This window comes from Sphingomonas sp. DBB INV C78 (assembly GCF_042693015.1).
GTDB lineage: Bacteria > Pseudomonadota > Alphaproteobacteria > Sphingomonadales > Sphingomonadaceae > Sphingomonas_E.
Genome location: NZ_CP170544.1, coordinates 4,999,551 through 5,168,335, shown reverse-complemented (window position 1 = coordinate 5,168,335; position 168,785 = coordinate 4,999,551). Strand labels below are relative to the sequence as shown.

Sequence of the window (168,785 nt, the reverse complement as noted above, 5' to 3'; positions counted from 1 at the left end):
GGACAAACGTCCTCATCGCTCAGCCGCCCCTCGGCTGAAGCACAAATCCACCGTTACCGCTTTTCCACCCCATACAGACTCGCCGGGGCGGACTGTCTTTTTGAAAGGCGATTGGCCTTGGATCAAGGCCCCCGCATGCAACAAAAAAGAAATAATGACGCTTGACACCCAAAGCCTCGCATTTGCGTGGCCGCGTCATAAGACTTTGATTTTACGGCGTTAAACTGGCCTTCCCGAATCCGTCACATTCGCCGAATCGTGGAGAGTCCTAGAATTCACGACTGTAACCGCAAAGAAACGAAAAGGCCCGCCGGAGGCTTTCCCCCGGCGGGCCTTTAACCCGTCAGTAACGGCTTCGATCAGCCCAGCGCGGCGACGCGCTTGGTGAGACGCGCGAACTTCCGCGACGCGGTGTTCTTGTGGAGCACGCCCTTCGACACGCCACGCGCCAGCTCCGGCTGGGCAGCGGCCAGCGCCTCGGCGGCGGCAGTCTTGTCACCGGCGGTCAGCGCCAGCTCGACCTTCTTCACGAAGGTACGGATACGGCTCACGCGCGCGCCATTGATCTCGGCCCGGCGGTCGTTCCGGCGGATGCGCTTCTTTGCCTGCGGCGTGTTCGCCATGCTCGTCCTCGATAGATCAAAAAGGGATACAGCGCGGGGATGATCCCGCACCGGGAAGGCCGGCTACATACACGGATGCGCCGAATCGTCAACCTTCAGCGTTGGCATTTAGGGCAGAAGAAGGTCGATCGCCCGCCATCGACGCGCCGGGCGACGATGGTGCCGCAAGCGCAGGGCTCGCCCTCCCGCCCATAGACGCGCCACTGATTGGCGAAATAGCCGAGTTCGCCATTGGGCTGCACATAATCCTTGAGCGTCGATCCGCCGGCCTCGATCGCGGCCGCCAGCACCACGCGAATCGCCTCGACCAGCTTCGCGAGCTTCGCCAGGGTGATTCGCCCCGCCGCCGTGGTGGGTGCGATCTTCGCCATATGCAGCGCCTCGCACACATAGATGTTGCCGAGGCCGGCAACGACGCGCTGGTCAAGCAGCAGCGCCTTCACCGGCGCGATCCGGCCCGCAAATTCTGCCTTCAGATGCGCAGCCGTCAGCCCCGGCCCCAGCGGCTCGGGCCCGAGCGCCTTAAACGCCGGAAACTCGTCTATCTCCGCCGTCGCCACCAGATCGAGCGAACCGAAGCGGCGCGGATCGTTGAGCGCGAGCCTGCGCCCGCTCGCGGTATCGATCACCAGATGGTCATGCTTGCCGATCTCGCTCGGGTCGGTCCGCCAACTGCCCGACATGCCGAGGTGGAAGATCAAAGTGTCGCCACGGTCTGTTTCGATCAGTCCATATTTGGCGCGCCGGCCAAGCGCGGTCACGGTCGCGCCGGTCAGTCGCTGTCGCAGGTCTGCAGGGATCGGACGCCGCAGGTCCGGCCGCCGCGGGTCGACCGCCACCAGGCGCTGTCCTTCGAGCGGCGGCCTGAGGCCGCGGACGGTGGTTTCGACTTCGGGAAGTTCGGGCATGACATTGATGCGATATGGGCCGTGACGAACGGCCGCAACCCCTGCTAGAGCCCGCCCCCATGGAAACCGTATCCTTCGGCTATTCGGACGTCACCCCCGAGGAGAAGACCAAGCGCGTCGGCGCGGTCTTCGCCAATGTCGCGTCGCGCTATGATCTGATGAACGACGCCATGTCGGGCGGCCTGCATCGGCTGTGGAAGGATATGTTCGTCCGCCGGGTGAAGCCGCGCGCCGGCGAGGCGATCCTCGACATGGCCGGCGGCACCGGCGACATCGCCTTCCGCCACGCCAAGGCGGGCGCGGAGGTGACGGTCGCCGACATCAACCCCGCCATGCTCGAAGTCGGCATGGAGCGCGCCAAGAAGCGCGGCATTCACGGCCTGATCTGGTCCGAACAGAATGCCGAGACGCTGAGCTTCGACGACCGGCAGTTCGATGCCTACACCATCGCCTTCGGCATCAGGAACGTGACGGACATCCCCGCGGCACTGCGCGAGGCGCATCGCGTATTGAAGCGCGGCGGCCGTTTCTTCTGCCTCGAATTCTCGACCAACCAGTGGCCCGGCTTTGCCGACGCCTATGACGCCTATTCGCACCGCCTGGTCCCCAAGCTCGGCAAGCTCCTCGCCAATGACGAGGAAAGCTATCGCTATCTGATCGAATCGATCCGCCGCTTCCCCGAGATGCCGACGTTCGAGCGCATGATCGGCGAAGCCGGCTTCGTGCGAACCAGTGTCGAACCGATTCTCGGCGGTCTCGTCGCCATTCACAGCGGCTGGAAGATTTGACCCTACCGATCGTTCATATCGGCCGCCTCCTGATCTGGGGCCGCACGCTGGCACGTCATGGCGCACTGCGCGGCATCGAGCAGGACCCGCTGACCCCGCCGCCCGTCCGGCGCCTCGCCCGCGTCGCGCGTTTTGGCGCGCGCGTACCCAAGGTGCCGGCTTATGCCGACGCCTTCCAGGCGATCGGCCCCGCCGCGATCAAGCTCGGCCAGAGCCTCGCCACCCGCCCCGATCTCGTCGGTGAGGAAGCGGCCAAGGATCTTCTCCGCCTGCAGGACGCGCTGCCGCCCGTCCCCTTCCCCGCGATCCGCGAGCAGATCGAGCACGCCTTCCATCGCCCCATCAGGGAGCTTTTCGCCTCGATCGATCCTGTGCCGGTCGGCGCCGCCTCGATCGCCCAGGTCCATCGCGCAGTCACCATCGAGGGCCGCGACGTTGCAGTGAAGGTGCTGCGCCCCGGCGTCGAGCGCGACTTCCTGCGCGCGATCGACACCTATGAATGGGCGGCCGCCCAGGTCGAGGCGATGGGCGGCGAGGCTGCGCGCCTGCGCCCGCGCATGGTGATCGCCACCTTCAAGCGCTGGACCGCGCGCGAGCTCGATCTCCGCCGCGAAGCCGCCTCCGCCTCCGAACTGGCCGAGGGGATGGAGGCCGAACCGACCTTCGTCGTCCCCGCGATCGACTGGCAGCGCACCGCCGGCAAGGTGATGACGCTCGAATGGGTCGACGGCATCAAGCTGTCCGATCGCGATGCGCTGATCGCGGCTGGCCATGATCCGGCGGAGATCGCCGGCAACCTCGTCCGCGCTTTCCTGCGCCAGGCGATTGCCGAGGGTTTCTTCCACGCCGATCTCCACCAGGGCAATCTCTTCGTGCTGCCCGATAGCCGCATCGCCGCCATCGATTTCGGCATCATGGGCCGGATCGACCGCCGCGCCCGGCTATGGCTGGCGGAGATCATCTACGGCCTCATCACCGGCAATTATCGCCGCGTCGCCGAAATCCATTTCGAGGCGCAATATGTGCCCGCCCATCACAATGTCGCCGAGTTCGCGACGGCACTGCGCGCGGTGGGTGAGCCGATGCGCGGCCGCCCGGTGAAGGAACTTTCCGTCGGCCAGATGCTCGACGGCCTGTTCGCCATCACCCGCGATTTCGACATGCAGACCCAGCCGCATCTGCTGCTGCTGCAGAAGACGATGGTGATGGTCGAGGGCGTCGCCACCGCACTCGATCCCGACATCAACATGTGGGAAACGGCCGCCCCCTTCGTCCGCGAATGGCTGCGCTCCGAACTCGGCCCGGAAGCGGCAATCGCCGACCGACTCGGGGAGGATTTGCGCACCATCAGTCGTATTCCTGAGTTGATTCGTCGCATCGAAGCGAGATTTCCTGCGGAAGGTGGCGCGCCGCCCTTGCCCCCGCTCGCCGAGATCCAGGTCGTCCGCATCGGCGGGCGCTGGCGCTATCTCCTTGTAGCCGTTGGGGCATTTCTGGCGGGTTTCGCACTGCAACGAATCCTCGGATAACCGCGACTCTTGATCTGAATTGTGCCGTTTTGGGGCGGCCTGACGTGAGCCGTTGACACTTCGTTAACGGAAGCATTTCCTCACATGTGCGGGGGAGGTCGGCGTACTCGGCGGACCGCAATCGCACACAACATGGTCGCACGTTCTTGGCTCTGTTACAGGGGACGAACCCATGCGTAGACATCTGATTGCAGCAGCACTTCTCGTCGGCACCGCCATGTCGGCGCCTGCCTATGCGGTGACCTTCACGAGTTCTATTGCTACCTGGCAGGCAGTGGCCGGCTCTTGGAACGAAGATCAGGAATATGGTGATGAATTCACCGATATTTCTTCGGTTCTTCTTGATGCCGGTCCCTATCTGAACTTCGTCGGCGATGTCGAAATCCGCACTGTGGGGTCCGGTTGGGCAACCTGGTGCTGCAGCTATACAGGCGATGTCCTGTATACGCAGGGCGCGACTTCGGTTGACGTCGAAATCAACCCGAGCGTCAGCGGCTTCGGCTTCTATGCGGAACCGAATCCGTTCGCTGAATATCTGATCACGCTGGAATTGGCAGACGGTTCGGGCCTGCAGCAGCTGGTCCAGGGCTCGTCCGGCGCTTCCTTCTTCGGCTGGAACGGCCCGGGCGTGACCAAGTTCACGATCAGTTCGTCGGTCGATTTCGCCTTCGGTGACTTCTTCTATTATGGTGCGGTTCCTGAACCCGCCACCTGGGCGATGATGATCTCGGGCTTCGGCCTCGTGGGCGGCGCGATGCGTCGGGCGCGGGCGACGAAGGTCGGCTATTCGGTGGCCTGAAAACCACTCGAATGATGGAAACGCCCGTCCCCGCAAGGGGGCGGGCGTTTCCTTTTGCGGCAACCGTCAGGCGCAGCACGCTGTCCTACAACCGCGGCTTTCGTCTAGATCCGCACCATGCCCATTCAGCCCATCGCCCATGGTGCAACCGCACGTCTCGACTTGGCCCACAAACGGCTCCATTGAAGAAGCTGATGGCAATCCTCAACTTCCTCAACTTCGGCACCGCAGCAGGGACCGCCAGGGCATGACGGGCAAACGCATCCTTTTGATCGTGGGCGGCGGCATTGCTGCCTACAAGGCGTGCGAGCTCGTGCGGCTGATCCGCAAGGCGGGCATGTCGGTGCGTTGCGTCCTCACCGCCGGCGGCCAGCAGTTCGTGACGCCGATGACGCTCGCGGCGTTGAGCGAGCAACCCGTCCACACCAGCCTGTGGGATCTGAAGGACGAGGCGGAGATGGGTCATATCCAGCTCAGCCGCCAGGCCGATCTCGTCGTCGTCGCGCCCGCGACCGCGGACCTGATGGCGAAGATGGCCGCGGGCATCGCCGACGATCTCGCCACCACCCTGCTGCTCGCCACCGACAAGCCGGTGCTGGCGGCTCCCGCGATGAACGTCCGCATGTGGGGCCATGCCGCCACCCGCCGCAACGTCGCCCGCCTGCGTGAAGATGGCGTGACGATCCTCGAGCCGGACGAAGGCCCGATGGCCTGCGGCGAATATGGCCCCGGCCGCCTGCCCGATCCCGAAGCGATCCTGACGGCGATCCAGCGCGCGCTGGGCGAGGCCGGGCCGCTCGCCGGCCGCCACATCCTCGTCACCGCCGGGCCGACGCATGAACCAATTGATCCGGTGCGCTACATCGCCAATCGTTCGTCAGGCAAACAGGGCTTCGCGATCGCCGGTGCGCTCGCTGCACTGGGCGCTCGCGTGACGCTCGTCGCCGGCCCCGTATCCCTCCCGACACCCGCCGGCGTTGCCCGCGTCGATGTGGAAACGGCGCGCGAAATGGCCGCCGCGGTCGATGCCTCGCTTCCCGCCGATGCCGCGGTCATGGTCGCCGCGGTGGCGGACTGGCACGTCAATGCCACCGCGCAGAAGATCAAGAAGCAGCCCGACGGCGCGCCACCCGCGCTCACGCTCAGCGAGAATCCCGACATCCTCGCCGGTCTCGCCGCCAGCCAGCGCCGACCGCGGCTGGTCGTGGGCTTTGCCGCAGAGACCGAAAAGGTCGTCGATCACGCCACCGCCAAGCTAGCCCGCAAGGGTGCGGACTGGATCGTCGCCAATGACGTGTCCGGTAATGTGATGGGCGGCGCCAACAACAGCGTCCACATCGTCACCGCCACTGGTGTCGAAAGCTGGCCCGATCTGCCCAAGGAAGCCGTCGCCGTGCGGCTCGCCGAACGGATCGCCTCCGAACTGGCGGGCTGATGCCGCACATTTTGATCGTCCTCACCTCCCAGGCGCGGATGGGCGATACCGCGCGCCGCACCGGTCTGTGGATTGAGGAGTTCACCGCGCCCTATTACGCCTTCCGCGAAGCAGGCGTGGAACTGACCTTGGCCTCGCCCCTGGGAGGTCCCGTCCCCACCGATCCCACCGGCGATGCCCTCACGCCCGCGCCACCCTCTGTCGCCCGCTTCCGGCACGATCCAGAGGCCCAGGCGGGTCTTTCCGCCACGCTTCCCCTCGCCGGCATCGACCCCGGCGATTTCGACGCGATCTTCTATCCGGGCGGATTGGGGCCGATGTGGGATCTCGCCGCCGATCCGCATTCCACTGCACTGGTCGAACATGCCGTCGCGACGGCAATGCCGCTCGCAATGGTCTGCCACGGCCAGGGAGCGCTGGTGAACGCGCGCGGCGACAATGGTGCCCCCCTGATAGCCGGACGCACTCTCACGGCCTTCAGCCGGGCGGAGGACGAGGCTGCTGGACTGGTCGACCTCACCCCCTTCGTGCTGGAGGACCGACTGCGTGCACTCGGCGCCGATTATCGCGCGGGGTCGCCCGACCAGCCCTTCATTGTCGAAGACGCCAATCTGCTGACCGGGCAGAACCCCGCCTCGGCGCTGCCGCTCGCTTTGGCACTGCTGAAACGCCTCGCCGCTTGAACCGCGCCGTGCCCCACCCTAACCCGCTTCCCAGCATCATCCGAAAGAACCCCACATGACCGCCGATCCGCGCCCGACCCTCGAACTCAAGATCGTCGATCCGCGCCTCGCCGAATGGGGGCTGCCCGCCTACCAGACCGATCTGTCCGCGGGCATCGATCTCCACGCCTGCATCGATGCGCCGCTCGCGATCGAAGCGCAGGCCCCCGCGGTGCTGATCCCCTCGGGGATCGCCGTGCTGATGAACGATCCGCACATGGTCGCCTTCCTGCTCGCCCGCTCCGGCCTCGGCCACAAGAAGGGGCTGGTGCTCGGCCAGGCGGTCGGCACGATCGACGCGGATTATGCCAACCAGATCTTCATCAGCACCTGGAACCGCAACCCGCCGGGCAGCGATCCGATCCTGATCGAGCCGGGCGACCGCATCGCCCAGCTCGTCTTCCTGCCGATCCTGCGGCCCAGCTTCACCGTCGTCGACGAATTCAGCGCCACCACCCAGCGCGGGCTGGGCGGATTCGGATCGACTGGGGTGGCGCGGGGGTGAACCTCACCGACGCCCAGCTCGATCGATACGCCCGGCATATCGTGCTGCGCGAAATTGGCGGCGCGGGCCAAGCGAAGCTCCTCGGCGCAAGGGTGGCGGTGATCGGCGCGGGCGGCATTGGTTCGCCAGCGATCCAGTATCTTGCCGCGGCCGGCGTCGGCCATATCACTTTGTTCGACGACGATGATGTGGCGCTCTCCAACCTCCAGCGCCAGACATTGTTCGGCACTGATGATGTGGGTCGCGCCAAGGTGGACGTCGCCGCCGAACGGGTGGCAGCGCTCAACCCCGACGTCACCGTAGCCGCGATCGCCAAGCGCATCACCGCCGACAATGCCCAGACTTTGCTCGCCGGCCATGACGTGGTGCTCGACGGCTGCGACAATTTCCCGACCCGGCTCGCAGTAGCCGACGCCGCGCTCGCGCTCCACATCCCCTTGGTCTCCGCCGCGGTGGGCCAGTTCGAAGGGCAGCTCGCCGTCTATCGCGGGTGGGAAGCCACCAAGCCCTGCTATCGCTGCTTCGTTGGCAATGATCCCGATCGGCCGGACGCGAGCTGCGCCGATCAGGGCGTGCTTGGCGCACTAACCGGCGTGCTCGGCGGCCTGGCGGCGATGGAGGCGATTCGCGCGATCACCGGTTTTGGCGAGGACAGCGCTGGCCGGCTGCTGCTGGTCGATGCGCTCGGCTTCCGCTTCCGCACGCTTCGCATGCCCAAGGACCCCGGCTGCCGCTGCGGCGTGTCATGACGGGGTTGACGATCATCGTGGCGACGGCGGACGCCGAACGCTTCCGCACGGCGCTGACGATGGCCTTGACCCAGGCCGCGCTCGGCGGCCGCACCCGCCTCTTTCTGCAAGACGGCGCCGTGGCATTGCTGCGGGGTGACGATGCCGATCAGGTCCGCTCTGCCGGCTTGCCCGACCGCGCCTTCATGCTCGCCGACGCGCTCGATGCCGGCGTCGAAATGATCGGCTGCCAGACGGGACTCGCGCTCATCAATGCGGCGGCCGACGAATTCGACGCCCGAATCGGCTGGGCTGGGATGGTCAGCCTGCTCCAGACGCTGGATCAGGACCGCCTGGTCGTCGTCTGATTGGGCGACGTCAAATCCTCCCCAAGCTTGCTTGGGGAGGGGGACCGCTCGCCGAAGGCGAGTGGTGGAGGGGCAATGTCCCGCCCGGCAATCGACCACGAAAAAGGGGGCGGACCATCGGCCCACCCCCTCATTCCTTCAACGAAGTGCGGTTGCCGGATTACCAGCTGCCGTAAGCCTCGTTCCCGACGAAGCCCATCTTCTCGACCTGGGCCCGCTTGGTGACGGCGAGAACTTCGTCAACGACGACGTAGCGCGCCTGCGGGTCGGGCTGGAGATGGAGCTCCGGAACCGGGTTCATCGTCTGAGTCTGGTCGAGATACTGACGCAGAACCGTCAGGTTCGGCAGCGGGCTGCCGTTCCAGAACACGGTGCCGGCCGGATCGATCGTGACCTTGTTCTTCACGGGATCGATGGGCGGCGGTTCCTTGTTGTTGGGATCATCGACCGGAAGGTCCAGCTTCACCGCGTGAGTCTGGATCGGGATGGTGATGATGAACATGATGAGGAGCACCAGCATGACGTCGATCAACGGCGTCGTGTTGATGTCCATCATCGGCTCGCCTTCGGCGGTGCTTGCTGCCATTGCCACGATGGATACTCCTGATCAGAGACGCTGCGACACGAAGCCAGCCGGCGGCTCGGAGATGAATCCGACCCGCGCGAAGCCCGCGCGCTGCATGGTGAAGATTGCGCCGCCGATGCAACGATACGGCGTGTTCACGTCACCGCGGATATGCGCCTCCGGAAGCTCGAGGCCGGGCGCCGTCGGGCCACCCTGCTTGTCGATCTCTGCCCGCAGCTTGACGACCGCGCGGTCGAGCAGTTCCTGCGGCGATACCAGCGTCTGGCCCCAATAGACCTCGCACTTGCCACCGGTGGCGCGCACCGAAAGCGCAACATTTTCAGGCTTGGTCGTCGTCGGTTCGAACACGACCTTGGGCAGATTGACGGGCACCGTCTGGATGACGACGGGAACGGTGATGAGGAAGATGATGAGCAACACCAGCATGACGTCCACGAGTGGCGTCGTGTTGATGTCGGACATCGGGGAGCCGTCTTCTGCGGGCCCTGCACTCATGGCCATGGAGAGATCCTGTCCTACTTCAAACTTCGCCGGCGCTAACGCCGGTCGAACGACCCTGCGGTTCCGGTGCGGCACCCACGGAGTGCCGCACCGCGCCGATGGTTACGCCTTGGTGGCAGTCGCGGCCGGCTTGGCAGCAACCGGAGCAGCCGGCTTGGCAGCGATCAGCGACGGCTTCACGGCGCCGCCCGAGATCATGTAGCCATGAACGTCGGTCGAGAAGGCAGCGAGCTGCTCGGCGACGACCTTGTTGCGGCGGATCAGCCAGTTGTAGCCGAGCACGGCCGGAACGGCCACGGCCAGACCGAGCGCGGTCATGATCAGAGCTTCACCGACCGGGCCGGCGACGGCGTCGATCGAGGCCTGACCGGCAGCGCCGATCTTGATGAGCGCGCGGTAGATACCGATAACCGTACCGAACAGACCGATGAACGGCGCGGTCGAACCGACGGTGGCGAGAACGGCGAGGCCGTTGCCCAGCTTCGAGTTCACGGCCTGCTGGCTGCGGCCCAGCGAGTTGAGCAGCCAGTCATGCGCTTCGACCGGATCGGTCAGGCGGGTATGCTCTTCCTGAGCGCGCAGGCCGTCGTCGACGATCTGGCGGTAGGCCGAGTTCTTCTCGAGCTTGGCGGCGCCATCCTTGAGGCTCGGCGTGCCCCAGAACGAGGTGCGCACGCGCTTCGCCTGGTTCAGGATCTTCTGCTGCTCGAGCAGCTTGGTGAACATGATGTACCAGGACGCGGCCGACATCACCACGAGGATGATGAAGGTGGCCCAGGCGATCGTTCCACCCTGCTCCAGGGCGGCCATCAGGCCATACGGGTTTTCGCCGGCGTGGGCGGCTGCAGGAGTAGCCATTTCGGTGTTCTTCCTCTTCGTCGAATTTGGTTCACTGGCCGGCCGGGTCGGTCAGGCGACCCGGCGCTTGCCGTTATCAGTTTTGGGGCATCTGCCAGCGGACGCGGCGCGTATCGCTGGATTCCATTGCATTGCCGCTCGCATCCTTGGCGGGCGTGTAACGACCGCGGCGGGTGAGGTTGCGGCAGGTCGCGTCGTCGAGATCGGGCGAGCCGCTCGACGCGGTGACCCGGCAGTTGGCGATGCGACCGTCGGTCGTGATCTCGAACGCCACGGCCGTCGTGCCTTCACGCTCTTCGCGCAGCGCACGGGAGGGATAATCCTCCGTCGTGACCCAGGACATCGGGTTACCCCGAGCCTTGGCAGGCGCCGCGACACTCGGCTTCGGCGGCGGCGGCGGAGCCGGCGGCGCGGTCGGCGTGATGATCACGGGTGGGGCCTCGCGGACCGTCTGCACCACGGGCGGCGCGACGTTCTGGACCTGGACGATCGGCGGCGGCGCCAGCACGGGCGGCGGCTCGACCTTCTGCTCCGGAGGCGGCGGCGGCGGCAGCTCCTCAGGGGGTGGCGGCTCCTCTTCGACGTCGAAGGTCTTCAGATCCTGGGCGACCTTCTTGACGACGTTGTATGCCAGGCCAGTCACGAACGCATAGCCAATCACTGCGTGTAGCAGTGCGACAATGCCAATCGCCACGACCCGGCGGGAGCTCATCGATTGATCAGCGTAAGCCATTAAGGAACGACACTCCCTCCAATCCACAAGCTTCACGGCTGCGGGCTGCTGTGGGCAGACCCGGCAAATTCCAGCGGCCCCGTCTTTGGTTCAGAAATTATTGACGGGATGTGTGTCCTTATCGCGACACTTTCCACGACGCAATTCCTTTGTCCCGCGGTTGCACCCGATGGACCACCCATGCGAAACCCGCTTAACAAGCGGTTTCCAAATGGATGCGGACACTTGCCGCCAAGGAGATGACATGCGTCGAATGCCCGTGGTCCTAGCGATTCTGACAGCGTTTTCCGCGAATCCGGTTTTGGCCCAATCCGCTCCGCGAATCGTCGAAAATCCAGCCCTCAGCTACGCAGATCTCGTGGCCTTGGCCGAACTGTCCGACGCAGTTGCCGACGTGGAGGTGACGTCCGCGATCAAGCTCAAGGGGGCTGCGGCCGCAGATGTGCCAGCGGGGCATCAGCGCTTCTATATCGAGGGTCGCCTGCTCTCCCTGCTGGGTGGGAAAAAAGGGCTGCCAGGGCAGGTCGCCTGGCTGGCCGATGTGCCGCTGGATGCCTCGAATCGGGCGCCCAAGCTCAAGAAGGCGCGCCTTCTGATCTTCGTCGACACCGTTGCCGACCGCCCCGGCGAAGTGCGACTCGCCCGCCCTTACGGCCAGTTCTGGTGGTCGCAGGAGCTCGACGCCCGATCACGCGGCGTACTTCGGGAATTGGTATCGGCCGATCGCCCGCCCCATATCGTCCGCGTCGGCAATGCCTTCCACGTTCCAGGCTCGCTGCCGGGCGAAAGCGAGACCCAGATTTTTCTCACCACCGATGATGGCCGTCCCGTCTCGCTCAACGTACTGCGCCGCCCTGGCGAAGCGCCGCGTTGGGCCGTGGCGCTGGGCGAAATGGTGGACGACAGCGCCGCGCCGCCCCCGCCGGACAGCCTGCTCTGGTATCGGCTGGCCTGCACCTTGCCGGCCGCGTTGCCGGACACATCGACGGCCGATCTGCCGAGCGATCAGGCGACTGCCGCGCGCGCCGATTATCGCGTTGTGATCGAGGGACTGAAGCCCTGCGCCCGCAACTTTACCGCCCCTTAACGTCGCCTTGTTTGCACAAGCCGCAACAAAGTCAGCGACCTAGAGCCTGATCGATTGAGGTGGACGTGTTCTGCGCTTCCGCTGAAATCGTGAATCAGGCTCTCTTCACAAGACGGGCGCGCTCAGAACGAAGCGAGCTCGACACCGACCCCCGCACAATCGGGATAAATGTCGGGCTTGCGGGTGGAAACGCGCAGCGCCGTAACCCCCGCCCGCGCCGCGATCAGGTCGTAGATCGCGCGTGCCAGCGTCTCCTGCAGATTGAATCGGCGGCTGTTGGCCAGCCGGTTGATCTCGGTGCGCAGGAAATCATAGTTCCAGGCGGCGGCTGCATTGTCCTCTGCGGCAAAACTCGCTTCGTCGAGCCAAGCCTCCACTGTCACCAGCAGACGCTGTGGCTTGCCCACCTCGAAATCGTGGAAGCCGATATCCACCGGCAAATCGAAATCTTCGAGGAAGATCCGCCGCGTCTTGGGCGCCAGCGAGGCGGGAACCAGTCCATCGAGAATCGGCGGCGTCGTCATTCGGCTAACTCACTTTGTTCGCAGTCGCGGTTAGCCGCTGCCCGAAAATCGGGCAAGTCGGGGAGAAGTGAGGCCCGCCCGTGGCCTGACGATCGATCACACAGGCTTATCCACAGCCCTTTCCACCAGCCGTGTGGAAAAGCCCTCCAGCCCAGCTCCGACATGATTCCTTCTTTCAATTCGCCGCGGAATCTCTAGAGGCGCGCGCATCTTCCCCGGATTCGGAAAGCTCCCCCCAGGATTGATCACGCTCGCCCCGATTGCCGCTGCCGCGCCTGCCGCGGTCGAACATCTGCTCGATGCCGCCTTTGGCCCCGATCGCCACGGCCGCACAGCGTACAAGATGCGAAGCGGCGTCGATGCGATTCCCGAGCTGTCGTTGGCGGCCTTCGACGATGCGGGCGATCTGGTCGGCACGCTGCAAAGCTGGCCGGTCGAACTCGTGGCAGATGACGGGCGGATCGCGCCGCTCGTCCTTGTGGGGCCGGTCGCTGTGCGGCCGGATCGCCAGCGCGACGGTATCGGCCGCAAGCTGATGGTGGCGATGCTCGACACCGCCGACGCGCGCCACGCCGATCCCCTCGTCCTGATCGGCGACCCTGAATATTATGAGCGCTTCTTCGATTTCACGGCGCGCTGGACGGGCGGCTGGCAGGTTCCCGGCCCTGTGGAGCGGCATCGTCTTCTTGCCCGATTGCGTGGCCATGCCCCGCTTCCGGCACGTGGCCGCCTACAGGCGCAGCGCGCGGCCGTCGCCGCTTTGCGCTGAGGCCCGCTATCGCCTAAGCGGATCGCACGATGCCCGAAAGCGCCCCGCCTCCCGCTGATCTGACCGGCCTCTCTTTGGCCGACATCGCGCGCCTGGCTGCGGAAAAGAAGTTGCCGCCGGTCGAACGCTGGAACCCGGAGCATTGTGGGCACAGCGACATGCGGATCGCGCGTGACGGCACCTGGTTCCACCAGGGGTCGCCGATTGGACGCGAAGCGATGGTGCGCCTGTTCGCAAGCATCCTGCGGCGCGAACCCGACGGCAGCCATGTCCTCGTCACGCCTGTCGAGAAGCTCGACATCGATGTGGAGGATGCCGCCTTCATCGCGGTGGAACTCAAGTCGGAGGGCACCGGCGCCGATCGCCAGCTCGCCTTCCGGCTCAATACGGGCGATGTCATAGTGGCCGGCGACGCCCATCCGCTCCGGTTCGAGGACAAGGGGGACGGCCCCCACCCCTATCTCGCCGTGCGCGGCGGGCTGGAGGCGCTGATCGCCCGCTCCGTTTATTATGAACTGGCCACCATGGCGCTCGATGAGGATCATGATCCGCCGGGCGTCTGGAGCGACGGCCGCTTCTTCCCGCTGGAGCCGGGCGCATGACGCTCGCAGAACGCCTGCGGGCCGCGCTTGCTACGGGTCAGACCCGCGATCCCGTGCTGCTGGAGCGCGATGACGGCGATTTCGCGATCGAAGTCGGCGAGCCTTTGGTCCCGGCCGCGGTGCTGGTGCCGTTCGTCGACCGGCCCGAACCCACCATTCTCCTTATTCTCCGGCCGGAAACCATGCGCCGTCATGCCGGCCAGATCGCCTTTCCGGGCGGCCGGGTCGATCCCGGCGATGATGGCGTGGTCGGCGCTGCCTTGCGTGAGGCGCAGGAGGAGATCGGCCTCGCCCCCTCGCTTGTCGACGTCATCGGCTCGGTCGACACCTATCGCACCATCACCGGCTATCAGGTGACGCCCGTGATCGGCGTCGTCCCGCCCGATCTGGTGCTCACGCCCCAGCCGGCCGAAGTGGCGGACATCTTCGAAGTCCCGCTCGCCCATCTGCTGGAGCCGATGAACCATGTCGAGCAAGCGGTGGAATGGCAGGGTCGCGAACGCCGCTATTTCGAGATATTCTGGGAAGGACGCCGCATCTGGGGGGCTACCGCCGCGATGATCGTCAATCTCGGTCGCCGTCTGACTTATCCGGCATGACGACGATTCTGCCCGATGCCCCCTGGCAGCACCGCCAGGGACTGGCTGAACTCATGTCGGCACTTGGCGCGGCGGAGGGCGCGGTCCGATTCGTCGGTGGCGCAGTCCGCGATACGCTACTGGGCCTTCCTGTATCCGACATCGATTGCGCCACTGTGCTCCAGCCAGACGAGGTGGTGAAGCGGATACGCGCCGCCGGTTTCAAGGCGGTGCCGACCGGCATGGCGCATGGCACCGTCACCGCCGTCCTGCCCGACGCGACGGTCGAGGTGACGACGCTGCGCCGCGACGTTTCAACCGACGGCCGCCGCGCGACCGTCGCCTTCACCGATGACTGGCGCGAGGATGCCGCCCGCCGCGATTTCACCATCAACGCGTTGTCCGCCAGCCCCACTGATCGCACGGTGATGGATTATTTCGGCGGCATTGATGATCTCGCCGGCGGCCGCATCCGTTTCATCGGCGATCCGCTGACCCGCATCGCCGAAGATCATCTCCGCATCCTGCGCTTCTTCCGCTTCCACGCCCGCTTCGGCAAGGGCGATCCGGACGCGGCCGGGCTGGACGCCTGCGCCGCTCGCGCCAACGACCTGATGGCGCTCTCGCGGGAGCGGATCGCGGACGAACTGCTCAAGCTGCTCGCTTTGCCCGATCCCGCACCCACCGTCGCCTTGATGCACGATCGCGGCATCTTCCTGCCCGTGCTGCCGGAAATCGCCGCGGCGGGCGTTTCGCGGCTCGCGCGGTTGATCGGCCGGGAAAGAATCGCCGATATGGGTCCAGATTCTGCCCGTCGGCTCGCAGCGCTGCTGCCGCGCGACGCCGCGATCGCCTTCCAGGTCGCGTCCCGCCTGCGGCTGTCGAACGCCATCCGCACCCGGCTCGAACTGCTCGCAGCGCCGCCCGAACCGGGCACCGCGCCAATCCCCCTCGCTTATCGTCACCCCGGTGCGGCGGTCGATCTGTTCCTGCTGTCCGACGCGGATGAGGTCGAGCTGCGCGCTGTGGTCGCCACACTGGCCGGCTGGCAAAGGCCGCGTTTCCCGTTGAAGGGCGGCCATCTCGTGGAACTTGGCCTCAGGCCGGGCCCACAGGTCGCGGGAGCCTTGCAGGCGATCGAGCGCGAATGGCTGTCGGCCGGCTTCCCGGATGACGATTGGGTGGAACGGGCCGCGAAAGCAGCGGTCGATCAGGCGCTGCGCGAGCGCCAGTAGGACAGCGCGTCCGCCGCCGAAAGCGGCCTGGAAAAGTAAAATCCCTGCCCGCAGCTACAGCCCAGCGCCGCCAGCGTTTGCGCCAGTTCTACCGTTTCTACACCCTCGGCCGTCGTGTCCATGCCCAGCGCGTCGGCCAGGCCCAGCACGGCGCGGACGATCGCCACCGAGTCGCGATCGCCGAGCATCCCGGTGACGAAGCTGCGGTCGATCTTCAGGATATCGATCGGCAGGCGCTGTAGATAAGCGAGCGAGGAATAGCCGGTGCCGAAATCGTCCATCGCGATCTTGGCGTCGAGGCCCTTCAAACCCTGCAGCGTCCGCGTCGCCCGCTCCGGATCTTGCACGATCGCGCTTTCGGTCAGTTCCAGGGTCAGCCGGTGACCGGTTACCCCGGCGCGCCGCAGCGCATTTTCCACCGCGCTCGAAACATCGTCGCGCGCAAGCTGGATCGCGGACACGTTGACGCCGACATGGATCGGCAGCGGTGCGCCATGGTCGGCATCCCATTGCGCAAGCGTCGCCAGCGCCGATTCAAGTGCCCAGCGCCCCAGTGGCACGATCAGGCCCGATTCCTCGGCGACCGGAATGAACTCGGTCGGGGAGATCAGCCCCAGTTCCTCATGCTCCCAGCGCGCCAGCGCTTCGAACCCGGCTACCTTGTTGGTCTGCAGATTGATCAGCGGCTGGAAGGCCAGTTCCAGCGCATCCCCCTCGATCGCGCGGCGCAGTTCGGTCTCCAGGCTGAACCGGTGGCGGGCCTTGCTAACCTCGCCCGGCTGGTAGACTTCGACGCGCCCCGATCCCTTGGCGCGCTTGAGCGCGAACTGGGCGTTGCGGACGAGATCCTCGGCCCCGGCCACCTGATCGCTGACCAGCGCACAGCCGATCGCGCAATCGATGCGGATTTCCAGATCGGAAATGCGGAACGGCGCCGTCATCGTCGCCTGAATGCGGCGCGCGGCGTGCAGCGCATCGCCCGGCCCGTCGGCCAGCCGCAGCAGGATCGCGAACTCATCCCCGCCGATCCGAGCCAGCATGTCGCCGGCACGCAGCGAGGCGACCATGCGTCGCGCAACGGTGATGATCAGTTCATCGCCGGCGATCGAACCCATGCTTTCATTGATTCGGCTGAAGCGCGTGAGGTCGACGATCAGCACGGCATGGCCCGCCGCCCCCGCATCGGTAACGAGCACATTCTCGACGGCTTCGTTGAAGGCGACGCGATTGGGCAGCCCGGTCAGGCTGTCATGCGTCATCTCCGCCCGCAGGCTGCGCTCGTTCTCGACCTCGGCGGTTCGATCGATCAGCGAAAGGACGCAGCGGCGCGTGCCATCGTCATAAGCCGCCAGCCGGCCCAGGCGGACGACGAAATGGCGCCCCCCGACACCTTCGCCATCCTGCCATTCGAACTCGCGGCCCCGCTCTTCGCCCGCCAGAAAGTCCGTCATCGCGGATTTCAGCGGTTCGCGCTCGATCAGCGGCTGGGGCGCTCCGGGACGAATCGGGATCGCGCCGGAAATCGCATCGAGCATCTGGAACTGCTCGTTCGCCATGATCAGAACGCGGCCGGCCGGCTCCCGCGTGACGATGGCCGCGGCGATCGGCAACGCGTTGAGATATTCGGTCCGCGCGCGGCGGATCAGTTCAAGCGCGCCCTGCTCGTCGAGGTTCACAAAGCCGCTCGCGGCCGCCCGCACGACGGACAATTCCGTCGCCACGTCCGCCATGGTGGCCAGTTCGCTGCGAGAAGGCTCGACCTGCATAATGCCGAGCGATACGCGGAGACGGTTAATTCTTGATTTAGCGCACGATCGGCCGAACCCGTGGAAACTACCTAGTTTTCGCTCAGCCCCCGAAACGGTTGTCGCGCGGGAAGCCGACCGGCGGCATCCGCCCGCCCGCACCGCGCGCCGTACGCCACGGCGTCATGTCGCTTTCGGTGCGCGTGCGGCCGGTTTCGCCGCCCATCGCCCAGCTCAGTCCCTGTTCGAAGCGGAAGGCGAGCGCGTCGGACAAACCACCGTCGCGATAGCGCTGGAGCTGCACACCCGAACCGCGCGCCATTTCGGGCAGTTCGCCGATCGGAAACACCACCAGCTTCCGATTCTCGCCGATCACGGCGACATAATCCGCCTCGGCCGCTACCGGCCGCACGACGCGCAGCTTGGCGCCCGTCCGCAGGTTGACGACCTGCTTGCCCTTGCGGGTCTCCGCGACGATCTCGCCCGTGGTGCCCAGGAAACCGCGCCCGTCCGATGCCGCCAGCAGCAGCTTCGCCGATGCGCTGGCCGGCATCAATGCCACCGGCGGCGCCTCGCCCTCGATATCGACCATCAGCCGCACCGGCTCGCCAAAGCCGCGCCCACCCGGCAGCTTGTCCGCCGCCAGCGTGTAGAAGCGCCCCGTCTCGGTCGCGAGCAGCAGCTTGTCGGTGGTCTGGGCGTGGAAGGCGAACAGCGGCCCGTCGCCTTCCTTGAACTTCAGCGCCTCGGCCGAAGCGAGGTCGTTATGCCCCTTCATCGCGCGGATCCAGCCGCGCTGCGACAGGATCACCGTAATCGGCTCGCGCTCGATCATCGCCTCCAGCGGAATCTCCCGCGCCGGCGCCGCTTCCTCGATCAGCGTCTTGCGCCGGCCGATTTTCGTCTCAGGGCCATAGCGCTCGCGCAGCTTGGCGAGATCCTTCTTCATCCGCGTCCGCTGCCGCGCCGGGCTCTCGATCAGCGCGACCAGGCCCTTGCGCTCCTCGTCCAGCGCCTCGCGCTCGCGCTTGAGCTCCATCTCCTCCAGCTTGCGCAAAGACCGCAGCCGCATGTTGAGGATCGCCTCGGCCTGCCGGTCGGTCAGCTTGAACTCGGCCATCAGCACCGGCTTGGGCTCATCCTCCTCGCGGATGATCTGGATCACGCGATCGAGGTTCAGATAGGTGATGATATAGCCGTCGAGCAGTTCGATCCGGTCGTCGATCTTCGCCAGCCGATGCTGCGACCGGCGAACCAGCACCTCGAACTGATGCTCCAGCCAGGCCGCGAGCACCTGCTTCAGGCTCATCACCCGCGGCGTGCGCTGCGCGTCGAGCACGTTGAGGTTGAGCGACACCCGCGTTTCCAGCGCGGTCAGCCGGAACAGGCTGTCCATCAGCACCTGCGGATCGACGGTGCGGGCGCGCGGCTCCAGCACGATCCGCACCAGCTCGTCCGATTCGTCGCGGATGTCCGCCAGGATCGGCAGCTTCTTGTCGTTGATGAGCTGCGCGATCTCCTCGATCAGCTTGGCCTTGGGCGTCTGATAGGGAATTTCGTGGATCACCGCGGTCCAGGTGCCGCGTCCCTGATCCTCGATCGACCAGCGCGCGCGGACGCGGAAGCCGCCCCGCCCGGTCACATAAGCCTCGGCGATGCTCGCTGCGCTATCGACGATCACGCCGCCGGTCGGGAAGTCCGGCCCCTTCACGAACTGCATCAATTCGCAGTCGGGCGCGTCGGGCTGGTCGATCAGCAGCATCGCTGCGTCGATCAGTTCCGCCACATTGTGCGACGGGATCGACGTCGCCATGCCGACCGCGATGCCGCTCGCGCCATTCGCCAGCAGGTTGGGGAATAGGCCGGGGAATACCTCCGGCTCCTCCTCCTCACCATTATAGGTCGGCTTGAAATCGACGGTGCCTTCGTCGAGCCCCGCCATCAGGTCGATCGCCGAGGCGGTCAGCCGCGCTTCGGTGTAGCGATAGGCTGCGGCATTATCGCCGTCGATATTGCCGAAATTGCCCTGCCCGTCGACCAGCGGGTAGCGCAGCGAAAAGCTCTGGGCCAAGCGGACCATCGCGTCATAGACCGACTGGTCGCCATGCGGATGATATTTGCCGATCGTGTCGCCGACGACGCGGGCGCATTTCTTGTAGCCCGCGGCGGGATCGAGCTTGAGCAGCCGCATCGCCCACAACAGCCGCCGATGCACCGGCTTCAGCCCGTCGCGCACGTCCGGCAGCGACCGGGCGGTGATCGTCGACAAAGCGTAGACGAGGTAACGGTCGGAAAGGGCGCTATCGAACGGGGCTTCGATGATCTGGTCGATCGGCTCGGCGGATGCGGTCATGCCCCATCGGATAGCAGCGCCCCCGCGCTCAGGCGAGGGTGCATTTCATCGATCGCGGGTTGTTCAGCGCGGTCGCAGTTCAGGCGGCGGCTCGGGCTTTTCGCCGTCGATCATTCCGTTGACCTGCGGATCGTCCGCCGCGGGCACCGGCACAGCCGAATTGCCCCAATCTCTGTTCGCGGCACTATTGTTGGCCGGTTCATCCGGCGGTGTCGGCGCGTTCTGGGCGATGGCGATGATCGGCGCAGCGAGCAGCGCGAGCCCGATGATGATGTCCTTGCGCATCCCACTCTCCCATCCATAAGACGGGAGAACGCGCCAGCGCAGGTTTCGGTGCCGACACGATGCGGACGCCGGTCAGGCCGGCCGGCCCATCTTCAACCTTTCCATCTCCTCATCGCTCGGGGGAGCGAAGGCGCCAGTGCAATTGCTGCCCGCCTGCACCTTCACCTCGGCCATCAGCCAATCGCGGAACGCCGCGATCTTGGGCAGCGTCCGCCTTTGCTCATGATAAGCCAGCCAGAAGCTCGGCCCCTCGAAGGCAAGGATCGGGAAGGGCTGGACCAACCGCCCTGCCTCCAGATCCGCCTGCCAATAGATCGGGCTGACCACCGCAACACCATGCCCGGCCAATGCCGCATTCGCCTCCAGCACCTGGGAATCGAGCCTTATGCTCGGTCGGCGCGGCCGTTCGACATCGCCGACGCCGGCCTCCGCGAACCATATCTTCCACCACAAATCGTCCGGGCTCAGCAGGTTGACGCCCAGCAGGTCTTCCGGCTCACGCAGAGGATTTTGTGCCAGATATTCGGGGCTGCAGACCGGCGTGAACTGCAGCCGGAACAGAAAGTGGGCGCGCAGACCCGGCCAGTCGCCATAGCCGGAGCGGATCGCGACATCGAGATCGTCCCGCGCCAGATCGACGATCTCATTGCCCGCATGCAGCCGCACGGCCAGTTCGGGCCGCGCGATCTGGAAGCCACCCAGCCGCGGCGCCAACCAGTGCGACGCGAAGGTGGTGGCGCAGGTGATCTTGAGCACCCCGGCATCGTCGGTCGCGAGCGTCGCGAAGGCATCGTGCAACGTATCGAAAGCCGCGGAGATGTTGGGCGCCAGCTTGCGACCCGTATCGGTCAAGGTCACGCGCCGCTTGGCCCGCGCGAACAAAGCGACCCCCAGCCGCTCTTCCAAGAGCTTGATCTGATAGCTCACCGCTGCCTGCGTCATGCCGAGCTCTTCTGCAGCGGACGTGAAATTCTCGTGGCGGGCAGCGGCCTCGAATACCCGAACGGCGGTCAGCGGTGGGATTCTGCGCATGGCACTTGATAAGCCTCCTTTATGATCTCGGTCGAGGCTTTTGTTGGCGCCACCATCCCCTTTTGGGCATTTAGAAAGGGCGACGCGCCAGTCGCGATCATGAAAGGATCATAAGATGCAGCGCGATTTCCGCCATGATGGCGCACGTCGGTCGACGCCCGCCATCACCGCCTGGCTGACCGGCCTTGCCGACAGCTACACGCATGCTTTCGAGCCGCTTCAGCGCATCTATTTCGATGCGCCGTGGAAGAATGAACGGCGCGGCCCGTGCTCCGGCCGCTATTGATCGGCCGATCCAGCCCTCACCGTCAGCCCCGCTGCGCCCGCTGCAGCAATTTCTGGTCCGCAAGCACCAGCGCCACCATCGCCTCCAGCACCGGGGCCGCGCGAATTCCGACACAGGGATCGTGACGGCCCTTGGTGCGGATGTCCGCCGCCTGCCCGTCCCGCCCGATCGTCTCGACCGGCGTTAGGATCGATGAGGTCGGCTTCAAGGCCACCCGCACGATCAATGGCTGGCCGGTCGAAATCCCGCCAGCAACACCACCGGCATGGTTCGCCAGGAACAGCGGCTTGCCATTCGGCCCCGGCCGCATGGGATCGGCATTCTGCTCACCCGTCAGCCGCGCCGCCTCGAAACCGTCGCCGATCTCGACACCTTTCACCGCGTTGATCGACATGCACGCCGCCGCAAGCTCGCTATCGAGCTTGGCGTAGAGCGGAGCGCCCCAGCCCGCCGGCAGCCCTTCCGCCACGCATTCGACAATCGCGCCGACCGACGATCCGGCCTTGCGCGCGCCATCGACGATCGCCTCCCACCGCGCCGCAGCCGCGGCGTCGGGGCAGAAGAAGGGATTGCGGTCGATCTCCGCATCGTCGAACGCCGCGCGATCGATCGCGTCGCCGCCCAGTTCGACCAGATAGGCCCTGATCCGCACTTCCGGGATCACCGCCCGCGCCACCGCGCCCGCCGCGACCCGTGCCGCCGTTTCGCGCGCCGATGATCGCCCGCCGCCGCGATAATCGCGGAAGCCATATTTGGCATCATAGGCATAATCGGCATGGCCCGGCCGATAAGCGAGCGCGACCTCCGAATAATCCTTCGATCGCTGGTCGACATTCTCGATCATCAGGCTGATCGGCGTGCCGGTGGTCTTGCCTTCGAACACGCCGGAAAGGATGCGGACCTGATCCGGCTCCTGCCGCTGAGTGGTGAAGCGCGACGTCCCCGGCCGGCGCTTGTCGAGCCAGGGCTGGATATCAGTCTCATTTAACGCCAGTCCCGGCGGGCACCCGTCGACCACCGCGCCCAGCGCCGGCCCGTGGCTCTCACCCCAGGTCGTGAATCTGAAGACGCGGCCGAACGTGTTGAAACTCATCTAAAAGCCCTCTCCCCTCTGGGGAGAGGGTTGGGAGAGGGGGAGTCCGCTCACAATAAGCGACGTGGAGCCACCCCGTTCGGCCCCTCTCCCCAACCCTCTCCCCAGAGGGGAGAGGGAGTAGTTTCACGCAAGCGCGATATCCGGCGCGTCCTCGGCCTTCATCCCGATCACGTTATAGCCGGCGTCGACATGGTGGATTTCGCCCGTCACGCCCGATGCGAGATCGGACAGCAGATAAAGCCCCGCCCCGCCGACATCCTCGATCGTCACATTGCGACGCAGTGGCGAGTTCAGCTCGTTCCACTTCAGGATGTAGCGGAAATCACCGATCCCGCTCGCCGCCAGCGTCTTGATCGGCCCGGCGGAGATCGCGTTGACGCGGATATTTTCCGGCCCGAGGTCCATCGCCAGATATTTGACGCTGGTTTCCAGCGCGGCCTTCGCGACGCCCATCACATTGTAATGCGGGATCACCTTTTCGGCGCCGTAATAGCTCAACGTCAGCAGGCTGCCGCCATTGGGCATCATCGGCCGCGCGCGCTGCGTCACCGCGACGAAGCTGTAGGCTGATATGTTCATGGTCATCTGGAAATTTTCGAGACTGGTGTCGACATAGCCGCCACGCAGCTCATTCTTGTCCGAATAGCCGATCGCGTGGACAACGAAGTCTATCGTCGGCCAGCGCGCCGCGAGCGTCGCGAAGGCGGTGTCCAGCGCTGCCATGTCCGATACGTCGCAATCGATCAGGAAATCTGATCCGAGCTGTTCGGCCAGCGGGCGCACGCGCTTCTCCAGCGCCTCGCCCTGAAAACTGAACGCGAGCTCCGCCCCCTGCGCAGAGAGCGCCTTGGCGATTCCCCAAGCGAGCGAGCGATCATTGGCGAGGCCCATGATGAGCCCCCGCTTTCCTTCCATCAGGCCAGTCATTCCAACTCCATCAGCCTTGTGACGCAGGCTCCTTTACCGCCGGTTGCGGCGTTTCCGCCAGTGCCGCGTTCAGGTTTGCGCCAATCACCAGTCCAAAACCGACAAACCAGAAGAAAAGCAACGTGATGATGACGCCGGCCAGGCTGCCATAGGTCAGGTCATATCCCCCCAGCAGGCCCAGCACCCGCGGCAGCAGGGTAGTGACAGCCATCCACCACAAAGCGGTGAATACCGCACCCGGCCATTTGGGGCACGGGGAATAGCGATATTTGGACGGCGTCAGTGAGAAGATCAGCCAATAGAGGGCAAGCCCCATCAGCAGCAGCGGCGCGAGGCGCGACACCTGCAACCACAAAGCTGCCTCGTCGGCGAAGGGCAGCAGCCGCGTAACGAATTCCTGCACCGCGACGAGCAGCACCTGCATCGAGAAGGCAACCAGCACCAGAATCACCGACACGACGATGATGCCGATCGAACCCAGCCGATAATGCCAGAACGCCTTGTTATAGGGCGTGCCATAGGCGCGGCGCAGAATATCTCGGATGGTCTCGATGAAACTCCCTACCGTCCACAGGCCGACGGCGGCCCCGAACCACAGGAGCGGCCCCGTCCGCGCCACCAGCACGTCGGCGATCGGCTTGCGGAGAAGTTCGGCGACGGTGGGCGGCAACGTCTCCAGAAAGGTCGCGACCGCCGCCAGCGTATCCGGCCCACGCCCGAAGGCCTGCGCCAGCGCGGCCAGCACGATGAAGAAGGGGAACAGCGTCAACAGCGCCAAATAGGCGATGTTGCCGGCATGGATGAAGCCGTCCGAATAGACACCGACAAGGACGCGCTTCGCGATTTCGAAGGGCCGCGTCCCCGGCCTGACGCGATCGAGATGCCTGTCCCAAACCCCACGCCGCTTGGCGCGTTCTTCCGGGGATTCGGGGGAGGCATCCTGCAAGTTTACGCCTTTCGCTACGCGACGATTGCGGTGCTAAACCCCCAGGGCGAGCCGCGGGTTGCGTCCCTTGCCCTTCCATCCCTCGATAAAGGCTTCAAGATCCGGATCGCCCAGCGGCACATCGACCTGCAAGGTGACGAGCTGGTTGCCGCGCGACCCATCCTTGCGGGTAAAGCCCTTGCCGCCCAGGCGGAGTATCTTGCCCGATGTCGCGCCCTTGGGGATGTTCAGCATCACCGGGCCGTCGACGGTGGGCACGCGCACCTTGCCGCCCAGCACCGCCTCGTCGATGGTGATCGGCAGGTTGAGCCCGACATCGTCGCCGTCGCGCGTGAAGAAGCGGTGCGGCTTGATCTCGATCGTCAGGATCGCGTCACCCGCGCCGCCGGGGCCTTGCTCGCCCTTGCCGCCCAGCCGCATCTGCGTGCCGTTTTCCAGCCCCGCCGGCAGCTTCACGTCGATCGTCTTGCCGTCAGACAGGGTGACGCGCTGCGCCTTCAGCCCGGCCGCCTCCTCGAACGGCACGGCCAGGCGGTAGGATATGTTCGCGCCCTTGGGCGGGGCACGCCGCGCGCCGCCGAACCCACCGAAGCCGCCGCCACCGCCCGGTCCGGCGCGCCCGCGCTGGCCGCCGAACAGCCCTTCGAAGATGTCGCCGAAGTCCGCGCCCTCGCCGCCGAAACCGCTGAACCCGCCGCCCGGCCCGCCGCGTCCGCCCGCGCCGCCAAAGCCGTTGCCGGCAAAGCCGCGGGGATGGCCCTGTTCGTCGATCTCGCCGCGATCATATTGGGCGCGCTTGTCCTTGTCGGACAACAGGTCATAGGCCGTCGTCAGCTCGGCAAAGCGATCGGCCGCGTCGGGCTTGTCCTTGTTGCGGTCGGGGTGAAGTTCCTTGGCGAGCTTGCGATATGCCTTCTTGATATCGGCATCGGTCGCACCGCGGGACACGCCCAGTTTCGAATATAGGTCGGCCATATCCATCCGTTACGCCGGTCGTGCGCCGGCACCAACTGTTGCTCAAATGCAACATAGCAGATGTGGGCTGTTGTAGAACAGCGCAAGCTAAAAAATGCTTCATTGGCCGGCACCAACGCCGCTCCGCCGGGTTTGAACCTGTCCAGACCGCGGAGATATGGATCTTGGCGCCCTTTTCCTGCCCCAATTGCCACAGGCTCCTGCATTTCGAGGCGCGGATCTGCCCCGGCTGCGATTTCACGCTCGGCTATGATCCCGCATCCGACGCCTTCCTGTTCCTGGCCGACGGCGCCACCACCTGGCGCGACGGTGAAGGCGCGAGCCACGATCTCGTCGTCTGCGCCAACAATGATGATCATGGCGTCTGCAACTGGCTGGTGCCCACTGGCGACGCCACGCCCTATTGCCGCGCCTGCCGGCACAATCGCACCATCCCCGATTTGACAGCACCCACCGTCCCCGAACGCTGGGGCAAGATCGAGGCCGCCAAGCGCCGCCTGTTCCACAGCCTGCTCCGCCTGCATCTGCCGCTGGAAAGCCTGGCGGAGGCCGCGGCGAGCGGCAGCGGGCTCGGCCTCGCCTTCGACTTCCTCTACGATCCCGCCGCGGAACAAAGCGGCACCCCCCAGGTGCTGACCGGCCATGAGGGCGGCGTCATCACGCTCAACCTCGTCGAGGCCGACGACGCCCAGCGCGAGCGCATCCGCGAACGCATGGGCGAACCCTATCGCACCCTCCTCGGCCATTTCCGCCACGAGGTCGGCCATCATTACTGGTCGCGGCTGGTGGAACCCGACGAGGCGGCGCTGGCCGAATTCCGCACCCTCTTCGGCGACGAGCGGGCCGATTATGCCGCGGCCATCGCCAACCATTACAATAGCGGCAAGGTGTGGACCGACGATTATGTCAGCTTCTACGCCACCTCCCACCCGTGGGAGGATTTCGCCGAGACCTTCGCGCACCTCCTCCACATCATCGATACGCTGGCGACATGCGGCGGGCTGGACATGCGGCTGGCGCCCTTCCCCGGCGAGGCGGGTGATCCCGCGGTCGATTTCGATCCCTATCGCGCCGATACCGAAACGCTGGCCGCGCGGATGCGCCCCTTTGCCTTCGCGCTCAACGCGCTCAACCGCAGCATGGGCCAGGCCGATCTCTACCCGTTCCACCTGTCGCCAGCGATTATTGCCAAGCTCGATTTCGTCAACCGCTGCGTGCAGGCGGGACGGGGCTAGTCTTCCACCGGCTCGACATCCACCTCGACGTCGATCTTCTGCGCCCCCTGACCCAGGAAGATGCCGTCGATCGGCGCCACATCGGCATAGTCGCGGCCGACCGCGGTGACGATATGGTCGCCGGCCATCGCGCAGGCATTGGTCGGGTCGAAGCCCAGCCAGCCGCGCTCCGGCCCGCACCACAGCATCACCCAGGCATGGGTGGCATCCGCCCCCACCAGCCGCGGCTTGCCGGGGGGCGGGATGGTCCGCAGATAGCCGCTGACATAGGCCGCGGGCAGGCCATGGCTGCGCAAGCCTGCGATCATCACCTGCGCGAAATCCTGGCAGACGCCGTGTCGGCCGCGAAACGCCTCGATCGGCGGGGTCTCGGTGACGGTGGCATTGCCGTCATAGCGGAACTCGTCACGGATGCGCCGCGCCAGCGCATAACCGGCCTCGACGATGCCGCGATCCGGCGCCAGTTCCGCCGCCGCCCATTCGGCGATCTCGGGCTCCAGCGCGATCAGTGGCGATGCGGCGAGATAATTGACCGGCCCCACCGACGACAGATCATTGGATGCTCGCGCCGCCGCGCCCACCGCGGCGATATCGGGGTCGTCCGCCAATATCTCCGGCGGCGTGCGGTTGACCCTCATCCGGAACCGGCTTTCGATCACGATCTCGTTCGTCGCCTGCTCCACCACCATCCGGACCAGATTGGCGCAATAGCCGCGCGGCGGCATCACGGTCAGGGTCGCGCGCGGGATAACGTTCAGGACATAGCCCTCGAGGTCCTGCCCCGCCCAGCGGATCGGCTCCAGCCGCAGATTGCAGCGCGAATAACGCATCGGATGGGCATAATGGAACCGCGTCCGGTGACTCACGTCGTAGAGCATCGTCATGCCAGGATCATGTGCGACGCGCGCAGCGTTTCGCTCCCTTGCAGGAAGTATCGCCGGCCGATCGCGTCGGACAGAGCGAGCAACCGGTTCTCCATCGCCATCACCGCGTTCGGCCCGAGTGCCTCCGCCTTGGCGAGCGCGACCAGCCCGCCCAGCTCGATTGCCAGCAACTGCTGCTCCTCCGCCATGCCATCGTCCCGCAAGGTCGGCAGCGCACCCAGATGGCGGCCGATCTTGTGCACCTGATAGGCCAGTGATCGCGGATTGAATGGGTCGAGCGCCACCAGGTCGCGCACCGGCGCCAATGACAAGCCGGCCATGTAACGCGCACGATAGCTGATCTGGCTGTCGGTCAGGTCGAGCAAGGTGCTGAGGTCGTCGGCAGACGCATCGTCCGCGGCGAAGTTGCGCAACAGCCGGCAGGCCAGGATGCCACGCTCGATCCGCCGGCCGGCATCGTGGAAGCGCCAGGCGGCCGTCCGCCCCATATTCTCGGCCGCCAGACCCGCGAGCGCCGAGAAGCGCTCTTGCAAGGCCGTCGCGCGATTGAGCAAAGCCGCGGCATCCTCGCCATGGCCAAGCGGCGCCGGCGCATCGAGCAGCCGCCACACATCCGCAGACAGCCGATCGCGGGTGCCCTCGCCGATCGACCGGACAGTTTCGAGCAGCCGGTGAACCGAGGCCGAACCTTTGCCATCGAGCGCGGCCAGCGCCAGCGTGCGGATATCGGCGTCGCGCGCCGCTTCTTCCTCATCCTTGGTTGAAACCGAAGCGCCGGAAGATATCAGCAGTCCTTTCAACCCCGCCATCGTGCCGGGCAGGCGTGCCGCGCCGCCATCCGCGTCGATCGTGCCACCCAAGGCTGCACGCACCAGCCGCAAGGTCGCTTCGCCGCGCTCCAGATAGCGGCCCAGCCAGAACAGATTGTCGGCTGCCCGGCTCGGCAAAGTGCCAGGATTGCGACGGATCGCCACCTTGGGCGGCATCAGTGAAACCTTGTCGACCGGCCGATCGGCGACGATGCAGACATCGGCGCTGAACGCCCCCTCGCCCATCACCGCCGCACGAATATCGTCCTGCCCGCCCAGCCGCGCGAAGCCGCCCGGCATGACGATCCACTGCCCATCCTGATCCCGTGCCGCGAACACGCGCAGGCTGAACGGGCGCGGCACCAATATATTGTCGGCGAGCGCCGGCATGGTCGAAAGCCGCACCACCTCCTGCCCAACATAATCATGCGGGCGTCGCGCTATCCCTTCGATCAACGCCGCCTTCGCCGCCGGGCCCAGTTCGGAACCCAGCATCGGCCGTCCCCGCGCAAGGCCGGGCGGCGCACCGCCAAAGGCCGGGGCGATCAGCAGATTGTCCAGATCCTGTTTGACGTAATCGCACTCATTGGGCTGCCCGCACCACCAGGTCGCGATATTGGGCAAGTGAAGCTGCTCGCCCGTCAGCCGCCGGGCCAGCGCCGGCAGAAAAGCGGAAAGGGCGGCGGATTCGATCACGCCGGCACCCGGCGCATTGGCGACGACGATATTGCCCGCAGCCATCGCGTCCATCAGGCCCGGCACGCCGATCGCCGACTGGGAATCGAACGCCAGCGGATCGATGAAGCGCGAATCCATCCGCCGCCACAGCGCATCGACGCGTTTCAGCCCCTCGATCGTGCGGACGAACACCTGATTCTCGCGCACGGCGAGATCCTCGCCCTCGACCAGCAGGAATCCCAGATAGCGCGCAAGATGCGCCTGTTCGGCATAGCTCTGGTTGTAACGGCCGGGCGTCAGCAGGCCGATGCGCGGGTCCGCCCGCTGGCAGATCGCCGCCATGCCGTCGCGAAAGGCGGAGAAGAAGCTTGCCTGCCGCCGGATGTTGAGGCGGTTGTAGAGCGTGCCCATCACCCGCGATGCGGCAATGCGATTTTCCAGCGCATAGCCCGCACCCGCTGGCGCGCGCGAATAATCCGACAGCACGCGCCATTCGCCGTCCGGCCCGCGGCCGAGATCGGCAGCATAGGTCTGCAAATGCCTGCCGCCGGCCAGCTTCACGCCCACCATGGTCCGCCAGAAATGCGGGCTGCCCGCTGCCAGCACCGCCGGCAGAGACCCATCTCGGAACAGGCTTTGCTCGCCGAAAATGTCGCCCAATATGGTTTCAAGCAGGTCGGCCCGCTGGGCGACGCCCCGCTCGATCCCGCGCCATTCATCGTCGCCGATCAGCAGCGGCATGGCGGAAAGCGGCCACGGCCGTTCCTGCGCCTCGCCGGGCAAGCGGAACGAAGTGCCGTTTTCGATCACCTGCCGGTTGATGCGATCCTGCAGCAGGTTGAGATTGCCGTCGGAAAGGCCGGCGATTCCTTCCAGCAACTGGCCCCACCACCGCGCGCCGCGCCCCGCGTCGCCGCGAAGCACGTCACCGCTGGTCGAACGGGGCAGATAGGATGCGATCCATCCCTCCCCCCAAGTCGGCAGGCCCGGCAGTTGCGCCATGATTCCCCTTCCCTCCGGCGCCTTATTCGGGCGGCGGCGTGCGAAGGTCCAGCGTCAATGGAAACTCCCCCGCTTTTTCCGCCTTGGGCATCTCCACCGCGCCGGGCGTATGGCCGTGCGCCTGGAAACGCGCCTTGCGCCGCGCCTCCGCCTCATATTCGTTGATCGGCGCCACATCGTAATGGCGGCCGCCGGGATGCGCGACGTGGTAGACGCAACCGCCCAGCGATCGCCCATTCCAGTGATCGAGCAGATCGAAGGTCAGCGGCGCATTGGCGGGCAGGCGCGGATGCAGGCAGTTGGCCGGCTCCCACGCCTTGTAACGCACGCCGCCTACCGCTTCGCCGGGCGTGCCGGTCGGCGCCATCGGCACGGCCCGGCCATTGACCGCCACGACATGCCGGCCCGCCACCAGTCCGGTCGCGCGCACCTGCAACCGCTCGGTCGAGCTGTCGACATAGCGCACCGTGCCGCCGATCGCCCCCGTCTCGCCCAGCACATGCCACGGCTCCAGCGCGTGCGCGATCTCCAGCGTCACGCCGCCCGCCGTCACGTCGCCATGCACCGGGAAACGGAACTGGCGCTGCGCCTCGAACCAGTCGGGGTCGAAGTCATAGCCGGCGCCGCGCAGGTCGTTCAGCACATCCGTGAAATCCGCCCATACGAAGTGCGGCAGCATGAAACGATCGTGCAGTGCCGTCCCCCAGCGGACGAAATCCCCCGTCTGCGGCTCGCGCCACAGCCAGGCGATGATCGCGCGCATCAGCAATTGCTGGGCGAGGCTCATCTTGGCATCGGGCGGCATCTCGAACCCACGGAACTCGACCAGGCCCAACCGTCCGGTCGGCCCGTCGGGCGAGAACAGCTTGTCGATGCAGATTTCGGTGCGGTGGGTATTGCCCGTCACGTCGACCAGCAGATTACGGAATAGCCGGTCGACCACCCAGGGCGCCGGCGGATCGCCCTCGCCCGGCATCGGCACCTGCGCCAGCGCGATCTCCAGCTCATACAGCCCGTCATGGCGCGCTTCGTCGATCCGCGGCGCCTGGCTGGTCGGGCCGATGAACAGGCCGGAAAACAGGTAGGACAGTGAGGGATGCCGCTGCCAATAGAGCACCAGGCTTTTCAGCAGGTCCGGCCGGCGGATGAACGGGCTGTCGTTCACGCTCGCTCCACCGAATACCAGATGGTTGCCGCCGCCCGTGCCCACCGAACGGCCATCGACCATGAACTTGTCCGCGGTCAGCCCGCATTCGCGCGCCGTCTGGTATAGCGTCTCGGTCAGATCCACCGCCTCGCGCCATGATCCCACGGGCTGCACATTCACCTCGATCACGCCGGGATCGGGCGTCACCTTCAGCACCTGCAGGCGCGGATCGGGCGGGGGCGCATAGCCTTCGATCCTGACGGGCAGCCGCATCGCCTCGGCCGTGGTCTCGATCTCGTCGATCAGTTCAAGATAATCTTCCAGCGCCTCGACTGGCGGCAGGAACACCGCGAGATAGCCGTCACGCGGCTCCACCGTGATGGCGGTTCTTACCGCTCCTTCGATCAGTTGCTGCTCGACGCGATCCTGCGCCGCATGGCCGGCTGCTTCGGTCACGCGCTCCAGCCGCTGCTCGCGATAATCGGGCAGCGGTTCGCGCGGCTCGGTCGTGTCGCGGGTGTGGATATAGGGATAGTCGGATGGCGGCACATAAGGCAGCGATCCCAGCGGCAGGCGATACCCCAGCGATGAATCGCCCGGCACCGCGAACAGCTTGCCGCGGCGCGTGCGCCATTGCTCGCTGCGCCAGGCCTTTCCCTGCCGGCGCGGGGTTCCCGGCTGCTGCGCCGCCTGCCAGCGCTGGATCGGCAGCACATGGCCTACGGGTTGCGCCAGCCCGCGCCCGAACGCCTTGATCATCCGCGCCCGCTCTTCCGGGTCCTCGATCTTGGGATCGGTGGGATCGGCATTGTCGGGCAGCGCGGCCTCCTTCACCGCCCATTCCAACCCATCCTCATAGGCCGGTTGGACATTATCCTCCCCGACGCCGAGACTTTCTGCTATCTTATTGATAAAGTTCGATGAATCCTGCAACGTCATGATCGTTTCGGTGCTGTCGCCTGCAATCAACCCGGCATCCCGCCAGATCGGCACACCATCCTTCCGCCAATAAAGCGAATAGCCCCAGCGCGGCAGACTTTCGCCGGGATACCATTTGCCCTGACCGTGATGGATCAACGCATTCAGTCTATACTTGTCTCTCAACCTGCGGATCAGCCGGTCGGCGAAGATCGCCTTGGTCGGCCCCACCGCATCGCTATTCCATTCCGGTGCCTCGCTATCCTCCACCGCAACGAAGGTCGGCTCACCCCCCGTCGTCAACCGGACATCTTGGGCGGCGAGATCGGCATCGACTCGCTCGCCCAGCGCATCCAGCGCCGCCCAGCGGCCCGGCGTAAAGGGCGCCGTAATCCGCACCGCCTCGGCGATCCGCTGCACCCCAACCTCGAACTCGAAGTCGACCTGCGCCTGCCCCATCACCACGCCCTCGATCGGCGTCGCCGATCGGTAGTGCGGGGTTGCAGCCAACGGGATATGCCCCTCGCCCGCGAACATCCCCGATGTCGCATCCAGCGCGACCCACCCTGCGCCGGGCACATAGGCCTCGGCCCAGGCATGCAGGTCGACGACATCCTGCTCCACGCCCTTCGGCCCATCGACTGGAACCACGTCAGGCCGGAGCTGGATCGAATAACCCGACACGAACCGCGCCGCGAAACCCAACCGTCGGAGCAACTGCACCATCAGCCACGCGCTGTCGCGGCAGGATCCGGTGCCGATCGCCAGCGTCTCTTCCGGCTCCTGCACGCCCGGCTCCAGCCGGATGATGTAGCCGACCTTCGCATTGACGGCCTGGTTCACCGCGACGAGGAAATCAATCGTGCTCATCCGGACATCGGCGAACTCCGCGACCAGCGCCTCGAAGCGATCGTCCTGCGGCTCGATGTCGAAATAAGCGGCAAGGTCGGCCTGCAGCGCCGGCGCATAAGTGAATGGCCGATGCTCGGCATAATCCTCGACGAAGAAGTCGAAGGGGTTGATCACCACCAGATCGGCGATCAGGTCCACCGTCACCGAAAACTCGTTGGTCGGCTCCGGGAAGACCAGCCGGGCCAGCCAGTTTCCGTGCGGATCCTGCTGCCAGTTTATGAAATGGGTTTCGGGCGTGATCCGCAGCGAATAATTGTTCACTTCCGTCCGGCTGTGCGGCGCCGGTCGCAGCCGGATCACCTGCGGCCCAAGCTGGACCGGGCAATCATACCGATAGGCGGTGACGTGGTGGACGGCAGCCTGGATCATAAGGCGAGTGGACCATATCCTCTTGTGCGGCGCAACATATTCCATCGCCGGCAGTTCTATCGCGCGGCGCGATGCGCTAAGGCTCCGCCATGACTGCCGATCCCTTTCCATTGTTCGATGCCTGGCTTGCCGATGCGGCCGCCAGTGAACCCAATGATCCAACCGCGATGGCGGTTGCATCGGTCGGACGAGACGGTCAGCCGTCGCTACGGATGGTGCTGCTCAAGGGGCATGATCAGCGCGGCTTCGTGTTCTACACCAACCTCGAAAGCCGCAAGGCGGAGGAGCTTTTCGCGACGCCGAAGGCTGCTCTGCTGTTTCACTGGAAATCGCTCCGCCGGCAGGTCCGCATCGAAGGGAGTGTTTCGCGCGTGAGCGATGCGGAAGGCGATGCCTATTTCGCCACCCGCAGCCGGGATTCGCAGCTCGGCGCCTGGGCGTCCGATCAGTCCCGCCCGCTGCCCGACCGCGCCACATTCGAAGCGCGGTATGACGCCGTGAGTGCACGGTTCGAAGGACAGGACGTGCCCCGCCCGCCGCACTGGTCCGGTTTTCGGGTGGCGCCCGAGCGCATCGAATTCTGGCAGGACCGTCCCCACCGATTGCACGAACGCCACGTCTATCTCCGCGATGGCGAGGGGTGGACGACCGGCATGCTCTACCCGTGATGGCGTCCGTCCCGCTGGCGCAGCGGGCCGCTTTGGCCAGCGTCGCGACGGCCTGCTTCTTGCTGGCGCTGAAGGGATATGCCGCCGCCGCGACAGGATCGGTGGCGATGCTCGGCTCGCTCGCGGATACCGCGCTCGATCTGGTCGCCTCGCTGGTGACTTTATGGGGAGTCAGGGTTGCCGCCACGCCGGCCGATGACAACCACCGCTTCGGCCACGGCAAGGCCGAGGCGCTGGCGGCCCTGTTTCAGGTCGCGCTGATCACGCTGTCGGCGGTCGGCATCGGCTGGCGCGCCATCAGCCGGCTGCTGGAAGGCGGCGGGGCGGCCAATGCCGAATATGGCATCGGCGTCTCAGTCATCGCGTTGGCCGCAACGGGGCTGCTGATCAGCTATCAGCGCCGCATCCTGCGCCAGACCGGCAGCATCGCAATCCGCGCCGACAATGTGCACTACCAGTCCGATCTGCTGCTCAACGGATCGGTGATCGCCGCCCTGATCCTCGATCAATATCTCGGCTTCAGCGGAGCGGATCCGGTGTTCGGCGTGCTGATCGCGCTCTGGCTCGCCTGGGGCGCATGGGGGTCGGCCGTTTCGGCGATCGACCAACTCATGGACAAGGAGTGGCCGGAGGATCGTCGCCAGCATTTCCTGACCGTCGCCGCCCGGCACCCGGAACTACGCGGCATCCACGATCTGCGCACCCGCACCAGCGGAACACGGGATTTCGTGCAGTTCCACGTCGACGTCGCGCCGGACATGACCGTGGCCGAGGCCCATCGGGTGATGGAGGAGGTAGAAGACCGCCTCGCGCAGGAATTTCCCGGCGTCGAGATTCTGATCCACCCCGATCCGCAAGGCTGGGTCCGCCACAGCCGGCCAGCGTCCTGACCGGCCTTAGTTGAGACTTTTCGACGCCTGCTCGAACACGTCCTTCGACAGGCCCGGAGTCGCGACGATGCGCTCCAACTCCGCCCGCATCAGCGCGGCTCTTGCTTCATCGAACCGCCGCCAGCGGCCGAGCGGCGGCACCAGCTTGGCCGCCGTCTGCGGATTGAGCTTGTCGACCGCCAGCACCATGTCCGCCAAGAAGCGGTAGCCGCGGCCCGATGCGTGGTTGAAGCCCTTCTGGTTGACCGAGAAGGCGCTCACCAGCGAGCGAATGCGGTTAGGGTTGGCGAGGGTGAAATCGGGATGCCTGGCCAGCGCCTCGACGGCCTCCGGCGTGTCATCACGCGAGGACAACGCCTGAGTCGTGAACCATTTGTCGATGACGAGACCGTTGTCGCGATAGCGATCGTAGAACATCTTGAGCGCTTCGTCCCGCTCAGCCCATAGGCTGTTGGCGAGCGTGCCGAGCGCGCCCTGCCGGTCGGTCATATTGTCGGCATCGCGGAACTGGCGGAAGGCGATGACCGGCGCATCCTCTGCCTCGCTGGCGGCCAGGTAGCCGAGCGACACCGTCTTCAGGCGGCGTAACCCCTTGGCCGCGGGATTATATTCGTAACGATTGGCATGGGTCTTGGCATAGGACGCCCGCCATTCGTCCTCCAGTTCCAGGCCGAGATCACGGCGCAGCGCTTCCCGCGCGAGATGAATCGCCATCGGATCGACCACCGGCATCTGATCGCCGATGAAGGATTCGCTCGGCAGCAGCACGGCTTCGGCAATGAAGGCGGCATCAAGCGCGGGATTGAGCAAGGTCTCCTGCACGGCCTCGATCACCGGGCCGTGGTCCGCTTCGCCCCGCGCAACCGCGCCGACCAGCGTATCCACCATCAACTGCTGCATCGCTTCATAGCGCGCGAAGGGATCGTCATCCTGCGCCGACAGGAAAGCGAGATCGGCCGGGGACCGATCCGCCAGCACAGTCACGGGTGCAGAAAAGCCACGGTTGATCGACAGGACCGGCCGTTCGCCGATGCCTTCGAACAGGATTTCCTGATGCGCATCCTCCAGCATCACCAGCCGCTCGCCGCCGAATATCTGGCCGGTCACCTCACCATAAAGCGCGACGCGCAGCGGAATCGGCATCGGCTTCTTCGCCGGCTGGCCGGGGGTCGATGGCACGTCCTGCTCGAGCGTCAGGCGCGCCTGGCCGCCAGCCGGCTCATGCACCAGAGAGGCTTTCACCTTCGGCGTGCCAGCCTGAGAATACCACAGCCGGAACTGCGTCAGATCAACGCCGGACGCATCCTCCATCGCGACGACAAAATCCTCGCAGGTCACCGCCTGCCCGTCATGCCGGTCGAAATAGAGGTCGGACCCTTTGCGGAAATTCTCCGGCCCCAGGATCGTCTGGAGCATACGCACCACTTCGGCGCCCTTGCTGTAGACGGTGGCCGTGTAGAAGTTCGAGATTTCCATATAGGATTCGGGCCGGATCGGGTGTGCCAGCGGGCCGGCATCCTCCGGGAATTGCGATGCGCGCAGCCCCCGCACATCCTCGATCCGCTTGACCGCGGCCGAGCCTTGATCAGCCGAGAAACTCTGGTCGCGGAAGACGGTGAAGCCTTCCTTCAGCGAGAGCTGGAACCAATCGCGGCAGGTGACGCGATTGCCCGACCAGTTGTGGAAATATTCGTGTGCGACGACGCCCGCCACGCCGTCATAATCCATGTCGGTCGCGGTATCGGGGTCGGCCAACACATAACGCGAATTGAAGATGTTGAGGCTCTTATTCTCCATCGCGCCGAAATTGAAATCGGCAACCGCGACGATGTTGAATTCGCCCAGATCATATTCGCGGCCATAAACCTTCTCGTCCCACGCCATCGACGCCTTCAGCGCCGCCATGGCATGTTCGGTCCGCGGCAGATCGTCCGGCGTGACCCAGATGGCGAGTTCCACCTCCTTGCCCGATCGCGTGGCGAAGCTGTCGCGATTGGCCACAAGGTTCGCCGCCACCAACGCGAACAGATAGGTCGGCTTGAAAAAGGGGTCGCGCCATTGCGCCCAGTGCCGCCCGTCCGACAGATCGCCGCCATCCACATGATCGCCATTGGACAGCAGCACGGGGAAGCGCGCCTTGTCCGCCTCCATCCGCACGAGATAGCGGCTCAGAACGTCGGGTCGATCGGGAAAGAAGGTGATGCGGCGGAAGCCTTCGGGCTCGCATTGCGAGCAGAGCATGCCGCCCGACGCATAGAGCCCCATGAGCTGGGAATTCTTCTCCGGTGCGATTTCGACCTCGGTCTCGATCACATGTTCGTCGCCGGGCAGGTCGATCAGCAGCGCCGAACCGTCCATGCGCCACGCATCGGCCTGGGCCTCACCATCGATCCGCACGGCTATCGGGGTCAGCCCGTCGCCGTCGAGCTTGAGCGGGTGGTTATGACCGCCGTTGCGCGTCACGCTAAGCCGCGAGCGAACTAGGGTTTTTGTCGGGTCGAGGATGAAATCCAGTTCCACATCGGGAACCAGCCAATCCGGCGGACGATAATCTTCGCGGCGGATGACGGGCGGCGGCGCCGCGGCGGATGTCTGGACGTCGAGCATGGTCACAGGTTTACGCTCCCGACTCAGCGGATGCCAGTGCGATAAGAGTATCTTGGTCGCGTCGACACATCTACAGGCCGGGCATGTCCTCGCTCCTGATCTTCGGCCCCGGCTATACCGCGAGCATCATCGGGGCTCGTCTGCGCGAACGCGGATGGCAGGTGGCCGCGATCACACGCGACCGCATCGACGACGCTGCGGTCGAGATCGCGTCGGTGACGCACATCCTCTCTTCCGTACCCCCCACGGACAGCACCGATCCCGTACTCGATCGCTATTTCGATCGGCTGGCCGTGGCTCCGGCGCGCTGGATCGGCTATCTCTCCTCGACCGGTGTATACGGCGATGCCGGGGGCGCTTGGGTGGATGAAGCCGCCCCGATCGGTCACGGCCGCAGATCCGCCCGCACCGCAGCCGATGCACGCTGGCTCTCGCTGCCGCAAGCGCGAGCCTTCCGCCTTCCTGGCATCTATGGGCCCGGTCGCTCGCCGCTTGAACGGGTGCGGGAGGGGAAGGCCCATCGCATCGATCTGCCGGGCCAGCTGTTCAGCCGTATCCATGTCGATGACATCGCCGCCGCCGTGATCGCCAGCATGGAGCGCGGCCCGCCCGGCGCCTACAATATCGGCGACGATATGCCGACGAGCCAGAATTCCGTTATCGAATATGCCTGCGATCTGCTCGGGATCGCCCCGCCGCCGCTGCAATCGCTCGACGACGCGGCGCTATCGCCGGCGGCGCGCGCTTTTTATTCGGAGAACCGTCGCGTCGCAAACGGCAAGGCGAAGCGGTTGCTCGGCTGGCAGCCGCTCTACCCGGATTATCGCGCCGGGCTGCGCGCCCTGAGCGCGATCACCAGCCCCGCAAGCGTCAACAACCCGCCGCAGGCCGCAAGCACGCTCCAGCGATAGCCTTCGAACACGGTCGAAAGCGCCATCGCCAGCACCGGGATCACCACGCTCGAATAGGCCGCCCTTGCGGGCCCGATCTGGCGGACCACGCCGAAATAAAGCGGGAAGGTGAGCGCCGATCCCACCACGCCGAGATAGAGGATACCCGCGGCATAAGCGGGCCGCGGATCGAAGCTCGGCGGCCCGACCGTGATGAGTGCCCACAAGGCATTGAGCGTCGCACCGATCGCCATGGCCCAGGCAAGCACGCTCACCATCGGCTGGCGTTTCGCTATTTCCGTCGCCTGGACGACATTGGCGGTTGATGCGCACAGCACGCCGAGCAGGGTGAAGCCAATGCCCATTGCCACCGCGCCATGCCCCGCCGGCCCGGCCGCGAGTTCATGAATGAACAAAAGCGAGATTCCGAGCCCCGCGACCACCGATCCCGCGACAAACCGCCACGAAAGCCCCTGCCCCAGAAAGATCTTTCCGAAAACCGCATTGGGCACGAGCAGTAGCGCAAATACCACGGCCACCAGCCCCGACGTCACATAATGTTCGGCGCGATAGACGAAGTTGAAGTTGAGCACGAACTGGGTGACGGCGACAATCACCGCCATGAACCACCCCTCGCGCGTCAGCCGCAGGGTCTGGCGGGCGACAAGCGCATAGAGCATCATCGCGATCGCGCCTGCAGCAAAGCGGTAGGCAACCGACCAGGTGGGCGGCACGACCGCAAGCTGATCGCGGATGACCAGCCACGTCGAGCTCCAAATCAGCGTGACCACCGCCAGCGGCACGAACACGCGCGCCTGGGCAGCTCGGCTCAGCGGTGGCTCGCTCACAGCGCGGCTATCGCGGCGGCGAGGGCTTCGACCTCGTGATCCGCCTGGCTCCAGCTCGTGACGAAACGCGCTTCGCCGGGGCCCCAATCATAGAAATCGAAGCCCCGGGCGCGAAGCCGCGCCGCCTCCTCCGTTGTCAGGTGCAAGAAGATCTCGTTCGCCTGCACCGGATGGACCAGACGGCCAACCGCGGCTTGCGCAATCCGGGCAGCCGCCTGATTGGCTGCCCGGCCGTTGGCCAGCCACAGATCGTCCGCCAGCAGCGCGTGAATCTGCGCGGCGAGATAGCGGCCCTTCGACAGCAGATGCCCGGCCCGCTTGCGCCGGATCGCCACATCCGCTGCCAGCTCAGGCTTGAAGAAGATCAGCGCCTCGGCCGACATGCCGCCATTCTTGACGAAGCCGAAGCTCAGCGCATCGATGCCCGCACGCCAGGTCAGTTCCGCGGGCGAGCAGCCGAGATGGGCGACGGCATTGGCGAAGCGGGCGCCGTCCATGTGCAGGCCAAGGCCGCGCTGACGGGCGAACGCGCCGATCGCGGCAACCTCGTCGGGCGAATAGACGAGCCCATATTCGGTGGCGTTGGTGATCGAGATCGCCGCAGGCTGGACGCGATGAACATCATTGGCGATCAGATCGATGACCGCCGCGATCGCATCGGGCGTGAGCTTCGCGCCCTCGCCTTCTACCGCCATCAGCTTGGCGCCGTGCGTGAAGAATTCGGGGGCGCCGGCCTCGTCATTGTTGATATGTGCGTCGCGGTGGCAGACCACCCCGCGCCAGGGCGGGCACAAAGCGCCGAGCGCCAGCGAATTGGCGGCAGTTCCCGTCGCCACCCACAGCGCCGCAACCCGCGTTCCGAACAGATCCGAAAAGGCATCATCAAGCCGCCGGCTCAGAGCATCGCCATCATAAGCGGTGTCGACCGTGTTGGCGCTGGCAATCGCTGCCAGCACAGCATCTGACACCGGGGCGGCATTGTCGGAAAAGAAGCGCATGGGCCAAGCCTTTCGGCGGAGAGCGGCCGCGGGTCAATCAGGCAAGCGCCATCAATGCGATTTTGCTATCGAAGTTAGCAGCATATTGACGATTTTACGGTTTACAGGCGCAGGGGCGCGCAACTTGTTGTGACGCAGTTCATGATAGACCAGGGATCGATGGGCGCACTACCTCAAGAAAGCCATTACTGTTCGGCAACGACCCTGTTTGCCGATATCGGGAAGATGCTCGCCGATAACGGCCTAGAGCCGTCGCCGGCCAATTACGAACTCATCCACCGCTATTTCACGGCGGACGACGCGCAGCTCATCACCGCTGTCGATGATGCGATCCGCCAATATGGCACGCTGACCCAGGCCATGGCGGCGACAATCGCCGCCCAGCGCCGCACCGATATTTCCGCGGTCGAGCTGAGCCGAATGGCGGACGATGCCCAGCGCCGCCTGCAATCGATCAGTGCCATCGCCGATCGCTCCGGCCGTGAGGCACAGGAATATGGCGACGCGCTGGCCCGCAACGTCTCCTCGCTGGAGGCCGAGCCGCGGAGCGATGCAATCATTGCGCTGATGGACCTTACGCGTTCGATGATCGAGAAGACGCGGAGCGCCAGCGACGAGCTGCGTCGCGCTTCGGAACAGGTCTCGATCCTGCGCAACAGCCTGGCCGAAGCCCGCAAGACCGCGGAGACTGATGCGCTGACCGGCCTGCCCAATCGCCGCGCGCTCGACCTCAGGATGCGGCTCGCCTTCGATGCCGCGCGGGCGCGGGGCACACCTCTTGCGCTCGCGATTTGCGACATCGACGCGTTCAAGGCGGTCAACGACCAGCATGGCCATCAGCTTGGCGACAAGGTCATCAAGTTCATGGCCGGCGCATTGTCGCGCAATGCATCGGAGAATCTCTATGTCGCGCGCTATGGCGGCGAGGAGTTCGTGATGCTGTTCGAAGACACCACCCCGGAGGCAGCCGCGGAGCATATCGACAGCATTCGTGCCGAGATCGCGGCCCGCGAATTCAAGGTCGCGGAAACCGGCCGTCCGATCGGGCGCCTGACCTTTTCCGCAGGGATTGCCGCGATGGATGGGCGAAAGGGTCCGTCTGCAACGCTGAAGAGTGCGGACGCCGCGCTCTACCGTGCGAAACGCGATGGCCGGAACTGCGTGCGGATCGCCGACTAAAAGAAAACAAGGTTAATCGGTCTTTAGGTAAAATCGCTCTATAAGTCCTTCAAGGGGGCCGCCCACGGCGGCGCAGCTTGGGGGATCAGATGACCGCAGAGGCCGTTGCACTTGGGATGGAGCCGGCAACGCCGGCGAAATATGACCGTCGTCATGGCCGCTATCGCGTGTTGCTGTCCGCGCGGCTGCATTCGCCGCTGGGCGCGTCGACCGCGGTGCTGCTCGACATCTCCGAAGGCGGCGCGCTGGTATCCTGCCCCGCCCCGATCGCGCAGGGAACGCATGTCGTGCTGACCCGGGGGCATATGCAGGTGCATGGCAGGGTGGCGCGTGTCGAGGGCCGGCGGCTGGGCGTCGAGTTCGATGCGCCGATCGATTCCCGGTTGGTCGCCGATGTGGTGACGCCGATCGCGCGCTGGGCGAACTGAACACGACTTTGAAGAACGCAATGCTACGAACAAGCCGCCATCATAGGGTGATGGCGGCTGTCGTCGTTGATCGAGGTTTATAGTCGAGTTTAGACTAAGTAAGGGGCGTGATATTTCGAATTATATATATAAGTTATTGTAATAACATTATTATCCTGTTGGAATAGTGACCAAGGGCGCGTTGGCACCGCTGCTGGTGTCGTTGAGCGACAAGAGCATCTGCGCGATCAGGAACATCCGCTTCGAGCCGGCGTCATCACCCGCGATCCAAAACCAGCGGTTGCGATAGCGTACCCCGACATGCGCATCGGCGGGCCTCTGCGCGCCATTGTGAACCTGGATGAGCGAGTGGGTAACGCCGGTATCCGCGGCGGGCGGGACGGCGCGGCCGCCGCGATCCTCCCCCGGAACCTCCACCCCCTGCGCCATTTCCGAGAAGATCTCGAACATAGAACGGGTGCCGATGGCGAGCTGATCGGGCGCGGTCTGCGCCGCACCGAAGGCGATGCCGAACTCGCCGCGGCCGTCGGTCGGCAGATGCAGGATGCGGATGAGATAAGCGAGGTCGGCGCGTTCCTCGGCCGTGAGCGAGGGCGACAGGCGCGCCGCGGCGGTGAAGCGCGATTCCGGCCCGCGTTCGACATGCATCACCACCCCGCCGCTGCGCTGGAGCCTGGACAGCACCTCGATCATCTTCTGAAATTCGGGATCGGCATTGTGCGCGAACAGTGGATCGCGCCCGCCATTGGTGACGCCGTTGATCGACCGCACCGCGAGCCGGAACAGCAGATCCGCCGACCACCCAGATTCGATCATGCCGAGCAAGGCAGCCGGCGAGATCGGCGAAAGCAGGCTGCGGGCAAAACGATCACCGGCCAGCGGCGTATAGGTGATCGTCGGCGTTTCGCGCAGCAGCACGCTGGCCCCGACGCTGCCATCCGCATCACCCGGCGGCGGGCCAAGCTCCACATCCGCCCGCGCCGATCCTTCGCGCGTATATTGGCTGATGACCGAGCTGACTTCGAGGAACAGAGGCGCATCGCCATAGCGCATGGCGACGATGTTCAGCAGCAATTGTTCCTTGTTGGTTTCCCGCAGATGATTGGAATAATCCGAGCGATCTATGCCCATACGGCCAGGGCCGATGCTGGCGCAACCAGCCAAGGCGAATGCCCCGACGCCGAGCGCCATTACCCCCCATCTAGCGGAAAAGATCGGCATATCTGCTTGCCCTCCCCTTCATGACGGCGGCAAGGCCGTGCAGGAATGTCGCGCAGTGCCGAGGCCATGGAAAGCCCCTTTTCGCCGGTTTTCCAGACGTTCGGCAGACGTGTTGCCGTGTGATCGCAGCTTACGGGTTTTCCCTAATGTCGGCCCGCGTCGCGACAGGCTATGATAGCGTGGCTTTTGGGGTGAAGGGGCTGCCGACAATAGAAGTGACGCGCCGACCGGGATCACCGTCCCGACCTGCGCTGGCGCGATCCAGACCATGCTTTCCGGACCGGCGGATACGTACATCCGCAAGGCCCGGTCAGGGCCCCGGACCCCACCCCCCTGGTCCGGGGCCCGCTCATTTCCGGGATCGGACACGCTTCCTTGTGTAGTTATCCCAGCAAAAGCTGGGATCGCCCTGGATCAAACGCGACGCCCCAGGATCTCAACCGTCTTCACCTTCCCAGCTTTCGCTGGGATGACGACAAGATGCCTGCGTCCGCAACGCCGCCGTCGCCGGCTCCCGATTTACGCCCCGTCTAGGGAAAAATCCCGCCCTGAATAGGCATTCCTCCCGATGGTTCTTCTCCGCGTCCGGGGCTTGAATGGGCACACCGGGCGACCTGTCGGTCGCGCCGCAGAGGAGGAAGAGATGCGCCCAGTAGGAGGCATGATCGCAGCGGTCTGTTGCACCGCCTTGCTTGGCATGGGCGGCGCCGCGATGGCGCAAACCGCCAAGCCGGCCACGACGCCCGCCGCAAAGCCGGCCGCTGCGCCCGCGGCGACGCCCGCCCAGGTGATACCGCCCGAAGTGAAGGCGCAGCTCGACCGCATGGGCAATGCCTTGCGCGCGCTGACCGCCTTCACCGTCAAATCCGACGTGACGACCGAGGATGTTCTGGAAAACAACCAGAAGCTGCAGACCAGCGCCCAGATCACCATGGACGTGCGGCGGCCGAACCGGATGTTGATCAGCGTGGATTCGCTGCGCAAGCAGCGGAAGATCTATTACGACGGCAAGCAACTCACCATCTACGGCCCCAAGAACGGCTATTATGGCACTGTCGACGCGCCGGGCACGATCGGCGAGGTGATCAAGGTCGCGCAGGAGCGCTATGGCCTGGATACGCCGCTGGCCGACCTTTTCGAATGGGGCACGCCCGCCTTCCAGGTCAGCCGCATCAAGGGCGCGCTTTCGGTCGGCCCCGACCGGATCAACGGCAAGGAATGCGAGCAATTCGCCTTCCGCCAGGACGGCGCCGACTGGCAGTTGTGGATCGACAAGGGCGAATCTGCCTTGCCCTGCAAGCTCGTCATCATCAACACCGACGATGAGGCCCAGCCACAGACCTCCGCCGTGTTCGACTGGTCAACCAATATGCAGCTGACCGACGCCCAGTTCACCTTCGCGCCGCCGGCCGAAGCCAAGCGGATCGTGGTGGGCCAGGTGCCGGTGGCCGCGACACCGGGAGCGACGAAATGAGCGCGAGACAATCCATAGGATGGGTCGCGGGCGCGATTCTGTTTGCGTCCAGCCCAATGCCGGTGATGCCGGCTCATGCGGCACCGGCCGAACTGACGGCAGCCGGGACCGAACTTGCCTTTGCCGGCCGCCCGCGCGGCGGCGGCGGTGGCGGACGAGCGCGTAGCGGCGGCGGCGGCGGCGGACGGGCCGCAAGCCGGCCGAGCGGCGGCGCGCGCGCAGGCGGCGGCGGATTTTCCAGCCGGCCCCAAGCCTCCAATCGCGCGGTCAGCGGCCGTGCCAGCGGGATGCAGGTGCGCGATTCGTCGCGCATGAGCGTCAATGGCGGCAGCCGTGGCGGGCAGCAGATGGCCGGACGCGCGAGCCAGCCGACAGCGGGACGTGCGGGCCAACAGGGCGCCGGCCGCGCCAACCAGCAGGCGGCGGGACGGACAAATCAGCAGGTCGCCAACCGCGGCAATGCCGGCACGCGTGACACGGCGCGCGATCGCGACACCGTGCGGGACCGCGAGACCAATCGCAATCGCGACACCAACCGCAACGTCAACCGCAACACCAACGTCAATGTGAATGGCGGCGGATATTATGGCGGCGGCGGCTGCTGCTATGGCGGCGACTGGGACGATGATTTCGGCGCGGGCCTGTTCGTGGGCGGCATGACCGGCATGGTCGTGGGCGCCGCGATCGCCGACGACGATGATGACGAGGTGCACACCACCACGGTCGTTACCGCGCCACCCGCCAACTGCGCACCGGTAGCCGTGAACGGCATCACCTATCAGCAGTGCGGATCGACCTGGTACCAGCCGCAATATTCCGGCAGCACCATGCAATATGTGACGGTGCCCGCGCCTTATTGATCGCTGGACGAACAGAATACCCCCCGACTGGCCGGCATCTTGCCGGCCGATTTTTTTGGGGAGGGAGCGCCGGCCTTAGACCGGTGGTGGAGGCGTAAAGCGCGCGCTATGCCCCTCCACCACCCCGCGGGTGGTCCCCCTCCCCGAGACAAGCTCGCGGAGGATCTGAAATGCCCGCTCCCCCGACTTTCCGGTCGTTCTCGAGCCTGCGGCGGGGTCCCGATTCCGGACTCGCGGGGATCAGGCGACCAAAACACGGCCGCCATGGCCGGAACGTCGGGCGAGAATGGCTCTCACCATTTGCGACGGCGAAGGAGGAGAGCAACGGCCCTTCTGCCGCCCGCCAAAGCCTGTCATAAGTCCGCGCCCACCGATGGAGACCGCAAATGGGCGACCTCACTCTCACCACCTTCGACTGGGTTCCCGAGATGCCGCGGGGTTATGTGCGCGATCTTCGGGTGCGGTGGGCGCTGGAGGAAGCGGGGCTGCCCTATCGCATCGCGAGCGTGCCGTTCGCCGACCGCAAAACCGATCACTTCGCGCATCAGCCCTTCGGCCAGGTGCCGTGGCTGACCGACGGGGATCTTTCGATCTTCGAAAGCGGGGCGATCCTGCTGCATCTGGGGGAACGGAGCGAAATATTGCTGCCGGGCGATCCGCGTCAGCGCAGCGAGGCGCTGGAATGGCTGTTCGCGGCGCTCAATTCGGTCGAGATGGCGAGCCTGCCATGGGGAATCCTGATATTTTCCGGCGAGAATGGCGATACGGGGGCGTGGCGGATTCTGGACGCCTTTCTGAAGGAGCACAGGCTGAAGCATCTGGAGCCGGTGGTAGCGAAGCGCGAATGGCTGGCCGGCCGCTTCTCGCTGGCCGATATCGCGATGGCCGATGTGCTGCGGCTGGTGGACCGGTTCGACGGGCTGGCGGATTATCCCGCCTGCCGCGACTATATGGCGCGCGCCACGGCCCGCCCCGCCTTCGTGAAGGCGCTTGCCGACCAGATGGCGCATTTCGCGGCGGGCGACGCCAACCGCTGACCCGTCAGCGCCCGCGCGCCTGATCGAGCTTCTCGGCGATTTCCTTGCCGATATCGTGCGCGACCGCCTTCACCGTATCGACGGTGGAGAGCGTGGCGGGAATGTCCATCGCGCTGGGCGACTTGCGGCGGATCGCGGCGACCAGCACCTCGCCGCTTTTCGCATCCGACAGAGTGACCGCGAACAGCAACGAGCCGGTGTAGCTGCCGGGCTTGCCCTTCAGTTCCTTGTAAGCGTTCATCGCCATGCCGAAGGGGAGCACGCGGGTGGCCGTCGCCACCCCGGTCTTGGTCGCCTCGGCACCCAGCAGCGTGATCTTGAGGCGTAGCGTGCCGGGGCCGGCGGCCCTGGCGATCTCCATCTTCTTGGCGACCTCTTCCTGCACGCTTTGGGTGACGAGCTGGGCGAACTTGGCCTGATCGGCCGCATTCACATCCTCGAACTGCGCGTCCTTGCCATGATAGATGGCGGTCGGATCGATGATGATCTTGTCATAGCTTTTCAGGTTCAGGCCGTCCTTCCGATAGGTCCAGGATTCCTTGCCGGCGTCGGGCTTCATCTTGGCCGCGCCGGGAACGGCGGCCGGCGGCTGCGCGGCCAGGGCCGGCAGCGGCAGGACGAGCAGAGCGGCAATCAGGATCGAGGATTTCATCGCGGCCTCCCGCAACCGAAAGCATGATCGGGACATCATCGGCCCGCGAAGCGCGCGGCGCCATTGGGGATAACCCCGGCACGGCAAGCAAATCTTCCCGGTGCAGCATGCTCTAGGGATTATGCGCCGCCAATCTCCCGGATTCACCCGATAGGCGCCGCCATAAGGCGAGGTTACCGTCCCTGGACACATCTGTCGCGCGCAGAGGAGAGGAAATTGGCCCTATTCCGGGTGCCCCGATGGCCGCTCATTTTCTCCGCCGCGATGGTGTTCGCCACGCCGGCGCTGGCGGATCAGGTGAATTCGTCGATCGAAGAGATGCATGACAATTCGAAGGCGGGGCATGGACTGGCCAAGGGCAGCGATTTGCTGATCGTGCCGATCCCGCTGTCCAACCCGACATTGGGGACCGGCCTGTCGGTGGCAGGCGTGCTGTTCTACAATCCCAACAAGGCGCCCGAACCGTGGATCAGCGGCGTCGGCGCGATGAAGACCAGCAATGGCAGCTGGGCCGCGGCCGCCTTCCACGACATGTCGCTGGCGGACGACAGGTTCCGGATCATCGCCTTTGGCGGCTATGGCGACATCAATGTCGATTTCTTCGGCATCGGCCCTGGCGCGGGCGACCGCGGCGTATCGGTGAAGCTCGATCAGGAGGGGATTGCCGGGCTGCTCCAGGGGCAGATGCGGGTCGCCAAGCATTTCTATGCCGGCGCGCGGTTCCAGTTCCTCGATCTGAAATCCACGGTGATGCGGCAAAATCCGGCTTTTCCAGACCTCGAGCTGCCGCCCGTCCAGGGGAAGAGCACGACAGCGCAGATCGGCCCCTCGCTCAGCTATGACAGCCGCGACAATTCACTGAATCCGGTCAATGGCGAGTTGCTGACGATGCAGTGGATGTTCAACGCCAAGGCGCTGGGATCGGACTTCACCAGCGACAAGATGACGGCGGCGGCAAATGTCTATCGGGCAGCGGGCGAAGGCGGGGTGCTGGCGCTGCACGCATCCTTGTGCGCGGCGTCCAAGGGATCGCCCTTCTACGACCTCTGCCTCTACGGCCAGTCGAACGACCTGCGCGGCTATGAGGCCGGGCGCTATCGCGACCGGGCGAGCTGGACCGTGCAATATGAGGTGCGCCAGAAACTGTCCGGCCGGTTCGGCGCGGTCGCCTTCGCCGGCGTCGGCGGGGTGGCGTCGAGCTTGAGCGATATCGGCAATTCGAAGTTCCTGCCCGCCGCGGGCGTCGGCCTGCGCTATCGCCCGTCGCGCGAAACCAACGTCAATCTGCGGCTGGATTATGCGGTCGGCAAGGATAGCGACGCGATCTATTTCGCGATTGCCGAAGCCTTCTGATCAAGCCTGGACGATATTGTTGCGGACCGCGTAGCGGACGAGCTCTGCGGTGGTGCGGAGCTTGAGCTTGTGCATCGATGCCGCGCGGTGGGTTTCCACCGTCTTGACGCTGATGCTCAATATCTCGCTGATTTCCTTGTTGATCTTGCCTTCCGCAATCAGCTGGACGACCTCGCGCTCGCGCTGGGTGAGCGTCGTCGCATTGGCGGCATGATCGGATTCGAGGAAGCGATCGAGCAGGGTTTCGGAAATGGCGCCCGAGAAATAGGGCTTGTGGATCGCCAGCGCGTCGATCGCGGCGATCAGGTGGCGGCCGGTGTCGGACTTCAGCACATAGCCCCGCGCGCCGGCGCGCAGCACTTCCAGGATCACATCCTCGCGATCGTGCATAGTATAGACCAGCACCTCGATCTTGGGATTGTCGCGCTTGAGGCGGCGGGTGAGATCGAGCCCGTTCAGCACCGGCAGCGAATAATCGACGATCGCGATATCGGGATTGCATTCCCGCGCGAGATCGAGCGCGGTCTGCCCGTCCGATGCCTCGGCGACGACATGCCAGTCGGCCCGGTTTTCGAGGAAGGTGCGGACGCCACGGCGCATCACCTCATGGTCGTCGGCGATCAGGATGCGGCGCTGGGGCGACATGGCCAGCCTCTCAGACCGTGCCGCCCGGTGACGGCAGTGCCGCCCCCGACCCGCATTTTCCGTTGCAGGCAGACCACGTGATCAAGCCCCTGTCTCCCCTGTCGCCCCCGTTTCCCCACGAGGATCGGCCGATATCCGGCCCGGATCGTGGATACCAATTTGCCCGTCCTGATATGAAACGCCATCGGGGATAACCCCCACTTCGGGCCGCGCGAAACCTTACGGTCACAAATTTCCCAACCGCGTGGCGGATGCGCGTCAGCCCCCTTTCCCCCGGACAAACCCCGATACCGGGCGCAGCCCGCCGGCGCTACGCCTCAATCCGGCAGCAAGAAAGCGGGAGAATCGCCATGTGGACCTTCGGACGGACTGCCCTGATCACCTTGCTGGCGCTGGCACCGGCCGTCGCCGATGCGCAGGTGCGTCAGCGCGACCCCGCGGCCACCTTCGATGGCGCCGACAGCAACAAGGACGGGCAGATCAGTCGTGCCGAATATCTCGCGGCCCGCGATTCCCGCTTCGCTCAGATGGACAAGGACCATAATGGCGTTATCGAGCGCGCCGATTTTCCACGCGCCGATCGCTGGCCGCAGCTTTCCGACAGGTTGAACGCGATGATCGCCGAAGCCGACGCCGACAAGGATAACAAGGTAACGCGCGCGGAACTGGCCAAGGCGCCCGCCCCGATCTTCGACAAAGCCGACGCCAACCATGACGGATCGGTCAGCAAGGCGGAACTCGCTGCACTGCGCGCCGCGCACGGCGGCTGACGCGATCAGGCGGAAGGCGGCGCGAAGACCGTCCGCCACGCATCCTTCATGCTGACAAGCGTGATGCCGTAGGCATTGGCTTTGTCGAGCGCCTCGGCCAGCGGACTCAGATGGAACTCGCGGTCATAGGCGAATTCGCGCTCGGCATCGTCATGGTGAAGGAGGAGCCCGAGCCGCGGCCCGTCGCCGGTCAGCGCATAGCGAAGCATGGCGAGGTCGCCGTCGGAATTGCCGAAGACGAAGATCGGGCGGCGGCCGATATGGAGGCCGATATTGGCCGGCTTCACCTCGCGATCGTCGAAGCTGCCGAGCTCCGCCGTCTTGACCAGCATGCCGCGCCCATCCTGCAATTCGAAGCGCAGCTTGACGCTCGATCCCACCACCTGCTCGGGCGGGATGCCATAGGCCTGTTCGGTAATCGCCCGCATGAAATCTATGCCGCCGCCTGAGACGATGAAGGTGCGGAAGCCGTTGGCGCGCAGATAATCCAGCAATTCGCGCTGCGGCAGGAAGGTGCATTCGACGAAGCGCCGGCCGAGCTGGGGATGTTTGGCATGCGCAAACCAGTCCGCGACGAGATCCGCGAAGGCCTCGGTCGACATGCCGGCATGGGTGGTGAAGGCGATGTCGAACACGGCTTCCTTCCCCATCGCATGGATCGTCGCGACATCATGTTCGAGGAAAGCCTTGTAGGGCTGGCGCTGGCGCATCGAGGGATCGGCCGCGGCAAGCTCGTGCAGGCGCTGCTGCGCGAAGAAGACCTGGATCTGGAGCGGATATTCGCACCAGAGCGTGCCGTCATTGTCGAATGTCGCGATCCGTTCGGTCGGGGGCACGAAATCCGGCCCGTCCTCGGCGGTGACGCGGGCGACGAAATCGAGGATGGCCTGCTTGACGGGCCCCTCGTTCCAGGACGGCAGCGGATCGCCGGTCATGGCGTTGCCAGCGATGCGGCTTCGGCCGCGCAATCCGTGGCGGGTTTGGCGCCCGCCTGCTTCGCCGCCGCGACTTCGCCGCGCGCCGCATCCATATCGGCGCGGAAGGCGGCGTCGCCGTGGAGCCGGGCGACGGTGGCCGACGCGATCGCGCGGCCGGCCTCGACATCGCTCTGCCAATGCGCGTCGCACACCACGCGGCTCTGGCCGAAATCGCGGCCGCGCTGGAGGAGCGCGTTGGCATTGTCCGGGTTGAGCTCGGCCAGCACCAGCGCCAGGCCCCAGCCGATCGCGCTGTGGCCCGACGGATAGGAACCGTCATTGCGGAGCAGCGCCTCATCCTTGGGATAGCAGGTCGCTTCCTTGTGAACGACGAACGGCCGTGTTCGCTGATATTTGTTCTTTGCGCCGTAAGTGGAGAGGCCGACGTCGATCAGCATCCGGCCCATCAGCGCATAGAGCTTGGGCGTAGCATCCTTGGCGATCGGCAACCCCATCGCGCAGGCGAAATCGTCGGGGATCTGCGGGAAGCCAATCACGGCATCGCTCGTCGCACGTGCATAACGGGGCGTGCCGCGCAGCTTGCGGGCAGCCTTGCGCGCCTCCTCGTCGCGCTTCATCGCCGCCGATCCCTTGGTCGGCGGCGGCGGCAGGAGCGCGAGGCTGTCGGGCAGCGCTTCCCGCGCAAGATAGCCGGGCGGGAGCTTCATCTTGTCGACCGCAGTGGGGTTGGCGGCAGATGCGGCGGACTGGTCCTGAGCGCACGCCGAGTTCACGCCGCCATTCAGCAGCGCGACCGCCGCAAGCGCCAACGCGCCCTTCACTATGCCGTCATGCCGCATGATGGAGACCTTTCCACTGCCAAAGAGCATCGCGCCGTCCGAAGAAAGCGCGATGCCCCGGTGCTTCAACTCGCGCCGCCGATCTGGTTCAGCTTGTCGAGCGCGTCGCTGATCGTGAAGCTTCCCGGCTTCTGCACGCGCGGGAAATCCTTGAACGTCGCGACGAACTTGTCGGCCAGCCCATAGGCCCCGAACAGGATATAATCGTGGTAGAGGAACCACTCATAATAGCTGTTCGACGTGATATCGGCATATTCATACGGGTCGGTGCGCAGGTTGAAGAGCTTGGGCAGCCGCAGCGTCGTGAACGGCTCGGCCCAGGTCTGCATCGTGCCGCGGCAGCGCTGCTCCATGAACACGATCTTCCAATTGTCGTAGCGGACGCCGAGCACGTCGCCGTCATCGCTGAAATAGAAGAACAGCTTGCGCGGGCTCTCTTTCTCCTCGCCCGTCAGATAGGGCAGCAGGTTGAAGCCATCGATATGGTTCTTGAATTTCTTGCCATTGGCTTCGTAGCCGCCCTTCTTGAGCTTATCGACGACCTCTGTATCCCCCGCCATGGCGAGGAAGGTCGGCAGCCAGTCATGATGCTGGACGATGCCGTTGGCGACTGATCCGGCCTCGATCTTGCCCGGCCAGCGCACGAGTTTCGGGATGCGGAAGGCGCCTTCCCAATTGGTGTTCTTCTCGCTGCGGAAGGGGGTGGTGCCGGCATCCGGCCATGAATTGCGATGCGGGCCATTGTCGGTCGAATACATCACGAACGTGTCGTCGGCGATGCCAAGTTCATCGAGCAGATCGAGCATCTGGCCGACATTCCGGTCATGATCGATCATCGTGTCGTGATAGTTTGACTGCCAGCGCCCGGCCTGACCCTTGCTCTCGGGCTTGGTGTGCGTGAACATATGCATGTGGGTGGTGTTCAGCCACACGAAGAAGGGCGTGCCGTCGGCATTCGCCTTCTTGATGAAGGCCGTCGCCTTCTCGACGAAATCATCGTCGCAGGTTTCCATCCGCTTCTTGGTGAGCGGGCCGGTATCCTCGATCTTCTGCTTGCCGACGCGGCCCCAGCGCAGTTGCTCGGTGGGATCGTCCTTGTCGGTGGCGAAGCAATGGAGCACGCCGCGCGGCCCGATCTGCTTCTTCAGGTTCGGAAAATCCTTTTCGGGGAAATAATCCTCCATCTCCGGCTCTTCTTCGGCATTCAGGTGATAGAGATTGCCGTAGAATTCGTCGAAGCCGTGAACCGTCGGCAGATACATGTTGCGATCGCCGAGGTGGTTCTTGCCGAACTGGCCGGTGGTGTAGCCGTGGTTCTTGAGCAGTTCGGCGATCGTCACGCTTTCAGGCTGAAGCCCCTCCTCGCCGCCCGGACGGCCGACCTTGGACAGGCCGGTGCGATAGACGCTCTGCCCGGTGATGAAGGAGGAGCGGCCGGCGGTGCAGCTCTGTTCACCGTAACTGTCGGTGAACATCATGCCTTCCTTGGCGATGCGATCGATATTGGGCGTCTGATAGCCCATCAGGCCACGGCTGTAGCAGCTCAGATTGCTGATCCCGATATCGTCGCCCCAGATGACAAGGATGTTCGGCTTCCCATTCGGCATGACAGACTCCTCCTGTGGGTGAGACTCCCCGTCTGCGGCTCGGACGGGGAGCTAGGTGGTGCTGATTCAGTTCTGGTTCGGGCTGGCGGTGGCGATCTTCTCCATCGCGTCGCCCACGGTGAAGCTCGCCGCCTTGGCGCGCGGCGGGAAGTCCTTGAAGGTTTCCAGCAGCTTGGCGACGATCGCCTGCGCGGGGACGAATAGGAACATCCGGTGCGCCGAATAGTCGCCATAATAGATGCTTTCGGGGCCCCGCTCGAACGGGTCCGACCGCAAATTATACAGCATGGGTGCGCGCAGCGAGGTGAAGCCACCCTGCCAGACGCCGAGCGGCGTCTTGTGCGTGACTTCGCTATTCTGCTCCATGAAGGCGACCTTCCAGTGCTTGACGCGCACCGCCATCAGTTCGCCATCGTCGCTCCAATAAGCGAAGCCCTGGCGCGGCCATTCCTTGGTTTTGCCCTTGAAAGCCGGAATGAGGTTGTTGCCGTCGAGATGGACCTTGAACTTCTTGTCGCCGATCTTGCCGCCCTTCCTGACACGATCGACCACATCGTCGTCGCCGGCCGCCGCCGCGAGAGTGGGCAGGAAATCCTCGTGCGCGCAGATTTCGTTGATGATCTGTCCCGGCTCGATCACGCCGGGCCAGCGGATCACGCAGGGCACGCGGAACCCGCCTTCCCAGTTGGTCGCCTTTTCGCCCTTGAACGGGGTCGTGCCGCCATCGGGCCAGGTGAAGCATTCGGCGCCGTTGTCGGTGGTGTAGACGACGATCGTGTTTTCCTTGACGCCAAGCTCGTCGACCAGCGCCAGCAACTCGCCGACATGCCCGTCATGTTCGACCATGCCGTCGGGATAGAGGCCGAGGCCGGTCTTGCCCTTCGACGCTTCCTTCAGATGCGTGAAGACGTGCATCCGGGTTGAGTTGAAATAGCAGAACCACGGCACGCCCTCGCCTTGCTTGCGCTTGATGAAGTCCTTGGCGTCGGCGAGGAATTCCTCGTCGACCGTCTCCATCCGCTTGCTGCCCATCGGGCCGGTATTCTCGATCTTCTGACCGCCCTTGCCGTCGGCCTTGCACCGGAGCACACCGCGGGGACCGAACTTCTCGCGGAATTTAGGGTCCTTGGGATAATCCTCATTCTCCGGCTCCTCCTCGGCATTGAGGTGGTAGAGGTTGCCGAAGAACTCGTCGAAGCCGTGCATCGTCGGCAGATGCTCGTCGCGGTCGCCGAGATGGTTCTTGCCGAACTGGCCGGTGGCATAGCCCTGCGCCTTCAGCACCTGCGCGATGCAGGGATCGTCAGGGCCGAGCCCGAGATCGGCGCCGGGCAGGCCGACCTTGGTGAGGCCGGTGCGGATCGGCGACTGACCGGTGAGGAAGGCGGCGCGGCCCGCGGTGCAGCTCTGCTGGGCATACCAGTCGGTAAAGCGGGCGCCTTCATTGGCGATGCGATCGATATTGGGCGTCTTATAGCCCATGATACCGCTGTTGTAGCAGCTCGGATTGAACCACCCGATATCGTCCCCCATGATGAAGAGGATGTTGGGTTTGCCCTTGGGCATGACGAGTCTCCGTGGGGTTGCGCTCGGCGGCGATCCTCGCAACCGGGAACGGAGAGGCCAATCGGGACAAACCCGATGTTCGGGTAGGGGTTAGCCCTAGATGCGGCGAACGACGGGCGCGATCGGGAGCGTCGCCGCGTCGCACGCAGATCGTCCCCGGACGCGATCATCATCGGGACAGATTTGTCCGGAAACCGGGGATAACCCTGATAGGTTTGGGCCGCCCCAAGCCTCCATAATCGGCTCCTTGATGGCCCGGGAGGATATGATGGCCAAGCGTTCGCTGATCCTGGCCGCGCTGGTCGCGCTTGCCGCGTGTGAATCGACGCCGCGGATCAATTATGATTCCGATCCTGCGGCCGATTTCAGCCAGTATCGCACTTACACCTGGATCTTCACGGGCGTGCCGCAAGGCATGAACCCGCTGCTGTTCCAGCGGGTGAAGGCGTCGATCGACCGATCGCTGGCGGCGCGAGGCTATACGCAGACCGCCCAGGCCGACTTCGCCGTCGCCTTCACCGTCGGCGCGCGCGATCGGGTGGAGGTGACCGATTATGGCTCTTACGGGGCCTTCTATCCGCGCTTCGGATATGGCTATGGCTGGGGCGGCAATCGCGACGTCGACGTGCGCAACGTGACCGACGGCACCTTGGTGATCGACATATACGACACGCGGACGCGCAAGCCCGTGTGGCACGGCACCGCGACCAAGGAAATCAACCGCAACAAGCCCGATCCGACGCTGGTCGACACCGCCGTCGATGCAACGCTGGCCAATTTCCCCCCACCACCGAAGAAGTGACGAAGGGATAGTTATGGCGACACCTCCCGCCACAGACCCCGTCCGGCCCGACCGGCTGGTCAATACGCCCCTGCCCGTGATTCCCGATGTGGGAGGCAAATCGGCCGACGATGCCTCCGTCACTTATTCGCACTACCGGACGGGGCTGTCGCATCATCGTACCGAATTGTCGGAGCATCGGACCGATCTGTCGGAGTATAGGACTGACCTTTCGATCCATCGCACCCAATTGTCCGACGAGCGAACCGAGATGTCGATGCGCCGCACCGGCATGTCGATCCAGCGGACGCGGATGTCGGCGGACCGGACGCTGATGTCCTTCCTGCGCACGTCGCTTTCGCTGATCGGCTTCGGCTTCACCATCTATCAGGCCTTCGAGAAGCTGCACGAAGCAGGCTCGATCGCCCGGCCTGAGGCGCCGCGCAATTTCGGCCTGGCATTGATCATCCTCGGCATCGTCATCATGGCCGGCGGCATCTGGCGCCACATCCAGTTCGCGCTCGAACTGCGCCATTTGCGGGCGGAGATGGCCAAGGAGGGCCTCGTCCACGGCGAAAGCGCCTATCCGATCTCGGTGCCGCTGATCGTATCGGTGGGGCTGATCCTGGTGGCCCTGATTGCGATCGTCAGCTTCGCCTTCGAATAAGGTGGGCCGCTGACGGCATTGCCGATCGCGGACGGGATGGCTATCGCCATGAACATCACAAGGACGGGACCATATAATGGCCAGCAATCCCCAATCCGGCCCCCTGCATCCGCGCGTCGAGCAGGGCGACATGGTGTGGATCCCCGGCGGCAGCTTCACGATGGGTTCCGACCACCATTATCCCGAGGAGCGGCCGAGCCGCCGGGCGAAGGTGGACGGGTTCTGGATCGACCGCACGCCCGTCACCAACCGGGAATTCGCGCGTTTCGTGGACGCGACCGGCCATGTCACCATCGCCGAGATCGCGCCCGACGCGGCCGACTATCCCGGCGCCTTGCCCGAATATCTGGTGCCGGCATCCCTGCTGTTCACCCCGCCCGGTCAGCCGATCGCATTGGGCGGGCCGATCAGCCAGTGGTGGCAATATACCGCCGGCGCCGACTGGCGGCACCCGCATGGCCCCGACAGCAATCTCGACGGACTGGAGGATCATCCGGTCGTCCATGTCGCCCTCGCCGATGTCGAGGCCTATGTCGCCTGGGCCGGCGCATCGCTGGCGAGCGAGGCCGAATGGGAGTTCGCCGCACGCGGCGGTCTGGACGATGTGGAATATGCTTGGGGCAAGGAATTCACCCCCGGCGGCGTTCACCAGGCCAATACCTGGCAGGGCGACTTCCCCAACCATAACCGCAACGAGGACGGCTGGTTCAGAACGTCGCCGGTGGGCGCCTTCCCCGCCAACGGCTTCGGCCTATACGACATGATCGGCAATGTGTGGGAATGGACGGCGGACTGGTGGTCGCTGCCGCCCGCGCACAACGGCAGCAGTTGCTGCGGCGGCAGCCGGCCGCTGGGCGGCACGGAACAGGGAAGCATAGACGCGCGCGAACCGATCGCCATCCCGCGCCGCGTGCTGAAGGGTGGATCGCATCTCTGCGCGCCCAATTACTGCCGCCGCTACCGCCCGGCGGCCCGACATGCGCAGCCGATCGACACGTCGACATCGCATGTCGGCTTCCGCTGCGTGATCCGGCCCTGAAGCAGGGTCAGACGCAGCAGACTGTGAGGATTAGGCGGCCTCGGTATCGGCCGCACGTTTGGCACGGCTCACTTCGGCGCGGAGATGCCGGTCGGCCAGCGCCTGCCATGCAGCCTCTGCCCGGAGTGAGCGGTCGCGCACATTATCGAGCGTGGCGGCTTTCGCCTGCTGCGCACATTCGTCCGCTCGAGCCTGGTAGAAATCGCTGATGACCGACATATCGGCTCCTGCCGCTGTTGCGCCTTTCCGGATCAGCCGATCAGATCGGCAATGATCCTGCGCAGTTCGCCTCGCGAAAGAGTCGCGGACCGCCTTTTCCGAAGCTGGTGTCCCGGCACCTTGGCCGGGCTGATATCAAATGAATTAAACGCCTTGGTAGAAGTCTGAATTATAGTGTTATGCATGTAGTTCCTCGGCGCGATCTTCGCGCCGTCTGTTGTGGGATATTCGCTAGCGTCTGTTGCCGCGACGCGGGCCGGGACCGGCACCAGGCGTCTTTTCGCGAAAGATGATACGCCCTTTGTCCAGATCATAAGGTGTCATCTCGACGATGACGCGATCGCCCACGACGGAGCGGATGCGGAAACGCCGCATCTTCCCCGCCGTATAGGCGATGATCCGATGATCATTCTCCAGGCGGACGGCGAACCGCCCGTCCGGGAGAATCTCTTCGATCTGGCCGTCGAGGGACATCAGTTCCTCTTTGGCCATGTCAGGATCAGGCCGACTGGAGATTGACGGCGGACTGCTTGCCGCGCCGATCGGTTTCCAGTTCGTAGCTCAGGCGCTGGTCCTTGTTGAGCGTTGCCATGCCGGCGCGCTCGACCGCGCTGATGTGGACGAAGCTGTCGCCCGAACCATCCTCGTTGGCGATGAAGCCATAGCCCTTGTCGCTGTTGAAGAATTTGACGGTGCCGATGGGCATAAGATTTTTCCTTCACGGAAACAGGTTTCCGCAGGCAGCGTGCCTACGGAGCCAGGTAGCGTGAAATGGAAAAATCGATCCCTCGAAAGGGCGTCATAATCCGTCGCAGGCGACGATAGCGTTCCCGATATAGCCAGATGATGCGGGAAATTCAATCCAACCGATGAAAATCTTTGTATCCGCAACGATAGTGTCGGCAATATCATGATAGAATTGGCACGCGCGCGCGAGATCGAGGGGCGTGACTTCAAGCCGATCGCCAAGCTGCAGAACAAGGCCGGGAGCTTTGGCTGCAGCCGTTCCGGGCGGCCAGCCCGCAATCATCGTACGGGTGCCGGCATAGCTTGCCCGCCGCACAACACCGCCACAATGAAACAGGCAGTCGCGCGTTCGCCCCATAGCGCGAAGGCGTTCGTGATCGGGGTGCGGCAATCCCATGGACCGCCGGATCATCGCGATCTTTCCCGCGGTATTGCGCCGCCGCGCAAAGGCGACCGTATCAATGATGTCACCGGCAGCCAGCACCGCGACCTCGTCGACCAGAAGATTGAGGAAACGGTCGAGCTCGCGCAGGCCGTTTCCAACCACTTTCGTTGCCAATGTGCCGCCAATCGCAACCGGATCGCCCCCATTCGGCTGCAACCCACTGCCAAGAAAAGCCGCGCCGCGCACCAGCGTAGCGTGCGCAAGCAACATTCCCGCGGCCGATCGAAAATGACTCATCCCCCCCCATGGACCCGTTCAGTCGAACGCAACAGGGTTTTCGATCCATGCGTCGCATCAATACCGGTCAGTTTCCCACACTGTCCAAATCATCTTCACATGATGTGAATATATGATGCGAGCATTGAGAATTAAAATGTGACAATGCGGGAACAGGCGCAGGCAAAGCAGCGCAACCTTTCCTGTCTTAATGTAATTCCCGTGATCTGATCCGAATATTCTCCCTAAACTGATTGCCTGACACGCAATCATGCCAGCAGGGGAATTTGGATATGTCTCGCGCGCCACGCCTTCGGCTATTGTCTTCCCAGCTATTGATCGGCACCGCGGTCCTGGCTGCGCCCGCCTTCGCCCAGGACCAGACGACCGCCGCTCCGCAAGCGGCGGCGACCGCGGCCGACGCGGCCGCGGAAGCGGCAACGGACAATAATGAAGACATCATCGTCACCGGCACCTTGATCCGGAACCCGAACATCGAGAAATCGAGCCCGATTTCGGTGATCGGCGCGGCCGAGATCGAGATGAAGCAATCGAATACCGCCGAAGAACTGCTGCGCGACCTGCCGGGTGCGGCGCCCAGCATCGGCTCCGCGGTCAATAACGGCCAGGGCGGCTCCTCTTTCGTCGATCTGCGCGGCCTCGGTATCAACCGCAACCTTGCGCTGCTCGATGGTATGCGGCTGGTCCCGGCCCGCGCGGACGGCGCAGCCGACCTCAACAATATTCCGCTCGCGCTGATCGAGCGCGTCGACGTGCTGACCGGTGGCGCTTCCACAACCTATGGCGCCGATGCGATTTCGGGCGTGGTCAACTTCGTCACCAAGCGCAACTTCCAGGGCGCCCAGCTCGATGTCAGCAACCAGATCACCGAGCATGGCGACGGCCACACCTTCCGCGTCGACCTGACGATCGGCGGCAATTTCGCCGACGATGCCGGCAATGCCGTGCTGAGCGTCGGCTATCAGCAGGCCGACCCCGTCTATCAGGGCGCCCGCTCCTTCTCGGTCGACAATATCGATTCCTCGACCGGCGAGGCCGGCGGATCGGGCACGTCGATCCCGGTGCGCGTTTCGATACCGGGTGTCGGCACCCGCCAGCTCAATACCGCCACCGGCGCGTTCAACGCCGATTCCAGCTTCATCCCCTTCAACTTCAATCCGCAGAATATCCTGCAGACGCCATTCGAACGCTTCAACATCTACGGCGCAGCGAATTACGAGATCGCCGACAGCGTCGAGGTTTATGCGGTGGGCATGTTCTCGCGAAACAAGAGCGAGTCCATCGTCGCGTCTTCCGGTCTCTTCGGGTCGCCCTTCACCATACCGTTCAGCAATCCCTTCCTGCCCGGGCCAGCCCGCGACCAACTCTGCGCCGCCAATGGCCTGTCGGCGGCGGAATGCGGCGCGGCGGCGCTCGCCACCGATCCCAATGATCCGGCCTACCGGACCTTTACCAGCAACATCTTCCGCCGCTTCGTCGAAGGCGGTCCGCGCCGGACGGTGTTCACCACCACCTTCTTCCAGCAGAAGATCGGCGTGCGCGGCAACATCACCGATTCCATCAGCTATGATGTCTACGGCACCTATGGCGAGAGCGAGCTGCTGCGCGAAAACAAGGGTTTCGGCCTGTTCTCCCGCGCGCAGCAGGCCCTGCTCGCGACCAACCCCAACACCTGCCTCGACACCACCAACAATTGCGTGCCGCTGAACATCTTCGGGCCGCAGGGCAGCATCAACCCGGACATGCTGGCCTTCATCAACGCCGCCAATGCGACCGACACGCAGAAGAATTCGCTGTCGCAGATCCGCGGCGTCGTCAACGGCGAGCTGGGGTCGATCGGCGATGCCCAGCCGATCGGCTTCGCGATCGGCGCGGAATATCGCGAAAACTCCGCCGCGCGCGAAGTCGATGCACTGTCGCAGATCCCCGGCGAGGTGCTGGGGCTGGGCGGTGCGCCGGCCACGACCGACAATTCCACCGACGTGAAGGAAGTGTTCGGGGAACTCATCGCGCCGCTGATCGCCGACAAGCCCTTCGCCCACAGCCTGACCCTGGAACTCGGCGCCCGTTATTCCGATTACAATACGACGGGCGGCGCCTTCACCTACAAGGTCGGCGGCAGTTGGGAACCGATCGAGAGCCTGAAGATCCGCGGCAATTACAACCGCGCCACGCGATCGCCGACCATCCAGGAACTGTATGCCTCGGTCGTCACCGGCCTCAACAATTCGGCCTACGACCCCTGCCAGGGCCAGGCGACCGATCCGACCGACGCCGAAACCTTCAACCCGGCGATCGGCAATCCGATCGTCCAGCAGATCTGTCTCGCCCAAGGTGCGCCGCCATCGACGATCGGCACGATCACCGCGCCATCGGGTGCGCAGATCAACTTCACCCAGGGCGGCAATCCCGATTTGGACGTGGAAAAGGCCGATACCTTCACGGTGGGCTTCGTCTTCCAGCCGGAATTCGCGCCGGGCCTGACGCTGACGGTCGATTATTATAACATCAAGGTGAAGAACGCGATCACCGCGCCGACCATCGACGACCAGCTTCGCGAATGCTTCGGCGGATCGACGCCGGACACCATCAATCCGGCGGCAGGCGCGGCGACATCGGCGGACTGCGCAGAATTCCAGCGCGATCCGCTGACCGGCGGCCTCGACGGCGACGCCGCGACGACGCCGGGCGTGTTCCTGCCGCTTTCCAACCAGGGCACAATCAAGACCGACGGCATCGACTGGACGCTTGCCTACAAGCATGAGTTCGACTGGGCGGTGCTCGACTTCGCCTTCAACGGCAACTGGACCAATTCGTCCAAGTTCAAGTCGAAGCCGGGATCGATCAACCGCGAATGCGTCGGCTTCTACAGCGTCAATTGCGGCGCGCCGGGCAACGGCACGACCGCGTTCGGCAGCGTCGGTTCGATCCAGCCCGAATTCTCCTGGAACGCCCGCACCACGCTCGGCTTCGACAATAATATCGACGTGTCGCTGTTGTGGCGGCACATCTCTTCGGTCGATGTAGAGCCGCTGGTCGAGGAACAGTTCCTCGAGGATTTCCGCCACATCAAGGCCTATGACTGGTTCGACCTGACCTTCCAGTTCGAACCGACCGACAATATGACCTTCACCGCGACGATCCAGAACCTGTTCGACAAGCAGCCGCCGATCGTCGGCAGCACGATCGGTTCGACCAGCTTCAACAGCGGCAACACCTATCCGTCGACCTATGACACGCTGGGCCGCCGGTTCGCGCTGGGAGCGAAGCTCCGCTTCTGAGGGGAAGACCAGCGCCGAAAGGGAGGCGGGTCTTTATGGCCCGCCTCTTTTTTGGTGTTGGCGGAAGGGGGCGCGGTGGCGCCGGATCAGCGGTGGGCGACGGCGCCCAGCGGCAGCGGCATCACCTTGGCCGACGGCACCGCTTCCCGCGGTGCGAGATGGGCGTTGATGAAGCTCGCGACGATGAAGAGGATTTCGGCCTCGCGGGCCGCGGGCGAACTTTGATGGCCGGTCTTGAGCAGGCTGGGCGTCACGCTCGCCGCCTCGATCATACCGACGAGTTGCTCGGCCGCGCGTTCCGGATCGAGCCGCGGCAGATCATCCCGGATGCGCCGGTGGAGCAGATAGATTTCGAGCGAGCGCACCAGCGGCTGACGCACCAGCCGCGCATAGGCCGCTGCCAGCCAGTCCTCCGCGCCGTCATCGCGGATGATGGCGGCCCAGATCAGCAGGTTGATATCCGACGACAAGAGCGCTGTGGCGAAGCAGGCGAAATCCTGGATGGCCTGTTCGGGATGCGCCTCGCGCGGCAAGTCCACCTCGACCATGTCGCCCAGTTCGCCGAGCAGATCGCGCAAGGTGGCGCGGTAGAGCGCCTCCGGGTTCGGGAAATGATTATAGACCGCACGACGGCTGAGGCCGGTCGCATCGGCAATGTCCTGGACGGTGAAGCTGGACCCGGGGTGGGCAATCAGCAATTCGCGCGCCGTCGCCACGATCCGGGCGTAGCAGTTGCGCGTCGACAGCGCGCCGGTAAGACGCGCCTCTGGCCGGACCAGATATGCCGTTGGCGACCCCAACTCCAACATGCTCGCACCCCTATCGGACAGGCGGCGTCGGAACGGAGGCTGAGGCGAAATCTACGCGCACAGCGCGCCGCGGAAAGGCGCTGCCTGTCGGATTTGGAGAGTAAAGGATTGAAGCGCCCGAACGAGTGGCAATCGACGAATCCACTTCATTCTTCGATCGCTGACACGGATTTGCGGCAGATCGGGCGATTTCAAACCTGGATCAAGGCGCTCGGGGCAGCAGCCAGCGGGCGGCTTCGGCCGGGGTGCGCTTGTCCTGGGTGCGATCGACCATCAGATTGGCCTGCCGCATCCGATCGATCGGGATGGCGCGCACCAGCGGCTGCAACACATCGACAAAGCGACGATCACTGGCCCGGCGCGGGGAAAGCAGGAGTATCGCATCATAATTGGGGAGCGCGTGCCGCGGATCGGCAAGCGTGACGAGATCGAGCGCGGCGATCCGTCCGTCCGAGGTGAAGGCGGAGATCAGATCGGCGCTGCCATCCCCGATCGCGCGATACATGAAGGTCGGGCTGTAGGCGCGCTGATCGGCGAAGCGGAGGCCATAGGCGGCCGCCAACGCCCGCCATTCGGGGCGGTTGAGAAATTCGAGATCGCTGGCGAGCCGCAGCTTGGGCGCGGCGGCGGCAAGATCGTCGAGCGAGCGGATGTTCAGCGCCTGTGCCCGGCTGCGCTTCATCGCCAGCGCATAGGCGTTTTCGAAACCCAATGGCCCGAGCAGGCGCACATTATCCCGCTGTTTCAGCGCGGTGCCGAGTTCTTCGAGCATACGCCCCGGCGGCGGCGTATCGCGTCGCTGGAGGACGTTGGCCCATAAGGTGCCGCTATAATCGACGTAAACGTCCACATCCCCGGCCGCGAGTGCGCGATAGGCGATGGCCGAGCCGAGATTGTCGCGACGTTCGACGCGGTAACCGGCTGCCGTCAGCCGATCCTCGATCAAGGCGGCGAGGATATATTGCTCCGAGAAATTCTTGGCACCGATGATGATGGGTGCCGCCCTCGCATTGGGCGCGAAGGCGACGAGGCCAGCGGCGGCCAGCAGCGTCGCGATCAGCGCCCCGCCCGCCAGCAGTCGGCCCGGCGAGCGGCGCGCGACGCCGGTTTCGATGAGCGCGAGCAGGCCATCGACCAGCAGCGCCAGCAGTGCGGCGGCGCAGCAGCCCACCAGCACGCGCGGCCAATCCTCCGTCTGCAGCCCGGAGAAGATGAGATTGCCGAGGCTGGATTGGCCGACGGTGGTGGCGAGCGTGGCGGTGCCGATCGTCCAGACCGCAGCGGTGCGGATGCCAGCCAGCCAGATCGGCGCGCCGAGCGGCAGTTCGACCCGCATCAGACGCTGGCGCCCTGTCATGCCCATGGCGTCGGCCGCCTCGATCACGGCGGGATCGATGCTCTCCAGCGCGGCGACGCCGTTGCGGACGATCGGCAGCAGGGCATAGAGGCTGAGCGCGAGGAAAGCGGGCAGGAAGCCGAGCGCGGGGATCGGCAGCGTCGTCACCTGCCCCGCCAGCACCAGCGCCGGATAGAAGAGCGCAAGCAATGCGATCGCGGGGATCGTCTGCGCCAGCGCGATCGCGCCGAGCACTGGCGCACGCGCCGAGGGACGGCGCACGAGCCAGAGCGCCACGGCGGAACCCAGCACCACCGCCACCAGCAGCGCGCAACCGCTGAGCAGCAGATGCTGCGCGGCTAGTTGCGGCAGATCGGCCAAGGCGGCGGCGAAGGCGGGGTTCATGGTTGCCGCATCAGCGCAGCGAGCCGATCGACATTGCTGCGGGGGAGCGCGGTCATTTCCTGGACCAGCGCATCGCCATGGCCGGCGAGCAGATCCGCCGGTGGAGCATCAGCGCGGATGCGACCGCGATCGAGCACCACCACGCGATCCGCCAGCAGCAGCGCTTCCTCCATATCGTGCGTCACCATGATCGTTGTGAGGCCGAGCCGATCGTGCAGTGCGCGATAGGCGGTGCGGAGCCCGTCGCGCGTGATCGGATCGAGCGCGCCGAAGGGTTCGTCCATCAGCATGATCTGCGGGCCGTTCGCCAGCGCGCGTGCCAGGCCGACGCGCTGCGCCTGCCCGCCCGAAAGCTCGGCCGGGAGGCGGCCGGCCATGTCCGGTGGCAGCGCGACCAATGCCAGTAGTTCCGCCACGCGATCCGTTCGGCCATCCGCCGGAACACCGGCGAGATCGGGGACGATCCAGATATTCTGGGCGACCGTCATATGGGGGAAGAGGCCGATGCCCTGGAAGACATAGCCGATCCCCCGCCGCAGCGCTTGAACGGGGACTGTGCGGACATCGGCGCCATCGACAAGCACCGCGCCTTCGTCGGGCGTGACCAGCCGGTTGATCGTCTTGAGCAGCGTCGTCTTGCCCGCACCCGACGGGCCGACCAAAGCGACGAAGCTGCCGGCGTCCACCGCCAGATCGACGCGATCGAGCGCGACATGATCGCCATGGCGCTTGCTGACACCGGTCAGGGCAATGATAGGTGGCGCTGTCACCGCGCGAGGGTTCCGGCGATCCAACCCAAAAGCAAGCAAAAGCGGTGGGATGGCCTCGACAGGAGGGACTCGACGGCGGCCATCGCAAGCTTCATGCTCCGTCAAACGGTTCGGAGGTTCGGATGATCCTGCTGCTGGGTGCGCTGTTGATTGGGGTCATCGCCGGGCTGAGGGCGATGACGGCGCCGGCGGCGGTCGCCTGGGCGATCCATCTCGGCTGCGTGGCCGCGCCTGGCGACTGGACGGCCTTCATGGGCTATCGCTTCACGCCGTGGATTTTCGGGCTGCTCGCCTTGGCCGAGCTGGTGACGGACCAGTTGCCGTCCACCCCCAGCCGCAAGGTGCCGGTGCAGTTCGCGACGCGGATCATCATGGGCGGGCTGGCCGGTGCGACGCTCTGTTCGGCCGCCGGCATGACGCTTGCGGGGCTGGCGGCGGGCGCCGTCGGGGCGGTGATCGGCACGCTGGGCGGCGCGGCCGGGCGGGCGCAGCTTGCGGCGCGGTTCGGGCGCGACCTTCCCGCCGCCCTGATCGAAGATGCCCTGGCGATCCTTGGCGCCTTCCTGATCATCTGTGTGCTGCGATGACCACCACCTATGACGCGATCGTCATCGGTGCCGGCCAGGCCGGACCGGCGCTCGCGGGGCGGCTGACGACGGCGGGGCGGAAGGTGGCGCTGATCGAGCGCAAATTGTTCGGCGGCACCTGCGTCAATACCGGCTGCATGCCGACCAAGACGCTCGTCGCCAGCGCCTATGCCGCGCATCTCGCCCGGCGCGGCGGCGATTATGGCGTGCTGATCGACGCCCCCGTCCGCATCGACATGAAGACGGTGAAGGCGCGCGCCGACAAGGTGATCCACGACGCCCGCGGCAATGTCGAAAAATGGCTGGGCGGCATGGCGGGGCTGACGGTGATCCGCGGCCACGCCCGCTTCGTGGCCCCGCGCGAAATCGAGGTGAATGGCGAGCGGATCGGCGCCGAGCAGATCTTCATCAATGTCGGCGGTCGCGCTTTTGTGCCGGACATGCCGGGCGTGGACGATGTGGATTTCCTGACCAACACCGGCATCCTGACGCTCGACGAAGTGCCGCGGCATCTGGTGGTCGTCGGCGGCAGCTATATCGGGCTGGAGTTCGGCCAGATGTATCGCCGCTTCGGCGCCGAGGTGACGATCGTCGAGAAAGGCCCTCGGCTGATCGCCCGCGAGGATGAGGATATCTCCACCGCCGTGCGCGAGATATTGGAGCGCGAGGGGATCACGATCCGCACCCAGGCCGAATGCATCAGCTTCACCCCTCGCGGCGATGGCGTGGAGGTGGGCGTGGATTGCACGTCCGGCGCGCCGACGGTGGTAGGAAGCCATGTGCTGCTCGCCGTCGGACGAAAGCCCAATACGGACGATCTCGGGCTGGAGGCGGCGGGCATCGCCACCGATCCGCGCGGCTACATCACGGTCGACGATCGGCTGCAGACCAATGCGCCGGGGGTCTGGGCGATGGGCGACTGCAACGGCCGCGGCGCCTTCACCCACACCGCTTACAATGATTATGAGATCATCGCCGCCAATCTGCTGGACGGGCAGGACCGCAGCCTCGCCGCCCGTGTTCCCGGCTATGCGCTCTATATCGATCCGCCACTGGGCCGCGCCGGCCTGTCGGAGACGGAAGCGCGCAAGACCAGCCGGCCCCTGTTGGTCTCCAAGCGGCCGATGACGCGCGTCGGCCGCGCGGTCGAGAAAGGCGAGACGCAGGGCTTCATGAAGGTGGTGGCGGACGCCGAGACCAAGCGCATCCTGGGCGCGGCGATATTGGGCACGAACGGCGACGAGGCGATCCACGGCGTGCTCGACATGATGAGCGCGGATGCCCCCTATCCCGAACTGCAATGGGCGGTGCCGATCCATCCCACGGTTTCGGAACTGATCCCAACCCTGCTGGGCGACATGAAGCCGGCGGCATAGGGTGTCGCGACAGATCGGTGGTGAGCCACCGCTGGGTTTGGGGGAAGCTGTCATCCGCTCCATCGTCACCCCGGACTTGTTCCGGGGTCCACCATGCCGCACGCACTGCCGTTGACGATCGAGTACCGACGTTGCATCGGATCAGGCGGCGCTGTTCAGACTTGAGCCGCTGGCAATTCGCCCAGCATCGCGGTGGACCCCGGAACAAGTCCGGGGTGACGAAAAGAGGTTGCTGGCGTCCGCCGTCCGGGACCGGGGCGTCCCCCTACCCTTCATCCGCGCTGCGCGTCTCGCCGATCGATTCGATGTCGCGTTCGAGGAAAAAGCTGAGGCCGGTGCGGATCGCGGCGATGGCGGCGAGCTTGCCGATATCGTCCCATGTCGGCGCAACGGCGGTGCGGATGATGTCCGCGCCCAGCGCGAATTCCAGCGCCAGCAATATCCAGGTGGCGAAGCGGAGCCATACCGCCCGGCGCGACCAATCCTGCGGCCGCTTCGTCGCGAGATGGTGGAGCACACGAACAAGGGCCTCCAGCGCGCCATAGACGACGATGATCACCACCGTCATCTCCAGGATCAGCGCCGAATAAGACGCGATCAGCTTCAGCGTTGCTTCCATGGCCTGGCTCCTGACCCGCACGGACAGGCTTTCATCGTTCAAATTGCCGGGCAATCGGGTGAAACCCTGAACGGACTCGCCCCTTGATCAAGCGCGGTGTAGCATCGGTGGGAATCCAGCGCGTCCCTGCCCCAACGATCGGGCATTGATCGAATTTCTAGTTCTGACTGACCGATCTTGTTCGCTGTGCCGATCGGGACCGGTCCTCTAGTCTGCAAGCCCTAAAGCCCACGCGGAGAGGAGAACGGAGATGGATGCTAAAACCAGTGGCAGCCCTTTGAACGATCCTGGCAAGGAACCGGCAGCGCTGCGATCGCTGCTCGGCCGCACCAATCGCGACTGGTGGCCCAACCAGCTCTCGCTCGATATCCTCCAGCAGAACGGGCTCAGCAGCAACCCGATGGGCGACGACTTCGATTATGTGAAGGCGTTCAAGTCGCTTGATTATGCTGCGATGAAGAAAGACCTCACCGCGCTGATGACCGACAGCCAGCCCTGGTGGCCGGCCGATTATGGGCATTATGGCCCCTTCTTCATCCGCATGGCATGGCACTCCGCCGGCACCTATCGCACCGGCGACGGCCGCGGCGGCGCCTCTTCAGGCACGCAGCGTTTCGCCCCGCTCAACAGCTGGCCGGACAATGCCAATCTCGACAAGGCGCGCCGCCTGCTGTGGCCGATCAAGCAGAAATATGGCGCCAAGCTGAGCTGGGCGGACCTGATGATCCTGGCCGGCAACGTCGCGATCGAATCGATGGGCGGCCCCGTCTTCGGCTTCGGCGGCGGGCGCGAGGACGTGTTCGAGCCCGAGAAGGACATTTACTGGGGAACCGAGGAATTCTGGGTCGGCCACGAAAAGAATGAAACGCGCATCCAGCCCGACCGGGAGATGGCGCTCGAAAGCCCGCTCGCGGCGATCCAGATGGGTCTCATCTACGTCAATCCGGAAGGCCCGGGCGGCAACCCCGATCCGCTGCAATCCGCCCGCGACATGCGCGAGACCTTTGCCCGGATGGCGATGAACGACGAGGAGACGATCGCGCTCACCGCCGGCGGCCACACCTTCGGCAAGGCCCATGGCGCGGGCGACGCCTCCAAGGTGGGCGCGGAGCCGGAGGGCGCGGACATCGCCCAGCAGGGCCTGGGCTGGCAGAGCGGGCATGAAAGCGGCGTCGGCGATCATACGATCACCAGCGGCATCGAAGGATCGTGGGTGCCCACCCCTGTCCAATGGTCGCACAATTATTTCCGCATGCTGTTCGAATATGATTATGAACTGGTGCGGAGCCCCGCCGGTGCGCAGCAGTGGCAGCCGGTAAATCAGAAGCCGGAGGATCTGGCGCCGGGTGCGCACAGCCCTAGCCGCCGCGTGCCGACGATGATGACGACTGCCGACATGGCGCTGAAGATGGACCCCGAATATCGCAAGATTTCGGAGCGCTTCTATCAGAACCCGGACCAGTTCGCGGACGCCTTCGCCCGCGCCTGGTTCAAGCTCACCCATCGCGATATGGGACCGAAGGCCCGTTACCTCGGGCCGGAAGTGCCGGCGGAGGACCTGATCTGGCAGGACCCAATCCCGGCCGGGCAGACGCTGAGCGACGCGGACGTGTCGGCACTGAAGGGCAAGATCGCCGCTTCGGGCCTGAGCGTCGGCCAGCTCGTCAAGACCGCTTGGGCGTCGGCCTCCACCTTCCGCAATTCGGACAAGCGCGGCGGCGCCAATGGCGCGCGTCTCCGGCTTGCCCCGCAGAAGGATTGGGACGTCAACGAGCCGGCGGAACTCGCCAAGGTGCTGGCGGCCTATGAGTCCATCCGGTCCGATTTCGGAGGCAGGGTGAGCATAGCCGACCTGATTGTGCTGGGCGGCAATGTCGGCGTCGAGAAAGCGGCCAAGGATGCCGGCCACAATGTCACTGTGCCCTTCAGCTCGGGCCGCGGCGACGCGACTGCGGAGCAGACCGACGCGGCGAGCTTCGAACCGCTGGAGCCCAAGGCCGACGGTTTCCGCAACTATCTGCAGGTCCGCTTCAACGTGCCGACCGAGGAACTGCTGATCGACCGGTCGCAGTTGCTCAACCTCAGCGCGCCCGAGATGGTGGTGCTGGTCGGCGGCCTTCGCGTGCTCGCCGCCAATCATGGCGGCTCCAGGCATGGCGTGCTCACCACCCGGCCGGGGCAGTTGACCAACGACTTCTTCGTCAACCTGCTCGACATGGGAACGGCGTGGAAGGAGGAAGACCCGACCGGCGATGAAGTGTTCATCGGCACGGACCGCAAGACCGACCAGCAGAAATGGACGGCAACGCGGACCGACCTGGTGTTCGGCTCCAACTCGCAGCTCCGCGCGCTTTCCGAGGTCTATGCCGCGGGCGATGCAGGCGAGAAGTTCGTGAAGGACTTCGTCGCTGCCTGGGCCAAGGTGATGAACGCGGATCGCTTTGATCTGACGGCCTGATCCATCCGCTCGCCCTGCCGTGGATTTCAGGGTCCACGGCAGGGCGGCGCGACCTTATTCCCAGCCGCCGCCGAGGCTGAGGAAGATGGATATCTGGTCATCGAGAAGCTGCGTCTGCGCCGAGGCGCTTTCCGCTTCGGCGCGGGCATAGCTGCGCTGCGCATCCAGCAATGACAGGAAATCCCCGCGGCCGAAGCGGAACAGTCGCCGCGCCTGCCCTTCCGACAGCGAGGCAGATTGGCTCGCGCGGGTGAGCGCCGCGGCGGTCTCGATATCACGGCGATAGGTTTCGAGCGCGGTTTCGGTCTGGCGAAGCGCCTCGATCACGGTGCCGTCGAATGCGGCGAGATCAGCCTGCACGGCGGCATCCGCCTGGGCGATGCGGGCACGCGCGACCGATCGATTGGGGAAGGACCAACTCAGCAACGGCCCAAGGCTGAAGCGGAAAGCGGATGTGTCGCCCAGATCGCCGAGCGGCCCCGTCAGCCCCACCGATCCGCCAATGGCAATGTCGGGATAAAGATCCGCAGTCGCGACGCCGATGCGCGCGGTATCGCCGGCGATTGTCCGTTCCGCCTGGCGGATATCGGGCCGGCGGCGGATCAACGCGGCGCCATCGCCGACCGGGAGCGGGCGGCTGAGCGAGGGCAAGGCGGTGCAGCCTTCGGCCTCGCGCGGATAATCGGCAGGTGCGCGGCCCAGCAAGGTGGCGAGCAGATAGAGCGCGGATTGGCGCCGTCCTTCAAAGACGGGAAGCGCCGCCTCGCTCGTCCGGACGGCGGTTTCGGCGCGGCTGACGTCAAAGGCGGTGCCGCGCCCGCCCTTGAACAGGCGCTGCGTCGCATCGGCGGTGTCGCGCTGCAACGCCACCACCCGGCGGTTGACGCCCAACAGATAATTGGCCGAGCAGACCTGCGTGTAGGCCCGCGCGGTCGCCGCCGCGACGCTCATCCGCACGAAATCGCGCGCCGCGGCCGTCGCCGCGATATCCGCGCTGCTGGCTTCGATCGCGCGGCGGATGCGGCCGTTGAGGTCGAGCGGATAGGATGCGTTCAGCCCGAAATCATAGGCGACCGATCCGGGCAGCGAGCGGTTGGTGCCCGCCAGCCGTGCCAGCGACGCGCCACCATCGACCGAGGTGGAGATCGTCCCCCGCGCCTCCGCCTCGCGCAGCACGGATTCGGCCTGCGCCAGATTGGCCTGGGCGACGCGGAGATCGGTATTGGCGGAAAGCGCCTGTTCGACCAAGCCATCAAGCCGCGGATCATTGTAGAGGCGCCACCAGCGTTCGGGCAAAGGCGCACTGCCGTCCACACCCGGCCCGGCCGACTGGAAGGCACCGGTCGCAGCGGGCGTGGTTGCGGCGGAATTTTCGGGCGGGCGGTAATCCGGCCCCACGCTCGCGCAGGCCGCCAGAACCAGCATCAGGAAGGATGCGCCAAGCGACTTAGGCATGGGGGCAATTTCCCTTGCGCCCGTCATCGTCCTTGGCCGGCTCCACTGTCACCGTCGCCGTCCGCCCGGCGATCAGCCGCATGTTGGCGGGGACATTGTCGAGCTTCACCCGCACCGGAATGCGCTGCGCCAGCCGGACCCAGGAGAAGGTCGGTTCGACCGTGGGCAGCAGGTTGCCGCTGTCGCTGCGGCTGGAATCGTTGATGCCATAAGCGATGCTGTCGACATGGCCGTTGAGGTCGCTCGCCTCGCCCATCAGCCGCACCCGCACCGGCGCGCCGAGGCAGATCATCGGCAGCTTGGTCTCCTCGAAATAGCCCTCAATGCGCAGGCTATCCCGATCAATCAGCGCCATCGCCTGCTGGCCGGCGGCGACGAAATCGCCCGGATGGAGATCGAGATTGGTGACGACGCCGTTGACTGAGGCGAGCACGCGCGTCCGCCGGAGATTGAGCGCAGCACCGTCGCGTGCGCTCATCGCCTGCGCCAAGGCGGCCTGTGCGGTGGCGACAGCAGCGACATTCTGTTCATGCGCCTCGGTCGCGACGAGATCGCCCAGCGCAAGATCGCGCTTCGCCTCGCGCTGCGCCTGTCCGAGCGTTGCCCGCGCGCTCGCCACCTGCGCGTCGGCCTGTTCCAGCGCCAGCGCGTAACGCGGCGTATCGATGACGAACAGCAGGTCGCCGGCCTTCACCGCCTGGTTGTCCCTCACCGCGACCGAGGTGATGAGGCCACCAATGTCGGGCGTCACCCGCACCACGTCCGCCCGCACCCGCCCGTCGCGCGTCCAGGGGCTGCGCTCATAATGGTTCCACATCCAGATCGCGACGAGCAATGCCGCGACGACGATGATGATGGTGGCAGCGCTGCGGCCCAGCGTGGCGAAGAAGCGGTTCATAGGCGCAATCCAAGATACGGAACGAGGTAAGCGAGCAGGCCGAGCAGCAGCACGAACAGGCTGAGATCGACGAGCGCACGATAAGCGACGAAACGATAGAGGCCGAAGGCGCCGACCAGCCGGGTGACGACGAAGGTGAGCGCCATCGCGACCAGCCCGAGCACGAGCAGGGTCGGCACGAACACGCCGCCGAAGGAGACTTCGCCGATCATGCGGCGAGCCTCCGGTATCCCGCGGCATCGGGGAAGAGGTTGCGGCGCAGGCTGACGAGGCCCAGCGTCGCATCGCGGCGGACGGCGGGTGCCTCATTGGCGGAAAGATCGGCAATGGCGGCGTCGATGTCGTGGAGCAAGGCGGGTTCGGCAGGTGCGGGCGCCTGCGGATCGAGCCCGCGATAATATGCGCCGACCCCGGCGAGCACGCCGGTCAAGGGAGCCCCTTCCGCCGGCGGCAGATCGAGCCGCAACTGGCGCAGTTCGCCGATCGCGACGCCGGTGCGCAGATCGCGGAGCGCGTCATAGAGCGGCTGGCCGCTGTCCTGCCCGATCGCGGCCAGCCGCGGCGCGAGCAGGCCGATCCGATCGAGCATGCGGTTGATCCATCCGCGCACGTCGGGCGGGGTCATCAGGTTCGCGCGACTGGCGATGTCCGCCCAGCCCGCCCGGATCGTCCGCTTTATCGCGCCGCGCGCGCCGGCCGACTGGAGCAGGCCGACCATCACGATCGCAAACCAGATGCCGATAAGCTGGGCGAGCGAGCCGTTGATGAAAGCCTGAAACTCGTTGACATAGCTTGCCGAAAGCAGAGCCGGGCTACCCAGACCCATCATCGCGGGCAAGGCGATGCCACCGTAGCGCGGCGAGGCCATCAAAGCGCCGCCGACCAGAAGGACTGGCGCCAGTGCCGCCGCCAACATCGGAAAGCCATCGAGCCGCGGCAGGATCGCATAGCCATAGATGGCGCCAACGATCGAGGCGATCAGCGTCCCCACCATGAAACCCTTGAGCGGCGCGATCGGATTGTCCGCGGCAGAAAAGAGCGCGAGGAACACGCCCGCCAGCATCACCGCGGTGCTGCCATCATGCCAGCCGCTGCCGATCCACAAGGCGCAGCCGACGAGCAAGGTGACGAAGGCGCTGAACGCGGCGCGCGCGGCACCGGCATAATCGCGATGCAGCTCGCGATTGCGCCGCTGTTCGAGCAGCACCGCCACCTGCGGGCTGACCGGCGAGCGGCTGTGCGTCACCATCTGATCGAGCAGGTCGCGGCAATCGCGATGGACGGCGATCAAGGTCGCGAGCCGCGCCAGCAGGCTCAGCCGCAGCATTTCCCGCCAGTGCAGATCGGTGCCGGCGGGCGGCTCCAGCGCGACGCAGCGGGCGATCAGCGCCTCCGCCGCGGCCGTCCGCGCCGGGCGATCGTCACCGGGATCGGCCAGCCATTTGCGGACGTCCGCAATCAATTCCTTGATCTTTCGCGACACGGTGCCGCCGTCGCGCCGGAAAGTCTCCAGCCGATCCTGCACGGCCGCGCCCAGCGGCAGCAGCATGGAAAGCTGATCCTGCATCGCGCGCACCGTGCGGACGCGCGGCGCCTGACGCGAAACATCGAAGGGCAGATGGATCGAAAGCTGGTGCAGTTCCGTCACGTCCTGCGCCAGCCGGCGACGCTCGGCCTCCAGTTCCGGCACAGGATCGGTGGCGATGGCGTCGCGCGACCAGCGTTCGGCATCGCGCAATATGCCCTGCACGCGTGTCAGCAACAGGCCGGTGATCGATCCGGGCAGCACGACGCCATGGATCAGGCTGGCGCACAGGATACCGATGCTGATTTCCTGCACGCGGAGCGAGGCGACGGTGAAGATCTGGCCCGGCGCATCGACGCTCGGCAGACCGATGATGCAGGCGCTGTAACCCGCCAGCACGAACATATAGGAGCGCGGCGTGCGATCGAGCAGCGAGACGAACACGCACAGCGCCAGCCAGCTGGCGATGGCAAGGCAGAGCAGTTCGGGCGTATTGACCAGCGGCGGCACCATCGCCACCGCGGCGGCCGCCCCCACGAAGGTGCCAACCAGCCGGAAGATAGCCTTGGATATCACCGCGCCGGCGAGAGGCTGGGCAACGATATAGGAGGTGAGGAACGCCCAATAAGGCCGTTCAAGCCCGATGCTGAACGCAACGAACAGCGCCAGCATCGCCGCGGCGAAGCATTTCAGCGAGAACAGAGCCGCCGGCATGCCGAACCGCTTTCCCATGCGTCATCCCCGCCTTTCCGCAATGCGGGCCGAGACGCTGTCGATCACGCGAAGCATATTGGCGATATCGGCATCGGGAATGCCGGCGAACAATTCGTCGCGCAACTCGGTCAATCGTGCGTCGATCTTGCCCAACAAGGCCTTCCCCGCCGCGGTGAGCGCCAAACGATTGGAACGCTTGTCATCGGGATGCTGCTCCCTTTCGACGAGGCCGCCAAGCTCCAACTGATCGAGCACGCGCACGGTGGACGGCTGGGTGATGCCGATCGCCTGCGCAAGATCGATCTGGCGTGCCTCCGGCCCAAGTCGATCGAGATAGATCAGGCACCAGGCCATGGAGTTGGAAACCCTGAGTTCCGCCAGCGCGGCATCCGCAAGCTGTCGCCAGCCGCGGGTGACGAGCGGTATCCGCTGGGCCAGCTCCTTCTGCATCTGGGATCGTCGCATTTTAGTTAGATAGCTATCTAAGTAAATTTTGGCAATGACGGTGCGGCCCGGCGCCCTTCTCGAAAACGACATGGAGGCCTTATAACGACGGCACTTCCCCGAAGCGGAGGAGAGACTCATGTCGAACATGATCGCGATGGCCGTGCCCCATGCGGGCGGCAAGTTTGAGCGTGTCGAGCGCCCCATCCCCACCCCCGGCCCCGGCGAACTGCTGATCGAGGTCCACGCCTGCGGCGTCTGCCACAGCGATGTGATGACGGTTCAAGGGCTTTTTGGCGGCATCCAATATCCGCGTGTGCCGGGGCATGAGGTGGTCGGCGTGGTGACGGCTGTCGGCGACAAGGTTTCGGGCTGGCAGGTCGGCGACCGCGCCGGCGTCGGCTGGTTCGGCGGTTCCTGCGGCTATTGCTCCCGCTGCCGCCGCGGCGACGCCTTCGCCTGCGAGACGATCACCGCGATCACCGGCGTCACCCGCGATGGCGGCTATGCCACCCATCTCGTCGCCGATGCATCGGCCGTGGCGCATGTCCCCGCCGATCTCGACGCAATCGAGTCCGCACCCTTGCTCTGCGCCGGCATCACCACCTTCAACGCGCTGCGCAATTGCGGGGCGCGCGCCGGCGATCTCGTCGCGGTCCATGGTGTCGGCGGGCTCGGCCATCTCGGCATCCAATTCTCCCGCCGGCTCGGTTTCCGCACCGTCGCGGTCAATCGCGGCCGGGACAAGGAGGAACTGGCCCGTTCGCTCGGCGCGCATGACTATATCGACAGCCAGGAAGGCGATGTCGCCGAGGCGCTGCACAAGCTGGGCGGCGCCCGCGCGATCATCGCCACCGTCACCAGCGCGGATGCGATGCAGGCGATCGTCGGCGGGCTCGGCCCCAATGGCGTGATGATGGTGATCGGCGCGGTCGGCACCTTCCCGGTCGACACGATCGCTTTGCTCAACAAGCGCGCCACGGTGAAGGGCTGGTATTCGGGTGTCGCCGCGGATTCGGAGGACACGCTCGCCTTCAGCAAGCTCAACGATGTGAGTTCGATGAACGAGATTTTCCCGTTCGAGGAAGCGCAGGCGGCCTATGACCATATGCTGAGCGGCAAGGCCCGGTTCCGGGTGGTGCTCAAGATGCGCTGAGCGGCTATTCGCCCATCGCGCCGCCATCGCCCCCGTCGCGCCGGCTGGACCAGACGCCGCGGCCGGCGGCATAGGCCTCCAGTTCGCGCCAGTGCCGGTCCCAGCCGGGGCCGCGCTCCTGCGAGGGCACGACCGCCTCCACCCAGGCCCGCGCCCGCGACACCGGATTGACGTCTCCCTGACGCAATCGGCGCAGGATATCGGCCAGTTCGGATACGGGCTGCGGCTCTGGACTTTCGGGATCGGTCATCATCGACGCGCATAGGCGTGGCGCGGGCGCCGCTCAAGCACGCATCCCGGCGCGCACACAAGTCATTGATAAAAATATATTCTTCTTCCGCATAACCCGCTGAGCCGTCCCTCAACCGGGGTGAGCCGAGTTCTTGGGGCGCCCCGCTTGCTTCCCATCGCGGCCGCATGCCTTCAGGAGGGGGGAGATGCATGGCCTGGTCCCAGCTCCTCCGGCAAATTTGCTGCGAGACGCCAGCCTGTTCCTCGATTTTGACGGCACGCTCGTCGAAATCGCCGAGCGGCCGGACGCCGTGCGCGTCGACGAGCGGCTTGCAGGCCTGCTGTCGCTGCTATTTCAAAAGCTTGATGGGCGCATCGCGCTGATCAGCGGGCGGCCGGCGGATGAGGTGCGGACGCTGACCGGCCTGACGCCGCTGACCATTGTCGGCAGCCATGGCATGCAATTCCAATGGGCGGACGGGCGGCGATCTATGGCGCCCCGCCCCGCGGCGCTCGTCGACATATTGCAGGAGTTGCGCGACCTGGCGGCCCGGCTTCCCGGCGTGCTGGTGGAGGACAAGCCGCTGGGCGCGGCGCTCCATTTCCGCCAGGCGCCCGATGCCGAAGCGACGTGCATCGCGCTCGCCGAGGGCCTGGCGACCGCGCACGGGCTGACACTGCAATTCGGCAAGATGATGATCGAAGTCCGCGCGTCGGGCGGCGACAAGGGCAGCGCCGTTCGCACGCTGATGGCGGAACCCGCATTCGCGTCCGGGCGTCCCCTGTTCATGGGCGACGATGTGACCGACGAGCCGGGCTTCACGGCGGCCGTTGCGCTGGGCGGCGCGGGCGTGCTGGTCGGTCCGGAACGAACCACTGCCGCCCGATATCGGCTGCCCGGCGTCGGCGAAGCGCTCCGCTGGCTGGAAGCCGCCTGCAAGGACATTTCATGACATCACTCGATCTCTGGCCGATCGGCAATTGCCAGGTCAGCGCCCTGATAGATCGCGCCGGCCGCTTCATCTGGGGCTGCGTGCCCCGCGTCGACGGCGACCCCTTATTCTCCGCCTTGCTCGGCGGCGACGAACCGCAGGCGGGCTATTGGGCGATCGACCTGGAAGACGGTGTCGCGATCGAGCAGGAATATCTGCGCAACACCCCGATCCTGATCACCCGCCACACCGGGGCGGGCGGCAGCATCATCGAGGTGGTGGATTTCTGCCCCTATTTCCGGCGGCTCGGCCGCAGTTACCGCCCCGTCGCCTTCGCCCGGATCGTCCGCCCGATCGCCGGCAGCCCGCGCATCCGGGTACGGCTTCGCCCGACCTGCGGCTGGGGCGGCGAATGCGGACAGCGGATCGGCGGCACCAACCATATCCGTTACCAGATGGACGCGATGACCCTGCGCCTGACCACCACAGCGCCGGTGGGCATGGTGCATGAGGAGCGCAGCTTCCGCCTGGAGGCGCCGCTCCATTTCTTCCTGGGGCCCGACGAGAGCTTTACCGGCAATGTCGGCCCGAGCGTGGATGCGATGCTGGCCGATACGGTGGCCGAATGGCAGGAATGGGTGAGGGGCCTCGCCACCCCGGTCGAATGGCAGGACGTGGTGATCCGATCCGCGATCAGCCTGAAGCTCTGCCAGCATGAGGAAACGGGGGCGATCGTCGCGGCGCTCACCACCTCGATCCCCGAACATGCCGGGTCGCAGCGCAATTGGGATTATCGCTACTGCTGGATCCGCGATGCCTATTACACGGTGCAGGCGCTCAACCGGCTGGGCGCGCTCGACGTGCTCGAAAACTATCTCGCTTATCTGCGCAACATCGTCGACGGGGCGAAGGGCGGCCATATCCAGCCGCTTTACGGCGTGCTGGGGGAGGCACGGCTGGAGGAGGGCTTCGCCGACAATCTCCCCGGCTATCGCGGCATGGGCCCGGTCCGCGTCGGCAACCAGGCCTATGAGCAGATTCAGCACGATGCCTATGGCCAGATCGTCCTGTCCAACACCCAGGCCTTTATCGACCAGCGCCTGTTCCGCATGTCGGGACTGGAGGATTTCGAGGCGCTGGAGAAAGTGGGCGAGCGCGCGTGGATCTTCCATGACGAGCCCGATGCGGGCCTGTGGGAATTGCGCACGCGGCAATCGGTCCACACCTATTCGGCGGCGATGTGCTGGGCGGCCTGCGACCGGCTGGCGAACGCCGCCGCGGCGCTGGATCTCACCGACCGCGCCGCCTTCTGGCAAAGCCGCGCCGATCACGTCCGCGCGCGCATTGAGGACGCCGCCTGGCGCGCGGAGACGCAGCGCATGTCCGCCACCTTCGCCGGCGACGATCTCGACGCGAGCGTGCTGCAACTGCTCGACCTCAAATTCCTGACGCCGGACGATCCCCGCTTCCGCAAGACGCTGGAAGCGATCGAGGCCGGGTTGCGGCGCGGATCGCACATGCTGCGCTACGCCACGGAGGATGATTTCGGCCTGCCCGAAACGGCGTTCAACGTCTGCACCTTTTGGCTGATCGAGGCCCTGCACCTGACCGGTCGCACAGAGGAAGGACGCCTGTTGTTTGAAGAAATGCTGACCCGCCGGACCGCCGCGGGGTTGCTATCCGAGGATATCGACCCTGCCACCGGCGAGCTGTGGGGCAATTATCCGCAGACCTATTCGCTGGTCGGCATGATCAATTGCGCCGTGATGCTCAGCAAACCGTGGAGCGCGGTGCGATGAGCCGGCTGATCGTCATCTCCAACCGAGTCAGCGCCGGCGGCGGCGCCCAAGGCGGCCTGGCCGTCGCTCTCACCTCGGCTTTGCGCGAGCAGGGCGGCATCTGGTTCGGCTGGTCGGGCAATCGTACCGACGAGTTTACCGGCCATATCAACTTCCAGCGCGAGGACGGCGTGACCACCGCCACCGTCGATCTGGAGGATCAGGACATCGAGGAATATTATAACGGCTACGCCAACCGTACGCTGTGGCCGCTGTTCCATTACCGCATCGACCTTGCGGAATATGAGCGCGATTTCGCCGGCGGCTATCAGCGCGCCAACGAACGCTTCGCCGATACCGTCATGCCCCTGATCGAGGCGGAGGACGTGGTGTGGGTGCAGGATTATCATATGTTCCCGCTGGGCGCCGAGCTGCGCAAACGGGGCCTGCGCAACCGTATCGGCTTCTTCCTCCACATCCCCTGGCCGCCGCGCCGGCTGCTCGTCACCCTGCCCGAGGCGCGCGAGCTGGTGGAATCGCTGCTCGAATATGACGTCATCGGTTTCCACACCGACGAATGGCTGCAATCCTTCTGCGATTATGCCCGCGAGGAACTGGGCGGCACGCTGAGCGAGGATGGCGTGCTGGAAATCGGCGATCGCCGCGTCCGCCTGATCGCCTGCCCGATCGGCATCGACGCCAAGGATTTCGCTGCGCTGGCCGCCAGCGACAAGGCACGCGAAACATATGATCTCGTCCGGCACAGCGCCGTCGGCCGCGCGCTGATCGTCGGCGTCGACCGGCTGGATTATTCCAAAGGGCTGGAGGAACGCTTCCTCGGCTATGAGCGCTTCCTGACCGAAAATCCGCATGAGCGGAAGGAGGTGGTGCTATTGCAGATCGCGCCGCCATCTCGCGCGTCGGTGGAAAGCTATCAGCGGATCCGCAACGCGCTGGAAGGGCTGGCCGGGCGCATCAATGGCGAGCATGCCGCGCTCGACTGGGTGCCGATCCGCTATGTGAATCAGGGCTATTCGCGCGACGTGCTGGCCGGCGTCTATCGCGCCAGCCGGATCGGGCTGGTAACCCCGCTGCGCGACGGGATGAACCTGGTCGCCAAGGAATATGTCGCGGCGCAGAACCCCGACGATCCGGGCGTGCTGATCCTGTCGCGCTTTGCCGGGGCGGCCGAGCAGATGAAGGATGCGCTGCTTGTGAACCCCCATAGCGCAGAGGAAATCTCAGACTCGATCCGGCAGGCGCTCGCCATGCCGCTGGCCGAGCGCAAGCAACGCTGGAAAGCGCTGATGCAGGGCGTTCAGGATCAGGACGTGATGTGGTGGCGCCGCCGGTTCACGGCGGCGCTGTTTGCGGAGCAGCCTCCGGTGCTGCTGCGGAGCGTGCCCTAGAAGCTGGCGACATCGATTATCGCCTGGGCGAAGGCCTTCGGCGCCTCCTGCGGCAGATTGTGGCCGATGCCGCCGCCGATCAGGCGATGGGCATATTTGCCGGAGAATTTGCGGGCATAGGCCGATGGTTCGGGATGGGGCGCACCATTGGCGTCGCCTTCCAGCGTGATCGTCGGCACCGTGATGATCGGTGCGGCCGCCAGTCGCGCCTCCAGCCCGTCGTAGCGCGGATCGCCTGCGGCAAGGCCGAGCCGCCAGCGATAATTATGGACGGTGATCGCGGCATGATCGGGGTTGTCGAGCGACTTTGCCGACCGTTCGAAGGTCGCATCGTCGAACGCCCATTGCGGCGACGCTGTCTGCCAGATCAGCCGCGCGAAATCGCGATAATTGCGCTCATAGCCGATCCGGCCGCGCTCGGTGGCGAAGTAGAATTGATACCACCACGCAAGCTCCGCCCTGGGCGGCAGGGGTGCTTGATTGGCCTGCTGGCTGCCGATCAAATAGCCGCTGACCGACACCAGCGCCTGACAGCGTTCGGGCCAGAGTGCGGCGACGATATTGGCGGTGCGCGCCCCCCAATCGAATCCGGCGACGAGGGCGCTGGGAATGCGTAACGCATCCATCAGCGCGATCACATCGAGCGCGAGGACCGACTGCTGGGCGTTACGCACCGCACGGACGTCCAGAAAGCGGGTGGTGCCGAAGCCGCGCAGATGGGGAATGAGCACGCGATAGCCCATTGCCACCAGCAACGGCGCGACGTCTGCGAAGCTGTGAATATCATAGGGCCAGCCGTGGAGCAGGATCACGGGGCGCCCCTTGGCCGGCCCCATTTCCACATAGCCGATGCTGAGCGGGCCGGCGGTCACCTGCTTCGGCGCCGGAAAAGCCAGAGGCTGCGCCGCAGCGGCCTGCGACAGCGCGAAAGGGGCTGCTGCCAGGACGCCCAGGAAAAGGCGCCGTTGCGGATCGGCAAGGTTTTGCTGGTTGGCGATGCTCATCGGATATCTCCACAAGGAACGATCAGTGGTGGCTGGCAGTCGCCGGGACGACGAAAGAGACGGTCTTGCTGTCGAGCGGCCGATGATTGGCATCGGCGAGCGTCATCCTCACCTTGTGCGGACCCGCGGGCAGGCCGACGAGGATCACCGGCTCCCCACTGGCATCCGCCCAATGCCAGGGCGCATCGTCGACCTCGACATGGATATGGCCGATGCGTGGCGTGACATTGAGCGCCTTGGCGCCGAACACCGGCACGATCCGCAGATTTTCGGCGCGATACTGGATGAAGACCTTCCCGTCGGCGAGCGGCCCGGCGAGCGGCGGATCGACGATGAGGCGGGCTGGCGGCTGCGGCGCCGCGAGCGGCGCGACGGCGGCTGGCCCCACTATCTCGGCGGCACTCTGGGCGCTCGCGGGATTGGCGACGCCAAGAGCGAGCAGCGCGGCGGGAAGCATTATCCTGAACATCTGCATTCTCCGGTTCGAACGGGTCAGGCCGGCAGCGGAGCCTGTCCGCCGAAGGAGTGCGGATCGAGGCGCTGCCCCGATCCGCATCGGCAAGGTCAGAGGAGGTTGGTCGTCACGTCGATATTGCCGTGGACGGCCTTCGAATAAGGGCAGATCGCATGCGCGGCGTGGATCAGATCCTGGGCGACCGCGCGATCGAGGCCTGGCAGGCTGACGTCGAGGCGGGCGCGCAGGAAGAAGCCGCTCGCATCGCGAACCAGATCGATCTGCGCGTCGACCGCGGTATCGGCCGGCAGTGCGATCTTCTGCTGGGCGGCGGCAAGGCCGAGCGCGCCGATGTAGCAGGCCGACCAGGCGACGCCGAAGAGATTTTCGGCCGCCGGATGCGGATCGGGCAGCTTGACGTCGAGGAAGCCGTCGCTGCTGCGGCCGGCGCCGTTGGGGCCGCCAGTGGTGTGGGTGCGGCCGGTGTAAAAAACCTTCTCGGTCATGTCATCATCCTTTCGAGGGTTGCGATCGGTTACGATTAGATCGGATACGATGTAAATGGACTCGATGCGGATGAATGTCAACCCTTCCGATTTGATCGGATACGATCTATATACGCATCAGACGCATCAACCCGACGGAATATCGCCATGAGCAAGAAGGCCCCTGCCCCCGCCACCCATCCCAAGCTGGCGGATTTCCTGTGTTTTTCGATCTATTCGGCCAACCTGGCTTTTGGCCGGGCCTATAAGCCGATCCTGGAGGAGTTGGGGATCACTTATACCCAGTGGATCATCATCGTCGCGTTGTGGGAGGAGGATAACCAGACCGTCAAAAGCCTGGGCGAGAAGCTGTTCCTCGAATCGAACACGCTGACCCCGATCCTGAAGAAGCTGGAGGAGCTCGGCTTTCTCCGTCGCCAGCGCGACCCGGCCGACGAACGGCAGGTCGTCATCAGCCTGACCGATGCCGGCCGCGCGCTCCGCGAAAAGGGCGCGCAGAAGACTTTGGTCGCCGCCTCCGGCCTGGGCGCCGACGAGTTTCGCCAGGTGCAGCAGGCAGTCGCGCGGGTGCGGGACAATCTGCTCGATCATGTCGGCAAGACGGGCTGATCCGCCTCAGCCCGCCCGAATTTGCGCGTGACGGCTGCCCCGGATCGGATAAGTTGCCGGTCTGCAAAGGGATTAGACATCGTGACACATCGCGCATTGACCGCCATCGCGCTCTGCCTCGCCGCCGGGCCGCTTTCCGCACAGACCAACCCGCCCGCCGACAAGCCGGTCGAACAGACGCAGGCGCCCGAAAACGAGGCGACGACGCCGCGGCCCGACAAGACGATCAAGCTGCCGCCGCTGAAGCCCACGGCGAGCGCGACGGGCGCCGCGCCCGCCGCCAAGCCGGCCAAATGGGACGTCAACGCGCCGCGCGGGCTCACCACGCGCCAGGTGAGGATCGACGTCGATGAAGGGAGCTGGATGAATGTCGACGTCTCGCCCGACGGCCGCAGCATCACCTTCGACTTGCTGGGCGACATCTACACCATGCCGATCGCCGGCGGCACGCCGACGCGGATCGCCGAGGGGTTGGCGTTCGAGCATCAGCCGCGCTTCTCGCCCGACGGCAAGCGCATCGCCTTCACCTCCGATCGCGGCGGCGGCGACAATATTTGGGTGATGAATGTCGACGGTTCCGACAAGCGCCAGGTGACGAAGGAGGATTTCCGCCTCCTCAACCAGCCGAGTTGGAGCCCGGACGGCCGCTTCATCGCCGCGAAGAAGCATTTCACCACCGGCCGCTCGCTCGGCACCGGCGAGGTGTGGCTCTACCATGTCTCCGGCGGCGGCGGCGTTCAGCTTGTGAAGCGTGCCAGCGAACAGCTCCAGAAGGAACTGGGCGAGCCGATCTACGCACCCGACGGCAAGAGCATCTATTACACGCGCAACGTCTCGCCCGGCCCGATCTTCGAATATGCGCAGAATTCGCGGGCGGACCTGTTCGATATCGAGCGCTATGATGTCGATAGCGGCGAGGTGACGACCGCTGTTTCGGGGGTCGGCGGATCGGTGCGGCCGACGCCGTCGCGCGACGGCAAGCGGATCGCCTTCGTGCGGCGCGAGAACAACGTCACCAAATTGTGGGTGAAGGATTTCGCGACCGGCATCGAGCGCGTCGTCTATGGCCCGCTCGATCGCGACGTGCAGGAAACCTGGGCCGTCACCGGCGTCTATCCCAACATGGCGTGGACGGCCGACGACAAGGCGATCGTCCTCTGGTCGGGCGGCAAGCTCCGGCGGGTCACGGTGGACGGATCGGGCGACGGCGTGATCCCGTTCCGCGTCAACGACACGCGCGTGGTGGCAACATCGACCCATCCGCAGATCGAGGTCGCGCCCAATCGCTTCACGACGAAGATGCCGCGCTGGGCCAGCGCCTCGCCGGACGGGCGCAGCATCGTCTTCGAAACACTCGGCAAGCTATGGATCAAGCCCGTCGCCGGCGGCGCGCCGAAGCGGCTGACGCGGGGCGATGGTGAGCTGGAGATGTTCCCGAGCTGGTCGCGCGACGGCAAGACTGTGGTCTTCGTCGGCTGGACCGATGCCGGGCTGGGTCAAATCCGCACCGTAGCGGCCAGCGGCGGCAGCGCGCGCACCGTGACCAATGTTGCCGGCCACTATCGCCGTCCGCGCTTCTCCCCCGACGGCAAGACCATCGTCTTCGAACAGGGCGAAGGCGGCGATCTGACCGCGGCGCGCGGCAATCCCGGCACCGGCGCCTATCGCGTCGCGACAGCAGGCGGCGCGCCGGTGCGCATCGCCAGGGATACGGCCGCGCCGCAGTTTGGCTCCAACAACGACCGCGTCTTCCTGATCGCCAATGAAGGCGACAAGCGCCAGCTCGTCAGCACCGACCTGTCCGGCGAGAACCGCCGCGTCCACGCCTCTGGTGCGCTGGTGAATGACTATCAGGTCTCGCCGGCCGGCGACTATGTTGCCTTCCGCCAGAATTATGAGGCGTTCGTCGTGCCGCTGATGCCCGGCAAGCAGGCGGTGGAGATCGACACCAAATCGGGCGCGCTGCCCGTCACCCGCGTCAGCGGCGACGGTGCGGACTTCATCACCTGGTCGAACGATGGCCGCCAGATCCATTGGAGCGCCGGCCCGACCTTCTACACCGCCGAAATCGGCGCCCTGTTCCGCAGCGCGCCGGCGAGCGAGGACGCGCCGAAATTCGCGGCTCCGCGCACGGGCACTTCGCTTTCGATGGAGGTAGCCGCCGACAAGCCGACCGGCACCGTGGCGCTCACCGGCGCGCGTGTCGTCACCATGGCGCAGGCCGACGGCGGGATCATCGACGATGCCACGATCCTGATCCGCGGCGACCGCATCATCGCCGTCGGCCCGCGTGCTTCCGTCACCGTGCCCGCAGGCGCGAAGCTGGTGGATGTGAGCGGCAAGACAATCATCCCCGGCCTGGTCGATGCGCACGCGCATGGATCGCAGGGCGAGGATGAAATCGTGCCGCAACAGAACTGGTCGGCCATGGCCAATCTCGCACTCGGCACGACGACGCTGCACGACCCCTCGTCACGATCGGCGGAAATCTTCCCGGCGGCGGAGATGCAGCAGACCGGCATGGTGCTGGCCCCACACACCTTCTCGACCGGCGAAATCATCTATGGGGCCAAGGCGGCGGACGTCTATGCCGAGATCAACGATTATGAGGATGCGCTCGCGGTCGTCCGTCGACTGAAGGCGCAGGGCGCGCACAGCGTCAAGAATTACAACCAGCCGCGGCGCGAGCAGCGGCAGATGGTGGTCGCCGCTGCGCAGGCCGAAAATATGGAGGTCGTGCCCGAGGGCGGATCGCTCTTCACGCTCGACATCACCCACGTCCAGGACGGCAATTCGACGGTCGAGCATAATGTGCCGCTCGAACATTTTTACGCCGATGTCGTCAGCCTCTGGTCGCAGACGACGGTGGGTTACACGCCCACACTCGTCGTCGCCTATGGCGGCCCGGCAGGCGACCCCTATTGGCGCGCGCATAGTGATGTGTGGCGCCATCCGCTTCTCTCGCGTCATGCGCCGCCCGCCCTGCTGGCCGCGCAGAACGCGCGCCGCGTGATCGCGCCCGAAGAGGATTATGTCGACGGCGATACCGCGCGCGAGGCCAAGAAGCTCGCCGACAAGGGCATCCATGTCGCGATCGGCGCGCACGGCCAGCAGCCGGGGCTTGGCGCGCATTGGGAATTGTGGAGCTTCGTCCGGGGCGGCTGGACGCCGATCGAGGCTTTGCGCGCCGGCACGATCGCAGCCGCCACGTCGCTCGGTTACGCCAAGGATGTCGGATCGCTGGAGGCGGGCAAGCTAGCCGATCTCGTCGTGCTCGATGCCGATCCTACGGCCGACATCCGCAACAGCGACAAGGTGGCGCAAGTGATGCTGGGCGGCCGTCTCTACGATGCCGCAACGCTCAACGAAGTCGCCACCGGCAATCGCAAGCGGCAGGCTTATTGGTGGGAGACGTCCGGCGATGCCACCGGCACCGCCGCGCGCATCACCGTCGGCCATGGCCATGGGGACGTGGACTGACGATCATCCCCTTATCTGTTGCGGTGGGCGCCGGCTTGGACAAAAACCCATAAGGTGATGAACATGCTGCCGACCCCCGGCGAAGCTTATTACATCGCCGAATGGGTCATCCGACTGATCATGCTGGCCATCGTGCCGTTGCGCCGTTCGCCGACGGCCGCGGCAAGCTGGCTGTTGCTGATCTTCTTCCTGCCGGTGCCGGGGCTGATCCTTTTCCTGGCGATCGGATCGCCGCGTTTCCCCCGCTGGCGCGCGGCACGCTTCGAACGGCTGCGGCCGTTCTTCGCGATCGTCACGGCGAAATTGCAGCAGGCAGCGCCCACCGACACATCCGACATCACCGAACTGGCGGAGCGGCTGGGTTATTTGCCCGCGGTCGGCGGCAACCATATCGAGCTGCTCACTGATTATGACGGGATGATCGACGGGCTTGTGGCCGACATTGATGGCGCCCGCGATCATGTCCGCATCCTCGCCTACATCTTCGCCGACGATGCAACGGGCAGGACAGTCATTACCGCGCTTGGCCGGGCGGTGCGGCGCGGGGTGACGTGCCATGTGCTGATCGATCCGGTCGGCTCCTATCGCTGGATCAGAAACACGCTGCGCCTGCTGGAAGCCGAAGGCGTGCATGTGCGCGCGGCCCTGCCCTTTCGCCTGCTGCGCGGACGCACCCGGCGCGACATGCGCAACCATCGCAAGCTGTTTATCGTCGACGGCAGGGTCGGCTATTCCGGATCGCAGAACATCGTCGCCAGGGATTTCCGGCCGGGCGTGACGAACCGGGAACTGGTCGTCCGCGTGACGGGGCCGTTGGTCGCCGCCATGTCCGCGGTGTTCGTGGCGGACTGGTTCCTCGAGACCGAGACGATGCTGGCCGATATGGTCGACATCCCGGAAAGCAGGGGCCCTTCCGCGCTGCAGGTGCTGCCGAGCGGCGCCGACTATCCCAAGGGCGGATTTTCGACGCTGCTGACGTGGCAGATCGGGCAAGCGGAAAGCGAGATCGTCCTCGTCACCCCCTATCTCATTCCCGACGAGGGGCTGCTCGGCGCGCTCCGGACGGCGGTGCTGCGCGGGGTAGACGTGCGGATCATCGTGTCGGCGGTCGCAGATCAATGGCTGGTGCGGCTGGCGCAGGAATCCTTCTATACCGAGCTGCTGGCCCGCGGCATCCATATCCACCGCTACCGCGATTTCCTGCTCCACGCGAAGAGCGTCCGCATCGATCGGCGGCTCGGGATCGTCGGATCGAGCAATGTCGATATCCGTTCTTTCCAGCTCAACGAGGAAGTGAGCTTGCTGCTGTTCGATCAGCACGCGCTCGACGAACTGCAGACGATCCAGCGCGACTATATCAACGGCAGCGACGAGGTTTCGCTGGAAGCCTGGCGCGAGCGGGGCCGGCTGCGCAAACTGGCGGAAAATGTCGCCCGGCTGGTCAGCCCATTGCTGTGAAAGAGCTTCTCACAAATAGCTGAGCCACCAGTCGCGACGGCGGACCTTGAGGTCGCCCCACCAGCGGCACAGCGGATAGAGGATCGCGATGGCGACCGCCCAGGTGGCGTAGACCACCCATAAAGACTGGCCCGTGCCTTCCAGCAGTTGGGGCATGAAGATGGCGTTGCGGATAGCGTCGAACGAACCCGCGATCGGCCGCCCCGTCGCGATCAGCACGATCAGGCTGAGCGTGTGGACGAGATAGATGTGAAGCACGTAGGCAAAGAGCGGCACGGCACCGAAGGTGCGGAAGAATTCGGCGACCACTCCCCTCCAGCGCTCGATCAGCGGCACGAGCATCAGGACCGGGCCGATCGTCGCGCAGACATAGAGCAGCGAGGGCGGATATTTGCGGACATCGAGGAAATCCATCAGCGTCGCGCCGAAATCCGCATGCACCGTCCATGGCTGGGGATCGCCATAGGCCGACGTGAGGCGGAGCAGTAGGAACAGGCCGATCATGCCGAGGCCGATGAAGGGCAGAATGCGATCGCGCGCGGGCGACAGGAAGACCGCGCCGATGCCGTATCCGAACGCCATCACGCCAATCCAGGCAAGCACCGGATAGGCCTGGAACGCGATCACGCCTTCGGGCGGCACGGCTGACGGTGGCCAGATGCCGCCGGTCTGGAGGAACTGCCAGAGCGGCCCCCACGCTCCGAGCGCTGCCGGGTCAACACCGTCGAACAGATTATGCCCGGCGATGATGGCGATGCCGATCGCCAGCACCGCGATCCGCGGCAACCAAACAAGGGCGGCAAGCGCAATCATCGACCAGCCGATCGCCCAGATCACTTGCAGGAAGAGGAGCCAGGGGACCGAAAAGGCCCAGCCGAAGCTCATCACCGTCACCTCCAGCAGCAGCAGCCACAGGCCGCGCAACAGCAGGAAGCGCGACAATATCGGCGTCGGCTTGCCCTTTACGTGCTGGAGCCAGGCGGAAAGGCCGGAGAGGAAGACGAAGGTCGGCGCGCAGAAATGGGTGATCCAGCGGGTGGCGTAGAGCAGCCCCCAGCTCTGCTCTGGATCGAGCGGATCGAGCGCATAGCCGCTGATGTGGAGATAATCGCGGACATGATCGAGCGCCATGATGACGATCACGAGACCGCGGAGAATGTCGATCGAGCGCAACCGCGCGCCCGCTGTCAGGGCACCGGAAGGAACAACAGTGGCTGACCCCGCGACCTGATCCATCGACGCCCCCATCGTCGCGTGCATGGCGCCGGAGTGTAGGTCGATCGGCGCGTGGGGGCCAGCGCGGATCAGCGTGCTATTTTGGGCAGTTCGCTCGCCACTACCTCGTTCGTTTCCCGCGCGATCGACCAGAGCAGGCGGGGGTTGGCGCGATCCCAGGCGATCGCCTGGCCGGGGGTCGGCAGTGCGATCGTCGCGACATGCTCCAGCCGCGATCCGGCGGCCGGCAGCTTCAGGGCATAAGCCTCCGGCCGGTCATGCCCGGTGACGTAAAGCAGGCCATCCGCATTCCACGCCCCGCCCGACGAACTGCGCGGTGCGAAGCGTTCGAGCACTGTTTCCGGGAAGAACCACGCCCCCTGCTCGACGAAATTGCGGTCGAAGCGGACGAGCACCGTGGTGCGATGATCGCGACCGGCCTCCCCGCCCTTGCCGTCATAATTGGCGAAACAGGCCCACCAGCTTCCGTCATGCCAATCGAGCCAGGTCAGCGAACCGCGGCCGGGGCCGAGGCTGCGGGTGGCGACATGCTGCATCTTCGCGACATCGAACCATTCGATCGAACTGGCCTGCGGCACGTTCGGGTAGTTGGACGCCGCGCACACCATCCTCGTGCCCAGCAAGGAGCAACTGTTCATGTGGATGAACAGGCGTGGATCGCCCTGCCACAGCGCGATCCGCTGGCGCGTGCGCCGGTCATATTTGCCGATCTGGCTGTTGGATATGGCGTAGACGTAACGCTTGTCGGCGACGACGCCCTGATGCGCCTCGGGCGCGGCGAAGCGCTCGACCTCGGTCGCGGACGGCGACGGGCTTTCACCCGTCGCCGCCGCCAGCAAAGCAAGCAGACCGATCATCAGAACTTCGCCGAGATGCCGCCGTAGAATGTGCGGCCGTAGCGCTCATTCTGGATGATCCAATCGCGGCCGCCGCCCTGATATTGCCGGGTCGGCTCGTCGGTCAGGTTCTGGGCTTCGGCGAACAAGCGGATATTGGGCATCACTTCCACACTCACCTTGGCGTCCAGGCGGCGAAGATCGTCATTATACTGATCCTGATAGCTGAGATCGCCCGCCGACAGCAGCGCCTTGCCGGTGTTGTGATAGGCGATCGAGGCTTCGACGATACCCTTCTGGTAGAAGAGCTGCGCGCCGAACAGGAAATCGGACTGACTGGGGAAGGAGGACGAGCGCCCGTCCGGCAGCCGCAGCGTCGAATTGACCAGCGTTCCCGTCAGTTCGACGCCGAAGCCGGACAGCAGCCCCGGCAGGAAGGTAAACTGCTGCTGATAGGCGGCCTCGATACCGACGATATCGCCCTTGTCCGCATTCAGCGGCTGCGAGAAATCGAGCACGTCATAGAGGCGCCCGTCGAAGGTGACGTTGTTGAGCGTGTAGCTCTGCGTGAAGATCGGGTTCTTGATGAACTTCGCGAAGACGCCCACCGAGATCAGGCCACCTTTGGCGAAATACCATTCGGCCGACGCATCGAGATTGTCGGCGCGATAGGGCTTGAGGTCGGAATTGCCGAGCGAGACCGAGCCTTCGAACGTGCCCGGCGTCGCACCATCCTCATAGCTGACCGATCCGCCCGGCGAGAGCTGGCTGTAATTGGGCCGGCCGAGGCTGCGCGAATAGGCCAGGCGGAACACCGTGTCCGACGAAGGCTCGATCCGCACGATCAGGCTCGGCAGCCAGTCGTCATAGCTGTTGCTGCTGGTCGCGGGCACGACGGTCGTGCCTTCCTCCAGCCGGAAACCCGTGACCTTCAGCTTGGTATGCTCGAAACGCAGGCCGGGCGTGATCGTCACCGCGCCGAACCGCAGATTGGCCATGGCGTAGGCGGCGGTGATGTCCTCATCGACGACGAAATCGTTGAGCGTGGCGTTGGACAGCGAGGTGGCATTGTCCTTGACGAACAAAGCGCTCGACAGATTCTCCGCGGTGAAGGCGCGGATCTTGTCGAGGTCGATCGTCGGCGAAATGAGGAACGGCTTGCCGTCCTGCGGCGAGACGAACACCGGATCGCCGGCGAGATCATATTGGGCCAGCGTGAAGCGGTTGGCCGAACTGCCCCGCGTCCAGGTATCGTTGCTGGAGTCGAAATCCTTGTCGGTGGTGCGATATTTGCCGCCGAGCTTGAGGAAGCTGCCGTCGCTTAAACCCGCCAGATCATAGGTCGCGTCGACCCGGCCCTGCCAGATATCCTCGTCCCCGCGCTCATTCTGCTCGGTATATTGGCGGAAGTTCATCTGGCTGGCGTCGCATTCGGTGCGGGGCGTCGCCGAGAAGATCTTGTCGCTGAAATCGAAGTCGACGGTGCCGGGGTTGCAGCGGAACTGCCAGAGCTGGTTCGGCTCGCGCACCTCATTGTGGACGCGCGCCAGCACATAATCCAGCTTGAGCGCGTCGAACCGGCTCGAACCGCCGATCATGCCCGCCAGCACGGACTTTTCCTTATGTTCCTGCCGCAGATCCTGCCGCCGTTCCGGGCCGGTGCCGACATTGGGCGTGCCCGTGACGGTGCCGCTCTCGCCGTCGGGATTGAGCGTGAAATTCGGTGAGGCGATCAGCGCATCGGTCGCGAAATCCAAGCGATAGCGCTGGCGATATTCGTCCTCGGTGAACTTGCTGTATATGCCGCGGATATAGAATTGATGGTCGTCGCTCGGGCGCCAGTCGAACGATCCGGTCGCGCCGATGCGTTCGCGCTTCAGGCTGTAATCGGTGAGCTTGGTGTTGATCGGCATGCCGCCGCGCGCGGCGCCTTCCACCGGGCGCCAATCGTCCGGATAGAAGCCGTAGCTGGTGAAGGTGCGGTCGGAGTAGCTTGCGCCCAATGTCACGCCGAACTGCTCGTCGGCGCCGAAGCGCTTGGCGATGCTGACGTCGCCGCGGATCGGCACCTTGTCGTTGAGTTCCTGATAGCCGGCCTGGGCGTTGATGGTGAGCGCGAAGGGATCGCGGAAATCGAAGGCGGTCTGGGTGACGAGGTTGATCGACCCGCCGATGCCCTGCCCGTCCATGTCGGCCGTCTTGACCTTCGCGACCTCGACCCGGTTGAGGAGCTGGCCCGAAATCACATCGAGCGGCAGCGATCGGGTCTGCCCATCGGGATTGCCGATCTCGATGCCGTTGACGGTGTAGCCGTTGAGATCCGAGGGCACGCCGCGGATCGCCACATAGCGTCCCTCGCCCTGATCATAGGTGACGCCGACGCCGGGCAGCCGTTCGACCACTTCCGCCACGTTGCGATCGGGCAGTCGGCCGATCTCGTCGGCAGCAACCACGTCGGTCACGCCGATCGCGTCGCGCTTGGCGGCGATTGCGCGTTCCTGCTGGGCGCGTTGGCCGGTGACGACGATGTCTTCGGCGGAGGCATCGGCCGTCTGGGCCTGGGCATAAGAGGCGGACAAGAGCGCCAGCGTGATCGCAATGGCGGCGGACGAAATCTGGTAACGCGTTTTCATTGTTGGGCTTCCCGGTGTTGGTCCGGGGCGCGTTAGGCAGCAGTTGTGACACCCGCGTGGTCGTGATATTACGATTGAAAGACAACGACTTTTAAAATTTGTTGCCGATATCGCAATGCACAGCCTAGGCGGCAGCTTGCCGGACCATATCTCGTCCGGAACGATCAACCTATTGAAGTTGATAGAAAATCATTTCCTCCGTTCGTCGCGAACGGCGGCGATTATGTTGGTGTTGTTAACTATTGGTCGGTAGCGTTCCGGCTTGGCAGTGGCGGGATTTGGACTGGGATGGGTTCGCGAAGGGAGCCAGGTGAAAGGCTGACGGCATGGCTCCTCGGCTCGCGGGACAAGCTTCCGGATGCGATCGCCGTGCAGCTGATGAACGGCCTTTTCACGTCGGTGCCGATCTTCCTTGGCGGCATCCTCAACACCGCCGCGGTCGCATCGGTCGCCGTCTGGCGACACCCGACCGCCCCCTTCATCGGCTGGCTGCTGTTCGAGGTCGTTCTCGGTGTGATCCGGCTGACGATCCTCGTCCGTGGACAGCCAGCATTGCAAGCCGGCCGCACGCCGCCCCGCCTGGCCGCCGCCATCCTCTCCTGCTTCTGGTCGGGCTCCGTCGGAGTCGGCACCGCCCTGTGCCTCACCAGCAGTGATTGGGTGCTGGCGACGATCGCCTGCCTTTCCGCCGCAGCGATGGTGTGCGGCATCTGCCTGCGCAATTTCGGCACGCCGCGGCTGGCGGCGCTGATGGTCTTCCTTGCACTCGCGCCCTGCGCCGCTGCCGGGCTGATGACGGCCGAGCCGATCCTGCCGATGATCAGCGTGCAGTTGCCGATCTTCATGGTGACGATCTTCTCTGCATCCTTCACGCTGCACCGGATGATGGTGTCGCGAATGACCGCGCTCAGCGATCTTCAGCGCAGCGAATCGCTCAACCAGACGATCTTGAAGTCCAGTCCCGACTATACGCTGATCCTTGATGCAGAGCGTCGCGTGATCTTCTGCAACGAGCCCAATTCGGATCGTTTCGACGATGAAAACTTGATGGGACGAGACTGGCTGACTCTGCTGCCCGAGCGCGATCGCGGCGCGGGCCAGCGCGTCCTGGAAAATGCGAAGTCAGGGCGATCGGAAAATCTGATCACGCATGATTTCGACGCCAGCGGCCATAAGCGCTGGTTCCACGTCATCGCCAACCCCATCTCTGACGGATCGGGCCGCCTGATCGTCGTGTCGCGCGACATCACCCACCAGAAGAAGTCCGAGGAACAGGCGATCTGGATGGCGCAGCACGATGCCCTGACGGGCCTGCCCAACCGGGCCGTGCTGCAGGATCGTCTCGACGCGATGCTCGACGATGCCAACCTGGCGATGGCGGGAGCTTTGCTGGTCGTTGATGTCGACAACTTCAAGTCGATCAACGACACGCTGGGGCATGATGGCGGTGACGCGCTCCTCTGCACCTTCGCCAGGCATCTCCGCTCGGCGGTGAGTGAAGGGGATATCGTCGCCCGAACCGGCGGCGACGAATTCGCGATCATCCTGAACGCCCGCACCGAAGCGGAGGTCGAGCGCACGGCCGCGCGGATCTTTGAGGCGCTGCGGGAACCGTTCAGCCATGCCGGCCGCCTGATCGAATGCGGCACCAGCATCGGCGCCAGCCTGATCCCGCGCGACGGCAAGCTCCGTTCCGAGATCATGAAGGCGGCCGACGTCGCCCTCTATGCCGCCAAGGCCGGCGGCCGGGCGCAACTCCGCATCTTCGAACGCGCGATGATGGTCGAGGTGGAAAAGCATCAGGCGATGATCGCCGCAGCGCGCTACGCCCTCCAGCGCGACACGATCATCCCGCATTATCAGCCGAAGATCTCGCTGCGAACCCAACAGACGGTCGGCTTCGAGGCGCTCTTGCGCTGGAAGGATCGCGACGGCCGATTGCAGGGCCCCGATCTCATTAAGGCGGCGTTCGACGATCCGGCACTCGGCGGCCCGATCAGCGACCGGATGCTGGAGAAGGTGCTGAAAGATGTGCAGCGTTGGGTGCATGACGACATCGCCTTCGGCCATGTCGCGATCAACGTCACCGCCGCCGATTTCCGCAGGGGTGGGTTTGCCGAAACGATCCTCGCCCGCCTCGACGGATGCGGCGTTGCGCCTGCCTGCATCCAGATCGAAGTCACCGAAAGCGTGTTTCTGGGCCAGAGCGCCGAGGATGTGAAGGATGCGCTGCGTCACCTCAGCGATCACGGCATCCGCATCGCGCTCGACGATTTCGGCACGGGCTATGCCTCGCTATCCCACCTCAACCAGTTCCCGGTCGACCTGCTCAAGATCGACCGGTCGTTCATCGAAAAGATCGGATCAAACGCCGATGCCGAGGCGATTTCGGCGACCGTCATCAACCTCGGCCACTGCCTGAACCTCGAAGTCGTCGCCGAAGGCGTCGAAACCACGGCGCAGGAACGCGACCTGATCGCCATGGGCTGCGATACCGGGCAGGGCTTCCTCTATTCCAGCGCGCTGCCGGCTGAGGAAGTCCGCGGCTTTCTGTCGCTGCGCAGCGCTTCCTTCGCGGAGATGCGCAGGGCCTGACCCCGGCAGCGCGAGATCAATCCGGCTGGCCGCGCGTCACCGGGATCAGGGCGCCGCTGATCGATCGTGCCGCGGGAGACGCGAGGAAAAGAATCACATCGGCGATCGCCTGCGGCTTCACCCACTTGCTGGTATCGGCATCGGGCATGTCGGCACGATTGGTCGGCGTGTCGATGATGCTCGGCAAGACGGCGTTCACGGTGACGTTGCTGTCGGCAAGCTCGGCCGCCAGCGCCTCGGTAAGGCGGTGGACGCCCGCCTTGGACGCGGCATAGGCGCCCATCCCCATCGCCGCCTGCACCGCCGCGCCCGCACCGATATTGATGATGCGGCCAGCCGCGCTGGCCTGGACCGCGGGCAGCACCGCCTTGGTGATGGTGGCATTGGACTTGATGTTCATCGTGAACATCTTCTCCCAACTCGCGATGCTGCCGCCATCGAGCGTTTCCCAGGTGAAACCGCCGGCGATGTTGACGAGCACATCGATCCCGCCGAGCTTCGCCGTCACTTCAGCTACCGCGCGTTCCACCGCCGCGGCGTCGGTCAGGTCGACGCCCGCCAGATCCACGCCTCCGGCCAGGCTGTCGGGCGCCGTGGGAGCGAAATCGATCCGCGCGACCCTGTCGCCCTGCGCGGCGAAGGCCGCCGCCACAACCCGGCCAAGCGCCCCGAAACCGCCCGTCACGATGATGCTGCGTCCGCTCATATGATTTCCCCAATCGCGATATCAGGCCTGACCCTTAAAACGGGCGCGCGCGACTGTCAGTCCTGGACGAAGCAATGGCGGCCACATTACGCAACGACGGCAGAAGAGCCGCAGGCCGTCAGGCGGTGATCGGAATGTAACCCGATGTACGCTCCACCGCCGCGATCCAGGCGGAGATGGCGGGATAGGCCGAGAGATCGAAGCCGCCCTCGCCCGCGACATGCGTGTAGGCGTAGAGGCAGATGTCGGCGAGGCTGATCGCGCTGCCGACGAAGAAGCCGCCACTCGTGCGCAGATGCTTCTCCATCACCGCCAGCGCCGCATCGCCGCCGGCCCGCTTGCCGGGGATCGCCGCGCGCTGCGCCTCGCTCAGCGCATTTTCGCCGACGAAGGCCAGCCAGAAGCGGAGCGTGGCGACGTTGGGCTCGTGATTATATTGCTCGAAGAACATCCAGCGCAGCATGTCCGCGCGGTCGAAGCGATCGGCCGGGATCAGCGGCGATCCGTCCGCCAGCCACACGCAGGCGGCGTTGCTTTCGGGCAGGAAGCGATCGCCGATCTGCAGCACCGGGATGCGGCCATTGTCATTGACGTTGGCGAGGAAGGCCGGCGTCCGCGTCTCCCCCGCCATGATGTCATATTCACGCCGCTCGATCGGAGTACCCAGCAGCGCCGCCGTCAGCCGGATCTTGTAGCAATTTCCGCTGTTGGAATATTCGTGGAGGATCAGCTCGGCCATCGCTGCCACCGTCAGCGCGAAAGATCAGTGAACAGCGACAGATAATAGCTGATCGACGGCGCGATATTGCTCACGGGCGTCCGTTCGTTCAGGCCGTGGCTGAAATCGTCGGATTCCTTCATGAAGACAGGGCTCGCGCCGTAGCTCGGCACGTTCTGATAGCGGAACCACATGCTGTCGCTCGCGCCCGAGGACATGGCCGGGAAGACCGGCACGCCCGGATAGACCTTACCCAAAGCCTTCTTCACCGCCGCCACGAAATCGGGCCGCATCGGCGATGCGTCGTTGGGCACCGATCCTTCGGTCACGTCCTTGAAGCTGATCGCCGGCTCCGCCGCGACGCGCTGCAGTTCCGCCATAATGTCCGCAGGCTTGTGGCCGGGGAAGATGCGGCAGTTGATGTTCGCGGTGGCGCGCTGCGGCAGCGCGTTCAGAGCATGGCCGCCATTGATCATCGTCGTCACGCAGGTCGTGCCGATCTTGCCGATCATCGATGGATTGGCGTTCAGCGTCGCGATTGCCGCCTTGTCGGCGGGGTTGGCCGCGAACGCCTTCATCGCCGCCGCCGTCTGCGGGTCTTCATATTTCGCGGCTTCGACGAAGGACTGCCGGGTCAGTTCGTTCACCTCGGGCTTGAACTGATACTGGCCGATCCGCGCCAGCGCCGCGGACAGCTGGTTGATCGCATTGTCCTTGCGCGGCGCGGAGCTGTGGCCGCCGGGGTTGGTGACGGTCAGCTCGAAATCGGCATAGGTCTTCTCGGCACCCTGCCAGGTGAAATAGAGCGGCTTGCCCTCTTCGGACATCATCCCGCCGCCGCCGTCGATATTGAGGACGAGATCGGCGTCCTTCAATTTCTCGGCGATGATCGCGCTGGTCTTCATCGTCGTTTCCTCGTCGCCCGAGAATTCGAGGATGATCGTGCGACGCGGCTTGTAGCCCTGCCGCTTGAGTTCGACGAGCGACGCGACGGCAAGCGCCGCGTCCAGCTTCATGTCGGTCGCGCCGCGGCCGTAGAGATAGCCATTCTCGACGATCGGCGTGAACGGATCGCGCTCCCAATCGGAGGGCTTGGCCTCGACCACGTCGATATGGCCGGAAATCACCAGCGGCTTCAGCTTGGGATCGCTGCCCGGCCAGCGCGCGATCATGTAAGCGGTATCGTCGATCGGCGTGATCTCGATATCGCTGGCAGAAAAGCCGGCGGCGACGAGCGAGGATTTGAACAGCTCGGCCACTTCCGGCGTCTTGTTGCCCGGCCCCGCGACCGACCGCAGCGCGATCGACTTCTTGGCGAGATCGAGCGCCTGTTCCTCGGCCACCGGATGGCCCGGCCCCGCGGCCAGCGCGGTGGAAGAGAGGAGCGCAAGCAGGGAGAACAGGCCGACAGATTTCATGGAATGGTCCTTTGCCAATGCCGAATGGCTCCGTTTGTTGACCATCGGTGCGGACGGCGCAAGCGGTGCTGGACGATCTGCGTGGGTGGCTTGTCGATGGAGTGAGCGGCCTTTTTGGTTCGGCTGCCCACCTCCTCCCCAAGCCGTCACCCCAGCGGAGGCTGGGGTCCATGGCTCGCGCGGCAACGACCGCCGTCGCGAGTGGAAAGAGCCATGGATGCCAGCCTCCGCTGGCATGCCGGGAAATGAATGATGGTGCCGTTGCCTAGGCTGCGTGGACAAATCTCATGGTGAACCACCGTCCGGTTTCAGGCGGCAGGTCTCAAGCACTGGAGGCCTGCCTTGTCGGGGGAAGTGGACACCACCTTTTCGTCACCCCGGACTTGTTCCGGGGTCCACCGTTACGCACGCACTGGCATTGATGATCGAGTACCGGCGCTGCATCTAGGATCAGGCGACGCTGCCAAGACCTGAACCGTTAGCAAATACGCCCAGCCGGGCGGTGGACCCCGGAACAAGTCCGGGGTGACGGAAAGGGGGATGGATGTCCGCAATGTCCGCGTGTCCTGTCAGTCAGCACTCGGGCGGGAAAACCGCAATTACGGCCAAGAGCCGAATTGTCCACACAGCCTAATGCGCCGCCCCCTGCCCCGCGCGATCCAGCACCATGCGGCGATAGGCGGTCGGTGAGACCCCGGCCCAGGATCGGATCGCCCGCGCCAACCCGTTCGGCTCGGCAAAGCCGGCGCGGGCGGCGATCTGGCTGATCGGGATCGATCCGTCGTGGAGGCAAAGCAAGGCGACCTCGCGCCGGACATCGGCCTTGAGCGCGCGGTAGCTCGATCCCTCGGCCTCCAGCCGGCGACGCAGGGTCTGGCCGCACATGCCGAAGCCCTCCGCCAAGGTCTCGAGCTTGGGCAGCGCCTGGTGGCTTTCGAGATGCGCGCGCATCCGCGACCGGATCGCCGTCACCAAGCCGTCACCGACATCGTCCACCGTCAGCATGTCGACCGGCCGGTGGGCGAGAAAGCGAGGGATGTCCGCCGGCACGCGCACCACCCGGCGGGCCAGCACATTGCGGGCAAAGCTCAGCCGCGCGACATCGGTGCCGAACACGCATTCGCAGCCGAGCACTTCGATATATTCGCCCACCGGCACAGCGGGATCGCCGGGAAGATCGGCGGCGATCACCGCGAACTTTTCCCCCATCAGCCATTGGGCGAAGCGCTGCCAGAAGACGAGCCACCAGCCGGGCAGCACGCGCGCCGGATCATGGCCGGTATCGGGGATGGCGGCGGTGATGACCGCCTCATGCTCGCCATCGTCGGCGAGGGTGAAGACCATGTCCTCGGTCGCGGTGGCATAGAAGCGGAAGGCGCGATCGAGCGCATCGCCCACCGTCTCGCTCAGCGTGCCGATCTCGCACATCAGTTCGAAGGCGCCGAGGCGCAGCGGATGCGCGGTGAGCCCGCACAATTCGTCCCGCATCAACAGCTTGGCGTTGCGCGAAATGGCGGAGAGCGCGGCGCCATCATAGCGGCCGGCAACCGGCACCCGCCCCTCCGCCACGACAGCGGGGTCGAGCCCGCCGCGTTCGGCGCTGGCGAGGAAGGTCCGCGCATAATGGTCGATAAGCGTGGCCGCGGCCACCTGATCCGCTCCCGATTGTCCAAGCCAGGCAAGACTGGGTGATCGGGGACGGCTTGGCAAGGCGTGGCCTTTGCGTTCAGGCCATTGCCTGCACGAGATGGCCCGGAAGGCTCTCGATCAGGCTCGCCGTATTCTGCAGGTTGACGGCGATCGGCCGATCCTCGCCCGGGCGGAAGATGCTGGATCGCACCCACAGGCTTTCGGTGCGGCGGCTGCCGCTGATGCCGACGACGGCGCGCTCCACCTCATAATCCTCGCCCACGAACAATGGGCCGGCGAGCATCCGCACCTCATGATCGACGATCAGGTCGACGGTGGGGCCGAGCACCGGGAAGGGATCACTGTCGAACAGCTGGTTGGCGAGCACGCTCACCATCTCGAACGGGATGATGGGACGACCCCAGGGATTGTCCGCGCTTTCGTACCAGGGCGATGGTTCCGTAATCAGCGCCAGCTTCTGCCGGAGCGTGAAGGGGTAGAGCGGCCCCATGACGTCATCCATGCCCATTCGCACCGCCACGCGCGGACGGATCATGCCGACCTTCACATCGCGCAGGATCAGCGGATTTTCGGGTGGGCCGGCCGCGGCCAGCCGGCGATCGAGATCGCTCTCCGCTTCGCCGATCAAGGCGGTGCCGGTCAGCACTTCCCCACCGTCCGCACGCTCCAGGCGGATCGCGGAGATGTCACCCGCAGGCTCGGCCATGAAGGCACGCGCCTCGTCGCCATCGGTACAGGCGGTGCGGTAGTGCATCGACAGGCAGCCGCGCTCGAACCAGTCCCGGCCCCAGGCGGCGAAGCCCAGCGGCGCGAACTGGCTCAGATGCGTCGGCCCCTCGATCGTGCCGCCGGCAAAGCCCATGGATTGCGCGACGCCATCATCATGGATCGTCGCGCGGCCGTGGAAATCCTGGCCGTCGAGCATCTGCCGAGGCCGGCGCGGCGGGCCGGAAAGCCAGCCGCCGCGCCTTTCGATCGGCGTATCGAACGCCGCTTCGGTCCCCATTGCCTCAGTTCGTCGCGAACATCCGCAGGCCGTTGTCGCAGACGATCTTGCGACGATCGGCATCGGGGATGCCGGCAGCGGTGAACTGCTTTTCCATCAGCGCCCGCGAGTTCGGCCACGACGTCGCGGGATGCGGGAAGTCGGTCGACCAATAGAGGCAGTCCGGGCCGAAATAGTCGTAGCAATATTTCAGGCCGAGTGGCTCGTACATGAAGGTCGCGCCCATCTGCCGCTTGAAATATTCGCTCGGCAGCATCTTCAGCTTCGGGAAGCTGTAATGGCCCTGGATGATGCGGCCATCAAGGATCATGTCGAACAGGAAGGGCAGCCAGCCCAGGCCCGGCTCGACGAACATCACCTTGAGCTTGGGGAACTTCTCCAGCGTGCCGGCCAGGATCCAGAAGCAGATCGTTTCGGCGAGCTGGAAGCCCGGCAGGCCGAGCGCAACGCCCTTCATCGGCGTCGGATCGCGCTTGATCAGCTCATAACCCTTGGCGTTGTTGTCCAGGTGGTTGAGGACGGTGATGCCGGTTTCCTGCAGGATCGCCCATAGCCGGTCATAACGGTCGTCGAAATAATCGGGCAGGCCGAGTTCGGTCGGGAAAGGCGGCAACTGCACGCAGCGCGCGCCACGCTTGGCGACCCGCTCGACTTCCCTGACCGATGCGTCGATGTCATGCGGCAGGAGCTGGTAGGCGCACATCAGCCGCTGGGGATCGACCGCCGCGAAATCCGCGATCGCGTCGTTGAAGCCGGACAGCATGTCCTTCCAGTCATTGCCCATGATTTCGGGGCTGCACATCTTCGCGCCGCCGACCTCGGGGAAGATCACCTCGGCGAACACGCTGTCGCGGTCCATCGACGCGAGCTTGGCGTGCGGCTCGTAATGGCCAGGATCGTTCCACGCGACCGGGTCCATGATGTCGTTGATATCGGGGATGAAGCCGCCGCGCTTGGCCAGTTCCATCGCCTGATATTTCTTGTTGCCCTCGACCCAGCCTTCACGGAGCCGCTGCGACAGCCGCGGGACGACCCATTCATCGGTGTAGAAGACGTGCGAGTCGACCGAGACGAGCTTCTCGTCGGGTGCGATCGAAGGTGCTGTCGCCATTTTGCCTCTCCATTATCGTTGCCGGCAGGCCGCCGGTTCGGTGGAGAGGCTATGGTTTGGGCCATAAGCTGGAAAGATCGGAAGGTGACAGCCGAGGGATCAAAATCCTACCCAATCCCCTCCCCAAGCTGTCATCCCAGCGCAGGCTGGGATCGCTTTGCTTCTGACCGCGCGTGCTACCGAGGGCGATCCCAGCTTGCGCTGGGATGACGGGTGCTACAACCCGTACCGCGTGGCAGCCTTCGCGTGGCTCAGGTTCGGGGCCAGCGCCTCGCGCGCGGCGACATAATCGTCCCAGTCGCCCGCATCCGGCAGCGACGGGATCGTCACCACCTCACCCTGATCGAAGCCGGCGAGCGAGGCATCGACCATCTCGTTCACGTCCATCACCATTTCGGCGGGGACGAGATCGAGCTTGGCGTGCGGCCCTTCCCAGATCGCGGTGCGGGTGATGCCGGGCAGCACCGCCTGGATGCGGACCTTGCTCGATCCCGCTTCGGCTTTCAGCGCTTCGGTGAAGTTGAGGAGATAGGCCTTGGTCGCGCCATAGCCGGGCTCGAACGCGCCGGACATCAAGGCCGTCACCGAACTGATGTTGATGATCGCACCCGCATCCGCCGCGAGCAGCCGGGGGAAGATGGCAGAGGCAAGCCGGGTCGTCGCGATCACATTGACCTGGATCATCGCTTCCAGCTTGTCCGGGTCGGCACTGGCCAGCGGGCCATCGCCGACAATGCCGGCATTGTTGACGAGGATCGTGATGCCCGCATCCCCGCGCAGCCGCTGTTCGACCTTGCGGAGATCATCGGCCTTGCCGAGATCGGCGGGAAGCGTCTCGACCTTGACGCCGGTTTCCTTGCGCAGCCGATCGGCCAGTGCCTCCAGCTTGCCGGCACTGCGGGCGACGAGGACGAGATCATGGCCGCGCCTCGCAAGCCGATCCGCATAGGTGGCGCCAATGCCGGACGATGCACCGGTGATGAGCGCGGTGCCAGTAACCTGGTTGGTCATGCGATGACTCCTTGGCCCTCGTCATCCGAGCCTTCGCTGGATGACGAGGGATGTGGGCTCAGCCCTGGATGAAGGCGAGCAGATCGGCGTTGAAGCGATCGGTATGCGTCTGCGAGAGGCCGTGCGGCGCACCTTCGTAGACCTTCAAGGTCGCGTTGGGGACGAGCTTGGCCGAACGCAGCGCGGAATTGCCGATCGGCACGATCTGGTCGTCATCGCCGTGAACGATCAGCGTCGGCACGTCGATCTTCTTCAGATCCTCGGTGAAATCGCTCTCCGAGAAAGCCTTGATCGATTCATACTGGCCCTTGATGCCGCCGAGCATCCCCTGCAGCCAGAAGCTGTCGCGAATGCCTTCGGACAACACCGCGCCGTCGCGGTTATAGCCATAGAAGGGGATGGCGAGATCCTTGAAGAACTGCGTGCGGTTGCCGAGCGTGTTCTTGCGGATATCGTCGAACACCTCGATCGGCAGGCCGCCGGGATAGGCTTCGGTCTTGAGCATCAGCGGCGGAACCGCGCCGAGCAGGACGACCTTGGCGAGCCGCTTCGTGCCGTGCCGGCCGACATAACGGGTCACTTCGCCGCCGCCGGTGGAATGGCCGATCAGGATCACGTCCTTGAGGTCGAGCTTCTCGATCAGTTCGGCCAGATCGTCGGCATATTGATCCATGGTGTTGTTGGCCCACACCTGATCCGAACGGCCATGGCTGCGACGGTCATGCGCGATCACGCGGTAGCCGCGCTCACCCAGGAAGAACATCTGCGCGTCCCACGCATCGGCCGAAAGCGGCCAGCCATGCGAGAAGACGACCGGCTGCCCGTTGCTCCAGTCCTTGTAGAAGATGCGGGTGCCGTCCTTCGTGGTCAGATAGTTGCTCATGTCCGTCACTCCCTTTTGCATGTGAACTTCGATGAGAGATCACTATCCGGACGCGCACTCCCCGCCTTCCCGGACCATGGTTTAGTGCCTCGCTCCATGCGGCTGAGTCGATACATGCCTTGGTATGGGAAGCGACCGCGACGCGACAGTGACGCGCCACCGAAGTTGAGGAAGTTGAGGGTTGCCATTGGTGCAACTGAGGGGGTGGGAGGACGTGATTGGGGCCGATTTCCCTTCTGCCGGGTGCGAAAGGCGGCGGAATGGCATGGGCTGACTATAGGCCGAGCGAGCACTTGTAGGACAGCGATGACGAAGGCCGCGTGGAAAGATGGGCGGCGGCTAAGCGCCTAACCACCAATTCGCGCGTATCGGTCCCAGCTTACCCATTTTGGTCTGGAGGGTATCGTAAGAGCCGCTGGCACGCGTTCGCTGCCCACAATCGCAAATCTGGTTTCACGACTCCTCGGTGGCCACACTGTCCTGCGAAGGCTGTTGCAGCGCTTCCGCGCCGCAAACGTCGCATGTTGCGACATATTCCCCTTCATCGGGGCGCCAAGTCACATTGATCTTGAAAGAGCCACAGCGCCCGCATTTCTCTGGGCTGCGTGCCATGGCCTTCAGAGCAAGGGTGATTAATTCCTGCAGGAGGTGTTCTGTCGCCGAAATGCAAAGCTCCGCGTCGGCGCGAGTGGCGTTTTTCGCGTGGGTAAGCCAGTTCGCGAGCTGCCAGCCTTTTTGGCAGATCGCCTTGAGATACCCACGGACATATTCGGCCGCGCCGCCCGCCGCTCGGACTCCGATCACATGATCGGACCATGCTACAAAGTCGCCCATCTTCGGCGCGTCTTTCAATTCGTCAAACAACCCCGCAGCGACAACTTCGCGCGTGAAGGAAGTCATCACCTCACGGCACTGGAGGCCAATGCCCTGAAAATCCTCGATCTCGTCAGCCTCGTCCAAGGCGAGATGCGCCTGATACATCTTCCGATGTGTGGTTGAGAGAAATTCGTGAAGCTCGTTCCCTCCCGCGATCTCGTGCCGGGCCTGAACCCTCGCCATCAGCCCAATATGAAACGACAGCGTATAATCCAAGCTGGGCATGAGAGTTTGCGAATAAAGGTTTGTTGGATTGGTAATGACCCACCAACGGCTCAAGTTCGTGTGAACGTCCCACACACTGTAATCGGTACCTATAACCCGCTCGGTTTTGATTTTCTCGGCGTGTTGAACAAGCTCCTCTTCAAGTTCGGTTTGCCCGACCTCATCCAGCTCGGCTTCACGCCTTTTGTTGCATTGCCATTCGATGTAATCGATGATTGCCCGCACTTCATGTTCAGATTGCTCGAACACAAGATTCCGCAGTTCCGTCTTGGGCAGCTCCGGCGGAGTGGTGCACTCCTCGTCTTGGTTTGTGTTCTGATCGTCGCTCATGGGAAAATGATAACGTTCATTGCCGGTTGCCGCGAGGCACCTTTACGAATGCCCCGTTGGTATTCAATAGTTGCATTCGCCACGTTGGCAGGCGAACGACTGCTATCGTGGCTGCGCTCCCCCAAAAGCGGTCATTCCGCTTCCAGCGATTCCGACATCGCCCCCAAACAAAACAGGCGGAGCGGCCCTCGCCGCTCCGCCCATCTGCGTCCCACCCCGGCGAACCGGGGGAAGGTGGTTCAGGCGACCTGCTGGTCGAACGGCGCGTTGATCGTGCCGCGGGTGATGATGGTGCCGTTGACGCGGGCGCGGAATTCCGGGGCGCGCGCACGGGGGTTGTAGAACTGGCGATACCAGATGCGCAGCTTGCCGATCGGGCCGTCGCCCAGCACCGCCATCGGGTTGAAGCAGGGGCGCTTGTTGGCCCACACCTCGAAATCCTGGCTGAACGCATCGCACGACGCCTGCTGATAGGCGCGGGCCATGCCCACCTCTTCCTCGTTCGGCACTTCGCCCGCCACCTTGACGAGCAGACCATGCCACACCTTCACCACGCCATCATCGACGGGCGTGTGGGTGATGAGGATGACCGACGGGAACTGGCCAGCCATCTTCGAGATCAGGATGCCAGGGCCGGTATACCAGGTATCGGTGTAGAGCGGCTCGCCGCCTTCGGCCGAAAGCGTGCGGTGCGCGGATGACATGCGCTGGACGACCTTGTGATCCTCGAAATCATTTTCGAAAAGGATCACTTCCTGCGTGCCGTGGATTGGCTCGAAATGGGCGCGATCGGCCATGTTGTCGATGATCTCGATGGGGTGGCTGGCGAGAACGCCCAGCCGGTCCATCTTCCAGTTCACCCAGTGCGGCGCGCCATATTCGGCGAATTCGGGCAGATCATATTCAGGCTCGCCGCCTTCCGGGTCCCACCACATCCAGATGCAGCCGGCGCGTTCCACCACCGGCCAGCTTTCCAGCTTGGCGGCGCCGGGGATCTTCTGCGGCGAATAAGGGATCTGGTTGCAGCGGCCGTCCGGCCCGAAGCGCCAGCCATGATAGGGGCAGCGGATCGAATCGCCTTCGACCTGATTACCATCACGGATCACATAGGAGGTGGTGTTGCGGCCGAGATGCGCGCCCATGTGCGGGCAGAAAGCGTCGACGAGGTGCAGGTTGCCCGATTCGCCCCGGTACAGCACCATTTCCCGCGAGAAATAGCGCACCGAAAGCGGTGTGGTGCCTTCCAGTTCCTCCGAGTCCGCGACCATGAACCATCCGCGCGGGAAGGTTTGTTCGCCAAGCCCATATTCTGCCGTCGTCGCCATCGTCACTCTCCGCCTGCCGCGTTCTTTCGCGGTTGCGCCCATATTAGCATTGCGGCCACGCGCCGCCGCCCTCCATTTGGAGTAAGGCCGTTTATCACCGAATTGCGTTACAGCTAAGCAGATTAACCGCGCATTTCAGGACATCACTCGATCGCCATGCCGCGAATGCAGGCCATTCCGCCCCTCAGAGGATCGGTCGCACCTCGAACTGACTGGTCTGGATCACGTCGATCCGCTCGAAATCCATGAACTGGGCGCACGCCTCGAACATGCGGCGCTTATTCTCTGCTTCCAGCTCGGGATTGCCGATCGCGTCATAATAAGCCGCCTCGCTCTCCCACGCGGCCTTGGGGAAGCATTCCTCGACGATCGCGACGAAGGACGGCGCGCCATAAGTGAGCGGGCGGACCACGAGGTTCTGGCGATATTCGAAATTGGCCTGCGTCTCGATCGCGACCGAGGTCTGGGTGCGCCGCCAGTTATAGACGAACTCCTCATGGCTCATCTTCGGCGGCTGGCCGATGAAGGCAAGCTGGGAGAAGCCCTCCGTCCGCTGCCCCTTCACCGGCGGGTGGAGCGTGTTGGGCAGCGGAGTGGATTCGCACACCAGCCAGGCGGCGAAGCGCGATGCCGCGCCGCCGATGATCTCGTCGATCGGCGCGCGATAGGGATCGTGCGAGCAATGCACCCAGATCTGGATCACCGCATCCATCTGCGGGCGGATATTGGCGATGCGCGGCACATTGCCGCCGACCACATCCTCATCGGGAACATTGATACGCAGCGCGAGGACATGGGGAGCGAGCGCATCGGCCACTTCGGTCAGCAGGCGGCGATTGAAAGTGGCCTGATCCGCACCCTCACGCCACAATGCGTAGATTATCTTCTCCATGCCTCTCCAATCCCGATATCAACCGGCGTCTTTATGCGCGTTCGCGTATAATGGAGAACGAAGGGATGCGCGTCCAGCAGCTTCAGGCGTAAAAGGCGCAGGTCGCCCCTTCGCCCTGCTCGATCTGCAGGGTCGCATGGCCGATGCCGAAGCGATCGTGGAGCATCGCCGCGGTTTCGGCGAGGAAGGCATCGCCCGGATGCCCGCCGGGGATGACGAGATGCGCGGTCAGGGCCGTCTCGGTCGTGCTGGTCGGCCAGATATGGAGGTGGTGAACCCGCGCCACGCCGGCCACCTCGCCCAGCGCCTGCTGCACGGCCGCGGGGTCGATCCGGCCGGGCACCGCCTGCATCGCCATCGCCAGCGATTCGCGCAGCAGGCCCCAGGTGCCGGCGACGATGACGAGGACGATCACGAGGCTGGTCGCAGGATCGATCCACTTCGCGCCGGTCTTGAGGGTCAACAGCCCCGCGATCACCACGCCTGCGGAGACCGCCGCGTCCGCCGCCATGTGGAGGAAGGCGCCGCGAATGTTGATGTCATGCTTGCCCCCGCGCGCGAACAGCAGGGCCGTGCCGAGGTTGATGACGATGCCGACCGCCGCGACCGCCATCACCGTGCCGCCGGGAACGGGTGTCGGATGGCTGAAGCGCTGGACCGCCTCCAGCGCGATCGCTCCGCAGGCGACGAGCAGGAATACGGCGTTGAACAAGGCCGCCAGGATCGACGAGCCCCGCCAGCCATAGGTGTAGCGCGGCGTCGGCTTGGCGCGGCTCAACAGCCAGGCGCCCCAGGCGATCACCAGTCCCAGCACGTCGGACAGATTGTGGCCTGCATCCGCCAGCAGCGCCATCGATCCGGTGGCGAAGCCATAAAAGGCCTCGACGCCGGTGAAGACGAGGTTCAGCCCGATGCCGATCGCGAAGGCGCGGCCGAAATTGTTGGGCGCGTGGCTATGGCCGTGCCCATGGCCCGCATGCCCGTGATGGTGCTTATGGTCGTGATCGTGATGATGGGCGCCGCCCATGATATTGTTCCCTGCGCCCCGCAACCGAAGCGCCTAGGGACGACAGGACAGGCTTCAGGTCAAGACGTTAAGCGGGCTCAGCGCCCGATCAGCGCCTCGTCGATCATCCGCCGGGCGATCTCGCGCTCGCCCATGATTGCGCGATCGGCGCCATGGCTCTGCAGATGCTCGACCTCGGCATCGCTGTGCGCGCGGGCGACGATCCGCAGGCCGGGGTTGATCGCGCGCGCCTGTTCGACGATCTGGCCGGCCTCGAAGCTTTCGGGGATCGCCACGAACAGCAGGCGGGCATCCTCGATATTGGCCTCGCGCAGCAGCGTCCCGCTCGCCGCGTGGCCCGCCAGCACCGTCACCTTGTCGCGTGCGGCGGACAGGCCGGACTTGTCGGCCTCGGCCTCGATCACCGTCACGCGCTCGCCCGCATCGGCCAGGCCCGAGAGCACCAGGCTGCCGACCCGGCCGCAGCCGACGACGACGATATGCCCCTTGGTGGCGTGCGGCACGTTTCCGCCGATGGCATGGCCGCGCTCGGTTCCTTCGACGACCTTGCTGGCAAACTTGTCGATCAGCGTGAACAGCAAGGGGTTCAGCATGATCGAGATGATCGCGCCGGCCAGGATCAGATCGCGCGCATCGGCCGGCAGCAGCTTCAGCGAGAAGCCGAGCGTCGCGAGGATGAAGGAGAATTCGCCGATCTGGGCAAGGCTGGCGGCGATCGTCAGCGCCGTCTTGCGGGTGCGGCCGAACGCCAGGACGATCCCGAACGCGGCGATCGACTTACCGAACATGATGATCAGCACCGTCGCCACGAGCGCCAGCGGCTCGTCCGTCACGATCGACGGGTTGAACAACATGCCGACCGAAACGAAGAACAAAACCGCGAAGGCATCGCGCAGCGGCAGCGTCTCCTCCGCTGCGCGCTGGCTGAGCGGGGATTCCGCCAGGATCATGCCGGCGAAGAAGGCGCCGAGCGCGAAGGACACCCCGAACAGGATCGCCGCGCCGAACGCGACGCCCAGCGCGATCGCCAGCACCGCCAGCCGGAACAGTTCGCGCGATCCCGAATGGGCGACCTCATGCAGCAGCCACGGCACCACCCGCCGGCCGACGATCAGCATGAAGGCGACGAAGGCGACGACCTTGCCGATCGTGATCGCCAGCGTCTTGGCGATATCGCCGCCGTCGCCGCTGCCATGCGCGATCGCCGGGATCATCACCAGAGCGAGGACCATCGCCAGATCCTCGACGATCAGCCAGCCGACCGCGATCTGGCCGCGATCCGTATCGAGGATGCGCCGTTCCTGGAGCGCGCGCAGCAGCACGACCGTCGATGCGACCGAGAGGGCGAGGCCGAAGACGAAGCCGCCCGTGGTGCCCCAGCCCATCCACCAGGCAAGCGCCATGCCCATCAATGTCGCCGCGCCGATCTGCACCAGCGCGCCCGGCACGGCGATCCGCCGCACCGCCATCAGATCCTTCACCGAAAAATGCAGGCCGACGCCGAACATCAGCAGGATCACGCCCAGTTCGGCCAGTTCGTTGGCAAGGCCCTGATCCGCCACATAGCCCGGCGTGAACGGCCCCACCGCAATGCCAGCAACCAGATAACCGATCAGTGGTGATACCCGCAGCCGATACGCGATCGCCCCAAGGATGAAAGCAAGGACGAGGCCGGCGACGATCGTGCCAATGAGCGGGGTTACATGCGGCATGCGGTAAAACGGTCTCCTGTCGGGTCGGGACTTCCAAGCTAGGGGCTGGCGGCTTTCGAAGCGAGCATGAAACAAAAAGTAACATCCTTGCTGCAAAAGCTGGAAATGCGGCGCCGCAGCACGCACAGTCCTCCGCGATGCCTTTGCCGATCCAATCCGACGCATTCAGCGACTCCCTCGTCATCCTCGGGGCCGCGGGCCTCGTCATCCCCGCCTTCGCCCGTTTCCGGGTGAATCCGGTCATCGGGTTCATCCTGGTCGGGCTGCTGGTCGGGCCCGCGGGCCTGGGCTCGCTGGTCGATCGGGCGCCCTGGCTCTACCATTTCACGATAACCGACAGCCATTCGATCGAGCCCTTCGCGGAGATGGGCATCGTCCTCTTGCTTTTCTCGATCGGGCTGGAGCTTTCGTTCAAGCGCCTCTGGTCGATGCGCGCCGCCGTGTTCGGGCTGGGTGCGGCCGAGTTGATCCTGTCCGCGCTCGTGATCGGCTTCGCGCTCCATGCCATCGGCCAGAGCTGGGCGGGTGCGGTCGGCCTGGGGTTGGCACTGGCATTGTCGTCGACCGCGCTGGTGCTGCCGATGGCCGGCACCGTTTCGCGGGTCGGCCGCGCTGCCTTCGCGATGCTGCTGTTCGAGGATCTGGCGCTGGTGCCGATCATCTTCGGCCTCGGCGCGCTCGCCCCCACCGCCACCGACGAGGGGTTTGAAGGGCTCGTCACGATATTGTGGCAGGGCGGGCTCACCGTCGCCGTGCTGATGGTGCTCGGCCGCCTGCTGCTGCCCCGCCTGTTCGCGCAGGCCGCCCGCACCAAGAGCCCCGAATTGTTCCTGGCCGCCAGCCTGCTCGTCGTCATCCTGTCGAGCATCGCCACCACTGCGGTCGGCCTGTCGCCGATCGTCGGCGCGCTGCTCGCCGGTCTGCTGATCGCCGAGACCGACTATCATACCGAGGTCGAGGTGATCACCGCCCCCTTCAAGGGCCTCGCGCTCGGCGTGTTCCTGATCACCGTGGGGATGAGCCTCGACCTGCGCGTCATCCTCGCCAACTGGCAAGCCTTGGCGATGGCGGTGGTGGGCGTCGTCGCCGCCAAGGCGATCGTCACCGCGGCGATGTTGCGGATCAGCGGTGCCACGCGCGGCACCGCCACTGAAACCGCACTGCTGATGGCCTCGCCGTCGGAAACCACGCTGATCGTGCTGGCGGCAGCCGCACAGGCCAAGCTGATCATGCCGTCCACCGCCGCCTTCTGGCAGATCGTCACCGCCATCGGCCTTACCATCACGCCCTTGCTCGCCCGCGTCGGGCGGGATGTTGCCCGCCGGGTGGAACGGCGCGAAGGTCGCGAGGCGCCGACGGAAGCCCAGGCGACGCCCGGACGCGCCGTGATCGTCGGCTTCGGCCGCGTCGGTCGGCTCGTCGCGCAGATGCTCGACGCGCACAACCGGCCCTATATCGCCGTCGACGCAGACATCGATTCGATCGCCCATGCCCGCCGACGCGGTTACAATGTGATGTTCGGGGATATCTCCCGCCCGGGCATGATCGAGCGGCTCGACCTCGGCAATGCCAGTGCGCTGGTGCTGACGATGGACGAACCCGTGCAGCTCGCCCGCACGGTGAAGAGCGTCCGCGCGCTCCACCCCGACCTCACCATCGTCGCGCGCGCCCGCGACGCGAACAATGCAGCCGAGCTCTACAAGGCCGGCGCGACCGACGCGGTGCCTGAAACACTCGAATCCTCGCTCCAGCTTTCGGAGGCCGTGCTGGTCGATCTCGGCGTCGCGATGGGCCCGGTGATCGCCTCGATCCACGAAAAGCGCGCGGAGCTCCGCGCAAAGATCATGGAAATGGCGCAGACCACGCGCGAACCGCCGCTCCGGATGCGGCGCCTGCGCGACGCCGTGCCCAAGTCGGCCGTCGAGGAAGAAGCGGGCTGAAGCCGCCTATCGACAGGTAGACGGCGCAGAAGCACAAACCAGATCAAGGAAATCCTCGGCCGCACGGGCGCGCAGACGGCGCATTCGCTGCGCCATGCGCCCGTCCTGGCCGACACGCTTTGCCAGCGTATCGAGGCGGGAAAGCTCCTGCTGGAAGAATTGGTGGAGATTGCGGTTGAAATGCGGTCGATTGGCCATGTCCATGGGCCAATAACCGATTGGAATCGGGTTGGGTTCCCAATAGCACCTGCCATCCGGCCATCCGACGCAAATGCGCGATGAGCCCGCGTCCAACCTATCCTCCCCGAGACAAGCTCGGGGAGGAGCAAGCCTTAAAGGCGCACCAGCATCTTGCCGGTGTTGCCGCCGGTGAAGAGCGCGCGAAAAGCATCGGGCGTCGCTTCCAGGCCGTCATGCACCGTCTCCGGCGCCTTCAGCTTGCCGGCGGCCGCCCAGGCGCCCATCTCGGCATGGAATTCACCCAGGCGGTCGAAATGATCGGTGACGATGAACCCCTTCAACGTCACCCGCGCGGCGATCATGCGCATCGCGTAACGCAGTTGCAGCGGTTCGAGCGAGTTGTAGCTGTCGATCATGCCGCAGATCGCAAAGCGGGCATTGTCGCGCGCCATCGCCAGCGCGGCATCCAGATGCTCACCGCCGACATTATCGAAATAGACATGGATACCGTCCGGCGCCGCGGCCTTCAGCTTTTTCATCAGCGGGCCTTCCGCCTTGTAATCGATCACGGCGTCGGCGCCGAGATCGCGGACCAGCGCGCATTTCTCCGCCCCGCCGGCCGAACCGATCACCGTCATGCCCTTGAGCTTGGCGATCTGCACCACCGCCGATCCGACCGCACCGGCCGCCGCCGACACGAACACCGTGTCCCCTGCCTTGGCCTCGGCAACCGCGAGCAGCCCGAAATAGGCCGTCACGCCCGGCATGCCGAGAATGCCCAGGAACATCTGGTCAGGCGCGCCCGTCGCCGGCAGCTTGGTGAACTCCTTCGCCGAACCCACCGCCTCGTCGCGCCAGCCAAGCATGTGGAGCACGCGATCGCCCGGCGCAAAACCCTCGGCCCGCGATTCCTCGACAATGCCGACCGCGCCACCCGTCAGCGGCTCGCCCAACGCGAAGGGCGGGACATAGCTTTTCACGTCGTTCATCCGGCCGCGCATATAGGGATCGACCGAAAGCCAGGCGTTGCGCACGCGCACCTCGCCATCCGCGAGTGGTGCCGACGACATCTCGACGAGCGCGAAATTGTCCGCTGCGGGCAGGCCGACGGGGCGTGACGTCAAAGTCCAGGCGCGGGCCATGGCAATCCTCCTCATATGATTTGCGGCCGAGCATAGCCGCTCGTCATCTTTACGTAAACGTCAAGCGAGCCGACCTATCCGTTCCAGTAGTCGTTCGCGCGACGCCAGCACTGCGGCGCGACGGTCGGTCAGGATATCGCGGGCGAGAAAGTGGCCGGTCAGGCGCAGCGCTTCCACTATGTCCGGCCAGTCGGTCGCGCCGCCGCCCGTCAGCAGGAAGGCCGGCAAATGGAGCAATTTGTCGCGATAATCCTCCCCCGCGACGCGGCTCACCGCGCGGCCACTCTTCGGGCTGACATAGATCAGGTCGTCCCGCGCGTCGGTGACGGCGCAGGCGGTGAGGTCCAGCCCGAAGCCCATCTCGCCGAGCAGCAGCAGTTCGTAACGCGCCAGCGCCGCGCCCCAGCCCCGTGCGGATGGCGCCGCCTCGATCGCGTTCAGCAAGCCATCCAGCGCGGCGTAGAGCTGTGGAAAGGGCTGGCCTTCGGGCAAGGCGGAAGCGGTGAGCGCGGTGGCCCAGTCGATCGCGGCGGCGGCCAGCGGCTCGGCATGGAGGCCGGCGCGGCTGTGAGCCAGTTCCACCGTCAGCGCCGCAAGCTGGTCCTCGCTTCGCGCGCGATAGTCAGCGGCGACCAGGTTGCCGGGCAGCAGCACCGGCCGCAACCGCCGCGATCGTCCGCCTCGGACATAGCCGGGCTGCAAGCCATCGTCGGGCGTCATCAGCCGCACCACCGCGCCATGCTCGCCATGGGCAAGGACGGCGCAGACTATGGCGGTGGCGGTGATGTGCATGGGAGGGGTCTAAAGGGAAACGTCATCCCAGCGAAAGCTGGGATCGCCCTCCTCCACAGCAACCAGATCCCAGCTCCCGCTGGGATGACGGGATTTTGACCGCCGCTCACCCCTGCGGATGATAGAAATCCCAGATCGCCCGCGCCATCGCCTTGGATACGCCGGGCGCCCGCTCCAGATCCTCCAGCGCCGCCCCTCGCACCGCCTTGGCCGTGCCGAAATGCATCAGCAGCGCCTTCTTTCGCGCCGGGCCGATACCGGGCACTTCGTCGAGCGGGCTGGCGGTGAACGCCTTGGCGCGCTTGGCCCGGTGCGCGCCGATCGCGAAGCGATGCGCCTCGTCGCGGATGCGTTGCAGGTAGAACAAAGTCGGCGAATTGAGCGGCAGCATGGATTCGCGCCCATCGGGCAGATGGAAATGCTCGCGGCCGGCATTGCGATCCGGCCCCTTGGAGATGCCGACCACCGGCACATCCTCGACCCCCGATTCCTGCAAAACCTGGCAGACGGCGGAAACCTGCCCCTTGCCGCCGTCGATCAGCAACAGATCCGGCCATTCGCCGCTGGTGCGATCGGGATCTTCCTTCTCCAGCCGGGCGAAGCGGCGTTCGAGCACCTCGCGCATCATCGCGAAATCATCGCCCGCGGTCGTCTCGGGCCGCTTGATGTTGAACTTGCGATACTGGCTCTTGCGGAACCCCTCCGGCCCCGCAACGATCATCGCACCGACCATGTTGGTGCCCATGATGTGGCTGTTGTCATAGACCTCGATGCGGTTGGGCGTCTCACCCAGTTCGAACAGCTCGGTGATCTCCTGGAAGATGCGGCCCTGCGTCGTCGATTCCGCCAGGCGTCGGTCGATGGCTTCCTCGGCATTGCGGCGCGCCTGCTCCATCAGCTTGCGCTGTTCGCCGCGCTGCGGAACCTTGAGCGTCACCTTGCGGCCGGCGCGTTCGGACAGCGCCTCCTCGATCAAACCCGCATCGTCGGCGAGCGGACGATCGATCAGAACGAGGCGTGCGGGCGGCACATCCTCGTAGAATTGCATCAGGAAGCTTTCGAGTACCTCGCCCTCGGGCACCTCCGCGGTATGCGCGGGGAAGAAGCTGCGATGCCCCCAATTCTGCCCACCGCGGATGAAGAAGGCCTGGATGCCGGTCAGCCCCTGCTTGGCGCAGAGCGCGAAGACGTCGGCATCGCCCACGCCCTCGGCATTGATCGCCTGGGCGGACTGGATGAAGGTCAGCGCGCGCAGGCGGTCGCGGTAGACCGCGGCCAGCTCGAAATCCATGGCCTCAGCCGCGGCGGTCATTGCGACGCCGAGCTTCTGCTGCACCTCGGTCGACTTGCCGGCGAGGAACGCCTTCGCGTCATCGACCAGCTCGGCATAATCGTCTTTCGAGATGCGATCGACGCACGGCGCCGAGCAGCGCTTGATCTGGTAGAGCAGGCACGGCCGATCGCGATTGGAAAAGAAGCTATCGGTGCAGCTCCGCAGCAGGAACAGCTTCTGCAGCGCGTTGAGCGTGCGGGTGACGGAGCCGGCGCTGGCGAACGGCCCATAATATTGCCCCTTCGCCCGCCGCGCCCCGCGATGCTTCTGCACGCGCGGAAAGGCATGGTCCTCGCGCAGCAGGATGAAGGGAAAGCTTTTGTCGTCGCGCAGCAGGACGTTGTAGGGCGGGCGGTAGCGCTTGATGAGCTGCGCTTCGAGCAGCAGCGCCTCCGCCTCGGTATTGGTCGTCACGATCGTCATCGACCGCGTCTGCGCGACCATCCGCTGCAGCCGCTTCGGCAGTCGCGCGACCTGGGTGTAGTTGGTGACGCGGTTCTTCAGCGCCCGCGCCTTGCCGACATAAAGCACGTCGCCGCGCGCATCCTGCATCCGATAGACGCCCGGTCGCACCGGCAGCGTCTTCAGCACATTGCGAATCGCCGCCACCCCGGCTTCCAGATCGGGCTTGTCCGATCCGCGCACGGTGTAGACGGATTTCTCTTCGTTGAAGCGGTCGGTGGTGGGCGTATCGGTCACCCGCCCGATTTAGGATGCGGCGCCGGTCTGCGCCAGCCGTCAGACAAGGATGGGCGGCGCCACGAAGCTATCGATGCCGAAGGGCGTGCCGACGAGGCCGCAGAAGATCGGCAGCAGGATCGCCAGCATCGCCCGGCTCATCCCCGGCAGGCCGGCATTGGCGAGCATCCCGTCACGCTGCCAGAGCGGCGGCAGGATCAAGCCTGCGGAAAAGATCATGCCGAGTTGCAGATTGCGCGGCACGGCGAAGCCAAGGGTTCCCCCCTGCTCGACAAGGGCAGCACCTGCCAGCATCAGGCAGCACCAGATCCAGGCCACGTAGCGCATGGTTCGGAAGATAGGGCGATTTGGCTAAGATAGGGTTGCGCTGCGCGGCGCTCAGCGCTCGACCGCCACCGGCTGAAACGGCCGGAACCTCGCCAGCCCGCGGGTCTTCCGTTCCAACAGCCCAAAGAAATAAGGGTCGATATAGCGACCCAACACCCAGGACACGGCAAGGATCGCCGCGAGGAGAACGGCGACGAACGCCATGGGCAGCGGCCGGTCCCAACCGAAAAGATGCCCCCAGGCCGCCTTGCCGATCATCAGCGCGGGAAAATGAATGGCATAGAGCGGATAGGAGATCGCACCGAGATGATCGAGCATGGCAGCCACCTTGCCGGCAGCTTTCAGCCGGCTTGCGGCGATGATCAGCGCGGGGAAGAAAAGCACGATCAGGCCGACATCATAGAGCGCCGGGAATTGCACGGGCCGGAAAAATAGAACCGCGCCGGTCAGCAGCAGAATCGTTGCGACACCAGCCACTCCAGCATTTCGCGGCGTGGCCACCGCCATGGTGCGGTAGAGGAATACACCGAGAAAGAAGCCGAAGGTGACGCGGGCCAGAGCAATGCCCGCCTGCGACCACTCCGCCCCGCGATCGCCGCCGCCCGACCAGATCATCGCCGCGACCAGCGTCGCCGTCGCGACCATGAGCAAGGCGATCAGCCAATTGCCGACCAGCCTTCTTGCGACGCAGGCGAAGATCAGATTCGCCAACAGCTCGAATGCCAGCGACCAGCCCGGCAGGTTGAAGGCGAACAGATAGGGCGAATGCGGCACCGGGAACGGGACGAACAACAGTCCCGCCAGATAGGCACTCACCAGCGGGCCGCTGGCACCTCCGCTGCCGCGGGTGGCGAGCAACAGGCTGATCGCAAAGCCGACGCTGAGGCCGATGATCCACATCGGCAGCAAACGGGCGAAGCGACGGCGCATGAATTCCGGCGCGGACATGCCCGCGGCCAGCCGCGAATCATAAGCGCAGGCCAGCACGAAGCCACTCATCAGGAAAAACAGGTCGACGGCGAGAAAGCCGGAAACGAAGACCGGCACGCCGGTCAGGAAAGTGCTGTGAAACAGCAAGACGACAATCGCGCACAGCCCGCGAATGCCGTCAAATATCTGGAAACGCTGGTTATTCCCCGAAATAGAACTCACCCGTCATGTGGGGCTCTATCGGATTTCTGCCGAGAGGTTGAGAGCTCGCCACCCCGCGAGCGAGCCTCAACCTGACATTAAACCTCAATTCAGCCGTGTCGATCCGATCCCGGCGATCGTCTTGTCGACCAGCGCCTTGTCGGCTGCGGCGTCATGGCTCTTGGCGATCAGGCCGGAGGCAGCGGCAGCGGCCGCGGCCGCTGCCTTGGCGCGAACCTCGGCGATCGCAGTGCGCTCCGCAGCGGCGATCTTGTCCTCGGCCATCTTGCCGCGACGCTCGATCAGCGAAGCCGCATCGGTCTTGGCCTTGGCGACGATGCCCTCGGCTTCCTCGCGGGCATGGGCCAGCATCGTGTCCGCCTCGGCGGCAGCGGCAGCGGCCTTGCGCTCATATTCGGCCTTGAGCGCTTCGGCTTCCGCACGGAGCTTCGAGGCTTCGTCGAGCTGGACGCGGATCGACGCGATCTTCTTGTCGAGCGCGCCGCCGATCATGGCGGGCACCTTCTTCCAAATCATCAGGACGATGACGACGATCATCGCCAGCGCCACCCACGCCGTGGCGTTCAGGCCAAGCGCGGTCGGATCGACATGGTGCTCGGCAGCCGCGCCCTCATGGGCCAGCGTCGCCGTGCTGTTGCCGTCGAGCTCGGCGGCGTGGTGGAGATTGTCCGCCACCAGTTCGGAACCGTCGTGCTGCGCCACGGTCTGTGCCTCCTCAGCCATTGGCCAGAGCGGCCTTCACCGCGCTGGCGGCCTCGTCACGGCTGATAGCCGCGCCCGACACCTTGGCGACGATTTCCTGGGCCGCTTCGATCGCGACATCCTCAATGCCGGCAAGCGCCTGCTTCTGCGAGGCCGCGATGCGGGCGTCGGCCTCTGCCGTCTTGGCAGCCAGCTCGGCATCCGCAGCCTTGACGCGCACTTCGGCGTCGGCTGCCGAAGCGGCCTTGGCTTCCTGCGTCGCCTTCTGGGCGGCGGCACGGGCGACATCGATCTTGGCGCGATAATTCGCCTCGGTCTCGTCGGCCTGCGCATGAGCAGCCTGGGCAGCGGCGATATCGTCCGCGATCTTGCGGTCGCGGGATTCCACAGTCGCCTCGATCTTCGGCAGCATCGCCTTGCCGATCCCGAAATAGATCAGGCCGAAGACGATGAGCAACCAGAAGATCTGTGACGCATAGGTCTCAACGATCTGGGCGATCTGAGGCATGGGAAATCCCGCTCAAAAAATTTGGTGGGACCGGCGAGCGCCGGCCCCGGACCCGTTAGGCGACGAACAGCAGGATCATCGCAACGACGAACGCCAGCAGGCCGAGAAGTTCGGCAGCGGCGAAGCCGATGAACAGGCGGCCCTGCTGGCCGTCGGCAGCGGCCGGGTTGCGCAGCGCGCTCTCAAGGAACGAGCCGAACACGTTGCCCACGCCGAGCGCGGCGAGACCCACGCCAATCGCGGCGAGACCGGCACCGATCAGCTTTGCGGCTTCTGCGTCCATGATAAACTCCCTTATCGAAATCGTGTGAAGGTTACGGAAAAACTCAGTGCAGGTTGATCGCGTCGTTCAGATAGAGCGACGTGAGCAGTGCAAAGACATAAGCCTGGATGGCGCACACCAGCAGTTCGAGCAGGGTGATGCCGACCATCAGGACGAAGCTGGGGATCGAAACGATCGCAACCGTCACCGCGCCGGCGTTCATCCCGTTGATCACGAAGCCCGCGAGCACCTTCATCAGGATGTGCCCCGCCGTCATCGCCACGAACAGTCGCAGACCGAGCGAGAAGGGGCGGATGAGGAAGGAGAACAGCTCGATCAGGAAGATCAGCGGGACCATGTAGGCCGGGGTGCCGTGCGGAATGAACAGCGAGAAGAAGTGGAAGCCATGCTTCGCGAAGCCGACCACGAGCACGATCGAGAAGCTGATGATCGCGAGCACGCCGGTGACGGTCAGATGGCTCGTCACGGTGAAGGCATGGAGGCCGGGGACGATCCCCAGCGGCAGCATGCCGACGAGGTTGGCGACCAGGATGAACATGAACAGCGAGAAGACGTAAGGCGTGAACGCCTTGCCCTTCGGGCCGATATTCGTCTGCATCATGTTCGAGATGAAGCCGGTGAAGCCTTCGACAGCCGCCTGCCAGCGGCCGGGGATCAGTTCCCGCTTCATGCCGCCGAGCATGAACACCCAGATCAGCGCCAGGGTCACGACCATGAACAGCGCGGAATTGGTGAACGCGATATTGTAACCCGCGATCTCCCAGGTCCGACCGAACAAAGGTTCGATCAGGAACTGGTGCATCGGATCGATCTTGCCGCCTTCTGCCGCCACCGTTTGGCCCCTGCTTATGCGCCGAGCGCCCGAATCACTCCGGGCGCTCGTTTGAAATTCGAACGATATTCCTGAAGGCGACCGCGATCCCGAGGAACAGCATCACCAACAGAAGCCAGGGGGCGGTGCCCAGCCAGCGGTCAATGACCCAACCGACCAGAGCGCCCACGGCAGGACCCGCAATCAGTTCCGCCAGCACGCGATTCCCTTGGGAATAACCCTTTCCGGGCTTCGCCTGCTTGGTGGCGGTCCTGCTCTGCTCCGCTTCCGCCGCATCCTTCAGCCGCTGTTGCAGTGAAGTCAGCCGTGCGTCTTCGGCGCTGGGTAGTTCCTGCCCGGGTTCGTCCTTCGCCATGCTATCCCCTCTCCCTTCGGAGCACGCGACAGCCATGTCGACGAGCGACCCCGCCAAGGCGAGGCCCCTTTAGGAAGGGGGGTGCCTCAAGTCAACCGCGGGGGTTGCCTGATCAGCCGCAGGTGGAGGGAAGCGCGATCGGGCTGGCGTCCTTCACGCGCCACACGCCATCCGGCAGCAGATAGGCCTGACCCGGCCGCACGCGATTGCTGAGCGTCTGGCAGCCGATGGTGGCGGCCCATTCGCGCAAGGCGACACCATGCTTCGCCGCCTGATCCGTATAAGCGGCGCGGCGCTTGATGTTGAGCGCTTCCACCGCGGCACGGACATCGCCGCCCACGGGCTTGGCGACGCCCATATAGCCGTCCGCCTGCTCGCCCACCTGGCCAGCGGCGATCGCGGCGGCGAGTGCGGGATCGCCCGCCTGCGCCCAGGCATAGCCCGCCGTGCCAATGGCAACCGCGGCGACGAGGCCGATAAGCGAAAGCTTGGTCTTGCGTGTCATTGCGGAAACAACTCCGGGTTCTCGGTTATGAAGTCCTGTGCGTCCTTCTGCAGACGCACGACCACTTCCTGCTTCACATTGACGTTCAAATTGATCTCGATGGGCTTTTCGGGCGCCTTCACCTGAATGCAACCACCTGCGAACAACAGCACGCCGCCGCAGAAAATCAATCGCATTCCCGTCATTGGCTTCCCTGAAACTCGTTCTCGATCATTCGTCTCTATCACGAAGTTCATCGCTTATCCTCGCTTTCCTGTCCCTGAACAGGTGGCTGCGAATCGGCCGGCTTCTGATTCCGAATCAGGCTGGTGGGATCGATGAAGTTGCTGGCGGTGCTGACCAGACCACGGAACGGTGCGCGGACCGTGATGTTGAAGCGGAAGGGCAGCCCGGTGAGCTGTTCGGCCATGCCGCCCAGCCTCTCGCCCCCGATCGGCCGTTCGTTCACGCCGGTGAACAGGATTTCGCTGATGATCTCGCCATCGAGATTGCCGTTCAGCGCGATGGCGAGATTGTCGTAGCGAATCGCCTTCAGAGCATCGAAGGCCATTTTGCCGAAGGTGCCGAGATCCTCGTTGCTGAGTTCCCCCACATAAGCGAGCGTGCCGCCGCCTTCGCGCACCTTGAGCAGCCCCTGTTCGATTCGCCCGCCCGAATCGTCGAACACCATCGGCAGCGTGCCGTCGAAAATTCCCGTTCCCGCGATATTCTCGAATTCGAAGCGCTGGATGAACTGCGCCGCATCGAGCCCCGCGACCCGGAAGGTCATGTGACGCGCCACCGGCTGCGCGAAATCGAGCGTCGTGGGCTCCAGAAACAGCTCGCCACCGGAAAAGGGCCAGCGGCCGCCCTCGATATGCACTTTCTGGCCCGGCAGGAGCTGGTAGCGGACGACGCCCTCGTTCACCGCGACGCCGGGGTTGACCTCGGCCAGCCGGACTTCCTGACCCGGCGGCGTTTCGAGGCCGAGCAGATCGGAAAAATGGATTTCGCCGCTCAGCCCCGTGACCGGGCCGAAGGCGGCGGCGAGGTTGAGCGCATCGGTGCGGAAGGTGCCGCCGCTGGTGGCGCCCGCCTCGTTCCAGTTGATTCGCCCCTGCCCGCTGACCGCGCCCTCGACATTGGCGACGACGCCCAGCGTCAGATCGGTAAGCCGTTCGGGTTGCAGCGCCTTGCCGAAAGTGAGGCCAGGCACGTCGAGCAGGGCCGACCCCGTCGATCGCGACAGATCATGATCGATCGTCACCGCCGTCACGGCCACATTGGTCGTCGGCTCGCGAAGCTGGGCGGTCGCGTGGATACGGCCATCGATCAGCGTCAATTGCACATCGTCGCTGACGAGGGGCTTGAAACGCGATGGAGTGGCCTGATCCGAAACCTGGAGATGGCCGCGGACCTCGAGATCCGCGTTGGCGAGCCGCCAATCGCCCTCGCCTTCCGAGAACCACAGCATTACCGCGCCGAGCTTGCCGGAGACGCCTTCGAACCGGCCCGCCAGTCCCCGCGGATCGGCCTTGCCGGTGAGATGCTCGATCTCCAGCCGGCTGATCGAATCGCCCTGCCCCAGCCGCACCGAAACCGCCTCCGCGACAAAGCCCGGCCGACCGACATCGAAGCCGAAACGGCGGTTGAGGAAGGTGAGCGGCGCACCGCCGACATGGCCCGCGAGCTTCAAGCCGGGAATATTGCCGCCGCCCGTCAGTGGGCCACCCGGTGCTTTGGCGACCAGCGCCGCGCCCGTCGGGCACATCGGCAGCCGCGCAGGCGCGAGCCGGACGCCGGCCACGGCCAGCGAGCGGAAGGACAAGGGCGCGCAGGCCGGGTTCAGCGCGAAGCCGCCGTCGGTGCCGATGCGGGCGGTGAGCGGCATCGCCAGCCCCTCGACACGCCCGTCCCCCAACGGCCCGTCGATCGTCGCCGCCGTCTGGATCAGATAATGCTTGCCCGTGGCGGTGATTCGCATGGGCGCCAGCGCCAGCCGCGCGCCCCCGACGGCGTAAGGCGCCATGGTCAGCACCCCCTGCCCCTTGCCGCCGCCGATCGCAACCGTGCCGGCGATTTGCGGCAGTCCGGCACCCGCAAGCTGCACCGCACCCTCCGCGGAAATGCCATTTTCCGGGGACCAGCCGACGCCGCGGCCGCCGGTCATGGTCAGGCGGGTCGCGGGGGTCGATGTGGATTGCAGCGCGATGTCCCTCAACCGCACTTCGGTCGCTGGACCATAGTCGGCTGCCAGCCGCGCCTTGCCGTCGAGATTGCCGGCCGCACGCACCAGCGCGTCTATGAGTGGCGGCACCAGTGGCCCGATCGGCGTCGACGCCATGCTGCCGCGCACCGCACGCAGCCGATCCCGAACATCGCCGGGAACCACCGCCTCGACGAAGCTGACGTCGCCGTCCAGCCCTGCCCGGGCACGCTTGAGATCAGCCCGGACCCTGCCGGCAAATTGCCAGCGCTTTGCGGTGACGCTCGTGAGCCTTCCCGTTTCCGCAAGCAGCGAAGTATCGCCCGAAAGGCCGCCAAGATCGGACGCCAACGCGAGGCCGATACGGCCCGACATGCCGTTGAGATCGGCGGCATCGCCGCAGAGCAATCGGCCAAGTTGAACCGGCCCATCGAGGCGAATCGCCTGTTTGCCGGTCTTGACGTCGACGGGCGCGAACAGGCCGACCGCGCGGCAATCGCCCGTTGCGAGCTTCGGGGCGTGCAGCATCAACCGGCCGGCGAAATCCTCCGCGAGATTGCCCTTGCCGTCGATCGTCATCCCGATCGTGCCGGCGGGCGTCGCGAGCCCCATGCGGGCATCGCGAAGATCGACGTCGAGATCGGGCAGCGCAAAGGGTTCGCCCGACGGCGCTGGTAGCAGTTTGTCGATGCTGCCGAGCCGCAGCGTGCCGTCTTGTATGCGGCCTTTCAGCCGCACGCCGCTGGCGGTGATGCCGGCCACCTTCGGTCCGCCGAGCCCCCATTCCAGTTCCAGTTCGGCCCAATCCGCGGTAAGATCGGGCGCCTTGGGGTCGCCCAATGAAATGCCTTCGAGCCGCTGAGTGAATGGCCCGAGCGCGGTGATGCGATAGCGCGCTGGAACGCCGCGCGCGGTCAGTTCGCGATCGACGAAATGCGCGGCAATCGGCCGCCGCTCGAACCACAAAATGGCAAGCACCGCCAGCGGCAGGGCGAGGATGATCGCCAACCATTTCAGCCGCCTGCGCGGGGGTGCCGGTTCGCCGTCCTCCATCCCCCCACTTCCTAGCGCGTCATTGGCCTGCGCGGCGAGCCAAATTCCGATGCTATCCCGCTTTTCATCCGGCCGCTTGAACGCCCGGTGCCCGATATTGTTGCGCAGCCGCCACGAGCCATGCACAACCGGCAGCGATGAGCGACGCCGATCCCGCACACGACGCCAGCGGCCACCGCGCCCGCCTGCGCGCGCGGCTGGCCGAACACGGGCCGGAAGCGCTGCAGGATCATGAGCTCATTGAATATCTGCTCGCGCTCGCCATTCCGCGGCGGGACACCAAGCCGATGGCACGCCGGCTGCTCGCCGAATTCGGCGGCATCGGCGGGGTGTTGGGGGCCGAACCCGAAGCCCTCGCCCGCAAGGGTGAACTGAGCGAAGGCGCGGTCGCCGCGATCAAGATCGCCGAGGCGGCGGCGCTCCGCCTGCTTAGATCACGCGTCGCCGAGCGGCCGGTGCTGTCGAGCTGGCAGGCGCTGCTCGATTATCTGCGCGCCGACATGGCGCACCGCGCGGTCGAGCGCGTTCGCGTGCTGCACCTCAACAGCAAGAATATCCTCATCCGCGACGAGCTGGTGTCGGAAGGCTCGATCGATCAGGCCGCCGTCTATGTCCGCGAGATCATCCGCCGCGCGATCGACCTGGGATCGGTCGCGCTGATCCTGGTCCACAACCATCCCTCGGGCGATCCGACGCCGAGCCGGCAGGACATCGCGCTGACCCGAGAGATCGTCGCGGCCGGCAAGCCGTTGGGCATCACCGTCCACGACCATGTCGTCATCGCCGGCGAAGGCCATGCCAGCCTTCGCGCGATGGGATTGATGTAATCCCGCACACGATCGAATACGCTTCTTTAAGAAGCGATCGTCATCTTGCAGCCATGCGAATATCTGGTCCAATCGCCTTGGCCGTGTTGCTCTTGACGTCCCCCGTCGTCGCGAAACCCGCCGTCCCGCTGGTTCCGTTCGGCATCCCCTTCTTGCCCGAGAGCCCCAAGCCCGTGGCGCCGAGCCATCCGTTATATCAACGGATTGCGCTCAATCCGATTGTCGGCATGCCGGACAAGATCGGTGCGTTCCTTATTCCCATCACCAATCTCAAGGAATTCGAAGAGGCTCTCCGCGAGACGCTCGCGCAGGCCAACATGCTGGCGCCACCCGGGCAGCCAGCCCAAGCGCACCTTACCGTCCGCTGGATCACCCTGGACGCCCCGACCAAGATCTCCTTTTCCAGCAATGCGACATCAAGCATCAGCTATGTGCTCACCAGGAGCGACAACGGGCAGCAGATCTTCGCAAGAGACATCAGCACATCGACCAAATCAACGGGCGGCGATGGTGCGGACCGCCTGAAAGGCAATGCGCGACTTGCGATCCTTTCCAATCTAGCCTCCGCCGTGGTGTGCCTGGATAAAGCCGCCCTCGGCCTCGCACCGTCGGACTGCGCCCTGACACCTCAGGCAAGCTACCGTGCTGCCAGGATGACCTACATCTTCGTTCCGAGATAGGCTGGGCCGACGTCGCCACAACCGTCATCCCGCATCTGTTTCGGCACAAAGAAATGTGCGGAAGGGCGCCTACAGCACGAACTTGCTGAGATCGGTGTTGCGGGCGATCGCGGCCAGCTGGGTTTCGACATAAGCGGCATCAACGACGAGCGCGCTGCCTTGGCGGTCCTCGGCATCGAAGCTGACTTCCTCCAGCAGCTTTTCCATCACGGTCGAGAGACGGCGGGCGCCAATATTCTCGACCTGGCCGTTCACTTCGGCAGCGATGCGCGCGATCGCGGCAATGCCGTCTTCGGTGAAGCTGACATCGACGCCCTCGGTGCCGATCAGCGCGCGATATTGCTCGGTGAGCGAGGCCCGGGTTGCCGAGAGGATGCGGACGAAATCCTGCTCGGTCAGCGCCTTCAGTTCGACGCGGATCGGCAGGCGGCCCTGGAGTTCGGGCAGCAAGTCGCTCGGCTTGGCGACATGGAAGGCGCCGCTTGCGATGAAGAGGATATGGTCGGTCTTCATCGGCCCATATTTGGTGGCGATGGTGGTGCCTTCGATCAGCGGCAGCAGATCGCGCTGCACGCCTTCGCGGCTGACCGATCCGCCGCGCACGTCGCTGACGGCGATCTTGTCGATCTCGTCGAGGAAGACGATGCCATTGGCCTCGGCGTCGGCCAGCGCGACGCGGCTGACCTCGTCCTGATCGAGGCGCTTGTCGGCTTCCTCCTCGACCAGCTTGGCCCAGGCGGCGCGGACCGGCAGTTTGCGGCGCTTGGAGCGCCCGCCGCCAAGCTTGCCCATCATGTCGGAGAGGTTGATCATGCCGACCTGCCCGCCCATGCCAGGGATCTCGAACGGTGTGCCGCCCGAATCCTGCAGTTCGAGCTCAACTTCCTTGTCGTCGAGATGACCGTCCCTGAAGCGCTGGTGGAAGGCGGTGCGGGTCGCCTCGCTCGCATCCTTGCCGACGAGTGCGTCGAGCAGACGCGCCATCGCGGCGTCCTCGGCGGCGTCCTTCACCGCGTTGCGGCGGCGTTCCTTTTCGAGGCGCACCGCTTCCTCGACGAGATCGCGGGCGATCTGTTCGACATCGCGGCCGACATAGCCAACCTCCGTGAACTTGGTCGCTTCCACCTTGACGAAAGGCGCGTCGGCGAGCTTGGCCAAGCGACGGCTGATCTCGGTCTTGCCGCAGCCCGTGGGCCCGATCATCAGGATGTTCTTGGGCGTCACCTCCTCGCGCAGCCCTTCCGGCAGGCGCTGGCGGCGCCAGCGGTTGCGGAGCGCAACGGCGACGGCGCGCTTGGCCTCCTGCTGCCCGACGATATGCGCGTCGAGCGCGTTGACGATGGCCTTGGGGGTGAGCGCGTCGTTCATTCTGGCTTTCTCTTGGGAAGGGACTTCAAAGGCAGGACCGGCGATATCGGTGCGAAAGGATTGAGGTTCAAGCGCAACGGAAGCCGGCGAAGAGCTGACGATGCCCCTCGACGATCCGGTCGATCGTATTGGGCTCGGTCTCTGCGACCCCGACGCCATGTTCATGCGTGCCGCCGAGGATGACCCCGTCGGCGCGGGAGAACATGTAAAGCCCGCCGGGCGCGGAATAGGCATATTCCACCTCGGGCTGGGGCAACAGCACGGCGAGCTGGCCGCGGACGGGTTCAAGCTCCGCATCGCCGAACAGGGCGCGGCTGCCGAGGCCAGTGCAATTGATGATCGTGGTTTCGGGCAGCTGGGCCAGCTGATCCGCGGTCTGGAATTCACGGACGACGATCTTGCCGCCAGCCAGCCTGGTGTCGCGTTCCAACGCGCGCAGAAAGCGGCCGGGATCGACGATCATTCCGTCATATTGGCGGACATAGGGGTAAGGAAAGGGATGGTCGCCGGCGGCGACGTCCTTCGCCTCCGGGAAGAGATCGAGCAGCAGCGAATCGACGCTGCCGACACCGCTCATCGGGCGGTTGGACAGCGAATAGTTGCGCATCCAGCGGACGCCATATTCCTCGCCAACGAGGATCTGGTAGCGGCGATAGGCGTAGCGCGCCGCGGCGACGAGCTGGGCGGAGAAGGCCGGCGTGAGCAGCGAAGAATCGACCACCGAGGACGGATACCATTGCCCGCCGGCGATGTTCGACGTCGTCTCCGGCGGCAGCTTTGCGGTGTAGATGGTGACGGGAAATCCTGCTTCCTGCACCAGTCGCGCGGTGGTGAGGCCCATCACGCCTGAACCGAGCACGGCGACGCCGCCCTGGTGGCCCGGCAGCGCCAGATCGACCGCGAGGCGCGAGCTGCCCCAGCTCAGGGTGATGCCGCCGCCTCCATGACCGTAATTATGGACCAGCCGCTTCGACCCCAATGCCTCCGCGCGAACAACGAAGCCCGAGGGACGATAGGGACGCAGGCCGGCGACCCTGCGGATAACACGATCGGGCGCGACATTGACCGGTGGCAGGCAGCCCCGCTTTGCCGTGACCGGGCGGGCCATCGTCGTGGCGCATCCGGGCAGCGTGAGCGCGGCGAGGCCGGCGGTTCCGGCCGCCAGCATCCGACGGCGATCGGGCGCCAATAGTTCAGTTGGCGCTATCAAGCGTCTCCACCGTGAGCTGATCGTTGGTGAAGACGCAGACTTCGGCCGCGATGGCCATCGCCTTGCGGCAGATCGTTTCGGCATCGGGTTCGTAATCGACCAGCGCGCGGGCAGCGGCGAGGGCGAAATTGCCGCCCGATCCGATCGCGGCGACGCCGCCGACCGGCTCCAGCACGTCGCCATTGCCGGTCAGGATCAAGGTCACGTCCTTGTCGGCGACAATCATCATCGCTTCCAAATTGCGAAGATATTTGTCGGTCCGCCAATCCTTGGCGAGCTCGACCGCGGCGCGCATCAACTGGCCATTATGCTGTTCGAGCTTGCGTTCCAGCCGCTCGAACAGAGTGAAAGCATCCGCGGTGGCGCCGGCGAAGCCACCGATCACCGATCCATCGTGGAGGCGGCGGACCTTGCGGGCGTTGGGCTTCATCACCGTATTGCCCATCGACACCTGGCCGTCGCCGATCACCACGACCTTACCGTTGCGCCGCACCGACAGGATCGTCGTGCCGTGCCAGCCAATCTTGTCTTCGCTCATATCGTCCTGTGCTCCGTTCCGGCCGCGATATGGGCGCGGGGTGCGTGGATGGCAACGCGCCGAGCATTCCAATGTCCCCGAAGTTGAGGAAGTTGAGGATTGCCATTGCGTCCTCCACTTCCCCGCAAATGGCGGAATTCCTTAGGCGCGGCCGACGAACATGAAGGCTGCTGCGCCGCCAATGCACACGCACGCGCCCAGATAGCGCCATGTCAGCGGCTCCTTGAGGATGAAGATCGCGAACAGGGCGAACACCGCCAGCGTCACGCATTCCTGTATGATCTTGAGCTGGCCGCCGGTAAAGCCGCTGAAATAACCTATACGGTTCGCCGGCACGGCCAGGCAATATTCGATGAAGGCGATGCCCCAGGATGCGAGGATCACCACCCACAGCCGCGCATCCGGAAATTTCAGATGACCGTACCAGGCGATCGTCATGAACAGGTTGGATGCGATCAGCAGTGCGAGCGTGGTCATGCGGCGAGGCTCCCTTGGCGACAGCCCCGCCCATAACCGACGCGAGGCTCAGCCTTTCTTCGCCTTGCCCCATTCGCGCGCGACCGTATAGCCCAGATAGCCGGTGCCGAAGAGGGCGTAGAGCGGTTCGGGCAGGCCAGCAAGATAGGCGTTCATACCGCGGGCAATTGCAGAGGCCGTTTCCGGATCGGCGACCGAGATCAGCCCCATCGGGATCGCCCACAAGAGCAAGGCATACATGACATAGAGGAAGCTGGGTCGCGCTCGACTGGTCCAGGGATCGGCGGATTGCGCTTCTGTGACGATCGCCGAGAGCTGGGTCTTGAGCGCCTCCATTTCCTGGCTGCCTTCGAGCTTGATGAGTTCGAGCTTGGCGCGATCGCGCGCTTGCGGATCGGGGATGACCTTGTCGATCAATTGCGCGACGGGGCCGATGATGCCGGCGATAAGAGACATGGGATACCTCCGAGGTTGGAGGAATATGCTAACCTATATGGTTATATGTAGGAAAACCCGCTTTGCCTAAAATCAATCGTCATGCTGAACTCGTTTCAGCATCCACCCATCCAATCGCAATAACGTCGCTTGTCGCACGGTGGACCCTGAAACAAGTTCAGGGTGACGGGAAGAGATTGGCTTGTAGGCCGGTGCCTACCGCACCGCGCCTTTCATCAGCAGGCGGGGGACGAGGGTAATCGCCGCGATCAGCGGGAAGCGGCGCTGCCAGGGCTTGATGACGATTGCCGTGCCGGCGTGGCGGTTGATCTTCCAGGCGAGATAATCGATGCCGCCGGCGAAGGTGAGGCTGGCCTTGGCGAGACGGACAACCGAGAGCCATTTGCCCCGCCGCTGGAGCTTGCGCCAATGCTTCATCGCCTGATCGGGCGACATCGTGGTGGCCGCGATCTCCGCCAGGGCGGCTTCCCCGATGCGTTCATAGCGATTGGGATCGACGTCGACGATCGACAGCGAGCGGCCGGTCCGCTCCGCGCGGAGTTCGGCATTATAGGTGAGCGTGAAACCCGCCTTCCACAGATCCAGCGGCGCAGCGGACGAAGCGCCGACGGTGGGGATGGCGAGTGCGAGCAGGGTCGGCGCGGCTTGCGCGACCGCCTCGACAGCCCGCCGTCCTGCTGCATCGTCGCTCGACCAGACCAGCCGCGACGGCTGGGCGAAGCGTGCCCAGACCGAGACATTGTCGGCTTCGCGCGAACAGAGCCGTAAGAAATCCGCCTCGCTCAACACCGCATATTTGGCGGCGAGGCCATCGGCCTCGAACGGGAAGACATTGGGCGGGATCAGCCGGTTGGCGGTGGCGAGCCATGTCTTGCCGTAAGCGGCGTGATAATCGGAGACGATCAGGTAGAAATCGAGCATCAGCCCGTCGAGCCGCGTCTCGCGCAGGCAGGAGCCGTAGAACAGAACCGCGCGCGATGCCTCGCCATATCTGGCTGCGATCGCGGCGGCGAGCGCAACCGCGCGCGGATCGACCGGCTGGCCGAGTTCGGCCGCCACCAGATCGACAAGCCTGTCCATGGCTGCCGGCGGTTCAGGCCGCCAGGCGCAGGAAGGGCATCGGCAGGGTCGGCGTCAGCACGATCGGCCGGCCCTTTTCCGTCAAGAACAGTTCGCCGTCGAGGATGACGCTGGAACGCTCGCCCTCAATGCGGATCTCGTCGCCGCGCTGGAGGTGGACGCCCTCCATCTTGCGATGGCCGATCATGCCGAACAGAGCGGCGAAGAAGGCCCGCAGCACCGCGAGTGGACGCTGCTCGACCGCGACCAACTGGAGGCCGGCAGCACCGTTCACGCCCGTCTTGCTGCCGAGCAGCAGCTTCTGGAGCGTGGTGACGATCAGCAGCGCGAACTGCCCTTCGATCTGGCCCTGGCGCAGCAGCGACACGCGGACCTCACTGGGCTTGGGCGGCAGGAAGGCGGCGCGGATGCCGAAGAAGACAGTGGTCAGCACGGCAAGCGCGGTCAGCACATGGCTGAAGCTGTTGGGCAGGCCCAGCGGATAAATCTTGTTGCGGCAGAACAGGATCGAATCGGCAAGGCCGGCGCCGCCCAGGAACATGCCGAGCACCGGCCGCACGCCATCGCCCGACAGCGCGATCAGTTCGCGCGGGACGATATGATCGGTCATGTCGCCGCGGGCGATCTCAAGCACGCGCTCCAGCGCCACGATCGGATCGCCGCTGGCACCCAGATCGAGCGCGATCAGGTTGGTCTTGCCGTTGGGCAACACCGCGACCGGCGGCGGCGAATCGCCGAAATGGCCCCCGAGATGGAGCTCGGTCAGCGCCGCCTGAACGGTGCCGTCGCCGCCGTTGATGACGAGCACCTTGGGCGCGACACGCGCGATGGTGCGCAGCGCGGCGCCGATCTGCTCGACCGATTCCACCTCGTAATGGAAGATTTCGCCATGCTGCGCGCAATAGCTGCGGATGCGCGGCAGCATCGCGCGGTTACCCGTGGAACGCGGATTGGACAGCAGGGCGACACTAACCATCTGTTACCTCGATGCTGTCTTGATCGGCTTGATCGCCAGGCCCTGAATGTAGTTCAGCACGACAGGAACCGCGCGCGGCTGCTGCCCGACCGAGATCACCACATCTTCGTAGCGGGGCTTGAGCGTGATGAGCGAAAGCCCCGGATTGCGCGAGAAGCCGCCGCCATCGTTGCGGCTGGACTTGCCATTGCCGTCGATATCGTGGCGGACAGCGACGGCATAATTGCCGGCCTGCGGCAGCGCCACGCAGATCTCCATCGGGCCGCCATGGGTGACGGGCACATCGACGCGCTTCAGCTTCTTGCCCTTGGCGAGAAATTCTGCCGCATTTGCGCCATAAACCTGAACGCGGACATTGCCGGTGCGGGTCTTGAAGCCATCGACCTTGACGAGCACCGCAGGCCCCGACGCGCCGGAAGCGCACGCGGCGGCATCGGGCCCAAGGACCGCCGCCTGGGCAGTCCCCGCACCGATCGCCACCGGCGCAGCCAGCGCCAGAGCAGCCTTGGTAACCAAACTCGTCAGTTTCAGCATGACCTCTCGACTCCCGGAAGCTATAGCCGGGCAGAAACGCGCCCGGCGGGATACACATGCCCCCGATGCTTTCGACAATCGGCTGCGATTGCGGCCAGATCATGGTGACGAGGCGACCATATTTTGAGAATTGCCAGCCTCACCGATCGCTATCTCGCCCGATTGATCACCGTGCCGCTGGTGGGGACGCTGGTCATCGCCGCCATGCTGCTTGTGCTCGACAAGATGTTGCGCCTGTTCGATTTCGTCGCGAGCGAGGGCGGGCCGGTGAGCGTCGTGTGGATGATGCTGGCCAATATGCTGCCCGAATATCTGTCGCTGGGCATCCCGATCGGCCTGATGCTGGGCATCCTGCTCGCCTTCCGCAAGCTCGCTTTGTCGTCCGAGCTGGACGTGCTGCGCGCGCTGGGCGTGAGCTATGGCCGGCTGCTGCGCGTGCCTTATCTGTTCGCGATCGCGCTGGCGCTGCTGAACCTCGCCATCGTCGGCTTCGTCCAGCCTTATGCGCGCTATGCCTATGAAGGGCTGCGATTCGAGCTGCGATCGGGCGCGCTGGGCGCGTCGATCAAGGTGGGCGAATTCACCAAGCTCGGCAGCCGGATGACCTTGCGCGTCGAGCAGAGCCGCGACAGCGGGCGCGATCTTTCGGGCATCTTCGTGATGACGACCGCGCGCGACGGACGATCGCTGGCGGTAACGGCCGAACGGGGCACCTTCATGGCGACCGACGATCCCGACGTCATCATCCTGCGCCTGTCCAACGGGACGCTCGTCCACGACGCCCCCAATTTCCGCACCCCGCGGGTGCTGAGCTTCGCCGGCCACGATTTGCCGATCGACCTGCCAAAGATGGAGGCGTTCCGCCAGCGCGGCGGCAAGGATCTCGAGATGACGATGCCCGAGCTCGTCAAGACGGTCCGCAATCCGGAAACGCCCCAGCAGACCCGCAACGAGCTGCGCGCCAACTTCCATTTCCGCCTGGTCGAAGTGGCATCGATGTTCCTGCTGCCGATGCTGGCGGTGGCGCTGGCGGTGCCGCCCAAGCGATCGACGTCGGCTCTGGGCGTGTTCCTTTCCATCGTGATCCTGGTGACGCAGCACAAGATCAACGAATATGGCGAGGCGCTGGGCGCGCTCGGCCGCGTCGACCCGCTGATTTCGCTGTGGGTGCCTTTCGTCGGCTTCGCGGCGCTGATCTGGTGGATGTACCACATCGTCGCCCACGTTCCCGGTGGCCAACCGATCGGCGCGCTCGAACGCTGGGCCGCCAAGGCCGGCAAGGCGATCGGCCGCTGGCTGCCGTTCGGCAGACGGACGGAGCTGCCGGCATGAGCGTGAACCTGCAGTTCTTCGCATCGCGCACCATGACCTGGTACATGGCCAAGAAGTTCCTGCTGACCAGCTTCGGCGTGCTGGCCGCGCTGGTGCTGGTACTCCAGACGCTCGATCTGCTGGGCGAATCGGGCAACATCCTGGCCTATCCCGGCAATGGCGAACCGCAGTTGTGGCAATATGTGTCGCTGCGCGTGCCGCAATTGATCGCGCGCTTCCTGCCCTTCGCGGTGCTGCTGGGCGCGCTGATCACCTTCGTCACGCTGAACCAGAACAGCGAGATCATCGCGATGAAATCCGCAGGGATTTCCGCGCACCAGATCCTCGCCCCCCTGATCCTGGCGAGCATGGGCATCGCGATCCTGTCCTTCAGCTTCAACGAACGCATCGTCGCGCGCGCCAATGCGACGCTGACCGCCTGGGACGCCGCCGATTACGGCCCCATACCGGTGGATCGCGGCATCGTCAGCAATGTCTGGGTGCGATCGGGCGACGATCTGATCCACGCCACCCAGGCGAGTGGCCGCGGCGCCGGCGTGCGGCTGACCGACATCACCGTCTATGACCGGATCGGCGGGACGCTGGAAACGATCATCACCGGTAAGAGCGCGACCTATGATCGCGGCGGCTGGCTGATGAAGGATGTCCGCCGGTTCGACGTAACCCGCGGGGTGGCTGAGCCCCTGCCCTCGCTGACCGTAGCGCGCGGCGTGACCCCGGATCGCTTCACGCTGGCGAACGTGGACGCCGACGAACGCAATTTTGCGGATCTGCGCGTCGCCATTGCCGACCTGCAAGCTGCCGGCCGTCCCACCGAATCGCTGGAGGCGGGGCTGTGGCACAAGGTGTCCGGGCCGCTATCATCTGTGCTGATGCCGCTGCTGGCGGCCGTCGCCGCGTTCGGCCTGGCGCGATCCGGGCAATTGTTCCTGCGCGCGGTGATCGGCATGGCGCTGGGCTTCGCTTATTTCGTCGCGGACAATTTCGCGCTGGCGATGGGCAATATCGGCGCCTACCCGCCGCTGCTGGCCGCGTGGGGGCCACCGATCCTGTTCTTCCTGATCGGCGAAACGGTGCTGATCCGGACCGAAGAGTAGCAATCGGGGCCGCGAGCGCCATATTGCGCCCCGAAACCGCCGCATTGCGATTTCATTACCATTGTCGTTAATGGCCCTGTTGGGCCGCCCCACACGGAATTTCTCAAGGATTTGCCTGCTGTGAAGAGCACGGAATCGATGCGGACGGGCTTCTGGAATCGTTCGCACCATCTGGACCGGATGACGCTGCGCGAGCTTGTCGTCGCTTATTTCCAGTACCCCGCGATCATGGCCTATCTGGCGGTGGCTGCGCTTGCGATCGGCGCCTGGGCCTGGCGCCCGGCGAGCCTGGTCGAGACGCTGGCGTCGATCTTCATCGCGTCGATGATCTATCCGCTGGTGTGGTACTGCCTCCACCGCTGGGTTCTCCACAGCAAGTGGATGTGGAAGTCGAAGCTGCTCGCGCCCACCTGGAAGCGCATCCATTACGACCACCATCAGGACCCCAACCATCTGGAGGTGCTGTTCGGCGGCCTGCACACCACGCTGCCGACGATCGTGCTGGCGACGGTGCCGGTGGGTTATGCGATCGGCGAGTTCGGTGGCGCCGCGGCGGCGCTGGCGACCGGCCTGATCACGACCTGCGTCTATGAATTCTTCCACTGCATCCAGCACCTGGCCTACAAGCCGAAGAACAAGTGGGTGGCGTCGATCAAGCAGCGCCACATGCAGCACCATTTCCACAACGAAAACGGCAATTACGGCATAACCAACTATTTCTGGGATCGCCTGTTCGGCACCTTTTACGAGAAGGCCGGCGAGCGCCCGAAGAGCCCGACCGTCTTCAACCTTGGCTATACGCAGGAAGTGGCGGAGGACTATCCGCACGTGTCCCGGCTTTCCGGCGGCGTCGCGACCGGCCATCCCCGCCAGCGCCAGCGCAACTGACCATGGCGGGCTCCATCGCCATCTCTCCGGTGGCGAGCGCTGCCGACCGCAACGCCTTCGTCGATCTGCCGTGGCGGCTCTATGCCAATGATCCGCACTGGACCCCGCCGCTGAAGGACGAGGTCCACGGCCTGATCAACCCGAAGAAGAATCCGTGGTTCGGCCATGCCGAAGCGGTGTTCCTGCTCGCCCGCCGCGACGGCAAGGTCACGGGCCGGATTTCAGCGCAAATCGACAAGCTGGTGCTGGCCATGCCCGAAGTGCAGGGCGGCGGCCCCGGTGTCGGCCATTGGGGCATGTTCGAGGCCGAGGACACGGAAACGGCGGCGGCGCTGATCGCAGCCGCGGAAGACTGGCTGCGCGGCCAAGGCATGACCAGAGCGATGGGCCCGTTCAGCCTTTCGATCTGGGATGAGCCGGGCCTGCTCGTCCAGGGCCATGACCACAGCCCCACCGTCATGATGGGCCATCATCTGCCCGAATATGAAGCGTGGATCGAAGCTGCGGGCTATCATGGCGCGCGCGACCTGTTCACTTACGACCTCGACATCACCAAGGACTTTCCGCCGCTGGTGCAGCGCATCGTCGCATCGGGCGAGCGCAATGCGCGGATCAACATCCGCAAGGTCGACAAATCGCGTTTCAACGAAGAGGCCGCGCTGATCCTGAGCATCCTCAACGATGCTTGGTCGGACAATTGGGGTTTCGTTCCGCTGACCGATGCCGAAATCGCTTATGCCGGCAAGAAATTGAAACCGATCGTGTTCGAGGAATTGATCCGCGTCGCCGAGGTGGAAGGCGTGCCCGTCGCCTTCATGATGACGTTGCCCAACCTGAACGAGCTGACCGACGATCTGAACGGCCGATTGTTTCCGTTCGGCTGGGCCAAGCTGCTGTGGCGGCTCCGCAAACCGCAGATAAGGACGATGCGCGTGCCGTTGATGGGCGTCGTCAAGCGACTGCAATCGACGCGGCTGGCCAGCCAGCTCGCCTTCATGATGATCGAATATATCCGTCAGGATGCCCTGGCCAATTACAGCGCGGTTCGCGGCGAGATTGGCTGGGTCCTCGACGACAATCAGGGGATGAAATCGATCGCAGAAACGATCGAGAGCAAGGTCAACCGGGTCTATCGGGTGTACGAGAAGGCCCTTTAATCCATGCCGGCGGCCATCCGGGAACCCGATCAGGAAACCGGATTGCCGCTGGATGCGATCGCAGGCAGCTGGTTCATCCGCGCGACCAGTTTCCCGATGTGGCTCGACGGCAAGCGACACCGTCCGACGCTCAATTACGCGCCTGGCAATCGTCGTTTACGGTCCGGGCTGATCGATGAGGTTCGATACGAGCAAGCCGCGCGCGAGCGCGTAGTGCGCGGTTTCGACTTTCCGAGCGATGCGACCAACCGCCATTTTCTGTGGCGCGGGTCCGGATTGCTGACGCCCTTTTCCAGCCGCTGGAGCATCCGCCATCTCGATGCCGGCGGCGAATGGATGTTCATCGCGTTCGAGCGGACATGGTTCACGCCCGCAGGCTATGATCTCGTTGCGCGGGACGCCGCGATGGGGGCCGCTTCGGTGGAGGAGGCGCTGAGTGCGGCCGGCGCGGCTGGGCTGGACTCTATCCGCATTCTGTCGATCTGAGGCGCTCAGACTTCGTCGGAATCAGGTTCGCCATGATAGCGGAGCAACTGCACTTCGCGCCGTGCTTCCTCTACAGCCATGCGGATCACTGCCACGGCATTGGCGATGTTGGCGCCCTGCTCCAGCGCCTGCGCGGCGAGCGAAATGGCGGCAAGGCGCTGACCGAGCTCCTCATAGATATGATCGGAACGCTGGGCATAATTTAGCCGGGTCTGGCCCAGCAGGCGTAGCGTATGATTGCGTTCGCGCCGTGCCCGCAACAGCGCCGTGATATCTTCATGCGCGACGATGATACGGTGATGCGGCGCATCGATATGCCGCGCCCTCAACCGGAAGGTGCGATCGCCGCAATGATAGGCCAGGCCGAATGTTTCAATGCGTCCGTCCAACAGGTTCCTGAGCCCGTTTACGACGCGCGCCGCAATCTTGTCGCCATGGGTGGCCGCCCTTGCGCACGCTTCGAGATAATTGGCGCCGACGAAATCGGAAGGCGCTTGCCGCTGCCGCCCGAAGCGAAGCCAGCGATCATTCACGGCGACGATGACCCCGGTAGCATTGAGCACGGCGACGTTAGAATGAAGTGCATCGATGGTTGCCCGCAATGTGCCCCGGTCGGTCAATTGAGTTCCGCTCCGCGTCACCTGATGCCTGTCAGACGAGCCAGTGTGCGCGCAGCCGTAACGGTCTGCAAGAAGAGGTTGCGTGAGGCCGGCACGCTTTCGAGAAGGTGATGACTCGCCATCACTTTGCGTTAGGAACGGGGAATGATTCCGCGTTTCCTGTTCCTCGTGCTCGCTTTTCTGGGTGCGCTATCCTCCCCCGGCATCGCCAAGGCCCCCGCTGCCACGAGCGGACTGGTGCTCGTGCGACTCGAAACGAGCGCGGGGCCGATCGTCGTCGCGCTGGAAACAAAGCGCGCGCCGATCAGCTCGGCCAACTTCCTGCGGTATGTGGACAGCAAGAGGTTCGACGACACCACATTCTACCGCGCTGCACGGGCGAAGAACGGGTCGGGCTACGGGCTTGTCCAGGGCGGCATCAACCGGCGGATGACGCGCGCCTTCCTGCCGATCGCGCATGAGCCGACATCGCAGACCGGGCTTCGCCATGTCGATGGCACGCTTTCGATGGCGCGCAACGATCCGGGCACGGCGATGGGCGAATTCTTCATCACGGTGGGGCCGGCGCCGGGGCTTGATGCGCGCGACGGCAGCGTCGGCTATGCCGCGTTCGGCCATGTCGTGAGCGGAATGGCGGTCGTCCGCAAGATCCTCGCCGCGCCGACCCATCCCGGCGGCTATTCGGTGACGACCAAGGGCCAGTCGATCATCGACCCGATCAAGATCGTCACCGCGCGCCGGGTGAAGTGAAGGCTGCGGCCTGCCAGCGTTCCCCATCATTCCGTCGTCATGCTGAACTTGTTTCAGCATCCATGCGAGCCCCGCTCCCAGAGGGCACGATTCGGCTCTGCGACGTTCCATATGGATGCTGAAACAAGTTCAGCATGACCCTTGGTTATGGGGCGGTTAGCGCAGCACCACCCAGGTCGGCGCGTGGTCGCTGGCCTTTTCCCGACCGCGATATTCCTTGTCCACGCCGGCATTGACGAGGCGATCGGCCGCGACGGGGCTGAGCAGGAGATGGTCGATGCGGAAGCCCGCGTCGCGTTGCCAGGCGCCGGCCTGATAGTCCCAGAAGGTATAGACCTCGCCCGAAGGATGGATGGCGCGGATCGCGTCGGTCCAGCCCTGATTGACGATCGCGCGGAGCGCGGCGCGGCTTTCGGGCTGCGTCAGCGCATCATTCGCCATCGCGGTGGGCGAGAAGACGTCATCCTTCAGGTCGGTCGGGATGACGTTATAGTCGCCGGCCAGCACCACGGGCGTCTCGCTGGTAAACAAACCGGCGGCGTGGCGGCGGAGCTGTTCCATCCAGGCGAGCTTGTAATCGAATTTCGGCCCCGGCTGCGGATTGCCGTTGGGCAGGTAGATGGATGCGACGATCAGGCCGTTCACCTCGGCTTCGAGATAGCGGCTGTGCGAGGGATCGGGATCGTCGGGCAGGCCGCGCTGGCGCTCGACCGGATCAACCCCGCGGGCGAGGATGGCGACGCCGTTGAAGCCCTTCTGCCCATGCCAGATCGCGCCATAGCCCGCCGCGCGGATATCCGCTTCGGGGAAGGTTTCGTCCGAGGTCTTGATCTCCTGCAGGCAGGCGATGTCAGGCTTCGTCTCCTCCAGCCATTCGAGGAGACGGGGGCCACGGGCCTTGATGCCGTTAATATTGAAGGTCGCGATCTTCATGGGCGCGACCTTAGAGGCAGGAACTCAGGAAGGAAACGGATCAGACCGAGAAACTGGACCCGCAGCCGCAGCCCGAGGCCGCATTGGGATTGGTGACGCGGAAGGCTGCACCACCCAGCGACTCGACATAATCGACGGCACTGCCGGCCAAGAGGTCGAGGCTCATCGGATCGACGATGAGCGTGGCGCCGTCGCGTTCCGTGATCGCGTCATCCGCATCGGCCGCATCGGCGAGGCCGAAGCGATACTGGAACCCCGCGCAGCCGCCGCCATCGACGGCAAGGCGCAGGATCGCGGGCTTGCCCTGGCGCGCGGCGATCGCGGTGACGCGGGCGGCGGCGGCGGGCGTGATGTCGACGGAGGGCATTTCGCTCATATCCACCAGATAGGAATGAAAAGAGCCGCCGGCAACTGGTGCCGGCGGCCCTCCTCCTCTCCCTTTTGGGATTTCAGTTTGCGTCGGGGCCGCCGAGCGCGACCTGGCGGTCGCCGCCGCGGTTCTGCATGGCGAGCAGATAATCGGACGACTGCAGGAACGGGATCGGGTTCACTGCGCGGCCATCGAGGCGGACCTCATAATGGAGGTGGCTGCCGGTCGAACGGCCGGTGGAACCCATTTTGGCGATCAGGTCGCCGCGCTTCACGCGCTGGCCGGCCTTCACGAGGATCTGCGAGAGATGGCCGTAGCGGGTCTGGATGCCCTTGCCATGGTTCAACTCGACCAGATTGCCGTAACCGCTGGCCCATTGGGCGCGCCCGACCAGGCCGTCGGCGGTGGCATAGATCGGCGTGCCGATCGGGCCGGCGAGATCGATGCCGGCGTGCATCGCTGCACCGCCGCGGAACGGATCGGAACGGACGCCATAGCCGCTGGTGAAGGAAATATGCTTGTCCGCGAGCGGGCGGGCAGACGGAACCGAGATCACTTCGCGCTGGATCTGGTCCATCTTCTTCCAGGAGAGGAAGAGCGCGCGATATTGCGGGTCGGCGTCGTCGGAGAGATTGGCCTTGGTAACCGGCTCATAAGGGCCGCCCATCGCCAGACCGCGGCTGCCGTGGAAGCGGCGCGCATCGACGCCGAGACGGCGGAGCGCAGCAGTGGTGTTGCGATAGCGATCTTCGGTGGCGGCCAGCGCCTTATCGGCCAGGGCATCCTGCTGCATCGCGACGCGCGCATAAGGCGCTGTCAGCGGCGTCACCGCGGTTTCCGGCAGATCGCCGGGGACCATGGCAGCGAGCGTCTTGGCGTCGGCCTTGCCTTCCACCAGCGCGGACAGGAAAGCCTGGCGCTGTTCGATGCGGGCGGCCTGGGCGAGCGCATCGCGCTTCATCGCCGCATATTCGGCCTGCATCTTCGCTACCTTGCGCTCCATCTGCGCGACATCGGCAGCTGGCGTGGCAACGGTGGCGGTGAAGGCCTGGACGGTGGCGATGGCGGCCCAGGCGAGCAGGATGACGGCCGCCGAGAGAATCGAAAGCTGACGACGGGTGCACAAACGCACCCGACGGAGGCTCGACCCATCATGAAGGAAGAGATCGCGGGGGCGCAGCGCGCCCCGGAACCTTCCAAATAGCCCCGCGTTGAGCGGGTGCACGACAACTGACATTCAAATCCCCCGGCGACCTGGTGGGTTTGAACTCCTGGAACACGACCCGAGGAGTTATTTACTGGCGCTGACTTCGACGGGTGCTCAGTCCGCGAAGGTGCGTAGCGTGTTCTGGAAAGGTGAATCGGGTTCGGCAAGCCTTAGGTAGAATTCCTGAGTTAGGCCGGCTGAGTCGCGCGCTGAGTCGTTGAATGGAGGCTTCAGGTTGCCGCGAAAATGCGTGCCGACAAGCTTCCGCCACTGCGCAGGCGCATCGAATCCCTGCGCTTGACAGCAGGATTCGAACCATCTGACACCCGTCGCGACATGGCCCACTTCATCGTTGAGGATGCGCTGGAGCACGCGCGCTGAAGCGAGATCGTCGACCGCGGTAAAGCGTTCGATCATCGCCGGGGTGACATCCAGCCCCCGCGCCTCCAGCACCATCGGCACCACTGCCAAGCGGGCGAGCGGATCATGCGCGGTTTCCTCCGCCGCCTCCCACAATCCGTCATGCGCGGGCAGATCGCCATAGGTAGCGCCCAGCGTCCGTAGGCGGCGCGCGACGATGGCAAAATGCATTGCCTCTTCCGCCAGCACCTCCATCCAGTCATCGACGAAAGACCGCGGGAAATCGGCACCGAAGCGGCCGATAATGTCCGCGGCGAGATCGATCGCGCTATGTTCGATATGGGCAAGCGCATGGAGCATCGCGATCCGCGTGCGGAGACTTCCCGCCCTGCCCCGCTTGCGCATACGCGACGGCGGCAGCAGCTCCGGCCGATCACCGCGGGCCGGGCGATCGGGCATGGCAACAGCAAATTCATGGGTGAGCCGGCCGAGCCGCCAGTCCCGCGCGGCGGCCCGCGCCGCCTTGACCTTGGCGCGCGGGTCCGCCGTATCGAGGACGCGGCGAACGGCTTCGGCAACGCTCTGCATCACGTCAGCGCTTGGGCGGCCTTCAACACCTCCTCGGCATGGCCCTTCACCTTCACCTTGCGCCAGATGCGCGCGACGCGGCCGTCCTTGCCGATCAGGAAGGTCGCCCGTTCGATGCCCATATATTGCCGGCCATAAAGCGACTTTTCGACCCAGGTGCCGAAGGCTTCGCAGACGCTGTCGTCCGCATCGGTCGCCAGATCGACCTTGAGATCATATTTGGCGGCGAACTTCTGATGCTTGGCTGATGTGTCCTTCGAGACGCCAAGGATACCAACACCGGCCTTGGCGAAATCGCCGGCAAGCGTGGTGAAGGCCTGGGCCTCGGTCGTGCAGCCTGGTGTATCGTCCTTCGGATAGAAATAGAGGACCAGCGGCTTCACCAGTTCGGCGAACTGCTTCATGCTGCCATCGGACATCTGGAGCGTGACGTTGGGCGCCTGATCGCCTTCGTTGAGCATCTGCTTTCTCCTCGGATGTCTTCCGTTAGCCGATCGCCTCGCCGGCCGAAACCCGCGCCCATTCTGCGCTCACGCGTGCGCGGGCGGCATCATAGGCCGCAACCAACGCCGGCCAATCGGCCTGACCGCAGGCTTCCGCCACCAGCGCGCGGGATACCTGGATCGGCTCTCCCCCCTGGGGCGAGACAAGGCGGAAAGTGACGAGCATCCGCGTCAGCAGATCATGGGCCGCGGCCAAATCCGGCGACACCAGCCCCGCATCCGCCAGCATCGGAATGGCAACGTTCAGGCGCGGATCGAGGCCGACGGCAAAGCGAAGCTGCTGGACGTGGACGGTGAACTCGCAATCGACCAGGCCGCCTTCGATCAGCTTCACATCGAACGGGCCGGACGGCGGCTTATGCTTGGCCATGTCGCCGCGCATCTTGATCGCGTCAGCGAGCAGAGTTTCGGGATCGCGCGGGCGCCGCAGCGTCTCGTCGATGATCGCCGTCACCGCATCGCGCGCTTGCGCGCGGCCATAAACGGGCCGCGCACGGGTGAGCGCCATATGCTCCCAGGTCCAGGCGCTCTCGCGCTGATATTTGGCAAAGCTTTCGATCGAGACGGCAAGCAGCCCCTGCGCGCCGGACGGGCGGAGGCGGGTATCAACCTCGTAGAGCGGCCCCGAGGCGGTGGCGACGCTGAGCGCCGCCGTCACCCGCTGGGCCAGCCGGTTATAATATTGGGTGGCGCCGAGCGGCTTCGGCCCATCGGATTCGGCGAGATGATCGCCGTCGAACAGATAGACGAGATCGAGATCGGAGGCATGGGTGAGCGCCGCCCCGCCGAGCCGGCCGAGCGCGAGGATGACGAGGCCGTCACCCGGGATACGGCCATGCGCGCTCTCGAACTCCGCCACCGCGGCATCGGCGAGTGCCACCAGTGCCGCCTCCGCCACGCGCGCATAGCCGGACGCGACATCAAGGGGATCGCTCGCCCGTTCGACGAGTTGGACGCCCAGCGCAAAGCGCTTCTCGCCGACGCGCTGGCGGGCGCGATCGAGCAGCATCTGATAATCGTCACCCTGCTCGGCACGGCCGAGCTCAGCCGCCAGCACAGGCACGGCCGGCGGCGGATCGAAGGCGCTGGCGTCGATCAGCCCGTCAAGCAAGGTCGGCCGGCGACCGAGGGCGTCGGCCAACGTGGGGGCGTGGACGAGCACGTCGGCCACCATCCGCGCGAGCGCCGGGCGAGCTTCCAGCAGCCGGAACAGGTTGATCGCGCTCGGCAGGCGGGAGACGATGTCGTCGAAGCGGTTGAGCGCGCCGTTGGGATCAGGCGCCTGGCCAAGCGCGGTGATCAGCGCCGGCAGCACGGCTTCCAGCGCTTCACGCGCGGCCGGGGTGCGCAACGGACGCGGGCCGCCAGACCGCCAGCCTTCGATCCGCGCGCGTGCGGCCGCGACATCAGGGAAGCCCGCCGCGGCGAGTGCCGCATCGACCAGCGACGGATCGTGCGAGACGCCTTCGGAGCGACCTTCGTCGAGACCGTCATAGATATTGCCGACCGCGGTGACGTGGGGCCGGAGCAGATCGAGCAGCGCATCGCCATCGGCGAGGCCGTGCAGCTTCGCGACATTGTCGAGCGCCTCGGGCTGGCGCGGCAGGCTGTGGGTCTGCTGGTCCTCGACCATCTGCAAACGGTGCTCGATCGTGCGTTCCAGCCGATAGGCGGCCGCCAGCGTCTCGGCCTCGGCCGGGTCGATGCGGCCGGCAGCCGCCAGCGCGGCCAGCGCGTCGAGCGTCGCCGGCGCGCGCAGCGCGGGCTCCCGCCCGCCATGGATGAGCTGATGGATCTGCGCGAAGAATTCGATCTCGCGAATGCCGCCGCGACCGCGCTTGAGGTCGAAACCGGGGGCAAAGAGCTGGCCCTGCGAATGGTGATCGCGGATGCGGTGGGAAAGCCCGCGGATTTCGCGCAGCGCCCCATAATCGAGCGCGCGGCGCCAGACGAACGGGCGGATCGCCGATAGAAAGCTTTCGCCGAGCGCCTTGTCCCCCGCCGCGGCACGCGCGCGGATGAAGGCCGCGCGTTCCCACGGCAATGCGCTCGATTCATAATAAGAGATGGCGGCTTCGACCGGCAGCACGATCGGCGTCGCTTCCGGCGACGGGCGCAGCCGCAGATCGACGCGAAAGACATAGCCGGCATCGTCGCGGGCCTGGAGCAGTTCGACCACGCGCTTGCCGATCCGGACGGCCGCCTCGATCGGCTCGTCCCGTTCGCGCCGGGGCAGCGTTTCGGGATCGAAGATCAGGATCGGATCGATGTCGGACGAATAATTCAGCTCACGGCTGCCATGCTTGCCGAGGGCAAGGACCGCGAAGCCGCGCGGTTCCTCGCCCGGCGTCCGTTCCTCGATCGCGGCCGCAACGGCGCGGTCGAGCGCGCTGTCGGCGAAGTCAGAAAGCGTCGTCACCACCGCTTCCAGCGGCATCAGGCCGGCGAGATCCGCGAGCGCCACGGCGAGCGAAAGCCCCTGCCGTTCGCGCCGGAGCGCGCGGCCGATATTACCGGTTTCATCATGGACCGGGCACAGCACCAGCGCGCCGGCTACATCGCTTTCGGCGATCCTTGCGACGATCTCGGGCCGCTGTTCGGCGGCGCGGCGCAGGAAGGGCGCATGGGCAAGCGCACGGTCAATTGCTTCGGATGGTGTGACTTTCATGCCAGTCTGAATAGCCGGCATGGCGACACTATCAAGATGGGCGCAACTCCCGGGTAGCTTGCGCGTTCAAACCATTATGAAACTGCGAAGTGAACAATCCAGCACGAACAGGCCATTGCGGCAGATCACGACTGAGTTCGCCGCGGCGCCAAAGGCGTATCAGGGCGTGGCAGATGCGTTGCGCAAAGCCTACAAACCGGGAAACGCAGACCTTCCATCAGATTGGACGGCCCTGATCCACGAAATAGATTAGGATAGAATGGTGGGCTCAGCGATCACGGCTGAGATGATCCACCTCGTCCATGATTGTCTGGAGCGCGGTCTGCCCACCATTGCTTTCTGCCAGTCGACGGGAAGGTAACTTACCCTCGTTCAGCAGATGCTCGAGCGCAACGCGGCCACGGGCAACACGGCTTTTGATCGTGCCGACGGCGCAACCGCAGATCTCGGCAGCCTCTTCATAAGCGAAGCCGCCCGCGCCCACGAGGATCAGCGCCTCACGCTGCGGCTGGGGAAGATGAAGCAATGCACGCTGCATGTCGCCGAGTTCGACATGCCGATCCTGGCTCGCAGGCGCCGCGAGCACGCGCGCGGCGGTAAGTTCATCCCATTCGCCCTTGAAGCGCGCGCGGCGCATCTGGGAAAGGAAAAGGTTGCGCAGGATGATGAAGGTCCAAGCACGCATATTGGTGCCGGCCTGGAAACGCTGTCGCGCCGCCCACGCCTTCATCAGCGTTTCCTGAACCAGATCGTCCGCAAGATCGCGATTGCCTGACAGCGAACGGCCAAACGCGCGAAGATGAGGGATAACGTTGGCGAGCTCCGCCTTGAACTCGTCATCCGACAAGGGCACCGACTCGGTGACGGTTTCGCCACCCCGGCCGTCGTCTTCTGTCATCCACGATTCCCGTCAAAGAGGGGGCCCGGTCCTTAACACAGAACCGGGCGATAGTCGTTACGACCGCTTATCGATCAGCCGCCGAAAACACCCAGGGTGAAAGCGAAGGCCAGAACAACAAGGAGCAGTGAGATAGCCAGCACATAACGAACGACGTGCGGCGTTACCCCGGCGCGAGCCTCCGTCTTGGTGAGATGGACCTGTTCCTCTGCCATTGGACCCTCTTTTCGTTGGATTCGAACCTAGAAACGTCAGGCAGTTGCGTGAGTTCCATCAGTTTCACCAACGAAACGAACTAGGCTGGCACGGTTGCAGCATCGAAGAACAGCGCCTGGGCAATTGCCGCCTTTACCGTAGACCGTTGGAACGGTTTGGTGATGAGGAAGGTCGGCTCCGGCCGCTCGCCCGTCAGCAGACGTTCCGGGAAAGCGGTAATGAAGATGACCGGTACCGCGAATTGCGCGAGGATATCCTTCACGGCATCGATACCCGAACTGTCGTCTGCGAGTTGAATATCGGCAAGAACGAGGCCGGGCCGCTGCGCCAGTGCCTGCGCAACCGCTTCGTCGCGGGTGACGGCGACACCGGTGACGCCGTGGCCGAGATCGCGGACGATCGTTTCAAGGTCCATCGCGATGATCGGCTCATCCTCGATGATCAGCACGTCGGCGCGCGTCTGCCGCTCAATCTCCGCCAGTGCCTCGGTGACCAAAGCGTTGACCTCTTCGGGCGTGACGCCGGTCAGATACGCGGCATCCTCGACCGTAAAGCCCTCCATCGCCGTCAGTAGCAGCGCCTGCCGCGACAGCGGCGTTATGCGCGAGAGGCGAGCGCGGGCAATACCTTCGCGATCACCGTCAGCCGTGACATCCTCGTCGATCTCATTGTCATTCGTCGACGCCCAGATGCGCTGGAAGATACCGTAGAGGCCGAGCCGCGTATCCACGTCGCGGGGGAAATCGCCGGGGGCCGCTACAATCGTTTCAAGCGTTGCACGAACATAAGCGTCGCCATGCTGCTGGCTTCCCGTGAGAGCGCGCGCATAGCGGCGCAGGAAGGGTAGATGGGGCGCGAGTTCCTGGCCAAGTGACATGGTGTTCCCTTGCATCTATCGTGTCGCCGTACCGTGGCGTTGTTGTGCGACCGGCTTGGCTTGGATGCAAGCATCGCCCCTCCCCGGTGATGATCGTTGACATTTGTATGCAACGTCCATCGAATGCTGGAACAATCGTCCGAGTTTTTTGTTTCCATCGCCAAGTCGGCATTTTATTCCGGCAGCGCCGAACGGCCCTCCATCGGGGGACGGGCAGCGTGGCCGGATGCCAATGAAGTCCGGTCGCGAGGGGCCGGTTCGGTATCCAGATTCGGGGACGTACAGGTTTGGCCGCAGAAGAGAAAAAGGGGAGGACGGTCGCAACCGACCGCGATGATCGCAGGGTCAAATCGCGCCGCGGAGGCGATTCCCATTTGGGGCAGGCCTTGCGTTCGGCCTGGGATGAAACCATTCGCGAACAGGTTCCGCCGGACATGCTCGATCTTCTCGGCAAGCTTGATTGATCGGCATATATATTTCTCATGGCGCGCACTTACCTGGTCCCGAGAGGTGACAAGCCGTGATCGGCTCCCGCTTCGCGCGGTTGTCGACCGGGATCAAGATGCTGATAATCTTGTCGATGGCATTGCTGCCACTCGGCCTGATCGCCCTCCTTGCCTCGCTTGAATCCGCCAATACCAACCGCCTGACCCGCGAAGCCGCCGTCCGCATGATGGCGGCAGACAGCACCCGCCGGCTGGACGCCACAACCTCCGCCATTGCGCGCGATATGTCCGCACTAGCCGTGCAAATGGGAACTGAGCCGCCATCGGCATCGGCCTGCCGCCGGTCGCTCGACATTCTGGCCGCCACCCAGCCGCCGGGCGTGCGGTTCGGCCTGTTCCTGCCGGACGGACGGCAGATCTGCGCCACCTCCGGCTTTTCCGCCGCCAGGATCGCCCAGCCTTCCCCCGGCATCGGCGCCGAAGCGGCGCTGGTGCAGGAAGCGGGGGTCATGCAGATCGTCGTGGCGCAGAATAATCTGCTCATCGCCGCCGAACTGCCGCGCGCCACGCTGGCCCGGATCGCCCAGCCGCCGATCGACCAGGCCAGCACCACCTTGCTGCTGTGGCAGGGCGACGCCAGCCTGCGGCTCGCATCCCACAACGACACCCAATCGATCAGCGACACGATAAAGGTGGCGGCGCCGGTTGCGGGCGGGCAGCTCGCGCTCGAGCTGCGCGCCAATGCCGCGCCGATGCGCGCGATCGAACTGCTGATGGTGCTGCTGCCAGTGCTGATGTGGCTCGCGGCCGGGCTGATCGGCTGGCTGGTGATGGACCGGCTGGTGCTGCGCCCGCTGCGGCGATTGCAGCAGGCGGTTAGCAATTACTCCATCGCCGACGGCCCCCTGAAGACGCCGGCCTTGACGACGCCGTCGCAAGAAATACGCAGTCTGGCCGAAGCCTTCGCCGATGCGACGGCGCGGCAGTCCCGCCACGAAGCCGATCTGGCCGAGGGGCTCGCACGTCAGACGCGGCTGACACGCGAGGTCCATCACCGTGTGAAGAACAATCTTCAGGTCGTCTCCAGCCTGATCAATCTCCACGCCCGCGGTGCGCGGGGCGCGGAGGCGAGCGAAGCCTATGCCGCAATCCAGCGGCGCGTCGATGCGCTGGCGGTCGTCCATCGCAACCATTTCGCGGAACTCGAGGAAAATCGCGGTGTGGACCTTCGCGCGCTGATCGGCGAACTGGCATCGAACCTGCGCGGCACGGCGACGGGCGAGGCTTCGTCCATGCCTGTCCGACTGGAAATCATGCCGGCCGCCGCGTCGCAGGATACGGCGGTTCCGGTGGCTTTTCTGATCACCGAGGTCGCCGAAATGGCGATGAACTGTGATCCAAAAGGTGGGCTGACGATCCGCCTGTCGCCCCTGCCCCAGATCAACCGCGCGCTCGTCGAATTGCTTGCCCCGGGCCTTGCCGACGAGAAATGCCGCCATCACGCCGCCTTCGCCCGTTTCGAGCGCGTGATCGAGGGACTGGCGCGACAGTTGCGAGCGCCCCTGCAGCGTGAGGATGGCCGGCTGGCGATCGAGATACCGATCGTCGGCGACAGCGACGCGGCGCGAGAAAGTTAAGGGTTGTAACTAACTGCCCTGCTGGTGCTAAACCTCCGCCGACCGCGAACCGAACAACCAATGAATCGCGGCGGAGGGGATGTTCATGCGCGTGATGGCGTTCGCGCTTCTGGCAGCGACGGCTTTGCTGGCAGCGTGCCAGCAGGGAACGGCGACGGAAGGGGCAGCCAGGGGAAAGCCCGCGGCAGTAAATGCCGAAAGGCTCGCCAATGCCGATGCCGAGCCGCAGAACTGGCTGTCGAACGGACGCGGCTATGCTGAAGACCATTTCAGTCCGCTAACGGCGATCAATGCCGGCAATATCGGCCAGCTCGGCCTCGCCTGGTCCTACGACCTCGACACCGATCGCGGGCAAGAGGCAACGCCGGTCATCGTCGACGGCGTACTGTATACGACGAGCGCCTGGTCCAAGGTCTATGCGCTCGACGCCGCAAGCGGCCGGCTGATCTGGTCCTACGACCCGAAAGTGCCCGGCCGGAAAGCCTATGACGGCTGCTGCGACGTCGTGAATCGCGGCGTCGCGGTGTGGAATGGCAAGGTCTATGTCGGCGCGTTCGACGGGCGGCTGATCGCGCTCGACGCCGCCACCGGCAAACCCGTCTGGTCGGTGATGACCGTCGACGAAAAGCATCCTTATACGAGCACCGGCGCGCCGCGCGTGGTGAAGGGCAAGGTGCTGATCGGCAATGGCGGCGCCGAGCTTGGCGTGCGCGGCTATGTTTCCGCCTATGATGCGGAGACGGGCAAGCTTGCCTGGCGCTTCTATACCGCGCCGAACCCCAAGGGAGAGCCCGACGGGGCGGCGTCCGACGCGATCTTCAGGAGCAAGGCGGCGGCGACCTGGGGTCCGAACGGCGCCTGGAAGGAAAGCGGCGGCGGCGGCACCGTCTGGGACGCGATCGTCTACGACCAGGATCTCGATCAGATACTGATCGGCACCGGCAACGGATCGCCCTGGAACCGGCGCATCCGTTCGGGCGATACCGGCGACAATCTGTTCCTGTCGTCGATCGTCGCGCTCGATCCCGAAACCGGCGCCTATCGCTGGCATTATCAGGAAACGCCCGGCGAAAGCTGGGATTTCACCGCGACCCAGCCGATCATCCTCGCCGACATCGAGATCGACGGCAGCCCGCGCAAGGTGCTGCTGCACGCGCCCAAGAACGGCTATTTCTACGTGATCGACCGCAAGACAGGCGGGCCGATCTCCATCAAAAATTTCGTACCGGTCAACTGGGCCGACGGCTATGACACCAAGACCTGGCGGCCGATCGAGCGGCCGGAAGCCCGCTATGAACTGAATGGCGGCGATTGGGAGGCAAGCCCGAGCGCGTTCGGCGCGCATAACTGGCACCCGATGGCCTACAGCCCCAAGACCGGGCTGGTCTATATCCCAGCGCAGTTGATCCCGTTCGGCTATGCCGACGACAAGGCGTTCAAGTTCATGCCCGGCCGCTGGAATCTGGGCAACGTATCGATGCGCAACGGCGGCCCCCGCGACAAGGCGGGGCTGAAGGCGCTGAAGGCGGCGGCGAAAGGGCGGCTGATCGCCTGGGATCCAAAGACGCAGCAGGCACGCTTCACCATCGAGCATGACGGGCCCGGCTATGGCGGCCTGCTGGCGACGGCGGGCAATTTGATCTTCCAGGGCACGCCCGATGGCCGTTTCATCGCCTATCGTGCGGATAATGGGGCGAAGCTGTGGAGCTTCGACGCGCAGACCGGGATCATCGCGGGTGCGGCCTCCTTCGCGGTGGGCGGCGAGCAATATGTGGCGGTGATGGCGGGGCTTGGCGGTTCCTATGGGATCAGTTCGCCGCTGGCGCCCGATCCGCACAAGCGACCCAATGGCCGGGTGCTGGTGTTCAAGCTGGACGGCAAGGCGAAGCTGCCGCCCTATCAGCGCCCTGTGCTGCCGGCCCGTCCGCCTGCCGAGACCTGGCCGGAAACGATGGTGCTGCAGGGTGAGGCGCTCTACGGCGCCAATTGCGGGCTCTGCCATGGGCCATCGACCTTCTCGAACGGGGTGCTGCCCGATCTGCGGCGTTCGCCGGCGCTGGCCGACAAGGCGACGTGGAAGGCGATCCTGGTCGATGGGATGCTCGAAGACCGCGGCATGATCCGTTTCGGCCAATGGCTGAAGCCCGAGGAGATGGACGCGATCCGCGCCTATGTCGGATCGCAGTCGCGCATCCTCGCCGCGGAGGAGAAGGTGCAAGCCGCGCCTTGAAGCGGAGAAGGCGATGCCGCATCCTGCGCCCGTGCGAACGAGGCGCCTATGGACGACGCGACCAGCCTTCGCCGAGCTATGGTGGACCAGCAGATCATCGCCCGGGGCGTGAGCGACCCGCGGGTGATCCACGCCATGCTGACCGTACCGCGCGAAGCCTTCGTCCCCGAAGGGTGGCAGGCCCACGCTTATAATGACGGGCCGCTGCCGATCGGCGCGGACCAGACCATATCGCAGCCCTATATCGTCGGACTGATGATCGAGGCGGCGGCGATGCAGCCTGGCGACCGGGTGCTCGAGATCGGTGCCGGATCGGGCTATGCCGCCGCGGTGATGAGCCGGATCGCGGGCGAAGTCTGGGCGATCGAGCGGATTCCCAAGCTGGCCGACCGGGCGCGCCGCGTGCTGGCAGATCTCGGCTGTGACAATGTCATGATCCTTGATGCCGACGGCACGGCTGGCTTGCCGGAACGCGCACCCTTCCAGGCGATCATCGTCTCCGCGGCCGCGCCTACCCTGCCGCCCGCCTTGCTGGAGCAACTGGCGCCGGGCGGGCGGCTGGTGGCGCCGTTGGGCGGCCGGTTCCAGCAGCAGTTAACGGTCTACAGTCGGACGGAAGACGGCAGCATCAGCGCGGAGGATCTGGGCGGCGTGGCGTTCGTGCCGCTGATCAGCGGTCAGGTCTGAAGTCGATCAGCCGGGCAGATAGCGGCCCGCGATCCAGCTTCCCCGCACATGCAGATCATCGCCCATCAGGACGAGATCGGCCGCGAGGCCAGGCGCGATCCGGCCGCGATCCGCATCCATGCCAAGGAAGCGGGCCGGCGACAGCGACGCCATGGCGATCGCAGTCGGCACGTCGATGCCGAGCATCTTCACCGCGTTGCGCACCGCCCGCGCCATATCGAGATCCGAGCCGGCGAGCGTGCCGTCTTCATTGACGCAGACGCCGTCGACCACGGTGATGCGATGGCCCTGCAACATGAAGCTCTTATGGACCATGCCGACGCTGGGCATCGCATCGGTGACGAGCATGAAGCGATCGACCGGCTTGCAGCGAAGCGCCAGCCGCATCGTCACCGGATCGACATGGCGGCCGTCGACGATCAGCCCGCACCAGGCGGCCTCATCCTCCAGCGCGGCGCCGACCGCCCCCGGCTCGCGCGAGCCGAGCGGCGACATCGCGTTGAACAAATGCGTGAAGCCGGTGAGCCCGTTGTCGAGCGCGTCGCGGATCTCGCGATAGCTTCCGTCGGTGTGGCCGGCGGCGACGATCAGCCCAGCATCGGCGAGACGGCGAACCATCGCCGGCTGGGTCTGTTCGGGCGCGAGTGTGATGAGCGTGCGGCCGTGGCGGAGGCCGGTGACTGCGGCGAAGCCGTCCTCATCGAGCGCGCGGATCTTTTCGGGGGCGTGGATGCCCTTGCGATCGACGTTGAGGAACGGCCCTTCGATATGGATGCCGAGCACGCCCGGCACGCCGGCCGCCATCGCCGCATCGACCGCAGCGACGCCGGCGCGGACGACGGCAAGATCGTCGCTGATCAGCGTCGGCAGGAAGCCGGTAGTGCCGAAGCGGCGATGCGCGGCGCCGATCGCGGCGATCGCCTCGACCGTGGGGGCATCGTTGAACAGGACGCCGCCACCGCCATTGACCTGCGAATCGATGAAGCCGGGGACCAGCATCCCGCCATCGAGATCATGGCGTGCGGTATCGGCCGCCACTTCGCGATCGGCCAGGATCGCGGCGATGCGATCGCCCTCCACCAGCAGCGCGCGGCCTTCAACGAAGGCGCCGTCGACGAGGATGCGGCCATTGACCAGCGCGACCGCCATCACAGCGTCTCCGTCACCTTGGCGAGGTGGGGCGGCTTGTCCGGATCGAAGCCGCGGCGGACGGAGAGCGCGTTGGCGGCGCGGTAGAAGGACTGGATCTGCAGCATCGGCTCAATCACCGGATGCGCGGCGACGCTGGGCAGGCTGATCGCGCCTTTCGCCTCGCCGCCGGCGATCAGCACCGGGCCCCCGCGCGCCGCCATCTCGGCCGCAAGATCGTCAACGCCCTCGCCGGTCTCGTCCGACTGGCGCAGCACCAGCAGCGGGAAGCCGGGGCCGACGAGCGCCATCGGGCCGTGCTTGAGTTCGGCGGCGCTGAACGCTTCGGCGTGGAGGCCGCAGGTTTCCTTGAGCTTGAGCGCCGCTTCCTGCGCGACGCCAAGGCCGATGCCGCGGCCGACGACGAAGAGGCCGCGGGCATCGGCAAGGGTATCGACCAAGGGGGACCAATCGGCCGACCAGGCTTGGGCCAGGAGATCTGGTGCGGCGTTGAGTGCCAGGTTTAGACTGGAATCCTTGGTCCAGGCCGCGACCAGATCGGCGATGGCGGCGAGGGTCGCGATGTAGGATTTGGTCGCGGCGACGCTGCGTTCGGGGCCGGCATGGAGCGGCAGGACATGATCGGTGAGCGCGGCGAGCGGAGAATCTTCAACATTTACAATGGCAAGCGATGCAGCGCCGGCCTCCTTGGCGGCGGTGATCGTCGCCAGCAGATCGGGGCTCTTGCCCGATTGCGAGATGGCGATGGCGAGGACGTCGGCGAGCCTTTGCTCTGCGCCATAGACTGAACTGACCGAGGGTGCGGCGGAGGAGACGAGCAGTCCCAGCCGGGTTTCGATGAGATACTTAGCGAAGGTTGCGGCGTGATCGGAACTGCCGCGCGCGCAGGTGATCGCGGCGCGGGGCGGTGCTACCGCCAAGCGATCGACCAAAGCGGCCAGCCGATCGGCATTGGCCGCGCGCTGGCGGGCGACGACCGCCCCGGCTTCTGCGGCTTCGGCGAACATCAGCGTGGTTTCAGGGTTCATCATGCCAATGCGTTCAGTTCGGCGACGAAGTCATAGGCGTCGCCGCGATACCAGCTATGGGTCATTTCGATCGCGCGGCCGTCCTCCAGGAAAGCGCGGCGTTCGATGAACAAGCCCGGTGCGCCGACATCAACGCCCAGCAGCGCCGCCTGGTCCTTGTTGAACAGCACCGCGCGCAGGCGCTGGAGGGCGCGGACGGGGCGGTTGCCGGCTTCGTGCAGCGCCGCGTAGAGCGAGACATCGACCGCATCGAGCGACGGCAGACCATAGCCCGCGATCGTCGAATATTCGAGCGCCATGGCGAAATCGTCGGCGTAGCGGATACGTGCGAAACGATAGACGCGGGTGCCGGGGCTGAGGCCCAAAGTGAGCGATTCATCGGGCGTGACCGCGCCTTCGGACCGCGCGATCCACTTGCTGTGCGAAGTGCGCCCGCGCGCCGCCATATCCTCCGAGAAAGAGGTCAGCTTGGAGAATTGCTTTTCGACGCGACCGGCGACGAAGGTGCCCGCGCCCTGGCGGCGGGTGAGCAGCCCTTCGGCGACGAGGCCATCGAGCGCCTTGCGGACGGTGATGCGGGAAACGGCGAAATCCGTGGCGAGATCGCGTTCGGGCGGGAGCGCCTGCTGGGGCTTCAAAAGCTGCGAGTCGATCGCTCCGCGCAGCGCATCCTGAAGGCGCTGATAAAGCGGCGCCCGACCGTGCATGTCGAGCGGGCCAACCTGTCCTGCGAGGCTCATTGAAGCGGCTTCCCCTGCCCTGCACCCGTTTTCATGTCCGATCTATAGGACCAATCAAATACCATTTGCCAGCATAAAAACTCATTCAGTGTCAGAAAATTGAAAGATTGCTACTTGACCTGCCGATTGGTCTGGAAGATGGTCCTGTTATTGGTACGTCATTGGTAGCAAATTGGCACTATCGCAAAAGCGAGGCGCCGGGGAAGGGGAAGAGCAAGTGACAACCCATCGAAATTTCGGCCTTCGCATTTTGGGAACGTCGGTCAGCGCGCTGGCCTTTTTCGCCTGCACGCAGGCGGCATTCGCACAGGACAGCGCGGCAGCAGCAGCCGATGACGAGATCGTCGTCACCGGCATCCGCGGATCGCAGATCGCCTCCATCAACGCGAAGCGCGAAGGCGATGTGATCGCCGACGTGCTTTCGGCCGAGGATATCGGCAAGTTCCCCGACAAGAATGTCGCCGAAGCGCTGCAGCGCATCCCCGGCATCGTCGTCAACCGCGAGTTCGGCGAAGGCGAGCGCGTCTCGCTGCGCGGCACCGCGCCCAACCTGACCAAGACGCTGCTGAACGGCCATTCGGTCGCCACCGCCGACTGGTTCATCCTTGATCAGGTCGATTCCACCCGCAGCTTCAACTATCTGGTGCTGCCGTCGGAAATCGTCGGCCAGTTGGAAGTCTACAAGACGCCGCAGGCCGATGTCGAAGAAGGCGGCGTTGGCGGCACGATCAACGTCCACACCCGCAACCCGTTCGATCTCGACGCCTTCACCGTCTCGGCTTCGGTGCAGGCTGTCTATTCGGACCTTTCCGACAAGCTCGATCCGCAGATTTCGGGCCTGTTCAGTTGGAAGAATGACGACGAGACCTTCGGCATCCTGATCGGCGGCGTATACCAGAAGCGCCAGACACGCCGCGACGGCATCGAAGTGTTCGGCTATCGCGATTTCGACGTCGGCGGCGGCCAGATGGCGGGCGTGCCGACGCTGATCGGCTCCGCACTGTTCGAGCAGGATCGCGAGCGTTACGGCGGCAATATCGGCATCCAGTTCCGCCCGTCGGACGAGATCCTGATCAACATCACCGGTCTCTATTCGCAGTTCAACGCCAACAATTACAACCAGAACTATCTCGCCTGGGGCGAACAGGCGCTGGCCGGTGGCGGCACCATCACCAACGCGGTGGTACGCGACGGGATCGCCGTCAGCGGCGACATCGCATCGCCCAATGGCGGCACGACCGGCCGCGGCGTGGTGTTCGACGCGATCGACCGCAAGGCCGTCGCCAAGACCCGTTCGATCGACTTCGACCTGACCTATGACCCCACCGACGATTGGAACGTCCACTTCAAGGCGGGCTGGACCAAGGCCGACGGCGACACCAAGAACGAGAATTTCTTCGAGACCGCGGCCCCCGGTGCGTTCAGCTATGACATCAGCGGCAAGGTGCCGCAGGTGCAGTTCAGCTCGCCCAATCCGACCTCGCCGGCGGGGATGCTGATAGACTTCGCCCGCATCCAGACCGTCACCAACGACGACGAGGAAAAATATGCCTATGTCGATGTCGAGCGCCAGCTCGACATGGGGCCGCTGAACGCGATCCGGGTCGGCTTCAAATATACCGACCATGACCGCAAGGCGAACCGGCTGGCGACCAATGGCGGCGTGCTGACGCCGGGCCTGCTGTGCGGCGGCGCGCCCTGCACCGCGGCCGATTTCTGGTCGGGCGGCACGACGCCGGGCGACTTCATGGACAATTTCGCGCTGCCGGGCACGCTGACCGATTACTGGACGGTCAGCCGCCAGAAGCTGGGCGATATCTATGGCGCGCAGGCCGCGAACCTGACCGAGAAGTTCGTCGTTCCGGGCAACGTCTATTCGATCAACGAAAAGACCTATGGCGGCTATGCCATGGCCAAGCTCGGCGGCGAAGGCTGGAAGGGCAATATCGGCGTCCGCATCATCGGCACCGACCAGAGATCCGAAGGCAATGTCATCGGCGCGCCGGCGCCCGAGTTCCAGAGCCCGTTCGGCGGCTACACGCCGGTCAGCGTCAAGCGTTCCTACACCGACATCCTGCCCAGCGCGAACCTGGCGCTGGACGTCACCGACAAGGTGATCGTGCGCTTCGCCGCCGGCCGCACGATCACGCGGCCCGACTTCGCCGACATCTCGCCAGGCACCGACCTCAACGGCACGCTCTTGACCGGCAATGGCGGCGACCCGAACCTGAAGCCGTTCCGCGCCAACCAGTATGACCTGTCGGTGGAATGGTATCCGGACGCCGAGACGATCGTGGCGGCGGCCCTGTTCTACAAGGATATCCTGTCCTACGTCGTCAACACGACCACGACCGAGATCCTGCCGGGCGTGTTCGTGCCGGGCACCGAGCCCGCGGGCTGCGTGGCTGCAGGCGGCAGCAACCCCAATCTGTTCAACTGCCCCTATCAGATCAACCGGCCGTCGAACGGCCCGGGTGGTCGTAACCAGGGCTTTGAATTCCAGGTTTCGCGCCCGATCTGGAACGGGTTCGGCGTGATCGCGAACTACACCTATTCGGATGCCAAGGCGGACAATGGCGATCCGATCCCGGGCAACAGCAAGCACACCGCCAACCTGACGGGCTATTTCGAGAACGACATGTTCAACGCCCGTCTGTCCTACACCTATCGTTCGAAGTTCTTCATCAACATCGACCGGGCTGCGCCGCTGAACCAGGCGTCGCTGGAATCGCTCGATGCCTCGGCGAGCGTGAACGTGACGGAGAATATCGCGATCACCTTCGACGCGGTGAACCTGACGAACGAGAAGATCCGGCAATATTCCGGCACGCCGGACCGGTTCCGCTCGATCTACGACAATGGCCGCCAATTCTATTTCGGCGCCCGTTTCAAATACTGACGTCCCCTGGGGCCGGGTGTAACATCCCGGCCCATTTCCTTATTCCGGGGTAGCCGCGCCCGTGTTCCGAAACCGCCCGCTTCCCCGCATCGCCGCATTGCTGATCGCGGCCAGCCCGTTGCCGGCCTGGGCCACCCCCGCCCTGCTGCCGCTTCCCCGCTCGATCGCGCCCGCAGAGGGGAGTTTCCGGCTGGATGCGCGGACGGCGATCAGCGTGCCGGCCGGCGACGCCGGTGCGCGCAATGCTGCCGAACGGCTAGGGGAATTGCTTTTCACGAACCTGGGTCTGCGGCCGGCGATCGGCTCCGCTGGCGCGATCAGCTTCGTGCGGACGAAGGGCTTGGCGAAGGAAGCCTATCGTCTGGAGGTCGGCGCCAAGGGTGTGACGATAACCGCCAACGACGATGCCGGCCTGCTCTATGGCGCGATCACCCTTTGGCAGCTTGCAACCGTCGCCTCAGCGGAGGCTGGGGCCCATGGCTCTTTCGACAAAGAAGCGGCGGTGAAATCGGAGAGAGCCATGGACCCCGGCCTTCGCCGGGGTGACGGGGTTTTGGACATACCATCCATCCGCATCGACGATGCCCCGCGCTTCGCCTGGCGCGGGCTGATGCTGGATAGCGCGCGGCACTTCCAGTCGCCGGCTTTCGTGAAGCAGTTGATCGACTGGATGGCCGCGCACAAGCTCAACACGCTGCACTGGCATCTGGTCGACGATCAGGGCTGGCGGCTCGAGATCAAGAAATATCCGAAACTGACCGAGGTGAGCGGCTGGCGGACGCCCGCCTCCGCGCCTGGCGCGCCGACGCTGCCGAAGACCGGCGGCTTCTACACCCAGGATGAGGTGCGCGAGATCGTCGCCTATGCGGCAGCGCGCGCGATCACCATCGTTCCCGAGATCGAGATGCCGGGCCATGCCGTGTCGGCGATCCGCGCCTATCCTGAACTCGGCGTCGGGCCGCCCTTGCCGCCGGGCGTCGAGAGCGACTGGGGCGTCTTCCCCTGGCTCTACAATGTCGATGACAGCACCTTCAGCTTTCTGGAGGATGTGCTGACCGAGACCATGGCTCTGTTCCCGTCCACCTACATCCATGTCGGCGGCGACGAGGCGGTGAAGGACCAGTGGCAGGCCAGCCCGAAGATCCAGGCCAGGATGCGCGAGCTGGGGATCAAGGACGAACATGGCCTGCAGAGCTGGTTCATCCACCGGATCGAGCTGTTCCTGAACAAGCATGGCCGGCGGCTGATCGGCTGGGACGAGATATTGGAAGGCGGGCTTGCGCCCAACGCCACGGTGATGTCGTGGCGCGGCATCGATGGCGCCGTCGCCGCCGCGCAGGCCGGGCATGATGCGGTGCTTTCGCCCGCGCCGACGCTCTATCTGAACCATCGCCAGGGGACGGGGCGCAACGAACCGCCGGGGCGCGGGCAGGTGATCAGCTTGGCGGACGTTTATGCGTTCGAGCCGGCGCCCGCCTCGCTGACCGCCGACCAGCAGCGGCATATTTTGGGCGTGCAGGGCAATCTGTGGACCGAGCATGCCCGCACCGAACAGCGCGCGATGTGGATGATGTTCCCGCGTGCATCGGCGGTGGCGGAGCTGGGCTGGTCGGCGGCGGGAACCCGCAACTATCAGGATTTCATGGCTCGACTGGCGCCGCAGCTCGACCGGCTGAAGTCGCTGGGGCTGGAGGCGGCGACGACGGCGTTCGAAACGGAACCGGCGCCCGCACGGCTCAAGACCTGCACCGACGAGGTGGTGCTCAATCTGGAGGATGACGCGCCGGCCGCGGGGCCGCGGGCGATATTCCTGACCGACATCCTCAATCCCTGCTGGAAATATGAGAAAGCGGCGATGGATGGGGTGACGGCGATCGCAGTCAAGGTCGGCCAGATCCCGTTCAACTTCCAGATCGGCAAGGATCTGGAGAAAATCCGCTTCCGCCCGCCCGCCACGCCGGAAGGCGAGGTCGAGGTGCGGATCGACGGATGCGAGGGGCCGAAGATCGCGACGCTGCCGCTGGCGCCTGCCGTCGCCAATCCGGCGGTGACGACCTTGCGTGCGCCGATTGCACCGCAGGCCGGCACACGCGATCTGTGCTTCACCTACACCGCCAGGGGGCCGGACCCGATGTGGGCGATCGACAGCGTCCAGCTTGAGGGCGCGCCCAAAGGAAGCCAGCAATGAACGTCGTGCGGCTCACCGCTCCCTTCGCCGGCTGGGCGATGCCGATCGACGAGGTGCCCGACCCGGTGTTCGCCGAACGGATGATGGGCGACGGCATCGCTATCGATCCGATCGAGGGCGTGCTCCGCGCCCCCGCCGACGCGACGGTGATCATGGTTGCGCCGACGCGCCATGCCGTGACGCTGAAGCTCGCCAATGGCGCGGAACTGCTGATCCATATCGGGCTGGAGACGGTGGCGCTGGCAGGCGAGGGCTTTGCTGCACTGGTTGCCGACGGGCAGGCGGTGAAGGCGGGTGACCCGCTGATCCGGTTCGAGATGGACGAGGTGGCCGAGCGGGCCAAGAGCCTCGTCACCCCGATCCTGATCGCCAATGAGGGCTATGCCGTGACGGCGCTCGCCGCGGGCACGGTGGCGGCCGGCGCGCCGCTGTTCGAGGTGAGCGCGGTCGGCGCCACGCAGGCTGCGGCGCCGACGAGCGAGGACAGCGCATCGTGTGAGGTCGTCATCCCGATGGCGAACGGCGTCCATGCCCGGCCGGCAGCGCGGATCGCGGCGGCGCTGAAGCCGTTCGGCGCGGAGGTGAGCTTCGCCGCGCATGGGCGCACCGCGAATGCGCGGAGCACGGTGGCGATGCTGGGCCTCGGCCTGCGCCATGGCGACAGCCTGCTGATCCTGGCGCGGGGCGAGGATGCGCGGGCGGCGGTGACGACGGTGGCGGCACTGATCGAAAGCGGCATGGGCGAGGCGGGCGAGCCGCCCGCACCTGTCGCGGCCGTACCTGCCCCGCGCGGAGCGACGACGGCAGCGCCGGGCTTTGCGGTGGGCACGGCCTTCCCCTTCGCCATCGCCGATATCGTCGTTGCCGAGGTTGGCCACGGTGCGTCAGCCGAACGGACCGCACTGGAAGAAGCGCTGGCAGCGGTGCGCGCGGGGCTGGCGGAAGCGAAGGACGGCAAGGGCGCGGAGATCGCGTTGGCGCATCAGGCGATCGCTGAGGACCCCGACCTTATAGCCAAGGCGCAGGAACTGATCGCGCAGGGCAAGAGCGCGGGCTTTGCCTGGCGCGCCGCGACGCGGGCGCAGATCGCGGCGATCGAGGCGACGGGGGACCGGCTGCTGATCGAGCGCGCGGCGGACCTGAAGGATATCGAGCGGCAGGTGATCGCGGCGATCACCGGCACGGCGGCCGCTGCCCCGACACTGCCCGAAGGCGCGGTGCTGATCGCGGACGAATTGCTGCCATCGCAATTCCTGGCGCTCGATCCGGCGCGGCTGGCGGCGATCGTGACGGCGCGCGGCGGGCCGACATCGCATGTCGCGATCCTGGCGGCATCGGCCGGTGTGCCGATGATCGTCGCGGCGGGTGACGCGGTGCTGGGTATCCAGCCGGATACCGCCATGATCGTCGATGCAGATGCCGCGAGCCTTGTCGTCGCACCCGATGAGGCGGCGCTGGCCGAAGCACGCCAGCGTGTCGAGAAAGGCCGCGCGCTTCATGCCGTCCATGTGGCCGCAGCCAGCGAGCTTTGCCGGACAGCGGATGGCAGCCGCATCGAAATCTTCGCCAACCTTGCGATGCCCGAGGAGGCCGACCGCGCGGTGGCGTCGGGCGCGGAGGGTTGCGGCCTGCTGCGCACCGAATTCCTCTTCCTCGACCGTGCCGAGCCGCCCTCCGAAGACGAGCAGGCGGGCATCTATGCCGATATCGCCCGGCGACTGGATGGCCGCCCGCTGATCCTGCGCACGCTCGATATCGGCGGCGACAAGCCCGTTTCCTATCTACCGATGCCGGCCGAGGAGAATCCCGCACTCGGCCAGCGTGGCGTGCGGCTGTCGCTGGCCCGGCCCGATCTTCTGAAAACCCAATTCCGCGCGATCCTGCGCGGCGTGCCCGCGGCGCAATGCCGGATCATGCTGCCGATGGTGGTGGACGCGACCGAGTGCGCCCGCGCCCGCGCCGTCTATGACGAGGCACTGGCGGAGACCGGGCTGACCGCAGTGCCACTGGGCGTGATGATCGAGACGCCGGCGGCGGCGATGCTGGCGGATACGCTGGCGGCCAACGCCGATTTCCTGTCGATCGGCACCAACGATCTGACCCAATATGCGCTGGCAGCCGATCGCGGCAATGCGGCGACCGCGGCGATGATCGACGGGCTGCATCCGGCGGTGCTGCGCCTGATCGCCGCCGCCGTGGACGGAGCGCGCAAGCATAAGCGCTGGATCGGCACCTGCGGCGGGATGGCGAGCGAGCCGCTGGCGGCCGCCATCCTGATCGGGCTGGGGCTGGACGAACTTTCGGCGACGCCCGCCGCGATCCCCGCCTTGAAGGCGGTGATCCGCCGGCTCGACATCGGTGAGTGCCGCACCCTCGCGACCCGCGCGCTCGCCGCATCCTCGGCGGCCGAAGTCCGCGCGCTCGCCGCCCAAGCGATCAGGGAGGCCGCATGATGCGCCTGCGCCTAGACATCTTCCAGCCGCTCGGCCGCGCCTTGATGCTGCCGGTCGCGGTGCTTCCGGTCGCCGGCCTGCTGCTGCGGCTCGGCCAGCCGGACTTGCTCGGCATTCCCTTCATCGCTGCGGCGGGCGACGCGATCTTCGCCAATCTCGGCCTGCTGTTCGCCGCCGGCCTCGCGGTCGGCCTGGCGCGTGAAAATCACGGCGCGGCGGGGTTGGCGGGCGTGGTCGCCTATCTCGTCACGATCGAGGGCGCGAAATCGCTGCTGACGGTGCCGCCCGAGACGACCGCCATCTTTGCGGAGCAAGCCGCGCGCGATCTCGCTGCGGCGGCGTGGAAGGCCAAGGAACTTGGCGCGCTAAGCGTGCCCGCCGGCATATTGTCCGGGCTGGCCGCGGGCTGGCTCTACAACCGTTATTCCAACATCAAGTTGCCGGATTATCTCGCTTTCTTCGGTGGTCGGCGGTTTGTGCCGATCGCCGCGGGCTGCGCGGGGCTTGTCGGCGCATTGCTGTTCGGACTGGGCTTTCCGTGGATCGAGGCGGGCATGGCGCGGCTGTCCGAATGGGTGGTGGGCGCGGGCAGCGTCGGCCTGTTCCTCTATGGCGCGCTCAACCGTCTGCTGATCATCACCGGGCTGCATCACATCATCAACAATCTCGCCTGGTTCATCATCGGCGATTTCAATGGCGCGACGGGCGATTTGAAGCGCTTCTTCGCTGGCGATCCGAGCGCGGGATCGTTCATGTCGGGCTTCTTTCCGGTGATGATGTTCGGCCTGCCCGCGGCCTGCCTCGCCATCTATCGCACCGCGCTGCCCGAGCGTCGCAAGGCGGTGGGCGGGATGTTGCTCAGCCTTGCGCTGACATCCTTCCTGACCGGCGTGACCGAACCGATCGAGTTCACCTTCATCTTCCTCGCCCCCCTGCTCTACGCGCTTCATGCGGTGCTGACCGGCGTGGCGATGGCGCTGATGGACTTGCTGGGCGTGAAGCTGGGCTTCGGCTTTTCGGCAGGGTTGTTTGATTATCTAATGAACTATGGGCTGGCGACCCGGCCGCTGATGCTGCTGCCGATCGGCGCCGCTTACTTCGCGATCTACTATTTCTCCTTCGCCTGGTGCATCCGCCGGTTCGACCTGAAGACGCCGGGGCGGGAGCCGGTGGAGGCGGGGGCTGCGTCGGCCGTGATGCCGACAGGCGATCGCGCTTCGGGCTTCATCGCGGCGCTTGGCGGGGCGGCGAACCTCACCAAGGTGGATGCCTGCACGACGCGGCTGCGGCTGGTGCTGGCCGATCCGGCAAAGGTCGACGAAGCGGCGCTGAAGGCGCTGGGCGCGCGCGGCGTGCTCCGGCTCGATGCCGGCGGGATGCAGGTGGTGCTGGGGCCGATCGCCGATCAGGTGGCGGGCGAGATCCGCGCCGGGCTGGCGCGGCCGGCTGCAGTGACGGCGCCTGCTCCGGCGGTCGATCTGCGGACGCTGCTGGGCGGCACAGCCAATATCATCGCCGCCGACGCCCGCGCCGGCCGCGTCCGCGTGACGCTGAAGGATGCAGGCGCTGCGGATCTTGCCGCGCTGGCTGGCGCGACCGGTCGCCCCGTGGCCACGGTCGCCCCCCATCGTATTCACCTGCTCTGCCCACCGGGAGGGGAGGAGCGGCTGCTGGCGACAGTTTCCGCTCTCGCTTCCTGATGGTCATCCCGGACTTGTTCCGGGATCCACTGCAACGCAGGCGCACCGGTCAGCGGCTCAAGTCCCAGCGTCGACACCCTCATGAAGGTTTGCGCTTGTCGCCCTGTGGACCCCGGAACAAGTCCGGGGTGACGATTTTGGCAGCCAGCGCTAATCCATCCACGCTTCGGCCAGACCCTCCGCCGCCAGCACGCGGCCGACTGCGGCGCGTTCCCGCACGCGGGCGCGATGGGCCAGGATCAGCGGCAGGCGCGCGGCATCGCCGCGGTCGCCGAAGCGGAGATAATTGGCGTAAGCGAACAGATAGATGTCCGAGATGGTGAAGGCGTCGCCATGGACGAAGCGCCGGCCGTCGGCGAGGCCGCGTTCGATGATCGCGAAATAGCGGTCGGCAAGCGCGGGCACCTTTGCCCGAAGCGCGGCGGCGGCGGCTTCGCCATCGGCAAAAGTGTCGGCGAAGAGGATCTGGCGGAAGGCGGTGTGGATATTGCTGGCGATGAAGAGGTTGAACGCCTGCACCCGCGCGAAGGCGAATGGGTCGTCGAGCGGCGCAAGGCCGGCCCCGGGATAAAGCATCGCGATATAGGACAGGATCGCCGGATTTTCGGTGAGCGGCCCTTGCTCCGTCATCAGCACCGGCACGCGGCCGAGCGGGCTTATCGCGAGAAAATCGGGCGTCCGGTTCTCGCCACCGGCATAGTCGACATAGTGGACGCTATAGTCGGCGACGGCCTCTTCCAGTGCGATGTGCGGAATGATCGAACAGGCGCCGGGCGCGCCATAGAGCTTCAGCATCCGTCCCTCCCCTGATGACGGGGCGGGCTAACATGCGGCTATTCAGACCGACAATGCGGGCCGGCCATTTGATGGCGCTCTCGCACAAGGGACGGCCCGTTAGCGGAGCCCGCGCCCTTTCAGACGCCGGCTCCGCTCGCGGGGATCAGGCGACGGCGCGGTGTGGCAGCTTCCAGCCCGGCCGGACGAAGTGGCAGGTGTAGCCGTCGGGAAGGCGCTCCAGATAATCCTGATGCTCGGGCTCGGCTTCCCAGAAGTCGCCGGCCGGCGTCACTTCGGTCACCACCTTGCCGGGCCACAGACCGGAGGCATCGACGTCGGCGATGGTATCCTCGGCCACCTGCCGCTGATCTTCGCTGGTATAGAAGATCGCCGAGCGATAGCTGGTGCCGACATCATTGCCCTGGCGGTTCTTGGTGCTCGGATCATGGATCTGGAAAAAGAATTCGAGCAGCGCGCGGAAGCTGGTGACGTCGGGATCGAAGATGATCTCGATCGCCTCGGCATGGCTGCCATGGTTACGATAGGTGGCGTTGGGCACGTCCCCGCCCGAATAGCCGACGCGGGTGGAGATCACGCCGGGCAGCTTGCGCACCAGATCCTGGACGCCCCAGAAGCAGCCCCCAGCAAGGATTGCGGTTTCCTGAGTCATGCCACTTCCTCCACCTGATCGAGATAGGCGCCGTAACCTTCCGCCGCCATCTGATCACGATGGACGAAGCGCAGCGACGCCGAATTGATGCAATAGCGCAAGCCCCCACGATCACGCGGGCCATCGTCGAACACATGGCCGAGATGGCTGTCGCCGTTGGCGGAGCGCACCTCGGTTCGGATCATGCCATGCGTGGTGTCGCGCAGTTCGGCCACGTTCGCGGGCTCGATCGGCTTGGTGAAGCTCGGCCAGCCGCAGCCGGATTCATATTTGTCGGACGAGGCGAACAACGGCTCGCCCGAAACGATGTCGACGTAGATGCCCGGTTCCTTGTTGTAGAGATATTTCCCCGTGCCGGGCCGTTCGGTGCCGCTTTCCTGCGTCACGCGATACTCTTCGGGGGACAGAGCGGCGACGGCCTCGGCCGTCTTGCGATATTCGGTCATGCGCACCTCCGTTTCGCGCGCCTATGTGGGGATGCGGTTCGGCCATTTCCACGGGGGCGCGGACCAGGAAAATCGGTTATCGCCCATGGCACCATGGCGAAGAAGAAACGCTACCTCACGGCCACGATGCCCGACGGATATGTGAAGACGATCGGGCCGACGTCTTCGCCCTTCACCCATTATTGGCGGATCGTCGCAGAGCTTGGCAACGGCCGCACCGAAGTGTTCTGGGGGCATGCGAAATCGCTCAAGGAAGCCACCGCCAAGAAGGCGGCCACCGCGGACGCCGCAAGGCAGCGCGGGTGGAAAAGCCATGTGTTCGAGGTGGTGGAGCTGACCGAGACGCCGGTTGCCCCCGCCCCTCCCGCTCCCTAGGCTCCGTGCCAAAGCCGGGGAGAGTGACATGAAGGCCGCATCCGCGCTCGATTACCGCGCGCTTGCCAAGGCGCGGCTGCCGCGCTTCCTGTTCGAATATATCGACGGCGGCAGCTATGCCGAGGTGACCTTGAAACGGAATGTCGCCGACCTGGAGGCGGTGGCGCTGCGCCAGCGGGTGATGGCGGACGTTTCGCGGATCGAGCTTGGCACCAGACTGTTCGGCCATGACATGGCGATGCCGGTGGCGCTGGGTCCGGTGGGGCTTTCGGGCATGTATGGCAGGCGCGGCGAGACGCTGGCAGCACGCGCGGCGGCAGCGGCGGGGATACCGTTCACGCTGTCGACGGTTTCGGTCTGTCCGCTGGCGGAGGTGGCAAAGGCCAGCCCCGCGCCGATCTGGTTCCAGCTCTATATGGTCCGCGATCGCGGTTTCATGCGCGACCTGCTGGATCAGGCGCGGGCGGCGGGCTGCTCCGCCCTCGTCTTCACGCTCGACATGGCGGTGGCGGGGACGCGCTATCGCGATTTTCATTCAGGGCTGGCCGGCGCGCCGGGGCCGATGGGGAGCCTTCGCCGTTTCGGTCAGGCGGCGATGCGGCCGCGCTGGGCTTGGGACGTGGGCATCAACGGGCGGCCCCACCAGCTCGGCAATGTCGCGCCGGTGCTGGGGAAGAAATCGGGGCTAAACGACTTCTTCGGCTGGATAGGCAGCAATTTCGACCCGGCCGTCACCTGGAAAGATCTGGATTTCGTTCGCGAGAATTGGGACGGGCCGCTGGTGCTGAAGGGCATCCTCGACCCTGACGATGCGCGGGCGGCGGCGGATTTCGGCGCGGACGGGATCGTCGTTTCCAACCATGGCGGGCGGCAGTTGGATGGCGTGCTTTCCTCCGCGCGGGCGCTGCCGCCGATCGCCGATGCGGTGGGCGAACGCCTGACCGTGCTGGTCGACGGCGGCGTGCGATCGGGCCTCGATGTGGTGCGGATGCTGGCGCTGGGCGCGAAGGGCGTGCTGCTCGGCCGCGCCTGGGCCTATGCGCTGGGTGGTGGCGGGGAGGCGGGGGTGGCCCACCTCCTCCAGCTTATCGAAGCCGAAATGCGCGTCGCGATGGCGTTGACGGGGGTGACCGACGTGAAGGCGATCGGGCGGGATATTTTGGCGGATTAATTCCTCCCCGAGCAAGCTCGGGGAGGATCTTAGGTCAGGCTGTCACGTCGAGTTCCGCCAGTTCGGCCGGGGACAGGGTGATCTTCGCCGCAGCCACCGCCTCCGCGATCTGCGCAGGGCTGCTTGCGCCGACGATCGG

Annotated in this window: 159 protein-coding genes (1 of these 159 only partly in view); 59 read left to right on the top strand and 100 right to left on the bottom strand. The window is 65.2% G+C overall.

Going from position 1 to position 168,785, the window contains the following annotated elements; all coding sequences use genetic code 11:
• Nucleotides 1-359: 359 nt before the first annotated feature.
• Together rpsT and mutM are read right to left on the bottom strand one after the other, a co-directional pair.
• Complete coding sequence (rpsT, locus tag ACFB49_RS24660) at nt 360-623, bottom strand: 30S ribosomal protein S20 (RefSeq protein ID WP_380874596.1); 264 nt, start codon at nt 621-623, stop codon at nt 360-362.
• A 95-nt stretch (nt 624-718) separates the two neighbouring features.
• Nucleotides 719-1,531, bottom strand: coding sequence for a bifunctional DNA-formamidopyrimidine glycosylase/DNA-(apurinic or apyrimidinic site) lyase (gene mutM, locus ACFB49_RS24655; protein ID WP_380874594.1), 813 nt, complete (start codon nt 1,529-1,531; stop codon nt 719-721).
• 59 nt (nt 1,532-1,590) lie between these two features.
• Here mutM and ACFB49_RS24650 point away from each other — a divergent pair, with 59 nt between their 5' ends.
• The 8 genes from ACFB49_RS24650 (at nt 1,591) to ACFB49_RS24615 (ending at nt 8,405) form a co-directional block, all read left to right on the top strand.
• Nucleotides 1,591-2,319 (top strand): class I SAM-dependent methyltransferase, encoded by a 729-nt coding sequence (locus ACFB49_RS24650; protein ID WP_380874592.1) that lies wholly within the window; start codon nt 1,591-1,593, stop codon nt 2,317-2,319.
• Nucleotides 2,316-3,848: a 2-polyprenylphenol 6-hydroxylase gene (ubiB, locus tag ACFB49_RS24645; protein ID WP_380874591.1), complete on the top strand. Its 1,533-nt coding sequence runs from the start codon at nt 2,316-2,318 to the stop codon at nt 3,846-3,848. The genes ACFB49_RS24650 and ubiB overlap by 4 nt, the downstream gene beginning before the upstream one ends.
• A gap of 217 nt (nt 3,849-4,065) precedes the next feature.
• On the top strand, nt 4,066-4,647 hold the full coding sequence (locus tag ACFB49_RS24640) for a PEPxxWA-CTERM sorting domain-containing protein (protein ID WP_380874589.1): 582 nt from the start codon (nt 4,066-4,068) through the stop codon (nt 4,645-4,647).
• A 247-nt stretch (nt 4,648-4,894) separates the two neighbouring features.
• Nucleotides 4,895-6,082: a bifunctional phosphopantothenoylcysteine decarboxylase/phosphopantothenate--cysteine ligase CoaBC gene (coaBC, locus tag ACFB49_RS24635; RefSeq protein ID WP_380874588.1), complete on the top strand. Its 1,188-nt coding sequence runs from the start codon at nt 4,895-4,897 to the stop codon at nt 6,080-6,082.
• Entirely contained in the window at nt 6,082-6,765 is a 684-nt protein-coding gene (locus ACFB49_RS24630) for a type 1 glutamine amidotransferase domain-containing protein (protein WP_380874586.1), read from the top strand. The genes coaBC and ACFB49_RS24630 overlap by 1 nt, the downstream gene beginning before the upstream one ends.
• 55 nt (nt 6,766-6,820) lie before the next feature.
• Nucleotides 6,821-7,309, top strand: a complete 489-nt coding sequence (gene dut / locus ACFB49_RS24625; protein WP_380874584.1) for a dUTP diphosphatase — start codon at nt 6,821-6,823, stop codon at nt 7,307-7,309.
• Entirely contained in the window at nt 7,306-8,058 is a 753-nt protein-coding gene (locus ACFB49_RS24620) for a HesA/MoeB/ThiF family protein (RefSeq protein ID WP_380874583.1), read from the top strand. Before dut ends, ACFB49_RS24620 begins: the two co-directional genes overlap by 4 nt.
• Nucleotides 8,055-8,405, top strand: a complete 351-nt coding sequence (locus tag ACFB49_RS24615; RefSeq protein ID WP_380874582.1) for a DsrE family protein — start codon at nt 8,055-8,057, stop codon at nt 8,403-8,405. The genes ACFB49_RS24620 and ACFB49_RS24615 overlap by 4 nt, the downstream gene beginning before the upstream one ends.
• 160 nt (nt 8,406-8,565) lie before the next feature.
• On the opposite strand, the gene ACFB49_RS24610 is transcribed toward ACFB49_RS24615, so the two are convergent.
• The 4 genes from ACFB49_RS24610 to ACFB49_RS24595 all read right to left on the bottom strand — a co-directional run bounded on the left by ACFB49_RS24610 (nt 8,566) and on the right by ACFB49_RS24595 (nt 11,083).
• Nucleotides 8,566-8,997, bottom strand: coding sequence for an ExbD/TolR family protein (locus tag ACFB49_RS24610; protein ID WP_380874580.1), 432 nt, complete (start codon nt 8,995-8,997; stop codon nt 8,566-8,568).
• A 15-nt stretch (nt 8,998-9,012) separates the two neighbouring features.
• The gene (locus tag ACFB49_RS24605) at nt 9,013-9,492 is read right to left on the bottom strand and encodes an ExbD/TolR family protein (protein WP_380874578.1); all 480 of its coding nucleotides are present in this window, start codon (nt 9,490-9,492) and stop codon (nt 9,013-9,015) included.
• A gap of 102 nt (nt 9,493-9,594) precedes the next feature.
• Nucleotides 9,595-10,350: a MotA/TolQ/ExbB proton channel family protein gene (locus ACFB49_RS24600; protein WP_380874577.1), complete on the bottom strand. Its 756-nt coding sequence runs from the start codon at nt 10,348-10,350 to the stop codon at nt 9,595-9,597.
• Nucleotides 10,351-10,426: 76 nt separating this feature from the next.
• The gene (locus tag ACFB49_RS24595; protein WP_380874576.1) at nt 10,427-11,083 is read right to left on the bottom strand and encodes an energy transducer TonB; all 657 of its coding nucleotides are present in this window, start codon (nt 11,081-11,083) and stop codon (nt 10,427-10,429) included.
• Nucleotides 11,084-11,441: 358 nt separating this feature from the next.
• On the opposite strand from ACFB49_RS24595, the gene ACFB49_RS24590 reads away from it, so the two are divergent.
• Nucleotides 11,442-12,170, top strand: coding sequence for a hypothetical protein (locus tag ACFB49_RS24590; RefSeq protein WP_380874574.1), 729 nt, complete (start codon nt 11,442-11,444; stop codon nt 12,168-12,170).
• A gap of 122 nt (nt 12,171-12,292) precedes the next feature.
• On the opposite strand, the gene ACFB49_RS24585 is transcribed toward ACFB49_RS24590, so the two are convergent.
• Nucleotides 12,293-12,694: a dihydroneopterin aldolase gene (locus ACFB49_RS24585; protein ID WP_380874572.1), complete on the bottom strand. Its 402-nt coding sequence runs from the start codon at nt 12,692-12,694 to the stop codon at nt 12,293-12,295.
• A 241-nt stretch (nt 12,695-12,935) separates the two neighbouring features.
• On the opposite strand from ACFB49_RS24585, the gene ACFB49_RS24580 reads away from it, so the two are divergent.
• The 4 genes from ACFB49_RS24580 to ACFB49_RS24565 are packed head-to-tail and all read left to right on the top strand — an operon-like array spanning nt 12,936 to nt 15,878.
• Entirely contained in the window at nt 12,936-13,463 is a 528-nt protein-coding gene (locus ACFB49_RS24580; protein ID WP_380874570.1) for a GNAT family N-acetyltransferase, read from the top strand.
• 29 nt (nt 13,464-13,492) lie between these two features.
• A complete protein-coding gene (locus tag ACFB49_RS24575) occupies nt 13,493-14,065 on the top strand; it encodes a DUF1285 domain-containing protein (RefSeq protein WP_380874568.1) in 573 nt (190 codons plus the stop codon).
• The gene (locus ACFB49_RS24570) at nt 14,062-14,664 is read left to right on the top strand and encodes a CoA pyrophosphatase (RefSeq protein ID WP_380874566.1); all 603 of its coding nucleotides are present in this window, start codon (nt 14,062-14,064) and stop codon (nt 14,662-14,664) included. Before ACFB49_RS24575 ends, ACFB49_RS24570 begins: the two co-directional genes overlap by 4 nt.
• Complete coding sequence (locus ACFB49_RS24565) at nt 14,661-15,878, top strand: CCA tRNA nucleotidyltransferase (RefSeq protein WP_380874564.1); 1,218 nt, start codon at nt 14,661-14,663, stop codon at nt 15,876-15,878. The genes ACFB49_RS24570 and ACFB49_RS24565 overlap by 4 nt, the downstream gene beginning before the upstream one ends.
• On the opposite strand, the gene ACFB49_RS24560 is transcribed toward ACFB49_RS24565, so the two are convergent.
• From ACFB49_RS24560 to gcvA, 4 genes are all read right to left on the bottom strand, one after another.
• A complete protein-coding gene (locus ACFB49_RS24560) occupies nt 15,854-17,608 on the bottom strand; it encodes a putative bifunctional diguanylate cyclase/phosphodiesterase (RefSeq protein WP_380874562.1) in 1,755 nt (584 codons plus the stop codon). The two genes, ACFB49_RS24565 and ACFB49_RS24560, sit on opposite strands and share 25 nt — an antisense overlap.
• Before the next feature lie 118 nt (nt 17,609-17,726).
• Complete coding sequence (parC, locus tag ACFB49_RS24555) at nt 17,727-19,976, bottom strand: DNA topoisomerase IV subunit A (protein ID WP_380874560.1); 2,250 nt, start codon at nt 19,974-19,976, stop codon at nt 17,727-17,729.
• Nucleotides 19,977-20,039: 63 nt separating this feature from the next.
• Entirely contained in the window at nt 20,040-20,261 is a 222-nt protein-coding gene (locus ACFB49_RS24550) for a hypothetical protein (RefSeq protein ID WP_380874558.1), read from the bottom strand.
• Nucleotides 20,262-20,333: 72 nt separating this feature from the next.
• On the bottom strand, nt 20,334-21,293 hold the full coding sequence (gene gcvA, locus ACFB49_RS24545) for a transcriptional regulator GcvA (RefSeq protein ID WP_380874556.1): 960 nt from the start codon (nt 21,291-21,293) through the stop codon (nt 20,334-20,336).
• A 115-nt stretch (nt 21,294-21,408) separates the two neighbouring features.
• Here gcvA and ACFB49_RS24540 point away from each other — a divergent pair, with 115 nt between their 5' ends.
• A complete protein-coding gene (locus ACFB49_RS24540) occupies nt 21,409-21,579 on the top strand; it encodes a hypothetical protein (RefSeq protein WP_380874555.1) in 171 nt (56 codons plus the stop codon).
• Between the two features lie 22 nt (nt 21,580-21,601).
• On the opposite strand, the gene aroC is transcribed toward ACFB49_RS24540, so the two are convergent.
• From aroC to ACFB49_RS24520, 4 genes are all read right to left on the bottom strand, one after another.
• Nucleotides 21,602-22,672 (bottom strand): chorismate synthase, encoded by a 1,071-nt coding sequence (gene aroC / locus ACFB49_RS24535; protein WP_380874554.1) that lies wholly within the window; start codon nt 22,670-22,672, stop codon nt 21,602-21,604.
• 126 nt (nt 22,673-22,798) lie between these two features.
• The gene (gene fabI, locus ACFB49_RS24530) at nt 22,799-23,602 is read right to left on the bottom strand and encodes an enoyl-ACP reductase FabI (protein WP_380874553.1); all 804 of its coding nucleotides are present in this window, start codon (nt 23,600-23,602) and stop codon (nt 22,799-22,801) included.
• A gap of 10 nt (nt 23,603-23,612) precedes the next feature.
• Nucleotides 23,613-24,548, bottom strand: a complete 936-nt coding sequence (locus ACFB49_RS24525) for a YihY/virulence factor BrkB family protein (RefSeq protein ID WP_380874552.1) — start codon at nt 24,546-24,548, stop codon at nt 23,613-23,615.
• A 33-nt stretch (nt 24,549-24,581) separates the two neighbouring features.
• Nucleotides 24,582-25,523, bottom strand: coding sequence for a DnaJ C-terminal domain-containing protein (locus ACFB49_RS24520; protein ID WP_380874551.1), 942 nt, complete (start codon nt 25,521-25,523; stop codon nt 24,582-24,584).
• Between the two features lie 164 nt (nt 25,524-25,687).
• Here ACFB49_RS24520 and ACFB49_RS24515 point away from each other — a divergent pair, with 164 nt between their 5' ends.
• Entirely contained in the window at nt 25,688-26,758 is a 1,071-nt protein-coding gene (locus ACFB49_RS24515) for a putative zinc-binding metallopeptidase (protein WP_380874549.1), read from the top strand.
• On the opposite strand, the gene ACFB49_RS24510 is transcribed toward ACFB49_RS24515, so the two are convergent.
• The 3 genes from ACFB49_RS24510 to ACFB49_RS24500 are packed head-to-tail and all read right to left on the bottom strand — an operon-like array spanning nt 26,755 to nt 33,477.
• Nucleotides 26,755-27,636: a transglutaminase domain-containing protein gene (locus ACFB49_RS24510; protein WP_380880113.1), complete on the bottom strand. Its 882-nt coding sequence runs from the start codon at nt 27,634-27,636 to the stop codon at nt 26,755-26,757. The two genes, ACFB49_RS24515 and ACFB49_RS24510, sit on opposite strands and share 4 nt — an antisense overlap.
• A gap of 2 nt (nt 27,637-27,638) precedes the next feature.
• Nucleotides 27,639-30,131 (bottom strand): circularly permuted type 2 ATP-grasp protein, encoded by a 2,493-nt coding sequence (locus ACFB49_RS24505; protein WP_380874547.1) that lies wholly within the window; start codon nt 30,129-30,131, stop codon nt 27,639-27,641.
• Between the two features lie 22 nt (nt 30,132-30,153).
• Nucleotides 30,154-33,477, bottom strand: a complete 3,324-nt coding sequence (locus ACFB49_RS24500; RefSeq protein WP_380874546.1) for a DUF2126 domain-containing protein — start codon at nt 33,475-33,477, stop codon at nt 30,154-30,156.
• Nucleotides 33,478-33,566: 89 nt separating this feature from the next.
• Between ACFB49_RS24500 and pdxH the strand changes: the two genes are divergently transcribed.
• Nucleotides 33,567-34,145: a pyridoxamine 5'-phosphate oxidase gene (pdxH, locus tag ACFB49_RS24495; protein WP_380874545.1), complete on the top strand. Its 579-nt coding sequence runs from the start codon at nt 33,567-33,569 to the stop codon at nt 34,143-34,145.
• On the top strand, nt 34,145-35,035 hold the full coding sequence (locus ACFB49_RS24490) for a cation diffusion facilitator family transporter (protein WP_380880111.1): 891 nt from the start codon (nt 34,145-34,147) through the stop codon (nt 35,033-35,035). Before pdxH ends, ACFB49_RS24490 begins: the two co-directional genes overlap by 1 nt.
• A gap of 6 nt (nt 35,036-35,041) precedes the next feature.
• Here the strand turns inward: ACFB49_RS24490 and pepN are convergent, their stop codons facing one another.
• Entirely contained in the window at nt 35,042-37,642 is a 2,601-nt protein-coding gene (gene pepN / locus ACFB49_RS24485) for an aminopeptidase N (RefSeq protein WP_380880109.1), read from the bottom strand.
• Nucleotides 37,643-37,725: 83 nt separating this feature from the next.
• Between pepN and ACFB49_RS24480 the strand changes: the two genes are divergently transcribed.
• Nucleotides 37,726-38,553 carry an SDR family NAD(P)-dependent oxidoreductase gene (locus ACFB49_RS24480; protein ID WP_380874544.1) on the top strand — a complete coding sequence of 276 codons (828 nt, stop codon included), beginning with the start codon at nt 37,726-37,728 and terminating at the stop codon, nt 38,551-38,553.
• Here ACFB49_RS24480 and ACFB49_RS24475 read toward each other — a convergent pair.
• Nucleotides 38,463-39,380, bottom strand: a complete 918-nt coding sequence (locus tag ACFB49_RS24475) for a DMT family transporter (protein WP_380874543.1) — start codon at nt 39,378-39,380, stop codon at nt 38,463-38,465. The two genes, ACFB49_RS24480 and ACFB49_RS24475, sit on opposite strands and share 91 nt — an antisense overlap.
• Nucleotides 39,377-40,378: a threonine aldolase family protein gene (locus tag ACFB49_RS24470; RefSeq protein WP_380874542.1), complete on the bottom strand. Its 1,002-nt coding sequence runs from the start codon at nt 40,376-40,378 to the stop codon at nt 39,377-39,379. Before ACFB49_RS24470 ends, ACFB49_RS24475 begins: the two co-directional genes overlap by 4 nt.
• Before the next feature lie 129 nt (nt 40,379-40,507).
• On the opposite strand from ACFB49_RS24470, the gene ACFB49_RS24465 reads away from it, so the two are divergent.
• Together ACFB49_RS24465 and ACFB49_RS24460 are read left to right on the top strand one after the other, a co-directional pair.
• Nucleotides 40,508-41,557 carry a GGDEF domain-containing protein gene (locus ACFB49_RS24465; protein WP_380874541.1) on the top strand — a complete coding sequence of 350 codons (1,050 nt, stop codon included), beginning with the start codon at nt 40,508-40,510 and terminating at the stop codon, nt 41,555-41,557.
• An 89-nt stretch (nt 41,558-41,646) separates the two neighbouring features.
• The gene (locus ACFB49_RS24460) at nt 41,647-41,985 is read left to right on the top strand and encodes a PilZ domain-containing protein (protein WP_380874539.1); all 339 of its coding nucleotides are present in this window, start codon (nt 41,647-41,649) and stop codon (nt 41,983-41,985) included.
• A 150-nt stretch (nt 41,986-42,135) separates the two neighbouring features.
• Here the strand turns inward: ACFB49_RS24460 and ACFB49_RS24455 are convergent, their stop codons facing one another.
• Nucleotides 42,136-43,206 (bottom strand): hypothetical protein, encoded by a 1,071-nt coding sequence (locus tag ACFB49_RS24455; protein ID WP_380874538.1) that lies wholly within the window; start codon nt 43,204-43,206, stop codon nt 42,136-42,138.
• A gap of 643 nt (nt 43,207-43,849) precedes the next feature.
• On the opposite strand from ACFB49_RS24455, the gene ACFB49_RS24450 reads away from it, so the two are divergent.
• From ACFB49_RS24450 to ACFB49_RS24440, 3 genes are all read left to right on the top strand, one after another.
• Nucleotides 43,850-44,680, top strand: a complete 831-nt coding sequence (locus ACFB49_RS24450; RefSeq protein ID WP_380874537.1) for a DUF2092 domain-containing protein — start codon at nt 43,850-43,852, stop codon at nt 44,678-44,680.
• Entirely contained in the window at nt 44,677-45,540 is an 864-nt protein-coding gene (locus tag ACFB49_RS24445) for a hypothetical protein (protein ID WP_380874535.1), read from the top strand. The genes ACFB49_RS24450 and ACFB49_RS24445 overlap by 4 nt, the downstream gene beginning before the upstream one ends.
• Before the next feature lie 386 nt (nt 45,541-45,926).
• Nucleotides 45,927-46,577 carry a glutathione S-transferase family protein gene (locus tag ACFB49_RS24440; protein WP_380874534.1) on the top strand — a complete coding sequence of 217 codons (651 nt, stop codon included), beginning with the start codon at nt 45,927-45,929 and terminating at the stop codon, nt 46,575-46,577.
• Between the two features lie 4 nt (nt 46,578-46,581).
• Here the strand turns inward: ACFB49_RS24440 and ACFB49_RS24435 are convergent, their stop codons facing one another.
• Entirely contained in the window at nt 46,582-47,229 is a 648-nt protein-coding gene (locus tag ACFB49_RS24435) for a DUF3313 domain-containing protein (RefSeq protein WP_380874533.1), read from the bottom strand.
• A 216-nt stretch (nt 47,230-47,445) separates the two neighbouring features.
• On the opposite strand from ACFB49_RS24435, the gene ACFB49_RS24430 reads away from it, so the two are divergent.
• On the top strand, nt 47,446-48,582 hold the full coding sequence (locus ACFB49_RS24430) for a BamA/TamA family outer membrane protein (protein WP_380874531.1): 1,137 nt from the start codon (nt 47,446-47,448) through the stop codon (nt 48,580-48,582).
• On the opposite strand, the gene ACFB49_RS24425 is transcribed toward ACFB49_RS24430, so the two are convergent.
• Nucleotides 48,583-49,227 (bottom strand): response regulator, encoded by a 645-nt coding sequence (locus ACFB49_RS24425; RefSeq protein WP_380874530.1) that lies wholly within the window; start codon nt 49,225-49,227, stop codon nt 48,583-48,585.
• 350 nt (nt 49,228-49,577) lie between these two features.
• Here ACFB49_RS24425 and ACFB49_RS24420 point away from each other — a divergent pair, with 350 nt between their 5' ends.
• Nucleotides 49,578-49,997 (top strand): EF-hand domain-containing protein, encoded by a 420-nt coding sequence (locus ACFB49_RS24420; RefSeq protein WP_380874529.1) that lies wholly within the window; start codon nt 49,578-49,580, stop codon nt 49,995-49,997.
• A gap of 5 nt (nt 49,998-50,002) precedes the next feature.
• On the opposite strand, the gene ACFB49_RS24415 is transcribed toward ACFB49_RS24420, so the two are convergent.
• From ACFB49_RS24415 to ACFB49_RS24400, 4 genes are all read right to left on the bottom strand, one after another.
• A complete protein-coding gene (locus ACFB49_RS24415) occupies nt 50,003-50,932 on the bottom strand; it encodes an HAD family hydrolase (RefSeq protein WP_380874527.1) in 930 nt (309 codons plus the stop codon).
• On the bottom strand, nt 50,929-51,843 hold the full coding sequence (locus ACFB49_RS24410; RefSeq protein ID WP_380874525.1) for a phosphatase PAP2 family protein: 915 nt from the start codon (nt 51,841-51,843) through the stop codon (nt 50,929-50,931). The genes ACFB49_RS24415 and ACFB49_RS24410 overlap by 4 nt, the downstream gene beginning before the upstream one ends.
• Complete coding sequence (locus tag ACFB49_RS24405) at nt 51,840-53,381, bottom strand: arylsulfatase (RefSeq protein ID WP_380874523.1); 1,542 nt, start codon at nt 53,379-53,381, stop codon at nt 51,840-51,842. Before ACFB49_RS24405 ends, ACFB49_RS24410 begins: the two co-directional genes overlap by 4 nt.
• A gap of 66 nt (nt 53,382-53,447) precedes the next feature.
• Nucleotides 53,448-54,947 (bottom strand): arylsulfatase, encoded by a 1,500-nt coding sequence (locus ACFB49_RS24400; protein WP_380874521.1) that lies wholly within the window; start codon nt 54,945-54,947, stop codon nt 53,448-53,450.
• Nucleotides 54,948-55,215: 268 nt separating this feature from the next.
• Between ACFB49_RS24400 and ACFB49_RS24395 the strand changes: the two genes are divergently transcribed.
• From ACFB49_RS24395 to ACFB49_RS24385, 3 genes are all read left to right on the top strand, one after another.
• Nucleotides 55,216-55,749: a DUF4136 domain-containing protein gene (locus ACFB49_RS24395; RefSeq protein WP_380874519.1), complete on the top strand. Its 534-nt coding sequence runs from the start codon at nt 55,216-55,218 to the stop codon at nt 55,747-55,749.
• 13 nt (nt 55,750-55,762) lie between these two features.
• Nucleotides 55,763-56,395, top strand: coding sequence for a YidH family protein (locus tag ACFB49_RS24390; protein WP_380874518.1), 633 nt, complete (start codon nt 55,763-55,765; stop codon nt 56,393-56,395).
• A 130-nt stretch (nt 56,396-56,525) separates the two neighbouring features.
• Nucleotides 56,526-57,434 (top strand): formylglycine-generating enzyme family protein, encoded by a 909-nt coding sequence (locus tag ACFB49_RS24385; protein WP_380880107.1) that lies wholly within the window; start codon nt 56,526-56,528, stop codon nt 57,432-57,434.
• Between the two features lie 30 nt (nt 57,435-57,464).
• Here the strand turns inward: ACFB49_RS24385 and ACFB49_RS24380 are convergent, their stop codons facing one another.
• From ACFB49_RS24380 to ACFB49_RS24365, 4 genes are all read right to left on the bottom strand, one after another.
• A complete protein-coding gene (locus ACFB49_RS24380; protein ID WP_380874517.1) occupies nt 57,465-57,653 on the bottom strand; it encodes a hypothetical protein in 189 nt (62 codons plus the stop codon).
• A 231-nt stretch (nt 57,654-57,884) separates the two neighbouring features.
• The gene (gene infA, locus ACFB49_RS24375; protein ID WP_380874515.1) at nt 57,885-58,145 is read right to left on the bottom strand and encodes a translation initiation factor IF-1; all 261 of its coding nucleotides are present in this window, start codon (nt 58,143-58,145) and stop codon (nt 57,885-57,887) included.
• Nucleotides 58,146-58,152: 7 nt separating this feature from the next.
• Entirely contained in the window at nt 58,153-58,359 is a 207-nt protein-coding gene (locus ACFB49_RS24370; RefSeq protein ID WP_380874513.1) for a cold-shock protein, read from the bottom strand.
• A gap of 93 nt (nt 58,360-58,452) precedes the next feature.
• Complete coding sequence (locus tag ACFB49_RS24365) at nt 58,453-59,055, bottom strand: hypothetical protein (protein ID WP_380874512.1); 603 nt, start codon at nt 59,053-59,055, stop codon at nt 58,453-58,455.
• 299 nt (nt 59,056-59,354) lie between these two features.
• Here ACFB49_RS24365 and ACFB49_RS24360 point away from each other — a divergent pair, with 299 nt between their 5' ends.
• On the top strand, nt 59,355-62,363 hold the full coding sequence (locus tag ACFB49_RS24360; protein ID WP_380874510.1) for a TonB-dependent receptor domain-containing protein: 3,009 nt from the start codon (nt 59,355-59,357) through the stop codon (nt 62,361-62,363).
• A gap of 86 nt (nt 62,364-62,449) precedes the next feature.
• Here ACFB49_RS24360 and ACFB49_RS24355 read toward each other — a convergent pair whose 3' ends face one another.
• The 3 genes from ACFB49_RS24355 to ACFB49_RS24345 all read right to left on the bottom strand — a co-directional run bounded on the left by ACFB49_RS24355 (nt 62,450) and on the right by ACFB49_RS24345 (nt 65,683).
• Nucleotides 62,450-63,172, bottom strand: a complete 723-nt coding sequence (locus ACFB49_RS24355) for a TetR/AcrR family transcriptional regulator (RefSeq protein ID WP_380874508.1) — start codon at nt 63,170-63,172, stop codon at nt 62,450-62,452.
• Between the two features lie 202 nt (nt 63,173-63,374).
• Nucleotides 63,375-64,913, bottom strand: coding sequence for an ABC transporter permease/substrate-binding protein (locus tag ACFB49_RS24350; RefSeq protein WP_380874507.1), 1,539 nt, complete (start codon nt 64,911-64,913; stop codon nt 63,375-63,377).
• Nucleotides 64,910-65,683 carry an ATP-binding cassette domain-containing protein gene (locus ACFB49_RS24345; protein ID WP_380874505.1) on the bottom strand — a complete coding sequence of 258 codons (774 nt, stop codon included), beginning with the start codon at nt 65,681-65,683 and terminating at the stop codon, nt 64,910-64,912. Before ACFB49_RS24345 ends, ACFB49_RS24350 begins: the two co-directional genes overlap by 4 nt.
• A gap of 122 nt (nt 65,684-65,805) precedes the next feature.
• Between ACFB49_RS24345 and ACFB49_RS24340 the strand changes: the two genes are divergently transcribed.
• The gene (locus ACFB49_RS24340) at nt 65,806-66,270 is read left to right on the top strand and encodes a DUF4126 domain-containing protein (protein ID WP_380874503.1); all 465 of its coding nucleotides are present in this window, start codon (nt 65,806-65,808) and stop codon (nt 66,268-66,270) included.
• Nucleotides 66,267-67,646, top strand: coding sequence for an FAD-containing oxidoreductase (locus tag ACFB49_RS24335; RefSeq protein WP_380874501.1), 1,380 nt, complete (start codon nt 66,267-66,269; stop codon nt 67,644-67,646). The genes ACFB49_RS24340 and ACFB49_RS24335 overlap by 4 nt, the downstream gene beginning before the upstream one ends.
• Before the next feature lie 265 nt (nt 67,647-67,911).
• Here the strand turns inward: ACFB49_RS24335 and ACFB49_RS24330 are convergent, their stop codons facing one another.
• The gene (locus ACFB49_RS24330) at nt 67,912-68,265 is read right to left on the bottom strand and encodes a DUF1622 domain-containing protein (RefSeq protein WP_380874499.1); all 354 of its coding nucleotides are present in this window, start codon (nt 68,263-68,265) and stop codon (nt 67,912-67,914) included.
• A 250-nt stretch (nt 68,266-68,515) separates the two neighbouring features.
• Here ACFB49_RS24330 and katG point away from each other — a divergent pair, with 250 nt between their 5' ends.
• On the top strand, nt 68,516-70,723 hold the full coding sequence (katG, locus tag ACFB49_RS24325) for a catalase/peroxidase HPI (protein WP_380874497.1): 2,208 nt from the start codon (nt 68,516-68,518) through the stop codon (nt 70,721-70,723).
• A 54-nt stretch (nt 70,724-70,777) separates the two neighbouring features.
• On the opposite strand, the gene ACFB49_RS24320 is transcribed toward katG, so the two are convergent.
• Genes ACFB49_RS24320 through ACFB49_RS24300 form a run of 5 tightly spaced genes read right to left on the bottom strand, consistent with a single transcriptional unit; the run spans nt 70,778 to nt 75,765 of the window.
• Nucleotides 70,778-72,178 (bottom strand): efflux transporter outer membrane subunit, encoded by a 1,401-nt coding sequence (locus ACFB49_RS24320; RefSeq protein WP_380874495.1) that lies wholly within the window; start codon nt 72,176-72,178, stop codon nt 70,778-70,780.
• Nucleotides 72,171-73,076, bottom strand: a complete 906-nt coding sequence (locus tag ACFB49_RS24315; RefSeq protein WP_380874494.1) for an efflux RND transporter periplasmic adaptor subunit — start codon at nt 73,074-73,076, stop codon at nt 72,171-72,173. Before ACFB49_RS24315 ends, ACFB49_RS24320 begins: the two co-directional genes overlap by 8 nt.
• Nucleotides 73,073-73,288, bottom strand: a complete 216-nt coding sequence (locus ACFB49_RS24310) for a DUF1656 domain-containing protein (protein ID WP_380874492.1) — start codon at nt 73,286-73,288, stop codon at nt 73,073-73,075. Before ACFB49_RS24310 ends, ACFB49_RS24315 begins: the two co-directional genes overlap by 4 nt.
• On the bottom strand, nt 73,285-75,333 hold the full coding sequence (locus ACFB49_RS24305) for an FUSC family protein (protein ID WP_380874490.1): 2,049 nt from the start codon (nt 75,331-75,333) through the stop codon (nt 73,285-73,287). Before ACFB49_RS24305 ends, ACFB49_RS24310 begins: the two co-directional genes overlap by 4 nt.
• Nucleotides 75,334-75,336: 3 nt before the next feature.
• Nucleotides 75,337-75,765, bottom strand: coding sequence for a MarR family transcriptional regulator (locus ACFB49_RS24300; protein ID WP_380874488.1), 429 nt, complete (start codon nt 75,763-75,765; stop codon nt 75,337-75,339).
• A gap of 133 nt (nt 75,766-75,898) precedes the next feature.
• Here ACFB49_RS24300 and ACFB49_RS24295 point away from each other — a divergent pair, with 133 nt between their 5' ends.
• Nucleotides 75,899-76,915, top strand: coding sequence for an alcohol dehydrogenase (locus ACFB49_RS24295; protein WP_380874487.1), 1,017 nt, complete (start codon nt 75,899-75,901; stop codon nt 76,913-76,915).
• Between the two features lie 4 nt (nt 76,916-76,919).
• Here the strand turns inward: ACFB49_RS24295 and ACFB49_RS24290 are convergent, their stop codons facing one another.
• Nucleotides 76,920-77,165: a hypothetical protein gene (locus ACFB49_RS24290; protein WP_380874485.1), complete on the bottom strand. Its 246-nt coding sequence runs from the start codon at nt 77,163-77,165 to the stop codon at nt 76,920-76,922.
• Nucleotides 77,166-77,352: 187 nt separating this feature from the next.
• Between ACFB49_RS24290 and otsB the strand changes: the two genes are divergently transcribed.
• Genes otsB through ACFB49_RS24275 form a run of 3 tightly spaced genes read left to right on the top strand, consistent with a single transcriptional unit; the run spans nt 77,353 to nt 81,265 of the window.
• The gene (otsB, locus tag ACFB49_RS24285; protein WP_380874483.1) at nt 77,353-78,099 is read left to right on the top strand and encodes a trehalose-phosphatase; all 747 of its coding nucleotides are present in this window, start codon (nt 77,353-77,355) and stop codon (nt 78,097-78,099) included.
• Nucleotides 78,096-79,877 carry a glycoside hydrolase family 15 protein gene (locus tag ACFB49_RS24280; protein ID WP_380874482.1) on the top strand — a complete coding sequence of 594 codons (1,782 nt, stop codon included), beginning with the start codon at nt 78,096-78,098 and terminating at the stop codon, nt 79,875-79,877. Before otsB ends, ACFB49_RS24280 begins: the two co-directional genes overlap by 4 nt.
• Nucleotides 79,874-81,265 carry a trehalose-6-phosphate synthase gene (locus ACFB49_RS24275; protein WP_380874480.1) on the top strand — a complete coding sequence of 464 codons (1,392 nt, stop codon included), beginning with the start codon at nt 79,874-79,876 and terminating at the stop codon, nt 81,263-81,265. Before ACFB49_RS24280 ends, ACFB49_RS24275 begins: the two co-directional genes overlap by 4 nt.
• Here the strand turns inward: ACFB49_RS24275 and ACFB49_RS24270 are convergent.
• From ACFB49_RS24270 to ACFB49_RS24260, 3 genes are all read right to left on the bottom strand, one after another.
• Nucleotides 81,262-82,269, bottom strand: a complete 1,008-nt coding sequence (locus tag ACFB49_RS24270) for an alpha/beta fold hydrolase (protein ID WP_380874479.1) — start codon at nt 82,267-82,269, stop codon at nt 81,262-81,264. The genes ACFB49_RS24275 and ACFB49_RS24270 overlap by 4 nt on opposite strands.
• Before the next feature lie 22 nt (nt 82,270-82,291).
• Entirely contained in the window at nt 82,292-82,738 is a 447-nt protein-coding gene (locus tag ACFB49_RS24265; RefSeq protein WP_380874477.1) for a DUF6130 family protein, read from the bottom strand.
• 95 nt (nt 82,739-82,833) lie between these two features.
• Nucleotides 82,834-83,229, bottom strand: coding sequence for an Ohr family peroxiredoxin (locus ACFB49_RS24260; RefSeq protein ID WP_380874475.1), 396 nt, complete (start codon nt 83,227-83,229; stop codon nt 82,834-82,836).
• A gap of 147 nt (nt 83,230-83,376) precedes the next feature.
• On the opposite strand from ACFB49_RS24260, the gene ACFB49_RS24255 reads away from it, so the two are divergent.
• The 3 genes from ACFB49_RS24255 to cls all read left to right on the top strand — a co-directional run bounded on the left by ACFB49_RS24255 (nt 83,377) and on the right by cls (nt 88,776).
• Nucleotides 83,377-83,838, top strand: coding sequence for a MarR family winged helix-turn-helix transcriptional regulator (locus tag ACFB49_RS24255; protein WP_380874474.1), 462 nt, complete (start codon nt 83,377-83,379; stop codon nt 83,836-83,838).
• Between the two features lie 81 nt (nt 83,839-83,919).
• Nucleotides 83,920-87,318 (top strand): amidohydrolase family protein, encoded by a 3,399-nt coding sequence (locus ACFB49_RS24250; protein WP_380874472.1) that lies wholly within the window; start codon nt 83,920-83,922, stop codon nt 87,316-87,318.
• A 63-nt stretch (nt 87,319-87,381) separates the two neighbouring features.
• Nucleotides 87,382-88,776, top strand: a complete 1,395-nt coding sequence (gene cls / locus ACFB49_RS24245; protein ID WP_380874470.1) for a cardiolipin synthase — start codon at nt 87,382-87,384, stop codon at nt 88,774-88,776.
• Between the two features lie 9 nt (nt 88,777-88,785).
• Here cls and ACFB49_RS24240 read toward each other — a convergent pair whose 3' ends face one another.
• From ACFB49_RS24240 to ACFB49_RS24230, 3 genes are all read right to left on the bottom strand, one after another.
• Complete coding sequence (locus ACFB49_RS24240; protein ID WP_380874469.1) at nt 88,786-90,012, bottom strand: DUF1624 domain-containing protein; 1,227 nt, start codon at nt 90,010-90,012, stop codon at nt 88,786-88,788.
• Between the two features lie 68 nt (nt 90,013-90,080).
• Complete coding sequence (locus ACFB49_RS24235; RefSeq protein ID WP_380874468.1) at nt 90,081-90,869, bottom strand: hypothetical protein; 789 nt, start codon at nt 90,867-90,869, stop codon at nt 90,081-90,083.
• Nucleotides 90,869-93,481 carry a TonB-dependent receptor gene (locus ACFB49_RS24230; protein ID WP_380874467.1) on the bottom strand — a complete coding sequence of 871 codons (2,613 nt, stop codon included), beginning with the start codon at nt 93,479-93,481 and terminating at the stop codon, nt 90,869-90,871. Before ACFB49_RS24230 ends, ACFB49_RS24235 begins: the two co-directional genes overlap by 1 nt.
• A 378-nt stretch (nt 93,482-93,859) precedes the next feature.
• Here ACFB49_RS24230 and ACFB49_RS24225 point away from each other — a divergent pair, with 378 nt between their 5' ends.
• Nucleotides 93,860-96,076 carry a putative bifunctional diguanylate cyclase/phosphodiesterase gene (locus ACFB49_RS24225; RefSeq protein WP_380880105.1) on the top strand — a complete coding sequence of 739 codons (2,217 nt, stop codon included), beginning with the start codon at nt 93,860-93,862 and terminating at the stop codon, nt 96,074-96,076.
• Nucleotides 96,077-96,092: 16 nt separating this feature from the next.
• Here ACFB49_RS24225 and ACFB49_RS24220 read toward each other — a convergent pair whose 3' ends face one another.
• The 13 genes from ACFB49_RS24220 to ybaL all read right to left on the bottom strand — a co-directional run bounded on the left by ACFB49_RS24220 (nt 96,093) and on the right by ybaL (nt 110,966).
• Nucleotides 96,093-96,782, bottom strand: a complete 690-nt coding sequence (locus ACFB49_RS24220; protein WP_380874466.1) for an SDR family NAD(P)-dependent oxidoreductase — start codon at nt 96,780-96,782, stop codon at nt 96,093-96,095.
• Nucleotides 96,783-96,900: 118 nt separating this feature from the next.
• Nucleotides 96,901-97,521 carry a glutathione S-transferase family protein gene (locus tag ACFB49_RS24215; protein WP_380874465.1) on the bottom strand — a complete coding sequence of 207 codons (621 nt, stop codon included), beginning with the start codon at nt 97,519-97,521 and terminating at the stop codon, nt 96,901-96,903.
• 11 nt (nt 97,522-97,532) lie between these two features.
• On the bottom strand, nt 97,533-98,918 hold the full coding sequence (locus ACFB49_RS24210) for a M20/M25/M40 family metallo-hydrolase (protein ID WP_380874463.1): 1,386 nt from the start codon (nt 98,916-98,918) through the stop codon (nt 97,533-97,535).
• 630 nt (nt 98,919-99,548) lie between these two features.
• The gene (locus tag ACFB49_RS24205) at nt 99,549-100,568 is read right to left on the bottom strand and encodes an AraC family transcriptional regulator ligand-binding domain-containing protein (protein ID WP_380874462.1); all 1,020 of its coding nucleotides are present in this window, start codon (nt 100,566-100,568) and stop codon (nt 99,549-99,551) included.
• A gap of 76 nt (nt 100,569-100,644) precedes the next feature.
• Complete coding sequence (locus ACFB49_RS24200; protein ID WP_380874461.1) at nt 100,645-101,574, bottom strand: hypothetical protein; 930 nt, start codon at nt 101,572-101,574, stop codon at nt 100,645-100,647.
• A gap of 4 nt (nt 101,575-101,578) precedes the next feature.
• A complete protein-coding gene (locus tag ACFB49_RS24195) occupies nt 101,579-102,685 on the bottom strand; it encodes an amidohydrolase family protein (protein WP_380874460.1) in 1,107 nt (368 codons plus the stop codon).
• A gap of 216 nt (nt 102,686-102,901) precedes the next feature.
• Nucleotides 102,902-103,696, bottom strand: coding sequence for an SDR family NAD(P)-dependent oxidoreductase (locus ACFB49_RS24190; protein WP_380874459.1), 795 nt, complete (start codon nt 103,694-103,696; stop codon nt 102,902-102,904).
• Between the two features lie 58 nt (nt 103,697-103,754).
• Entirely contained in the window at nt 103,755-104,579 is an 825-nt protein-coding gene (locus ACFB49_RS24185; protein ID WP_380874458.1) for an alpha/beta fold hydrolase, read from the bottom strand.
• A 453-nt stretch (nt 104,580-105,032) separates the two neighbouring features.
• Nucleotides 105,033-106,010, bottom strand: coding sequence for a hypothetical protein (locus tag ACFB49_RS24180; RefSeq protein WP_380874457.1), 978 nt, complete (start codon nt 106,008-106,010; stop codon nt 105,033-105,035).
• Nucleotides 106,011-106,249: 239 nt separating this feature from the next.
• The gene (locus tag ACFB49_RS24175) at nt 106,250-107,335 is read right to left on the bottom strand and encodes a Rieske 2Fe-2S domain-containing protein (protein WP_380874455.1); all 1,086 of its coding nucleotides are present in this window, start codon (nt 107,333-107,335) and stop codon (nt 106,250-106,252) included.
• 184 nt (nt 107,336-107,519) lie between these two features.
• Complete coding sequence (locus ACFB49_RS24170) at nt 107,520-108,227, bottom strand: hypothetical protein (protein WP_380874453.1); 708 nt, start codon at nt 108,225-108,227, stop codon at nt 107,520-107,522.
• 82 nt (nt 108,228-108,309) lie between these two features.
• The gene (locus tag ACFB49_RS24165; RefSeq protein WP_380874451.1) at nt 108,310-109,254 is read right to left on the bottom strand and encodes a cation diffusion facilitator family transporter; all 945 of its coding nucleotides are present in this window, start codon (nt 109,252-109,254) and stop codon (nt 108,310-108,312) included.
• A 77-nt stretch (nt 109,255-109,331) separates the two neighbouring features.
• Nucleotides 109,332-110,966 (bottom strand): YbaL family putative K(+) efflux transporter, encoded by a 1,635-nt coding sequence (ybaL, locus tag ACFB49_RS24160; RefSeq protein ID WP_380874449.1) that lies wholly within the window; start codon nt 110,964-110,966, stop codon nt 109,332-109,334.
• Between the two features lie 137 nt (nt 110,967-111,103).
• On the opposite strand from ybaL, the gene ACFB49_RS24155 reads away from it, so the two are divergent.
• The gene (locus ACFB49_RS24155) at nt 111,104-112,906 is read left to right on the top strand and encodes a cation:proton antiporter (RefSeq protein ID WP_380874447.1); all 1,803 of its coding nucleotides are present in this window, start codon (nt 111,104-111,106) and stop codon (nt 112,904-112,906) included.
• Between the two features lie 6 nt (nt 112,907-112,912).
• Here the strand turns inward: ACFB49_RS24155 and ACFB49_RS24150 are convergent, their stop codons facing one another.
• The 14 genes from ACFB49_RS24150 to ACFB49_RS24085 all read right to left on the bottom strand — a co-directional run bounded on the left by ACFB49_RS24150 (nt 112,913) and on the right by ACFB49_RS24085 (nt 124,954).
• The gene (locus tag ACFB49_RS24150; protein ID WP_380874445.1) at nt 112,913-113,104 is read right to left on the bottom strand and encodes a hypothetical protein; all 192 of its coding nucleotides are present in this window, start codon (nt 113,102-113,104) and stop codon (nt 112,913-112,915) included.
• A gap of 134 nt (nt 113,105-113,238) precedes the next feature.
• Nucleotides 113,239-114,228, bottom strand: coding sequence for an NADP-dependent oxidoreductase (locus tag ACFB49_RS24145; RefSeq protein WP_380874443.1), 990 nt, complete (start codon nt 114,226-114,228; stop codon nt 113,239-113,241).
• A gap of 60 nt (nt 114,229-114,288) precedes the next feature.
• Entirely contained in the window at nt 114,289-115,020 is a 732-nt protein-coding gene (gene recO, locus ACFB49_RS24140; RefSeq protein ID WP_380874441.1) for a DNA repair protein RecO, read from the bottom strand.
• A 106-nt stretch (nt 115,021-115,126) separates the two neighbouring features.
• Nucleotides 115,127-117,052, bottom strand: coding sequence for an excinuclease ABC subunit UvrC (gene uvrC, locus ACFB49_RS24135; protein ID WP_380874439.1), 1,926 nt, complete (start codon nt 117,050-117,052; stop codon nt 115,127-115,129).
• A 39-nt stretch (nt 117,053-117,091) separates the two neighbouring features.
• Nucleotides 117,092-117,370, bottom strand: coding sequence for a hypothetical protein (locus ACFB49_RS24130; RefSeq protein ID WP_380874437.1), 279 nt, complete (start codon nt 117,368-117,370; stop codon nt 117,092-117,094).
• A 60-nt stretch (nt 117,371-117,430) separates the two neighbouring features.
• Entirely contained in the window at nt 117,431-118,531 is a 1,101-nt protein-coding gene (locus ACFB49_RS24125; RefSeq protein ID WP_380874435.1) for an acyltransferase family protein, read from the bottom strand.
• An 84-nt stretch (nt 118,532-118,615) separates the two neighbouring features.
• Complete coding sequence (locus tag ACFB49_RS24120) at nt 118,616-119,254, bottom strand: F0F1 ATP synthase subunit B (RefSeq protein ID WP_380874433.1); 639 nt, start codon at nt 119,252-119,254, stop codon at nt 118,616-118,618.
• The gene (locus ACFB49_RS24115) at nt 119,247-119,741 is read right to left on the bottom strand and encodes an ATPase (protein WP_380874432.1); all 495 of its coding nucleotides are present in this window, start codon (nt 119,739-119,741) and stop codon (nt 119,247-119,249) included. The genes ACFB49_RS24120 and ACFB49_RS24115 overlap by 8 nt, the downstream gene beginning before the upstream one ends.
• A gap of 55 nt (nt 119,742-119,796) precedes the next feature.
• Nucleotides 119,797-120,024 (bottom strand): F0F1 ATP synthase subunit C, encoded by a 228-nt coding sequence (locus ACFB49_RS24110; protein WP_010127014.1) that lies wholly within the window; start codon nt 120,022-120,024, stop codon nt 119,797-119,799.
• 43 nt (nt 120,025-120,067) lie between these two features.
• Entirely contained in the window at nt 120,068-120,856 is a 789-nt protein-coding gene (locus ACFB49_RS24105) for a F0F1 ATP synthase subunit A (RefSeq protein WP_380874430.1), read from the bottom strand.
• Between the two features lie 34 nt (nt 120,857-120,890).
• The gene (locus ACFB49_RS24100; RefSeq protein ID WP_380874428.1) at nt 120,891-121,211 is read right to left on the bottom strand and encodes an AtpZ/AtpI family protein; all 321 of its coding nucleotides are present in this window, start codon (nt 121,209-121,211) and stop codon (nt 120,891-120,893) included.
• A 112-nt stretch (nt 121,212-121,323) separates the two neighbouring features.
• Nucleotides 121,324-121,716, bottom strand: coding sequence for a YdbL family protein (locus tag ACFB49_RS24095; RefSeq protein ID WP_380874426.1), 393 nt, complete (start codon nt 121,714-121,716; stop codon nt 121,324-121,326).
• On the bottom strand, nt 121,713-121,901 hold the full coding sequence (locus ACFB49_RS24090; protein WP_380880103.1) for a YnbE family lipoprotein: 189 nt from the start codon (nt 121,899-121,901) through the stop codon (nt 121,713-121,715). Before ACFB49_RS24090 ends, ACFB49_RS24095 begins: the two co-directional genes overlap by 4 nt.
• Nucleotides 121,902-121,948: 47 nt before the next feature.
• Nucleotides 121,949-124,954 carry a YdbH domain-containing protein gene (locus ACFB49_RS24085; protein ID WP_380874425.1) on the bottom strand — a complete coding sequence of 1,002 codons (3,006 nt, stop codon included), beginning with the start codon at nt 124,952-124,954 and terminating at the stop codon, nt 121,949-121,951.
• A gap of 137 nt (nt 124,955-125,091) precedes the next feature.
• Here ACFB49_RS24085 and radC point away from each other — a divergent pair, with 137 nt between their 5' ends.
• Together radC and ACFB49_RS24075 are read left to right on the top strand one after the other, a co-directional pair.
• Complete coding sequence (gene radC, locus ACFB49_RS24080; protein WP_380874423.1) at nt 125,092-125,781, top strand: DNA repair protein RadC; 690 nt, start codon at nt 125,092-125,094, stop codon at nt 125,779-125,781.
• Between the two features lie 77 nt (nt 125,782-125,858).
• The gene (locus ACFB49_RS24075; protein WP_380874421.1) at nt 125,859-126,461 is read left to right on the top strand and encodes a hypothetical protein; all 603 of its coding nucleotides are present in this window, start codon (nt 125,859-125,861) and stop codon (nt 126,459-126,461) included.
• 69 nt (nt 126,462-126,530) lie between these two features.
• Here the strand turns inward: ACFB49_RS24075 and hslU are convergent, their stop codons facing one another.
• The 8 genes from hslU to ACFB49_RS24035 all read right to left on the bottom strand — a co-directional run bounded on the left by hslU (nt 126,531) and on the right by ACFB49_RS24035 (nt 133,100).
• Nucleotides 126,531-127,829, bottom strand: coding sequence for an ATP-dependent protease ATPase subunit HslU (hslU, locus tag ACFB49_RS24070; protein WP_380874419.1), 1,299 nt, complete (start codon nt 127,827-127,829; stop codon nt 126,531-126,533).
• A gap of 67 nt (nt 127,830-127,896) precedes the next feature.
• Complete coding sequence (locus tag ACFB49_RS24065; protein ID WP_380874417.1) at nt 127,897-128,997, bottom strand: FAD-dependent oxidoreductase; 1,101 nt, start codon at nt 128,995-128,997, stop codon at nt 127,897-127,899.
• Between the two features lie 25 nt (nt 128,998-129,022).
• Nucleotides 129,023-129,577 carry an ATP-dependent protease subunit HslV gene (gene hslV, locus ACFB49_RS24060; RefSeq protein ID WP_380874415.1) on the bottom strand — a complete coding sequence of 185 codons (555 nt, stop codon included), beginning with the start codon at nt 129,575-129,577 and terminating at the stop codon, nt 129,023-129,025.
• Nucleotides 129,578-129,718: 141 nt separating this feature from the next.
• Nucleotides 129,719-130,054, bottom strand: a complete 336-nt coding sequence (locus ACFB49_RS24055; RefSeq protein ID WP_380874414.1) for a DMT family protein — start codon at nt 130,052-130,054, stop codon at nt 129,719-129,721.
• A 48-nt stretch (nt 130,055-130,102) separates the two neighbouring features.
• A complete protein-coding gene (locus tag ACFB49_RS24050; RefSeq protein WP_380874412.1) occupies nt 130,103-130,510 on the bottom strand; it encodes a holin family protein in 408 nt (135 codons plus the stop codon).
• Between the two features lie 195 nt (nt 130,511-130,705).
• Nucleotides 130,706-131,590, bottom strand: a complete 885-nt coding sequence (locus ACFB49_RS24045) for a hypothetical protein (RefSeq protein WP_380874411.1) — start codon at nt 131,588-131,590, stop codon at nt 130,706-130,708.
• A gap of 13 nt (nt 131,591-131,603) precedes the next feature.
• On the bottom strand, nt 131,604-132,566 hold the full coding sequence (locus ACFB49_RS24040) for a diacylglycerol/lipid kinase family protein (protein ID WP_380874409.1): 963 nt from the start codon (nt 132,564-132,566) through the stop codon (nt 131,604-131,606).
• Between the two features lie 3 nt (nt 132,567-132,569).
• Nucleotides 132,570-133,100 carry a DUF2141 domain-containing protein gene (locus ACFB49_RS24035; protein WP_380874407.1) on the bottom strand — a complete coding sequence of 177 codons (531 nt, stop codon included), beginning with the start codon at nt 133,098-133,100 and terminating at the stop codon, nt 132,570-132,572.
• Nucleotides 133,101-133,229: 129 nt separating this feature from the next.
• Here ACFB49_RS24035 and lptF point away from each other — a divergent pair, with 129 nt between their 5' ends.
• The 5 genes from lptF to ACFB49_RS24010 all read left to right on the top strand — a co-directional run bounded on the left by lptF (nt 133,230) and on the right by ACFB49_RS24010 (nt 138,060).
• Nucleotides 133,230-134,432 (top strand): LPS export ABC transporter permease LptF, encoded by a 1,203-nt coding sequence (gene lptF, locus ACFB49_RS24030; protein ID WP_380880102.1) that lies wholly within the window; start codon nt 133,230-133,232, stop codon nt 134,430-134,432.
• Nucleotides 134,433-134,434: 2 nt separating this feature from the next.
• Nucleotides 134,435-135,529, top strand: coding sequence for an LPS export ABC transporter permease LptG (lptG, locus tag ACFB49_RS24025; RefSeq protein ID WP_380880100.1), 1,095 nt, complete (start codon nt 134,435-134,437; stop codon nt 135,527-135,529).
• Between the two features lie 138 nt (nt 135,530-135,667).
• Nucleotides 135,668-136,417, top strand: coding sequence for a sterol desaturase family protein (locus tag ACFB49_RS24020; protein WP_380880098.1), 750 nt, complete (start codon nt 135,668-135,670; stop codon nt 136,415-136,417).
• A 2-nt stretch (nt 136,418-136,419) separates the two neighbouring features.
• Nucleotides 136,420-137,574 carry an N-acetyltransferase gene (locus ACFB49_RS24015; protein ID WP_380874405.1) on the top strand — a complete coding sequence of 385 codons (1,155 nt, stop codon included), beginning with the start codon at nt 136,420-136,422 and terminating at the stop codon, nt 137,572-137,574.
• Between the two features lie 3 nt (nt 137,575-137,577).
• Entirely contained in the window at nt 137,578-138,060 is a 483-nt protein-coding gene (locus ACFB49_RS24010) for a hypothetical protein (RefSeq protein ID WP_380874403.1), read from the top strand.
• 5 nt (nt 138,061-138,065) lie between these two features.
• Here the strand turns inward: ACFB49_RS24010 and ACFB49_RS24005 are convergent, their stop codons facing one another.
• Entirely contained in the window at nt 138,066-138,680 is a 615-nt protein-coding gene (locus tag ACFB49_RS24005; RefSeq protein WP_380874401.1) for a hypothetical protein, read from the bottom strand.
• Nucleotides 138,681-138,824: 144 nt separating this feature from the next.
• On the opposite strand from ACFB49_RS24005, the gene ACFB49_RS24000 reads away from it, so the two are divergent.
• On the top strand, nt 138,825-139,430 hold the full coding sequence (locus ACFB49_RS24000) for a peptidylprolyl isomerase (RefSeq protein WP_380874400.1): 606 nt from the start codon (nt 138,825-138,827) through the stop codon (nt 139,428-139,430).
• 156 nt (nt 139,431-139,586) lie between these two features.
• Here ACFB49_RS24000 and xth read toward each other — a convergent pair whose 3' ends face one another.
• The 9 genes from xth to ACFB49_RS23955 form a co-directional block, all read right to left on the bottom strand.
• Complete coding sequence (gene xth / locus ACFB49_RS23995) at nt 139,587-140,363, bottom strand: exodeoxyribonuclease III (RefSeq protein WP_380874399.1); 777 nt, start codon at nt 140,361-140,363, stop codon at nt 139,587-139,589.
• Nucleotides 140,364-140,403: 40 nt separating this feature from the next.
• A complete protein-coding gene (gene erpA, locus ACFB49_RS23990; RefSeq protein ID WP_380874398.1) occupies nt 140,404-140,739 on the bottom strand; it encodes an iron-sulfur cluster insertion protein ErpA in 336 nt (111 codons plus the stop codon).
• 73 nt (nt 140,740-140,812) lie between these two features.
• Nucleotides 140,813-141,865 (bottom strand): M23 family metallopeptidase, encoded by a 1,053-nt coding sequence (locus ACFB49_RS23985; RefSeq protein WP_380874397.1) that lies wholly within the window; start codon nt 141,863-141,865, stop codon nt 140,813-140,815.
• A gap of 189 nt (nt 141,866-142,054) precedes the next feature.
• Nucleotides 142,055-142,888, bottom strand: coding sequence for a ferritin-like domain-containing protein (locus tag ACFB49_RS23980; protein WP_380874395.1), 834 nt, complete (start codon nt 142,886-142,888; stop codon nt 142,055-142,057).
• On the bottom strand, nt 142,888-143,349 hold the full coding sequence (locus ACFB49_RS23975) for a peroxiredoxin (protein WP_380874393.1): 462 nt from the start codon (nt 143,347-143,349) through the stop codon (nt 142,888-142,890). The genes ACFB49_RS23980 and ACFB49_RS23975 overlap by 1 nt, the downstream gene beginning before the upstream one ends.
• A gap of 25 nt (nt 143,350-143,374) precedes the next feature.
• Nucleotides 143,375-146,059, bottom strand: a complete 2,685-nt coding sequence (locus tag ACFB49_RS23970) for a bifunctional [glutamine synthetase] adenylyltransferase/[glutamine synthetase]-adenylyl-L-tyrosine phosphorylase (protein WP_380874392.1) — start codon at nt 146,057-146,059, stop codon at nt 143,375-143,377.
• Between the two features lie 268 nt (nt 146,060-146,327).
• The gene (locus tag ACFB49_RS23965; protein ID WP_380874390.1) at nt 146,328-146,957 is read right to left on the bottom strand and encodes a sigma-70 family RNA polymerase sigma factor; all 630 of its coding nucleotides are present in this window, start codon (nt 146,955-146,957) and stop codon (nt 146,328-146,330) included.
• 74 nt (nt 146,958-147,031) lie between these two features.
• Nucleotides 147,032-147,172 carry a hypothetical protein gene (locus ACFB49_RS23960; RefSeq protein ID WP_380874388.1) on the bottom strand — a complete coding sequence of 47 codons (141 nt, stop codon included), beginning with the start codon at nt 147,170-147,172 and terminating at the stop codon, nt 147,032-147,034.
• Between the two features lie 80 nt (nt 147,173-147,252).
• Nucleotides 147,253-148,050, bottom strand: a complete 798-nt coding sequence (locus tag ACFB49_RS23955) for a response regulator (RefSeq protein ID WP_380874386.1) — start codon at nt 148,048-148,050, stop codon at nt 147,253-147,255.
• A 287-nt stretch (nt 148,051-148,337) separates the two neighbouring features.
• On the opposite strand from ACFB49_RS23955, the gene ACFB49_RS23950 reads away from it, so the two are divergent.
• From ACFB49_RS23950 to ACFB49_RS23935, 4 genes are all read left to right on the top strand, one after another.
• Nucleotides 148,338-148,514: a hypothetical protein gene (locus ACFB49_RS23950; protein ID WP_380874384.1), complete on the top strand. Its 177-nt coding sequence runs from the start codon at nt 148,338-148,340 to the stop codon at nt 148,512-148,514.
• 56 nt (nt 148,515-148,570) lie between these two features.
• The gene (locus tag ACFB49_RS23945) at nt 148,571-150,133 is read left to right on the top strand and encodes a sensor histidine kinase (RefSeq protein WP_380874382.1); all 1,563 of its coding nucleotides are present in this window, start codon (nt 148,571-148,573) and stop codon (nt 150,131-150,133) included.
• 85 nt (nt 150,134-150,218) lie between these two features.
• Nucleotides 150,219-152,363, top strand: a complete 2,145-nt coding sequence (locus ACFB49_RS23940) for a PQQ-dependent dehydrogenase, methanol/ethanol family (RefSeq protein ID WP_380874380.1) — start codon at nt 150,219-150,221, stop codon at nt 152,361-152,363.
• 48 nt (nt 152,364-152,411) lie between these two features.
• The gene (locus ACFB49_RS23935) at nt 152,412-153,050 is read left to right on the top strand and encodes a protein-L-isoaspartate(D-aspartate) O-methyltransferase (RefSeq protein ID WP_380874378.1); all 639 of its coding nucleotides are present in this window, start codon (nt 152,412-152,414) and stop codon (nt 153,048-153,050) included.
• A 6-nt stretch (nt 153,051-153,056) separates the two neighbouring features.
• Here the strand turns inward: ACFB49_RS23935 and nagA are convergent, their stop codons facing one another.
• Genes nagA through ACFB49_RS23920 form a run of 3 tightly spaced genes read right to left on the bottom strand, consistent with a single transcriptional unit; the run spans nt 153,057 to nt 155,967 of the window.
• Nucleotides 153,057-154,199: an N-acetylglucosamine-6-phosphate deacetylase gene (gene nagA / locus ACFB49_RS23930; protein ID WP_380874377.1), complete on the bottom strand. Its 1,143-nt coding sequence runs from the start codon at nt 154,197-154,199 to the stop codon at nt 153,057-153,059.
• On the bottom strand, nt 154,199-155,230 hold the full coding sequence (locus ACFB49_RS23925; RefSeq protein ID WP_380874375.1) for an SIS domain-containing protein: 1,032 nt from the start codon (nt 155,228-155,230) through the stop codon (nt 154,199-154,201). Before ACFB49_RS23925 ends, nagA begins: the two co-directional genes overlap by 1 nt.
• A complete protein-coding gene (locus ACFB49_RS23920; protein ID WP_380874373.1) occupies nt 155,227-155,967 on the bottom strand; it encodes a GntR family transcriptional regulator in 741 nt (246 codons plus the stop codon). The genes ACFB49_RS23925 and ACFB49_RS23920 overlap by 4 nt, the downstream gene beginning before the upstream one ends.
• A 217-nt stretch (nt 155,968-156,184) precedes the next feature.
• On the opposite strand from ACFB49_RS23920, the gene ACFB49_RS23915 reads away from it, so the two are divergent.
• From ACFB49_RS23915 to nagE, 4 genes are all read left to right on the top strand, one after another.
• A complete protein-coding gene (locus ACFB49_RS23915; protein ID WP_380874371.1) occupies nt 156,185-158,866 on the top strand; it encodes a TonB-dependent receptor in 2,682 nt (893 codons plus the stop codon).
• Nucleotides 158,867-158,927: 61 nt separating this feature from the next.
• Nucleotides 158,928-161,054 (top strand): family 20 glycosylhydrolase, encoded by a 2,127-nt coding sequence (locus tag ACFB49_RS23910; protein ID WP_380874369.1) that lies wholly within the window; start codon nt 158,928-158,930, stop codon nt 161,052-161,054.
• On the top strand, nt 161,051-163,507 hold the full coding sequence (ptsP, locus tag ACFB49_RS23905; RefSeq protein WP_380874367.1) for a phosphoenolpyruvate--protein phosphotransferase: 2,457 nt from the start codon (nt 161,051-161,053) through the stop codon (nt 163,505-163,507). Before ACFB49_RS23910 ends, ptsP begins: the two co-directional genes overlap by 4 nt.
• Nucleotides 163,507-165,207: an N-acetylglucosamine-specific PTS transporter subunit IIBC gene (gene nagE, locus ACFB49_RS23900; RefSeq protein WP_380874365.1), complete on the top strand. Its 1,701-nt coding sequence runs from the start codon at nt 163,507-163,509 to the stop codon at nt 165,205-165,207. The genes ptsP and nagE overlap by 1 nt, the downstream gene beginning before the upstream one ends.
• Before the next feature lie 150 nt (nt 165,208-165,357).
• On the opposite strand, the gene ACFB49_RS23895 is transcribed toward nagE, so the two are convergent.
• The 3 genes from ACFB49_RS23895 to msrB all read right to left on the bottom strand — a co-directional run bounded on the left by ACFB49_RS23895 (nt 165,358) and on the right by msrB (nt 167,100).
• Nucleotides 165,358-166,002 carry a glutathione S-transferase family protein gene (locus ACFB49_RS23895; protein ID WP_380874364.1) on the bottom strand — a complete coding sequence of 215 codons (645 nt, stop codon included), beginning with the start codon at nt 166,000-166,002 and terminating at the stop codon, nt 165,358-165,360.
• 145 nt (nt 166,003-166,147) lie between these two features.
• On the bottom strand, nt 166,148-166,654 hold the full coding sequence (gene msrA, locus ACFB49_RS23890) for a peptide-methionine (S)-S-oxide reductase MsrA (protein WP_380874363.1): 507 nt from the start codon (nt 166,652-166,654) through the stop codon (nt 166,148-166,150).
• Nucleotides 166,651-167,100 carry a peptide-methionine (R)-S-oxide reductase MsrB gene (msrB, locus tag ACFB49_RS23885; RefSeq protein WP_380874361.1) on the bottom strand — a complete coding sequence of 150 codons (450 nt, stop codon included), beginning with the start codon at nt 167,098-167,100 and terminating at the stop codon, nt 166,651-166,653. The genes msrA and msrB overlap by 4 nt, the downstream gene beginning before the upstream one ends.
• A gap of 93 nt (nt 167,101-167,193) precedes the next feature.
• Here msrB and ACFB49_RS23880 point away from each other — a divergent pair, with 93 nt between their 5' ends.
• Nucleotides 167,194-167,475 (top strand): hypothetical protein, encoded by a 282-nt coding sequence (locus tag ACFB49_RS23880; protein ID WP_380874359.1) that lies wholly within the window; start codon nt 167,194-167,196, stop codon nt 167,473-167,475.
• Between the two features lie 28 nt (nt 167,476-167,503).
• Complete coding sequence (gene lldD, locus ACFB49_RS23875) at nt 167,504-168,646, top strand: FMN-dependent L-lactate dehydrogenase LldD (protein WP_380874358.1); 1,143 nt, start codon at nt 167,504-167,506, stop codon at nt 168,644-168,646.
• 34 nt (nt 168,647-168,680) lie between these two features.
• Here the strand turns inward: lldD and ACFB49_RS23870 are convergent, their stop codons facing one another.
• On the bottom strand, nt 168,681-168,785 hold the 3' portion of the coding sequence (locus tag ACFB49_RS23870; RefSeq protein WP_380874356.1) for an aldo/keto reductase. It continues 867 nt past the right edge of the window; the window shows 105 of its 972 coding nt (coding positions 868-972); the start codon falls outside the window, past its right edge; it ends in the stop codon at nt 168,681-168,683.

Bases quoted from the DNA above. Each gene is read 5' to 3' on its own strand.
- ACFB49_RS24065 (WP_380874417.1), bottom strand. From the start codon at position 128,997: ATGCTGGCGGCCGGAACCGCCGGCCTCGCCGCGCTCACGCTGCCCGGA.
- ACFB49_RS23980 (WP_380874395.1), bottom strand. From the start codon at position 142,888: ATGCAGAGCGTTGCCGAAGCCGTTCGCCGCGTCCTCGATACGGCGGAC.
- ACFB49_RS24305 (WP_380874490.1), bottom strand. From the start codon at position 75,333: ATGGGAAAGCGGTTCGGCATGCCGGCGGCTCTGTTCTCGCTGAAATGC.
- ACFB49_RS24570 (WP_380874566.1), top strand. From the start codon at position 14,062: ATGACGCTCGCAGAACGCCTGCGGGCCGCGCTTGCTACGGGTCAGACC.
- ACFB49_RS23970 (WP_380874392.1), bottom strand. From the start codon at position 146,059: ATGAAAGTCACACCATCCGAAGCAATTGACCGTGCGCTTGCCCATGCG.
- ACFB49_RS24115 (WP_380874432.1), bottom strand. From the start codon at position 119,741: ATGCCTCAGATCGCCCAGATCGTTGAGACCTATGCGTCACAGATCTTC.
- ACFB49_RS24090 (WP_380880103.1), bottom strand. From the start codon at position 121,901: ATGACGGGAATGCGATTGATTTTCTGCGGCGGCGTGCTGTTGTTCGCA.
- ACFB49_RS24265 (WP_380874477.1), bottom strand. From the start codon at position 82,738: ATGTTCAGGATAATGCTTCCCGCCGCGCTGCTCGCTCTTGGCGTCGCC.
- ACFB49_RS24355 (WP_380874508.1), bottom strand. From the start codon at position 63,172: ATGTTGGAGTTGGGGTCGCCAACGGCATATCTGGTCCGGCCAGAGGCG.
- ACFB49_RS24480 (WP_380874544.1), top strand. From the start codon at position 37,726: ATGTCCTCGCTCCTGATCTTCGGCCCCGGCTATACCGCGAGCATCATC.
- parC (WP_380874560.1), bottom strand. From the start codon at position 19,976: ATGACCGCATCCGCCGAGCCGATCGACCAGATCATCGAAGCCCCGTTC.
- ACFB49_RS24395 (WP_380874519.1), top strand. From the start codon at position 55,216: ATGGCCAAGCGTTCGCTGATCCTGGCCGCGCTGGTCGCGCTTGCCGCG.
- ACFB49_RS24640 (WP_380874589.1), top strand. From the start codon at position 4,066: ATGTCGGCGCCTGCCTATGCGGTGACCTTCACGAGTTCTATTGCTACC.
- ACFB49_RS24370 (WP_380874513.1), bottom strand. From the start codon at position 58,359: ATGCCCATCGGCACCGTCAAATTCTTCAACAGCGACAAGGGCTATGGC.
- ACFB49_RS24615 (WP_380874582.1), top strand. From the start codon at position 8,055: ATGACGGGGTTGACGATCATCGTGGCGACGGCGGACGCCGAACGCTTC.
- ACFB49_RS24175 (WP_380874455.1), bottom strand. From the start codon at position 107,335: ATGGCGACGACGGCAGAATATGGGCTTGGCGAACAAACCTTCCCGCGC.
- ACFB49_RS24320 (WP_380874495.1), bottom strand. From the start codon at position 72,178: ATGCCTAAGTCGCTTGGCGCATCCTTCCTGATGCTGGTTCTGGCGGCC.
- ACFB49_RS23925 (WP_380874375.1), bottom strand. From the start codon at position 155,230: ATGATGAACCCTGAAACCACGCTGATGTTCGCCGAAGCCGCAGAAGCC.
- ACFB49_RS24335 (WP_380874501.1), top strand. From the start codon at position 66,267: ATGACCACCACCTATGACGCGATCGTCATCGGTGCCGGCCAGGCCGGA.
- ACFB49_RS24100 (WP_380874428.1), bottom strand. From the start codon at position 121,211: ATGGCGAAGGACGAACCCGGGCAGGAACTACCCAGCGCCGAAGACGCA.
- ACFB49_RS24000 (WP_380874400.1), top strand. From the start codon at position 138,825: ATGATTCCGCGTTTCCTGTTCCTCGTGCTCGCTTTTCTGGGTGCGCTA.
- ACFB49_RS24095 (WP_380874426.1), bottom strand. From the start codon at position 121,716: ATGACACGCAAGACCAAGCTTTCGCTTATCGGCCTCGTCGCCGCGGTT.
- mutM (WP_380874594.1), bottom strand. From the start codon at position 1,531: ATGCCCGAACTTCCCGAAGTCGAAACCACCGTCCGCGGCCTCAGGCCG.
- ACFB49_RS24230 (WP_380874467.1), bottom strand. From the start codon at position 93,481: ATGAAAACGCGTTACCAGATTTCGTCCGCCGCCATTGCGATCACGCTG.
- ACFB49_RS24490 (WP_380880111.1), top strand. From the start codon at position 34,145: ATGGCGTCCGTCCCGCTGGCGCAGCGGGCCGCTTTGGCCAGCGTCGCG.
- aroC (WP_380874554.1), bottom strand. From the start codon at position 22,672: ATGAGTTTCAACACGTTCGGCCGCGTCTTCAGATTCACGACCTGGGGT.
- ACFB49_RS23960 (WP_380874388.1), bottom strand. From the start codon at position 147,172: ATGGCAGAGGAACAGGTCCATCTCACCAAGACGGAGGCTCGCGCCGGG.
- ACFB49_RS24565 (WP_380874564.1), top strand. From the start codon at position 14,661: ATGACGACGATTCTGCCCGATGCCCCCTGGCAGCACCGCCAGGGACTG.
- ACFB49_RS24120 (WP_380874433.1), bottom strand. From the start codon at position 119,254: ATGGCTGAGGAGGCACAGACCGTGGCGCAGCACGACGGTTCCGAACTG.
- lldD (WP_380874358.1), top strand. From the start codon at position 167,504: ATGAAGGCCGCATCCGCGCTCGATTACCGCGCGCTTGCCAAGGCGCGG.
- otsB (WP_380874483.1), top strand. From the start codon at position 77,353: ATGCATGGCCTGGTCCCAGCTCCTCCGGCAAATTTGCTGCGAGACGCC.
- ACFB49_RS24300 (WP_380874488.1), bottom strand. From the start codon at position 75,765: ATGCAGAAGGAGCTGGCCCAGCGGATACCGCTCGTCACCCGCGGCTGG.
- ACFB49_RS24310 (WP_380874492.1), bottom strand. From the start codon at position 73,288: ATGATCGGCGAAGTCTCCTTCGGCGGCGTGTTCGTGCCGACCCTGCTC.
- ACFB49_RS24400 (WP_380874521.1), bottom strand. From the start codon at position 54,947: ATGCCCAAGGGCAAACCCAACATCCTCTTCATCATGGGGGACGATATC.
- ACFB49_RS24500 (WP_380874546.1), bottom strand. From the start codon at position 33,477: ATGATCCAGGCTGCCGTCCACCACGTCACCGCCTATCGGTATGATTGC.
- ACFB49_RS24015 (WP_380874405.1), top strand. From the start codon at position 136,420: ATGGCGGGCTCCATCGCCATCTCTCCGGTGGCGAGCGCTGCCGACCGC.
- ACFB49_RS24455 (WP_380874538.1), bottom strand. From the start codon at position 43,206: ATGCCGATCTTTTCCGCTAGATGGGGGGTAATGGCGCTCGGCGTCGGG.
- ACFB49_RS24290 (WP_380874485.1), bottom strand. From the start codon at position 77,165: ATGACCGATCCCGAAAGTCCAGAGCCGCAGCCCGTATCCGAACTGGCC.
- nagA (WP_380874377.1), bottom strand. From the start codon at position 154,199: ATGGCGGTCGCGCTGGTCAATGGCCGCATCCTCGTCGACGGCGCCTTC.
- ACFB49_RS24540 (WP_380874555.1), top strand. From the start codon at position 21,409: ATGCAGCGCGATTTCCGCCATGATGGCGCACGTCGGTCGACGCCCGCC.
- pdxH (WP_380874545.1), top strand. From the start codon at position 33,567: ATGACTGCCGATCCCTTTCCATTGTTCGATGCCTGGCTTGCCGATGCG.
- dut (WP_380874584.1), top strand. From the start codon at position 6,821: ATGACCGCCGATCCGCGCCCGACCCTCGAACTCAAGATCGTCGATCCG.
- ACFB49_RS24425 (WP_380874530.1), bottom strand. From the start codon at position 49,227: ATGTCGCCCCAGCGCCGCATCCTGATCGCCGACGACCATGAGGTGATG.
- ACFB49_RS24460 (WP_380874539.1), top strand. From the start codon at position 41,647: ATGACCGCAGAGGCCGTTGCACTTGGGATGGAGCCGGCAACGCCGGCG.
- radC (WP_380874423.1), top strand. From the start codon at position 125,092: ATGAGCGACGCCGATCCCGCACACGACGCCAGCGGCCACCGCGCCCGC.
- fabI (WP_380874553.1), bottom strand. From the start codon at position 23,602: ATGACTGGCCTGATGGAAGGAAAGCGGGGGCTCATCATGGGCCTCGCC.
- ACFB49_RS23935 (WP_380874378.1), top strand. From the start codon at position 152,412: ATGGACGACGCGACCAGCCTTCGCCGAGCTATGGTGGACCAGCAGATC.
- ACFB49_RS24010 (WP_380874403.1), top strand. From the start codon at position 137,578: ATGCCGGCGGCCATCCGGGAACCCGATCAGGAAACCGGATTGCCGCTG.
- ACFB49_RS24380 (WP_380874517.1), bottom strand. From the start codon at position 57,653: ATGTCGGTCATCAGCGATTTCTACCAGGCTCGAGCGGACGAATGTGCG.
- ACFB49_RS24275 (WP_380874480.1), top strand. From the start codon at position 79,874: ATGAGCCGGCTGATCGTCATCTCCAACCGAGTCAGCGCCGGCGGCGGC.
- ACFB49_RS23895 (WP_380874364.1), bottom strand. From the start codon at position 166,002: ATGCTGAAGCTCTATGGCGCGCCCGGCGCCTGTTCGATCATTCCGCAC.
- ACFB49_RS24110 (WP_010127014.1), bottom strand. From the start codon at position 120,024: ATGGACGCAGAAGCCGCAAAGCTGATCGGTGCCGGTCTCGCCGCGATT.
- ACFB49_RS24440 (WP_380874534.1), top strand. From the start codon at position 45,927: ATGGGCGACCTCACTCTCACCACCTTCGACTGGGTTCCCGAGATGCCG.
- xth (WP_380874399.1), bottom strand. From the start codon at position 140,363: ATGAAGATCGCGACCTTCAATATTAACGGCATCAAGGCCCGTGGCCCC.
- ACFB49_RS24200 (WP_380874461.1), bottom strand. From the start codon at position 101,574: ATGGGGACCGAAGCGGCGTTCGATACGCCGATCGAAAGGCGCGGCGGC.
- coaBC (WP_380874588.1), top strand. From the start codon at position 4,895: ATGACGGGCAAACGCATCCTTTTGATCGTGGGCGGCGGCATTGCTGCC.
- hslV (WP_380874415.1), bottom strand. From the start codon at position 129,577: ATGAGCGAAGACAAGATTGGCTGGCACGGCACGACGATCCTGTCGGTG.
- ACFB49_RS24055 (WP_380874414.1), bottom strand. From the start codon at position 130,054: ATGACCACGCTCGCACTGCTGATCGCATCCAACCTGTTCATGACGATC.
- ACFB49_RS24350 (WP_380874507.1), bottom strand. From the start codon at position 64,913: ATGAACCCCGCCTTCGCCGCCGCCTTGGCCGATCTGCCGCAACTAGCC.
- msrA (WP_380874363.1), bottom strand. From the start codon at position 166,654: ATGACTCAGGAAACCGCAATCCTTGCTGGGGGCTGCTTCTGGGGCGTC.
- ACFB49_RS24520 (WP_380874551.1), bottom strand. From the start codon at position 25,523: ATGGCCGACCTATATTCGAAACTGGGCGTGTCCCGCGGTGCGACCGAT.
- ACFB49_RS24150 (WP_380874445.1), bottom strand. From the start codon at position 113,104: ATGGCCAATCGACCGCATTTCAACCGCAATCTCCACCAATTCTTCCAG.
- ACFB49_RS24210 (WP_380874463.1), bottom strand. From the start codon at position 98,918: ATGAAATCTGTCGGCCTGTTCTCCCTGCTTGCGCTCCTCTCTTCCACC.
- ACFB49_RS24280 (WP_380874482.1), top strand. From the start codon at position 78,096: ATGACATCACTCGATCTCTGGCCGATCGGCAATTGCCAGGTCAGCGCC.
- ACFB49_RS24605 (WP_380874578.1), bottom strand. From the start codon at position 9,492: ATGGCCATGAGTGCAGGGCCCGCAGAAGACGGCTCCCCGATGTCCGAC.
- ACFB49_RS24385 (WP_380880107.1), top strand. From the start codon at position 56,526: ATGGTGTGGATCCCCGGCGGCAGCTTCACGATGGGTTCCGACCACCAT.
- ACFB49_RS24330 (WP_380874499.1), bottom strand. From the start codon at position 68,265: ATGGAAGCAACGCTGAAGCTGATCGCGTCTTATTCGGCGCTGATCCTG.
- ACFB49_RS24035 (WP_380874407.1), bottom strand. From the start codon at position 133,100: ATGCTGAAACTGACGAGTTTGGTTACCAAGGCTGCTCTGGCGCTGGCT.
- ACFB49_RS24040 (WP_380874409.1), bottom strand. From the start codon at position 132,566: ATGGTTAGTGTCGCCCTGCTGTCCAATCCGCGTTCCACGGGTAACCGC.
- msrB (WP_380874361.1), bottom strand. From the start codon at position 167,100: ATGACCGAATATCGCAAGACGGCCGAGGCCGTCGCCGCTCTGTCCCCC.
- nagE (WP_380874365.1), top strand. From the start codon at position 163,507: ATGCGCCTGCGCCTAGACATCTTCCAGCCGCTCGGCCGCGCCTTGATG.
- ACFB49_RS24450 (WP_380874537.1), top strand. From the start codon at position 43,850: ATGCGCCCAGTAGGAGGCATGATCGCAGCGGTCTGTTGCACCGCCTTG.
- hslU (WP_380874419.1), bottom strand. From the start codon at position 127,829: ATGAACGACGCGCTCACCCCCAAGGCCATCGTCAACGCGCTCGACGCG.
- ACFB49_RS24340 (WP_380874503.1), top strand. From the start codon at position 65,806: ATGATCCTGCTGCTGGGTGCGCTGTTGATTGGGGTCATCGCCGGGCTG.
- ACFB49_RS24505 (WP_380874547.1), bottom strand. From the start codon at position 30,131: ATGGCGCAACTGCCGGGCCTGCCGACTTGGGGGGAGGGATGGATCGCA.
- infA (WP_380874515.1), bottom strand. From the start codon at position 58,145: ATGGCCAAAGAGGAACTGATGTCCCTCGACGGCCAGATCGAAGAGATT.
- ACFB49_RS24020 (WP_380880098.1), top strand. From the start codon at position 135,668: ATGCGGACGGGCTTCTGGAATCGTTCGCACCATCTGGACCGGATGACG.
- ACFB49_RS24235 (WP_380874468.1), bottom strand. From the start codon at position 90,869: ATGATCGGTCTGCTTGCTTTGCTGGCGGCGGCGACGGGTGAAAGCCCG.
- ACFB49_RS24595 (WP_380874576.1), bottom strand. From the start codon at position 11,083: ATGGCTTACGCTGATCAATCGATGAGCTCCCGCCGGGTCGTGGCGATT.
- cls (WP_380874470.1), top strand. From the start codon at position 87,382: ATGCTGCCGACCCCCGGCGAAGCTTATTACATCGCCGAATGGGTCATC.
- ACFB49_RS24190 (WP_380874459.1), bottom strand. From the start codon at position 103,696: ATGACCAACCAGGTTACTGGCACCGCGCTCATCACCGGTGCATCGTCC.
- ACFB49_RS24170 (WP_380874453.1), bottom strand. From the start codon at position 108,227: ATGGAGAAGATAATCTACGCATTGTGGCGTGAGGGTGCGGATCAGGCC.
- ACFB49_RS24585 (WP_380874572.1), bottom strand. From the start codon at position 12,694: ATGACGACGCCGCCGATTCTCGATGGACTGGTTCCCGCCTCGCTGGCG.
- ACFB49_RS24315 (WP_380874494.1), bottom strand. From the start codon at position 73,076: ATGAACCGCTTCTTCGCCACGCTGGGCCGCAGCGCTGCCACCATCATC.
- ACFB49_RS24180 (WP_380874457.1), bottom strand. From the start codon at position 106,010: ATGAGCGACGATCAGAACACAAACCAAGACGAGGAGTGCACCACTCCG.
- ACFB49_RS24255 (WP_380874474.1), top strand. From the start codon at position 83,377: ATGAGCAAGAAGGCCCCTGCCCCCGCCACCCATCCCAAGCTGGCGGAT.
- ACFB49_RS24600 (WP_380874577.1), bottom strand. From the start codon at position 10,350: ATGGCTACTCCTGCAGCCGCCCACGCCGGCGAAAACCCGTATGGCCTG.
- ACFB49_RS24510 (WP_380880113.1), bottom strand. From the start codon at position 27,636: ATGCTCTACGACGTGAGTCACCGGACGCGGTTCCATTATGCCCATCCG.
- ACFB49_RS24050 (WP_380874412.1), bottom strand. From the start codon at position 130,510: ATGTCTCTTATCGCCGGCATCATCGGCCCCGTCGCGCAATTGATCGAC.
- ACFB49_RS24415 (WP_380874527.1), bottom strand. From the start codon at position 50,932: ATGACCGGCGATCCGCTGCCGTCCTGGAACGAGGGGCCCGTCAAGCAG.
- ACFB49_RS24185 (WP_380874458.1), bottom strand. From the start codon at position 104,579: ATGAGCAACTATCTGACCACGAAGGACGGCACCCGCATCTTCTACAAG.
- ACFB49_RS23965 (WP_380874390.1), bottom strand. From the start codon at position 146,957: ATGACAGAAGACGACGGCCGGGGTGGCGAAACCGTCACCGAGTCGGTG.
- pepN (WP_380880109.1), bottom strand. From the start codon at position 37,642: ATGCTCGACGTCCAGACATCCGCCGCGGCGCCGCCGCCCGTCATCCGC.
- ACFB49_RS24220 (WP_380874466.1), bottom strand. From the start codon at position 96,782: ATGAGCGGACGCAGCATCATCGTGACGGGCGGTTTCGGGGCGCTTGGC.
- ACFB49_RS24435 (WP_380874533.1), bottom strand. From the start codon at position 47,229: ATGAAATCCTCGATCCTGATTGCCGCTCTGCTCGTCCTGCCGCTGCCG.
- ACFB49_RS24195 (WP_380874460.1), bottom strand. From the start codon at position 102,685: ATGGCGACAGCACCTTCGATCGCACCCGACGAGAAGCTCGTCTCGGTC.
- ACFB49_RS24650 (WP_380874592.1), top strand. From the start codon at position 1,591: ATGGAAACCGTATCCTTCGGCTATTCGGACGTCACCCCCGAGGAGAAG.
- ACFB49_RS24145 (WP_380874443.1), bottom strand. From the start codon at position 114,228: ATGGCCCGCGCCTGGACTTTGACGTCACGCCCCGTCGGCCTGCCCGCA.
- ACFB49_RS24085 (WP_380874425.1), bottom strand. From the start codon at position 124,954: ATGGAGGACGGCGAACCGGCACCCCCGCGCAGGCGGCTGAAATGGTTG.
- ACFB49_RS24295 (WP_380874487.1), top strand. From the start codon at position 75,899: ATGTCGAACATGATCGCGATGGCCGTGCCCCATGCGGGCGGCAAGTTT.
- ACFB49_RS24405 (WP_380874523.1), bottom strand. From the start codon at position 53,381: ATGCCGAATGGGAAGCCGAACATCCTTGTCATCTGGGGCGACGATATC.
- ACFB49_RS24215 (WP_380874465.1), bottom strand. From the start codon at position 97,521: ATGGCCGAGCTGATCCTCCACGAATATTCCAACAGCGGAAATTGCTAC.
- ACFB49_RS23940 (WP_380874380.1), top strand. From the start codon at position 150,219: ATGCGCGTGATGGCGTTCGCGCTTCTGGCAGCGACGGCTTTGCTGGCA.
- ACFB49_RS24390 (WP_380874518.1), top strand. From the start codon at position 55,763: ATGGCGACACCTCCCGCCACAGACCCCGTCCGGCCCGACCGGCTGGTC.
- ACFB49_RS24575 (WP_380874568.1), top strand. From the start codon at position 13,493: ATGCCCGAAAGCGCCCCGCCTCCCGCTGATCTGACCGGCCTCTCTTTG.
- ACFB49_RS24550 (WP_380874558.1), bottom strand. From the start codon at position 20,261: ATGCGCAAGGACATCATCATCGGGCTCGCGCTGCTCGCTGCGCCGATC.
- recO (WP_380874441.1), bottom strand. From the start codon at position 115,020: ATGCACATCACCGCCACCGCCATAGTCTGCGCCGTCCTTGCCCATGGC.
- ACFB49_RS24365 (WP_380874512.1), bottom strand. From the start codon at position 59,055: ATGTTGCTTGCGCACGCTACGCTGGTGCGCGGCGCGGCTTTTCTTGGC.
- ACFB49_RS24165 (WP_380874451.1), bottom strand. From the start codon at position 109,254: ATGGGCGGCGCCCATCATCACGATCACGACCATAAGCACCATCACGGG.
- ACFB49_RS24270 (WP_380874479.1), bottom strand. From the start codon at position 82,269: ATGAGCATCGCCAACCAGCAAAACCTTGCCGATCCGCAACGGCGCCTT.
- ACFB49_RS24420 (WP_380874529.1), top strand. From the start codon at position 49,578: ATGTGGACCTTCGGACGGACTGCCCTGATCACCTTGCTGGCGCTGGCA.
- ACFB49_RS24155 (WP_380874447.1), top strand. From the start codon at position 111,104: ATGCCTTTGCCGATCCAATCCGACGCATTCAGCGACTCCCTCGTCATC.
- ACFB49_RS23880 (WP_380874359.1), top strand. From the start codon at position 167,194: ATGGCGAAGAAGAAACGCTACCTCACGGCCACGATGCCCGACGGATAT.
- ACFB49_RS24045 (WP_380874411.1), bottom strand. From the start codon at position 131,590: ATGGACAGGCTTGTCGATCTGGTGGCGGCCGAACTCGGCCAGCCGGTC.
- ACFB49_RS23920 (WP_380874373.1), bottom strand. From the start codon at position 155,967: ATGAGCCTCGCAGGACAGGTTGGCCCGCTCGACATGCACGGTCGGGCG.
- ACFB49_RS24260 (WP_380874475.1), bottom strand. From the start codon at position 83,229: ATGACCGAGAAGGTTTTTTACACCGGCCGCACCCACACCACTGGCGGC.
- ACFB49_RS24360 (WP_380874510.1), top strand. From the start codon at position 59,355: ATGTCTCGCGCGCCACGCCTTCGGCTATTGTCTTCCCAGCTATTGATC.
- ACFB49_RS24225 (WP_380880105.1), top strand. From the start codon at position 93,860: ATGAACGGCCTTTTCACGTCGGTGCCGATCTTCCTTGGCGGCATCCTC.
- ACFB49_RS24560 (WP_380874562.1), bottom strand. From the start codon at position 17,608: ATGGCGGACGTGGCGACGGAATTGTCCGTCGTGCGGGCGGCCGCGAGC.
- ptsP (WP_380874367.1), top strand. From the start codon at position 161,051: ATGAACGTCGTGCGGCTCACCGCTCCCTTCGCCGGCTGGGCGATGCCG.
- gcvA (WP_380874556.1), bottom strand. From the start codon at position 21,293: ATGCGCAGAATCCCACCGCTGACCGCCGTTCGGGTATTCGAGGCCGCT.
- rpsT (WP_380874596.1), bottom strand. From the start codon at position 623: ATGGCGAACACGCCGCAGGCAAAGAAGCGCATCCGCCGGAACGACCGC.
- ACFB49_RS24470 (WP_380874542.1), bottom strand. From the start codon at position 40,378: ATGCGCTTCTTTTCCGACAATGCCGCCCCGGTGTCAGATGCTGTGCTG.
- ACFB49_RS24445 (WP_380874535.1), top strand. From the start codon at position 44,677: ATGAGCGCGAGACAATCCATAGGATGGGTCGCGGGCGCGATTCTGTTT.
- katG (WP_380874497.1), top strand. From the start codon at position 68,516: ATGGATGCTAAAACCAGTGGCAGCCCTTTGAACGATCCTGGCAAGGAA.
- ACFB49_RS23955 (WP_380874386.1), bottom strand. From the start codon at position 148,050: ATGTCACTTGGCCAGGAACTCGCGCCCCATCTACCCTTCCTGCGCCGC.
- erpA (WP_380874398.1), bottom strand. From the start codon at position 140,739: ATGAGCGAAATGCCCTCCGTCGACATCACGCCCGCCGCCGCCGCCCGC.
- ACFB49_RS24630 (WP_380874586.1), top strand. From the start codon at position 6,082: ATGCCGCACATTTTGATCGTCCTCACCTCCCAGGCGCGGATGGGCGAT.
- ybaL (WP_380874449.1), bottom strand. From the start codon at position 110,966: ATGCCGCATGTAACCCCGCTCATTGGCACGATCGTCGCCGGCCTCGTC.
- ACFB49_RS23975 (WP_380874393.1), bottom strand. From the start codon at position 143,349: ATGCTCAACGAAGGCGATCAGGCGCCCAACGTCACGCTCCAGATGTCC.
- ACFB49_RS24240 (WP_380874469.1), bottom strand. From the start codon at position 90,012: ATGGATCAGGTCGCGGGGTCAGCCACTGTTGTTCCTTCCGGTGCCCTG.